At 70.4% G+C, this 230,686-nt stretch carries 180 protein-coding genes and 12 pseudogenes (1 of these 192 cut by a window edge); 96 read left to right on the top strand and 96 right to left on the bottom strand.

All coding sequences use genetic code 11. The features are described 5' to 3' along the window. Positions 1-59 precede the first annotated feature (59 nt). A complete protein-coding gene (locus ACKTSN_RS10650) occupies positions 60-1,694 on the bottom strand; it encodes an acyl-CoA dehydrogenase family protein (RefSeq protein WP_409468876.1) in 1,635 nt (544 codons plus the stop codon). Between the two features lie 112 nt (positions 1,695-1,806). Between ACKTSN_RS10650 and ACKTSN_RS10645 the strand changes: the two genes are divergently transcribed. Next, positions 1,807-2,952: a YihY/virulence factor BrkB family protein gene (locus ACKTSN_RS10645; protein WP_409468875.1), complete on the top strand. Its 1,146-nt coding sequence runs from the start codon at positions 1,807-1,809 to the stop codon at positions 2,950-2,952. A gap of 13 nt (positions 2,953-2,965) precedes the next feature. Here the strand turns inward: ACKTSN_RS10645 and ACKTSN_RS10640 are convergent, their stop codons facing one another. Then, positions 2,966-3,799 carry an NmrA family NAD(P)-binding protein gene (locus tag ACKTSN_RS10640; RefSeq protein ID WP_409468874.1) on the bottom strand — a complete coding sequence of 278 codons (834 nt, stop codon included), beginning with the start codon at positions 3,797-3,799 and terminating at the stop codon, positions 2,966-2,968. Positions 3,800-3,929: 130 nt separating this feature from the next. Between ACKTSN_RS10640 and ACKTSN_RS10635 the strand changes: the two genes are divergently transcribed. Beyond that, positions 3,930-4,613, top strand: coding sequence for a helix-turn-helix domain-containing protein (locus ACKTSN_RS10635; protein ID WP_409468873.1), 684 nt, complete (start codon positions 3,930-3,932; stop codon positions 4,611-4,613). Here the strand turns inward: ACKTSN_RS10635 and ACKTSN_RS10630 are convergent. Continuing rightward, the gene (locus ACKTSN_RS10630) at positions 4,599-5,003 is read right to left on the bottom strand and encodes a VOC family protein (RefSeq protein ID WP_409468872.1); all 405 of its coding nucleotides are present in this window, start codon (positions 5,001-5,003) and stop codon (positions 4,599-4,601) included. The genes ACKTSN_RS10635 and ACKTSN_RS10630 overlap by 15 nt on opposite strands. A 67-nt stretch (positions 5,004-5,070) precedes the next feature. On the opposite strand from ACKTSN_RS10630, the gene ACKTSN_RS10625 reads away from it, so the two are divergent. After that, entirely contained in the window at positions 5,071-5,199 is a 129-nt protein-coding gene (locus ACKTSN_RS10625) for a hypothetical protein (RefSeq protein WP_409468871.1), read from the top strand. Here the strand turns inward: ACKTSN_RS10625 and ACKTSN_RS10620 are convergent. The 3 genes from ACKTSN_RS10620 to ACKTSN_RS10610 are packed head-to-tail and all read right to left on the bottom strand — an operon-like array spanning position 5,180 to position 7,615. Continuing rightward, positions 5,180-5,971, bottom strand: a complete 792-nt coding sequence (locus ACKTSN_RS10620) for an ABC transporter permease (protein WP_409468870.1) — start codon at positions 5,969-5,971, stop codon at positions 5,180-5,182. The two genes, ACKTSN_RS10625 and ACKTSN_RS10620, sit on opposite strands and share 20 nt — an antisense overlap. Continuing rightward, entirely contained in the window at positions 5,968-6,930 is a 963-nt protein-coding gene (locus ACKTSN_RS10615) for an ATP-binding cassette domain-containing protein (RefSeq protein WP_409468869.1), read from the bottom strand. Before ACKTSN_RS10615 ends, ACKTSN_RS10620 begins: the two co-directional genes overlap by 4 nt. Positions 6,931-6,949: 19 nt before the next feature. Then, positions 6,950-7,615, bottom strand: a complete 666-nt coding sequence (locus ACKTSN_RS10610; protein ID WP_409468868.1) for a DUF4097 family beta strand repeat-containing protein — start codon at positions 7,613-7,615, stop codon at positions 6,950-6,952. A 221-nt stretch (positions 7,616-7,836) separates the two neighbouring features. Here ACKTSN_RS10610 and ACKTSN_RS10605 point away from each other — a divergent pair, with 221 nt between their 5' ends. Both ACKTSN_RS10605 and ACKTSN_RS10600 read left to right on the top strand, forming a co-directional pair. Continuing rightward, positions 7,837-8,592, top strand: a complete 756-nt coding sequence (locus tag ACKTSN_RS10605) for a GbsR/MarR family transcriptional regulator (protein ID WP_409468867.1) — start codon at positions 7,837-7,839, stop codon at positions 8,590-8,592. A gap of 119 nt (positions 8,593-8,711) precedes the next feature. Beyond that, on the top strand, positions 8,712-9,461 hold the full coding sequence (locus ACKTSN_RS10600; RefSeq protein ID WP_409468866.1) for a class I SAM-dependent methyltransferase: 750 nt from the start codon (positions 8,712-8,714) through the stop codon (positions 9,459-9,461). A gap of 217 nt (positions 9,462-9,678) precedes the next feature. Here ACKTSN_RS10600 and ACKTSN_RS10595 read toward each other — a convergent pair whose 3' ends face one another. Further along, positions 9,679-10,578, bottom strand: a complete 900-nt coding sequence (locus ACKTSN_RS10595; protein WP_409468865.1) for a GNAT family N-acetyltransferase — start codon at positions 10,576-10,578, stop codon at positions 9,679-9,681. 266 nt (positions 10,579-10,844) lie between these two features. On the opposite strand from ACKTSN_RS10595, the gene ACKTSN_RS10590 reads away from it, so the two are divergent. Continuing rightward, complete coding sequence (locus ACKTSN_RS10590) at positions 10,845-11,444, top strand: hypothetical protein (RefSeq protein ID WP_409468864.1); 600 nt, start codon at positions 10,845-10,847, stop codon at positions 11,442-11,444. 10 nt (positions 11,445-11,454) lie between these two features. On the opposite strand, the pseudogene ACKTSN_RS10585 reads toward ACKTSN_RS10590, so the two are convergent. Then, a pseudogene (locus ACKTSN_RS10585) lies at positions 11,455-12,086 on the bottom strand (VOC family protein). A gap of 61 nt (positions 12,087-12,147) precedes the next feature. On the opposite strand from ACKTSN_RS10585, the gene ACKTSN_RS10580 reads away from it, so the two are divergent. Beyond that, complete coding sequence (locus tag ACKTSN_RS10580; protein WP_409468863.1) at positions 12,148-12,720, top strand: hypothetical protein; 573 nt, start codon at positions 12,148-12,150, stop codon at positions 12,718-12,720. A gap of 10 nt (positions 12,721-12,730) precedes the next feature. On the opposite strand, the gene ACKTSN_RS10575 is transcribed toward ACKTSN_RS10580, so the two are convergent. Then, on the bottom strand, positions 12,731-12,922 hold the full coding sequence (locus ACKTSN_RS10575; protein ID WP_409468862.1) for a DUF397 domain-containing protein: 192 nt from the start codon (positions 12,920-12,922) through the stop codon (positions 12,731-12,733). Beyond that, on the bottom strand, positions 12,919-13,743 hold the full coding sequence (locus ACKTSN_RS10570) for a helix-turn-helix domain-containing protein (RefSeq protein WP_409468861.1): 825 nt from the start codon (positions 13,741-13,743) through the stop codon (positions 12,919-12,921). The genes ACKTSN_RS10575 and ACKTSN_RS10570 overlap by 4 nt, the downstream gene beginning before the upstream one ends. Before the next feature lie 112 nt (positions 13,744-13,855). Between ACKTSN_RS10570 and ACKTSN_RS10565 the strand changes: the two genes are divergently transcribed. Next, positions 13,856-14,251 (top strand): ATP-binding protein, encoded by a 396-nt coding sequence (locus ACKTSN_RS10565; protein ID WP_409468860.1) that lies wholly within the window; start codon positions 13,856-13,858, stop codon positions 14,249-14,251. Between the two features lie 109 nt (positions 14,252-14,360). Here ACKTSN_RS10565 and ACKTSN_RS10560 read toward each other — a convergent pair whose 3' ends face one another. The 4 genes and pseudogenes from ACKTSN_RS10560 to ACKTSN_RS10545 form a co-directional block, all read right to left on the bottom strand. Then, entirely contained in the window at positions 14,361-14,960 is a 600-nt protein-coding gene (locus ACKTSN_RS10560; RefSeq protein WP_409474795.1) for a class I SAM-dependent methyltransferase, read from the bottom strand. Between the two features lie 183 nt (positions 14,961-15,143). Further along, positions 15,144-16,106, bottom strand: a pseudogene (locus ACKTSN_RS10555) (phosphotransferase family protein); the annotation flags it as partial. A 194-nt stretch (positions 16,107-16,300) separates the two neighbouring features. Continuing rightward, positions 16,301-16,669 (bottom strand): DUF6281 family protein, encoded by a 369-nt coding sequence (locus tag ACKTSN_RS10550; RefSeq protein ID WP_409468859.1) that lies wholly within the window; start codon positions 16,667-16,669, stop codon positions 16,301-16,303. Positions 16,670-16,856: 187 nt separating this feature from the next. After that, on the bottom strand, positions 16,857-17,441 hold the full coding sequence (locus tag ACKTSN_RS10545; RefSeq protein ID WP_409468858.1) for a DUF6461 domain-containing protein: 585 nt from the start codon (positions 17,439-17,441) through the stop codon (positions 16,857-16,859). 144 nt (positions 17,442-17,585) lie between these two features. Between ACKTSN_RS10545 and ACKTSN_RS10540 the strand changes: the two are divergent. Together ACKTSN_RS10540 and ACKTSN_RS10535 are read left to right on the top strand one after the other, a co-directional pair. Further along, positions 17,586-18,011, top strand: a pseudogene (locus ACKTSN_RS10540) (ThuA domain-containing protein); the annotation flags it as partial. Between the two features lie 356 nt (positions 18,012-18,367). Next, on the top strand, positions 18,368-19,309 hold the full coding sequence (locus tag ACKTSN_RS10535; RefSeq protein ID WP_409468857.1) for an IS5 family transposase: 942 nt from the start codon (positions 18,368-18,370) through the stop codon (positions 19,307-19,309). Here the strand turns inward: ACKTSN_RS10535 and ACKTSN_RS10530 are convergent. After that, complete coding sequence (locus ACKTSN_RS10530; protein WP_409468856.1) at positions 19,281-19,751, bottom strand: hypothetical protein; 471 nt, start codon at positions 19,749-19,751, stop codon at positions 19,281-19,283. The two genes, ACKTSN_RS10535 and ACKTSN_RS10530, sit on opposite strands and share 29 nt — an antisense overlap. A 349-nt stretch (positions 19,752-20,100) precedes the next feature. On the opposite strand from ACKTSN_RS10530, the gene ACKTSN_RS10525 reads away from it, so the two are divergent. After that, positions 20,101-20,337, top strand: coding sequence for a hypothetical protein (locus ACKTSN_RS10525; RefSeq protein ID WP_409468855.1), 237 nt, complete (start codon positions 20,101-20,103; stop codon positions 20,335-20,337). Between the two features lie 209 nt (positions 20,338-20,546). On the opposite strand, the pseudogene ACKTSN_RS10520 reads toward ACKTSN_RS10525, so the two are convergent. From ACKTSN_RS10520 to ACKTSN_RS10505, 4 genes and pseudogenes are all read right to left on the bottom strand, one after another. Continuing rightward, positions 20,547-20,849: pseudogene (locus ACKTSN_RS10520) on the bottom strand (pentapeptide repeat-containing protein); the annotation flags it as partial. Then, a pseudogene (locus ACKTSN_RS10515) lies at positions 20,849-21,055 on the bottom strand (IS3-like element IS987 family transposase); the annotation flags it as partial. The pseudogenes ACKTSN_RS10520 and ACKTSN_RS10515, both read right to left, overlap by 1 nt. Positions 21,056-21,267: 212 nt before the next feature. After that, positions 21,268-22,473 (bottom strand): hypothetical protein, encoded by a 1,206-nt coding sequence (locus ACKTSN_RS10510; RefSeq protein ID WP_409468854.1) that lies wholly within the window; start codon positions 22,471-22,473, stop codon positions 21,268-21,270. Then, a complete protein-coding gene (locus tag ACKTSN_RS10505; RefSeq protein ID WP_409468853.1) occupies positions 22,470-23,141 on the bottom strand; it encodes a hypothetical protein in 672 nt (223 codons plus the stop codon). Before ACKTSN_RS10505 ends, ACKTSN_RS10510 begins: the two co-directional genes overlap by 4 nt. Positions 23,142-23,818: 677 nt before the next feature. Here ACKTSN_RS10505 and ACKTSN_RS10500 point away from each other — a divergent pair. The 3 genes from ACKTSN_RS10500 to ACKTSN_RS10490 all read left to right on the top strand — a co-directional run bounded on the left by ACKTSN_RS10500 (position 23,819) and on the right by ACKTSN_RS10490 (position 27,720). Next, positions 23,819-24,202, top strand: coding sequence for a hypothetical protein (locus ACKTSN_RS10500; RefSeq protein ID WP_409468852.1), 384 nt, complete (start codon positions 23,819-23,821; stop codon positions 24,200-24,202). 46 nt (positions 24,203-24,248) lie between these two features. Continuing rightward, positions 24,249-26,285 carry a LuxR C-terminal-related transcriptional regulator gene (locus ACKTSN_RS10495; protein ID WP_409468851.1) on the top strand — a complete coding sequence of 679 codons (2,037 nt, stop codon included), beginning with the start codon at positions 24,249-24,251 and terminating at the stop codon, positions 26,283-26,285. A 139-nt stretch (positions 26,286-26,424) separates the two neighbouring features. Beyond that, complete coding sequence (locus ACKTSN_RS10490) at positions 26,425-27,720, top strand: DUF6777 domain-containing protein (RefSeq protein WP_409468850.1); 1,296 nt, start codon at positions 26,425-26,427, stop codon at positions 27,718-27,720. A 128-nt stretch (positions 27,721-27,848) separates the two neighbouring features. On the opposite strand, the gene ACKTSN_RS10485 is transcribed toward ACKTSN_RS10490, so the two are convergent. The 7 genes from ACKTSN_RS10485 to ACKTSN_RS10455 form a co-directional block, all read right to left on the bottom strand. Further along, positions 27,849-28,892: a LacI family DNA-binding transcriptional regulator gene (locus ACKTSN_RS10485; protein ID WP_409468849.1), complete on the bottom strand. Its 1,044-nt coding sequence runs from the start codon at positions 28,890-28,892 to the stop codon at positions 27,849-27,851. Positions 28,893-29,057: 165 nt separating this feature from the next. Continuing rightward, positions 29,058-30,641, bottom strand: a complete 1,584-nt coding sequence (locus ACKTSN_RS10480) for a glycoside hydrolase family 43 protein (RefSeq protein WP_409468848.1) — start codon at positions 30,639-30,641, stop codon at positions 29,058-29,060. After that, the gene (locus tag ACKTSN_RS10475; RefSeq protein WP_409468847.1) at positions 30,638-31,552 is read right to left on the bottom strand and encodes a carbohydrate ABC transporter permease; all 915 of its coding nucleotides are present in this window, start codon (positions 31,550-31,552) and stop codon (positions 30,638-30,640) included. Before ACKTSN_RS10475 ends, ACKTSN_RS10480 begins: the two co-directional genes overlap by 4 nt. After that, the gene (locus ACKTSN_RS10470; RefSeq protein ID WP_409468846.1) at positions 31,552-32,436 is read right to left on the bottom strand and encodes a carbohydrate ABC transporter permease; all 885 of its coding nucleotides are present in this window, start codon (positions 32,434-32,436) and stop codon (positions 31,552-31,554) included. The genes ACKTSN_RS10475 and ACKTSN_RS10470 overlap by 1 nt, the downstream gene beginning before the upstream one ends. An 11-nt stretch (positions 32,437-32,447) precedes the next feature. Next, positions 32,448-33,791, bottom strand: coding sequence for an ABC transporter substrate-binding protein (locus tag ACKTSN_RS10465; protein ID WP_409468845.1), 1,344 nt, complete (start codon positions 33,789-33,791; stop codon positions 32,448-32,450). 243 nt (positions 33,792-34,034) lie between these two features. After that, the gene (locus tag ACKTSN_RS10460; RefSeq protein ID WP_409468844.1) at positions 34,035-35,123 is read right to left on the bottom strand and encodes a LacI family DNA-binding transcriptional regulator; all 1,089 of its coding nucleotides are present in this window, start codon (positions 35,121-35,123) and stop codon (positions 34,035-34,037) included. 124 nt (positions 35,124-35,247) lie between these two features. Further along, positions 35,248-36,261, bottom strand: a complete 1,014-nt coding sequence (locus ACKTSN_RS10455) for a hydroxyacid dehydrogenase (protein ID WP_409468843.1) — start codon at positions 36,259-36,261, stop codon at positions 35,248-35,250. Between the two features lie 468 nt (positions 36,262-36,729). Between ACKTSN_RS10455 and ACKTSN_RS10450 the strand changes: the two genes are divergently transcribed. The 7 genes from ACKTSN_RS10450 to ACKTSN_RS10420 all read left to right on the top strand — a co-directional run bounded on the left by ACKTSN_RS10450 (position 36,730) and on the right by ACKTSN_RS10420 (position 48,119). Next, positions 36,730-38,079 (top strand): extracellular solute-binding protein, encoded by a 1,350-nt coding sequence (locus ACKTSN_RS10450; protein WP_409468842.1) that lies wholly within the window; start codon positions 36,730-36,732, stop codon positions 38,077-38,079. Beyond that, entirely contained in the window at positions 38,076-39,074 is a 999-nt protein-coding gene (locus ACKTSN_RS10445; protein WP_409468841.1) for a carbohydrate ABC transporter permease, read from the top strand. Before ACKTSN_RS10450 ends, ACKTSN_RS10445 begins: the two co-directional genes overlap by 4 nt. Then, complete coding sequence (locus ACKTSN_RS10440; RefSeq protein ID WP_409468840.1) at positions 39,071-39,943, top strand: carbohydrate ABC transporter permease; 873 nt, start codon at positions 39,071-39,073, stop codon at positions 39,941-39,943. The genes ACKTSN_RS10445 and ACKTSN_RS10440 overlap by 4 nt, the downstream gene beginning before the upstream one ends. 36 nt (positions 39,944-39,979) lie before the next feature. Next, complete coding sequence (locus tag ACKTSN_RS10435; protein ID WP_409468839.1) at positions 39,980-41,761, top strand: putative Ig domain-containing protein; 1,782 nt, start codon at positions 39,980-39,982, stop codon at positions 41,759-41,761. Between the two features lie 15 nt (positions 41,762-41,776). After that, positions 41,777-45,106: an alginate lyase family protein gene (locus ACKTSN_RS10430; RefSeq protein WP_409468838.1), complete on the top strand. Its 3,330-nt coding sequence runs from the start codon at positions 41,777-41,779 to the stop codon at positions 45,104-45,106. A 26-nt stretch (positions 45,107-45,132) separates the two neighbouring features. Continuing rightward, positions 45,133-46,389, top strand: coding sequence for an alginate lyase family protein (locus ACKTSN_RS10425; RefSeq protein ID WP_409468837.1), 1,257 nt, complete (start codon positions 45,133-45,135; stop codon positions 46,387-46,389). Between the two features lie 92 nt (positions 46,390-46,481). Next, positions 46,482-48,119 carry a carboxylesterase/lipase family protein gene (locus ACKTSN_RS10420; protein WP_409468836.1) on the top strand — a complete coding sequence of 546 codons (1,638 nt, stop codon included), beginning with the start codon at positions 46,482-46,484 and terminating at the stop codon, positions 48,117-48,119. Positions 48,120-48,148: 29 nt separating this feature from the next. On the opposite strand, the gene ACKTSN_RS10415 is transcribed toward ACKTSN_RS10420, so the two are convergent. Together ACKTSN_RS10415 and mmuM are read right to left on the bottom strand one after the other, a co-directional pair. Further along, positions 48,149-49,201 carry a LacI family DNA-binding transcriptional regulator gene (locus ACKTSN_RS10415; RefSeq protein WP_409468835.1) on the bottom strand — a complete coding sequence of 351 codons (1,053 nt, stop codon included), beginning with the start codon at positions 49,199-49,201 and terminating at the stop codon, positions 48,149-48,151. A 167-nt stretch (positions 49,202-49,368) separates the two neighbouring features. Next, positions 49,369-50,301, bottom strand: a complete 933-nt coding sequence (gene mmuM / locus ACKTSN_RS10410; RefSeq protein WP_409468834.1) for a homocysteine S-methyltransferase — start codon at positions 50,299-50,301, stop codon at positions 49,369-49,371. Between the two features lie 129 nt (positions 50,302-50,430). Here mmuM and ACKTSN_RS10405 point away from each other — a divergent pair, with 129 nt between their 5' ends. Next, positions 50,431-51,855 (top strand): amino acid permease, encoded by a 1,425-nt coding sequence (locus tag ACKTSN_RS10405; RefSeq protein ID WP_409468833.1) that lies wholly within the window; start codon positions 50,431-50,433, stop codon positions 51,853-51,855. A 41-nt stretch (positions 51,856-51,896) separates the two neighbouring features. Here the strand turns inward: ACKTSN_RS10405 and ACKTSN_RS10400 are convergent, their stop codons facing one another. Continuing rightward, positions 51,897-53,999 (bottom strand): autotransporter, encoded by a 2,103-nt coding sequence (locus tag ACKTSN_RS10400; protein WP_409468832.1) that lies wholly within the window; start codon positions 53,997-53,999, stop codon positions 51,897-51,899. 185 nt (positions 54,000-54,184) lie between these two features. On the opposite strand from ACKTSN_RS10400, the gene ACKTSN_RS10395 reads away from it, so the two are divergent. Beyond that, positions 54,185-55,276: a glycoside hydrolase family 43 protein gene (locus ACKTSN_RS10395; protein WP_409468831.1), complete on the top strand. Its 1,092-nt coding sequence runs from the start codon at positions 54,185-54,187 to the stop codon at positions 55,274-55,276. A 1-nt stretch (position 55,277) separates the two neighbouring features. Beyond that, positions 55,278-56,690: an RICIN domain-containing protein gene (locus ACKTSN_RS10390; RefSeq protein WP_409468830.1), complete on the top strand. Its 1,413-nt coding sequence runs from the start codon at positions 55,278-55,280 to the stop codon at positions 56,688-56,690. A 12-nt stretch (positions 56,691-56,702) separates the two neighbouring features. Here the strand turns inward: ACKTSN_RS10390 and ACKTSN_RS10385 are convergent, their stop codons facing one another. Continuing rightward, entirely contained in the window at positions 56,703-58,382 is a 1,680-nt protein-coding gene (locus ACKTSN_RS10385) for a rhamnogalacturonan lyase B N-terminal domain-containing protein (protein WP_409468829.1), read from the bottom strand. Between the two features lie 193 nt (positions 58,383-58,575). Here ACKTSN_RS10385 and ACKTSN_RS10380 point away from each other — a divergent pair, with 193 nt between their 5' ends. Next, positions 58,576-59,616, top strand: a complete 1,041-nt coding sequence (locus ACKTSN_RS10380; protein WP_409468828.1) for a rhamnogalacturonan acetylesterase — start codon at positions 58,576-58,578, stop codon at positions 59,614-59,616. Positions 59,617-59,680: 64 nt separating this feature from the next. After that, complete coding sequence (locus ACKTSN_RS10375) at positions 59,681-61,390, top strand: DUF2264 domain-containing protein (protein WP_409468827.1); 1,710 nt, start codon at positions 59,681-59,683, stop codon at positions 61,388-61,390. A 187-nt stretch (positions 61,391-61,577) separates the two neighbouring features. On the opposite strand, the gene ACKTSN_RS10370 is transcribed toward ACKTSN_RS10375, so the two are convergent. The 3 genes and pseudogenes from ACKTSN_RS10370 to ACKTSN_RS10360 form a co-directional block, all read right to left on the bottom strand. Continuing rightward, positions 61,578-61,781: a hypothetical protein gene (locus ACKTSN_RS10370; protein ID WP_409468826.1), complete on the bottom strand. Its 204-nt coding sequence runs from the start codon at positions 61,779-61,781 to the stop codon at positions 61,578-61,580. Positions 61,782-61,915: 134 nt separating this feature from the next. Beyond that, positions 61,916-62,053 (bottom strand): annotated as a pseudogene (locus ACKTSN_RS10365) (acyl-CoA dehydrogenase family protein); the annotation flags it as partial. Between the two features lie 514 nt (positions 62,054-62,567). Then, the gene (locus ACKTSN_RS10360; RefSeq protein ID WP_409468825.1) at positions 62,568-63,956 is read right to left on the bottom strand and encodes a hypothetical protein; all 1,389 of its coding nucleotides are present in this window, start codon (positions 63,954-63,956) and stop codon (positions 62,568-62,570) included. Positions 63,957-64,027: 71 nt separating this feature from the next. On the opposite strand from ACKTSN_RS10360, the gene ACKTSN_RS10355 reads away from it, so the two are divergent. From ACKTSN_RS10355 to ACKTSN_RS10345, 3 genes are all read left to right on the top strand, one after another. Then, complete coding sequence (locus ACKTSN_RS10355) at positions 64,028-64,414, top strand: VOC family protein (protein ID WP_409468824.1); 387 nt, start codon at positions 64,028-64,030, stop codon at positions 64,412-64,414. 55 nt (positions 64,415-64,469) lie between these two features. Beyond that, a complete protein-coding gene (locus tag ACKTSN_RS10350; protein ID WP_409468823.1) occupies positions 64,470-65,312 on the top strand; it encodes an isocitrate lyase/PEP mutase family protein in 843 nt (280 codons plus the stop codon). Positions 65,313-65,397: 85 nt separating this feature from the next. Continuing rightward, positions 65,398-65,817, top strand: coding sequence for an NUDIX hydrolase (locus ACKTSN_RS10345; protein WP_409468822.1), 420 nt, complete (start codon positions 65,398-65,400; stop codon positions 65,815-65,817). Here ACKTSN_RS10345 and ACKTSN_RS10340 read toward each other — a convergent pair. From ACKTSN_RS10340 to ACKTSN_RS10325, 4 genes are all read right to left on the bottom strand, one after another. Next, the gene (locus ACKTSN_RS10340) at positions 65,804-66,529 is read right to left on the bottom strand and encodes a hypothetical protein (protein WP_409468821.1); all 726 of its coding nucleotides are present in this window, start codon (positions 66,527-66,529) and stop codon (positions 65,804-65,806) included. The two genes, ACKTSN_RS10345 and ACKTSN_RS10340, sit on opposite strands and share 14 nt — an antisense overlap. 36 nt (positions 66,530-66,565) lie before the next feature. Then, a complete protein-coding gene (locus ACKTSN_RS10335) occupies positions 66,566-67,276 on the bottom strand; it encodes a hypothetical protein (RefSeq protein ID WP_409468820.1) in 711 nt (236 codons plus the stop codon). 311 nt (positions 67,277-67,587) lie between these two features. After that, complete coding sequence (locus tag ACKTSN_RS10330; RefSeq protein ID WP_409468819.1) at positions 67,588-68,256, bottom strand: response regulator; 669 nt, start codon at positions 68,254-68,256, stop codon at positions 67,588-67,590. Positions 68,257-68,291: 35 nt separating this feature from the next. Next, entirely contained in the window at positions 68,292-69,182 is an 891-nt protein-coding gene (locus ACKTSN_RS10325; RefSeq protein ID WP_409468818.1) for a sensor histidine kinase, read from the bottom strand. Between the two features lie 114 nt (positions 69,183-69,296). Here ACKTSN_RS10325 and ACKTSN_RS10320 point away from each other — a divergent pair, with 114 nt between their 5' ends. After that, entirely contained in the window at positions 69,297-70,010 is a 714-nt protein-coding gene (locus ACKTSN_RS10320) for an ABC transporter ATP-binding protein (RefSeq protein ID WP_409468817.1), read from the top strand. Continuing rightward, complete coding sequence (locus ACKTSN_RS10315) at positions 70,007-72,322, top strand: ABC transporter permease (protein WP_409468816.1); 2,316 nt, start codon at positions 70,007-70,009, stop codon at positions 72,320-72,322. Before ACKTSN_RS10320 ends, ACKTSN_RS10315 begins: the two co-directional genes overlap by 4 nt. An 84-nt stretch (positions 72,323-72,406) precedes the next feature. Here the strand turns inward: ACKTSN_RS10315 and ACKTSN_RS10310 are convergent, their stop codons facing one another. Then, positions 72,407-73,723 carry a jacalin-like lectin gene (locus ACKTSN_RS10310; protein ID WP_409468815.1) on the bottom strand — a complete coding sequence of 439 codons (1,317 nt, stop codon included), beginning with the start codon at positions 73,721-73,723 and terminating at the stop codon, positions 72,407-72,409. 246 nt (positions 73,724-73,969) lie between these two features. Between ACKTSN_RS10310 and ACKTSN_RS10305 the strand changes: the two genes are divergently transcribed. Together ACKTSN_RS10305 and ACKTSN_RS10300 are read left to right on the top strand one after the other, a co-directional pair. Further along, complete coding sequence (locus tag ACKTSN_RS10305; protein WP_409468814.1) at positions 73,970-75,670, top strand: PHP domain-containing protein; 1,701 nt, start codon at positions 73,970-73,972, stop codon at positions 75,668-75,670. After that, positions 75,667-76,179 carry a hypothetical protein gene (locus tag ACKTSN_RS10300; RefSeq protein ID WP_409468813.1) on the top strand — a complete coding sequence of 171 codons (513 nt, stop codon included), beginning with the start codon at positions 75,667-75,669 and terminating at the stop codon, positions 76,177-76,179. The genes ACKTSN_RS10305 and ACKTSN_RS10300 overlap by 4 nt, the downstream gene beginning before the upstream one ends. On the opposite strand, the gene ACKTSN_RS10295 is transcribed toward ACKTSN_RS10300, so the two are convergent. From ACKTSN_RS10295 to ACKTSN_RS10280, 4 genes and pseudogenes are all read right to left on the bottom strand, one after another. After that, positions 76,062-77,240, bottom strand: a complete 1,179-nt coding sequence (locus tag ACKTSN_RS10295) for an endo-1,4-beta-xylanase (RefSeq protein WP_409468812.1) — start codon at positions 77,238-77,240, stop codon at positions 76,062-76,064. The two genes, ACKTSN_RS10300 and ACKTSN_RS10295, sit on opposite strands and share 118 nt — an antisense overlap. After that, positions 77,237-77,902, bottom strand: a complete 666-nt coding sequence (locus ACKTSN_RS10290; RefSeq protein ID WP_409474794.1) for a nitroreductase — start codon at positions 77,900-77,902, stop codon at positions 77,237-77,239. Before ACKTSN_RS10290 ends, ACKTSN_RS10295 begins: the two co-directional genes overlap by 4 nt. Before the next feature lie 321 nt (positions 77,903-78,223). After that, positions 78,224-78,793 (bottom strand): annotated as a pseudogene (locus ACKTSN_RS10285) (serine hydrolase); the annotation flags it as partial. Beyond that, positions 78,772-78,945, bottom strand: a complete 174-nt coding sequence (locus ACKTSN_RS10280; RefSeq protein WP_409475124.1) for a hypothetical protein — start codon at positions 78,943-78,945, stop codon at positions 78,772-78,774. The gene ACKTSN_RS10280 and the pseudogene ACKTSN_RS10285, both read right to left, overlap by 22 nt. A 499-nt stretch (positions 78,946-79,444) precedes the next feature. Between ACKTSN_RS10280 and ACKTSN_RS10275 the strand changes: the two genes are divergently transcribed. From ACKTSN_RS10275 to ACKTSN_RS10265, 3 genes are all read left to right on the top strand, one after another. Continuing rightward, the gene (locus ACKTSN_RS10275) at positions 79,445-79,801 is read left to right on the top strand and encodes a hypothetical protein (protein ID WP_409468811.1); all 357 of its coding nucleotides are present in this window, start codon (positions 79,445-79,447) and stop codon (positions 79,799-79,801) included. A gap of 147 nt (positions 79,802-79,948) precedes the next feature. Then, the gene (locus ACKTSN_RS10270) at positions 79,949-80,434 is read left to right on the top strand and encodes a suppressor of fused domain protein (protein WP_409468810.1); all 486 of its coding nucleotides are present in this window, start codon (positions 79,949-79,951) and stop codon (positions 80,432-80,434) included. Next, on the top strand, positions 80,431-80,541 hold the full coding sequence (locus ACKTSN_RS10265; protein ID WP_409468809.1) for a hypothetical protein: 111 nt from the start codon (positions 80,431-80,433) through the stop codon (positions 80,539-80,541). The genes ACKTSN_RS10270 and ACKTSN_RS10265 overlap by 4 nt, the downstream gene beginning before the upstream one ends. Positions 80,542-80,644: 103 nt before the next feature. Here ACKTSN_RS10265 and ACKTSN_RS10260 read toward each other — a convergent pair. Next, positions 80,645-80,803, bottom strand: a pseudogene (locus ACKTSN_RS10260) (diadenosine tetraphosphate hydrolase); the annotation flags it as partial. Between the two features lie 199 nt (positions 80,804-81,002). Here ACKTSN_RS10260 and ACKTSN_RS10255 point away from each other — a divergent pair. Further along, positions 81,003-81,479 (top strand): sensor histidine kinase, encoded by a 477-nt coding sequence (locus ACKTSN_RS10255; RefSeq protein ID WP_409468808.1) that lies wholly within the window; start codon positions 81,003-81,005, stop codon positions 81,477-81,479. A 26-nt stretch (positions 81,480-81,505) separates the two neighbouring features. Here ACKTSN_RS10255 and ACKTSN_RS10250 read toward each other — a convergent pair whose 3' ends face one another. From ACKTSN_RS10250 to ACKTSN_RS10205, 10 genes are all read right to left on the bottom strand, one after another. Next, complete coding sequence (locus ACKTSN_RS10250; protein WP_409468807.1) at positions 81,506-82,300, bottom strand: ABC transporter permease; 795 nt, start codon at positions 82,298-82,300, stop codon at positions 81,506-81,508. A 4-nt stretch (positions 82,301-82,304) separates the two neighbouring features. Next, on the bottom strand, positions 82,305-83,108 hold the full coding sequence (locus ACKTSN_RS10245) for an ABC transporter permease (protein WP_409468806.1): 804 nt from the start codon (positions 83,106-83,108) through the stop codon (positions 82,305-82,307). Further along, positions 83,108-84,103, bottom strand: a complete 996-nt coding sequence (locus ACKTSN_RS10240) for an ABC transporter ATP-binding protein (protein ID WP_409468805.1) — start codon at positions 84,101-84,103, stop codon at positions 83,108-83,110. Before ACKTSN_RS10240 ends, ACKTSN_RS10245 begins: the two co-directional genes overlap by 1 nt. Continuing rightward, positions 84,100-86,964, bottom strand: a complete 2,865-nt coding sequence (locus ACKTSN_RS10235; RefSeq protein ID WP_409468804.1) for a glycoside hydrolase family 2 TIM barrel-domain containing protein — start codon at positions 86,962-86,964, stop codon at positions 84,100-84,102. Before ACKTSN_RS10235 ends, ACKTSN_RS10240 begins: the two co-directional genes overlap by 4 nt. A gap of 12 nt (positions 86,965-86,976) precedes the next feature. Continuing rightward, on the bottom strand, positions 86,977-87,849 hold the full coding sequence (locus tag ACKTSN_RS10230; protein WP_409468803.1) for a carbohydrate ABC transporter permease: 873 nt from the start codon (positions 87,847-87,849) through the stop codon (positions 86,977-86,979). Next, positions 87,846-88,811, bottom strand: coding sequence for a carbohydrate ABC transporter permease (locus ACKTSN_RS10225; RefSeq protein WP_409468802.1), 966 nt, complete (start codon positions 88,809-88,811; stop codon positions 87,846-87,848). Before ACKTSN_RS10225 ends, ACKTSN_RS10230 begins: the two co-directional genes overlap by 4 nt. 20 nt (positions 88,812-88,831) lie before the next feature. Next, positions 88,832-90,097, bottom strand: coding sequence for an ABC transporter substrate-binding protein (locus tag ACKTSN_RS10220; protein WP_409468801.1), 1,266 nt, complete (start codon positions 90,095-90,097; stop codon positions 88,832-88,834). 252 nt (positions 90,098-90,349) lie between these two features. Then, complete coding sequence (locus ACKTSN_RS10215; protein WP_409468800.1) at positions 90,350-92,182, bottom strand: glycoside hydrolase; 1,833 nt, start codon at positions 92,180-92,182, stop codon at positions 90,350-90,352. Positions 92,183-92,200: 18 nt separating this feature from the next. Next, positions 92,201-93,445 carry an ROK family transcriptional regulator gene (locus ACKTSN_RS10210; protein WP_409468799.1) on the bottom strand — a complete coding sequence of 415 codons (1,245 nt, stop codon included), beginning with the start codon at positions 93,443-93,445 and terminating at the stop codon, positions 92,201-92,203. 135 nt (positions 93,446-93,580) lie between these two features. Then, complete coding sequence (locus ACKTSN_RS10205; RefSeq protein ID WP_409468798.1) at positions 93,581-94,831, bottom strand: D-arabinono-1,4-lactone oxidase; 1,251 nt, start codon at positions 94,829-94,831, stop codon at positions 93,581-93,583. 233 nt (positions 94,832-95,064) lie between these two features. Here ACKTSN_RS10205 and ACKTSN_RS10200 point away from each other — a divergent pair, with 233 nt between their 5' ends. From ACKTSN_RS10200 to ACKTSN_RS10185, 4 genes are all read left to right on the top strand, one after another. Continuing rightward, the gene (locus ACKTSN_RS10200; protein WP_409468797.1) at positions 95,065-99,549 is read left to right on the top strand and encodes a Tat pathway signal protein; all 4,485 of its coding nucleotides are present in this window, start codon (positions 95,065-95,067) and stop codon (positions 99,547-99,549) included. Between the two features lie 122 nt (positions 99,550-99,671). Beyond that, positions 99,672-100,991 (top strand): radical SAM protein, encoded by a 1,320-nt coding sequence (locus ACKTSN_RS10195; protein WP_409468796.1) that lies wholly within the window; start codon positions 99,672-99,674, stop codon positions 100,989-100,991. A 207-nt stretch (positions 100,992-101,198) separates the two neighbouring features. Further along, positions 101,199-102,689, top strand: coding sequence for a cellulose binding domain-containing protein (locus ACKTSN_RS10190; RefSeq protein WP_409468795.1), 1,491 nt, complete (start codon positions 101,199-101,201; stop codon positions 102,687-102,689). Positions 102,690-102,954: 265 nt separating this feature from the next. Then, positions 102,955-103,527, top strand: coding sequence for a dihydrofolate reductase family protein (locus tag ACKTSN_RS10185; protein WP_409468794.1), 573 nt, complete (start codon positions 102,955-102,957; stop codon positions 103,525-103,527). 159 nt (positions 103,528-103,686) lie between these two features. Here the strand turns inward: ACKTSN_RS10185 and ACKTSN_RS10180 are convergent. Then, positions 103,687-103,833 (bottom strand): annotated as a pseudogene (locus tag ACKTSN_RS10180) (IS110 family transposase); the annotation flags it as partial. Positions 103,834-104,421: 588 nt separating this feature from the next. Here ACKTSN_RS10180 and ACKTSN_RS10175 point away from each other — a divergent pair. From ACKTSN_RS10175 to ACKTSN_RS10160, 4 genes are all read left to right on the top strand, one after another. Next, entirely contained in the window at positions 104,422-105,039 is a 618-nt protein-coding gene (locus ACKTSN_RS10175) for a TnsA-like heteromeric transposase endonuclease subunit (RefSeq protein WP_409474793.1), read from the top strand. Between the two features lie 166 nt (positions 105,040-105,205). Continuing rightward, positions 105,206-106,012 (top strand): hypothetical protein, encoded by an 807-nt coding sequence (locus ACKTSN_RS10170; RefSeq protein WP_409468793.1) that lies wholly within the window; start codon positions 105,206-105,208, stop codon positions 106,010-106,012. Between the two features lie 93 nt (positions 106,013-106,105). After that, positions 106,106-108,583, top strand: coding sequence for a tyrosine-type recombinase/integrase (locus tag ACKTSN_RS10165; RefSeq protein ID WP_409468792.1), 2,478 nt, complete (start codon positions 106,106-106,108; stop codon positions 108,581-108,583). Beyond that, positions 108,580-109,212, top strand: a complete 633-nt coding sequence (locus tag ACKTSN_RS10160; RefSeq protein ID WP_409468791.1) for a hypothetical protein — start codon at positions 108,580-108,582, stop codon at positions 109,210-109,212. The genes ACKTSN_RS10165 and ACKTSN_RS10160 overlap by 4 nt, the downstream gene beginning before the upstream one ends. Here the strand turns inward: ACKTSN_RS10160 and ACKTSN_RS10155 are convergent. Beyond that, positions 109,196-110,362 carry an IS630 family transposase gene (locus tag ACKTSN_RS10155; RefSeq protein ID WP_409468790.1) on the bottom strand — a complete coding sequence of 389 codons (1,167 nt, stop codon included), beginning with the start codon at positions 110,360-110,362 and terminating at the stop codon, positions 109,196-109,198. The two genes, ACKTSN_RS10160 and ACKTSN_RS10155, sit on opposite strands and share 17 nt — an antisense overlap. Positions 110,363-110,602: 240 nt before the next feature. Here ACKTSN_RS10155 and ACKTSN_RS10150 point away from each other — a divergent pair, with 240 nt between their 5' ends. Next, complete coding sequence (locus ACKTSN_RS10150) at positions 110,603-110,770, top strand: hypothetical protein (RefSeq protein ID WP_409468789.1); 168 nt, start codon at positions 110,603-110,605, stop codon at positions 110,768-110,770. Here ACKTSN_RS10150 and ACKTSN_RS10145 read toward each other — a convergent pair. Beyond that, positions 110,751-110,996: a hypothetical protein gene (locus ACKTSN_RS10145; protein WP_409468419.1), complete on the bottom strand. Its 246-nt coding sequence runs from the start codon at positions 110,994-110,996 to the stop codon at positions 110,751-110,753. The genes ACKTSN_RS10150 and ACKTSN_RS10145 overlap by 20 nt on opposite strands. A 4-nt stretch (positions 110,997-111,000) precedes the next feature. Here ACKTSN_RS10145 and ACKTSN_RS10140 point away from each other — a divergent pair, with 4 nt between their 5' ends. From ACKTSN_RS10140 to ACKTSN_RS10125, 4 genes are all read left to right on the top strand, one after another. Next, positions 111,001-111,885: a fructosamine kinase family protein gene (locus tag ACKTSN_RS10140; protein WP_409468788.1), complete on the top strand. Its 885-nt coding sequence runs from the start codon at positions 111,001-111,003 to the stop codon at positions 111,883-111,885. A 168-nt stretch (positions 111,886-112,053) separates the two neighbouring features. Then, positions 112,054-112,698, top strand: coding sequence for a dihydrofolate reductase family protein (locus tag ACKTSN_RS10135; RefSeq protein ID WP_409468787.1), 645 nt, complete (start codon positions 112,054-112,056; stop codon positions 112,696-112,698). Between the two features lie 199 nt (positions 112,699-112,897). Next, complete coding sequence (locus ACKTSN_RS10130) at positions 112,898-113,539, top strand: hypothetical protein (RefSeq protein ID WP_409468786.1); 642 nt, start codon at positions 112,898-112,900, stop codon at positions 113,537-113,539. Between the two features lie 3 nt (positions 113,540-113,542). Continuing rightward, positions 113,543-115,423: a TniQ family protein gene (locus ACKTSN_RS10125; protein WP_409468785.1), complete on the top strand. Its 1,881-nt coding sequence runs from the start codon at positions 113,543-113,545 to the stop codon at positions 115,421-115,423. A gap of 150 nt (positions 115,424-115,573) precedes the next feature. Here the strand turns inward: ACKTSN_RS10125 and ACKTSN_RS10120 are convergent, their stop codons facing one another. Next, positions 115,574-116,812 carry an MFS transporter gene (locus ACKTSN_RS10120; protein WP_409474792.1) on the bottom strand — a complete coding sequence of 413 codons (1,239 nt, stop codon included), beginning with the start codon at positions 116,810-116,812 and terminating at the stop codon, positions 115,574-115,576. 295 nt (positions 116,813-117,107) lie between these two features. On the opposite strand from ACKTSN_RS10120, the gene ACKTSN_RS10115 reads away from it, so the two are divergent. Both ACKTSN_RS10115 and ACKTSN_RS10110 read left to right on the top strand, forming a co-directional pair. After that, complete coding sequence (locus ACKTSN_RS10115; protein WP_409468784.1) at positions 117,108-118,748, top strand: MFS transporter; 1,641 nt, start codon at positions 117,108-117,110, stop codon at positions 118,746-118,748. A 414-nt stretch (positions 118,749-119,162) separates the two neighbouring features. Then, on the top strand, positions 119,163-120,275 hold the full coding sequence (locus ACKTSN_RS10110; RefSeq protein WP_409468783.1) for an RNA-guided endonuclease InsQ/TnpB family protein: 1,113 nt from the start codon (positions 119,163-119,165) through the stop codon (positions 120,273-120,275). On the opposite strand, the gene ACKTSN_RS10105 is transcribed toward ACKTSN_RS10110, so the two are convergent. The 5 genes from ACKTSN_RS10105 to ACKTSN_RS10085 all read right to left on the bottom strand — a co-directional run bounded on the left by ACKTSN_RS10105 (position 120,238) and on the right by ACKTSN_RS10085 (position 125,051). Continuing rightward, on the bottom strand, positions 120,238-120,741 hold the full coding sequence (locus ACKTSN_RS10105) for a methylated-DNA--[protein]-cysteine S-methyltransferase (protein WP_409468782.1): 504 nt from the start codon (positions 120,739-120,741) through the stop codon (positions 120,238-120,240). The genes ACKTSN_RS10110 and ACKTSN_RS10105 overlap by 38 nt on opposite strands. Beyond that, positions 120,738-122,129 carry a DNA-3-methyladenine glycosylase 2 family protein gene (locus tag ACKTSN_RS10100; protein WP_409474791.1) on the bottom strand — a complete coding sequence of 464 codons (1,392 nt, stop codon included), beginning with the start codon at positions 122,127-122,129 and terminating at the stop codon, positions 120,738-120,740. Before ACKTSN_RS10100 ends, ACKTSN_RS10105 begins: the two co-directional genes overlap by 4 nt. A gap of 63 nt (positions 122,130-122,192) precedes the next feature. Continuing rightward, on the bottom strand, positions 122,193-123,284 hold the full coding sequence (rsgA, locus tag ACKTSN_RS10095) for a ribosome small subunit-dependent GTPase A (RefSeq protein WP_409468781.1): 1,092 nt from the start codon (positions 123,282-123,284) through the stop codon (positions 122,193-122,195). Positions 123,285-123,532: 248 nt separating this feature from the next. After that, a complete protein-coding gene (locus ACKTSN_RS10090; protein ID WP_409468780.1) occupies positions 123,533-124,015 on the bottom strand; it encodes a DUF456 domain-containing protein in 483 nt (160 codons plus the stop codon). Between the two features lie 52 nt (positions 124,016-124,067). Next, entirely contained in the window at positions 124,068-125,051 is a 984-nt protein-coding gene (locus tag ACKTSN_RS10085; RefSeq protein WP_409468779.1) for a helix-turn-helix domain-containing protein, read from the bottom strand. A gap of 314 nt (positions 125,052-125,365) precedes the next feature. Between ACKTSN_RS10085 and ACKTSN_RS10080 the strand changes: the two genes are divergently transcribed. Further along, entirely contained in the window at positions 125,366-126,760 is a 1,395-nt protein-coding gene (locus ACKTSN_RS10080) for a protein phosphatase 2C domain-containing protein (protein ID WP_409468778.1), read from the top strand. Positions 126,761-126,932: 172 nt separating this feature from the next. After that, positions 126,933-127,361 (top strand): ATP-binding protein, encoded by a 429-nt coding sequence (locus ACKTSN_RS10075; protein ID WP_409468777.1) that lies wholly within the window; start codon positions 126,933-126,935, stop codon positions 127,359-127,361. A gap of 70 nt (positions 127,362-127,431) precedes the next feature. On the opposite strand, the gene ACKTSN_RS10070 is transcribed toward ACKTSN_RS10075, so the two are convergent. Beyond that, positions 127,432-128,478: a DUF2637 domain-containing protein gene (locus ACKTSN_RS10070; protein ID WP_409468776.1), complete on the bottom strand. Its 1,047-nt coding sequence runs from the start codon at positions 128,476-128,478 to the stop codon at positions 127,432-127,434. A gap of 187 nt (positions 128,479-128,665) precedes the next feature. Next, the gene (locus tag ACKTSN_RS10065) at positions 128,666-129,514 is read right to left on the bottom strand and encodes a (2Fe-2S)-binding protein (protein ID WP_409468775.1); all 849 of its coding nucleotides are present in this window, start codon (positions 129,512-129,514) and stop codon (positions 128,666-128,668) included. Between the two features lie 167 nt (positions 129,515-129,681). Here ACKTSN_RS10065 and ACKTSN_RS10060 point away from each other — a divergent pair, with 167 nt between their 5' ends. Beyond that, a complete protein-coding gene (locus ACKTSN_RS10060; RefSeq protein ID WP_409468774.1) occupies positions 129,682-130,497 on the top strand; it encodes a GntR family transcriptional regulator in 816 nt (271 codons plus the stop codon). Between the two features lie 55 nt (positions 130,498-130,552). On the opposite strand, the gene ACKTSN_RS10055 is transcribed toward ACKTSN_RS10060, so the two are convergent. After that, positions 130,553-131,326: a hypothetical protein gene (locus ACKTSN_RS10055; RefSeq protein WP_409468773.1), complete on the bottom strand. Its 774-nt coding sequence runs from the start codon at positions 131,324-131,326 to the stop codon at positions 130,553-130,555. A 128-nt stretch (positions 131,327-131,454) separates the two neighbouring features. Continuing rightward, positions 131,455-133,128, bottom strand: coding sequence for a PucR family transcriptional regulator (locus ACKTSN_RS10050; protein WP_409468772.1), 1,674 nt, complete (start codon positions 133,126-133,128; stop codon positions 131,455-131,457). 366 nt (positions 133,129-133,494) lie between these two features. On the opposite strand from ACKTSN_RS10050, the gene ACKTSN_RS10045 reads away from it, so the two are divergent. From ACKTSN_RS10045 to ACKTSN_RS10025, 5 genes are all read left to right on the top strand, one after another. Continuing rightward, complete coding sequence (locus ACKTSN_RS10045) at positions 133,495-134,385, top strand: FAD binding domain-containing protein (protein ID WP_409468771.1); 891 nt, start codon at positions 133,495-133,497, stop codon at positions 134,383-134,385. Next, positions 134,385-134,978, top strand: coding sequence for a (2Fe-2S)-binding protein (locus ACKTSN_RS10040; RefSeq protein WP_409468770.1), 594 nt, complete (start codon positions 134,385-134,387; stop codon positions 134,976-134,978). Before ACKTSN_RS10045 ends, ACKTSN_RS10040 begins: the two co-directional genes overlap by 1 nt. 5 nt (positions 134,979-134,983) lie before the next feature. Then, complete coding sequence (locus ACKTSN_RS10035) at positions 134,984-137,368, top strand: xanthine dehydrogenase family protein molybdopterin-binding subunit (RefSeq protein ID WP_409468769.1); 2,385 nt, start codon at positions 134,984-134,986, stop codon at positions 137,366-137,368. 192 nt (positions 137,369-137,560) lie between these two features. Further along, entirely contained in the window at positions 137,561-139,018 is a 1,458-nt protein-coding gene (locus ACKTSN_RS10030) for an NCS2 family permease (protein WP_409468768.1), read from the top strand. 49 nt (positions 139,019-139,067) lie between these two features. Further along, positions 139,068-140,219: an XdhC family protein gene (locus ACKTSN_RS10025; protein WP_409468767.1), complete on the top strand. Its 1,152-nt coding sequence runs from the start codon at positions 139,068-139,070 to the stop codon at positions 140,217-140,219. 41 nt (positions 140,220-140,260) lie between these two features. Here ACKTSN_RS10025 and ACKTSN_RS10020 read toward each other — a convergent pair whose 3' ends face one another. Beyond that, positions 140,261-140,704, bottom strand: a complete 444-nt coding sequence (locus ACKTSN_RS10020; protein WP_409468766.1) for an SRPBCC family protein — start codon at positions 140,702-140,704, stop codon at positions 140,261-140,263. A 9-nt stretch (positions 140,705-140,713) separates the two neighbouring features. After that, a complete protein-coding gene (locus tag ACKTSN_RS10015) occupies positions 140,714-142,759 on the bottom strand; it encodes a zinc ribbon domain-containing protein (protein ID WP_409468765.1) in 2,046 nt (681 codons plus the stop codon). A gap of 87 nt (positions 142,760-142,846) precedes the next feature. On the opposite strand from ACKTSN_RS10015, the gene ACKTSN_RS10010 reads away from it, so the two are divergent. Both ACKTSN_RS10010 and ACKTSN_RS10005 read left to right on the top strand, forming a co-directional pair. Next, positions 142,847-143,053 carry a helix-turn-helix transcriptional regulator gene (locus tag ACKTSN_RS10010; RefSeq protein WP_409468764.1) on the top strand — a complete coding sequence of 69 codons (207 nt, stop codon included), beginning with the start codon at positions 142,847-142,849 and terminating at the stop codon, positions 143,051-143,053. An 82-nt stretch (positions 143,054-143,135) separates the two neighbouring features. Then, positions 143,136-143,903, top strand: coding sequence for a transposase (locus ACKTSN_RS10005; protein WP_409468763.1), 768 nt, complete (start codon positions 143,136-143,138; stop codon positions 143,901-143,903). Between the two features lie 54 nt (positions 143,904-143,957). On the opposite strand, the gene ACKTSN_RS10000 is transcribed toward ACKTSN_RS10005, so the two are convergent. After that, positions 143,958-145,142, bottom strand: a complete 1,185-nt coding sequence (locus ACKTSN_RS10000) for an SGNH/GDSL hydrolase family protein (RefSeq protein WP_409468762.1) — start codon at positions 145,140-145,142, stop codon at positions 143,958-143,960. A 58-nt stretch (positions 145,143-145,200) separates the two neighbouring features. Further along, positions 145,201-145,773: a TetR/AcrR family transcriptional regulator gene (locus ACKTSN_RS09995; protein ID WP_224739424.1), complete on the bottom strand. Its 573-nt coding sequence runs from the start codon at positions 145,771-145,773 to the stop codon at positions 145,201-145,203. A gap of 165 nt (positions 145,774-145,938) precedes the next feature. On the opposite strand from ACKTSN_RS09995, the gene ACKTSN_RS09990 reads away from it, so the two are divergent. From ACKTSN_RS09990 to ACKTSN_RS09980, 3 genes are all read left to right on the top strand, one after another. Further along, a complete protein-coding gene (locus tag ACKTSN_RS09990; protein WP_409468761.1) occupies positions 145,939-148,809 on the top strand; it encodes an AfsR/SARP family transcriptional regulator in 2,871 nt (956 codons plus the stop codon). 81 nt (positions 148,810-148,890) lie between these two features. Then, positions 148,891-150,852: an AfsR/SARP family transcriptional regulator gene (locus ACKTSN_RS09985; protein WP_409468760.1), complete on the top strand. Its 1,962-nt coding sequence runs from the start codon at positions 148,891-148,893 to the stop codon at positions 150,850-150,852. A 200-nt stretch (positions 150,853-151,052) separates the two neighbouring features. Then, a complete protein-coding gene (locus ACKTSN_RS09980) occupies positions 151,053-151,940 on the top strand; it encodes a helix-turn-helix domain-containing protein (RefSeq protein WP_409468759.1) in 888 nt (295 codons plus the stop codon). 115 nt (positions 151,941-152,055) lie between these two features. Here ACKTSN_RS09980 and ACKTSN_RS09975 read toward each other — a convergent pair whose 3' ends face one another. The 4 genes from ACKTSN_RS09975 to ACKTSN_RS09960 all read right to left on the bottom strand — a co-directional run bounded on the left by ACKTSN_RS09975 (position 152,056) and on the right by ACKTSN_RS09960 (position 156,034). Continuing rightward, a complete protein-coding gene (locus ACKTSN_RS09975; protein WP_409468758.1) occupies positions 152,056-152,793 on the bottom strand; it encodes a YoaK family protein in 738 nt (245 codons plus the stop codon). After that, a complete protein-coding gene (locus ACKTSN_RS09970; RefSeq protein ID WP_409474790.1) occupies positions 152,774-153,298 on the bottom strand; it encodes a DoxX family protein in 525 nt (174 codons plus the stop codon). Before ACKTSN_RS09970 ends, ACKTSN_RS09975 begins: the two co-directional genes overlap by 20 nt. A gap of 42 nt (positions 153,299-153,340) precedes the next feature. Further along, positions 153,341-154,003, bottom strand: a complete 663-nt coding sequence (locus tag ACKTSN_RS09965) for a hydrolase (protein ID WP_409468757.1) — start codon at positions 154,001-154,003, stop codon at positions 153,341-153,343. Positions 154,004-154,144: 141 nt separating this feature from the next. Beyond that, positions 154,145-156,034: an amidohydrolase gene (locus ACKTSN_RS09960; RefSeq protein ID WP_409468756.1), complete on the bottom strand. Its 1,890-nt coding sequence runs from the start codon at positions 156,032-156,034 to the stop codon at positions 154,145-154,147. Between the two features lie 336 nt (positions 156,035-156,370). Here ACKTSN_RS09960 and ACKTSN_RS09955 point away from each other — a divergent pair, with 336 nt between their 5' ends. From ACKTSN_RS09955 to ACKTSN_RS09910, 10 genes are all read left to right on the top strand, one after another. Beyond that, entirely contained in the window at positions 156,371-157,342 is a 972-nt protein-coding gene (locus ACKTSN_RS09955) for an alpha/beta hydrolase (protein WP_409468755.1), read from the top strand. A gap of 35 nt (positions 157,343-157,377) precedes the next feature. Continuing rightward, the gene (locus tag ACKTSN_RS09950; protein ID WP_409468754.1) at positions 157,378-158,097 is read left to right on the top strand and encodes an alpha/beta fold hydrolase; all 720 of its coding nucleotides are present in this window, start codon (positions 157,378-157,380) and stop codon (positions 158,095-158,097) included. Positions 158,098-158,241: 144 nt separating this feature from the next. After that, complete coding sequence (locus ACKTSN_RS09945; protein WP_409474789.1) at positions 158,242-159,294, top strand: NAD(+)/NADH kinase; 1,053 nt, start codon at positions 158,242-158,244, stop codon at positions 159,292-159,294. Positions 159,295-159,558: 264 nt separating this feature from the next. Continuing rightward, entirely contained in the window at positions 159,559-163,221 is a 3,663-nt protein-coding gene (locus tag ACKTSN_RS09940) for a LamG-like jellyroll fold domain-containing protein (RefSeq protein ID WP_409468753.1), read from the top strand. A gap of 92 nt (positions 163,222-163,313) precedes the next feature. After that, positions 163,314-164,348, top strand: a complete 1,035-nt coding sequence (locus ACKTSN_RS09935) for a LacI family DNA-binding transcriptional regulator (protein ID WP_409468752.1) — start codon at positions 163,314-163,316, stop codon at positions 164,346-164,348. A gap of 17 nt (positions 164,349-164,365) precedes the next feature. Next, complete coding sequence (locus ACKTSN_RS09930; protein WP_409468751.1) at positions 164,366-165,625, top strand: sugar ABC transporter substrate-binding protein; 1,260 nt, start codon at positions 164,366-164,368, stop codon at positions 165,623-165,625. Between the two features lie 28 nt (positions 165,626-165,653). After that, a complete protein-coding gene (locus tag ACKTSN_RS09925) occupies positions 165,654-166,628 on the top strand; it encodes a carbohydrate ABC transporter permease (protein WP_409474788.1) in 975 nt (324 codons plus the stop codon). Next, positions 166,625-167,476, top strand: coding sequence for a carbohydrate ABC transporter permease (locus ACKTSN_RS09920; RefSeq protein WP_409468750.1), 852 nt, complete (start codon positions 166,625-166,627; stop codon positions 167,474-167,476). Before ACKTSN_RS09925 ends, ACKTSN_RS09920 begins: the two co-directional genes overlap by 4 nt. A gap of 64 nt (positions 167,477-167,540) precedes the next feature. Beyond that, on the top strand, positions 167,541-169,544 hold the full coding sequence (locus ACKTSN_RS09915; protein WP_409468749.1) for a glycoside hydrolase family 31 protein: 2,004 nt from the start codon (positions 167,541-167,543) through the stop codon (positions 169,542-169,544). A gap of 14 nt (positions 169,545-169,558) precedes the next feature. Next, positions 169,559-171,502, top strand: coding sequence for a glycoside hydrolase family 127 protein (locus ACKTSN_RS09910; protein ID WP_409468748.1), 1,944 nt, complete (start codon positions 169,559-169,561; stop codon positions 171,500-171,502). A gap of 61 nt (positions 171,503-171,563) precedes the next feature. On the opposite strand, the pseudogene ACKTSN_RS09905 reads toward ACKTSN_RS09910, so the two are convergent. Further along, positions 171,564-171,869: pseudogene (locus ACKTSN_RS09905) on the bottom strand (DUF4396 domain-containing protein); the annotation flags it as partial. A gap of 103 nt (positions 171,870-171,972) precedes the next feature. On the opposite strand from ACKTSN_RS09905, the gene ACKTSN_RS09900 reads away from it, so the two are divergent. Continuing rightward, positions 171,973-172,161, top strand: coding sequence for a hypothetical protein (locus ACKTSN_RS09900; protein ID WP_409468747.1), 189 nt, complete (start codon positions 171,973-171,975; stop codon positions 172,159-172,161). Next, a complete protein-coding gene (locus ACKTSN_RS09895; protein WP_409468746.1) occupies positions 172,158-172,607 on the top strand; it encodes a class I SAM-dependent methyltransferase in 450 nt (149 codons plus the stop codon). The genes ACKTSN_RS09900 and ACKTSN_RS09895 overlap by 4 nt, the downstream gene beginning before the upstream one ends. Positions 172,608-172,778: 171 nt before the next feature. Here the strand turns inward: ACKTSN_RS09895 and ACKTSN_RS09890 are convergent, their stop codons facing one another. Next, positions 172,779-173,726 (bottom strand): methionyl-tRNA formyltransferase, encoded by a 948-nt coding sequence (locus tag ACKTSN_RS09890; protein WP_409468745.1) that lies wholly within the window; start codon positions 173,724-173,726, stop codon positions 172,779-172,781. 248 nt (positions 173,727-173,974) lie between these two features. Here ACKTSN_RS09890 and ACKTSN_RS09885 point away from each other — a divergent pair, with 248 nt between their 5' ends. From ACKTSN_RS09885 to ACKTSN_RS09850, 8 genes are all read left to right on the top strand, one after another. Further along, a complete protein-coding gene (locus tag ACKTSN_RS09885) occupies positions 173,975-175,330 on the top strand; it encodes a lysine N(6)-hydroxylase/L-ornithine N(5)-oxygenase family protein (protein WP_409468744.1) in 1,356 nt (451 codons plus the stop codon). Between the two features lie 112 nt (positions 175,331-175,442). Beyond that, positions 175,443-176,501 carry a FecCD family ABC transporter permease gene (locus ACKTSN_RS09880; protein ID WP_409468743.1) on the top strand — a complete coding sequence of 353 codons (1,059 nt, stop codon included), beginning with the start codon at positions 175,443-175,445 and terminating at the stop codon, positions 176,499-176,501. After that, positions 176,498-177,559, top strand: a complete 1,062-nt coding sequence (locus ACKTSN_RS09875) for a FecCD family ABC transporter permease (RefSeq protein ID WP_409468742.1) — start codon at positions 176,498-176,500, stop codon at positions 177,557-177,559. Before ACKTSN_RS09880 ends, ACKTSN_RS09875 begins: the two co-directional genes overlap by 4 nt. Before the next feature lie 38 nt (positions 177,560-177,597). Next, on the top strand, positions 177,598-178,437 hold the full coding sequence (locus tag ACKTSN_RS09870) for an ABC transporter ATP-binding protein (RefSeq protein WP_409468741.1): 840 nt from the start codon (positions 177,598-177,600) through the stop codon (positions 178,435-178,437). Between the two features lie 111 nt (positions 178,438-178,548). Beyond that, positions 178,549-179,613: an iron-siderophore ABC transporter substrate-binding protein gene (locus ACKTSN_RS09865; protein ID WP_409468740.1), complete on the top strand. Its 1,065-nt coding sequence runs from the start codon at positions 178,549-178,551 to the stop codon at positions 179,611-179,613. A 2-nt stretch (positions 179,614-179,615) separates the two neighbouring features. Further along, entirely contained in the window at positions 179,616-181,403 is a 1,788-nt protein-coding gene (locus ACKTSN_RS09860) for an ABC transporter ATP-binding protein (RefSeq protein ID WP_409468739.1), read from the top strand. A 59-nt stretch (positions 181,404-181,462) separates the two neighbouring features. Further along, a complete protein-coding gene (locus ACKTSN_RS09855; RefSeq protein ID WP_409468738.1) occupies positions 181,463-192,364 on the top strand; it encodes a non-ribosomal peptide synthetase in 10,902 nt (3,633 codons plus the stop codon). Beyond that, complete coding sequence (locus tag ACKTSN_RS09850; RefSeq protein ID WP_409468737.1) at positions 192,351-194,051, top strand: ABC transporter ATP-binding protein; 1,701 nt, start codon at positions 192,351-192,353, stop codon at positions 194,049-194,051. The genes ACKTSN_RS09855 and ACKTSN_RS09850 overlap by 14 nt, the downstream gene beginning before the upstream one ends. Positions 194,052-194,111: 60 nt before the next feature. Here ACKTSN_RS09850 and ACKTSN_RS09845 read toward each other — a convergent pair whose 3' ends face one another. Next, positions 194,112-195,221, bottom strand: a complete 1,110-nt coding sequence (locus tag ACKTSN_RS09845; RefSeq protein WP_409468736.1) for an alpha/beta hydrolase-fold protein — start codon at positions 195,219-195,221, stop codon at positions 194,112-194,114. An 88-nt stretch (positions 195,222-195,309) separates the two neighbouring features. On the opposite strand from ACKTSN_RS09845, the gene ACKTSN_RS09840 reads away from it, so the two are divergent. From ACKTSN_RS09840 to ACKTSN_RS09830, 3 genes are read left to right on the top strand one after another with little or no spacing between them, the layout of a single operon-like run. Then, the gene (locus ACKTSN_RS09840) at positions 195,310-195,522 is read left to right on the top strand and encodes an MbtH family protein (protein WP_129801476.1); all 213 of its coding nucleotides are present in this window, start codon (positions 195,310-195,312) and stop codon (positions 195,520-195,522) included. 6 nt (positions 195,523-195,528) lie between these two features. Continuing rightward, positions 195,529-197,103 carry an amidohydrolase gene (locus ACKTSN_RS09835; RefSeq protein ID WP_409468735.1) on the top strand — a complete coding sequence of 525 codons (1,575 nt, stop codon included), beginning with the start codon at positions 195,529-195,531 and terminating at the stop codon, positions 197,101-197,103. After that, positions 197,103-197,339, top strand: coding sequence for a hypothetical protein (locus ACKTSN_RS09830; RefSeq protein WP_409468734.1), 237 nt, complete (start codon positions 197,103-197,105; stop codon positions 197,337-197,339). The genes ACKTSN_RS09835 and ACKTSN_RS09830 overlap by 1 nt, the downstream gene beginning before the upstream one ends. A 300-nt stretch (positions 197,340-197,639) precedes the next feature. Here the strand turns inward: ACKTSN_RS09830 and ACKTSN_RS09825 are convergent, their stop codons facing one another. Then, positions 197,640-198,077 (bottom strand): isochorismatase family protein, encoded by a 438-nt coding sequence (locus tag ACKTSN_RS09825; RefSeq protein ID WP_409468733.1) that lies wholly within the window; start codon positions 198,075-198,077, stop codon positions 197,640-197,642. Here ACKTSN_RS09825 and ACKTSN_RS09820 point away from each other — a divergent pair. Both ACKTSN_RS09820 and ACKTSN_RS09815 read left to right on the top strand, forming a co-directional pair. Then, a pseudogene (locus ACKTSN_RS09820) lies at positions 198,036-200,402 on the top strand (molybdopterin oxidoreductase family protein). The gene ACKTSN_RS09825 and the pseudogene ACKTSN_RS09820 sit on opposite strands and share 42 nt — an antisense overlap. Beyond that, entirely contained in the window at positions 200,399-200,905 is a 507-nt protein-coding gene (locus ACKTSN_RS09815; RefSeq protein ID WP_409468732.1) for a hypothetical protein, read from the top strand. Before ACKTSN_RS09820 ends, ACKTSN_RS09815 begins: the two are co-directional and overlap by 4 nt. A gap of 35 nt (positions 200,906-200,940) precedes the next feature. Here the strand turns inward: ACKTSN_RS09815 and ACKTSN_RS09810 are convergent, their stop codons facing one another. Beyond that, on the bottom strand, positions 200,941-201,690 hold the full coding sequence (locus tag ACKTSN_RS09810; protein ID WP_409468731.1) for a TioE family transcriptional regulator: 750 nt from the start codon (positions 201,688-201,690) through the stop codon (positions 200,941-200,943). A 58-nt stretch (positions 201,691-201,748) separates the two neighbouring features. On the opposite strand from ACKTSN_RS09810, the gene ACKTSN_RS09805 reads away from it, so the two are divergent. Beyond that, positions 201,749-202,951 (top strand): erythromycin esterase family protein, encoded by a 1,203-nt coding sequence (locus ACKTSN_RS09805; protein WP_409468730.1) that lies wholly within the window; start codon positions 201,749-201,751, stop codon positions 202,949-202,951. 135 nt (positions 202,952-203,086) lie between these two features. On the opposite strand, the gene ACKTSN_RS09800 is transcribed toward ACKTSN_RS09805, so the two are convergent. From ACKTSN_RS09800 to ACKTSN_RS09765, 8 genes are all read right to left on the bottom strand, one after another. Further along, positions 203,087-203,656 (bottom strand): hemerythrin domain-containing protein, encoded by a 570-nt coding sequence (locus ACKTSN_RS09800; protein WP_409468729.1) that lies wholly within the window; start codon positions 203,654-203,656, stop codon positions 203,087-203,089. A gap of 5 nt (positions 203,657-203,661) precedes the next feature. Then, positions 203,662-204,912 carry a hypothetical protein gene (locus tag ACKTSN_RS09795; protein ID WP_409468728.1) on the bottom strand — a complete coding sequence of 417 codons (1,251 nt, stop codon included), beginning with the start codon at positions 204,910-204,912 and terminating at the stop codon, positions 203,662-203,664. Between the two features lie 202 nt (positions 204,913-205,114). Then, a complete protein-coding gene (locus ACKTSN_RS09790; RefSeq protein ID WP_409468727.1) occupies positions 205,115-205,363 on the bottom strand; it encodes a hypothetical protein in 249 nt (82 codons plus the stop codon). Continuing rightward, positions 205,360-205,908, bottom strand: coding sequence for a hypothetical protein (locus tag ACKTSN_RS09785; protein WP_409468726.1), 549 nt, complete (start codon positions 205,906-205,908; stop codon positions 205,360-205,362). Before ACKTSN_RS09785 ends, ACKTSN_RS09790 begins: the two co-directional genes overlap by 4 nt. A gap of 135 nt (positions 205,909-206,043) precedes the next feature. Beyond that, positions 206,044-206,877 (bottom strand): cytochrome c oxidase assembly protein, encoded by an 834-nt coding sequence (locus tag ACKTSN_RS09780; protein WP_409468725.1) that lies wholly within the window; start codon positions 206,875-206,877, stop codon positions 206,044-206,046. Beyond that, positions 206,874-207,365, bottom strand: coding sequence for a DUF2243 domain-containing protein (locus ACKTSN_RS09775; protein ID WP_409474787.1), 492 nt, complete (start codon positions 207,363-207,365; stop codon positions 206,874-206,876). The genes ACKTSN_RS09780 and ACKTSN_RS09775 overlap by 4 nt, the downstream gene beginning before the upstream one ends. A 195-nt stretch (positions 207,366-207,560) precedes the next feature. Continuing rightward, positions 207,561-208,145: a hemerythrin domain-containing protein gene (locus ACKTSN_RS09770; protein ID WP_409468724.1), complete on the bottom strand. Its 585-nt coding sequence runs from the start codon at positions 208,143-208,145 to the stop codon at positions 207,561-207,563. A gap of 248 nt (positions 208,146-208,393) precedes the next feature. Further along, positions 208,394-208,900 carry a hypothetical protein gene (locus ACKTSN_RS09765; protein WP_409468723.1) on the bottom strand — a complete coding sequence of 169 codons (507 nt, stop codon included), beginning with the start codon at positions 208,898-208,900 and terminating at the stop codon, positions 208,394-208,396. Between the two features lie 314 nt (positions 208,901-209,214). On the opposite strand from ACKTSN_RS09765, the gene ACKTSN_RS09760 reads away from it, so the two are divergent. Beyond that, entirely contained in the window at positions 209,215-209,694 is a 480-nt protein-coding gene (locus ACKTSN_RS09760; RefSeq protein WP_409468722.1) for an SPW repeat protein, read from the top strand. Between the two features lie 194 nt (positions 209,695-209,888). Here the strand turns inward: ACKTSN_RS09760 and ACKTSN_RS09755 are convergent, their stop codons facing one another. The 6 genes from ACKTSN_RS09755 to ACKTSN_RS09730 all read right to left on the bottom strand — a co-directional run bounded on the left by ACKTSN_RS09755 (position 209,889) and on the right by ACKTSN_RS09730 (position 215,849). Further along, positions 209,889-210,272, bottom strand: a complete 384-nt coding sequence (locus tag ACKTSN_RS09755; RefSeq protein WP_409468721.1) for a hypothetical protein — start codon at positions 210,270-210,272, stop codon at positions 209,889-209,891. Next, entirely contained in the window at positions 210,269-211,981 is a 1,713-nt protein-coding gene (gene ctaD / locus ACKTSN_RS09750; protein WP_409468720.1) for an aa3-type cytochrome oxidase subunit I, read from the bottom strand. The genes ACKTSN_RS09755 and ctaD overlap by 4 nt, the downstream gene beginning before the upstream one ends. A 394-nt stretch (positions 211,982-212,375) precedes the next feature. Further along, positions 212,376-212,774 carry a hypothetical protein gene (locus tag ACKTSN_RS09745; RefSeq protein WP_409468719.1) on the bottom strand — a complete coding sequence of 133 codons (399 nt, stop codon included), beginning with the start codon at positions 212,772-212,774 and terminating at the stop codon, positions 212,376-212,378. Positions 212,775-212,836: 62 nt separating this feature from the next. Next, positions 212,837-213,472 (bottom strand): hypothetical protein, encoded by a 636-nt coding sequence (locus ACKTSN_RS09740; RefSeq protein ID WP_409468718.1) that lies wholly within the window; start codon positions 213,470-213,472, stop codon positions 212,837-212,839. A gap of 4 nt (positions 213,473-213,476) precedes the next feature. Next, complete coding sequence (locus tag ACKTSN_RS09735; protein WP_409468717.1) at positions 213,477-214,208, bottom strand: YqjF family protein; 732 nt, start codon at positions 214,206-214,208, stop codon at positions 213,477-213,479. 486 nt (positions 214,209-214,694) lie between these two features. Continuing rightward, positions 214,695-215,849: a magnesium and cobalt transport protein CorA gene (locus ACKTSN_RS09730; RefSeq protein ID WP_409468716.1), complete on the bottom strand. Its 1,155-nt coding sequence runs from the start codon at positions 215,847-215,849 to the stop codon at positions 214,695-214,697. A 163-nt stretch (positions 215,850-216,012) separates the two neighbouring features. Between ACKTSN_RS09730 and ACKTSN_RS09725 the strand changes: the two are divergent. Then, positions 216,013-216,835: pseudogene (locus tag ACKTSN_RS09725) on the top strand (winged helix DNA-binding domain-containing protein); the annotation flags it as partial. A gap of 353 nt (positions 216,836-217,188) precedes the next feature. Here ACKTSN_RS09725 and ACKTSN_RS09720 read toward each other — a convergent pair. Further along, positions 217,189-217,980 (bottom strand): S1 family peptidase, encoded by a 792-nt coding sequence (locus ACKTSN_RS09720; RefSeq protein ID WP_409468715.1) that lies wholly within the window; start codon positions 217,978-217,980, stop codon positions 217,189-217,191. A 255-nt stretch (positions 217,981-218,235) separates the two neighbouring features. Then, a complete protein-coding gene (locus tag ACKTSN_RS09715; protein ID WP_409468714.1) occupies positions 218,236-221,055 on the bottom strand; it encodes a helix-turn-helix transcriptional regulator in 2,820 nt (939 codons plus the stop codon). Positions 221,056-221,300: 245 nt separating this feature from the next. Here ACKTSN_RS09715 and ACKTSN_RS09710 point away from each other — a divergent pair, with 245 nt between their 5' ends. Both ACKTSN_RS09710 and ACKTSN_RS09705 read left to right on the top strand, forming a co-directional pair. Then, positions 221,301-222,971 (top strand): AMP-binding protein, encoded by a 1,671-nt coding sequence (locus ACKTSN_RS09710; RefSeq protein WP_409468713.1) that lies wholly within the window; start codon positions 221,301-221,303, stop codon positions 222,969-222,971. Positions 222,972-223,450: 479 nt separating this feature from the next. Next, a complete protein-coding gene (locus ACKTSN_RS09705; RefSeq protein WP_409468712.1) occupies positions 223,451-228,478 on the top strand; it encodes a beta strand repeat-containing protein in 5,028 nt (1,675 codons plus the stop codon). Between the two features lie 37 nt (positions 228,479-228,515). Here the strand turns inward: ACKTSN_RS09705 and ACKTSN_RS09700 are convergent, their stop codons facing one another. Next, entirely contained in the window at positions 228,516-229,172 is a 657-nt protein-coding gene (locus ACKTSN_RS09700) for a hypothetical protein (protein ID WP_409468711.1), read from the bottom strand. 190 nt (positions 229,173-229,362) lie between these two features. On the opposite strand from ACKTSN_RS09700, the gene gcl reads away from it, so the two are divergent. Then, a protein-coding gene (gene gcl, locus ACKTSN_RS09695) for a glyoxylate carboligase (RefSeq protein ID WP_409468710.1) crosses the window boundary here: on the top strand, positions 229,363-230,686 show its 5' portion. Its footprint extends 461 nt past the window's final position; the window shows 1,324 of its 1,785 coding nt (coding positions 1-1,324); it begins with the start codon at positions 229,363-229,365; its stop codon lies beyond the right edge, outside the window.

Here is a 230,686-nt window from a genome sequence, read left to right as displayed (position 1 = left end):
GCCAGGTGGGCAGGGGTGGTGCCGTGTCGGCGCAGCACCACCCCTGCTGACGTGCTGGGTCACGAAAGCGGTTGCGCCCGGGTCACCACCGACCTCAGGTCCAGGGTGTGCGGCAGCGTCCCGAACGCGCTGCCCCAGTCGCCGCCCAGCCGCGAGGCGCAGAACGCGTCGGCGACCTCCGGGGGCGCGTACCGCACGAGCAGTGAGCCCTGCAGCACCACCGCGAGCCGCTCGACGATCCGACGCGCCCGCGCCTCGATGCCCTCCAGATCGGCGAGTTCGGTCAGCAGGTTCTTGATCGCGCCGTCGAGCCGATGATCGGCGCCACGCGCCTGGCCGACCTCCATCAGATACGCGTTCAACGCGGCCGGCTCCCGCTGCAACGCCCGCAGCACATCCAGCGCCTGGACGTTGCCCGCGCCCTCCCAGATCGAGTTCAGCGGCGACTCGCGCACCAGCCGGGGCAGCCCCGACTCCTCCACGTACCCGTTGCCGCCCAGGCACTCGGCCGCCTCCACCGCCACCGGCGCACAGCGCTTGGTCACCCAGTACTTGGCGGCCGGCACCGCCAGCCGCAGAAACGCGCGCTCCTGCTCGCCTCCGTCGTCGTACGCGGCCGCAAGCCGCAGCGCGAGCGTCGTCGCCGCCTCCGACTCGAGCGCAAGATCGGCCAGAACGTTGCGCATCAGCGGTGCGTCGATCAGCTTTCCGCCGAAGGCCTCGCGGTACGTGCAGTGGTGGATCGCCTGCGCGACCGCCTGCCGCATCAGGCCTGCCGAGCCGAGCACACAGTCGAGCCGGGTCGCCGCCACCATCCCGATGATGGTCCGCACCCCGCGCCCCTCCTCGCCGACCCGGCGCGCCCAGGTCCCGTCGAACTCGACCTCGCTCGACGCGTTGGACCGGTTGCCCAGCTTGTCCTTCAGCCGCTGCAGGAGGAACACGTTGCGGGTGCCGTCGGGGAGCACCCGCGGCACCAGGAAGCAGGTCAGCCCGCCCGGCGCCCGGGCCAGCACCAGGAACCCGTCCGACATCGGCGCCGAGCAGAACCACTTGTGCCCGGTCAGCTCATACGTCCCCTCCTGAGCAAGGGGCCGGGCGACGGTCGTGTTGGCGCGGACGTCGCTGCCGCCCTGCTTCTCCGTCATGCCCATCCCGAACAGCACCCCGGCCTTCTGGTCGGCGGGCCGCAGCTCACGGTCGTAGACCATGGACGTCAGCCGCGGCTCCCACTCGGCGGCCAGCTCGGGGTCCGCGCGCAGGGCGGGCACCGCTGCGTGGGTCATCGACAGCGGGCAGCCGTTGCCCGCGTCGACCTGCGACCAGACCAGGAACCCGGCCGCCCGTCGCACATGCCCGCCGGGCCGCACCCAGGCCGCGGTCAGGCCCGCCGCGACGCCCTTGCCGAGCAGCCGGTGCCAGGCCGGATGGAAGTCGACCTCGTCGATCCGGTGGCCGTAGCGGTCATGGGTGCGCAGCCTCGGCGGGTGCTCGTTGGCCTGCACCCCCCACTCCTGTGCCTGCACCGACCCGGCGGTCCGCCCGAGGGCCGCCAGCTCGCCGAGGACCTCGTCGAGCAGGGTCGGGTCGAGGTGCCGTTCGACGGCGGCCACCAGGGCACGGTCGGCGGTGAAGACGTCGTAGCCGACGAGCGGTGGGGGCTGGTTGGTCACGGTGTGGGTGCTGCGTGCCATGTGTGCGAACCTACCGCGCGGTACGGGCGGGGTCACCCCGCGGACACGGCAGCCCTCGGCCCGCCGTCCCACCAGGGTGAACCGGGCCCCGCACGGCGGATACCTTTGGTTTGTGCAGTCAGCAAGTGAATCCCCCGCGCCGTCCGGCCGTCTCCACCGGGCGCGTGCTCTCTACCGGAACGTCTCCAAGCGCAGGACCGCCTGGCTGCTGCTCAAGGACACCGTCAACTCCTGCATCGAGTACCGCATTCTCGGTCTGGCCGCCGAGGCCGCGTTCTTCACCCTGCTGTCCGTGCCGCCGCTGCTGCTCAGCCTGATCGGCCTGCTCGGCTACGTCGACGACTGGACCGGCACCGACACGATCTCCAGCCTGGAGACCAACATCCTGGAGGCCTCGCGCACCGTCCTGTCCGACAAGGGCGTGACCCAGATCGCGCAGCCGATCCTGGACGACGTGATGAAGGGGGGCCGCCCCGACGTCATCTCCATGGGCTTCCTCTTCGCCCTGTGGTCCGGCTCCCGCGCGGTGAACGTCTTCATCGACACCATCACCGTGATGTACGGCCTCGACGGCGTCCGCGGGATCGTCAGGACCCGCCTGGTGGCGTTCCTGCTGTTCCTCGCGGCCCTGCTCATCGGCTCGGTCGCGCTGCCGCTGATGGTGGCCGGCCCGGACGCGGTGGTGCGGATCCTGCCGTGGTCGACGACGGTCGTGCAGGTCCTGTACTGGCCCGTGGTGATCGTGCTGTCCATCGCCTTCCTGACCACGCTCTACCACGTGTCGGTGCCGGTGCGCTCGCCCTGGGTGGAGGACGTCCCCGGCGCCCTGGTCGCCCTCGCCATGTGGGTGCTGGGCAGCTTCCTGCTGAGGATCTACCTGACGAACACCATCGAGGGCGCGACGATCTACGGCTCCCTCGCCGCCGCCGTCGCCGTGCTGCTGTGGATCGGCGTGTCCGCTTTCGCCGTCCTCGTCGGTGCCGCCGTCAACGCGGCCATCGACCGGGTCTGGCCCGCCGCCGCCACGGCCGCCGCCCGCGCCGCCAACGAGCGGATGCGCGAGGCGCAGGTCGCCGAGTACGTCGCCCGCGCGGCCGCGGCCCGCGAGCACGACCCGGACCCGGACGACCCCGACATGCCGTCCGAGTTCCCGGAGCGCTGGTCCCGCTTCCTCCCGCCGGAGGACGTGACCTCCCGCCTGCGCACGCAGGTCAAGAGCACGCACAAGGGGGGCGGGGAGACGCCGCCGCAGGAGTAGAGCCGCTGGGCGCTCAGGCCCTCCACGTCCCCGCCGCCGCGGCCTGAGCGGCGAAGTCCGCGAAGTCGCGCGGCTCGCGCCCCAGCACCCGCTGGACGCCGTCCGAGAGATGCGAGTTCCGCCCGTCGAGCAGCGTCTCGAACACCTCCACGAGCAGCTCGACCTCCTCGTCCGGCACACCGAGTCCGGCCAGATACTCGCCGTACGCGCGTGGCGGGACGGGCTTGTACGTCAGCTCGCGCCCGGTCGCCTTCGCGATCTCCGCGACCGCTTCCCCGAACGTCAGCAGCCGCGGCCCGGACACGTCGACCGCCTTACCCACGTACCGGTCACCCGCCAGCAGCACCGCCACCACCACGTCGGCGATGTCCCGCACATCGATGAACGGCTCGCGCACCTCACCACCGGGGAACACCAGCTCCCCGCCCAGCCGCAACCCCTCCACCAGCGGTCCTTCGCTGAAGTTCTGCATGAACCACGCGGCCTGTACGACCGTCCAGTCCGCGGCCGACTCCCGCAGCGCCTCCTCGGTCGGCCGCGCCTGCTCCTCGCCGCGCGCCGACAGCAGCACCAGCCGCCGTACGCCGAGAGAGACCGCTTCGTGCGCGAGCAGCCCGACCGCCCGCGTGGCCGCCGCCGAACCGACGTCCCCGGGGTGCACGAGGTACGCAGCGTCGGCGCCCCGCAGCGCCTGCGCCCACGTCGACCGGTCCGCCCAGTCGAAGCCCTGGGCGCGTGTGGCGGGCCGCACCGTCAGCCCGGCGGCCTGCGCGGCCCGGGCGACCCGGCTTCCCGTACGACCGGACGCACCGGTCACCACCACTGTCATGTCCGTTTTCCGCGTCATACGTCCAGTGAACTGCCGCCGGGCGGCAAGGGCCCATCGCTGAACGGCTCATTCCCATATCCGCAGGCGGCTCAGATGGTGGGAGTGGAAGCCGCCGGGCCTCAGGGGCGGGCGGCGTAGCCTGGCGTACGTGTACGCGGAGCGGGCGTCCAGGGTGAGCGGGGCGGTGGTGTGGACGAACACGCCGACCGGGTCCGGTGCGGGGCGGGTCCTGCCCGACGGCTGCATGGACCTGCTCTGGAACGACGGCAGGCTGCTCGTCGCCGGCCCGGACACACACGCGCACGTCACCGACGGCACGGCCGGCCCCTGGGCGGGCGTCCGCTTCTACCCGGGCACCGCGCCCGCCCTCCTGGGGATGCCCGCGTACGAGGTCCGCGACCGGCGCGTCGAACTCGCCGACCTGTGGCCGGCCGCGCGCGCACGGCAGCTCACCGCGCGCGTGAACGCGGCCGCCGATCCGGCCGGCGGGCTGGAGGACGTGGCCCTGCGTCTCGCGGCCGACGCCGAGCCGCCCGACCCCCTGCTGCGGAAGGTCGTCGCGGCCCTGGACGCGGGCCGCCCGGTCGCCGCCACGGCCGACGAACTCGGCGTCGGTGCTCGCCGGTTGCACCGCCGCTCACTGGCCGCGTTCGGCTACGGCCCGAAGACGCTGGCCCGCGTGCTGCGGCTGCAACGGGCGCTGACGCTGGCGAGGCAGGGCGTGCCCTTCGCGGACACGGCGACCCGGGCCGGGTTCGCGGACCAGGCCCATCTGTCCCGGGACGTAAGGGACTTGGCGGGAACGACGCTGGGCGAGCTACTCGTCGGCTGACAGCAGCGGCGCGAACAGGTCGACCCCGTTGCCGTCCGGGTCGTTCAGGACGGCGTAGCGCTGACCCCAGAAGGCGTCCCACGGCTTGAGCTCGCCCCGGTAACCGGCACCCACCATCTCCTCGTACACCGCGTCGACCTCACCGGGCCCGTCACACAGCAGCGCGAGCGAGGCCCGGCCGCCCCCGACGGGCGGCTGCCACCCGGGATGGAAGGACCGCACACTCTCCTCACTGTCCAGCAACAGCCGCAGCCCGCCGGGGAGCTCGGCCTCGGCATGCGGCTGCTCCTCGGCACCCTCGGGGAACGCGAACCCGAGACGACGGTAGAAGACGACAGAGGCGGCCATGTCGGAGACGACCAGGCCGATGGCATCGAATCGTGGACTCATGGGGCCACCGTAGGCGGCACCGGGAGGCCGGGTCTTGAACGAATCGGACACGGCGGGACGGGGCTGAGTGCCTGACTGCGATGACGCGGACGGGGCGGCGTACGCCGACGCGGTGTCGGAGTACGCCGCCCTGGGGTGGGACGAGTTGCGGGAGGCGGCCCGCGCTGTCATGGCGGTTACTTCGGGCCGCGGTTGAACAACGCCATCGACCAGCGGTAGCCGAGCGCGGACAGGCCGACGCACCAGACGATCGCGATCCACCCGTTGTGGCCGATCTCGGTACCGAGCAGCAGGCCGCGCAGGGTCTCGATGGCCGGTGTGAAGGGCTGGTACTCGGCGATCGGCCGGAACCAGCCCGGCATCGTGTCGGCCGGGATGAAGGCGCTCGAGATGAGCGGGAGGAGGATCAGCGGCATGGCCATGTTGCTGGCCGCCTCGGGGTTCGGGCTGGCCATGCCCATGCCGACCGCGATCCAGGTGAGCGCCAGGGCGAACAGCGCGAGCAGTCCGAATGCCGCCAGCCACTCCAGGGCCGTGGCGCCTGTGGAGCGGAAGCCGATGGCCACGGCGACGGCACCGACGAGGACCAGGCTGGCGAGCACCTGCAGCACGCTGCCGACGACGTGCCCGATGATCACAGAGCCGCGGTGGATCGCCATCGTGCGGAAGCGGGCGATGAGGCCCTCGGCCATGTCGGTGGAGACGGACACCGCGGCCCCGATCACGGTGCTGCCGACGGTCATCATCAGGATGCCCGGGACGAGATAGGCGAGGTAGTCGGAGCGGTCCGCGCCGCCGCCCCCGATGCCGGCGCTCATCACGTCGCCGAAGATGTAGACGAAGAGCAGCAGCAGCATGACCGGCGTGAGCAGCAGGTTCAGGGTCAGCGACGGGTAGCGGCGCGCGTGCAGGAGGTTGCGGCGCAGCATCGTGGACCAGTCGCGCACGGCGAGGGAGAGGGAGCTCATCGGACAGCCTCCTTGGGCTCGTTGGGCCGGCTCGGCACGGTGGAGCCGGTCAGGGCGAAGAACACGTCGTCGAGATCGGGGGTGTGCACGGTCAGCTCGTCCGCCTCGATGCCGGCCGAGTCCAGCCGGTCGAGGATGGCGCGCAGCTCGCGCTGGGTGCCGTCGCTGGGGATCTGCAGTGCGAGCGCCTCGTCGTCGCGGGTGGCCCCGCGCAGCGCGACGGCGGCGGACTGGTAGGCGGCCGGGTCGGTGAAGCGGAGCCGGACGTGCCCGCCGGGGATGAGCCGCTTGAGCTCGTCGGCGCTTCCCTCGGCGGCGATCTTGCCGTCGTCGAGCACGGCGATGCGGTCGGCGAGTTCGTCGGCCTCCTCCAGGTACTGGGTGGTGAGGAAGACGGTGACGCCGTCGGAGACGAGTTCGCGGATGATCTGCCACATGTTGTGGCGGGAGCGCGGGTCGAGGCCGGTGGTGGGCTCGTCGAGGAAGATGATCCGCGGGTTGCCGACGAGGGTCATGGCGATGTCGAGGCGGCGCTTCATGCCGCCGGAGTAGGTGGAGGCGGGCTTCTTCGCGGCCTCGACGAGGCCGAACCGCTCCAGCAGATCGGCGGCGACCCGCTGCCCCTCGCTCCGGGACAGGTGGTGCAGGTCGGCCATGAGGAGCATGTTCTCCTCGCCGGTGATCAGGCCGTCGACGGCGGAGAACTGGCCGGTGACGCCGATCGCGGCGCGCACGGCCTGCGGGGCGGCGGCCAGGTCGTGGCCACCGACGTGCAGGTCGCCGGCGTCGGCGGTGATGAGGGTGGAGAGGATCTTGACGGCGGTGGTCTTGCCGGCGCCGTTCGGGCCGAGCAGGGAGAAGATCGTTCCTTCCGGGACGGTCAGGTCGATGCCGTCGAGCACGACCTTGTCGCCGTATGACTTGCGCAGCCCGTGCGCCGCGATGGCCAGGTTGGTCATGAGGGGAGCTCCTTGAGGCTCAGAGGCTGCGGGCGGTGATGTCGCCGTAGGCGGTGGTCGCGTGGATGTCGAGTTCGGCGGTGCCGTCGTTCTTGAGGGCGTTGCTGACGCGGCCGTAGTCGGTGCCGGCGTCCAGGGCGGCCGAGACGCCGGCGGCGGCGCCGACCGAAATGTCGCCGGACTGGGTGCGGAGCACGACCGTGCCGCGCACGGCCTCGGCGATACGGATGTCGCCCCTTGCGGTGCTGATCTCCGCGGGGCCGCCCAGCCGGCCGACCTCGACGTCGCCGTCGATCGCAGTGAGGCGGACGCTCGCGGCCTCGTCGATCTTGATCTGGCGGTATGCGCCGTCGAAGACGACGTCGCCGAGGCGTCCGACGCCGCGGAGCTCGGTGCCGTCGGCCTTGGCCTCGATGCGGGAGCCGGCGGGCAGCTGGATGGTCACCTCGATGGCCCCGGAGGGGCCGAAGGCCTGGTTCTTGGCCGGTGCGGCCTCGATCCGCAGGACGCCGTCGGCGTAGGTGACGGCGGTCCGCTCAGCGGTCTTGGTGTCGCGGCTCTTGGAGGGGTTGGCGGGCAGGACCTCGACGGTGGTGTCGGCGCGGTCTGCGGCGATGAACCGGATGCGTCCGGCGGGGATGTCCAGGACGGCGGAGATCGGGGCGGGGGTGTCGAACTTCTGCATCGTGCTCTCCTTCGACTCGTTGTTTCCGATGACGGAAAGCTACGTTGCATTCAAAGATTCGGCAACGTATTCGTTGCAAATAATTGCCATCAATGCAGGTAGAGGCCGGAAATTCGTTGCAATGGTCTTGAATGTAATGCAACAACAGCCATCTGCTCGTTGCAATGAATTGAAGGTGAACGCTATGGTGGAGGCACGCAAGGAGTACGAAGGAGACCGCGATGCCCGGAGGCAGACTCACCCAGCAGGAACGCCAGCAGATCGCGCTGGGACTGGCCGACGGCCTCGCCTACGCCGAGATCGCCCGACGCCTCGACCGCCCGACCTCGACCGTCACCCGCGAGGTCATGCGCAACGGCGGCCCCACCGCCTACCGCGCCGACCTGGCCCACCGCGCCACCGAACGCCGCACCCGACGACGCAGGCAGACCCCGCCCCGGGGATCGCAGGCGCCCGAGCAGACCCATGGACGCGACGCGGAGGCCGTACGCGAGTACGAGGAGACGCTCACCACCGTCTTCATGCAATCAGGCACGCCCAAGATGATGGCCCGGGTGATGGCCTGCCTCTGCATCAGCGACGCGGGCAGTCTCACCGCGTCCGAACTCGTCCAGCGCCTCCAGGTCAGTCCGGCGTCCATCTCCAAAGCGGTCGCGTTCCTCGAGGGCCAGGGCCTCATCCGCCGGGAACGGGACGAACGCCGCCGCGAGCGCTACGTCGTCGACGACGACGTCTGGTACCAGTCCATGATGGCCAGCGCCCGCGGCGTCGCCCAGATCGCCGAGACCGCACGGCAGGGCGTCGGCATCCTCGGCCGCGACACCCCGGCCGCCGGCCGCCTCGAGAACATCGCCCGCTTCCTGGACTTCATCTCCGAGAGCACCGCCCGCGCCGCGGACCAGGCCCGCGACCTCCTCCACGCGAAACCCGAAACGCCCTCAGGCGCCACTGCCGAGCCAAGTTCAGAACGCGGATAGACAACCGTCTTGATGGTCACAGCCAGTGCTGCCCGCGCCGGATCCTTCCACCTGGAAAGACAAGCTGAGTGCCGGGTAATCCACTTGCCCGCGCCCGCCCGCCTCCCTAACGTCGCCGCATGGTTGACGCGATCTTCGGGCACCCACGACTGGCCGCGATCTACGACGTGCTCGACTCCGACCGCAGCGACCTCGACGCCTACCTCGGCATCACCTGGGAGTTCGCCGCACGCCGGGTGCTGGACATCGGCTGCGGAACGGGCGTTTTCGCGCTGCTGCTGGCCGACCGCGGCATCGAGGTCGTCGGCGTCGATCCCGCGCAAGCCTCCCTGGACGTCGCCCGCGCGAAACCGGGCGGCGACCGCGTCCGCTGGATCCACGGCGACGCGACCGCGCTTCCACCGCTCCAGGCGGACCTCGCGACGATGACCGGCAACGTCGCCCAGGCCGTCGCCGACCCGCAGGTGTGGCGGACAACCCTGCGGGCATCCCACGCCGCCCTGCAACCGGGCGGACACCTGGTCTTCGAGACCCGCGACCCGGCCCGCCGCGCCTGGGAGGAGTGGAACCGGGACGCCACCCACCGCGTCACGGACGTCCCTGGCGTCGGTGCGGTCGAGAACTGGGTCGAAGTGACCGACGTCGACGGGCCGTTGGTGACCTTCCGCTGGACCTTCGTGTTCACGACGGACGGCGCACGCCTGACCTCGGACTCCACCCTGCGGTTCCGCTCACGCGAGGAGGTGGAGGCGGATCTTCTCGACGCAGGCTTCACGGTGGACGACGTCCGGGATGCTCCCGACAGACCCGGGCGGGAGTTCGTGTTCGTGGCACGCAAGCCGGGTGGAGCGCAGCGGATACGACGATGAGTGGTTTCGGTCGAGCGCTCCAGCATCGCGTCCGGTTCGAGGTCGGCGCCTCCCGCTTGCCCCTGTCCGAGGATGCAGCGGCCGCCACTGCTTGTGCTCGGCGACACGGACCGCGTCGTGTCCCGGACCGGGTGTGAAGCGGCCCGACAGCCACGGGCGCTGACAAGCGGTCCGGATCTGCCCTCGGACCGGACCACTCACCGCGTGCTACTTCTCGCTAGGCCGCTTGGCCCGCCGGGTGGAAGTTGATGCGTTCACGGACGACGGGGAAGCCGGCCTTGGCGAAGTTCGCGGCCATGGGGAAGTTGCCCTGGTCCGTCGCTCCGCTGACGAACTCTGCACCCTCCTGGACGAGGAAGTGGGTGCACTCGGCGAGGAGGTCGTAGGCGTAGCCGTGACCGCGCTGTTCCGGGACGACTCCGATGAAGCCGATGGTCGGGCCGGAGGGGTTGTGGGCCGGGATGTGGATGCCGGCCAGGTCGCCCTCCGGCGTGTGCGCGATCTGCCACCACTCCCGTGGGGAGGGGCACCAGTGGAAGAAGTCGAGTTCCTCCTGGGCGGCCTGGTCGAGGCCGCCCTCCTCGACGGCCCTGAGCGCGTGGGCGTCCAGGGTGACGGAGTGGATGCGGCGCAACGCGTCGAAGAACACGGTGTCGTCGGGTTCGGCGCTGAAGCGCAGGCGTCCGGGCCGCGCGGGCAGACCTCGCTCCGGGGTCCAGCGGTACAGGAAGCGTTCCACCAGGAGTTCGTACCCGGCGGCTCGTGCGGCGGCGAAGCGTGCCTCGGCGGCGGCGCGCAGATCGGGATTGTCCCGCCAGCCGCCGGGCAGGTTGAGTTCGAGTTCGACCTGCCAGGGAGCGGAGCGCAGGAGTTCGGCCCCCGCCTCCTCCTCGCCCTCGGCCACGTCGAACCAGTTGATGTTGACGGGCTCCGAGTCGTCGGGGCCGCCCCACCATGCGCCGCGTGCGACGACCTCGCCGTCGCGCAGGGCGACGCGCTTCCAGTCGGGGCGGAACCGGGTACGCCGATGGCCTTCACGGGCGCCCAGTGGGTCGGGGAGTGCGTCGAAGAGATGGGCGTCGCTCGCGGAGAGCGCGCGGATGACCGGATCGGTCATGTATTCCTCCGGGATACAGGCTGCTCGGAGCGCTCCCGGTCAGAACTCACGAACCACGCCGGGACAGCGGAAGAGGGAGCGCTGGAAAGGTGTGAACCGCACGGCACTCGCCTCCTTCCGTCCATCTCAGAGCGTGGAGCCACACAGTACGTGATCTTCCGCGGGTCCGTCCACGGATTTCCGCGGCCCTTGAAAAGAGGGGTTCGCGGGACGATGCAGAGCACGGAGATCTGCCTTCCACATGCCCCTGACAGTAGCCTTGGGGCGTGGTCCACAACGCGATGGCCCTCACGTCGGCGTTCTCGCATGCGGCACCCGAGGGGGCCCAAGGGAACGAGGCGCGGTGGATGTTGATCGGCGGTTGCGTCGTCGGAGCCGCCGCACTTCTGGTCAGCGTCGTGCTCTTCAGGGCGTACCGCAAGTTCGACGCCAGCATCCTCGATACAGCCCGCAGGGTCGCCGGCGACATCGCAGCGTGGGGGTTGTTCGTCGCCTTCATGGGCGGAGGGATCTGGCTTATCGAGGTGCGAAGGGCGCCGATCTCCAGCAGCACCGGCACCAGCACGTACCTCGTCCTGCTCGCCGCGACGGCCGGAATCGCCGTCGTCCTGGCCGGATGTCTGGCACTGACCTTTGCTCCGTTCTCGAGCGACCTCGAACGAACAGGGCAGCCTCTGCCGCAGTTTGTCGCCGGGTACGCGCTCGTGGTGGATCTCGTCATCGCGGTGATGGCGGCGCTGGGTGCGCTGGACGTCACCCACCTGAGCTTGATCGAGACCGTGGTCTGGGCACACGTCGGCGTCGGACTCGCCCCGCTCGCTGTGGGGTTCGTCCTCCTGTTCGTGTTCTTGGTCGCCTCTGCCTAGCCCCGTCCCCTCAGTCGAACCGCACCGGCCCCCGCGGTGTGTCCACCGTGAAGGTCAGGCCCACCGGGCCCTTGGCGAGGGTGAGTTCCGTGTCCAGGGCGGTCAGGAGGGGGCGGAGCGCGGCCGGGTCGGGGGTGGTGGCCGAGAGGGTCAGTAGGGGAGTGGTGGGAAGGTCCGACGCCGTGGGGTGAGGTGATGCGCCCCAGTCGATGAGGAAAGGGACCAGGCCGGAGGGGTGGGCGGACGCGCCGTCCGTCAGGCGCCACTGCAGGAGTGTGCCGTCGGGGGTACGGCGGCTCATCGGGAGCGGCGGGCCGGGGTCGTAGCCCCGGGCACGGGCCGCCGTGATCGCCGCGTCGAGGTCGGGAGGGCTGATGGCCCAGGTGAGTGTGCGCGGTCCCGGCAACTCGTCGACGCCGAAGGGGCGCGGCCCGTCGGGCGTGGACTGTTCCGGGTCGGGCCCGATGATCTCCAGGTAAGCGGTCCGCCCAGACCGACCAGATAGTTGCGGGTCCCGAGGCCGACGTGCGTGCCGCCGACCGCCGGTGTCACACCGGTACGCCGGGTGAAGTCGGCAACCGTCGCCGCCAGATCGGGAGTTGCGAGGACGAGATGGTCCAGGTGTGCCGGAATCGTGTTCATCGTCACCGAGGCTACGCAATCCCCGCTCAACTGTGGAACACCTGTGCGGCAGGATGGGTGCATGATGCGTTCCGTACGTGCGCTGCCCCTGGCGGCCCTGCTGATCCCCGTGCTGCTCACCGGCTGCGGCACCGAGAAGGAGCCCGCCGACCCGGCGGAAATCGCCTCCCGCGCCTCGGCGTTGGGTATCGCGCCGGAACACGTCTACGTCACCGAGGCGGACGGTTTCACCCTCGCCCAGCAGTCCGTCGGCGTGTACGGCGGCGACGGCTTCTCCGCCGTGTACGTCTCACAGCAGGCCGGCGCGCAGATCCAGCTCACCGTCGACCGGGGCACCGTCAACTCCGCCAACTGCCCCGACTGCGCGCGCGACGGTGACGCCTGGCTCCGCAGTGCCGGGGAACAGCGTGAGTACGCCGTACCGAAGGACGGCCACGTGCTGCGGGTCAGCGGCGGTCCCGGCGTCTCCCGTGACGTGTTGCGGGAGGCCGCCCTCGGCGCCCACCGCCCGTCCGCCGCCGAACTCGACACCCTCCTGCCGGCCGCCCCCGACGTCACGGAGCCGGTGGAACGCGGCGATCTGCCTCCGGCGGGCGACGGGGCGCCCAACAACGACGTGGGAGCGAGCGGCTGACCGAACCGACTCAACAACCGGGGTTGTCGGCAAGCTTCAGGAAGGCGGTCCAGGCAGAGGGGGCGACGGTGAGGTGGGGGGTGGTGGGGGTCTTGGAGTCGCGGATGTGGATGGTGGTGGGCTGGAGGGCGACTTCGATGCATGCGCCGCCTTCGCTGCCGCTGTAGCTGGACTTGAACCACTCAAGCGCGGTGCCGCTCATTGCTCTCCCAGAAGACGGTTCAGCAGGTCCCTCGTGTCCTCCGTGGTGAGGGCCTGTGTCCGCAGCATCGCATACTTCTGATTGAGGATCGCCACTTCATTCGGGTCAGCGATCAGCTGGCTGCCGCGATGCGTTTCGGTGTACGCGAGCCGCTGGTGATCAGGGGTCTCCAGCAGGATGAACGGCCCGTCGAGCCCGGCGTGTGAGGTGCGTCCCAACGGCAGGACCTGCAAGGTGAGACCGGGCAGTTCGGCGTACTTCCTCAGGTGTAGCAGTTGCTCGACGTACACGTCCTTCCCGCCCAGTCGGTCCCGAAGTGCCGCCTCCCAGATCACGAAGCTCGTCGTCGGTGGCACCTTGCGGTGCAGGATCTCCCGCCGCTCGATGCGCGCCGCCACCAACTGCTCGATCTCGTCCTCGTCGTAGACCGGCACACGGCTGCGGAAAACTGCCCGGGCATACGCCTCCGTCTGGAGCAGGCCAGGGATCACCAAGCCCTCGTACCACCCGATCGCGATCGCCTCCCGCTCCCGGTCCAGATACTCCTCCGCCCACAGCGGGACCAGATCCACCTCCGGCATCCTGCTCAACGCAGTCGTCAACGCGCCCTTGGTCTGCAGGAATTCGTCGAGCTGCTCGGCGAGATCCGGCTTCAGCGGCCGTCGGCCCTGCTCGATCGAGGCGATCTGCTGCTCGCCGACGACGAACCGCTCGCCCAGCGTCTTCTGCGTGAATCCGGCGGCCTCGCGATAGAGGGCGAGCAGCGCGCCCACCATCTTCATCGCCGAGGCGTTCCTCCGTGACCGTCGAGTCGTGCTCATGCGGTCCAACTCCCCACCCGCGCGCGTACGTCCACCGGCGTGCACCCGTACAAACCGGCTGTACGAGCGCACGCACTGTTTCATGATGGCTACATTCTGTGACTCTCGTCACGTGAACGCAGAGATTCCTCACCCGTCCCCACGCGAACGCTTCTACCGCCGCGAACGTCAGTCCGTCCCCGCCGCCCGCGCGTTCACGCGCCAGGCACTCGTCGACTGGGGTGTGCGGGAACGGGCGTACGACATCGTGCTGTGCGTCAGCGAACTCGCCACGAACGCCCTCGTGCACGGCGTACCGCCCGGCCGCGGTTTCCTGCTCCGGCTGTCGTACGACGACGGTGTGCGCGTCGAGGTCCACGACAGCGGGGACGGTGTGCCGAACGCGCGGGAGCCCGGCGAGGGCGAGGGCGGGCGCGGGCTGCTGCTGGTGTCGGAGCTGGCGGACAAGTGGGGCGTGGGGGAGCGGGATCCGGGGAAGATCGTGTGGTGTGAATTCGCCGATCGGTGAGGGGCGTTCAGAAGTTGTTTGGATCCCACGCTTTGGCGGGTCTGCCGTCCTGGCGTGGTCTCGCCTCGCCGCGCCCCCTCGCACAGCAGCCTGATCACGAGGCAGCAGGTCAGAACGCCTGGAACTCTTCGAAGGGCGGCTCGAACGAGGGGTCAGGCAAGCGAAGCGCCTTGCAGCGGGTCGCTGGTCTGGCCTGGGGATCGGCGACAACCGCCGTCCCCGTTCCACTGGGGAAGGCGTCGGGAATCACCGTCCAGCCCAGGTTCCGCTCGTAGTAGTGAACGGCGGTTCGCACGGACGGTGCCCAGTCGTCGTCGATGGCGATGAGCCCGCCGGGCCGGACGATCTTGCGCAGGAAGTAGAGATCGACGAAGACTTCGTGAAACCGGTGACTGCCGTCCACGAATGCTGCGTCGGCGACGAGGCCTTCGGTGAGGAGTTGTGGGAGGGCGATCGACGATGGAGTGAGCATGAGCGCGGCGATCGAGTCCAGCCCCGCAGAGCGCAGCAGATCCCAGCCGGCATTGGACCATGCGCTTTCTTGAAACGGGTCGATAATGACGTGCCGGGGATGCGGCGGGTTGACAGTGATCAGCGCCTCACCGATCGCGAGCGCGGAACTGGCGTACGCGAGACCGACCTCGACGACCGTCTGGGCGCCCTCGGAGATCAGCAGGTCGCGTAGCTGGTCGCAATCGCGTTCGGGCACCGTGACCGTCTCGAAGTCTGCCTCCCGGTCCCGCCTCCACGGCGGACCCTCCTGCGCGAGCCGGCGGCGTACCTCGCGGACCTGTGTCCTGCGTTCCTCCGTCTTGCTCGTGTCGACCACCCCTCCACGCCAAGACAGCACTTCGCCCGAAAGGGAGGGATCGACAACAGCTTCTCCGAGGCGGACCAGTTCCAGCGCCTTCCGCAGGTTGTACTCGGCGATGCCCGCCATGGACGCCCGGTCGGGGAAGTCTCCGTCGAGCAGTCGCAGTGGGCCCGCCGTCAGCGAGAGCCGCTGTGCCAGCGTGTAGAGCGCGAGCCGGTCCTCGTCCAGTCCGTCCACGCCCAGGGGCCGATAGGCGTCGTGCAGGCGGATCCGCAGAAAGACGTGCTCCCACTCGACGTCGAAGTACATCGAGCCCTCGATGTCGATCAACACCGGGTGCCCGTCCGTGTCCACCAGCACATGGTCGGGCCCCAGTTCGCCGTGCACGACCGCGTACTCCGTGCGCGGTCGCACCGCCGCCGCCAGGCCCAGCAGTCGCTCCTCCAGCCGATCGCGGACTCCCGCGATCCGCGGATCACGCGACGCCGCCTCGGCGAGGTCCCGCAGCGCACGGTCCAGGACGATCCCCTCGCACGATGTCCCGCGCGACGATCCTCCTCCGTCGACCACGGCCACCTTGCCGTACGCGGACGCCCGATGACGACGCATCGCCTCCAGTGCCTCCCCGAGCCGGGCCATGACCGGGGCAGCCGCGCGTGGGTCGCGCGCGAGAAGCTCCTCCAGGTTCTCGCCCCGGAGGTCCTCGACAATCGCGAGGTCGGCCGGGAAGTGGGCGCCGTCGCGGTCGACGAGACGGATCGCCGGGACGCGGACGCCGAGTGCGTCCAGTCGCGCGTGCGCGGCCTCGAACAGGTCGAGTCCGAGACCGGGCGAGAACGGGTCGGTGAGGTCGTCGTCACCCTCGGCCGCAGGCCAGTAGTTCTCGGCGTCGTCCCACAGGTAGGCGATCACGGTCGTCGCGTCGTCCATCACCAGGCGGTACACGCCCTTCTTACTGCCACCCGCGACCCGCTCAACCCCCTCCAGCCGCCGTCCGCCGCCCAGCGCGGCCCGCGCCGCACCCGCCAACTGCTCCCGCATCACTGCCCTGAGTACCACGTTCCGAACCGCCTCTCCGCCGCGACGACCCGCGCACCCTACGGGAGCATCGACGCGGGGGCGATCGGGTTATCCCGCATCTGAGTGCGCGCCGACCGGTTCACGGTGAGTGTTCGCGCGCCCAGACGGTCGTCTGCACGGAGACTGACCACACGGGGCCGTACCCGCACTCTGGGTCAAGAGCCCTTGATCAGCTTCTTTACCTCGAGAGGAAGCTCGTTATCGGAGTCGACGGCGACGAAGAGGACGTCGTCGGGTGCGTCGTCCACCGCGATGGCGATGCTGGGGTCCACCCCCTCGATCTCGTAGGCGACCGTCGAGTCTGGCGATGCCTGGCCGCGCCCGTCATCCGGCGAATCGTCGCACGGCGGAATGAGAGCCGGCCCCAGCTTCTCCCCCACCTTGAATTCGGCGTTGGCCATGTCCGAGTACATGCGCTTGTCGTACTCGACTCGGAACGCGCAGGCCGCCTCGGACTCGCCGCCGCTCGGCGATGCGCAGGCGGCGGACACCGCGACGGTTACCGCCGCCACCAGGGCCCTCACGATTGCGCTCCGCCCGAGCGGAACTACGGCTTTCACCTGGATACCTCCTCCCGGAGCGTCAGCTCCTGATCAGTAGATGCTGCGGAGGCCGAGGACATCACCGTTACCAAGGGTCCTCGCCCTTACTGCTGGTCACCTTGCAAGTAGGCCGACGAGGCCGGGAACGCGCTCAGTTACGGTGCTGTGCCTACTCGGGTAGGGGCAGCAAGCTGCCGCTCCAGCGCTCTTCGTCGTCCCCGGCCGGCGTCACGCGCAGTCCGAAGGCGTTCTCCGCGAGAGCCAGGACGCTGTACGGCGGAGCGGGTTGCCCGAGGGTGAGGCCGAGTGGGCGCATGAACTCGTCGAGCCGCTGTGGGTCCAGGCCGGTCGGCTCGATCGGCTGAAGAGTGTGGAAATCGACGATGATGTCGCCGTCGACCGCGTACTTGAACCAGTGCATCGGCTTGTCGTTGTGGTACAGCGCGACGGTCTCTGTCCCCTGTGAGACCGTGGACAGGACCCTCTCGTCCAGCCCGTGGCTGCCACCCTGCTCCCACGCCCATGTCCACGCGCCGTCGGTGCCGGTCGTCACCACCGGCTCGTCCTCGTCGAGCAGGGTGTCGCCGAAGTCGTCGGCCAGTTCCGTGGAATCGCGCAGCGCCAAGGTGTCCGGATCGATCCCCATGCGGGTCAGCAGCTCGGTGGGAGGCAAGCCTTTGGCGAAGGTGAGCGTGTGGATGGGGATGTCTGCGCGGAGGTGGTCCAGGCCACGGCTCGTATCCGTACTCGTCATGCCCCAGATGCTGTCACGCCTCGCTGACACGCAACGTGTTGCTGCGTCATCGCCGGGCGCCGGATGCCGACCACCGGCGATCCGAAACTTTCGGATCTTCTCGGCGTAGGGGGACGGCCGCCCGGGCCGTCTACGCTCAGCGCCATGGTCCCCCGACTCCTCGTCCACACCCGCACCGCCGCCTACCGGCACGACTCCATCCCGGCCGCCGTCGCCGCCCTCCGCGCGCTGGGGGACTTCGACGTCCATCACACCGAGGAGCCCGCGGACCTGGAGATCCCGCTGGACGGATACGCCGCCGTCGTCTTCCTCTCCACCAGCGGCGAGGTCCTGACGGAGGCCAGGCGGGAACGGCTCGCCGCGTACGTGGAGTTGGGCGGCGGATTCGTCGGCGTACACGCGGCCGCCTGCACCGAGTACGAGTGGCCGTACTACGGCGAACTGCTCGGCGCCCGGTTCGACCGGCACCCCGAGTACCAACCCGGTAAGGCCCTCGTCGAGGACCGCGATCACCCCGCCACCCGCCACCTGTCGGCCGTCTGGGACTTCACCGACGAGTGGTACGACTTCCCCAACTTCTCTGGGGGAGCGAGGCTGTCGTAGTGGTGTGCACCTCGGGTTTGTGCAGCTCAGCCACTGGTACTCGAAATCTAGCTAATGCAACAGCTGTGGTGCTATCGCTGGCTGGAGTGTCGCTGATGGCAACTGAGTGATCTGCCGACGCTCGACGATTATCTAGTGCTGTCAACTGTCTCTACAGGTCAGCTCACTGGAGGTATGTAAGAAGCCATCCGCTTACCGCTCGGCAGGCTTGATCAGTCGAACACGGTTCCTGTTCGGGTGACCTCTCGGCGGTCGGGGCATAACGGCAGGGCCTCCTGGTAGCTCGGGGTTGCGATCCCAACCGAGCAGCACCAGGAGGCCCTGTGTCGCAGTCTTTCGTGCTCGCGTCTCTGGAGTCCAACGCGCCATCTCCGGCGCGTGACTGTCTCGCGCACAGGTTCGGCAACGCGGCGGACGGGCCGGACCGCGTGCGGTGTTACGGCTCCGACCTGACGGAGGCGGAGTGGCAGGTCATCCGGCCGCTGCTGCCGGTCCCCGCGTGGCTTCAGGGGCGGGGCGGGCGGCCGGAGGGCTATTGCCACCGCGTGATGTTGGACGCGGTCCGCTATGTAGTCGACAACGGCGTCAAGTGGGTCAACCTGCCCTGTGACTTCCCGCCGTACCGGCGGGTGCACGCGTTCGCCCGCCGCTGGCAGGTGACGGGCTTGCTTGCCGAGCTCCACGACCGGCTGCGCGACAAGGTGCGCCAGAAGGAAGGCCGTGAGGTGGACCCGACGGCCGCCATCGTGGACTCGCAGTCACTGCGGGCAGCGGCGAACATCCCGCGCTCGACGTCCGGGTGGGACGGCGGGAAGAAGGTGGGCGGCCGCAAGCGGCACCTGGTGGTGGACTGCCTCGGCCTGGTCCTGGCCGTCGTGGTGAGTGCGGCCAGCGTGCAGGACCGCGACGCCGCACTGCCCTTGCTGGAGCGGCTGCGCACCATGTACTTCTCCATCCGCCTCGTCTGGGCGGACGGTGGCTATGCGGGTCGGCTCGTCGACTGGGCGGCCGAGAAGCTCCAGCTCACCCTTGAGATCGTCAAACGCACCGACGACACCAGCGGGTTCGTGGTGCTGCCGCGCAGGTGGGTGGTGGAGAGAACGCTGAGCTGGCTGATGCGCTCGCGCCGCCTGGTGCGCGACTACGAGACGCTGCCCGCCATGCACGAGGCCATGGTGCTGTGGTCCATGACCATGCTCATGAGCAGCCGCCTGGCCGGGCGCCGGCCAGGCGCCTTCAGCCGGCCGGCGCCCCGAGCGGGGTGAACACCCCCGGCCGCACCTGGAGCGCCCACCCCCGCTCCACCAGGCGTTTCGCCTTCGACCGCAGCCCCTCGACCTTCGCCGGAACCGCCTGAAGGCCCAGGGCTGCGGCCAGCTGCTGGCACCGCATACCCTCCCGGGCCGCATCCGACTCCAGCACGGACATGATCCGCTGGTAGTCCGGAGGCAGGACCGTCGCTGTCATGCCCTCGGCCCGTCTGGGCACCACCGACCCCGCCACCGCACTCACCACCGGCTCCGCGACCGCGACAGGCGGCTCCGCCAGCACCTCAGCCACCGTCACACGGGCATCCGCCAGACGCTGAAGTGCCCGCTCCGCCTCGCCGAGCGCGGCCTGCACCCGCTCGGCCTCCTCCCGCAGCCGTGCCACCTCTTCCCGGACCTTCTTCTCCCGGGCCTCCAGCAGACCGAGCACCGACGGCACCAGCCACCTCCATAAGCGAAACGAACGGACGAACCACGCCCATCTCTCCCGCCGCCAGCCGGAGTTCATGCCCACCCAGCCCGAACCAAACGATCACGTTCGGAAAGCGGATGGCGTCTAAGGAAAGTTAGGCATGCATGGGCAGGTACCTGTGATTGCGGGAGGGGGTGGCTTCGCTCAACTGCCCACGTCGAGGCCATGGTTCGTGGTTCAACTGGTGGGCCGTACTTCCACCGGCCGTGAGGACGATCCTGATCAACCTCCGGGGCAACATGCGGACCGTTGAAGCCAACACGCAGGCCTGGCAGGCCATGGCAGGCCTGTTGATGAAGTTCCTGCGCTCCGATCCATGAAGCCCGCGAACATCGGCCTCACCTATTGGCCCATCGAAGGCCGAACCGGAAAGTTCCTGTTTTTCGACCGCGTCGCGGAACAGGATGGCTGGGCCTGGATGCGCGTGATCGGGCCATGGAGAGCAGAAGAAGCGTCCGGGACAGACTCCCAGTTCAATGCAGGTTTCACTACGTACAGTGACGCACGTCGCGACATGCCGAGTTTCGACCCGAGCGTCGCACGCAGGATCTGACCGCCGCGACAAGCGTATGGGCTCCACTACGTTGACCGCGTGGAGCCCTTCGCGACTGCCGGGGCGCACGGAAGATTTCGGTGGGCGGCGCTGTGACCTGGACTTGAAATCCTCCGTGCGGCGGCCCATGACGGTTCGAACGAATTGGTCGCTTCAGGCTCCGGGGAAGCTGCCGCGCCCTGTCGGCCCTTGGCTGTGGGAGCGCTGGGTCAGCGTTTAACGCGGTTGCGCACGGCCAGGACCGCCAGGCCCAGAAGGACGGGCTCACTCACCCGGGACGCCATCTCGATGTAGGTGCCGGTGGTGGTCAAGTCCTGTCCCGAGGAGCGAAAGACCACCGAGTTGAGCGTGACGTTCAGGGCCTTCTCGAAGCGCTCGCCGGTGAACCTTTCCCCCGTGGGGTTCTGGGGATCAGCCTTGTCGATCTCGAAGGTGACCTTGCCACCGCCGGGCGGCACGGTGCCGGTTGCTTCCTGCTTCGGGGAATCCTTGGGGATCCCGAAGCCCATCAGTCCTCCGTCGTCGTCCCCGCTCGCGCCCCCGCGTCGATCCCGTGCTGCTTCACCCAGTTCCGGAGCGTCTCGCGGGAGCCGATGCCCAGCTTGTCGGCCACCGCCTGCAGGGCGGCCGTCTCGTTCGGGTGGTCGTCGCGCACCTCGGCGACCATGCGCACCGCACGACGGCGGAGCTCAAGCGGGTAACGGGAAGGTCGTGCCATGACTCGATCCTTTTATGAAATCGAGTCTCTATTCGATCCGGGGCGGTTCAGTACAGCTCACACGACTTCGCCCGCTTCCTGCTGGACCAGGAGACACAGTTCCACCAGGCCTCGGAAACCCAGCGCCGACACCAGCCGCAAAGTAACCGCTGGGTAGCTAGGCGGAACCCTGGACCCGAGAAGCCGCGTACTACCTGCATAACGCGGACCACTCACTGGGTCAGGGATGGATAGGCGAGCGTCCAGTACTGGTAGGTCGAAAGGCGCCTGCCTTCCTCGCTGTCATCGTCCACGTTGTTCGCCGGGGGGCAGAAGCGAGCTATCAGCAGGGTCTTGTGATCGGGAGAGAACGAGGTGCTGAATTGCACCTGTTTAGGAAGATTCGTCGTTGACGGGCAGGTAGCGCGGAAGGGGGCAGTGGCCAGAGTTCGGCGGGAAACAGGCTCCCAGAAGATGAGACGCGCGTTGTGCAGGACCTGCAGGACGGCCACCAGGCGGCCGTCGTCGGCTACCGGCTGGAGCCTGAGACTGGGCTGGGTGCTGATGGTCTTGTCGGCGATGATGCCACCAAGCCTCGGGGAAGGTTGCCCGGGAACAGCCGAGGCGTTCGACAGCGGGCTGGTTGTGCGATGGTCCAGCAGGAGGGCGTGGCTCCGCGTGGTGTAGAGGATGCGGCCGTTGCCGATCAGAGCCCTTCCCGTGCTGGGGAACCGAACTTGGCGGACCATGCGCAGCGTGGACGCGTTGTAGATGTTCACGCCTTGCTCGGATGCCGCGATGAACTCGGTGCCAACGAAAGCCATGCCGTCGGTGCCGAATTCGTCCAGCCAACGGGGGGAGGCGTCGCCGTGCAGGTCGTAGATGCCGATCGCGTCCGTCTGCGCGGCAACGCGGCTTCCTGTGGGATCGATGGCGAGCCGGTCCGGCGCCAAGCCACGGGCTACGGGAGAGCTTGTCCAGATGCGGCGGCGGATTACGGGGGAAGCAGGGTGGGTGGTGTCGACGACGACGAGTTCGCTGCTGGAACTGGCAGCCGCGAGCCACCGTCCACGTGAGTCGAAGGCCAGTTTCACCACCCGCCCGGCCAAGTCGATGATCCGTCGTGGGCCAGTGTGCGCCGACGTGGCGTAGATACCGCCGTCCTCGGTTCCGTAGACGACGATGCTGTTGTTGCCCGCTGCGACCGAGATGACCCGTTCCCCTGCCACGGTCTGCGGTAGTGGGCGCAGACGCGGAGCGGCCAGCTGCTGCAGTCTGGTGTCACCGGGAGGGCCATCGGACGCTCCTTGCGCGAGCTGCAGGACGATCAGCGGGATAAGCACTCCAGCTGTCACCGCCACGGCCAGTAGCGTGATCACGGTGCGTTTGCCGAGCACTCGCCCGGGGACCCGTTCGGAACCCGCGCTCCCGGCCTTCATGACGTCCCGCTCTGTTGGCTCGCGGAGGTCCCTTGGTTGTGCCAGCCCCCTCCGTTCGGATCCAACTCCCAGAGAGGCATGGCGTCGGGACGGGTCACGGTGGTGAAGGGCCTTCCGCCGTCGTCCCCTATGACGACCGTGCGTTTGTGACCGTCCTCCACGAGATCGACGGCGAGTTTCCACTGGGCAGCACCGTGGGTGATCTCGGCCGTGACCAGGAAGGTCTCCAGGTCGCCGGCGGGCACGGTGAACTCCGGCGGGCGGCTCGCGCCGTCCTTGTCGTACATGCCGTAGGGCTGGGACTTGTCGAGGTCGATGCTGACCGAATAAACCTCTGCCTCCCCCTGGGTGCGGCACCCGGCCTCGACGACCTGAGCGACGGGTCTGCGGGAGATTACCTCGGCCCGCATGCCGGTGATCAGAAGCATGCTCGAGCCGCTGTTGCTCACCGTCAACTGCATCCTGGTGCGGTCTCCGTCCACTCCTCCCCGGGCCCGCGCCCAGCTCCAGAAGCCCGCGCACCCGTCATCGGGTTCGCTGCCGTCGAATCGCCCGGCAGGAATGAGCTGCATGGCCTGCTCCTCGGCATCGATACGCAGTGGGTCAGTCTCCACGGACAGGGAGACCTTCGACGACTCGGGCCACAGGTTCAGCGCTCCCGTGAACACAGCTGTGACGGCAGCGGCACACACTGTGGTAACGATGGTCGACGCGGCCAGTCCCGGAACCGTGCGCAGCCATCTGCCCACGCGTCCGCCGCCCCCTGCCGACGCGGCCTCGTCCTGGTCGGGTGCAGGTGTCGGGGGATCACCGCCGCTATCGCCCGGATCCGAGGTGGACGACGAGTCGTCACTTCCGGACCCGGCTCCGGCCACATCCGGGCGGGCGACATTGCTCGCGGGCACTACGTCGCCGCCATCCGGAAGTACCGGTACCGGGTCCGGATGCTCATCGCCGTTCTCTCCCTCAGCAGCCGGTAAACCTGCAGCCACCTTGACCTCCCCCTGAGTCATCTTCCCAGCCGTCCGAGCCCCGCGCGTTCAAAGGCACGACGTGGCAGATGACGCTCGGTCTCCGACGCGACACCATCACCCATCGATCCCGTTACGCCTGGCTACTCGGCGGTACTTTGCGATTGGTGTCCGCGCAAAAATCCGAAGCCGTCATCACCAACTCGTCGCCTTGTGCCCGCTGTTCGCCTGGGCCAAACGGGCAGGTTTCATCTTCTGCAACCCCACCAGCCGAATCAAGGCCGGGCAGCGCCAGAACGGGGTGCTGCAACCACTGGTCCCCGCCCGGGTCGACCGGTGCGTCACGGACTGACACCGCGAAAGCTACCCACTGGTTGCCTTGCGGCCTGTGTCTGAGCTGGGACTACCAGGCCCACCACCACTGTTGGGGCTTCAGCCACAGCATCGAAGTCGCCGCGCTCCTGCTCGTCGAGCACCGCCAGCCCGATGACGTCTGGCGCCTGTGGCGGGCGATCACCACCAGCTTCGACACCTGGTGCGGCCTCCCACACCGGCTGCTGCTCGCCGGGGGAGGAACCGCCCGCACCGTCGCCCACGTCGCTGGTTCCAGCCACGAACAGCGCGACAACCTGCTGCAGCATCTGCACGAGATCCCGGAGGTGACCGAAGACGATGTCACCGCGCTCATCGCCGAACGCCGCCGGTACTACTCCGACGCCCTCTGCGAGCTGGACGCGACCGCCCGTACCACCACCTGAATCCGCAGGTCAGCAGGGTCGGCAGGCGCCATTTGGGGCTGGTGACATGTTCGTTAATGGCACCCGAACACTGCCGCAGCTGGCGTCATCGGGCCTGGTTCAGTTCCCGGGTCAGTTCCCGGTTAGCCGCCCGCGCGGCATCGAGTTCCTCGGTCCGCTCATCGAGCTGGCCCCTTGTGTCGGCCAGGTGTTGTTCGAGCAACGTGATGCGGCGTTGAAGCTGGTCGCCCTGAGCGAGCCCCTGGGCGTCACCCTGCTCGGCCGGCTCGTCGACCCCGCTGCGGTGGAGCTGGCCGAGACGTCCGGAGTGGTGAAGGTGGAGCGGGACGGCCGGCGGCTCGAGGCGAGGCTCGCCCACCCGCTCTACGGCGAGCTGCAGCGCGCCCGCCTCGGGCAGCTCACGGCGCGCAGACTGCGGGGTTCCATCGCGACGGCGCTGGCCGCCACCGGATGCCGGCGCGTCGATGACACCTTGCGGCGGGCCGTACTCGCCGCGGATTCCGATCTGGAACCGGACGCCGCACTGCTCACCGATGCCGCGCACCGCGCCATCCAGATGCTCGATCTCCCGCTCGCCGAGCGGCTGGCCCGGGCGGCGGCGGAAACCGGCGGATTCGAGGCGAGGTCGGCACTGGCTCACGCCCTGTCATGGCTGAACCGGGCCGACGAGGCCGACGCGGAGTTGACGGCGCTGGCCGGCCTCGCGTCCACCGAGCAGCAGCGCCTCGCGGTGGCGGTCCCGCGTGCGGCCAACCTGTTCTGGACCGCCGGCCGGCCGGCGGAGGCGGAAGCGGTGCTGGAGGAGACCACCAGTCGCCTCAGCGATCCCTTCTGCCTCGATGTGCTGACGGCTGTGCGGGGCTCCTTCCACGTCTTCCAGGGACGGCCACGAGAAGGAGCGGAGGACGGGGCGGCGGCGCTCGCCCGGGCGGACCTGCCCGACCTGGCGGTCGTCCTGGCGTCCTTCGGCGTCGTCGGCGGCCTGGGCGCCATGGGCCGTACGGACGGACTCGGCTCCGTCGCGCCGCGCGCATATGCCGCAGCCGCGCGGTCCTTCGACGCAGCCGCTCCCGCCCTCGGCCTGTGCGACCTCCACATGACCGGGCTGCGCCTGGCCGGCCGGCTGCACGAGGTCGAGGAACTCGGTCGCGCCCGGCTGCGGGCAAGCCGGGCCGTGCACGGGCCCATGCAGCTGATGGCTGTGGCGCTGGCGGGGCACGCGGCGCTGTACCGGGGGCAGTTGCGCACCGCGGTACGCCGGTTCCGGGAGGCTCGTGCCGGGCTGGTTCCCACGGAGACCCAGGGCTTCGCGTTCCGCTGCCTGGTGAACCTGGTCCAGGCGCTTGCCATGACGGGCGACGCGGCCGCGGCCCGTCACGCACTGGACCGGACGGAGACCGAACGCCATCCTGCCGCCGTCTTCTTCGAGCCGGACCTGGTGCTCGCCCAGGCGTGGACGTCCGCAGCCGAGGGCGCGGTCACCGAGGCGGTCAGGCTCGCGCACGATGCCGCGACGCTCGCCGCCGACCGTGACCAGGTCGCGTACGCGATGTACGCGCTGCACACCGCCGTGCGCTTCGGCGACCGCACCTCCGCCGCCCGGCTCGCCGCGCTGGCCGGGAAGGTCGACGGGCCGCGCGCACCGGTCGCCGCCGCCCACGCCGCCGGGCTGGCTGCGGGCGACGCCGATGCCCTGCTCGCAGCCTCCGCCGCCCTGGAGGAGATGGGGGATCTGGCGGCGGCCGCGGACGCCGCCGCCCAGGCGGCCACCGTCCACAGCCGCGCCGACCGGCGCACGGCGGCGCGTGCCGCCGCCGCACGGGCGCACCGGCTGGCCGAGGAGTGCGAGGGTGCCCGGACTCCCGCGCTGATCACTGCCGCCCGGCCGTTGCCGCTCACCGACCGGGAGCGTGAGATCGCCATGATGGCGGTGCACGGTCTGAGCAACCGGGACATTGCCGCGCGGCTCGTCGTCTCGGTGCGCACGGTCGAGGGCCATCTCTACCGTATCTACGGCAAGTTGGGCGTGGCGGGCCGCGGTGATCTCGCCGCCTTCCTGTCGTCGGCGGGTACGGACACCTGAGAGGTGCGTACGCACCGAAGCGAGTAGCCGACTACTCGTGCGCCGGCCCGGTCCGCCTCGGATCCTCGAGTCGGCGGGAGGACTCTCCCGCACAGGCACGAACTACTCGTCGTCGCCTGACAGGTGGGACCGGAAGGACATGATGGGCGCGACATTCCGATCGCGGGGGGAACGCTTCGGCCGCACGGCGTTCCGTGGGCTCGCCGCGGTGGTGGCGATGCTGCTGGGGGTCACCGTACTGACCGGGTGCCCCGGCCCCAAGTCGAAGGTGATGGCTGTGGGCCGGGGCGTGGTCGGCGCCTCGCCGTTCTCCAAGGTGCTGCTCGGGGCCGACCTGGCCATGAGCGCCGTGGAGGCGCTGTCGGGCGGGGACAAGAGCGGGAACACGCCGGGGCTTTACGGCGGATCCCGCAAGAAGGTCACCTGCCTGAAGGACCAACTGGTCGACTTCCTCAAGGACCCCGGCAACAGCGACAAGGCGAAGGCTTGGGCGAAGGTGCAGCGCATCGAGGTCGATCAGATCGAGAAGTTCATCGATGATCTGACCCCGGTCGTGCTGCGCAATCCCACGCTGGTCAAGAACCACAACTACCGCAAGGGCAAGGCCGTTGCCTACGAGGCACTGCTGGAGGCGGGGATCGCCGTACTGATCGACCTGTTCGGACGGCCGGTCGTGAAGTGCAACTGCGGCAACCCGCTGGCGGCGCCGGACCACGGCATCGACGAGGTGGAGGTGGACTTCGGCAAGGGGCGGACGAGGACCTGGAAGGGTGACTACGACAAGGACAAGGTCGTGACGGTCAAACAGCCCGAGGACTCCTCCGGGCTGGAGAAGGTGGCCCTGGTCGATGTGGACGCCCCGGACCGGGGGATCGAGCGGCCGGTCGGTACCGACGGCGGCCAGGACACCGCACTGCCCGCGGACCCCGATGCCGAGACGGCGGGGGACGTCATGGTTCCGGATGTGCTGGGCAGCTCGCTCGATGAGGCGACCGGGCGGCTCGAGGACGAGGGCTTCGTGGTCGAGACGGTTGAGGTACCGGCCGACGGTGCCGCGTCCGGCACGGTGGTCGGTCAGGAGCCGGCCGGCGGGGGGACGGCGGCCGAGGGGGCGACCGTGACCCTGCACGTGGCCGCCGAGGACTCCACGCAGTCCCCGGAGGACGGTGTCCTGGTCCCGGACCTGGCCGGCCGACCGGTACCGGAGGCGTTCGCGGAGCTCGAGGCGTTGGGACTCATGCCCGTGTACGGCCCGGACTCCGCGCAGTCCGCCACCGCCCTCGTCCAGCAGACCGATCCGGCGGCCGGGAGCAGTGTGGCCCCGGGAGCCACGGTCACCGTGACGGCCGCGGAGGAGGCGCCCGGCGACCCGACCGACGACCCGGGAGCCGGGGACGGAAACCAGGAACCGGACGGCACGGCGGACGCGGGGTAGCCCTCGCTCCAACCGCCCGCTCGCCGCCCGACGGCCACGTGCGAGTCGCACGAGAGACCAGCCCCGGCGCCGCCCTACGGGGGAGCGGCGCCGGGGCCCTCGCACGAGGATGATCCGCCGGACAGTCCCTACCCGCGCAGCCGAGCCGTGCTTGACCGTTCCACCAGGCGGGTCGACAGTTCCGTGCGGGTGCTCTCCGGGCGGTCGCCGGCCATCATGCGGACGAGCAGGCGCAGGGCCGTGGCCGCCATTTCCGAGATGGGCTGGCGGACCGTGGTCAGGGGAGGGGAGGCCCAGCGGGCCTCGGGCAGGTCGTCGAAACCGACCACACTGATGTCGTCCGGGATCCTCAACCCCCGCTCGGCCATGGCGTCGTACACCCCCAGGGCCATACGGTCGGAGCAGACGACGACGGCCGTCGGCGGCTCGGGCAGGTCGAGGAGTTCGCGCATGCGTCCGCGGGCGACGGCCTCGTCGAACCCGGCGTGTCGCACATACTCCGGGCGGTGCCGCACCCCGGCCGAGGCGAGCGCCGAGCGGTAGCCCGCGATCCTGGCGCTGCTGCACATCGTGCGGCGGTGGCCGGCGATGACGGCGATGCGTTCGTGGCCGAGGGACAACAGGTGCTCGGTCGCCGTCACCCCGCCCTGCCAGTTCGCCGCGCCCACCGACACCACGCCGGGCGGTGGTTCGTGCGCCGGGTCGATCATCACGAAGGGGATGCGGTGCTGTGCGAGCCACGCGTACTGGGGCTCCGTCAGTTCGGCCAGGTTGAACAGCACGCCCGTCGAGCCGCGCGCGGTGAGCTTGTCCAGCCAGCCGCGCTCCGGGCGGCCGGAGCGGCTGCGGGCGAGGCCTGCCGAGACGACCACGTCCAGGCCGGCGTCGTGCGCCGCCTGCTCCACGCCGTGCAGCACCGCACCGGACCAGGAGCTGTCCAGCGAGTGCACGACGAGGTCGACCAGGCGGGGCGCCTTCGCCGCGTCGAAGCGCGGTCTGCGCACATAACCGAGCCGGTCCAGGGCCTCCGTGACCCGGCGGCGCGTCTCGGGCGCCACGTCCTCGCGGCCGTTGACCACCTTGGACGCGGTCGGCACCGACACCCCCGCCTCACGGGCCACCACCGCCAGCGTCGGCCCGGCCGGAGCGCTCGCACTTGCCGTACGGCCCATCGGAAACCGCCCCTCCGGCCCGCCCGAGGGCCATCGAAAGTCGCGACCAGCACTGCTTTCGTGGTCGGCACACCGACCTCGGGATAGAAAGCGCTTCCTACACTAAGCGTGCGGCACGGAGACGTGAAGACACCGGAATCGCAGGACTGCGAAGACCTGCGCCTGCTACGGCGTGCAGGTCAGCCGGAAGCCCTGGAAGTCCGCAGTGAAGGACGCGTCGACGAGGTCGCGGGCGTGGATCCCGGCCATGGCGCCGGTGAAACGCAGCCGGGAACCGTGGTCGTCGGACAGCCGGCTGAAGTCGAGCGGTGGTCCGATCGGGGTGGGGACCCCGTTCCGTACGTACCAGAAGCGAGCGTCGGCGCCGTCGATCGTCACACCCAGCGTCACCGGCGCCTCCACGTCGACGACCGCCACCTGCCGGGCGCCCTCCTCGTCGCGCTCCACGAGGCTGAGCACCGTCCGGCCGCCGCCGCCCCGCCACTGCTGGCCGCGCTGCGGCTCGCCCTCCGGTTCCACCCAGGTCAGGTCGAGGCTGAGGTACGCCTCACTGTCGTACCGCAGGACCAGCCCGGCGGCCTGCGTGAAGCTGCGCGGCCGGGCCTCGACCGTGACCTCCGCCTCGGCCCGGTGCTCCGTGATCCGCTGGGCGAGCAGACTCTGCGCCCACCGCGACTCGGGACCGTGGCGGCCGCGCAGCCGGATCCAGCCGGGGCGGCTGGTGATGTCGGCCCAGGAGGGATCCGGGTGCTCGCGCAGGGAGCTCCACGGCCATTCCAACTCCCCTGGATCAGCCACGACTTGGAGATCCGAGGAATGCGTCGGTACGTCCACCTCGACCGCTGGATGCCACCCGCCGTGGGCCAGCCTCGGCCACCCCTCAGCGTCCCACACCACCCGCTGGATCGCCGTCTCCCGGCCGAGCGTGCAGCGCGGCCCGTGCGGCGTCCGCAGCGGGCGTGCCGTCAGATGGCTCAACAGCCAGGCACCGTCCGGGGTTTGCACCAGTTCGCCGTGCCCCGCCTTCTGCAACGGCAGAGCCGGGTCGTCCCGGGAGGTCAGCAGGGGTCGGCTGTCGAGTTCGTACGGGCCGGTCAGGGCGCGGCTGCGCGCCACCAGCACGCCGTGCTCGAAACCGGTGCCGCCCTCCGCCAGCACGAGGTAGTACCAGCCGTCGCGCCGCAGCACCTTCGGGCCCTCGATCAGCCGGTCCTGCTGAAGCAGGAGGTGAGTGCCGCCGACCGGGGCCAGTGTCTCCCGGTCCAGCTCCGTCAGCACGATCCCGGCGAAACGCCGGCCGCCGGGGCGGTGGTCGTTCTGGAGGTTGAGCAGCCACAGTCGGCCGTCCTCGTGGAAGAGGGCGGGATCGAAGCCATGGCTTGCGACCCGCCGCGGGGTCGACCACTTCCCGGCCACGTCGGTGGCCGTCGTAACGTACGTGTCCAGGTCGAAGTACGGCGTGCCCACCGAGCGTACGACGGAGTAGACCACCCAGAAGCGGTCGCCGTCCCAGCTCAGTGACGGCGCCCAGACTCCGCCCGAGTCGGGCACCCCGGTCAGCGAGTCGTCGGGGACGGCGCCCCGCACATGGCCCGCGTACTCCCAGTGCGCGAGGTCCCGGGACCGGTGGATCGGGATCGTCGGGAACCACTCGAAGGAACTGGTCGCCACGTAGTACCAGTCGTCCACCCGGACGATGGACGGGTCCGGGGCGAAGCCGCGGATGACGGGGTTGTGCAGCAAGGTCACTTCAGCGCCCCCAGCGTCACGCCCGTCCGCCAGTAACGGCGCATCGCGATCATCATGATCGCCATCGGGATGATGGACAGCAGCGCGCCGGTCAGGACCAGGCTGGTCAGGTCGACGCCCGACTCCAGGCGTTTGCCGGACCAGTTGTACAGGCCCAGGTTCAGCGTCCAGTTCTCCTCGCCGCGCAGGACGGTGAGGGGGAGGAAGAAGGCGTTCCAGGTGTTGACGAAGGCGAGCAGGAAGACCGTCGCGCCGCCCGTCGTCATCATCCGCAGCACGATGCTGAAGAAGATGCGCAGCTCGCCCGCGCCGTCGATGCGGGCCGCCTCCAGCAGCTCGAAGGGGACTGTCGACTCGGTGTACACCTTGGCCAGGTACACACTGAACGGGTTGATCAGGCAGGGGATCAGCATCGCCCAGGGGGTGTCGACCAGGCCGATCTCCGAGAACATCAGATACAGCGGCAGGGTCAGCAGGGCGATCGGGATCAGGAACGAGCCCACCACGCACGCGAACACCAACTTGCGGCCGGGAAAGTCGAATCGGGCCAGGCCATAACCCGTGGCGAGGGCGACGAGTGTGCCGCCCAGGGAACCGACGCCCGCGTACAGCAGCGAGTTGGCGGTCCAGCGCAGGAAGATGCCGTCCTCGTACGTGAAGAGCTGCTCCAGGTTGTCCCACAGGTGCCAGCCGGAGAACCACAGGCCGTTGCTCTGGTAGAGGCCGGTGCGGTCCTTGGTCGCGGCGACGATCAGCCACCACACCGGGAACAGGCTGTAGACGCTGGCCAGGACCAGGCCGATGAGAAGGAAGCGCTGCCCACCCCGTGACCGGGCAGCGCGGTCGGGGTGGCCCAGGCGGCGAACCGTGCGCGTGGGCGGTTTCTTCGTACGGTCCTCGGTGAGCACCATCAGTCGGCCTCCCTCGAGGTGAGCCGGTAGAACAGGAAGGAGGCGACGCCGAGGATGAGGGCGAGGAGGACCGACAGGGCCGCGGCGTAGTGGTAGTTGCCGGCGTTGAACGCCTGGTTGTAGATGATCATGATCGGGGTGAAGCTGTCGTTCACCGTCTGCGGGGTGACGTTCCGGAAGAGCGCCGGCTCGTTGAAGATCTGCAGCATCTGGATGATCGAGAGCATCCCGGTCAGAACGAGCGCGCCGCGCACGTACGGCACCTTGATGCTGAGCGCGATCCGGCGCTCGGAGGCTCCGTCCAGGCGGGCCGCCTCGAAGAGTTCGCGCGGTACGGCCTGCAGGGCGGCGTAGATGATCACCATGTTGTAGCCGATGCCGTGCCAGGTGAGCAGGTTGCCGATGGACGGCCAGACCATGGACGGGGCGAAGAAGTTCCAGTCGAAGCCGAGCGCCTCACCCAGCGGGGTCAGCGGGCCGACCTCGGGGCTGTAGAGGTTGATCCAGACGAGCGCCGCGACCACGCCCGGGATCATGTACGGCACCAGCAGCAGGATCCGGAAGCGGCCGGCGGCGCGCGACGTGAGCGCGTCCAGGAACAGCGCCAGGACCAGGCTGATCAGCAGCATCACCGGGATCTGTACGCACGCGAACAGCACCACGCGCAGGACGGAGCCCATGAACGCGGAGTCGGTCAGGCCCTGTCGGTAGTTGTCGAGGCCGGAGAACGTCTCCGTGGAGCCGCCCAGGCCGAGGCCCGAGCTCTGTTCGGTGAACAGGGACTGGTGGACCGCGTACCCGATCGGGAGCAGGTACAGGAAGACGAAGCCGAGCTGGAAGGGCACCGTGAAGGCGGCGCCCTTCCAGCGCAGGGAGCGGATCATCGGTAGCTGCCTCAGCCCTTGACGCTGATACCGCGGGACTTCAGGTCCTTGACCGTCCACTCCTGCATGTGTGCCAGGAGGTCGGTGACCTTCTGTTCCTTGTTGACGACCTTGGCCCAGCCGGCCTGCATCTCCGTGAACATGGCGGTCCAGTTCGGGCCGAAGGTCCAGTCGGTGGTGACGGTGTCGAGGCTGTCGGTCACGGTCTTCTGCGCGGGCTCGTAGTTCTTGCCGAGCAGCTTCTCGGAGATCGACTCGCCGACGTAGGCGTCGCTGTCGGCGAGGGCCGGCATCACGCCGTTGCCGGTCTCCGGGCTCGCCATCGTCTTGACCGCGCCCGCGTCGGTCGACATCCACAGCGCCGCCTCGGCGGCCTGCTCCTGGTGCTTGCACTGCTCGGTCACCAGGGTCACGCTGCCGGTGAGGTTGGTGCCGGCGGGCGTCTTGGGCGCCTCGCCGTTGAACGTCGGCCAGGGGGAGAGCGCCCAGTCGCCGAAGGACTCGGTGAAGTTCTGCACCATGCCGGCCATCTGCCAGGTGGAGATCTGCCGGGTCGCGGTGCCGCCCTTGTCGTAGTTGCGTTGGACGGCGGCGTAGTCGGCGAAGGAGAGCTTGGAGTTGAGGTCGTTGTCGATGATCTCCTGGATCACCTCGGCGGCCTTGAGGGTGCCCTCGTCCTGGAAGTTCACCTTCCAGGAGTTGCCGTCGACGGCGTACCAGTGCGCGCCGGCCTGCATGGCGAGTACCTCCAGGGTGCTGGGGTCCTCACCGGCGTAGTTGGTGATCTTGATGTTGTGCTTCTTCAGCTCCTTGCCCGCGGCGATGAAGTCGTCCCAGGTCGCCGGGGGCTTCAGGCCGTACTTCTCGAAGATGTCGGTGCGGTAGATGGTGAACTGGGGCGCCGAGCTGGTCGGGACGCCGTAGAGCTTGCCCTGTACCTGGGCGCTCGCCCACGAACCGGGGTTGAACTTGTCCTTCTCGCCCTCGACGTACTGGGTGATGTCGGCGAGCGCGCCCTCCGCGACCCAGCTGGTCACGTACTCGGCGGTGTTCTGCACCAGGCAGGGCGCGTTGCCCGCCTTGACCGCGTTGGTCAGCTGCTTCTGCATGGTCAGCTGGTCGGTGACCTTCGTGTACTTGAGCTTGACGTCCTTGTGACTGGCGTTGAACGCCTTGACGACCGTCTCCTGGCCGTTCGCCCAGCCCCAGAAGGGGAGGGTCACCGGGCCGGAACCCGAGGAGTCTCCGGAGTCGGAGTCGGAGTCGGAGCCGCCGCAGGCGGCGAGCAGACCGGTGAGCGCGACACCCGCGACTGCGGCGCGGGTGAACCTTCTCCGGGGGCTGGTGATGTTCATCTGACCGTGTTCCTTCGGAAAGTAGGCGTCTCGCAACGGGAGGACGCGGCGGCTCGGTACTGGCCGGCGAGAGCGGTCTGAAAACCGTCGGCTCGGCGGGCGGGGGCGGCCAGGCAGAAGTGATAGAAACCGGTTGCTGGGAAGGTAGGCCTTAGCCCCGGGCTCTAGCAAGAGGTCTGCGGCAATTTGTTTGGGTGGAATCGTGGAAAACGTTTACGGAAACAGGTCCGGGCCGTCGGGCGGCTAACCGCGCCGGCGGGGCGGCTGTACCGAGTGGCGTACGACAACATGGGTGCCCAGCACCAGATGCTCCCCGTCGGCCCCCTTGCGCCGCCCTGCCCCGCCCTCGCGCCGGTCGGCCACCGCGCGCAGGGCGACCCGGCCCATCTCCTCGTACGGCACGTGCACGGTGGTCAGTTGGGGGGTGAGCTGGGACGCCAGCGGGATGTCGTCGTAGCCGACGATCGACACGTCCTCCGGCACGCGCAGCCCGGCCGCGCGCAGCGCCTGCATGGCGCCCGCGGCGACCACGTCGGTGCCGGCGAGCACGGCGGTGAAGTCCACCTTCTCGCGCAGGGCCGTCTCGACGGCCTCGTAGCCGTGCTCGTAGTCGTACGGGCCGTGCCGCACCATGCCCGGCTCGAACGGCACGCCGTACGCCTCGAAGGCGCGCCCGGCGCCGCGCAACCGGCCCTGTGCGGTGGTCAGTTCGGCGTGACCCGGCAGCACGAGGATGTCCCGGTGGCCGGCGGACAGCAGGTGGCTGGCCATCGCGTAGGCGCCGGACTCGTTGTCGTAGTCGACGGTCGTCGCCGGGACGTCGCCCTCCAGCGGCGGCCGGCCGACCAGGACGAGGTGGGAGCCGGCCGCGTCCAGGGAGCGGGCGAAGCGGGCCATGCGCAGCTGGTACTCGTCGTAGTCGTAGGCGCCGCCGAGCAGCACGACGGCGGCGACGCCCTGCTGGCGCATGAGGTTCACCAGGGCCAGCTCCCGCTCCGGGTCGTCGCCCGTGGTGCCGACCAGCGAGAGCCAGCCGCGCAGCGTGGCCGCGCCCTCGACGCCCTTGGCCACATGGGCGAAGGCGGCGCCGGTGATGTTGTTGATGAGGATCGCGACCGTAGGGGTCCCGCCACCGGCCAGGGAGCGGGCGTGGGCGTTGGTCACGTAGTCCAGGTCCCGGACGACCTTCATCACCTTGCGGCGCAGGTCGTCGGAGACCGGGTAGTTGCCGGACAGCACGCGCGACACGCTCGCCACGGAGACGCCCGCGCGTTCCGCCACGTCCCGGATCGTCGCCCGGCCGGCGTCGCCCGGTGCCTTGCGCTGACTCACCGTTGCGGCTCCTTCACCGTCGTGACCCGAACACCGGGGCGGGCGCGCTCGCCTCCGGTGCGGAAACCGTATCCCATCGTTCCTCCAGGTAGGACGCCTGTGGACAACCCTCGTGCGGTGGGCGTCAGGCGACCCGGGGCAGGTCCGCGTGGCGCACCTCGTGGGCGAGGGGCAAGCCCGCGGCCAGGCGCTCCAGTTCCTCCACGACGATGCGGCCGAGGCGCTCGAGTTCGTTGCCGAGCGAGCCTGCGATGTGCGGGGTGAGGAAGACGTTGGGGAGCTGGTAGAGGGGCGACTCGGCGGGCAGCGGCTCGGGTTCGGTGACGTCGAGAACCGCGCTGAGGCGGCCGGAGAGCAGCTCGTCGGTGAGGGCGTCGTGGTCGACGAGGGCACCCCGGGAGGTGTTGATGAGGACGCCGCCGTCGCGGATGAGGGCGAGGCGTTCGCGGTCCAGCATGTGCTGGGTCTCGGGGATGTCGGGAGCGTGCAGGCTGACGATGTCGCTGCTGCTCAGCAGCTCCTCCAGGGAGACGGACCGGGTGCCGAGCGCGGCGGCCTCCGTGGCGTTCACGTAGGGGTCGTGGAGCAGGACCTCGAAGTCGTACGGGTGCAGCAGCTCGAGGAGTCTGCGGCCCACGCGCGAGGCGCCGATGACGCCCACGCGGCGACCGACGTTGCCGATGGCGGCGGTCTCGGCGGGGGTCGGGTGGGTGTGCGTGGCGCGGAAGCGCTCGCGGTGTGCGAAGGCGTCCTTGCCGGCCAGCAGGATCATCGCGAGCGTGTACTCCGCGACCGGCAGGGCGTTGCCGGTGACCGCGCTGGAGACGGTGACGCCGCGCTTCCACAGGGCCTCGCCGACCAGCGAGCGGACGGAGCCGGCGGCGTGCAGGACCGCGCGCAGGCCGGGTGCCGTGGTGAGGGTGTCCTCGTCGAGGTGGGGGCAGCCCCAGCCGGTGATCAGCACGTCGGCGCGGGCGAGCTGGGCTGCGGCGCCGGGGGCGGTGAAGTCCCGTACGACGAGCGTGGGGTCGATCTCGGCCGTCTGCTGCAGCCGTGCCACGAGGGGCTCGGGGAAGAGCAGCGGGAGATGCACCGGATCCATGGCGAACACGGCCCTGGGCAGCTGGGCGCTGGGCATGGCTCTCCTGAGAAGCGAGGGGTGGTCGGAAACATTTTCTGAAAGCGTCTTCTACCGTAGATCCGCTGTCGACGGGGGGTCAATCGTCGGGATGGGGCGGAAGATCCGCAAAGTTTTCGGGTCGCGGGCCGCGGACGCCGATGTGGCGAAGGGGGGATGGTGGCCGGCGTGTCCGCTCTGCGAGATTGTCGACAACCGGTTGCCGGGGCGGCCGCCCCGTTTTACGCCCCGTGCGGCGGTCCTGGATTCCCGCTGGTCAGCGGCCAGTTCAGGCTCACCGTCGGGCCTCATGAAGCGTGTCATCGGCGTTTCGCGGACCTTTCGAATTTCTGCGAGGACTCTTGACGCGCCCTCCGGACGGGCCGAAGCTCTGGCCACTCGGTCATAGCAACCGGTTGCTACTTGTTACTGCGGCCAGATCCGCGATCCGGCCGTGCCGTGCTCCCCGAACCAGAAGGTGAGGCCCCCATGCCTTCCCACGCCGGTGCTCCCCCCAGCCGCCGCCGGTTTCTCGCCCTGTCGGCCGGCGGTGCCGTGGCCGGTGCGGCGGCGCTGAGCGGTTGTGCGATGCAGGTGTCCTCCGGAGTCAGCGGCTCCGGAGAGACCGTCACCGTGATGGTCAACTCCGGCGACATACTCCCGGAGCAGGTCCAGCAGGCCAAGAAGGACCTCGGCATCAAGATCGTCCTGGTGAAGTACGACATCACCAAGCTGATCGCGATGCTCACCAGCGGCAACCCACCCGACCTGGTGCGCGGCGTCGGCGCGGTGGACCTGCCGTTCTTCGCGGCGCGGGACGTGGCCGAGGAACTGGACCCCTACTTCGCCCGGAGCAACGTCCTCAGACTCGACGACCTGGACCCTGTCAACGACCTGTGGCGGTTTGACGGCCGCACCCAGGGCAGGGGCCCGCGCTACGGCATGGCGAAGGACTTCTCCCAGGACTCCATGTACTGGTACAACGCCGCCGCCTTCGACAAGGCCGGTGTCGACTACCCCCCGGAGACCGAGCCAGTCACGTACGAGGAGTGGCTCGACAACGCCAAGCGCCTCGTGCAGCGCAAGAACGGCCAGACCACCGTGTTCGGCGGCAGTTTCAACGGGCTGACCCGGTCCACGCTCCTGGCGACCATGACGGCGTCCGCCGGCGGCAGCCTCTTCAACGACGACTTCTCTCAGGTCGACTTCACCACGCCCGAGGCCCGCAAGGCCCTGGCCTGGTACATCGACTACTGCAAAACCAAGGTCGGGACGAGCCTCATCCAGCCCGACCCCAACGGCTGGGACGGCCCCACCTACCAGGCCGGGCGGCTGGCCATGTCGAACTCCGGCTACTGGATGGGCGGCATGATCTACCCCGACAAGAAGCTGGCGGAGGTGTCCCGGCTGGCGCCCGCCCCGTTCTTCGCGGGCGGCGAGCGGATCAGCGCCTGCCAGGGCGGTACCGGCCTGTGGATGCCGCGCGGGGCGAAGAACAAGGACGCCGCATGGCGGGTCTTCGAGTGGTTCTTCGGCGAGGATCCGGCCAAGGGGCGCGCCTCCGGCGGCTGGGGCATCCCCACCTTGAAGTCGCTGCGTTCGCTGATGCCCGCCCAGGAGGACTACCAGAAGCGGGTGCTGAAGGCACAGAACAACGAGCTGAAGCATTTCTCGGTCGTCTCCTTCACTCCCTACACCAGGGCGGACGCGATCGACGCCCTCTTCAACCAGATCGCCCCCGCCGCGATGAACGGCCAGATCTCCGTCGACACCCTCGCCGGGCGCCTCAACTCGGCCATCAACGAGCAGATGAAGCGCGGTAAGGAGCAAGTGGGATGACGGTCGACCAGATCTCCTCCGTCGCGGACCGGCCCGGCGCCGGCGCGCACGCCGGACGCGCACCGGCCACCGGCGGGCCGCGGATCTCCATGACCGCGCGCAGGCACCGGGCGTTCTACATGTTCACCTCGCCCTGGATCATCGGGTTCCTGCTGCTGACCATCGCGCCGATGGTGTACGCGCTGTGGCTGAGCTTCACCACGTTCGACGGCATCTCACCCCACTGGCGCTACGTCGGACTCGGCAACTACCGCGAGCTGCTGAACGATCCGGTGACCTGGGACGCACTCGGCCGCGCGGGCCTGTTCGCCGTGACCTCGGTGCCGTTGTCGATCATCGCGGGGCTGGCCCTCGCGGTCCTGGTCAACCGGCCGATCAAGGCGCGCGGCCTGTTCCGCACCCTGCTGTATCTGCCCGCCGTGGTGCCGCCGGTGGGCGCGGGCCTCGCCTTCAAGTTGCTCTTCGACCAGAACTCCGGTGCCGCCAATGGTGTCCTGACCATCTTCGGTATCGACGCCGTGGGCTGGCTCGCCGACCCCTACGCCCGTTACGTGCTGCTGATGACGGTGCTCTGGGGCGCCGGAAACGTCATGATCATTTCGCTGGCCGGCCTCCAGGACGTACCCCGGGAACTCCACGAGGCCGCCCGCATCGACGGGGCGGGCGCCTGGCGCACCTTCCGCAGCATCACCGTGCCGCTGCTGTCACCCGTCCTGCTCTTCCAGACGGTGACCGGAATGATCGCCTCGGTGCAGACGATCATGCCGCTGCTGCTGGCACCGCTCGGCGACACGAGCGGTATCACCACGGTCCCGCAGTCCAACTACCTGTACATGATGCACGTGTTCGCGCAGTACTTCGCGCTCGGCCGCTACGGCTACGCCTCCGCGCTGCTGTGGGTGCTCTTCGTCCTGATCCTCGTCGTGACCGGACTCATCTTCAAGTTCACGTCCGGCGCGGTGTTCTACAACGTCGACCCGGAGGCGAAGAAGTGACCGCCACCAGTGTGCCGCCCAAGTCATCGACGACCGATGTGCGCGTGCGGGTGCGTGTCAAGCGCCTGGTCCTCTACACGGTCCTCGTCTCCGTCACCGGGCTGTTCCTCGGCCCCTTCGGCTGGCTGGTCCTCTCCGGCCTGAAGACCCAGGGCGAACTGGCCGCCTCGCCCGTGCACTGGCTGCCCGAGGTCTTCCAGTGGCACAACTTCGCCGATGCCTTCAACCAGATCGACTTCCTCGGCTACGCCCGCAACTCCCTGATCATCGCCCTCCTCTACGCCACGCTCGTCACCTTGAGCTCGGCCTGGGTCGGCTTCGGCTTCGCCCGGCTCGACGCGCCCGGCAAGAAGGTGCTGTTCGGCATCCTGCTCGGCTCGATGATGCTGCCCCAGATGGTCACCCTGTTGCCGACCTACCTGATCTTCGCCAAGGTCGGCATGGTCGACACGTACTGGCCGTGGGTGCTGTGGGGCCTGTCCGCGGCGCCGTATCTCGTCTTCCTCTTCCGGCAGTTCTTCGCGGGCATGCCGCGCGAGCTGGAGGAGGCCGCGATCGTCGACGGCTGCGGGTACACGTCGATCTTCTGGCGGATCTTCCTGCCGCAGTCCTGGCCCGTGCTGTCCGCGAGCTTCATCATCGCCTTCACGTGGACCTGGGGCGACTACATCGCCCCGCAGCTGCTGCTGTCCACCGACCGCACCACGCTCGCTGTCGCCGTGATGACCACCTACGTCAATGAAGGCGGGACGCCCGTCCCCGAACTCCAGGCCGCGGCCTCCGTGATGTACGTCGTCCCCATCCTGCTGATCTTCCTCGTCGCCCAGCGCGGCTTCGTCGCCGGGATGTCCACCTCCGGTCTCAAGTAGCCCTCTCAACTCCGCCTTTTCTTAGGGAATGTCACCATGAACGAAACCCAGAGCACCGGCCTGACCCGGCGCACCGTCATCCAGGCCGCGGGAGCCGCCGCGGCGGCCTACTCCCTGATCGGAGCGGCTGCAGGCACCGCGGCAGCGGATGAGGACAGACCGGAGGCCGGCGACCGGCTGGTGATCCACCCCGTCCCGGGCGCACTGCCGATCAACACCACCTACGTCGTCAAGGCCCGCACCCCCGGCGGCCAGTGGAAGCCGGTGCCGGTCCTGCGCGCGGGGACGAAGACCATCAACGAGAAGACCGGCTCCGGCATCATCCGGCACACCTCGGTCGCCAGCCTCGACTTCACCGGCACCGTGGAGGTGCAGGTCACCTGGTCCAAGGGCACGATCCCCTCCGCGCGGATCCGCCCGCTGTCGTACGACATCGCGCACGAGGTGAGCGGCGACACCATCACCTTCAGTCTCACCGAGCCGCGCAACCTCTCGGTCGAGATCGACGGTGACATCTACGGCAACCTGCAACTGCACGCCAACCCGATCGAGAAGAGGCGGCCCGAGGAGGACGACGAGGACGTCATCTACTTCGGCCCGGGTATCCACACCGTCCCGAACAACGTGCTGCAGGTGCCCAGCGGGAAGACGGTCTACCTGGCCGGCGGCGCCGTGCTGAAGGCCCAGGTGTCGTTCAACAAGGTCGAGAACGCCCGGCTGATCGGCCGCGGCATCATCGCCGAGACGGACGGCGGCACCACGGTGGCGTTCTCGAAGAACATCGAGATCGACGGCATCCTCGTCATGAACCTCAAGACCGGCTACTCCTGCACCATCGGCCAGTCGAAGCAGGTCACCGTCCGCAACCTGCACTCCTACAGCAGCGGCCAGTGGGGCGACGGCATCGACGTGTTCAGCAGCGAGGACGTCCTGATCGAGGGCGTCTGGATGCGCAACAGTGACGACTGCATCGCCATCTACGCCCACCGCTGGGACTACTACGGCGACTGCCGCAACGTCACCGTCCGCAACTCCACCCTCTGGGCGGACGTCGCGCACCCGGTGAACATGGGCACGCACGGCAACCCGGAGAAGCCCGAGGTCATCGAGAACATCGTCTTCAGCAACATCGACGTCCTCCAGCACCGTGAACCGCAGGTCCTCTACCAGGGCTGCTTCGCCCTGAACCCCGGCGACAGCAACCTCATCCGGAACGTGCGCATCCAGGACGTCCGGGTGGAGGACTTCACCTGGGGCCAGCTGTTCAACATGCGGGTCATGGCCAACCGGTACAACGCCACGCCCGGCCGGGGCATCCAGGACGTCTACGTCCGGAACCTGACCTACGACGGCAAGAACGCCATCATGCCGATGGTCGTCGGCTACGACGCGGACCGCGCCATCAAGAACCTCACCTTCCAGAACCTGCAGATCAACGGCACGGTCATCCACGACAAGATGCGCAAGCCCGGCTGGTATCTGATCCCGGACATGGTCCCGATGTTCGTCAACGAGCACGTCAAGGACCTCCGCTTCCTGGACGCCGCCACGTCGGCCGCCACCGTGGCACCCGAGATCACCAGCGCGGGCGAGGTGACGACCACCAAGAAGCGGATCTTCAACCACCTCGTCACCGCGACCGCGCTGCCGACGTCGTTCGGTGCCGAGGGGCTGCCGGAGGGCCTGAGGATCGACGAGAAGACCGGACTGATCTCCGGGACCCCGCAGGAACGCGGCACCTACACGGTCACTGTCTCGGCCACCAACAGCGCGGGCACGGCCACCAAGGCCCTCCAGATGACCGTGCAGAACCCGTAAGCCAGGAGTTGATCCGTGCCTTCCTTCAGCCGACGGACGCTCCTCGGCACGGCGGGACTCGCGGCCGTGGCCGGCGGCGGACTGCTGTCCGCCGCCGCCACGCCCGCGTGGGCCCAGGCCGCCGAAGCGGCGTTCGCCTTCGCACACCCCGGTCTGCTGCACTCCCGGGCCGGCCTGGCCCGGATGAAGTCCGCGGTGGCGCAGGGACGCAACCCGATCGCCTCCGGCTTCGCCGCGCTGGCCGCCGACTTCCGTTCCCAGCACACCTACGCCGTCCGCAACACCGGACAGATCACCACCTGGGGCCGCGGCCCCACCGACAACACCAGCCAGGCCGTCACCGACGCGGCCGCCGCCTACCAGAACGCCCTGATGTGGGCGGTCACCGGCGACGTACGCCACGCCGACAAGGCCCGCGACATCCTCGACGTCTGGGCCGCCTCCCTCACCGGCATCACCGGCGCCGACGGCCAACTCGGCGCCGGGATCCAGGGCTTCAAGTTCGTCAACGCCGCCGAGATCCTGCGGCACACCGGCTACGACGGCTGGCCTCAGGAGTCCGTGCTGCGCTGCGAGCGCTCCTTCACCGACGTCTGGTATCCGGCCCTGTCCGGCTACTGCCTGTACGCCAACGGCAACTGGGACATCGCCGCACTGCGCACCATCCTCGCCATCGCCGTGTTCTGCGACAACCGGGTGCTGTTCGAGGACGCCCTGCGGTTCGCGGCCGCCGGGTCCGGCAACGGCTCGGTGCTGCACCGCATCGTCACCGCCGCGGGTCAGGGCCAGGAGTCCGGCCGCGACCAGGCCCACGAACAGCTCGCCGTCGGCCTGCTCGCGGACGCGGCCGAGGTCGCCTGGCAGCAGGGCGTGGACCTGTACGGCTTTGCCGACGACCGGATCCTCGCCAACTTCGAGTACTTCGCCCGCTACAACCTCGGCGACAACTCCGTACCGTTCACACCCGACCTCGACCGCACCGGCAAGTACATCAAGCTGACCGTCTCCGACCGGCAGCGCGGAGCGATCCGGCCGCTGTGGGAGATGGCGTACGCGCACTACGCGGGACGCCTCGGCAAACCCGCCCCCTACACCGAGGAGGTCATCTTCCGGGGCACGGACGGAGCACGCGTGGTGGAGGGCTACCAGGAGGACCACCCGGGCTGGGGCACGCTCACCTACGCCGGGACGGAGACCGCCTCACCCGCCGCGCCGACGGCACCCGCCGGGATCACCGCGGTCGGCGACGACCACGCCGTGACCGTGTCCTGGCTGCCGTCGGCGTGGGCGACCGGCTACACGGTCCGGCGGGCCACCAGCCCGGAGGGACCGTACGAGCGGCTCGCGTCCGGGGTCGGGGCGCCGAGGTTCACGGACCACGACGTCCGCCCGGGACGGACGTACTACTACACGGTCACCGCCACCAACTCCCTCGGCACGAGCGCGGCTTCCGCCTGGACCGCGGCCACCGCCGGCCTCCCCGAGCCCTGGTCGACCCGGGACCTGGGGAACGTGAGGATCCCGGGCTCCGCCGCCTTCGACGGCGAGCGCTTCGTGCTGGAGGCGAGCGGCACCGCGGACACCTACCGGCTGGCGCACCTGCCGCTGCACGGCGACGGTGTGGTCACCGCGCGGATCGTGTTCCCGCTCAGCTCCCAGTACTCCAAGATCGGCGTCACCGTCCGCGACTCCCTCGACCCGGACGCCGCGCACGCCTCGATGCTGATCCAGGGGCTGCCGCTGCACACCTGGAGCGGCGTGTGGAGCGTCCGCCCGTCGGCCGGGGCATCCGTCTCCGGCACCGGCAGCACGCCCGTGCCGCCGTCCCAGCAGCAGGCGATCACCAGCGCCGCGGCGTTCCCGATCTCCGACCTCGGCGCGCTGCCGGAGTCGGCGACCCCCCTTCAGGCGCCGTACGTCGAGGGCGCCGGCGACGGCTACCGGCTGCGGATGCCGTACTGGGTGCGCGTGGAACGCAAGGGCCGACGCTGCACCGGGTCCCTCTCCCCGGACGGCATCCGGTGGACCGAAGTCGGCTCCACCGAGGTCGAGTTGGGGCGTGCGACGTACGCGGGTCTCGTCCTCACCTCCTGCCTGGGCGTCGACGAGGCGTACGCCGAGACCGGCACCGGTGCCTTCGACAACGTCAGCGTGACGTCGTCGGCCACCGGCGAGGTCTGGCACACGCCACGCCCCACGCGTACCGCCACCGACCTGCGGGCGGCCACCGGCGCCGACGCCGTCGAGCTCAGCTGGAGCGACCCGGACCTCTCGGCCACGTACACGGTGCTGCGGGCCACGGACGCGGCAGGCCCGTACACGACGCTCGCGAACGGTGTCGGCCCGGTCGGCTTCGGCACCCGCATCCGGTACGCGGACGCCACCGGCAGACCCGGCGCGACGTACCACTACTCCGTCGTCAAGACCAACTCCGGCGGACGCGGCCCGCGTTCGGCTCCGGCGCACGCCGAGATGCCGACTCCCGCCAAGCCGGAGTTCGTCTCCCAGGACACCGCCTTCGCGAACCGGGGCGACGAGTTCCGTCATCTGCTGAGGGCCGCGCACGAGCCCGTACGGTTCACCGCGCGCGGCCTGCCCGACGGCCTGCGCCTCGCCCCGCGCACCGGCCTGATCTCCGGAACACCCACCGAGAAAGGAGAGTTCACGGTCACGACCACCGCGGCCAACGCGGCGGGCACCGCCACCTCCACCCTCACGCTCACCGTCGGCACCCCACCGCCCGCACCCTGGTCGTACGGCGACCTCGGCGACGTCGTACTCGACGAGCGCGAGCTCGGCGCCTACGGCGTGGTGTACGTCCGCACCCCCGGCAGCACCGCATACGAAGACGGGACCTTCGTGGTGCGCGGTGCCGGAACCGATCTGACCATCAACAACCAGGGAATGACAGGCCAGTTCGTACGCCGCCCGGTCACCGGCGACTGCGAGATCACCGCCCGGCTCGTCTCCCGCACGGGCGCGAGCGGCGACCGGGTGGGCCTGCTGATGGCCAAGTCCCTGTCGCCGTTCGACCAGGCCGCCGGGGCGATCGTCTCCGGCGGGACGACCGCGCAGCTCATGCTGCGCACCACCGTGGCCGGCCGGTCGACGTTCACCGGCAATGGCACGGCCCAACTCCCCAGCCTGCTACGGCTGAAGCGCGTCGGGACCGCCTTCACCGCAGCCCTGTCCACCGATGACGGCGTCAGCTGGACCCCCCTCGCCGAGGGAGAGATCCCCGGCTTCGGCGACGCCCCCTACTACGTGGGCCTCGTGGTCTGCTCCCGCAGCCCCCTGGTCCGCAGCACCACCGAGTTCGACGAGGTGAGCATCACCGCCATGTAGATCCTCCAAGAAATGGAGATGCACGAATGAGCCGCACTTCCCCCCACAGGCACCTCCACACACCAGAGTTGAGCCGCCGCGGTCTGCTGAAGACCGCCGGCGGCCTCACCGCCGCCCTCGCAGTCGGCGGGTCCGCGGCCGTGCTGACGGGCAGCACGGCCGACGCGGCCCCCGCGACCTTCACCCACCCCGGCATGCTGCACAACTGGGGCGACATCAACCGGGCCAAGGTCAGGGCAGCCGCGGGCAACGACCCCTGGCTGTCCGGCTGGAACCGGCTGACCGCCAACTCCCACTCACAGTCCACCTGGACGCCCCGCCCCACGGCCACGATCATCCGTGGCGGCGACGGCCAGAACTACCCCCAGCTCTACAACGACATCCACGCCGCCTACCAGAACGCGCTGCGCTGGCACGTGGGCGGCACCGCCGCGAACGGCGACTGCGCCGTGCGCATCCTCAACGCCTGGTCGTCCACGCTCACCGAGATCACCGGCAACGCCGACCGGTACCTGGCCGCCGGCCTCTACGGCTGGCAGTTCGCGAACGTCGCCGAGCTCATGCGCGGCTACGCCGGGTTCGACCTCAACCGGTTCAAGACGATGATGCTCAACGTCTTCTACCCGCTCAACGACCGGTTCCTCCGCGAGCACAACGACGCCTGCATCACCAACTACTGGGCGAACTGGGACCTGTGCAACATGGCCTCGATCATGGCCATCGGGATCCTGTGCGACGACGGCGCCAAGTACGACCAGGCCGTCAACTACTTCAAGAACGGCGGCGGCAACGGCGCCATCCGGCGCGCGGTGCCATTCCTGTACTCGAACGTCGAGGGCTACGATCTCGGCCAGTGGCAGGAGTCCGGCCGCGACCAGGCGCACAGCATCATGGGCATGGGCCAGATGGGCGCCCTGTGCGAGATGGCCTGGAACCAGGGCGACGACCTGTACTCCTACGACGGCCGCCGCTTCATGAAGGCCGCCCAGTACGTCGCCAAGTACAACCTGGGCATGAACGTGCCCTTCACCACCTACACCTGGGGCAGCGGCCAGAACTGCGCCCAGCAGTCACAGACGGTGATCAGCTCCGCTTCCCGCGGCCAGGTCCGCCCCGTCTGGGCCATGCTCCACTACCACTACAACCGGCGCCTGTACCTCGACGACAGGTACATCTCCCAGATGTGCTTCTCGGTCGCCCCCGAGGGCGGAGGAGGTGACTACGGCTCCACCAGCGGCGGCTTCGACCAGCTCGGCTTCGGCACGCTGATGTACGCCAAATAGGCGCTGAACCGGCTCGTGCACCGGAATACCTCCGAGCGATGTGATGCTCTGATGTGAACGGTGCACGAGCACGGCGAAGGGCTGGTGGGCGGATGACCGCAGCAGACCTGACGGGCCCCGTGGTGAGCACGCCGTACGGGGCGGTACGCGGCCGGTACGAGCATTCGATCGCGGTGTTCCGGGGCATCCCGTACGCCGCACCCCCCTTCGGGCCGCGCCGTTTCCGGCCCCCGGTGCCGCCCGAGCCCTGGGACGGTGTGCGGGACGCGGGCGCCTTCGGGCCGACGCCGCCGAAACCGCCCTACTCGGAGGCTTTCGCCCAGTACCTGTCGGACCCGGTGGTCCCCGGCGACGACTGCCTCAACCTGAACGTATGGACCCCGGAGCCGGGCCCCGGCGTCCGGCTCCCGGTCCTGGTGTGGCTGCACGGCGGGGCCCTGACCAGAGGTTCGTCGTGTGTGCCCGTGTACGACGGACGCACCTTCGCCCGCGACGGGATCGTCCTCGTCTCCCTCAACTACCGGCTCGGAGTGGAGGGCTACGGACTGTTTCCCGACGCCCCCGCCAATCCCGGCCTGCGCGACCAGCTCGCCGCCCTGCGCTGGGTGCACGAGTCGATCGAGGCCTTCGGCGGTGACCCCGACCGGGTGACCCTCTGCGGACAGTCGGCGGGCGCGATCAGCATCGGCGCCCTGATCGCCGCCCCGCAGGCGCAGGGTCTGTTCCGGCGCGCGGTCCTGCAGAGCGGGCCGCCCGAGGCGGCCGAGCGGGACAAGGTACGGCGGATGGTGCGCCGGATGGCAACCCGGCTGAAGGTGCCCGCGACCGCCGAGGCCTTCGCCGCCGTCGACCGCGAGCTGCTGCTGCGCATCCAGGCCGAGGTAGGACGGCTCAGCAGCCCCGTGCTGGGCGGGCCGGCCTTCGGGATCGTCGTCGACGACGACATCGTTCCCCGCGATCCCCTTCAGGCCCTGGTCGAGGGCCGGGTCGCCGAGGGCGTGGACCTGCTCATGGGCTGGACCCGCGACGAGTACCGGCTGTGGCTCGTGCCCGGCGGGCTGCTGGAGCGCGTCGACCGGCTCGGCGCGGTCGCCCTGGCCGGCGCCATGGCCCGCTGCCACTGCGGCCACGGGGTCCCCCGCGGCTACCGGGCCCTGCGCCCCGAGGCCGGCACCGCGGAGATCGTCGGCCAGCTGGTCACCGACCACCTGCTGCGCATTCCGCTGCACCGCCTGGCCGACGCCCGTCCCGGATCGTCGTACGTCTACGAGTTCGCCTGGCCCTCCCTGTTGCCCGGCCTCGGCGCCTGCCACGCCCTGGAACTCGGTTTCGTCTTCCACACCGGCGAGGTGCCCGAGGCGGCCAAGCTGGCGGGCTGGGGTGCGCCGACCGAGCTGGCCGACGCGATGCACCAGGCGTGGGTGCGGTTCGCGGCCGACGGCGACCCGGGCTGGGAGGCGTGGGACGCCACCCATCCGGTGCGGATCTTCGGCGAAGCCGAGCCGGCGGAGGCCGATGATCGGGGGGCGGCGGGGGAGCAGAGGGCGCTGAGAGAGCCGTACACCGTGTACGGCCCGCGCGACCGCGAGCTGGCCCTGTGGACGGCCGACGCCACGGCTCGGGAATCCGCGCCCCCGGCCGTCACTGCCGACGGTGCGGCCGCGCGCCGTGCGGAACTGCGGTCGGTCGCACGCCTGCTCCGTCGCTCGAGCGGCGTCCGTCGGCAGTGACCGAGGCCGGACTACGGGCGACGGGGGCTTCAGCCCACCGCCCGCACCGAGTCCCGCACCACGACATGCGTGCCCAGCAGCAGATGCTCGGCCGGGGCGTCCGCGGTGTGGCCGAGGGCGGTGCGGACCGCGAGGCGGCCCAGTTCCTCGTAGGGGACGTGCACCGTCGTCAGGGCGGGGTGCAGGTCGCGGGCGAAGGGAATGTCGTCGTAACCGGCCAGCGAAACATCACCGGGGACGTCGAGGCCCGCCTCGTGCAGAGCGGTGAGCGCGCCCGCCGCGACCATGTCGGTGGCGGCGACCACCGCGGTGAACTCCAGCCCCTCCGCGAGGGCTTGGCGCATCAGCTGGTGCCCGGAGTCGCGGGTGAAGTCGCCGTGCAGGAGCAGGGCCGGATCGGGGTCGACGCCGCGGGCGCGGTGGGCGGCGAGGTAGCCGCGTTCGCGGCCCAGCGCGGTGCTGTGGTCGGGTTTGCCGCCGAGGAAGAGGATCCGCCGGTGGCCCTGGGCCAGGACGTGCGCGACCAGGGCGTAGGCGCCGCCCTCGTTGTCGTACTCGATGACCGTGACCGGCGCCCCCGGGCCCAGCGGCGGGCGGCCGCACAGGACGAGCCGGGAACCCGCGGAAGCCAGTGAGTCGGCCATCCGGCGGGTGCGCTCGCGGTACTCCGGGGTGTCGGCGCCGCCGCCCACCAGGATCACCGCGGCGGCCCGCTGGGCGCGCATCATCTCCACGAAGTCCAGCTCGTGCCGGACGTCGCCCTCCGTGCTGCACACCAGGCACAGATGACCGAGCCGGGTCGCCTCGCGCTCCACGCCGTGCGCCATGTGCGCGAACGACGGACCGGTGATGTCCTCCAGGACGAACGCCAGCGTGGGCGTCCCGACGCCCGCGACCGCCTTGGCACGCGCGTCGGCGACGTAGTCCAGGTCGCGCACGGCCCGCATCACCCGCGTACGGGTCGCCGAACTCACCGGGTACGCCCCGCCGAGCACGCGCGACACCGTCGACGCGGACACCCCCGCCCGCAACGCCACGTCCCGGATCGTGCTCCGGCTCGCGCTCCCACTCTTGCGCGTCATACCCCACCCCGCCCCTCTCCCCGATCCCTGCGCCCCCTCCGGGAACTGCGGCAACAACGATGGAAACCGGTTCCCGGTGCGGTGAGGCTAGCAGCGCGGAGGGGTCAGGACGAGGTGAGCGGCGGGAGGGGGAAGGGCCAGGACGCCGACGGCCGACGAACCGTCGGTCAGGCCGTCAGCGTGCGCGCGATCGACGTGATCGCCTCCGGCCCCACCCGGCAGCACCCGCCGATCAGCCGGGCCCCGGCGGAGCGCCAGCCCTCGACCTGTTCGGGGGTGAAGGTGGAGCGGCCGCTCCAGGCGCGGGCCTCCGCGTCCCAGCTCTCGCCGCTGTTGGGGTAGACGACCACCGGCTTGCCGGTCACCCGCGCCGCCGTCTCCGCCGCGGCGTCCACGTCCTCGGGCGCGCAGCAGTTCACGCCCACCGCGATCACCTCGTCCACGTCGGCGGCCGGGGCGAAGGCCTCCTCCAGCGGCTGCCCGGCGCGGGTGCGGTCGCCGGCCACGGTGTACGACAGCCAGGCCGGCACCCCGAGTCCGCGCACCGCCCGCAGCAGGGCCGTCGCCTCGTCGGCGTCGGGGACCGTCTCCAGCGCCAGGACGTCCGGCGCGGCGGCCGCCAGCACCTCCAGGCGGGGGCGATGGAAGCGTTCCAGCTCGTTCACCGTGAGCCCGTAGCGGCCGCGGTACTCCGAGCCGTCCGCCAGCATCGCCCCGTACGGGCCGACCGAGGCCGCCACCCACAGCGGGCGCGTGACCCCCTTCGCCCGGGCCTGCGATCTTGCATCCCGCGCCAACTCCACGCTCAGGCCGATGAGTTCGGCCGCCTGCTCGCGGCTGATCCCGCGCTTGCCGAATCCCTCGAAGGTGGCCTGGTAGCTGGCGGTGATCGCCACGTTCGCGCCCGCCAGGTAGTAGGCGAGGTGCGCCTCGATGATCGCCTCGGGGCGCTCGGCGAGCAGCCGCGCCGACCAGAGCTCGTCACTCAGATCGTGCCCGGCCGACTCGAGCTGGTTGGACATGCCGCCGTCGAGGACGACCGTTCCGGCGGCGAGGGCGTCGGTAAGGCTGAGCGGGTTTTCGCTGGTGTCGCTGGTCATGTCACGACGCTAGTCGACGGGGTGGACGGCAGCCGATTGAGTCCAGTAAGTGAACAGGTCGCCCACCATGCGGGATGCCGGGTTACGATCACGCCCTCCCAGCCCCCTCCCACCCGTACGGGAAGCACGATGACCGCCCCCAGCACCACCGAAGCCTCCGACACCGAGGCGAAGCCGACGTCCCCCCGCCGCACCTTCGGCCTCACCGCTGCCACCGCCCTCGTCATGGGCAACATCATCGGCGGCGGCATCTTCGCGCTGCCCGCCACCGTCGCCCCGTACGGCACGGTGAGCCTGCTCGCCTTCCTCGTCCTGTCGGTCGGCGCGGTGCTGCTCGCGCTGCTCTTCGGCAAGCTGGCCCGGCGCAGCCCGGTCACCGGCGGGCTGTACGTCTACCCGCGCGACGCGTTCGGCGAGTTCGCGGGATTCCTGTCGGCCTGGTCGTACTGGACGATGTGCTGGGTCAGCATCGCCGCGCTCGCCGTCGCCGTGGTCGGTTACGTCGACGTCCTCATCCCCCTGCACGGCAATCACGCCCTGGAAGCGGTGGTCGCCCTCGCCGCGCTGTGGCTGCCGGCCGCGGCGAACTTCGCCGGCACGCGTGCGGTCGGCGCGGTCCAGGTGATCTCCACGATCCTGAAGTTCGTACCGCTGCTGCTCGTTGCCACCGTCGGCCTCTTCTTCGTGGACGCCGACAACTTCGGCCCGTTCAACGCCTCCGGGCAGAGCGTTTCCGGCGCGCTCGCCGCCTCGGCCGCGCTGTTGCTGTACAGCTTTCTCGGCGTGGAGTCGGCCGCGGTCAGCGCGGGCGAGGTCCGCGACCCGGAACGCACGGTGGGCCGGGCCAGCGTCCTCGGCACGCTGGCGTCCGCGCTTGTCTACATCCTCGGCACAGTCGCCGTGTTCGGCCTGGTCCCGCACGACCGACTCGTCGACTCCGGCGCCCCGTTCGCCGACGCGGTGAACGCGATCACCGGCGGCACCTGGGGAGGCACCGCGATCGCACTGGTCGCCGTCGCGTCGATCGTCGGCTGCCTCAACGGCTGGATCCTGCTGGCCGCGCAGATGCCGTACGCCGCCGCCCGCGACGGACTCTTCCCGACGCCGTTCGCCCGCGTCGGCAAGGGCGGGGTGCCCGGCTTCGGCATCTGGGCCTGCGCGGTCCTCGGCACGATCCTGATCGCCCTCAACTACACGGCGGGCCCGGACACCACCTTCCGTGTCCTCGTCCTGATCACCACGTTCACCGGCTGCGTCCCGTATCTCCTCTCGGCCGCCGCCCAGCTCTACTGGCTCGCCAAGGGCTCCCGCGCACACATCAGCCCCGCCCGCCTGGTCCGCGACCTCCTCGTCGCCGCCCTCTCGTTCGCCTTCGCCTTCTGGCTGATCGCGGGCGCCGGCTATGCGGCCGTCTATCAGGGCGTGCTGTTCCTCTTCGCCGGTATCCCGGTGTACGTGTGGCTGCGTGGACGCCGGGAGGCCAAGGAGCTGGGGGAGACCCGCCAGGCGGACAGTGAGCCTGGCGCGGCATGCCAGGCGTCGACCGGTCGGTGATGCCCCCTGTACATCACCGACCGGTCGACGCGGACCAGGGGTCACCCGCGCGCGGCGTGCCGTCCGCTGCGCCGCCGTCCGCGGCGGGTGCGACGCGTCGCCGGGACCAGAAGGCCGCCCAGCATTCCGGCGGCGAGGACATACGGCCACCGGCCCAGCCCGGAGTCGTCGGCGGCGCTCGCGGCGCGCGTGTCCGGTGTCGACGCGTCGGATGCGGGTGTGTCGGCGGCCGGGGACTTTGACGCGCTCTTGGTGGCGGCGGCGGTGAGGACAACGTCGTTGCCGTCGCCGCCCCGGTAGGTGATGCGGTAGACAGTGTCGGCGAGCTTCACCCTGGCGCCCTCGCGCAGGCCCTCGAAGGCGCCCTTCGTCGTTCCCCGGCCCTTGTTGTCGAGGACCGTGATCTTGCGCTCCGGGTCCCTCCCGGCGGCGGACAGGTCGAGGTCGCCGACCAGCCGCACCGCCCCGCCGGCCACCTTCAACGGCTTGGCGCCCAGGACCAGTTGACCGGCCGCGCGCTGCGTGAAGCCCCCGGTCACCGTGAGCCCGCCCGTGACCACGCCCTCGTTGGTCACCGCCCCCTTCACCGTGCCCTTGCCGGTGAGTGTGGTCGTCACCCGCAGCCCCGACGCACCGACGTCCAGCCGCGCGCCCGCCGACGTCAGCCGGATCGCCCTGCTCTTCGTGAGCGTCGCCCCCGAGCGCAGCGCCAGCGTGCCCTTCCTGACCGTCGTCGTGCCGGTGTACGTCACCCCGTTCCCGGCCAGCGTCGTCGTCGCCGCGCCCGACTGCACGAACGCCCCCGAGCCGCTGACCCGGGACAGCGAGGTCGGCGTCGACGCGTTCCGCACCACGAGCGTCCCGTCGTTCACCACCCGGCACAGGTCGCCGTCCATCCACAGCGAGCCGTCACCCTGCGCCGACCCCAGCCGCAGCACCGCGCCCTTCTCGACGGTGGTCGAGCCGTCGTAGTACTGCTTCGCCGCGAAGGTCACGTCGTTCCCGCGCGTTCCCGCGATGACGACATCCCCGACGCCGGGCGCGGCCAGCGTGTCGTGGAACCGGCCGCCGCCGATGGGGGCGCCCAGCGTCACCGGCCCGTTGTAGTCGAAGGTGAGCAGGGAACGCGACCGAGCCGCCAGCAGGTTTATGTAGACCGTCTCGGCGGTCCCCGGCATGAAGATCTTGTTCGTCGTGCCGTCGCCCCACTGGACGTTCGCGCCCTTGATATTCGTGCCGCGCTTGTTGACGTTCTTGCGCGCGGGCGTCCAGTTCAGGGCGGGGTCGCTGAGCGAGGGGTCGGTGTCGCCGCCCTGGTCGGACCAGCTGTACTGGCCGGTGAGGACGACCTTGCTGCCCGGCCGCGACTGGACGTTGATGTCGCTGCCGTACTCACGCTGGTAGAAGTCCATGCCCATGGTGACGGTCCGACCCAGCGGGGTGTCCACGGTGTACGTGCCCTGGTTGAGGATCTTGCGTACGTTCGGCAGCGACGTCGCGAACTCCGGCCGTCCGGCGTTGACCTGCGTACCGTTGTCGATCACCCCGGAGAAGGGGTGGGTGCCCGACAGGTCCCAGGTGCCCCAGAGGAACCTCGGCTGGGTGATCAGCCCCGAGCCGCTGATGGTGCCCAGGTTGTAGGCACTCTTCAGGGACAGCCGGAGCGTGCCGTCGACGCGGATGTTGTCCTGGTTCAGCCGGAACGCCGGGGTGTTGTACGGGAAGTGGCCGATCAGCCCGCTCGTGCCGCCGTTGCCGTACTGGAGGGTGGCGCCCCGCTCGACCGTGACCGCGGGCGGGTCGGGGTCGGTCGTCGTGACGTACGGGTGGTTGCCGCCGAGGACGCTCACCTTCTGCCGCCGCCGGGACTCGGGCAGCGTGAAGTCACTGTCCCTGGTGAGGATCAGCGTCCCGCTGCCGCGCACGGTGAGCGTGCCCTCGCCGCGGAAGACGCCGTCGTACGTCGTCGTCCCGGACGGGACGGTGACGACCGTGTCGCCGGTGAGCGTCACGTCCCGGTCCGCGAGCACGTCCGCGGTGACGTCCCGCGGGCCTGCGGCCGCCGCCGGGGGAACGGTGACCATGAGGGCGACCGCCGCGAGGGCGCCGGCGGCCGCTGCTGTCCTGTGGATTTGGCTGCGCACCTGGGGGAGACGGCGGGAACCGGCGGCCGATAACAAAAACTTGCGCCTTCAATCTCCCCGTTCTTTTGTCCCCCCGGACCCGTTGACCTCCTCGTAACACACCTTTACCTTTTCGGCGTTCGGAATGACAGATGTCGTACGAAATCTCGAACCGAAACCTGTGAGACGACCGAGAGGCAGTCCGCATGAGCCGCGCCGACGACCTGCCCCCCACCCCCGACCGCCGACTGGTGCTGAAGGGTGCCGCCCTCGCCGCGGGTGCCCTGGCCGCCGCACCCGCAACGGCCCTGGCAGCCACCCCCACCGCGAAGCCGAAGGCAGCAGGCCCCTACGTGAATCCCCTCGTCCCCCACCGCGCCGACCCGCACATCACCCGCCACACCGACGGCTTCTACTACTTCACCGCCACCGCCCCCGAGTACGACCGCATCATCCTGCGCCGCTCCCGCACCCTGAACGGCCTCACGACCGCCGCCGAGTCCGTCATCTGGCGGGCGCACCCGACCGGCGACATGGGCGCCCACATCTGGGCGCCTGAGATGCACCGGATCGACGGCAAGTGGTACATCTACTTCGCCGCCGCGCCCGCCGAGGACGTGTGGCAGATCCGCATCTGGGTCCTGGAGAACTCCAACCCCAACCCCTTCCGCGGCACCTGGGTCGAGAAGGGCCAGATCAAGACGGCCTGGGAGACCTTCTCCCTGGACGCGACCACCTTCACCCACCGCGGCACCCGCTACCTCGCCTGGGCCCAGCACGAGCCCGGCATGGACAACAACACGGCCCTGTGGCTGAGCAAGATGGCGAACCCCTGGACCCTGACGGGCCCCCAGGTCCGGCTCTCGACCCCCGAGTACGACTGGGAGTGCATCGGATACAAGGTCAACGAGGGCGCGTACGTCCTCCAGCGCAACGGCCGCGTCTTCATGACCTACTCCGCGAGCGCCACCGACCACAACTACTGCATGGGCCTGCTCACCGCCCCCGCCGACAGCGACCTCATGAACCCGGCCAACTGGTCGAAGTCCCCGACCCCGGTCTTCACCACCAACGACACCACCAAGCAGTACGGCCCGGGCCACAACTGCTTCACAGTCGCCGAGGACGGCCGCACCGACGTCCTCGTCTACCACGCCCGCCAGTACAAGGAGATCAACGGCGACCCGCTCAACGACCCCAACCGCCACACCCGCGTCCAGACCCTGGGCTGGAAGCCGGACGGCACCCCGGACTTCGGCGTTCCCGTCGCCGACACCGCGCTGCGGCGGGGGGCGTGAGATGAGACGCGCGTACGCGATCCTCCTCGCGCTGTGCTGTGCCCTCGCCGGTGCCCTGGTCACCGCCGCCCCGGCGAACGCCGCACCCCAGACCGTCGCCAACGGCACCCAGTTCACGGACACCTCCGGCAACCCCGTGCACGCCCACGGCGGCGGGATCATCAAGGTCGGCTCCTACTACTACTGGTTCGGCGAGCACCGCAACGCCGACAACACCTTCCGGTACGTGGACGCCTACCGCTCCACCGACCTGAAGAACTGGGAGTTCCGCAACCATGTCCTGACCCAGTCCACCCACCCGGAGCTCGCTGTCGCCAACATCGAGCGGCCGAAGGTCATGTACAACGCGTCCACCGGCAAGTTCGTGATGTGGATGCACAAGGAAAACGGTTCGGACTACAGCGAGGCCCGCGCGGCCGTCGCCGTCTCGGACACGGTCGACGGAAACTACACCTGGCAGGGCAGCTTCCGCCCGCTCGGCCAGCACATGTCCCGGGACATCACGGTCTTCGTCGACACCGACGGAACCGGTTACATGGTCTCCGCCGCCCGCGAGAACTACGACCTGCACATCTACCGCCTGACGAGCGACTACACGGGCATCGCGACCCTGGTCGCCGACCCCTGGCACGGCGGACACCGCGAGGCCCCGGCGCTGTTCAAGCGCAACGGGGTGTACTTCATGCTGACGTCGGGCGCCACCGGCTGGAGCCCCAACCAGCAGCAGTACGCGACGGCCACCAACCTCGCGGGCCCCTGGTCGGCGATGACGAACGTCGGCGACTCGACGGCATACGGCTCCCAGACCACGTACGTCCTTCCGGTGCAGGGAAGTTCGGGCACCTCGTACCTGTACCTGGGCGACCGCTGGGGCAACTCCTTCGGCGGCACCGTCAACGACTCCCGCTACGTCTGGCTCCCGCTGACCTTCCCCACCTCGACCTCGGTGTCGATGTCCTGGTCCCCGGAGGTCACCATCGACGCGGCGGCCGGGACGATCAGCGGGACGAGCGCCACGTACGACACGCTCATCGCCCGGCACAGCTCCAAGTGCGCCGACGTGACCAGCCAGTCGCTGTGGCAGGGCGCCCAGATCAAGCAGTACGACTGCAACGGTGGCAACAACCAGAAGTACTGGTTCAAATCCGTCGGAAGCGGTTACTACCGGCTGATGGTCAGGAACAGCTCCCTGTGCGTGCAGGAGAACGCGAGCACGGTCACCCAGGAGAACTGCAACGCGTCGGCCACCAACCAGCAGTGGTCGCTCACCACCACGGGCAGCTACGTGAACGTCAGGTCCCGCGCGACCGGCGAGTGCCTGGACGTGTCCGGCGCGTCCACCGCCAACTCCGCCGCGCTCATCACGTACACCTGCAACGGAGGCACCAACCAGCAGTGGACGCGCGGGACATGACCGTCTTCGGGATCAGGCCAGCAGATCGATCGCGTCGATCGACGTGCCCGCGCTGAGATAGCCGGTCGCCCCCGAGCCGCTCACCACATGGATCTTCAGCGTGTTGTACGCGCCGGTGTCCGTCAGCCAGGCGGACGCCGGCACGCTGTAGGTGAACGTGTGGTTGTTGCCCCGGTATGAGCCGTTGGTCAGCGACCGCGTGTTCGGCTGGGTGGGCGGCGAGGGGATCGCCGACGTCCAGGTGTCGTTGACGACGACCTGCGGCCGGCCGTTGGCGTAGGCCGTCGTCACACCGATCCGCAGGGTGTGCGCGGCGGCGGCCTGCGCGGCCGTCAGCCGGAAGTACACGATCAGCCCGCTGTTGACGTCCTTCCACAGGTAGCAGGGGAAGGCGGACGTCTCGCTGCCGCCGCCGATCACCACGTTGCCGGTCCAGGAGGCGGCCCGGACGTCGGACGGATGCGCGTACGTCATCAGGTCCGCGTTCTTGAAGCCGCTGGGTGTGCCGTTCCAGTCGCCGATCCGCCAGATCGCGCTTGCGTTGCTCGGGTCGTTCGACGACGGGATCGCGATCGTGTTGAGGGTCGTCGTCGCGCCCGTGCTCACGGTCACCGACGAGGTGTACACGGCGAGTTCGCCCTTGAAGACGGTCAGCGTGTACGTCCCCGGAAGGATCTCGCCGATGGAGAAGTAACCGTCCGAGGCGCGCGCCGAACCCCAGTACTGCGCCGCCGAGTTGGCCAGACCCACCGTGTACGGGTACGCCGTGTCGCGCCCGCTGATGCCGACGCCCGCCACCCGACCCCGGCCCGCGGCGCCCACGTACCCGGAGATTCCGAGCGAATCCGCCCACGGGGTGGTCAGCGTGCCCGGGAACAACGCCGAGGACGGTGCCCCGCCGTCCGTGAAAGCGATGACGTACGGCCCCTGGAGACCGAAGCGCTGGGCCTCCGTCTGGTTCTGGCCGTAGTAGAGGATCTCGTACAGACCGCCGCCGTCCGCGCTCTGGTGGCGCAGGAGGGAGCGGTAGAACGGGCCGCCGGAGGCCTTCTCGTGGTTGCTCCGCACGATCCACAGGCCGACGCCGCCCGCCGTCCAGCCGATGTAGTCGTAGTCCATCACCCGGAGCTTCGAGTAGTGCTTGGAGCGGGTCTGGCCGTCGGACTTCGCGAACACGTCCGAGGCCTCGATGGCGGTGGGCGCGTAGGTGTAGGAGTCGGGCTCGTCGTTGAGGAACAGGCCCTTTCTGACGCGCAGGATGTAACGGGTTGCCGAAACCGAGGTGTCGGCCTTGTTGGTCCACAGGTAGATGTTGTTCTCGCCGCTGCGGGCCGCGTAGTAGTGCCTGAGCGTGCCGTACGTGACGGAGATCAGGATCGTCGAACCGGACTGCCTGATCGTCACGGTGGAGCTGCCGAGGCCGGACTCGATGTGCGAGTTCATGCCGCCGTAGCCCTGGTACTCCGCGCCACGGTAGACCAGCGAGGTCAGATCACCGTTGGTCTTGCTGACCTTGAAGACGAGGCTGGCGCCGGTGTCGACGACGTAGTTCGAGCCGTCGTCGCTCCAGCCGAAGGCAGCGGCGGACGCCGACTGGGCGAGCGGGCCGGCGAGCGCCGCCGTGCCGGCGGTGGCGGCGGCGCCGAGGACGAAGGTGCGGCGTCGGACCGGTCGGTTCACGGATCCGGACATGGGGGTGCCTCCTTCGGGAGGTGCGGGGGGTGCGGGTGCATCGCAGGGTGACAGTCGAACCGAATTCGCGAAAGGGCTTTCGCAGAAGGATCGTCGTCCGCCCCGCGAAATCGAGTTCAGGGACTAGAAAGCGCTTGCCGAGAGCGGTACGGTCCAGCCGCTGGGCCTTGTCGACCTGTCGGAGGAGTCGCACATGAGACGTTTCCACCTCGCCGTCCTGGCGGCGGTCACCCTGAGCGCCGGCCTGACGGCCGTACCGGCCCACGCCGCCCCCGAGGGCGACTCGGGGGCGGCCAACTGCACCGCCACCACCTGCCACTTCGACGTCCCGCCCGGCACCTACGACGTCCAGGTCCTCCTCGGCGGCGAGACGGCGTCCAGCACCAGCATCGGCGGCGAGACCCGGCGCGCCCTGCTCCCCGAGACGGCCGTCGCGGCCGGTGAACGCGCCGCCCGCAGCTTCACGGTGAACGTCCGCACACCCGAGGGCGAGCCCACCGGCTCCGACGGCACCCCCGGCCTCGACCTCGCCATCGGCGGCTCGGCCCCCGTCCTCGCCGACATCCGCGTCACTCCTGCCCGGCACGCCCGGCAGATCTTCCTCGTCGGCGACTCCACCGTCTGCGACCAGCCCGGCGACCCCTACTACGGCTGGGGCCAGCAGCTGCCGCAGTACCTGCGCAAGGGCCTGTCGGTCGCCAACTACGCGGATTCCGGCGAGAGTACGGTGACGTACCTGTCCGACACCCGGCTCTGGGCCACCGTCCAGCCGCAGATCCGCTCCGGCGACCTCGTGCTCGTCCAGCTCGCCCACAACGACAAGACGACCGACGAGCCCACCTACCGGGCCAACCTCGAGGCCCTCGTGGACGGCGTCCGCGCCAAGGGCGGCCGGCCCGTCCTCGTCACCCCCATCGTGCGACGCTGGTTCAACGCCGACGGCACCCTGAACAACGGCACCGCCCTCCTCGTCAACGGCCTCGGCGTCGACCACCCGGCCGTCATCCGCTCGGTCGCCGCCGAACGCGACGTCCCGCTGATCGACCTCACGGCGAAGACGAAGGCGCTGGTGGAATCGCTGGGCGTCGAGGGCTCCAAGGCGCTGTACCTCTACAACGAGAAACGGGACAACACCCACACCTCGGTGCGTGGCGCCACGGCGTACGCCGAGCTGGTCCGTGATGAACTCGTCGCCCAGCATCTGGTGCCCGAGGGCAAGGTGAGGGTGGGATAAACCCCTGGGCCGCCCTGACCGGAACCGGGGCGGCCCAGGCCCAGGTGGAAGGAAACCGTTTCCGATGGATCTGCCCAAGGACGACCGCGCCCTCAGCCCGCACACCGGCTACACCCGCGCCCACTGGGAGGCGGCGGCGGACGCCCTGCTCGCCGCGGTGGCGCCGTACGCCACCGAGGACCACGCCCTCTACCACTTCCCCGGTGACCGTCAGAGCTGGTCGGGCCGCCTCTCCGACGGCCTGGAGGGGTACGCCCGTACGCTGCTCCTCGCGGCCTTCCGCAGGGACGAGACCGCGCTCGAGCGGTACGCCGACGGACTCGCCGCCGGGGTCCGCGGCGTCTGGCCCCGCATCGAGGACCGCAGCCAGCCGCTCGTCGAGGCGGCCTCCATCGCCCTCGCGCTGCGACTGACCAGGCCACTGCTGTGGGACCGCCTGGACGACGGCGTACGACAGCGGGCGGCGGCCTGGCTCGGCGACGCGCTGACCGCCGAGGCCTGGCCCTGCAACTGGGAGCTGTTCCCGGTCACGGTCGCCGGTTTCCTCCAGGAGATCGGTCACGAGGCCGAGGCGTCCCGCGACGCGATCGACCGCGGCCTGGAACGGATCGAGAAGTGGTACGTCGGGGACGGCTGGTACACCGACGGCGACGGCCGCAAGTTCGACTACTACAACGGCTGGGCGATGCACCTGTATCCGGTGCTGCACGCGTGGCTGGCGCAGGACGCCCGGCTGCTCGACCTGTACGGCGGCCGGCTCTTCCGCCATCTCGACGACTACGCCCGCCTGTTCGGCGGCGACGGTGCCCCCATGCACCAAGGCCGGTCGCTGACCTACCGCTTCGCCACGACCGCTCCGCTGTGGCTGGGCGCGCTGACCGGGCACACGCCGCTGTCGCCGGGGGAGACGAGGCGACTGGCCTCCGGAGCGCTGAAGTACTTCCTGGACCGGGGAGCCGTGGACTCCCGAGGCCTGCTCACGCTCGGCTGGCACGGCCCCGACTCCCGCGTCCTGCAAGGCTATTCGGGCCCCGCCTCACCGTACTGGGCGAGCAAGGGCTTCCTCGGCCTGCTGCTCCCGCCCGACCACGAGGTGTGGACTGCCGCGGAGGAGCAGGGCCCGGCCGAGCGCGAGGACGCGGTCACGGCGATCGCCGCCCCCAACTGGCTGCTCCAGTCCACGCGTTCGGACGGCGTCGTCCGTCTCCACAACCACGGCAGCGAGGACGCCCGCTACGACCCGTACTACACGCGCCTCGCGTACTCGACGGTGACGGAGCCGTCGGCGTCGTACGACAACAGCCTGATCGTCGGCGACGACCCGAGCCGTACCGGCATCGAACCGCTGGGCGTCGGCGAAGGGTGGGCGGCCTCGCGGCACAGGGCGTCCTCCGGCGCTCGGGTGACGAGCGTTGTGCTGACACGCGGCGCTGTGGAGGTGCGCGCCTTCCTTGTGGCGGGGGCGGAGCCCGGCACCCCGGTGCGGGTGACCGGGTGGGCCGCGCGGGACGGTGTCCGGGCCGAACTGCTGCCCGCCGTCGGCCTCGACGACGACCTCACCGGCGTCACGGGTCAGGAGGCCACCGTCTTCGTCGCGCTCGCCCGGCTCACGGCCGAGCAGGATCCCGTTCCGCTGAAGGAGACGGTGTCCGTGCGATCGGACGGCGAGGGGGAGGTGCGGGTCCGCTGGAGCGACGGGCCGGAGGTGGGCGTGCGGTTGGGTGACTCCGGAGGGGGCGAGTGGCTCAGCGTCGCGGCCGGGGCGGACGAGTGACCGCAACGAACGTCGCCAGGGCCGCCGCGGTCCAGAGTGCGTAGACGGCGTACTCGGCCCACAGCGATTCGGAGTCGGGCACTACGGCATACGCGAGCCGGTCGACGCCCCAGCCGACCGCCAGCGCGGCGGGACGATTGTCATCGCCCCGGCCGCTGGAGGACGAAAGAGTCCGGGGAGCAGGGGATCAGGAGACCAGCGGGATGTCGTCCGACGGCAGACCGAGGCGGGCGCGGCCGACGCGGCGGGCTATCGGTTCGGGCATGCTGTTGCAGACGTGTGTCCACATGGTGGCGGCGTCCCGGAAGTAGCGCTGCATGCGCTCGCCGTCGCGTGCGTGCCGGGAGCCCGCCGTGCGGAACAGGAGGCCCTGCAGTGCTTCCCAGGCCATGCGCCCGGCGGTGAGGTGGACGAGCGCGAGCCGGTCGTCCACGGCGGTGGTGAAGGGGCCCGGCCCGACACGTTGTCGGCACAGGCCTCCATCCAGTCGTCGGCGGTGGCGCGCATCGCGGCGTCCGCCGTGCGGATCGCGGCCAGCGCCTCGCCGAGGTGGCGCTGGTAGTCGTGGAGGTCGGCGCGGGTGCGGCTGGGGTCCATGATGAGCCGCCGTTCGGAGATGATCGGGGCGTACTCGTCGGCGGCCGCGTACGCGGTTCCGATCATCAGGGCGGCCATCTCGCCCTGGAAGAAGCTGGCCGGGCGCCCTGCGTACATCGCTTGGCCGTGCAGCTCCGAGCCGACCGTGCCGCCCTCCACGGGCAGGTCGAGCAGGATGCCCTCCAGGGTGTGGTGGGTGGGGATGCGGGCCTCGTCGAAGCGGAGGCTGTTGGAGCCGCTGCCGCACAGGCCGAGGGTGCCGTACCAGTCGTCGAGCAGCGTCCAGGACGAGCGCGGCGCGACGAACAGCACACGCGGTCCGGGCCATTTCGCCCTCGCCCAGCGGCACCTTCCGGCTCACCGGCACTCCCCCTTGCCTGCCCCCACGCCGATGTGTTCGTCCGCGTCTGCGACGTCGATACCGCAGGCCGCTCGACGAACATCTGTGACGGTCTCAGCGGCGTCGCACACGCCGACGAACTCTCAGGCGTCACCGTCACCCGACTCGAAGCCGCGAGCCAGCACGTGTTCCACGACCCCGACCACCCTTCCACCATCAGCCTGCCCACCCGAACCCTTCTCACGGAGTGAGGCGGGCGATCCTCAGCTTCGTCGAGGTCGGGGACGCGCCGGTGAGCGCGGTCGTGTACGACGGTGTGACCGGGGCGTACGCCCACGTCAGCGTCCCGTCCTTCTGGACCGCGATGTCGCCCGTGAGCCGCGCGTTCACCACCTTGTCCGCGCTCTGGAACTTCCCGTTCCAGTCGATGAGCCTGAGGTGCGTGCCCGTGAAGGTGCCGGTGCAGGTGCCGCTCGCGCACTTGGCGTTCTTCAGGGACTCCCAGGACAGCAGGAGACGGTCCTTGCCGTACGGGGCGATACGCACGTTGATGTGTTCGGTGCCCTTCGCACCGGTGAGGTAGATCGCCTTGCCGGGGCCGGAGTTGCGATTCTTGAGGAAGGCGACGGCCACCTGGTGGGTGCTCGTCCTCGGCTTGACCGTCCAGCCGCGACCGCTCGCGTCGTCCGGGTTCTTCTTGGCGGAGGCGGCGCCGCGGGAGGCGAAGGCGGTCGCGTAGCGGCCGGTGGAGGACTTGACGAGATCGCCGGTACGGCCGGCGAACGTCCCGCCGCAGTACCCCGCCCAGCACTGCTCGCGCTGCACGACCGGTGCGGTGTCCGGCGCGCCGATGCCCGTCGACACGAACAGACCCGAACGCCAGTCGTCGAAACAGAGGGAGGTGAACGCGCCGGAGGCCTCGGCGTGCAGTGCGATGCCCTCGTTGTGACTGCACCCCCAGCTCCAACCGCCGCCGAGCTTGGTGCCCTTGGCGCTGACGTACGTCAACTTGTCGCCGTAGTGCCCGTCGGCGAAGCCTCCGGCGCCGTGCACGACGAAGTACGCGCCGTACTTCTTGCCGTTCCAGGTGAGTTGACCGTCGAGCAGCGGGGCCGTGTCATTGGTGGAGGTGCCGGTGAGCTTGGTGGTCCAGGTCTTCTTCCCGCCCGCGTAGCGGACGATCGCGGCCGCCGTCTCCTTCCACTTGTTGGTGTCGGAGACCCGGGTGAGCAGCGCGAAGCCGTCGTTGTGCGCGACCAGCCCGCCGACCTCCTTGGCGCCCTTGACGACCGTGTCCGCCCCCGAGCGCTTCCCGGCGGAGGTGAGCGGGGTGACGTGGATGCCGTCCGAGGCGGGCCAGGCCACGCGCAGGGTGCCGTTGGGGGCGACGGCCGTCGCCGTACGTGTCCACTCGCGGGTGTTGTTGTAACCCGCTGACAGGTAGGGGAACTTGGCCGGCAGGCTCACGGCGGTGCTGGTCACGGCGAGACCGTCGGCGGTGGTCGTCGCAGCCCCGGCTGCTGCGTACCACGCGCCGACCAGAGCGGCGGTGGCGGCGAGACCGCCGATCCGGGGCTTGCGGGCTCCCCGCATACGGCGGTGACGTGTGGTGGGTCTTGCTGAAGTCATGCCTTCCTGTCGTCACCGGAGCAGGAAAGGTTGCCGCCATTGCCTGCTCTTGCGTTGCCTGGATCATCGGCGTGCCCAAGAATCCCCGCACGACTTCCAGAATCCGCCACACGACGATCGACTGCACCCACGCCTACGAACTCGCCTCTTTCTGGTCGCAGGTCCTGGACCTCCCCATGCACGAGGACGACAAGCCCGGCGACGCGGAGGCGCTGATCGAGGGTGCGGGCCTCCTCTTCATCACCGTGCCGGAAACCAAGACCGTCAAGAACCGCGTGCACCTCGACCTGCAGCCGCAGGACCGCACCCGCGACGAGGAGGTCGACCGCATCCTCGCCCTCGGCGCCACGCTCCTCGACGACCGCCGCAACCCCGACGGCACGGGCTGGGCCGTCCTCGCGGATCCGGAGGGCAACGAGTTCTGTGTGGAGCGCAGCGCGGCCGAACGCGGGGACTGACGGCTTCGCGCACACTTCGGTCGGCGCCGAAGTGAGGTGCCCCTAGCGTGGCGGCATGACCGGAACCGTCCGGGAGGACTCCGCCGTGGGTGACTTCGCCGCTCTCCATCATGCCGCCGAGCCCCTGCTGCTCCCCAACGCCTGGGACCACGCCTCGGCGCGGATCCTCGCCGGGCAGGGCTTCGCCGCGATCGGGACGACCAGTCTCGCCGTGGCCGCGGCCGCGGGACTTCCCGACGGTGCGTCCGCGACCCGCGACGAGACGCTCCGGCTCGCCCTCGCTCTCGGTACGGAGCCGTTCCTGCTCTCCGTCGACGCGGAGAGCGGTTTCAGCGACGATCCGGACGAGGTGGCGGAGTTCGCGCGGGAACTGGCGGCCGTCGGGGTCGTAGGCATCAACCTCGAAGACGGGCTCGGGCCGGTCACCCGTCATGCCGCGAAGATCGCCGCCGTCAAGTCGGCCGCCCCCGGACTCTTCGTCAACGCCCGCACCGACACGTACTGGGTCGGCGACGGCGACCGAAGAGAAACGCTTGCCCGCCTCGACGCCTACCAGCAGGTGGGAGCCGACGGCGTGTTCGTCCCCGGCCTCACCGACCCCGCCGAGATCACCACCTTCGTACGGCACCTCGACGCCCCACTCAACATCCTGTACTCACCCACCGGCCCCACCATCGCCCACCTCACCGACCTCGGTGTGCGCCGCATCAGCCTCGGTTCGCTGCTGTACCGGCGGGCCCTGGGCGCCGCTCTGGAGACGCTCGCGGACGTACGGGCGGGCCGCCCGCCCCACGGCACGGTGCCGACGTACGCCGACGTACAGGCGTTCAGCGGCTGCCGGTCCCCGGCCGGGCGGAGTGAGACCGGGGACACTGCCTCGTGGCGGGCGGACTGGTAGAGTTGAGGTTTTCGTGGGTATCAGACCCTTTGGACTCAACTCCGGCTGTCGACCCAGGGACCGAGGGACCGAGGAAGCTATGGCCATGGACATCCCCGGCGAGATGCGACTGGCGGCCGCCGTCGTGGTGGACAAGCAGGGGCGGGTGCTCCTGGTGCGGCGTAGTGAGACGGAGCGGTTCCTGCCGCGGGTGTGGGGTGTGCCGTGCGGGAAGCTGGAGCCGGACGAGAGTGCGGCGGACGGCGCGCTGCGCGAGCTGAAGGAGGAGACCGGGCTGCGTGGCGAGATCGTGCGCAAGGTCGGCGAGTCGTCCTTCGTGAGTGACTACCGGGGCCACGAGGTCAAGAGCTGGCAGGAGAACTTCCTGGTCCGCCCGCTGTCCCTGGACGTGACCCTGCCGCAGCCGGACCAGGCCCACGCATGGCTGCGGCCCGCCGAGCTGACGAGCGTCGCCATCGACGACTACAACCTCGACGTCGTACGACAGGCCCTCACGAGCTCCTGAGCAGCTCCGCCAGCCCGCTCAGCGCCCCCAGGTACTCCCGCACATCCAGCGGGACCTTGGCGACCGCTCCGGGATGCGGGCCCGCGGCCGTGAACACGTCGGTGTGCGGGCGCCGTCCGCTGCCCGTCTCCAGGAACAGCGTCACCGTCGGTACGTCCGTGCCGCACCAGGCCCGGTGCAGGGTGTGCGCCGGCAGGGCGTAGGCGCTGCCTGCCGCGAACTGGCCCGTCTGCGTCAGCCGCAGCCGAGCCGGACCCGCCGGCTCCAGCCGCCAGTCGGACGACCGCTCCGCCAGGGACTCCTGGTAGCGCGCGGCTTCGATGCCGCCGTCGTCCCGCACCTCGTACAGCTCCATCGCGAGCCTGCCGCGGACGACGTAGGAGGCCAGCGGTGAGCGGTGGTTGTGGATGTCCTCCTTGCCGATCGCGCCCGCGCCCGGATGCCACACATGCGCGCGCAGCATGCGGCGGGGGCCGCCGTCGATCAGCAGCAACTTGTCGAAACCGAGTACGTGGCGGTACGACAGCCGGGCACAGCCCTCGGGATCGCCCTCCCCGGAGGCGAGTTCGGCGATCAGCTCCAGCAGGCGGTCGGGTGAGCCCAGTTCGGCGATCACGGAGCGGGCCGCCACCACCTGTTCGTGCTTGGGCAGTTCACCGTCGAGCGCCCTGGCCAGCAGTTGCCGAGCCGCGCGGACCTGGTGACCACCCATGCATCATCCCCCAACTCCCGTCCATGCCGGACGGGTTCAGTGATCCGGCTGATCCGGCTGATACATCCATACGGCATGGGCGCGCAGCGCGCAAAGACCTTGATAGGTCATCCAGATCGGCTTGCGCAGGTCGGTGCCGTCACCGCGCTCCCAGGTCCAGATGCCGTCGGTCTGCCCGGCCCACACCGCGGCGACCGCGCCGTCCAGCCGCTCCCGCCACTCCGTCTCCAGCCCGTCCTCCTGGGCGATCCGCCGGGCCGCCGGGGTCAGCAGGGCGCGGACCACCCAGGCGGCCGTGAAGTGCCGTACGTTCAGCACCTCATGGCGCGAAGGGTCGTCGGTGCGCGGGCGCCGTACCTCCTCCCTGAGGTTCTCCAGGTCGAGGCAGCCGTGGTGGGGTGCGTCCGGGCAGGCCAGCAGCCAGCGGACCCCGTCCTCCCGGGCGGCGCGGGCGCCCGCGGTCTCGCCGAGGACACGGGCGGTCCGGTCGAGGGCGACCACGGCCTGCGCGGTGTGCAGCGGGGACGGCGGGCCGTGCGGCGGGTCCAGCCGGTAGCCCCAGCAGCGCAGGTGCGCGCGGCCCGGGTCGCTGATCGCGCCGTCGACGATCGCCTCGCGCAGCCGGGGCAGTACGGCGGAGGCGGGCGCGGCGCGCAGCAGTCCGCGCAGCACGGTCGTCACGACATGCGTCGACTCCCGTCCGGCGCGGTCGAGCTCCGGAGTGAAGGCGGCCGTGCAGCGGGACACCTCCAGCGCGACTGGTGTGGCCTATTACAGCGGCGCCGATTATGTGAACCGTAAGGGCTGCACGCGTCAGCAGCACGGCGGAAACCTGGCGGGCACGTACAAGCTGCGTTCCCATCGGTGGATCTCCGGCTCCTGCGGCTGAGCCGCCCGGCCGGGCCGAGGCGGCTCCCAGTCGGAAGCCGCCTCGGCCCCCGCAACTATGCGATCGGCGCGTACAGCGCACCCAACTCGTCGATCTCGTCGCCCGCGCGGCCACCGCGAGACGGCGTCCCGCGAGGAGGTCCTCGAGTCCTGGACGCCGGGGGCCGACCTCATTGTTCTGCGGATCTCCTTGCGTTCGAGTCGCCCGGTCTGACCAGCCCCGTCTCATACGCCAGCACCACGGCCTGGGCGCGGTCCCGAAGCGTGAGCTTGGCGAAGATGCGGGCCACGTGGGATTTCACCGTGGCCTCGCTCAGGGTGAGCCGGTCGGCCAGTTCGGTGTTGGACAGGCCGCGGCCCAGGAGGGTCAGGACCTCCAGTTCGCGGGGTGTCAGGGCCGCCAGGTCGGTGTGTGCGACCGGTGAGTGGGCCGGGGTCTCCGTGGCGAAGCGTTCCACCAGACGGCGGGTGATCGAGGGGGCCAGGAGGGCGTCGCCCGTGTTCACCAGGCGTACCGCCGCCGCCAGGTGTTCCGGCGTGACGTCCTTCAGGAGGAAGCCGCTCGCTCCGATCGACAGGGCCTGGTAGACGTAGCGGTCCAGGTCGAAGGTGGTCAGCATCAACACCCGGCAGTCCGGGGCCTGTTCGAGGATGCGGATCGTGGCCTCCAGGCCGTCCATGTTCGGCATGCGGATGTCCATCAGCACGACGTCCGGCCCGAGTTCGCGCGCCATCGACACCGCCTCCGCCCCGTCGGCCGCCTCTCCCACCACTTCGATGCCGCGGGCGGTCAGGATCAGCCGGAAGCCGGTCCGGATCAGTGTCTGGTCGTCGACCACGAGGACACGGGGGCCTCGGCCGGCTTCCGGTGTCCTCACGGGCGGTCCAGGGGAATGCGCGCCCGGACCCGGTAGCCACCGCCCAGGCGGCGACGGGCGTCCAGGTCGCCGCCGTAGACCGCGACCCGCTCCCGCAGACCCAGCAGACCGCGGCCTGTGCCCTCACGGTGGCGCTTCGGTGCCGGCCGGGCCTGCGCATCGCCGGTCAGCACGCTCGGGCCGCTGTTCAGCACCTCCACGCGCAGTGCGTGGTCCGCGTACCGCACGGTGACCTGTGCCTGGCCGCCGTCGCTGTGTCTGAGCGCGTTGGTCAGCGCCTCCTGGACGATCCGGTACGCGGTCACGTCGATCCCCTGCGGCAGCGGGCGCGGCTCCCCGGAGATCCGCACCTCGACCGGCAGTCCGGCGAACGAGATCCGGTCGACGAGCGCACCGAGGCGGTCGAGGCCGGGCTGGGGTGAGAGATCCGGCGCGGTACCGACATCAGCTCCATCACCATCCGCTTCCTCCGCGTCCTCGCCGCTCTGCGACGGCGCCAACAGGCCCAGCAGATGCCGTAGATCCGTCATCGCGCCCCGGCCCGCGTCCTCCACGGCCCGCAGGGCCGTCGCCGCCTCGTCCGGCATCGTGCCCAGCACCTCGCGGGCGGCGCCGGCCTGCACCACCATGAGGCTGACGTTGTGGCTGACGATGTCGTGCAACTCGCGGGCGATGCGGTCGCGTTCGGCCGCGATCGCGGCACGGGCCGCGCTCTCCCGCTCGCGTTCGAGGAGCCAGCCGCGTTCCCCGACGGCCGCCTGCCAGCGGCGCCGCGTCCGCACCAGCGCCACCGTCAGCCCCGCCACGGCCGCACACGCCACCCCCAGCGCCGCCAACAGCCCGTTCGACTCCCACTCCCACACCCGTTCACCCTGGCAGACGATCACCGGATCCGCATCGGCCTGTGGATGCAGGGGCCTGCATCTCCAGGATGAGGCGCGGCCGATGTGCCATCCGGGGAGGGATGTTCAGGCGCGGGTCCGCCTCTTAGCGTCCTGTGCATGGTCATTGAGGGCAGTAGGGGAGAGGCCGCCGCCGTCGTACGGCTCGACGGTGTGCGCAAGGAGTACGGCGAGACGACCGCGTTGGACGGGGTGTCGTTGCAGATCCGGGCCGGGGAGGCCGTCGCGGTGATGGGGCCTTCGGGATGCGGCAAGTCCACCCTGCTCAACATGATCGCCGGCCTGGACCGTCCGACGGGCGGCACGGTCGTCGTGCACGGAGAGAACGTGGGGGAGTTGAGCGAGAAGGGGCTCGCCCTGTACCGGCTGCGCCGGATCGGCATGATCTTCCAGTTCTTCAACCTCATCGACGACCTGTCGGCGCTCGACAATGTCGCGCTCGCCGCGCAGCTGACCGGCACGCCCGCCCGGCAGGCCCGTCGCCGCGCGCTGGATCTCTTCGAGGAACTCGGCATCGCCGATCGCCGCAACGCCTACCCGGCGGTGCTCAGCGGCGGCGAGCGGCAACGCGTCGCCGTGGCACGGGCGTTGATGAACCGCCCCGCCCTGCTGCTGGCCGACGAGCCGACCGGCGCCCTGGACAGCCGGTCCGGCGAGCAGGTGATGGACCTGCTCCTCGACCTCAACCAGATCGGCCAGACGCTGATCCTCGTCACCCACGACGAGCACCTCGCCCGGCGCTGCGCCAGCCGGCTGGTCGAACTCGCCGACGGCCGGGTGACCGGCGAGCACACCCTGGAGCCGTCCGCATGAGGGCGGTGTGGCAGGCGGCCCGCGCGGCGGTACGGCGACGCAGGCTGCAGACGCTCGTCATCGCCCTGGTCACGCTGACCTCCACGGCCGCGATGGTGGTGGCCCTCGGCCTGCTCGACGCGGCCTCCGCCCCCTTCGACAAGGCCTTCGGAAAGCAGCGCGGCCCGCACGTCGTCGCCGCCTTCGACCCGGACAAGGTGTCGGACGCCCAGTTGACGCGGGCGGTCCGGCGGCCCGGTGTCGAGGCCGCCGCCGGGCCCTTCGCCCAGGCCACCGTCGAACTGCCGAACAACGGAGGCATGAACTTCGGCCTCGGCAGCGAGATCACGGTCGTCGGCCGCGCCGACCCCGACGGCCCCGTGAACCGGCTCGACCTGTGGGCGGGCCGCTGGGCCACCCGCTCCGGCGAGGTCGTACTGAACCGGGATCCGGGCTGGACCCCGGACGACCTGGGCAAGAAGATCCACGTGCCGGAGGGCCCGCCCCTGACCGTCGTCGGCTTCGCCTTCGACCTGAGCCGGACCGCGGACGCCTGGGTCGTGCCCGACCAGATCGGCGCCCTGCACCCGACGACCACTCAGGTGCTCTTCCGCTTCGCGGACGCGTCGTCGGAGGAACGGCTGCGCGGACAGTTGGCCACGGTGACCGAAGGGCTCCCCGCGGACGCGCTGACCGCCTCACGGTCGTATCTCACCCTCAAGGACCAGGTGGGCGGCTCGGCCCGGGCGTACACCCCCTACCTGATGGCCTTCGGCATCCTCGGTATCGCGGTGGCGGTGCTCATCATCGGCAACGTGGTCAGCGGCGCGGTGATCTCCGGCTTCCGGCACATCGGCGTGCTCAAGGCCATCGGGTTCACGCCGGGGCAGGTGGTCGCCGTCTACCTCACGATGATCTCCGTCCCGGCGGTCATCGGCTGCGCGGTCGGCGCGGCCCTCGGCAATCTGCTGGCGCGGCCCTTCTTCGAGTTCGTGTTCATGGGGCCCGACGCCGGGGTGTTCCACGACAGCGCGTCCATCGCGCCCTGGGTGAACACCGTGGCCCTGCTCGGCATGCCCGCCGTGTGCGTCCTCGCCGCGCTCGCCCCCGCCGTGCGCGCACACCGCCTCTCGGCGGCGCGGGCGATCAGCGAGGGCACCGCACCTCGCGCCGGGCGGGCCCTCGGCATCCAGCGCCGACTGGCGAGCAGCAGGCTGCCGCGCTCGGTGAGCCTGGGCATGGGCCTGCCGTTCGCCCGGCCGGGCCGCAGCGCCCTCACGCTCGCCGCCGTGGTCCTCGGCGTGACCACGGTGACGTTCGCGACGGGCCTGGCCACCACGATGACCCGGTTCGGTAACGCGGGCCAGGGCGCCTACCAGGTCACGGCGTACGCCTTCAACGTCAAGGACGGCAAGGAGATCAAACCGGAGCACGACGACCTCCAACTCCAGTCGCTGCTGCGCTCGTTGCCCGGCGCGCTGGAGATCACCGCCCGGGCGAACACCGACGTGCGCGTTGCGGGTTCGGCACACGAGGTCGAGCTCGAAGGCCGTCGTGGTGACCGGCTCCAGCTGGACGGCGTACTCACCGAGGGCCGGTGGATGCGCGGCACCGGCGAGATCGTGGCCGGATCGGCCTTCCTGCGCCAGAACGGTCTGCGGGTCGGCGACCGGCTCGTCCTGGAGAAGGGCAATCGGGACGAAAGGGCGGTCGTCGTCGGGGAGTTCATGGAGAGCAACGCCCGGCGGATCGTCGCCGACTGGTCCACGACGACGGCCCTGTCCCCGTACGAGAAGCCCATCGCCTACCACGTGAAGCTCCGCGACGGAGCCGACCCGGCCGCCTACGTCCGGGCGGCCAGAGCTGCCGACGCCGGAATCAGCCCCACGGTGAACGACTCCAACTCCATTACGCAGACCATCGTCGGCTCGGCGTCGGTGCTCACCCTGATGCTCGCCGTCGTCGCGTCCCTCGGAGTCTTCAACAGTGTCGTCCTCAACACCCGTGACCGACGCAGGGACTTGGGCATGTTGAAGTCCATCGGCATGACGCCCCGGCAGGTCACGGTGATGACGGTGACGTCGATGGCGGTGCTGGGCGCACTCGGCTCGCTGCTCGGCATCCCGCTGGGCGTGCTGGGCCACCAGTTGGTCGTCCCGCGGATGGCGGAAGCGGTGGATCTCACCCTGCCGTCGTACATGACGGACGTCTGGCAGGTCCCCGCGCTGAGCGGCCTCGCCCTCGCGGGGCTCGCGATCGCGGTGCTGGGGGCGTTCGTTCCGGCGCGGAGGGCGGGGTGGTTGACCATTGCGGAGGTGCTGCGCAGTGAGTGAGGCCGCGAACGCCGTACGGCATCGAGCCCCGCCCCGACGGCGTGTGCAAGTTCGTCCGGGCGGAGCTCCGGCTGCCCCGGCCGGTCAGATGATCGGCGTGTACAGCACGCCCAGCTTGTCGATCTCGTCGCCCGCGCGGCCGGTGAAGCCGACGATCTGCCAGCCGGACGGGGCCGTGAAGGTCTTCGTGTCCGTCGTCGCCGTACCGGCCGACAGGGTGCGGCCCCTGTCCGTCGTGAACGCCGCCGAGAAGAGCCGCGTACGGCCGTCCTTCTGGCCCTGCGTCAGCTTCACGGAGGTGAGGTGCTCGCCGGAGGCCAGGGTCAGGGACGTCGCCGTGCCGCCCGTGCCGCCGTGGGACAGGACCCTGCCGCCGTCGTGCGTCAGCGACACCGCGTCCAGGCGGGTGCCGCCGCGCAGGGTCAGCGTGCGGGGCGACGGGGTCGTCGGCAGGTCGTCCGCGTCGTTGAAGGCCGTGCCGTGCGGGCCGCCGAAGAAGTCGCTCGCCTTCAGGGACGGGTTCACGGTGTAGGAGAAGCCGACAGTGTGCGGGAAGTGGTCGGAGAGGTGCTCGCCGTCGGAGCGGAGGAAGGACGCCCACTCGTTGTTGTAGCGGGTGGCGTCGAGGGTGACGAGGTCGCTGCCGCGGTAGAGGACCTTGTCCACCACCTCGCAGTCGTTCGTCGGGGCCGCCGCGTCGCAGACCAGCGCGTCGCTGCCCTGCGCGGGCGGCGTACCGTCCTTGACCAGGTCGACCCACGGGTCCTTGAGGCCGTTCTCGCTGACGAGCGTGCGGATGTTGTCGCCCGTGCGCGTGTACCGCGTGTTGGTGTCACCCATGACGATCACGGCGTTGCCCGCCGAGTTGGCCTGGATGAAGTCCGACAGTTGCTCGATGTTGGCGCGGCGGGCGGCGAGGGCCGCGTCCGTCACGTCGGCGTTGGTGTGGACGTTGTAGAGGTCCACGAAGACGCCCTCGGCGAGGCGGACGCGGGCGAGGGTGAAGCCCTTCGGGGTGAGGCAGTCGGCGTTGGTGCAGTCGTTCCAGTCGACGCGCTGGAAGTCCTCGAAGGTGTAGTCGGAGAGGGTGTTCAGGCCGTCGCCGATCCCGGCGCCGCCGCTGGTCGCGGTGCGGTAGGGGTGGTTGTCGTTGGCGTACAGCGACGCGTGGTAGTTGAAGTCCTCCTGGACGTTGACGATGTCGTACCCACCGAGTCGCTGCCCGATCAGCGGGGTGTTGGTCTCCGGGTCGCTGTCGCCGAGGCCCAGGGGCAGGCCCGCGATGTTGTACGTCAGGACGTTGAAGGTGCCGGTGGCGGCCGCCTGGGCGGGGGTGGTGGTCGCGGTGAGGCCGGTGAGGGCGAGCGCGCCGGCGGCGAGGGTGCCGAGGAGTCTTCTCATGGGGGTCTCCGGTCGGGGAGCGAGGGAAAGGTGAATGACGCTCATGTTCTAGTCCAACCAGAGTGACGTACAAGGTGAGTTGAGGGAACTGCGCATGACGGTGCGAGCCGCCGCGCTCTCGTCGCCCACCGCACACCCCACGGTCGTTCAATGTTCATCTTCCGCCTCGATTCTCCTCACGCGGCGCAGCAGCGCCGTAGGAGGCAGCCACCGCCGAAGGCAGCGGTGGAGTGAGAGAGGCGCATCATGGGGCACGGTCACAGTCACGGACCCAGGCATCACCATCACCACCACGACCACGAGCACGCGGGGCTCCCCGCCGCCTTCGACACCTCCGTGCCCGACGAGGCGCTGAACCCCGAGCAGCAGTCGCGCCGTTCGCTGCTCCGCCGCGCCGGTCTGCTGGGCGCGGGTCTGGCCGCCGGCAGCGTGCTGGCCGGGACCGCCGGAGCCACCCCCGCAGCCGCAGCCACCGGCGGGCGCCGGACGAACGGCTTCCTCTGGCTGGCCGGCGACCACCACATCCACACCCAGTACAGCAACGACGGCAAGTACCGCGTCGTCGACCAGGTCCGCCAGGGCGCCAAGCACGGCATGGACTGGCTGGTCATCACCGACCACGGCAACGCCACACACGCCAAGATCGGTGTGGAGAAGGTCAACCCGGACATCCGCGAGGCCCGTGAGGCCTACGAGGACACCCTCGTCTTCCAGGGCCTGGAGTGGAACATCCCGGCCGCCGAGCACGGCACGGTCTTCGTGCACCCCGGCAAGAACGAGGTCTCCGTCCTCAAGCAGTTCGAAACCGATTACGACGGCAGCGTCAAGGGCGCCTCCGACTCCACGCCCGCCAACGAGGCGCTCGCCGTCGCAGGCCTCGCCTTCCTCTCCGACCAGGTGCGCCGGCGCAAGGTCAAGGACGCGCTGATGCTCGCCAACCACCCGGCGCGGCGCGGCGTCGACTCCCCGCACGAGATACGCGCCTGGCGTGACGCGACCCCCGCGAGCCACCAGATAGCCGTCGGCTTCGAGGGCGCGCCCGGCCACCAGGCCGCCGGTATCCCGGCACCGCTCGGCATGGCCAGGGCCCGCGGCATCTATGACAACAACCCCAGCGCCAACTCCTTCGCCGGCTACCCGCTGGAGAGCTACCGCACCTGGGGCGGCTTCGACTGGATGACCTCCACTGTCGGCGGCCTGTGGGACAGTCTCCTCGCCGAGGGAAAGCCCTGGTGGATCACCGCCAACTCCGACTCCCACCAGGTGTACGCCGACACCGCGATGCGCGGCCCGAACAGCGACTACAACGCCAACGGCAAGTACGAGGACCCGGTCTACGGCGGCAAGATCGACCTCACCCAGGGCGACTACTGGCCCGGCTACTACAGCCGCACCCACGTCGGCGCGGACGGCTTCTCCTACGCCGCCGTCATGGACGGCATCCGCGCGGGCCGCATCTGGGTCGACCACGGCCAGCTGATCAGCGGCCTCGACGTCCGGGTGTCCGGCGGCAGCCGCTGGGCCACGCTGGGTGGCGCGCTGCACGTCCGCAAGGGCACGAAGGTCACGCTGACCGTGGACGTGGCGTTGGCCGGTGGCCCCAACTGGGCTGGCTTCGTTCCGCAGTTGGCCCGCGTCGACGTCATCCAGGGCGATGTCACCGGCGAGGTCGCCGACAAGGACACCTTCACCGCGCCGACGGCCAAGGTCGTGAAGTCGTACGAGGTGAACAAGTCCACCGGCACCGTCCGGCTCACCTACGAGCTCGGCCAGGTCGACCGCCCCGTCTACGTCCGCCTGCGCGGCACGGACGGCAACCGCACCGCCGTCGGCCCGATGGGCGCGGCCGTGGACCCCAACGGCCCGGCTCTGGACGTCGTCGGCGACGCCGACCCGTGGACGGACCTGTGGTTCTACTCGAACCCGGTGTGGGTCCTGCCGTCGTGACGCCGTACGTCCTCACGGTGGACGCGGGGACGCAGGACCTGCGCGCGGCCGATCACCTGCTCCTGACGCTGGCGGCCGAACTCGCCCTCCCCGAGGGCACGTTCGGCTGCACGCACCTGGTGCGGGACGACCGGCCGCGGGTGGCCCTGTCCTTCGCGGTCGAGTCGGAGGCGGTGCTTGCCGCCACTCGGGAGTGGCTGCTCGCGAAGGGCTACGAGGTGACGGACGGTGCCCCCGACGAGATCGGGCGTGCCGTGCTCTACCCCGGCTCGGAAGCGCTCACCGGCACCTTGTCGATCGCGGAGCTGCTGTCCCGCTCCGCGATCGACCGCGTGACGGTGCTGGGCGCCGGCGGGGAAACCGCGTCAGAGACCGCTGTCGTCACCCGGGATCACGTACGCCCGCAGTGGCGGAACGGCGAGCTGGTCCTGCCCGTCATGCCCGCGGTGGGCGGCACCGTCGTCCCGTTCGAGGTCCCGGATCCGACCCCCTGCTGCGCCGACCACTGACGTTGCGCGTTCGGGTTGAGCCCGTTCGACAGGCCGGTGTACGCCGGCTTCGCCACATAGTTCTCGTTGTACGGCAGCGCGGCACCGTAGCCCGGGAACGTGCCCGGGACCCAGGAGTGCTTGTCCGTGATGCCCCAGACGGTCACCCCGGCGCAGCGCGGGACGCCAAGGCAGTTCTCGCTTGCCGTCTTGCAGTCGGTGGACTGCCGGGCGAGTTCGGCGGAGTCGGCGGGGAGGGGGATGCGGATGTCCAGTTCGGTGATCGCCACCTCGAGGCCCAGATCGGAGAAGCGCTTGCGGTTGGCCTTCATCGAGCTCGGCACCTGGCCGACCGTGAAGTGGGACTGGAAGCCGGTGCCGTGCAACGGAACGCCCTGGGAGAGGAGTTGACTGGCCAGGTTGTAGAGGGCGTCGCTCTTCGCGTTGTCCGCCTCGATGTTGTAGTCGTTGATGTACAGCTTGGCGTTGGGGTCGGCGGCGTGTGCCCAGCGCAGGGCGTTGGCGATGTAGCCGGTGCCGAGCTTGCTCTGCCACAGCGAGTTGCGCATCGAGCCGTCCTCGTTGAACGCCTCGTTGACGACGTCCCAGGCGTAGATCTTCCCCTTGTAGCGGCCCACGGTCGTGTCGATGTGCTTCTTCAGGATCGTGTTCAGCTCGGAGGCGGAGAAGTTGCCGTTCGCCAGCCAGGACGGCAGCTGGGAGTGCCAGACCAGTGTGTGGCTACGCCCTGGTTGTGCGCGGCCGCGTGGTTCACCAGCCGGTCGGCGGCCCCCCCAGTTGTAGCTGCCCCGGCTCGGCTCCAGCGCGTCCCACTTCATCGCGTTCTCCGCAGTCACCGAGTTGAACTCCCGGTCCAGCACGGTCGTGTACGCCGACTCGTTCTGCAGCGGCCCGTCGGCGACCGCCGCCCCGATCCTCACCCCGCGGCCGTCGGCGTAGCCGCGCAGCGTGGTCGCGGCCGACGCGTCGGGCGTGAGCCCTGGCAGCGCTACGGCCGCCGCGGCGACCAGCCGTGGCTGTGAGGTTGCCTGTCCTGTGGATTTTGACCGCCTGGCGGTCACACTCCGATGAAGCTCACGGTTTCTGTCATGTCCGCCCGCCCGGTACGCAGCCGTGGCACGCCTTCCTTCTCGAATCCCACCGCGACACCGCAGAACAGCACGAGCCCGTCATCGGCCCCGACCGTCTGGCTGACGGTCTTGCGATACATCGTCCACATCACCTGGGGGCAGCTGTGCAGCCCTTCCGCCCTCAGCAACAGCATGACCGTCTGCAAGTACATCCCCGCGTCCCCCCACTGCCCGGGCCCCATCGTCCGGTCGAGGTAGCAGAACAGTACGACCGACGCCCCGAACGCATCCGAGTTCAGGGCAGCGATCTTCATGGGCCTGTCGACGTCGTCGCGCTCGATTCCCAACGCTTTGTACCGCTGGGCAGCCGCGGCGGAAAAACGGTCCAGATACGGCGAGGTCAGTTCGGCCGGGTACATCGGATACTCCCGCTCATCACCCGGATCACCCGACAGCGCCCTGGCCGTCGCGCGCCTCTTCAGTTCGGCCAAGGGCTCGCCGGTCACGACATACACATGCCACGGCTGGAGGTTCCCACTCGACGGAGCCCGCGTCGCTGCGGCCAGCACTCGTTCGAGTACCTCTTTGGGCACCGGCTCATCGCTGAACGCCCGCACGGCCCGGCGACTGTCCACGGCTTCATACACATCCACGCCTTCTCGTCCTCTCTCCCAACGACAACCAACCACCTCGCTACCGTCTTCAGCACGCACAGGAGAGCAACAAATGGGCTCGCCACCGCCGTGACCGGCACCTACCCGAGCAGAACACCGCTGCCGCCGACTTCGTCGGCGGCAGCGGTACGACACTCCCGGCAATACCTTCGAACCACCCGCGTTGCGCGGCATCGCGGCAGTCGTCGGCGATCGGGCGAAGGCGGCAGCGGCAGGACAGGCGGGCGGGACGGCCCGGTGGGGAAGCCGGCGTACAGCGAGCCTCGGATCGCACCGGGCCGTCACGGGTGGAAGGCTGGCTCAGCGGCGGACGACCTGGGGTGCGGTGTCCTCAGTGAATCCGTTCGTGTCGGATCCGTATGGGGATGCAGCCTTCGTGCTGGTGTCTCCGCAGAACGAGGCCTCCAGCGTTCCACCGAGTGTCGCGTTGACGGTTCCGTTGTTGGAAGTGTTCGCCAGCGAGGTCATGCTGCGGGCGCCGTCGGCGGTGGTGAAGGCGTAGGTGTAGTAGCCCTGCACGGTACCGGTGTGGCCGTAGACCGTGGTGCCGCAGGACAGCTTCCTGGCGCGCAGACCCAGACCGTAGGACTGGCTGCCGTCCGCGTTGACCGGAACCATGGTCATCATCTGCTCCAGCTGCTCGGCGGGGAGAAGCTTCCCGGAGACGAGCGAAGAGAAGAAGCGGTTCAGATCTGCGGCGTTGGAGATGACCGCACCTGCGGACTGCCCCCACGAGACGGTCTGCTCGGTGGAGTCGACCAGGGGCAGGGCGGTGTCGTCCTGACGGAGGTAACCGCGGGCGTAGGAGCCGGAGATGGTTGTCCGCGGGTGGACGTAGGAGGTGTTCCTCAGCCGTAGGGGACCGAAGATGCACCCTGTGCTACGGCCGTCTTCTGAACGGAGCGCACCGCAGCGGTGTCCGGGGTGGGAAGGGCGGAGCTGTCCGCGACGGCCGGGGAGGCCGCCAGGGTGGCGATCACGGTGGAGCAGGCGAGCATCATGCTCACGTCTTTGATTCGCATCCGAATCTTTCTGATGTGAAGAGTGGGAAGGCGCCCCGCGGGCCGGGCGCCCCCTCCGAATGCCGTATCCGCACGGGCGGTCGAGCCAAAGCACGTGGAGTCTCGTGCGGTTGGGCGGGCGCAGAAGGGGGCCGTGGTTCTCGGCCTGTGCGGCACCGCAGACATAGTAGTACGTTCAACAGTGTGATCCATAATGTGTGATGTCAGCAGATGATGCGTGCCGTGATGGCCGAGGGATCTTGGCCAGGGGGATCGGACTCGGCGGTGGTGCCGCCGCCACCCCTGCTCTTCGCCGCTCCCACCAGGGGGATGTGCTGAATGTCGGTATTGATCCGGTGCTCCGCGCGGGGAGAGTGCCGATGCGTTGCCGTCATGCATCGTTCATGCGTGGGCGTCCATGGCTGGTCACAACGTGTGTCCTGTCGGGCCGCTTCCACGTCCGAACGGCCTGTTGTGATGCGCCTTGCGCTGCGGTGCAGATCGACGATTCTTCACCCGCTTGGAGGACCTGGTGGACGCCAGTGATGAGGCCGCACGCGGCTTGACCGACATTGAAGGATTCCTGTTCTGGGAAGCCCACCGCCGTACCGCTCAAAGCCGTGCGGCCGAGTTCGCCGCACGGGTTGCCGGGCTGAGCGAGGGACAGAAAGCCGAGATCGAGCGGTGGTACGTGGAAGAGCAGATCCGGGTTTGCCGGATGGTGGCGCATCACATCACCGAGCACATCACTGCGGTGGAAGATCACCACGCCAAGCGCTATGCACGGCTGCGCCGGAGCGCGTACATGGCGACAACCCTCATCATCATGATGATGCTCGGCCTGTGTAGCGCGATGATCATCGCTGTCGTCGGCTGACCGAGCAGACTGAAACCGGGTAGCGCCCGACCGGTGATCGCCCTGCGCAGAGCCCGAGCGGTCGTCCACCGATGGTTCTTCACCGTCGTGGTGTGGCCTTGCCAGGTGTTCCGCCAGGCACAGTGACTACTAAAGACAGTGTGATTCTTGTCATCACACTGTTTTCCGGCTCACCGGCGGACGGCACGGCTTGACGCCCTGCGGCAGCAAGGGCTCCAGCCGGGCCCATTCGAGGGCGGCGCGCTCCAGGGCTGCTCGGCCTACCCGGCCGCCGGTCACTGGCATTACGTGACCTACGGCCTGAGCGAGCTGTACGCCCCGCACGAGGACGACGATCCGGAGTGGTCGGGGTGGGGCTTCGAGCTCACGCTGCGGGTGCGGCGCGGCGCCGAGGAACGGCCGCCTCAGTGGCCGTACGGGATGCTCCAGGAAGTCGCGAAGTATGTGAACGGCAGCCAGGTCCTGCTGGAGGACGGCCACCGGATCGACTTCCGGCAACCGGTCACAGGACACCCGCATCTGGAGGACGCGCCCGCCACCGCCCTGACGGTGTTCGCCTTCACAACCGATCCGCAGCTCGGCACGATCGACCCCCGTTCGGCAAGGTCGCCTTCCTGCAGGCCGTCGGCGTGACGGCCGAGGAGAAGGCGGCGATGGTGGAGACCAGCACGGCGGAGGTTCTGCGGACTCTGGCCGCCGACAACCCGCTGCTGGTCACCGACCCGGCACGCGCGCTCTGATCAGGTCCCGATACGGTCCAGCTCCACGCCGATCGCCTGGCGCAGGGCGGCGTCGTGCCGCGGCCTGAGCGCGTACCGCTCGTCGGTCCAGTTGTCGCGTGGGCCGCTGCACCGCCGGATCGTCCACGAGCAGCACCGAGTACCCCGGCAGGAACTGCACGTCCCCGATCACCGCGAAACCCGCGTCCAGCCTCCGCAACACGGTCGGGTTCGCCCCGGTCAGGGCGCTGCCGATCCGGTCCTTGCGCCAGTCGTCGTTCATGACCGGCGACTCTACGCGTGCGGGTTGAGCCCGTTCGACAGGCCCGTGTACGCGGGCTCGGCCGCGTAGCTCTCTTGGCGCGACCAAGTCAATTCGCGGCGGTCACGCGCCGTCGCCCGGCGGGCTGCCGTCCACCGACAACTCCGTACGGCGAGCTCTGCGCGAGGTCTCCCACGACCTCGGCACAGCGATCAAGGAGGTGCGCCGGATCACCGACCGGCTCGGTCCTGCGCCCCTGGGCGAACTCGGCCTCAGCGGCGCCCTCCACCAGCTCGCCGACGCCTTCGACAGTCCCGGCCTGACCGTCAGCACCCGGCTCACCCCCTCGCCCCTGCCACCCCTCCCGGCGGCCGTGGAAGTGGCGGTCTATCGGATCGCCGCAGAGGCACTCACCAACGTGATGAAACATGCCCACGCCGAGCACGCGGAACTGCGCGTACGCGTCGGCACCCACGTGCTCACGCTCACCGTGGTGGACGACGGAATCGGCTGCGACCCCATCCAGGACCACCCCCATGGAGTCGGACTGCGGTCCATGACCGACCGGGCAGCCGAGATCGGCGGACGGCGCACCATCAACCCCGTCGGAGACGGCACCAGGGTCTTGGCTGTGCTGCCCCGTTCACCTTCGGTGTCGGACTGGCGTTGCGCCGCCGGCGAATACCGCGCCCGCTGATCGGACTGGGAACGATCAGCGGGCACTCATCCGTTCACTCCCGCGTAGTGCCTCAGGCTCCAGCGCCACAGGAGTCTCGCACCGACGTACCCGAGTGCGCCCAGCAGCGGTGACGCCGCCGCCAGCCAGTACGGGACGCTGGTGTCGTGCCCGGTCAGGACCGCCGCCGGGAAGTACGCGACGAAGGCGAGGGGGAGGCCGTACGTCAGTAGGCCGCCCACCGCTCTCGGCAGGACGTTCAGCGGGTAGCTGCCGAACGTGCCGAGGAGTTCCTCCAGCCAGCGGCCCCAGTAGTCGGCGGCCGGGAAGCGCAGCGACGCGCAGGCCACCACCGTGAACAGGGCCGCCTCCAGGAGCATGCCGCCGAGGACCGCGGCGATCAGATAGCCGATCCGGCCCGCCGTCCAGTCCAGGCCGGAGCGGGCCAGCGCGCCCCACATCAGGCCCGCCGCGACCGTCAGGTCACCGATCGCGTTCGTCGGGAAGAACTCCAGCTGGACCTGGCGGTAGACCGGCATGGGGCGCAGGAGGTACACGTCGATCCTGCCCTCCTGGATGTGCCGGCCCAGACCGTGCACCCGGCCCAGGAACAGCACGAACAGCCCGTGCGCCAGCATCCGCGTCGCCGGGATCAGCAGCACGTCCGAGCTGTCCCAGCCGCCCATGCCGGTGAACCGGGTGAGCAGCACGGTGGCGAACACGATCACCGAGACCTGCCAGACCGCGCCGATCGCGATCATCATCAGGAACTCGGAGCGGTACTCCAGCTGCGCGCGGAAGTTGAGGCGGGTGATCCGCCAGACGATACGCACCGCGTTCACCTTGTCAGCCTCCCTGCGAGATCACACGCCGGGCCGCCCGCCGCCACACCAGCCGGGTGAACAGTGCCAGCGCCACCACCCATGCCGCCTGTACGGCGAGTTCGGCTCCCGCCTCGGACAACGGGATCCGGCCCACGTACAGCGACAGCGGCACGTTCAGCGTCGCCTGGAAGGGCAGGAAGCCGCTGAGGGTGATGAACCAGTCCGGGAAGAACCACAGCGGCGCGTACACCCCGGCCAGCAGGTTCTGCGCGAAGATCAGGATGAGCATCGCGGCGCCGTTGCGGAGCGTGAAGAAACACAGCTGGTCGATGACGAGCATGACGTAGTACAGGACCCACTGGCCGAGCAGCATGCTCAGCACGAACACGGCTGCCGCGCCCGCGGATTCGGGGGCTTTGACGACACCCGCGGCGAGGCACACGGCGTATCCCGTGAGCGCCCAGGCGAGGCCGTACAGCTGCTCGCCCAGCGCCCGCAGCGCGTAGTAGCGCTGCGGCGGCAGCGGGCGCAGGTACCAGTACACGATCGTGCCGAAGTGCATGTGCTGGAGCACGGTGTCCCGGCCGGCGTACTGGTCCAACTCCCGTAGCCTCAGGGCGAGTACCGCCATCACGGCGTACGTCACCGCCTGGTCGCGGTCGAGCCCGGCGGTGCTGCCGGTCCCTGCGTACAGGCCCTGCCACAGGGACCACACCAGCACCACCTGCACCGTCAGCCGAAGCAGGGCCCCGGTGATGCGCGCAGGGGTGTGCAACTCGCCGAGCGGCGTGACCCGAGCGGCGCGCCAGGCGTGCGCCATCGCCATCACGCGTCCCCCGCCTGGACGTACGCCGCCCGCATCACGTCCTCCAGGTCCGCTTCGTCTATGGCTATGTCGCTCACCTCGTACCGCTCGATGACCGCCTTCAGTGCCTGGTGGACGGTCGGCGCGCCGGGACCGTCCGGGCCGAAGACGACGCGCGGGCCGTCCTGCCGCACCAGGGTGATGCCGGGCAGCGGTACGACATCGGTGTGCGCGTCGGCGAGCGTCGCCCGGACCTGCCAGGTGGAGCCGAACTTGCGGCGGATCTCGTCGAGGGTGCCGTCGAGCACCAGGCGGCCGTGGTTGACCAGGACCACCCGCTCGGCGAGCCGCTCGACCTCCGTCATGTCGTGTGTGGTGAGCAGGACCGTACGGCCGCGCTCCTCGACCTGGTGCCGGAGGAACTCCCGCACCTGTTCCTTGACCACCACGTCCATGCCGATGGTCGGTTCGTCGAGGAAGACGACCTGTGGGTCGTGCAGCAGGGCGGCGGCGAGGTCGCAGCGCACCCGCTGGCCGAGGGAGAGGTGCCGTACGCGAGTGTCCCAGAAGGAGGACAGGTCGAGGAGGTCGTCGAACTCCCGCAGGCGTGCGGCGTGTTCGGCCTTCGGCACCTCGTAGATGTCTCGCAGGATCGCGAACGACTCCCGCACCGGCAGGTCCCACCACAACTGGGTGCGCTGCCCGAACACCGCGCCGATGTTGCGGGCGTTGCGCTCCCGCTCCTGGTACGGCACGACTCCCGCGACCCGGGCCTCACCGGCCGTCGGGGTGAGGATGCCGGTGAGCATCTTGATCGTCGTCGACTTGCCGGCGCCGTTCGGGCCGAGGAGAGCGAGCAGTTCACCGGCGGCCACGTCGAAGGTGACGTCGACGACGGCGTGCTTGGCGACCCGCTCCGGGTTGACGAGGGAGCGCAGCGCCCCGGCCAGGCCGGGACGCCGCACGGTGGTGTGGAAGGTCCGGGTCAGGCCCCGGACCTCGATATTGCCACTCAATTGACCTCCGAGAGGACGAAGGAGAACTCCGCGGGCTCCGCCCGCAGGAAGTACTGCGGCAGCGGGCCCGGGCCGCACGACTGCGAGCCGATGCCGTGCTGGCCGTGGTCGAGGTTGACCCACACCGTGTCGCCCGGCGTGAGGTCGGTGCGGTGGCGGGCGGCGTCCAGCTGCTCCGTCGTCCAGCGTCGGGCGGTGAACCAGAACTCAGGGTCGCCCTCGATGCGCAGGCCGCCGATCTCCATCCAGCGGACGTCGGCACGGGCGCCGTTCTCCTGCGGGCGGACGTACGGCGTCTGCAGCTCGTCGACGGTGGAGTGCCAACGGCCAAGCATCGAGGCCGACTTGGTGTCCGGGTAGGCCTCGCCGGGACCGCCGCCGAACCACTTCACCCGGTCGGCCTGCGCGAGAGCGAACCGGATGCCGAGCCGGGGCAGCGGTACCGTCCAGTCGCCCTCCGGCGCCACGGACACGGTCAGCCGCAGCTTCGTCCCGTCGGAGGTCCAGCGGTACACCGTGCTCAGGCCCACCTCCCAGGCGGCGGGCGCCACCCGGGTCCGTACCGTCAGCGCGTCGTCGCCCAACTCCACGGCGTCCAGGCGGTGTTGCATGCGGTGCAGCCCGTACTTGCGCCACAGCATCCCGTACCGGGTGTCGGTCTGCCACTCGGCGCCGTCGTCGTTGTCGGTGGGCGCCCGCCACACATCCAGGCGCAACGCGCTCACATCGACGCCGCCGATGGTCTTCAGCGTGCCGGTGCGGGCGTCGAAGGAGGCCGGGCCGAGGTAGATCAGCTCCTCGCTCGCGGTGGGGCGGTCGGTCGCGGCCACCGCGGGCAACGGACGGGCGGAGACGGGGAACTGCCCCCACGCGACCTCATGGTCCTTCGGGCCCCACGCCGTGTCCGACGCCAGCAGCGCCCGCACCGTCCACTGGGTCTCCGAGCCGCCCCGCGCGTCGGCCGGCGGCTCGGGCAGCTTCACGTCGGCCGACTCGCCCGGCGCCAACGCCGGCACCGACAGCGCGCCCGCCTCGACCGTCTCGCCGTCCACCTGGTACGACCACTCGAAGGCCAGCGCCGACAGGTCGGCGAAGTCGTACTTGTTGGTCACGCGTACGGTGCCGTCCGCGCCGTCGCCCTCGATGCCGACCGGCTCGATGACCTTCTTGTACTCGACGAGCCCGGGGGAGGGCGTCCGGTCCGGGAAGATCAGCCCGTCGCAGACGAAGTTCCCGTCGTGCAGCTCCTCACCGAAGTCGCCGCCGTAGGCGTAGCCCAGCTCGGGGTGCTTGATGCCGTGGTCGATCCACTCCCAGATGAAGCCGCCCTGCAGCCGGTCGTACGACTCGAACAGCTTCTGGTAGTCGGCGAGGCCGCCGGGGCCGTTGCCCATGGCGTGCCCGTACTCGCACTGGATGAAGGGGAGTTCACGGCGCTTGCGGGTTCCGCCGTCGAGCTTCCGGCCGATCTTCTCGACCTCGTCGTGGAAGGCGTACATCCGTGAGTACACGTCCGTGTCACGGCAGTTCCAGTCGCCTTCGTAGTGCACGAGCCGGGAGGAGTCCCGGCCGTGGATCCACTCCGCCATCGCCGTCAGGCCGCGCCCGGTGCCGGCCTCGTTGCCGAGGGACCAGAACACGACGGACGGGTGGTTCTTGTCGCGCTCGACCATGCGGGCCGCGCGGTCCAGCAGGGCCGGCGTCCAGCGTTCGTCGTCGACGGGGTTGTCCCGCCAGGACTGCTCGACGAAGCCGTGGGTCTCCAGGTCGCACTCGTCGATGACCCACAGGCCGTACTCGTCGCAGAGGTCGAGGAAGGCCGGGTGCGGCGGGTAGTGCGAGGTGCGGACGGCGTTGAGGTTGTGCCGCTTCATCAGCAGCACGTCCTCGCGCATGGTCTCCAGGTCGAGGGCGCGGCCCTTCTCGGGGTGCCACTCGTGGCGGTTGACGCCCTTGAAGAGGATCGCCTTGCCGTTGACCTTGATCAGGCCGTCCTCGAGGACGACCGTGCGGAAGCCGATGCGCAGAGGAACGCTCTCGCCTTCCGTGACCAGCCGGCCGTCGTACAACCGAGGCGTCTCGGCGCTCCACGGCTCGACCGCGACCGTCATCGACTCGCCGGTCGCGACATCGATGTCCAGGGCGGGCACGGTGACCCGGCCCTCGACGTCGGAGTCGACGCGCAGGGTGCCCTCGCCGGTGACGTGGTCGTAGGAGGCGTGTACGAAGAAGTCGCGCACACTACCCGTCGGGCGGTGCAGCAGGGTGACGTCACGGAAGATGCCCGGCAGCCACCACTGGTCCTGGTCCTCCAGGTACGAGCCCGCCGACCACTGGTGGACCCGCACAGCGAGCACGTTGCCGGCCGGCTTCAGCAACTGCCCGACGGCGAACTCGTGAGGCAGGCGCGAGCCCTTGAACTCGCCGAGCTCCGTGCCGTTGAGCCAGACGCGGGCGCAGGATTCGACGCCGTCGAAGCGGAGGACGGCGCCGCCGTCCGACGGCCAGTCGTCCGGGAGGTCGAAAACCCGGACGTGGTCTCCGGTGGGGTTCTCGGTGGGGACGCGCGGCGGGTCCACCGGAAAGGGGTAGAGGTGGTTGGTGTAGATGGGCGAGCCGTGACCCTGGAGGACCCAGTGGCCGGGGACGGCGACCTCCGCCCAGGCCCCGGCGTCGTACCCGGGCTCGGCGAAGGAGTCGTCCTCGGCGCCGGCGGTCGGCGACAGGCGGAAGCGCCAGGTGCCGTTCAGCGACAGGGATTTGGCGTCCGAGGACGCGTACCAGGCGCGGGGCGGCAGGGCCCCGCTGCCCGGTGCGACGTCCTCGACGTAGTCGATGGCGGTGGTGGTGCGGAAGGACATCGGTCTCCTAGGTCAGCCCTTGATGCCGGTCTGCGCGACGCCCTGGACCAGCCAGCGCTGCAGGAACAGGAACACGAACACCAGGGGCAGGATGGAAATGGCGGTGGCCATGAAGATCAGATGGAAGTTCACGGTCTGGTTGGTCATGTACGAGGAGAGCGCGACCTGCACCGTCCACGCCTCCTGGTCCTGGCCGATGACCAGGGGCCACAGGAAGGCGTTCCAGCCGCTGATGAACGTGATGGTCGCGATGGCGGCGAAGAAGTTCAGCGAGTTGGGCACGACGATGCGCCAGTACGCGCCCCAGTAGCCGAGACCGTCCACGCGTGCCGCCTCCTCCAGCTCCTTGGGGAACCCCAGGAAGTACTGCCGGAACAGGAAGCAGGTGAAACCGCTGAACAGCCCCGGAATGACCAGTCCGCGCAGTGTTGACACCCATCCGAGTGACGAGACGAGCACGAAGCTGGGGACGAAGGTGACAGCGGTCGGGACCATCAGGGTCACCAGAACGGCGTAGAAGATCTTGTTGGCGTGCTTGTACGGGATGCGGGCGAGGCCGTATCCGGCGAGCGAGCACACCAGGAGGGTGCCGATGGTGTGCAGGACGCCGACAACCGTGGAGTTCCACAGGGACTGGGCGAAGGGGACCGTCGGGTCGTCGAACAGCTCGGTGAAGTTGCCCCACTGGATGTCGGTGGGGAAGAACTTCCAGTTCTCGCCGGTGATCTCCGCGTCCGTGGACAGGGCATTGCGGACGATCAGATAGAAGGGGACCAGGAAGAGGAAGGCTGCGATACCGGTTGCGATGTACAGGCCCGTGGAGCCGAGGACACCGCCGCGCTTGATCTTGCGCGGCTTCCCGACGTCGGGCGTAGTGGTGGTCACTTGGACTCCTCACCCCTTCCGAAGCCCATGATCCTGCCCTGGAGCAGGGTCACCATGCAGATGAGCAGGGTCAGGATCATCGCGCCCGCGCTGCCGGCGCCGTAGTCCTGGTTCTCGCCGAGGGCCGTGTAGTACAGCTCGACCAGCGGCGGACGGCCCCAGGTGGTCTTGGCGAGCAGGTTGAAGAACTCGTCGAAGGCCTGGTAGGCGGCGACGAGCAGCAGCAGGATCACGGCCGTCGAGGTCGCTCGCAGCTGCGGCAGGGTGACGTACCAGAAGGTCTGCCAGCCGGGCTTGGCGCCGTCGATGGCGGCGGCCTCGTACAGCTCGTTCGGGATGTTCTGCAGGGCCGCCAGGAACAGGATCATGTAGAAGCCGGCCTGGAGCCAGAGGCGTACGGTGACGATGACCAGCCAGTACCAGGGCGGGTCGGGGTTGGCCAGCCAGGCGATGTTGTCGATGCCGAACCAGCTGAGGACGGTGTTCATCAGGCCGAAGCGGACGCCGCTGAAGATGGACATCTTCCAGATCAGCGAGGCGGCGACGAAGCTGACCGCCGTCGGCAGGAAGAACACCGACCGGAAGAACGCCTTCATGAACCGGATGCGGTGCACCAGCAGCGCCAGGCCGAGCGAGAGCGCCCAGGTGATGGGTACGACGATCGCGGCGAAGACGGTGAAGGTGACAAGGGAGTCGACGAACTTGTCGTTCGTCAGCATGTACTTGTAGTTGTCGAAGCCGATGAACTCGCTGGGCGTGACCGTGAAGCGGGCCTCGAAGAAGGAGAGGTAGGCGCTCCAGCCGATCGGGATGTAGACGAAGATCACGAGCCCGATGAGGAACGGGCCGGTGAAGAGCCAGAAGTTGAGGGTGCGGCCGCGGATGCCGCGCCGCCGCGGGACCGAGGGGGTCTGCGCGGCGGCGGGGCTCTTGGCGACCCCGGGCGTGGTGGTGGTCGACATGTCGTGGTCCGTCCGCCGGCCTATCCGAACAGCTTCTTCAGTTCGCGGTTGACCGTCTTGTCGGCCTTGTCGAGCGCGGCCTCCGGGTTACCGCCCTTGCGGACCGAGTCGGCGATGACGCCCTCCAGGGCGACGATCATGGCCTGGGTCCAGGCCGGGTTGTCGAAGTGGCCGAACTCGTTGAAGAGCTTCACGCCCTCGGCGGCCAGACCCGACTTGAGCTTGTCGGCGGACTCGGCGAGCGAGGTGCGCGGCGGGATGTGGAAGCCGTACGACAGGGCCCAGTCCTCCTGGTACTCCTTCTGGTCGATCCACAGCCACTTGACGTACTCCTTCGCCTCGTCGAGGTGCTTCGACTTGGCGTTGACGAACATCGACCAGCCGCCGTTCACCACCGCGGGCTTGGCGCCGTCCGCCGAGGACGGGAACGGGATGATGCCGACGTCGTCACCGAGCGCCTGCTGGATCACCGGCATCGCCCACATGCCGCACCACTGCATGGCGACCAGGCCCTGGGTGAGCGCCGACGGGTCCCACCAGTCGGCGGGAGCGTCGAGCAGCATGTGGCCGCTCTTGAACATCGTGCGGAGCTTGGTCAGGCCCTCGGCGACCGCGTCCGTGTGGTACGCGATCTGGTTCTTGTCGTCGAGGGTGTCGGCGCCGGCCGACCAGATCAGCGGGTTCATCACCGGGGCGATGGTGTTGCCGACGAAGACGCCCTTGACCTTGTCGGTGGTGAGCTTCGCCGCCGCCTCGACCAGCTCGTCCAGCGTCGCCGGGGGCTCGATCCCCGCGTCTTCCAGCATCGACTTGCGGTAGTAGAAGAACTGCGGGTCGTCGATCATACGGACGCCCCATATCTTCCCGTCGATGGTGTGCGAGGCGATGTCGGCCTGGTTGAAGTCGTCCTTGACCGGGTTGATGATGTCGCTCAGATCCGCCACCTGCCCGCTCTTGATGAGCTGGATCTGCGGGTGGAACTCGAAGACGTCGGGCGCGTTGTCGGTGAGCAGGGCGGAGAACAGCTTGCTCTCGAAGTTGGAGCCGGTGATCCACTGCGTGGTGACGTTCGCCTTGTCGTAGGCCGCCGCGTACTTCTTGATGGCCTGCTCGGTGCCGGCCTCGCCGTACGCGTGGAAGTACTGCACCAGGTTCGTGCCCGAACCCGACCCGCCCCCACGCCCGTTGTTGCTCCCGCAGGCCGCCAGCCCGCCGGCGGCGGCCAGGCCCATGGCGGCCCGGAGTACGGATCGGCGGTCCCAGTTGGTGTTGCTGAATGCCGACATGCTGACGTCCTTGTCTCGAGTACGGCTGCGGCTCGGTTGGCTCAGCGCCAGATGGCTCAAATGGACTTGCGGTGCGGGACGTTAACCTTCGGCTAAGGCTTCAGCAAGGGGTTGGTCGAAGTCTGTTCGAAGCGTTGCGCAAGGTTCGGGATGCCGAACGTGACCAGTCGGCGGGCCGCCGCACCGGGCGGCCCGCCGACCCTCACGAGGGACGAAACGAGGGACGAAACGAGGGACGAATCGAGGGATGAACTACTGCCGGAACCAGGCCTGGTTGGTGCCGCCCGTGCAGCTGTAGAGGATCACCCGGCTGCCGTCGGCGGTCGACTGCCCGCTGACGTCCAGGCACTTCCCGGACGCCTCGCTCACGATCTGCCCGTTGCCGTTCAGCAGCCAGCGCTGCGTGGCGTCACCGGTGAACTCGGCGGCGGTCGTGAGGCCCGAGGCCCCGGCCGTCAGATACCCGACCGCGCCCTTCAGGCCGCCCTTCGCGTCGTACGACCACGACTGCTCGGCGCCGCCCGTGCACGTACCGATGGCGGCCCCGGAGGCGTCCGCCGCCAGGCACTTGCCGGACTGCTGGCCCTGCCAGGCGCCGGTGACGGCCGAACTGCCGCGGCCCTTCTGGTCGAAGACGTACGTCGTGATGGAACGGGCGGGAAGCGTTGCCGAAACGGTCGATCCGCTCACCGCCGGTTTCGCGACGTTCGCCCAGTTCTCGTCCGCCGAGGTGCGCACGGCCTTGCTCGCCCGCAGCGGCGTCCTGCTGTTGAAGTTCAGGTCGAGGGCGGTTTCCGCGGCGTTGTGGTTGTTGACCACGACGACCCACTTGCCCTTGCTGTCGTATGCGCTCACCTCTACGCCGCTCGGCGCGCCGGTGACGTTGTGCGCGATGGCACCCGGCTTCACGAACTTGCTGTACTGGCCGAGCGCGTAGTAGCGCTTGGTGAAGTACAGGGTCTGGTTGCCGTTGGTGGCGTAGTTCGGGTCGTAGTAGATCAGGCCGTCGTTCCAGCCCTGGTCGTTCTTCGCGTACGGGTCGGTGCCGATCATCTCCGACAGGGCGACCCACCAGTGGAACGCCGAGTCGTGGGCGACGGCGAAGTCCTTGTGGATGATCCGGGAGAGGTTGAGGCCGCCGTCGATGGTCGGGTCGTACTCCTGCGCCCAACCGGTGCCGCCCTTGCCGAAGCAGCAGATCTCCGTCGACCAGGACGTCTTGCCGACCGACTTCGACGTCTCGTAGACCCTCGCCCGGTTGGCGTCGGACGGGTTGTCGTACGTGTGGTGGGCCAGCTTGTCGACGTACTGCGCCGTGCCCGGCTGCGAGATCCACTGCGGGACCTCGTCGTTGAACTTCACCGTGCTGGTCGACTCGTCGGCGATGATGCCGGTCTTCTGGTGCCGGGCCTGCTGCTCGGCGCCGAGCGCCCGCACGATGTCGTCGCGCTGGGGGACGTCGACGAGCATGCCCTCCTGGCCGCAGCTGTCGAAGCTGTTCGTCGGCTCGTTGAAGGGGCTGATGTAGTCGAACTTCGCGCCCTGCGCGGCGAAGTGGTCGGTGACGTCGGCGATGTAGTCCGCGAAGTCCTGCTCGTTCTCCGCCTTCAGATAGCCGCCGCAGCTCTTGCCGTTGGTCTTCCACTCGGCGGGCGCGCTGTTGACGAAGGCGATCAGGTCCTCGACGCCGTAAGCGGCGGCGTACTTGAGGAACGTACGGCCGCCCTTGTCCTTGCTCCAGTCGTACGTTCCGTCGTCGTTACGGAAGTCCTCGGGGGCACGCGACGGCGTGGTGACCGCCGTACCGCCGCCGCCGATGTTGTAGCGGTAGCTGCTCAGGTCCAGGCCCTGGGAGGAGAACAGCAGCTTCGCCACCCGGGCCTGGACCTTGGGGTCGAAGTTCTTGAGATCGTTGACCCACCAGGCGCCCGAGGCGCCGATGTTGTCGATCGTCTGGGCGGCGTGGGGGGAGACTTCGGCGGCGGGTGTGGAGTCTGCGGCGGTCGCGGGTGGTGCGGGTATCAGGGCTCCGGAGACAGCCAGTGCGGCCGCGGCTGTCGTGAGGATCGATCTGCTGGTGCGCAACGTGCATCCCTTCCGTCGTCATGAAGGTGGTGCGGTACGGCTCCTTGCGGGGGCGGTGCGTCGTGCGGTCCTCTGTCCGACTGACTGCAGGGCCCCTTCGAGCGCGAACGTCGCCGCGCCGAGGGAGACCGGGTCGGTGGGGATCGGGGAGAGGACGATCTCGGTGGCGGCCAGCGGCCGGCGCAGCGCGTGCCGGGCGACGGCCTCGCGCACTTCGGCGAGCAGCGGTTCGCCGAGGGTGGCCGCGACCCAGCTGCTGAGCACGACCACTTCGGGATTGAACAGGTTGACCAGGTCGGCGATGCCGGCGGCCAGATAACGGGCGGTGTCCCGGACGACCTTCACGGCGACCGGGTCGTTCGCGGTGACCGCGTGGGCGAGGGCGTCGATGGTGGCGGTCTGGTCCTCGGGGTGCAGGAGGGTGCTGCCGGGGCTCAACTCCCGCAGGTGCTGCATGATGCCGGGTGCGCCGACGTAGGTCTCCACGCAGCCGTGGTTGCCGCAGTGGCACAGACGGCCGTCCAGCACGAGGGTGGTGTGGCCCCATTCGCCGGCGCTGTTGCTGACGCCCCGGTGCAGTCCGCCGCCCAGCACGAGCCCGGCGCCGACCCCGGTCCCGAGGTTGACCACGACGGCGTCGCCGCGGCCCCGCGCGGCCCCGAACCACAGCTCGGCCACCGCGCAGGCGCGCAGCGGGTTGTCCAGGTAGAGGGGGTAGGCGATGTGCTCGGCGAGCAGATCGAGCAGGGGCACGTCGTGCCAGTCCCAGTTGGGTGCGTACTCGGAGATGCCGGTGTCGCGGTCCACCTGCCCCGGCACGCTCACCCCGACGCCGAGCACCCGGGCGCCCTCGATCCCGGCCTGCGCGACCACGGAGCCGACGGCGGCGGCGACATGGCTGACCACCTGCTCCGGGCGGCTCTCGCCGGGCCGCATGTCCTCGTCGGCGCGGGCCAGCACGTTCAGCGCGAGGTCGAACAGCTCGACATGGACGTACGTCTCCGCGATGTCGACGCCGATCAGCGCGCCGCCCGACGCGTTGACGGCCACGAGCCCGCGCGGCCGACCCCCCGCCGAGTCCTCGAACCCGACCTCGGTGATCATCCCGAGGTCGAGCAGTTCCCCGACGAGCGTGGCGACCGTGGCGAGGCTCAGGCCGGTCGCGGCGGCGAGCTCCTGCCGGGAGGTGGGGGACGTGGCGATGATCTGGCGCAGCACCTCGTAGCGGTTCGCGGTGCGGATGTCGCGTGACGTGCGCTTCACCGGAGTCTTCACCGGAGCTGCCCCCATCCCTTCCAGACCAGGCCGGGACGACGTCGGCACCGGCGCGGCGCAAGGCTATGGGCTGCGTCGGCTTTCGACAAGGGGTTAGGAAAGGGGGTGTAGAAAGTCGGGGAGTCAGTCGCGCAGGATGGCCTGGACGAAGGCGTTGGTGAACTTCCCGGCCGGATCGAGGTCCTTCACCAGCGCACGGAAGTCCCCCAGTCGCGGATACCGTTCCCGCACCACCGCGCCCGGCACCGCGAACACCTTCCCCCAGTGCGGCCGAGCCTCGAAGGCCTCCAGCGTCTTCTCCACCCGCCGCACCACCGGCAGCACGGCCGCCGTGTCCTCGACCCAGGTGAAGTGCACGGCCACGGAGTCACGTCCGTACGCCGGGCTCAGCCACTGGTCGTCAGCGGCGACCGCCCGCACCTCGCAGGTCTGCACCACCGGCGCCATGACCGTACGGATCGCATCGAGCGCGTGCAGCGCGTCGACGGCGTACGCGCGCGGCATCAGGTATTCCGACTGCAACTCGGCGCCGCTGCTCGGCGTGAACTCCGCCTTGAAGTGCGGCAGTCGCTCGTGCCACGGCCCGGGCACGCCGAACTGCTCGGTGCAGTTGACGGCTGGCATCCCCGGCACCGGGTGCAGCGCCTCGGTCGCGGGCGCCGCCCAGGAGAAGCCGGGCAGCGGCTGGTCCGTGCGCCGCTTGACCCACACCTGCCGGAACCCCGGCTCCCGCCAGTCGGTGAACAGGCTCACGCTGTACGCCACCGCCATCACCGTCTCGAAGTCCAGCCCGGCCAGCGGCAGTTCGGTGAACACGTGCTGCTCGACCTCGAACACCGGCTCCAGATCCAGGGTGAGCGCGGTGACGACCCCGAGCGCGCCGAGCGAGGTGACCGCACCGCCGAACCGCTCCTCACCCCGGCCGATCGTCACCGTCGTACCGTCGCCGGTGACCAGCTCCACCTCCCGTACGGCAGCCGCCAGCGGTGCGTTGCCGACCCCCGAGCCATGGGTGCCGGTGGCCACCGAGCCGGCCACCGAGATGTGCGGCAGGGACGCCATGTTGGGCAGGGCGAGACCGTGGTCGTGCACCCGGCGGGCCAGTTCGGCGTACCGGACGCCACCGGAGACCCGTACCGTACGGGCCGTCGTGTCGACGTCGACCTCGGGCGGGAGGGCGGCCAGGGACACCAGCGCGCCCTCGGCGCCGGGGTCGGCGATCTCGTTGAACGAGTGCCCGCTGCCCAGCACCCGCACCCGCGCACTGTCCGCGACGAGCGAGCGCAGCGCGGCGAGCGTGCGCGGGCGGTGCAGTTCCTTGGCGGTGTACGTGATGTTGCCGGCCCAGTTGGTCACGGTCGCGGTCTCGGTCATGCGGTCGGCCCTTCCCGGGGAATCTAGATCGCGTAAGTCTATCGGTGGCAGATACCGCTTTCTGAAACAGAGCCAGTTCGAGGATCGGGGTGACGCTGCCCGTTGCCGGTGCCGCACGATTTCCCTCGCATTTCCTCGTACAGAGTCTTGCCGGTCCCTGGAATACGCCCCTAGCTTCCGTAGAGAACGGTTTCTACGTGTGCTGCCCCAGCGACCGACTGCGAGGTTCCCGCATGCCCGTCACCAGAAGATCCGTCCTGGCCACGGCCGCCGCCGGCACCGGCACCCTCGCGCTGACCGGCTGGTCCCCGACGACGGCCGCCGCAACGCCGGAGGCGTCCCTCGCGGAGTCCGGGCAGTCCGACACGGCGGGCTCCAGACGCCTCGACGTCATCGACTTCGGTGACCCCGGCTCCGAGGCCGTGCACGGCTTCCAGGGGCCGGACACCGCGGTCGTCGACGGCAACGCGGGCGACCGGGCTCGGGTGGCCAAGCCGCTCGCCACGCCCGACATCAAGGGTGGCGACCTCCGCTTCACGCTCAAGGTCGACCCGATCCACCAGAACTACCTCACGGTGAAGTTCTGGGGCGGCGACACCTCGGCGCACAAGACGATCGCGTACATCAACGGCGAGCAGATCGGCTACCGCCGCTCCGGCGACTACGAGGCCCTGAACACCGGCACCAGCCGCCCGCTGCCCGGGCGCTTCTTCTACGCCACGACCATGCTGCCGCTGGAGCACACCCGCGGCCGGACCCGGGCCGAGATCACGCTGCGGACGTACGACACCTCCTTCAGCAGAAACGTCACCGCGGACTCCCGCGGCTACTACCGGGCGTACACACACACGGGTGCGTACCTCGACCTCACCGGCGACCCCCAGGCCGACTTCACCCCGCCCACGGACACCGTCGCCGACCTCGACGACACGGCCAAGCAGGCCCTCGTCGACGGGTATGTGGCCGACCAGGTGAAACTGTTCAACTCCCTGTCCGCGAAGGTCGACGCCTCGCCCTCCGGCAACATGTCCATCGTCCGGTACGTGGAGGAGCTGTTCTTCTACGCCGGCGCCGTGGCCCGCGCCTCCTGGTGCCCGGCGAAGACTCCCGAGGAGAAGAAGGCCGCGCTGCTGCGCGTCTTCAAGTGTGTCGACAACCACACCAAGGACTACTACGGCAACACCGAACTGCTGGCCTGGGGCGGCCACCAGGGCGACTGGGGCGGCTACTACGGCGCCCTCGGCCAGGCGCTGTACCTGGTCGAGAACGTCATCGCCGACAACGATGTCTACGGCCGTGAGGCCTTCGAGGCGTTCCTCGACGAGCCGTTCACCACCGGCACGGAAGAGGGCGAGACGTCACTCAAGGACGTCGACTGGGACGGCGGCCCGCTGACCCGGCGCGGCGCCTGGGAGCGCGTCCTCAAGGCCAACTTCGACTACGCCCGCTCCCGCCTGTCGTACATCTACAACCAGGTTCTGTACACCTACGAGGGCGCCTGGGAGGCCCACGAGGGCCTGCGGGTGATCGGGTCGCGCTTCTACGAGGGCAAGGCGCGCAGCCACCGCATCGCGGGGGAGGCCCTGGGCTGGGAGCCGTTCCTCGGCGAGGAGGTCCTGGTCGGCCCCGAGGGGCAGGAACTGGACCTGTTCCATTCGCTCTTCTACCACGACCGGCAGGCCCGCTGGACGGACGACTACGTCAAGTACGTCATCAAGGGCCTGGCCAAGTCCAAGCTGGACAAGGACGACAACGTCGTACGCCGCCTGCCGCTCGGCAAGCACTACACGACCATGACCGAGGCCGGGCACACCCGCGAGAACGGCTACGTCGCCAACTACGGCGAGGCCACCAACTACCTGCCCGAATGGTTCCACCGCACCTGGGGCCACCAGGGCGACGAGGAACTCAACGACCGCATCCTGCAGACGGCACTGCGCAACCTGCACGCCCGCTCCCATGCCCGTATGACCGACCTCGACGACAATCTCAAGCGGTTCATGCGCATGGAGATGGTGATCGACGAGCGCAACACCAACTACCCCGGATTCCCCGGCTACGTTCTGCGCATCTCCGAGGGCAAGATCCTCCACTACGTCTCCCTCGCCCGGCACATCGCCGAACACCCCGACCGGTACGCCGGGGACAAGTGGAAGACCACGCGCGCACACGCCCGCGAGGCCGTCGGCCTCGCCCAGCAGCAGCTCGCCGACCACCAGTACTTCAGCAACTTCTCCTCCGTGAAGGGAAAGTACAAGTACGACCTCGAACTCGCCGAGACCTGGGTGTACTTGAAGGCACACGAGCCCACGGGAATCGTCCACCCGCACACCGACTTCGCCTACTACACGCCCGCGGAACTCTCGGCGCTGGGCGTCCGCGAGAGCGACTACGAGCGTTTCGCCTGGGTCGACCTCGACTGCATGTTCGTCTCCCTGCGCGACGGCGACCTGCATCTGTGGGGCCACCTCAACGAGCGCCAGCGCGGCTTCGCCCGCAACGGCCGCCTGCACGTCCGGCACGCCGACCGCGACCACATCGTGCAACTCCAGACCAACGGGCGCTTCCAGTACGAGGACTACTGGGCCCGCATGGACAACGTCGACGTCGACTTCATGGAGGACCAGCAGACCCGCGACGGCTCCGCACCCCAGGCCCTCGCCGGCGAGATCGCGCCGATCACCTACCAGCCGGGCGTCGGCACGGTCCACCGCGAGAACTTCGAGGCCGACCACGCGTACTCCGGCTACCCGGACCTGCTGACCGCCCGCTACGGCCGGTACCTCTTCGTCTTCAACACCACGCGGGCGGCGTACGGCAACGAGCGGACGTACGAGGTGGAGGTGGAGTCGGCCGGACCGGCCGTCCTCGACCTGGTGAGCGGCAAGGAGCTGCCGGTGCGGGACGGCAGGGTGAGCGTGCCCCCGAAGACGGCCCTGGTCCTGAAGCTCGCCTCACCGGCGATCGCCGAACTCCCACCCGCACACGTCGACTTCGTCCACACCCTGCCCGGCGACGGCTCGGTCACGGTCACCTGGCAGACCGCGGCGGGCGCCACGCACTACGAGGTGCGGCGGGCGACCCGGCGCCAGGGGCCGTACGAGCTGATCGCCGCCCGGGTGGCGGGCCGGCACTTCGTCGACGAGTCGGCGCGCAGCGGAAGGACGTATTTCTACACGGTCACGGCCGTCAACCCCCAAGGAAACGGCTGGACCTCGCACACCATCCGCACGGAAGCGGAGCCCTCGGCCTCCTCCGGCCTGAGGAACTCCGGCTGGCGCGACGACGCCCTGTTCAAGGCCCGCCCGGGCAGCGCGGCCGTCCGCGGCTCGACGATCCGGGTGCTCGGCGCACACGGAGACGGGCTCGGCGAGGGCGACGACTACCAGGCGCTCTCGCGGGACATCGACGACCAGTTGCACTACGTCAGCCGCCCGGTGCCCGGCAGCTTCACGCTCACCGCACGCGTGACCGGCGCACGCGGGCCGCTCAGGGGCCTGATGCTGCGCGACCGGCTCGCGGCGAACACCCGGCACATGTACTTCGGCGCCGACGCCGACGGCACCCTCGTCTTCCACAACCGCACCCGCGACAGCCGCCACGACTGGCAGGACGACGTGCGGTCACCGATTACCAGGAGGCTCGACGGCCGGACCCTGGCGGCCACCCCCTACCTCCGGCTGGTGCGCGACGTCAGCACGCACCACGTCCACGGCCAGGTCTCGGCCGACGGCGACACCTGGGTGACGGTCGCAAGCCTCTTCACCCCCTTCCCCTACGCGGTCCACGCGGGCCTCGCGGCCACCGGCGACGCCATGTTCGCCAAGGTGGCCGTGGACCGGCGCAAGGAGAACGCGGTGCTGGTATCCGTCGAACGGGACGCCGACACGGTCACCGTCCGCTGGAACAAGCCCGAGGACGCGCTGACGTTCACGGTCGCGCGGTCGGCGGACGGTGAGACGTGGGAGACCGTGGAGTCGGACACGCGTTCCTTCGCGTACGAGGACACGGGGCTGCGGCACGGCGAGCGGTACTACCGGGTTTCGGCGGCCCTGGTCGACGGCGGCACCCGCACCTCGGCTCCGGTCGTCGCGGTCGCCGAGACGCTGGCCGACGTGCTCGCCAGGGCCCGCAGGACGGACCCCGCGGAGTGGACGAAGAAGAGCTACGCCGCCTTCACGGCCGAGCTCGACCGCATCGAGGGGGACACCGGCACGGACGAGGACGCCGGCATCGACGCGGTCTACGCGGCGTACGAGCTCCTCGTCTCCCGGGAGACCCGGCTCCGCCGGACGCCGGTCACCGCCCCGATGGTCGCCGCCTCCACCATCGAGTGGCCGGGCCGCGGGACCACTGCCTCCAACGGCTGGAAGGCCTTCGACGGCGACCCGACGACGTACACCGACACGCTCGCCGCGGAGAGCTGGATCGACATCGACGCGGGCGGCGCCGGACCGCTGGTCGTCGACAAGGTGCGCATCCTGCCCCGCGCCGGGTACGCGACCCGGGCGACGGGGACGGTGCTGCGCGGCTCCGCGGACGGCGGCACGACCTGGACCGACCTGCACACGATCGGCGCGACGAGCGAGGGCACGTGGTACGAGGCCACGCTGGGCGCGACCGCCTCGTATCCGCTCCTGCGTCTGTACGACGGGCACAACGGGCGGTGCAATCTGGCCGAGGTGGAGTTCTGGTACTACGCGGGCGAGGAGGACTGAGCCCACCGGCGGAGCCACGGGGCGGCTCGTCACCGGACCCGCCTGCACGCATCCCTGGGCAGGGGGCATACCGTGAGGAGTCGAACGCCGCACCAGGAATCACCGCAGGGAGGAGACACGGGATGGGCAGCCGCACCGCGCTCGTCGAGGATCTGATGGAGCGCTTCCCGCACGTACCGCGGGAAGCCGTCTTCAAAGAGGACCTGCTCCGCGGAGGTGTGGCCTTCGATCCGTCCGCCCTCAGCGACAACGAGGGCGGGGAGGTGAAGCCGAAGTCGTACTTCATCTTCTCCTTCGACCACGGCACCCTGCCCGAGCTGGGTGAGGCCGCGCTGCGCCGCCCGCCGGAGGAGATCATTCTCACCGGCGGCCCGTACGACCTGCGGCGGACCGTCGTGTCCGTGCGCGTGAACCCGTCCTCGCCGTACCGCGTCGCCGCCGACGACGAGGGCCTGCTCGGGCTCTACCTCGACGGCAAGCGCATCGCCGACGTCGGTGTGCCGCCGATGCCCGAGTACTACCGGCACACACTCTCCAACGGAAAGTCCGTCATGGAGGTCGCCCCGACCATCCAGTGGGGCTACCTGATCTACCTCACCGTCTTCCGGGTCTGCCAGTACTTCGGCGCCAAGGAGGAGTGCCAGTACTGCGACATCAACCACAACTGGCGCCAGCACAAGGCCGCCGGACGGCCGTACACGGGCGTGAAGGACGTCGAGGAGGTCCTCGAGGCCCTCGAGATCATCGACCGGTACGACACCGCGAAGGCGTCCACCGCCTACACGCTCACCGGCGGCGCGATCACCAAGACGGTCGCCGGACGGGACGAGGCCGACTTCTACGGCCACTACGCCAAGGCCATCGAGGAACGCTTCCCGGGGCGGTGGATCGGCAAGGTCGTGGCCCAGGCGCTGCCGAAGGACGACGTACAGCGCTTCAAGGACTACGGCGTACAGATCTACCACCCCAACTTCGAGGTGTGGGACCGGCGTCTGTTCGAGCTGTACTGCCCGGGCAAGGAGCGCTACGTCGGCCGCGACGAGTGGCACAAGCGCATCCTGGACTCCGCGGAGATCTTCGGCGCGCGCAACGTCATCCCCAACTTCGTCGCGGGCGTGGAGATGGCGGAGCCCTTCGGCTTCACGACGGTCGACGAGGCGATCGAGTCGACCACCGAGGGCCTGCGCTTCTTCATGTCGCACGGCATCACGCCCCGGTTCACCACCTGGTGCCCCGAGCCCACGACCCCGCTCGGCAAGGCCAACCCGCAGGGTGCGCCGCTGGAGTACCACATCCGGCTGCTTGAGGCCTACCGCGCCACCATGGACGACTTCGGTCTCTCCTCGCCCCCCGGCTACGGCCCGCCCGGACCCGGCCGTGCGGTCTTCTCGGTGAGCTCCTTCATGGACAGTCTGCCCGCGCAGGAGCCGGCAGAGGTGTGATCCTGTGACCCGGATCGATACGTTCCGGGTTCCTGTCCGTATGAGTCACAGAGCACCGTTGCGTGGGCGGGGGAACACAGGGCGGATTTGAATACGCGGCTTGTCAGTTGTGTCGGAACCGTGAAAAGCTCTTGACCCGCCCCGAGGTTCCCCCCAACTCCCTTGCCAACATGGTGAGTTGACCTCGCATGTGGATGCAGGAGACTCATGCCCGACCTGCCGACCCCCCAGGACGCCGCCGAGGCCGCGCTGTTCTCCGAGTGCTGGGACACGGTGCTCTCGTACGCCGACCTGTGCACGTCCGGCTCCGCGGCGGCGACACAGCTCGCCCGGGAGGCGTTCGCACACGGTATACGCGAGGCCCGCTCCGCCGACTCCGGAACGCACCGGAACGGTGGTCGGCGGGCCCCCCGACTGCCGCGGATCGCCCTGCTGCTGACCGCCGTCCGCACCACGGCGGCCGACTGGGAGAGCCAGGGCGAGGGCCACCGCCTCGACCCCGAACTGCGCCTGTGGCTCAACTCCGAGCAGGCCGCCCGCTACACCGGACCGCCGCTGCACCGCCCGCTCGCCCTGCGTGCCCTGCGCGACATGCAGGGACCCGACGCGGAACTGCTGTGGCTGGCCGAGGTGGAGGCGCTGCCGCTGCCGGTGGTGGCCCGCCGGCTCGGCCTCGACCCGTCCGGCGTCGCCGAGGAACTCACCGAGGTCCGCGGCCTGTTCCGGGACCGCTGCCTGAGCAACCACCTCGACACGCCGCTGAGCCCGCAGTGCCGCAGCTACGCCCGGCTGCTCGACGCGATCACCCGCTCGCCGATCGCCGACACCCCCGACGACCTCTCCCGGCACCTCGCCCGCTGTGTGCAGTGCGCGGAGGCCGCGTCCTGCCTGCGGCTGCACGGCGGCGCACTGCCCGGCGCCCTGGCCGGCGGAGTCATCGGCTGGGGCGGCCTCGCCTACCTGGAACGCCGCCGCCGGGCCGCCGAGGTCCGCCTCGGCGCCGGCCGCCCCGACGCGGGCGACCCGGACGACGAGGCGGCGCGGGCCGGTGCCGACAAGGCACGCGTCCTGCGCAACGGACTCCTCGTCGCCGCCGCCCTCGTCTCCCTGCTCGCCCTCGCCGTCACCCTGATGCCCCGCGGCGGCACCGGCGACAATGCCGCGGCATCCGGCGACGGCGCCGACCGCCAGCCCGTCGCCGACCCGCGCCCCTCCATACCGTCCGCCGACCCCCGCCCCTCCGACCCGGCGTCCGCATCGCCCGAGCCGTCGGACCGCAAGGGGTCCGACCCGCCGACACGGCACGAGGACCCCGACCCGGAACCTCAGGGCACCTCCACCTCCACCACTCCGGCGGACACCGGCCCGGCCGATGACGAACCGGCCGCCTGCCATGTCCGGTACGACCTCGTCGGCCAGTGGCCCGACGGCTTCCAGGCCACCGTCACCGTCACCACCGAGCACGCCCTCGACGACTGGCGGGTCGCCTGGTCCTTCCGGGACGGCCAGCGGATCGGCCAGATGTGGGACGCGAGCTTCACCCAGAACGGCGCGCGCGTCGTCGTCGACGCCGCCGACTACAACAGGTCCGTCCCCGCCGACGGCAGCATCTCCTTCGGCTTCCTGTCGTCCTGGCGCGGCAAGAACTCACCGGCGTACGGGTTCACGTTGAACGGACAGGACTGCACGAGGGCCTGATCCGGCCTCTCGACCGGGTCCAGCGTCCTAGGCCAGGCCTAGGCCGTTTCGTCTGGATTACTGAGCCTGACGTCATCAACGTGTGCGTCCCCCCGAGGTGATCCGGATGGCCAAGGTCTCCGCAAAGGACTGGCGACGGCCGATGAGTTTCTCCATGATCCACAGTCATAGATCACGGTTGGCGCGCCGCAGCCGCGCGTGCGGCCGAAGTGTGCACCGACCGAATCTGCTGCCAGCCAGACACGAGACACCGAGGAACCCTTCAATGCGTACCCTGATCAGCACCGCTTTCATCTCGCTCGACGGCGTCGTTGAGGCCCCAGGCGGCGAGCCTGGCTACCGGAACGCCGGGTGGACCTTCAAGGACGTTGAGTTCCTGCCCGAGGCGTTCGACATCAAGGGCAGGGAGCAGAAGGAAGCCACCGCGATGCTGATGGGCCGGACCAGCTACGAGGCATTCAGCCCGGTCTGGCCCGACATGGCGGATTTCGCTGACTACAAGGTGATGCCGAAGTACGTTGTCTCCACCACCCTCACCGAGGACGACCTGGTGTCGGACTGGGGCGAGACGACGATCCTGCGCTCGCTCGACGAGGTTGCTTCGCTGAAGGAGACCGAGGGTGGCCCGATCATCCTCCACGGCAGCGCTTCCCTGAACCAGGCCCTTTCGGACGCCGGCCTGATCGACCGCTACCACCTGTTGGTCTTCCCGCTGCTGCTCGGTGCGGGCAAGCGGTTCTTCAGCGCTGCGGACAAGGACGCCCAGAAGCTGAAGCTCGTCGAGCACGAGGTCTACGCCAACGGTCTGCAAAAGCAGGTCTTCGACATAGTCCGCTGACCGTGCTCTCGCACTCGTCCTGCTGTCGCGTCCCCCGGACGTGGCACTCGCCGGAAGGACCTGCTCGGCGGGTGTGGAATCACCGCGCAGACCACAGGAAGATGCCCGCGATGCGGAGCCCGGCCAGGTAGATGGTCGCGGTCTTTTCGTATCCCACGCCTCCGAGATGAGCCGAAGGATCTCGGTCTCGTCGTTGACGACCTTGCGGGAGAACACCCTCTGGCCTTTGGTGTCGACGGCGACCGCCCAGTGGTGGCCCTTGCTGGCATCGATGCCGACCCATATGCGTGCCTGACGCGCGCTCAACCATGTGCTCCATTCCTCGTGACCAGCCTCTTCAGGCCCGAGGAACACTCCGCCGACAGTTCCTTAACCGGCGATGGCCGCAGCTCTCAATCAGCAGTCGGAGCGTCCCGGAGGACTGGGCGGCCAATCCTCCCGAGCCATCAACAGCAGAATCGCATCAGCCATACCCGGTCCTCCCGGACCGCCTCAATTCTTAAGGAATCGCATCCTCGTGGCTGCGGCGCGGAGCGGCCGGGTGGTGGCCTTGTGACTGAGTGCTTCAGTTGGCCAGTCTGAGCGTCACAGTTGGCCGGAGGATAGCGATCGATTCAGGTAGCTGATGTCGGTTTCGGCGAAGTCGACCGCGATGCCGGGTTGAGCGGCTGTGCTGGACTCGTGGAGGTTTCATCGGGGCCCTGCGGGCCAGTGTGGTCGCATACGTGCGGGCTGGATGAGCTGATTGCGCCGTACGTGCTGGATGAGCAGGTTGCTGGGCGGCTGGAGGTCGGCGAGGGCTGGTCTCGGCGGTGGAGTGCGGTGTGGAAATCGTCGGATGCCGATGTCGTCTGTGCGGTACGCGAGCTGGCTGCCGTTCCGACCAGCATCACGGTGCCGGTACGCCGATTCGCGTGGCGGGCTGATCAGCGTCACCGTCCTGGGCTGAAGTACATGCAGGCCACGGGCCGGATGCATGGCTTCGAGAGCTTGGCTGAGCGTCGGCTGTTGTTGGCCGTCGACTTTGCGGTGGCTGCGGACGAGGTGTTGTCGCAGCCGTTTCGTCTGCGGTTTTCCTCGAAGGACGGCAAGGGGGAGCACACTCCGGACTTCCTGCTGATCAGTGGCGGGGGTGGCTGGCTGCTGGACGTCCGCCCCGCCCATCTGGTCAAGGAGCGGGACGTGCTCCGGTTCGCCGCCGCCCGGCAGGCTGCGGAGGCTGCGGGCTGGCGGTATTCGGTGGTGACCGGCTGGCGCCGTGAGGTGATGACGGGGCTGGAGACGCTGTCCGCCCGGCGGCGGCCGTTGACGGACCCGCTGGGGCTGGGCGACCGGTTGCGGGATCTTGTCGCTGAGCGTCCCCGGCGCCTGGGTGAACTCGTCGAGGCCACCACGGTCCCGCCGGTCGCCCGGGTGCACGTGGTGTATCTGCTCTGGCATCGCAGGCTGGCGGTGGATCTCGCTGCACCGCTGGGAGACGCCTCGTGGATCTATTCCTGCGGGAGGGGGTGATGGACATGGCCCGGCAGCGTCCCCGGCGTGAGGAACTTGATGGTCACGATCTGGAGCGGGCCGAGATCCGGTTAGCCCACCTGCTGGAGGTGGAGACCGGGTTTCGCAGCGGGAGCCCGTTTTGGCCGCTGTCGGGGGAGCCTCGACCTGAGTATGACGGCTCAGCATGAAGACCAAGGAGCGGATGATCCACCAGTACGTGAGGGAGAAGTTCGGGCCCGCGGTGACGGTTCCGCACTACAGCACGCTGGCCGGGGTCTGGAAGGAGTGGTTCGGGCCGCAGGGAGCCCGGCAGCGGTATGTCCGCTCGGCGGCGCTGGAGACCGGCAAGGCGAGGGTGACGATCACTCGTCCCGGGCAGGTCGTGGTGCTGGACACCACTCCGCTGCCGGTGAAGGTACTCGACGACGTGTTCTCCGCTCCGATCTCGGTTGATCTGACGCTCGCCTTGGACGCCCATACGCATTCCCTGGTCGCCTTCCGGCTGACTCCCGTGTCGGACTCGTCGGTGGAGGTGGCCATGCTGTTGCGGGACGTGCTGCTGCCGTTGCCCATGCGGCCGGGCTGGGGTCCGGAGATGGAGTGGCCCTATCCGGGTGTCCCGGCTGCCTTGGTGGCCGAGTTTGCTGGTCATCCGGTGGCCGGGCGGCCGTTCTTCGCGCCGGAGACCGTCACCAGTGATCACGGGAGCGTCTACAAGAACCATCACCTGGTGCGCGTCGCCCGCAGGTTAGGGATCGATCTGCTGCCGGCCCGAATGATGCGGCCGAGTGACAAGGCGGCCTGCGAGCGCGCCTTCGCCGGGATCCAGTCGCTGCTGCTGGAGCTGCTGCTCGGCTACCGGGGGGTGGATGTCGCGGACCGGGGCGTCGACCCGGAGGGGGATGCGGTCTGGACGGTCCAGGAAATGGAGCACCTGCTCGCCACCTGGATCGTGAAGGTCTTTACCGACTGTGGTTTGTGCTGTTCGTGATGTCCGTTCGAGTCTGTGGCGTGGACGTCATGGGCTTGTTTACCGACCGGGTTCAGGACGTTCGTCATGTTCTGGAGTCGGTACGGAGGACGAGTGGTACGGCAGCTTGTGGTCGGGGACTTGCGGGTCCAGCGGATCGAGCGGAAGGGCGGACGGAGGTCGTGGACGATCGTCTGGCCGGAGGGCACGCTTCACGCCGAGGCGGACCGGTTCCTGCGCGTCCATGACGGCTCGGGCACGCAGAAGACTTACGCGTACTACCTGGTGGATCATCTGCGGTGGCTTGAGCGCGAGTGCCTGGCCTTCGCGACGGTCCAACTGCGTGACCTGGAACGGTACATGGGTATCGTCGGCGCCGAGGTCCGCATGCCGCTGGGTGAGCCGTGGCGGGTGGGCAAGCGCCCCTACGGCCGCTCGGCGCTGTCGATCGCGGCGTCCTGTCTGAAGGGCTTCTACCTGCACCAAGCCTCTCTCGGCGTCAACGTCGAGCTCGGTGAGAAGCTCGACGGCACGCGGCTGCCGTCAAGGGTGGACCGTCGCCGCTCGTTCCTCGGACACGTGAAGTCGGCCATGCCGGCGAACCCGCTCGCGCCGAAGGGTCCGTACCGCAGGCACCCGAAGATGCTGCCCGACGGGGCGAGGGAGAAGCTGCTGGAGACGGTGCACTCGGCCCGGGACCGGATGGTGGTGACCTGGCTGGCCGACGGCGGGCTGCGGATCGGCGAGCTGTGCGGACTGCACCTGGCCGACCTGCACCTGCGGGAGAACGCGGCCTGCAACGAGTGCCGCAGCCCTCACCTGCACGTCTGCCACCGCCCTGGCAACCCCAACCGGGCCGAGGCCAAGACCAAGCACCCCTGGCAGGTCGAGCACGGCACGGTCACCGGCGGGCTGATCAAGCGGGTCAGCCCGGAGATGGTGCACACCTACTTCGAGTACCTCACCAGCGAGTACCCGCGCGGCGCCGGGCACGGCATGCTCCTGGTCCAACTGCAGGGCGCCCGCGCCGGACAGCCGTGGGCGCCGGTGGGGGCCCGGCGTTCTGCCAGCTGTCCGCGCAGCGGAGGCACCTTCGACGACATGCGCCGAGCCGGTCTGGAGCTGAGCACCTTCCTGGAACTCCACGCTCCCGCAGGCGGCCACGACCCACGGGCGCTGACGGCCGAGCACATGCACCAGTTCGTCGCCGACCAGCGGCAACGCGAACGGGACGGCCTCGTCTCGCTCGCGGCCAGAGGCGTCCACGGCAAGCCGTCGATCGTTACCGCCAACACCCGACAGCGCGTCTTCCACCGCACCCGGCGGCTCCTGCGCGGAGCCCTGGAATCGGGAGAGGCCGAACGCCTCGGCCTGGACCGGGCCTTCATCACCGCCATGCCCGCCCCGGGGCGGATGGTCAGCCGCGCTCGGCCGCCGTTCGCCGACGGCGTCGCCCGCGCGCTCGCCGACGAGACCAACCTGCGCAGGCTCGCGGAGACCTACGACCCCTTCGACCGCGGCCTGCGGGACGCCTGGGAGACCATCATCGTCACCGGCCGCCGCTGCAGCGAGGTACTCAAACTCCGCCTGGACTGCCTCGGCCGCTACGGCGGACTCCCCATGCTCTGGCACGACCAGACCAAGGTCGGCAACTACGACCAGGCGCTGAGGATCCCTGAACGGGTCCACCAGCTCCTGCAGGACCGCCAACGCAAGACCCTCGCCTTGTTCGAGACCCGGAACAACCGGCCGCCCACCGCCGGGGAACGGGCCCAGATGGCGCTGTTCCCGACGAACCAGCGCAACCGCAACGGACACACGCCGCTGTCCTACAAGTGGTTCCACAAGGGCTTCAAACTCTGGATCGACGAGCTCGACATCGGCCGCTGGGTCCCCCACCAGGCCCGCCACTCGCTGGCCACCAGCCTGCTGCGGGCCGGGGCGAGCCTGACCCACGTCCGCCGCTACCTCGGCCACGTCTCCGAGCGGATGGCCGAGCACTACATCCACCTGACCCAGTCCGACCTGGAGGACGTCCTCCAGCACGTCTGGGTCACCGGCCCCGGCACCGCCAACCCCGGAGAACTCCTCACCGAGCCGACGACCCCGCTCACCCGCGAGCAGGCCCAGACCCTCGCGATCGACCTGTCCCGCCGCAGCACCCCTGCCGAGGGCGGATTCTGCACCTTCCAGCCCGTCGTCGACGGCGGCGCCTGCCCCTTCAACCTCGACTGCCACAACTGCGACAAGTTCGTCCTGTCCGGCGCCGACCTGCTCTACTGGCGGCGCAAACGCGAACAGTGGCGGCTGCTGGCCGAGGGCGCCCCCGACGACGCCACCGCCGACTACCTCCACCGCTACTTCGAACCCACCGCCCGCGCCATCGACGGCCTGGAGAAGGCCCTGGCCGGCCTCGGCCTCCTCGACGACGCCCTCGCCCTGGACCTGCGCAAACCCCAGGACTACTTCCACCGCGTGTGGTCCACCGCCTTCCGCGCATCCGACCTCGCACACGCGGGCGGCGACGAGCCAGACGAGTACAGCGATACGTGCACAGCCGAGGACACCGACCCCGAACAGGACGCCGCATGAACACCGTCCCCGAACCCCGCACCGCCGCTGCCCTGGCCGCCCGCCGCAGCAAGACCGACACGGCCCTCCTACGAGTCCGCGAGTCCATCGCCCGGCTCCAACGGGAGAAGGCCCAGGTCAGCGTCGCCGCTGTCGCCCGGCGGGCGAACGTCTCACGCACCTTCCTCCACGCCAACCCCGAGGCCCGGGCCGCCATCGCCACCGCGATAGCCGAGGCAGGTGACCGCCGGACCCGGATGCTCGCCGAGCAGGACGACGAGCGCGAGGCAACCTGGCGCGAGCGCGCGCTGAACGCCGAGGACGCGCTCAAGGCCGCCCAGGCCGAGATCCTCGCCCAGCGCACCCGCATCGGTGAACTCCTCGGCCAGATCAGGGACTTGCAAGCCGAGTGGACCGAGGAAGCCATCCAGCGGATCACCACCGAGAACACCACCCTCAAGCAAAGAGTCCGCCAGCTGACCGCCGACAACCGCACCCTCGACGAGCGGCTCAAAGCCGCCCGATCCAACCTCCGCTTCCAGGACCGGCGCGTCGCCGACCTCGAAGCCCGCCTGTCCGACCTCACAGATCAGGACACTAAGTGGTCTGCTCCGGAAGTTCTTCGGGGGTTGATCAAGCTGCGAGGGTGACCGAGGATTGTTGCTGGTGATCGGCGGTGTGCCGGTCGAGCCTGGCCAGCAGATCGTCCAGGTCGGAGGTGGTGAACTTCCACTGGAACGGCTGTGCTGTGGCGTTGTAGCGGTCTTCGAAGGCTCGGAGCCGGTCCCCGATATGGGTGAGGTCGGTGAAGTCGTTGGGCGAGACGACCTTGCGTTGGACGACGGAGAAGTAGATCTCCACCTGGTTCAACCACGAAGCGTGGACTGGGGTGTGGACCATGACCGCGTTCGGGAATGTGCTGGTCAGCCGGTCGGCGGCCTTCTGCCCGCGGTGGGAGGAGCCGTTGTCCACGATCCAGAACACCCGTTTGGCGCTCGCGTAGGGTTCCTGGCTCATGACCTGGGCGACCAGGTTCATGAACGGCTCGATGCCGGTGCGCGGCTCGGTGCGGCCGAACACCCGGGCTTGGTGGACGTCGTAGGCGGCGAGGTAGGCCAGGGCGCCGCCGCGGCCGTAGGTGTGGTTGACCCGCATCGCCCGGGCCTGTCCGGGGGCGAGCGTGGGGTGGCAGCGACAGCGGGCCTGGATGGAGGTCTTCTCGTCCGCGCTGATGACGTACTCGTCCGCGTCGAGCGGCCGCCCCTGCCAGGTGCGCGCGTACAGGTCCAGCACACGCTCGGCCTTGGCGCGGAAGTCGGGGTCGGTGATGAAGATCCAGGAGCGGTACTGCCAGGGCTTGAGTGCGTCCTGGTCCAGCCAGCGGCGCACGGTGGAGGCCGACACGGCCGGGGCGATGCCCCGCTGTATGGCCTCGCGGGCCAACTCCGGGTACGACCAGCGCGCCAGCGGGGTGCCGGTCTCGGCGGGCAGTTGGCAGGCCAGCGCCTTGACCTGGGCGGCCTGCAGTGCGGTGAACGCGGGCGGTCGACCGGGGCGCGGGCGGTCGGCCAGCCCGGACATGCCCTCTTCGGCGAACCGGCACCGCCAGGTCCGCACGGTGTCCACATGCAGACCCGTCTCGCGGGCGATGCGCGCGTTGGAGCGGCCCCGTGCCGCGTGGAGCACGACGTGCGCCCGCATCCGGCTCTGGTGGGGAGTCTTGTGGCCGTAGGCCATCTTCTTCAGCCGGTGCCTCTGCGAGGCGGTCAGCGATATCGGGCAGGCAGCAGCAACGGGCAAGGCAGGCAGGCCGATCAGCAGAAGTGGATCTTACCGGCTGGAGCCTGCCGCACCACTGACGCGGGCGACCAGGCAGGATGACCCCATGCCCACCGTGCCTCGACCAAGACCTCCCTCACCCAGAAGCTGATCGCGCGAGCCCGTACCGCCTGGCCCAAGCTCGCCGGCCTGGACGTCCGCTACCGCGGCCAGTTCGCCTACGTCGACGGCGAACTCGCCGACGGCGAGTCCATCAAACTCATGCGTCTGCGCTACGGCGGCTCCGCCAGCACCTGGGGCTTCGCCCTCTACCTCGCCAGCACCGACAAGTACGAAGACACCATCCTGCCCACCGGCAGCTTCGCCGGCACCCCCGAAGAAGCCCTGGACTGCGCCTGCGGCCTCTACCTCACCGCCCCCGGCATCTGAGCCCGGATCCATCATCGTTGATCTCGACTACGACGAGCTTGTCACCCGCGATAAGGCCAACCTCGACATCACGTGGCTGCGCGCCGAGTCCCTTGAGGACCTCGACAACCTGCCCGCGCCCGAGGTCATCGCCCGCGAGATCGTCGAGGACCTCACAGCAGCACTCGAGGAGTTCGCCACCGTCGCGGCGGCCATCGAGAGCGCCGGCACTCAACAAGAGGAGCACACCCGTGACAGACGCGATGTCCTTCCTGCTCGAACGCCTGCATGCGGCCGGCCTGACCGACGTCGTCGCGGCCGAGCCAGCCACTGGAGGCCTCGCCGCGACCGCCGGGCTCGCGCGCTGCGGTGACGGCACGTCGGTGTTCGTCAAGGCGTTCGGCGAGCCGCCGTCGGACGACGCCTTCGCCGCGGAGGCCGAAGGGCTCACCGTGCTGCGCGAGGCGGGCGGCGTCGCCACGCCTGAGATCATCCTCGCGGACCGCGACTTGCTCGTGCTGTCCGTGCTGCAGCCCCGGCCGGGCACCGAGGCCTTCTGGGAGCAGCTCGCGCATGCGCTCGCCCACCTGCACACCACCACGCGGTACCCCCGATTCGGGTGGCACCGGGACAACTGGCTGGGCCGTCGTCGCCAGGTCAACACCTGGGATGACGACGGGTTCGAGTTCTTCGCCCAGCACCGTCTGCTGCGCTGGCTCGGCGAGCGTCGCGTCCAGGAGGCGCTCGACGCCGCGGACCGGGCGGCGCTGGAGCGGCTGTGCGACCGGCTGCCCGAGCTGCTGCCGGTCAGGCCCGCGTGCCTGACGCATGGCGACCTGTGGGCGCTGAACGTCATGGCGACCCCCGACAGGCGGCCCGCGCTGATCGACCCGGCCGTGTCGTACACGTGGGCCGAGGTCGACCTGGCCCACCTGTGGACGACGGCGCCGCCGCCCGAGGCGCACGTGTTCTTCGAGCTGTACGCCGAGCTGACCGGGCTCGACCGCGACTGGCGCGAACGCATGCCGATTCTCCAGCTACGCCAGCACCTGGCCGTGATCGCCCAGTTCGACCCCGACTGGGGCGCCGCCGATCTCGTGCGCGCCACGCTCGCCCCGTTCCGGCAGCGGCCCTGAGCTCAGCTGAGTAGAAGCCAGACACAACACCGGCTCCGGAGTCAACCCCCGAAGGACTTACGGAGCCGACCACTAAGTAGCCAGTTTCTGACCGGTCACGGACACAGCGATGAGTTTTTCCGGCCCGGAGAGTCTCACCACAGTTATCGATCAACACAGGAGGAACACGTGGCTCAGCTACTGAGAGTCCAGAACTTCAACGTCTCGAGTGACGGCATCGGCGCCGGTGAGGACCAGAGCCTCGAGCGTCCGTTCGGCCATGTCAATCCCGAGAGGCTGTTCGCCTGGGCCGGCGCCACGGCGAGCTGGCCCATGCGCACCGACCCCGGCGGGAGCCGGGGCCTCGACGACTACTTCACGCGGGACTACGCACGCAACATCGGTGCCGAGATCATGGGCCGCAACAAGTTCGGCCCTCAGCGCGGGCCCTGGCACAACCAGGAGTGGCGCGGCTGGTGGGGTGACGAGCCCCCGTTCCGCACCCCGGTGTTCGTCATGACTCACCACAAGCGTCCGTCGTTCACGCTCTCCGACACCACGTTCCACTTCGTCGACGGCGACCCCGCCACGGTCCTCGAGCAGGCGCGGAAGGCGGCGCAGGGCAAGGACGTCCGGCTCGGCGGCGGGGTTACCACCGTCCGGGAGTTCCTGGACGCCGACCTCGTCGACACCATGCATGTGGCGGTCTCGCCGGTGAAGCTCGGGTCCGGGCTACGGCTCTGGGAGTCGCCCGATGAGCTGCTCGACCGGTTTCACCTGGAGGTCGTGCCCAGCCCGAGCGGCGTGACGCACCACCTGTTCTGGCGCAAGTAACACCAGGGCCCACTCGGGGATGCCTCGGACATGGCCCGTCCACCGTTCCGGTGGACGGGCCATCCCACGAGCCCCGCAACGAGTTACGGCCACGACCCCACCCCGTCTTCGCGAACATGTAGTCTATGAATCGCCGCAGTTCAGAGCCGGTGCACGAGTTCCTGCGGTCGGTAAACTGGACGACATCACCAGGCTTCGCATGCACCGAGCAGACGACCAGGACACCCTCGATCTCATCCGGGCCTTCATGAGTATGCACGTCACGCTCGTCCTGATCGGAGTCGACATCCCCGCCTCGGGGCTCCTGCAGGAAGGAAGCCCCGACCCGCGCACCGGCCAGTGGCGTCTTCCTGCCTCCCAGACGGCCAAGACCCACGGTCTGGAGCCGACACAGACCGAGCGCCGGTTCGACCTGGTGGAACTCGACCGCTTCCGCTACGACTCCCCGCCCCAGATCGCCGCCTGGGTCCAGCACCTGGCTGGCCTCGAAGACCAGCTCCGGCTGCTGAAGGCCAAGCCCGGCATGCTCACCGACGGACACATGCCCGAATACCTCTTCGACCGCACCAAAGGCGTGGTCGGCCTGTTGGAACGGCTGATCGAGGACGGCTGCCAGGAGGCCCTGGACACCGGAGAGGAGTGCCTGAGCGAAGCCTTCCTCGACGGCATCGACATCAACGTGTCCCACGCTCCCGGACGGGACGCCGACGCCGGTGAGATCCCGGCAGTCCCCCCGGTCGCCACCGCCGTCGCCCGCAGAAGACAGCCGAAGAAGAACAGCCGTCCCAGGCCCTCCACGGTCTTCGACGACCACGGCCCCGCCGCCGAGAGCGGTGGGTGAACCATGCGGCACCGGCCCCTTCCCCGCAGCCTGAACCCCACGCCCGGCGAGGCCCTGCCCAGCTTCCTGCTGCGGCTGTCCTACCGGCTCAGCGTCAAACCGCTGGATCTGGCCGAACACTGCGGCCTGCTCGGAGCCTCCCGCGTCACGTTCCCCAGCCGGCACCTGGTTCAGCTCGACGCCGAAACCGCCCAAGCCCTCGCACGCAGCTGCCGCCTGAGCGTCGCCGAAGTACACGATCTGACACTGGACCGGCAGGCTCCCGGGTTCCCGCCTCTTCGTCTCAACTACCTGGGCAGAAAGCGCACGTTCGAGACCATGGTGGCCGAAGGCTGGTCTTTCACCCGCTTCAGCCGGTACTGCCCACAGTGCCTGAGCGACCCAGAACACGGCAGCATGACCAGCTCCTGGCCGGGCATCTGGCACCTCCCCATGGCCTTCGCCTGCCCACGACACCACCGCTACCTCGACTGGCGCTGCCCTGCCTGCGGCAATCCCGCCTTCTCGGCCGGCATCACCGCCGCAGGCCGCTGGCGGCCCGCTCAGCTGATCCCCAACCCCACCACGGTCCTCCACCCGGCCCAGTGCCGCAGCCGCATCGACGACCATGACCACATCAACCAGCCGCCACCGGCTTGCGGCCAGCGACTCGACCGCCACATCAGCCCCACCATCCGCCCTTCCCCCGACGCCCTGCACCTGCAACAGGTGCTGCTGGAACTCGCCACGGCCCTGGCCGACCCGCACCGGGCCGTGAGCGCCGCCGAGCAGTTCACCGACCTCCGCGCAGCCATGCTGCTGATCTGCGGCACCTGGCCCGCCACCGCCGAACTCTTTCCGCAGGCCGCAAACCTGGACGCCATCGACACCGACGTCGACCAGCGGCTGCGACGTCTCGCCGCACGAAAGACGAAGGTCACCCACCTCGCTCGCGCACTCGACACGCCGCCCGCGGACTCCGTGGCCTGCGCTGCCCTGATGCTGCTGGCCCGGCAGGTCCTCGCAGGCCCTGACCGGGCCGAGCACATCGGCGCCCTCCTCTCCCGCTGCACCAGGCAGTGGCCGGGACGACTCAAGCTCCTTCGGCTGGAACCACACTGCTCGGCCGGCCTGCGCACCACGTTCCAGCCCGGCCTCGATGGCCTCCGTCCGGTCAGCACCGACTACCTGGCCTTCTTCCCTCAACCCGCCACCCACCAAGGGAAACTGGACGCCGCAGCGATCCCTCAACGACTTCCCGACGCCTGGATGGAACCCCTGCGAGCACTCGGCGCCCCCATCCGGCCTCTCCGCCGCGACGCCGCCATCCGACTGGTGCAGATGGCACATGGCGGCACCCGCCGACAAGCGACTCTCTACCTCGGGTTCACCGCCTCCGTGGGCACGAACACGAGTGCTCAACTCCGCTCATGGCAGTCGAGCGACGACAACGCACGAAAGTACGCAGATACCCTGGACCGTCTCGCCAACGAACTCGTGGCGGACGGTTCCCTCGTCAACTACCAGCACCGCCGAGCCCGTCTGCAGGACTGGGTCCTCCCGCCCGACGACTGGAAGAAGATCATCGAGGCGGTCGTCCGGCGACTGGAGCCAGGCCAGCGTCACCGCATCCGATGGGACCGGGCACGACACCTGGCCGCCTCGGCGATCGTCTGGGCACAGGTCACGCAGGGCGAATGGCAATGGGCACCCATGCTCCAGAGCCGACCAGACGTCGGCCTCATCGAGATCAAGAGGACCAGATTCAGCGCCTACGAACTCACCCTGCCCGTCTTCCCGAGCAGAGGACCCGGCCTGCTCGCCCGCCTCCTGCACGACGCACTCCACGAGCACGCGGGCAGGCTAGCTGGACGGGTAGACCGTCTCGGCGAGAAGCGGCGCTGAGCCACCAGATGTCAGAGGGTGGTACGTGAGTTGATGTCCGTTCGGCCCTTTCGACAAGGGTAAGCGGGCTGGCCGCGACGTCGCCGGGAGGCTACGGCCACGGCTGGGTGAACAAGCCCTGCTCGGTCTCGACCAGGATTCCGCGGTCGGTCACGCCGCTTTCCCGAGGGACACATCCTCGGGGATCGGGGGCTGACGCCGCGGCATGAGCAGTATCGTTCCGGCGGCCAGTGCGACGGTGACGCAGCACAGGTTCATCATGGTCACGATACCCAGCGCCTCGCTCAGCAGTGAGCCGGCCACCATGCCCGACAAGGAGGCCGCCGCCTGTAGAAATCCGTTGGTGGCGCTGACCCTGCCCAGCATGGCGTCAGGGGTGTGACGGGCGACGAACGTCCCGCTTGTGATGGCGAAACAGACCATGGGCGCCCCGATTGTGAGGAACAGTGCGGCGCTCCACCCGATCACAGGGGTGTTGAATGTCGCCGCGAAGGTCACGGCGAGCGCTGTGAGAGAGCCCACCAGCACTGTCCGGTCGGCGAACCTCCGGGCGAGTGCGCGGCTGAGCGGCACCCCGAGCAGGAACCCTGCACCGAAAGCCCCGAAGAGCAGGCCGAGGATCTGTGGTGAGGCGTGCAGGACCCGGTCCATGTACGGGATGAGGCCGACGTTCACGGCGGACGTGGCGATCGCGAAGAGAGCACCGGCTGCCGCCAGCGCCACCAGCCACGGGCTGTGGCGTATCTGTGCGACTCCGTCGCGGATCTCGGCGACCAGCCTGCGTACCTGCCCGCGCCCCGCCCCAGTGCTTCGGCACGCCGTCGTCCGCGGCCGGTAGCGGACCATCGAGAGGTACAGTGCCGAACACGCGTAGCTGATCGTGTCGATGGCGACGACTGCCGTGAAACCCAGTACGCCGTACACGGCCCCGCCCAACGGGCCGCCGACGAGCCGGATGGAGCCGGCGATCAGGGCGCTCAGGGAGTTCGCCGCGTGGAGGTCGCCCCCACGGCCGACCAGTTGCGGGAGCAGGGCGGCGGAGGCCGGGTTGAACAGCTGGCTCAGGGACGACTCCAGGACCAACGCGACGTAGATCAGCCACACCTCGTCCGGACTGTCCACCCACAGCATCAGCGAGACCGCCACCATCCGGACCAGGTCCGCGGCGATCATGACGCGCAGCCGGTTCCAGCGGTCGACGAGCGCCCCGGCCAGCGGGCCGAGGACCAGCGCCGGGACCGTTCCCGCGGCCAGCGAGAACCCCGACGCCATGGCGGAGCCGGTCAGCTCCAGGACGTAGTACGGGACCGCGAGGAGCAGGAACCAGTCGCCAAGGCTGGACAGCAGTTGACCGGACGCGAGAAACCGGTAGTCCCGGATCCGCAGCACACTGAACAAGACTGTTCCTTCGGGATGGAGGCCCGGGCCCGGGCCCGGCAGCCGACGTGGCCACGCCTGAGCGGCGTCAACCCCGCCCAGACGGCGGGTGGATGAAGACCAGCGCGTACCGCCCACTGGATTCCTTCAGACGGACCAGGTTCCCCCCACTTCAAGCAACTCCCTTTCGGTCGGTTACATGCACAGCCGACTGACTGGTGCCGTGTGATCACCTCGACGGAAGCGCCCCAAGCAAAACGTACAGGACGTACAGAATTTGCGATACGTAGAGGGCCCATGAGATTCAGTGACGCATGCCCGGTCCGAGCTAGCGGAGCTGATCAACCGCGTCCTCTACGGCGGGGAGCGCGTCGTCCTGACCCGCCACAGCAAGCCGCTCGTCGCCTCGTGTCGGCCGCCGACCTGGAGCGACTCGAATCCGCCGGACAAGGCGATTGGCACGGTGTCCGTCATCCTGGACGCCCCGTCCCCTCACAGCGAGCCGAACCAGTTCGGCCTAGTCGCCGACCAGCCATCTTCTTGGCGCGAACCTGCCATCGCGGCCGGCGGGTGTTCCGGCGCACCTAAGCTCGGTTCCATCGGCGTGATCCACGCAGATCTCCGCAGGTGTGCCACGGCGCCGGGCCGATCGTGGCTCGAACAAGACCGGGCCGGGACGGAGCTGACAATGACCGGTACCCATCCGGACCGAGCCGGCGGCCGGGACCCGGGGATCATCGCGGTACTCGGTGCGTTCGTACTCAACGGCGCGCTGCTTGGCTCGTGGGCCCCTCGGGTGCCGGCGCTGGCCGCGCAGATCGGTGCGGAGGAGGGGGCGCTGGGGCTGTCCCTGCTCGGTGCCAGCGTAGGTATGATCGCCGCTTCGCTTCTCGCCGGTCGGCTTTGCGCGGCGTTCGGCGCTCGCATCGTGATGACGGTGTCCGGCGTTGCCGGGTCCGCAATGCTTCCGGCTCTGGGACTGGCGAGGTCGCCCGCGACGCTCGGCCTGCTGCTGATCGTACTCGGCGCAATGGTCGGCGTGATGGACGTGGCGATGAACGTGTCCGGCGTGACAGCGATCCGGCGGACCGGCCGGGCGATCATGCCGCTGTTCCACGCTGCCTTCAGTTTCGGCACGCTGGCCGGTTCGGTCGGCGCTGCGGCCGCGGCCGGACAAGGATTGGCACCGAGCCGTCATTTTGTCATCGTCGCGGTGATCTGCGGCGGCGTCACCGTCGGCATCGCCCGCTGGATTCCCGTCGAGGAACTACTGAGGGTGCCCGCAGAGAGCGGGCGCGCCGGGCGGGCACCGTTCAGGCGACCGGCGCTGTGGCTGCTCGGCGGCGTGGCACTGTGTGCCTCGATAGCCGAAGGAGCGACCGCGGACTGGTCGGCGCTGTTCGGTGTGCAGGAGCGCGGTCTCAGCGAGGCCACCGGCGCCCTGATCTACTCGTGCTTCTCGATCACCATGGCGTGCACCCGCTTGTGCGGTGAGACGATCCAGCGTCATTGGGGCGCACCACGGATGCTCATCGGGGGTGCGGCGATCGGTGGGCTGGGGCTGGTCACCGCGGTCATGGCGCCGTCGCCGGCGCTCACCTTCGCCGGCTTCGCTGTCGCTGGTGTCGGTCTGGCATACGCGTCCCCCGTCGTCATGGAGTTGAGCGGCGCGGCCGGGCGACGGGCCGATGGGGGCGGTGGTGAGCGCGAGGTCGCGTTCGCTACAACCATTGCCTACAGCGGGTTCTTGCTCGGCCCTCCGATGGTGGGCGGCATCGCCGAGCTGACCAGCCTGCCGGTCGCGCTCGGCGCTGTCGCGATGCTCGTGTTGTTGATCGGCCCGCTGACTCTGGCCGCGGGTACTTTCCGGCGCCGGGAGTTGTCGTCGGCCGAGGAGTCAGCGGCGAACCCCGCCCGGGGCACAGCGATCCGGCGCAAAATCGGCTGAGCCCGCCGCCACGGTCGTGGGGGTTCGTCGTGATGTGCAAGCGCTGCGTCGTCGTGATGTGCAAGCGCTGCGTCGTCGTGGAGTGCGTCCGCGTGTACGCGCGTGGCCCCAAGTAGTTCCAGAACCTCGGTGACGTTGCGCCGGGTCGATACTGTCCAGGCCGCCTCCACTTCGTCGTAGTGACGAGTCGTCACGAAACAGCCGAGCATGTCAACGCTGAGCGCCGAAGTGGCCAACTGAAGCACTCAATGGCCAACTGAGGCGCTCAGTCACATGGCCTTCCCCGGCGGCCGGGGAAGGGGGAGAGATACGGATGGCGAACGCGTGATCGATTGATTCGCTCAATGGGGTGAGCGGCTGCGAACGCGTGGTGGTGCTTCGCACGGGTGTGCAGCGTCGTTGATCGTGAAGTTGGTGGTGCAGGTCAGACTCCCGCCGACGCCCGTGCAGGCGGCGGCACTTGAGGCGACCCTGCGCGCCTGCAACGAGGCGGCCACCTGGGCCAGCGAGGTCGCGTTCGACAAGGATGTGAAGCGGAACTTCGCGCTGCGCGAGCACACCTACGGCGAGGTCAAGGCCCGGTGGCGGCTGGGCGCGCAGGCCGCCCAGCACGTGATCAAGAAGACGTGCGACGCGTACGCCACGCTGAAGGTCAACCGGAAGGCCGGGAACCTGGGCAAGCCCGGCTCCCAGCGGTACCGGAAGGCCGCCGGAAAGCCGGTCGCCTTCCGGCCGCAGAGCGCGCAGCCCTGCGACGACCGGATGCTGTCCTGGCAGATCCCCGACCGCCGGGTGTCGATCTGGACGGTTTCGGGGCGGGTGAAGGACGTGGCGTTCACCGCCGCCCCCGAGCAGCTGGCCACCCTGGCCCTGTACCGCAAGGGCGAGTCCGACCTGGTCTGCCGGGACGGCATGTGGTTCCTGAACGCCACCTGCGAGGTCCCCGAAGCACCGCCGAACACCGAACCGGTGGACTTCCTCGGCATCGACCTGGGCATCGTGAACATCGCCACCACGTCCGACGGCGAGATCCTGGCCGGGCGCGAGCTCAACCGCATCCGCGAACGGGTACGGCTTGCAAAGCCCCAACGGGCCACCCTCCACAGCTGGTCGTTTGCCCAGCTGGGGGCGTTCATCGCGTACAAGGCCCGCCGCGTGGGGGTGCCGGTGGTGTACGTCGATCCGGCGTACACCTCGCGCACCTGCGCCGAGTGCGGGCACGTGGACAGGGCGAACCGGGTCTCGCAGGCCTGGTTCGCGTGCCGGAACTGCGGATTCGTTGATCATGCAGACCGATGGGGGCACCTCCCGCTCGAGCGAAGCCGAGAGTGGGGGAGGCTCCCGCAACATCCGCGCTCGCGCGTGGGAGTTGTGGCGACGCGGGGCCCAGTCAACGGCCCCTGCCCCACCTCCGGAGCGCACGCGCGGGGCGGGCTGGACGCAAACGCAGCATCACACCCGGTGATGCCCGTTGTGCAAGCCCGTCTCTTTAGCGACGGGCAGTTGAGAGCACGCCCTCCAGCGTGAGCAGCTGCACCTTTCGGTCGAGACCGCCCGCGTAGCCGGTCAGTGCACCGTCGGCGCCGATCACGCGGTGGCAGGGGCGGAGGACCAGCAGCGGGTTGGCGCCGATCGCGCCGCCGACGGCCCGTACGGCGGCCCTGGGGGCGCCGATCCGGGCCGCGATCTCGCCGTACGTGGTGGTGGCGCCGTACGGCAGTGAGTCCAGGGCGGCCCACACCCGCTGCCGGAACGTGGTGCCGTCGGTGTGCGCCGGCAGCCGGAACTCCTTGAGCTCGCCGGCGAAGTACGCGGCGAGCTGCTCCTCGGCCTCGCGAAACAGCCCGGGGTCGTGCCGCCAGCCGTCCCGGACGGTGCGGCCGCCCTTCTGGCCGGGCACGGACAGGGACGTCAGTGTGCCGCTCGGGTCGGCGGTGAGGAGCAGCTCGCCGAGCGGGCTGTCGACGGTGGTCCAGTGGGTCGGGGTGGTCATCGGTACTCCAACTCCCCTGCTGTGCACAGGTGTTGTACGGCATATGAGCGCCAGGGGCGGCAGCTGTCGGGAACGTCCGTGTCGGGCGGCGCCACGTCGGGGTCGCCCAGGGCGCGGGTGCGGATGGCGGCGACGGTGGCGTCGTCCAGGCCGGGCAGGGCGAGCAGTGCCGCCTGTGCGTCGTCCCGGTCGGCGCCCGGGTCGAGCCGTACGGCGCCGTCGGCGAGGGCCGCGGTGAGCGCGCCCAGGGTGCCGCCGGGCTCGGCCTCCGCGAGGACGGCCGGTTCGGGGAAGACGTGGGTGAGGGTGCCGCACGGGACGTCGAGGGCCTTGCCGTACCGCTGTACGAGCTGCTCCGCCGCCGGTCCCACCAGCGCGCGGATCGCCAGCTCCTCCGGGTCGGCGGCGCCCGGCGAACGCAGTCCGGGCCGCGCGGCGACCAGCGGGGCGAGCCGCGGGTCGGCGCCGAGCCGCTCGTCGACGGCGTACGGATCGGCGTCGAGGTCGAACAGCCGCCGCAGCCGCTGCACGGCCGTGGTGAGGTCGCGCAGGTCGGTGAGATGCAGCCGCGCGTCGAGCCAGCCGCCCCGGTGGCGGGCCGACCCGGAGCTCCCCGGCCGCTCGTCGACCGCGACGATTCCCGTGCCGTAGGGCAGGTGGAGCGTACGGCGGTAGGTGCGGCCGCCGGGCACCCCGCTCACCTCCTCGATGCCGGGCACCGCCTCGCGGGCCAGCAGGTCGAAGACGGCACCGGCGTGGTACGGACCCCGGTGGGCGAGCCGCAGCGGAATCCCGGCGCTCGGGGTGTCCGCCCGCCGGGCCGGGCGGCGCTGGGGCGCGGCGGCGCGCAGTTCGCTCGGTGTCGACGCGTACACGGCGCGGATCGTGTCGTTGAACTGGCGCACACTGGCGAACCCGGACGCGAACACGATCTGGGTGACGGGCAGATCGGTGGTCTGGAGCAGCACCCGCGCGGTGTGCGCCCGCTGGGCCCGGGCCAGCGCGACGGGGCCGGCGCCGAGCTCGGCGGTGAGCTGGCGCTGCACCTGCCGGGCGCTGTAGCCGAGCCGCGCGGCGAGGCCGGCGACGCCTTCCCGGTCGACGACGCCGTCGCCGATCAGCCGCATGGCCCGCCCCACGACGTCGGCCCGCGCATTCCAGTCGGCCGAGCCCGGCACCGCGTCCGGCCGGCACCGCCGGCAGGCCCGGAACCCCGAGCCCTGCGCGGCGGCGGCCGTCGCGAAGAACCGCACGTTGTGCCGTTTGGGCGTCACTGCGGGACAGCTCGGCCGGCAGTAGATGCCGGTCGTCTCGACGGCGAAGAAGAACGCCCCGTCGAATCGCCCGTCCCTGCTGCGCACGGCCTCGTACCTGCTGTCTTCGTCCATCACGCTGTCCAGTCTCCGCCGTGGGGAGCGGAGCTGCTGGCGGAAATCGGACGTGACGTTGGTCTACATCCAGCGCCCCCGCTTCGCCTCCATCGCCGCGCGGCCCTCCGCGCCCTTCCGCTTCCAGTCCTTGCGGATCTCCGCACGCAGCCGCGCGTCGGTCTTGGCCACGATCCGCTGGTTCTCCCGCAGGAGCTTGCGGTAGCTCTCCAGCCGTCGCACGGGCAGTTCCCCGGAGTCGATGGCGCCCAGCACCGCGCACCCGGGCTCGGACTCGTGGGCGCAGTCGTGGAAGCGGCAGCGTTCGGCGAGCTCCTCGATCTCGGAGAACACCTGCCCGACCCCGGTCTCGGCGTCCCAGAGGCCCACACCCCTGAGCCCCGGTGTGTCGATCAGCACACCGCCGGTCGGCAGCAGGAGCAGGTTGCGTGTGGTGGTGGTGTGCCGGCCCTTGCCGTCCACGTCCCGCGTGGCCTGCACGTCCATCACGTCCTCGCCGAGCAGCGCGTTCGCGAGCGTCGACTTGCCCGCGCCGGACTGCCCGAGCAGTACGGACGTACCACCGGAGACGACCGCCGCGAGGACCTCGAGCCCGTCCCCGTCGACCGCGCTGACCGCGAGCACCGGCACGCCCGGCGCCGTCGTCTCCACGTCCTGGACGAGATGCGCGAGCGTCACCGCGTCCGGCACCAGGTCGGACTTGGTCAGGACGACGACCGGCTGCGCCCCGGATTCCCAGGCGAGCGCAAGAAAGCGTTCGATACGGCCGAGGTCGAGGTCGACGGCGAGCGACACGGCGACGATCGCGTGGTCGACGTTGGCCGCGAGGATCTGCCCCTCGGACCGCTTGGAGGAGGTGGAGCGCACGAAGGCGGTACGGCGTGGCAGATACGTCCGTACGTAGCGCGGGTTGCCCGCGGGTTCGACGGCGACCCAGTCGCCGGTGCACACGACGCGCAGGGGGTCGTGCGGGGTGACGAAAGCGGTGTCGGCCCGCAGAACGCCGACGGCGGTGACCACGTCGCACTGACCGCGGTCCACCCGGAGCACACGTCCGGGCAGCAGCCCTTCGGAGTCGTACGGGGCGAACATCTCCGCCCATGCCTCGTCCCAGCCGTAGGGAGCGAGCACGGCGGAAGCAGAAGTGGAAGTCAAGGGTGACCCTTCACAAGGGTGGCCCCGGCGGGCGCGCGGATGTGCGGCGCGCGAAAGGTGTCGGGTGTCAGCCGGTGGCCACGGAGGTGGACTTGATGAACTTCTGGATGCGGGCAGCGCCCATCGCAGTGACAGCCATCGGTCGACACCTCCTCAACGCACACTCGACGGTACGGCGGTGGCCGTGGGCCATCGCCTGATACGCCGTAACCCTAACCGGGCGCGGGGGCGGCCCGTCAAAGTGTTTTTCAGCCCCAGATCACCACACCCAGCCACGCGCCCATGATCAGCAGGCAGGTGAACAGCTCCGCCAGCACACTGGAGCCGCCCGAGCGCATCGCCGTGCGCAGAGCCGCGCGCGCCTCGCCGTGCCGGCCCAGGCGGAGCCGTTCGCAGACGTAGATGCCGGCCATGAAGCCGGGGATCGCGCCGACCACGGGGACGAGGAAGAAACCGAGGAACGCGCCGACTCCGGCGTACACCGCCATCCGTGGTGTGGCGCCGCTCGTCCGCAGCTGACGGGGCGGCAGCGCCCAGCGCACCACCTGCGACACGAGCAGCGCGACGGTGGCGCCGACGAGCATGAACCAGGCGGCCGGCCGCGGATCCAGCAACGCCCACCACATGACGGCGGCCCACACCAGCCACGACCCGGGCACGCCGGGCACCAGCACTCCGCACAGGCCGAGCAGCATGACCACTCCGGCCAGCAGGAGCTCCCACACTCCCATCTGCCCAGCGTGCCGGAGCCCGCCCGAACTCGCAGGTCCCCGGACAGGACCTTTATCGGTCCCGCGCCACCCAGCCCCGCTCGTACGCATGCCAGCCCAGCTGCAGCCGGGTCGTCACCCCGGTCAGCTCCATCAGCCGCTTCACCCGGCGTTGCACGGTCCGCAGGCCCAGGTCGAGCTGCTTCGCGACGCTCGCGTCGGTCAGCCCGGCGAGCAGCAGCGACAGGATCTCCAGATCGGTGCCGTCGGGACCGTCCGGGTCCTGCACGGTGACGCCGGACTCGCCCATCCGCAGCGGCAGCGCGTCCCGCCACACCGACTCGAACAGCCCGGACAGCAGCTCCAGCAGCCCGCTGGCGTGCACCACCAGCGCGGCCGGTTCCGCGACCGGCGAGGTGAGTGGCACCAGCGCGAGCGCCCGGTCGGCGACCACCAGCTTCGTCGGCACCTGGTCCACCACCCGCACCTGCTCGTCCCGGCCGAGCGCCGCGCCCAACTCGGTGAGTCCGTGCGGCTGGTCGAGTACCGACCGCTCGACCACGACCCGGTAGCGCACACCCCGGCCGGCCGCCTGCTCCTCGGCGTGGTTCTCCATCCCGGTCACGGCCACCGGGTTGCCGGTGACCAGCGCGCACACCTCGTCACTCGCGCCCAGCTGCAACTGCAGGAACCGCTGGGTGACCGCCGCCGCGCCGATCACCACCTCGACCAGGTCGTGCACGGCCGGCTCGGCCGCCGCCGCCCGGTACTCCTCGGCGAGCAGGGCTGCGGCCAGTTCCGCCTTCTCCAGTTCGTGCCGCTGCTGGGCGAGCAGCGCCCCGAGCGCCACCCCCGGCGGGGCCGCCACCCAGCGTCCGGGCCGCCCGGAGGACTGGGCCGCCAGCCCGTGCCGCTCCAGCCGGCGCAGCGCCCGCTCGGTGTCGTACTCGCCGAGCGTCAGCCGCCGGGCGAGATCGGGTACGTCAGCGGCGCCCACGGCCACCAGTGCCCGATATGCCCCCTCGTGCGTCTCGTCCAGCCCTATCGCCGCCAGCATCAGCCGTCGTCCCTCCCCGGAAACCAGACCCCGCGGTGCGGTCCGTGGCGGAAACCGGCCACGGCGCAAAACCGCCTGGGCACATCATCGCCGCACCTCCCGCAACTCTGCCAAGGTGGGGCCACCGGCGCAGACGGGGGGCCGGGTCTCCCGACGTCGCCGGGCGGCTCTCCTGTGGGGGGTGGAGCCGCCCGGCGGCCTCTCCCGCATGTCCGTTCGACAGCTCACCCGACGCGTGGTCCGGTGCGGAGTGTCGCGCCGCATTTTCCGGATGCCCCGTTTTCATGCGGCCCGTGCGGTGGACAATTGGGGGCATGAGCCAGCAGGGGGGAAGGCCCACCGGTCACTCCGACGACTGGTGGGGGCAGCTGTACGACGACTCCACCGAGGACACGGGCCCCACACGCACACCGGACTCGCTGGACGACCGCTTCGCCTCCGCGGCCGGAGCAGTGGGCGACGCCGACGGCAACCGCACCCACCACCCGGACACCCGCGTCCCGGAACCGAGGGACGGCTCGGGCGTACGCCGGCGTGCCCCCTGGGAGCCGCCGACCGCCGCACCGCCGGGTCCGGACACCGTCCCGTCCGCGCCCCAGGGCCCCACCGCCTCGGCGACGGGGAGCGGTACCTCGGCAGACACCCCGTCCACGACCACCACCGCACCCTCACCCCGCGAACCCTCCGACACGCCCCCGGACGGCCCCCCGCAGCCGACCGCCCCCGCCAGGCACGTCACCCCGACCCTTCATCACGTCGGCTCCGGCCCACCCACCTACGAGGCCGAGCCCACCGCCCTCCCTCCCGCCGATCCCGACGACCTCGGCGATCTGGTGGCCGACACCGTGCTGGACGGCGCCCGGTACGGGGCCTGCACCCTGCGCGCGGCCTCGGTGCGTGGGGACTCCGCGCGGTACCGGGGCGAACCGCGTCGCGACTCGCTGCTCACCGCGCGCTTCGGCAGCGGCGACGAGGCGCTGGTGCTGGTGGCGATGGCGACCGGCGCGCGGGCCACGGCCGGGGCACACCGCGCGGCCGCCGAGCTGTGCCGGTGGATCGGCCGGGCGGTCGGCCGCAGCCACCCGCGGCTCACCGAGGACATCCGGGCCGGCCGGCGCGGCGACCTGAAGTCCGGACTGCACCGTCTGACCGACCGCAGCCTCGGCAGACTCCGCGCCAGCGCCGCCGAACAGGGCCTGAAGCCCGACGAGTACGCCGCCACCCTGCGCTGTCTGCTCCTGCCCGCCGACCCCGAGTGCCGTACCCGCGTCTTCTTCGGCGTCGGCGCGGGTGGACTGTTCCGGCTGCGTGACGGTGCCTGGCAGGACATAGAACCCAAGGTCACCGAGGTGACCGGCGAGCCCGTCGTGGGCTTCGGATCGCTACCGTCCGAGACGCCGGAGGGGGACCGGCTCACCATGGACCTCGGCATCACGACACCGCCGACCCCGTACGACCCGCCCCCCGAGCCACCCCGCGAACCCTTCCGCTTCCGCGCCTCCGTCGCCCGACCGGGCGACACGCTCCTGATGTGCACCGGCGGCCTCGCCGACCCGCTGCGCGGCGAGCCGGAGCTGCCCGCCCATCTCGCCGAACGGTGGTCCCACCCGGAGCCGCCGGGCCTCGCCGCCTTCCTCGCCGACACCCAGGTGAGAGTCAAGGGCTACGCCGACGACCGTACGGCGGCGGCCGTCTGGGAGGCGCTTTAGGGCCGCTTCAGGGTCTGTCCGGCGGCGCGCCACGGCGTACGAAATCGGCCAGTCTCCCCGAACACCCGGTCGTTGACGATTCCGCATGACTGGCCCGTTGCCGACGGGGCATGGATCTCCGTGAACGTGTTCGAGCAGGAGGGGAACCGACATCGGTACGCGGGCGGGGGACATGGAGAGGCAGGCACGAGGGGGCGCCGCCAAGGAGCGGGCACAGGCGCCCCAACTGAGGCGCAGACTAGGCCGGGCGGACCTGCGGGCGGTCCCACAGGCCCGCAGGGAACTGCGTGAGCTGTTACGACACTGGGGAGGACCTGGCAGGTCCGAGACGGCGGAGCTGCTCACCAGCGAGCTCGTCACCAACGCGATCGTCCACACCGACCACGACGCGGTCCTGACGGCCACCGTCGAACCCGGTGGACTGCGGGTGGAGGTACGGGACTTCGTGGCCCGCCGGCCCCGGCTGTGCGCACCGAAGGCCGACGAGGGGACGCACGGAAGGGGCCTGGTGCTGGTGCAGTCCCTCGCGGACGCGTGGGGCGTACGGCCGCACGCGGTGGGCAAGTCGGTGTGGTTCGAGCTCGACGCGGACGCCGCATGACGAACGGGACGGGGGCGCGGCCACGTCGCGTGCGCCGCGCCCCCGTCCCTGCGCCCCTGGGTGCGGCGTTCTAGCCGAACTGCTGCTCGAGGTCCTTGAGCTTGCGCTCCAGGGAGTCCAGGCGTGGCAGGGCCATGGTGTCGTCTTCCGCGGTGAGGTCCACGGTGACTGTCTCAGAACCGCTGCGCACGGGCTGGAGCGAGGGCCGTGCGCGGACGGGCAGTTGCTCCGGCGCCGATATGGCAGGCTCCGCGGAGAGCCGCTCGGCGCCCTGCTCCACGGCGGGCAGTTCCACCTGCCGGCCACCGCCGCGGCCGACGAAACCCCGGCCGTGGCCCCGGCTGATCGCCTTGAGCTGGGCCCGCTCCAGCCGCTGCTGCTCGCGCCGCCGCAGCCGGGCCTCCTCCTTCTGCCGCCTGTCCTCGCGCACCTCGTCGACCGCCTCGTCGAGGGTGCGCACGCCTTCCAGAAGCATCAGCGACCAGGCCTTGTACGTCTCGCGGGGCGCCCGCAGCCAGCGGACCACCCGGATCTGCGGCAGCGGACGCGGGACCAGTCCCTGTTCGCGCAGGGCGGCCCGGCGGGTCTGCTTCAGCGCTCGGTCGAAGAGCACGGCGGCCGACAGGGACATGCCGGCGAAGAAGTGCGGGGCACCCGCGTGGCCGGCGCCCCGGGGCGCGTGCACCCAGTTGAACCAGGCCGCGGCGCCCGCGAACGTCCATACGAGTATCCGGGAGCCGAGCGCCGCGTCACCGTGGCTGGCCTCGCGCACCGCGAGCACGGAGCAGAACATCGCCGCGCCGTCCAGACCGAACGGCACCAGATACTCCCAGCCGCCGGAGAGGCCGAGGTTCTGCTGGCCGAAGCCGACGAGGCCGTGGAAGGACAGGGCCGCAGCGACCGCGGCGCAGCAGAACAGCAGCACATAGGAGGCCGTGCCGTAGATGGCCTCCTTGCGCCTGCGGCGCTCTTCGGCACGCTCCCACGAGTCGTCCGCGCTCGTGTCCTTCCCCGCGGCCGTCTTGCCGCGCCGGAGCACCGCCACCGCCGCCAGCATGCCCAGGAGCAGTACGGCGCCCGGAAGCAGCCAGTTCAGCGATATGTCGGTCAATCTCATCTGGGGGTCCCTTGCATTGGGATAGGGCGTAACGCCCGCCATGGTGGCCCAAACCCGCCGGTCCTCAGGGGGTTTCGGGGCAAGAGGCCGCCAACGAAGTGCAAGGGGATGCCTGCGGCGGCGTTCAGCTCGAACTGCCGCTTGAGGGATGGGAGTTGAGTTCGATTAAGGAGTTGTGGGCACGGCCTCAACCGGCCGCGGTCGCCGCCAGTTTGACGACCCGTTCCGCGTCGCAGGTGCGCGGACAGGTGATGCACGTGTCCTCGGGGCGGAGGGTGTAGAACATGCAGCAGCTCGCCCGGTCCCGGGTGGGCAGCGACTCGCCGTTCGGCCCGGTCAGCTCGCGGAACGCCGCCGAACCGACGTACGGCTTCGTGGCGCCCGGCAGCAGCAGCTCCAGCTCGCGCTTCGCCCGCTCCCGCTCGCCGAGGAGATCGGCGACGTACCAGAGCCCCTCCACGATCTCGTCGGTCGCCGTGGCCCACAGCGCGCGTCCGCGTCGCCGCATGCGCGGGCCGAAGGCGGCGAGGACCGGTTCGAAGTGCTCGGCGACCGCCGCCCGCAGCTCAGCCCGCAGCGCCTCCTCGTCGGCGACCACGGTGGCGCCGGGCAGGGCGGCGGCCGGGTCGCCGGGCAGACAGGCGAAGCCGTCCGGGCGGACCGCCAGGCGGCCCATGGAGAGGCCGGGGGTGGTCCGGTTGTGCGAGACATGCGTCACGGGAAAGCGGGGGACGCGTCGGTGCAGGAACCATGGCACGGTGATCAGCAGGCAGGCCGGCCAGGCGTACCGGTGCAGGCCGAAACTTGCGACCACATCCGGGCGGGCCTGCTGTCCGTAGTCCCTCCGTACCTGTGCGTCGTCCCAGGCCAGGAAGGTGTCGAGGCCGGTCCCGCCTGCTGCGAGCGAGGCGGCGGTGATCCATCCGTCACCGCTCGGGAGGGGATCACCGGTGTCCAGCTCCGTGATGACGAGCCCGGGGAGGACCTCGGTCAGACGGGCGTACGCGTCCGCGACGGCCGAACGGGGCACAGGCATACGGGATCACCGATTCCCAGTGGGTTGAAGGTAAGCCTTACCTTACCGAACCCCAGTCCGGGTTTGAACCGGTGGCTTCTGCGCCTAAGGTGCTTGACGGACGAGTAACAAGCCGCCGTAATGACCCAAGTACCGAAACAGGTACCGAAACGTCCGGAGGAGGACCCGTGAAGCAGGGCACGCAGGGCTCCGCCGAGACGGGCGTTCCGGAGTTTCCGGCCCCGGCGGTGCGGGTGCCGTCGCAGCCCGGGGCTGCGGACGTCGACCGGGAACGGGCCGGCTCGGCCGGTGCGGTGCGCGGTGAACACACGCATAGTGAGCAGCCCGTCCCACGGCCCTTCGCCGAGCGGGCCCGGCCCGTGGTCCAGCGGGCCTCCGTGCGCGGGCAGATCCTCGACGCCCTGCGGACCGCGCTGGTGACGGCGGAGCTGCGGCCCGGCGAGGTGTACTCGGCACCGGCGCTCGGCGAACGGTTCGGGGTGTCCGCGACACCCGTCCGGGAGGCGATGCAGCAGCTCGCCCTGGAGGGCGCCGTCGAGGTCGTGCCCAACCGCGGCTTCCGGGTGGTCCAGCGGGACGCCCGGGAACTGGCCGAACTGGCCGAGGTCCGGGGGCTGATCGAGGTTCCCGTCATCCTGCGGCTGGCACGTACGGTTCCCGCGGAACGCTGGGCGGAGCTCAGGCCGTCGGCCGAGGCAACGGTCCGCGCGGCGTCGTCCGGCTGCCGGGCGACGTACGCGGAGGCCGACCGAGCCTTTCACCGGGCCGTGCTGTCGCTCGGAGGGAACGAGCAGTTGGTGCGTATCGCCGACGACCTGCATCGCCGGACGCAGTGGCCGCTGGTGGGAGCCGCGGCCTCCCTCGGCCGTTCGGACCTGGTCGCCGATGCGGCCGAGCACGCGGCCCTGCTGGACGCCCTGATCGCACGGGACCTGGACGCCGTACGGGCACTGGTGCGGGTGCACTTCGCCGGTACGCGGTGAGAGCGCGGCGGCACCGGACCGCGCGGCCCACCCACGTCCGGCGCCCCGCCTCCGTCTACGCCGTCGCCGCCGGCGGTGCCAACTGCGGCTCCAACCACGTCGGTACGCCCCCGAGCAGCCGGAACAGCCGACGGGCCTCCTCCCGCAGCCGGGACGCCTCCGGCTCCGTCTCCGCATCGGCCAGGGACACCAGCGCCGGCGCCGTACCGACCAGGTAGCCCAACTCCTCCCGGATCCGCAGGGACTCGGCGAAGCCGTTCCGGGCTTCGGTCAACTCCCCCTCCCGCAGGGCGAGTCCGGCAAGGTGCCGCCATGTGAAGGAGAGCAGCAACGCGTCGGCATGCGCCGCCGCCCCCGTATGTGCCCGCCGGTACGCCGCCCGCGCGGCCTGCGGCGCGTGCGCCAGGTTCTCGGCGAGCAGCCCGCGCCGGAAGTCCAGCAGCGCCCGCCCCGCGGCCCCCGGAGGGATCAGCGCCGCCGCCCGCCCCAGCGCGGCCCGCGCCTCGTCGGCCCGGTCCCGCACCCCGTGCAGCGTGGCCGCGTAGGCAAGTTGCCCGCGTTCACAAGCGGCCGCCCCCCGCTCCTCGTCGGTGTGGGCCAGCGCCTCCGCCGTCCGCAGCGCGTCCTCGGCCTCCTCCCACCCCTGCTCGGTGTACAGGCACCGTTCGACCAGCAGCGCGGCCCGCTGGAGCGCTGCGGCCGCGGTGGTCGGCGGCAGCAGGGCCGCCGCGTCGGCCCAGCACGCCCGCGAGCGCAACCGCCATACCGCGGTCTGGAGGGGATCGTCGTCTGAGGTCGTTCCGGTACCAGACATGGCGGTATGCGCCACGTTGCCCTCCCCGAGCACGCCATTGAGCTGTTGAGTGGTGGCCGCATTCCAGCACCAATTCAGCTGCCCGGCCAAGGGGGCGGGTGAAGGATTTCACAAAGTCATGGGCTCCTCGGGCCCTTCGGGTTTCAGCTCATCCGCAACGCCAGGAAGAAATCGAGCTTGTCCTCCAGGCGGGACAGGTCGCGGCTCGTCAACTGCTCGATTCGTCCGACCCGGTAGCGCAGTGTGTTGACGTGCAGGTGCAGGCGGGACGCGCAGCGCGTCCAGGAGCCGTCGCACTCCAGGAACGCCTCCAGGGTCGGGATCAGTTCGGCGCGGTGCCGGCGGTCGTAGTCACGCAGCGGGTCCAGGAGGCGGGCGGTGAAGGCGCGGCGTACGTCGTCGGGGACGAAGGGGAGCAGCAGGACGTGCGAGGCCAGCTCGTGGTGGCCGGCCGCGCAGACCCGGCCGGGGCGGGCCGCCGCCACCCGGCGGGCGTGCCGGGCCTCCTCCAGCGCCCCGCGCAGGCCCTCGGCCGAGTGGACCGCCGCGCTGACGCCGAGCGTGACCCGGCCGTCGTCGTCGAGGCCCGCCGACAGGGGGTCACGTACGGAGGCCAGGAGCGCGTCCGCCAGGACGCCGGTCTCGGAGCCGTCGTGCTCCGTCGACACCGCCGGGAGGGGGACGAGTGCGATCGCCTCGTCGCCCGTGTGCGCCACGGCTATGCGGTCGGACGGCTCGGGGCCGGTGGCGAGCGGGTCGACCAGGATCTCCTCCAGGAGGGACTGAGCCACCGGCCCGCCCTCGATCCCGTCACCGTCCCACTCGACCCGAGCGACGACGACCTGCCAGTGCGGTGCGGTGCCGAGGCCGGGCAGCAGGACCGGGGCGGCGACGCGCAGGCGGGCGGCGATCTCGGCGGGTGCGGCGCCCGTCTGGACCAGTTCCAGCACCTCCTGGGCCAGCCGTCGCCGCACCGTGCGGGCCGCGTCCCGGCGGTCCCGTTCGACCGCGATCAGCTGGGTGACGCCGTGCAGCAGGTCGAGCCGCTCCTCCGCCCAGTCACCGGCGTCCGCCTCCACGGCGAGCAGCCAGTCGGAGAGCACCGTCTCGCGCACGTCCCGGGAGCCCTGCGGGGAGCGGCCGCTGCTGCGGATGGGGAAGAGGGAGTACGTCGTACTGCCGAGGATCATCCGGTGCGGGCCGCGGCGGCCGGTGCGGGCGGCCGCCAGGTGCTCGGCCGCCAGCTTCGCGCACGCCTCCGCGGGCAGCCCGGGCCCCCCGGCCTTCGGGCCGGCGATCAGCCGTCCCGTCGGCGCCAGCACCCAGGCACGCAGATCCAGGTCCGAGCCGAGCAGGTCCAGGACCACGTCCGGGCCACCACCCGCCGGGCCCGAGGTCATCATCCGCCGGTGCCGGTCCACCACGGCCGCCAGGTCCCCGGCACGCTCGCCGGAGACCTGCCGTACGACGTGCTCGGTGATCGTCGCGAAGGCCACCGACTCGTGCACGGCGAAGAGGGGGAGCCGGTGCCGGGCGCAGGCCTGGACGAGGTCCTCGGGCACATCGCCCAGCTCGGCCTCACCGGCCGCGAGGGCTGCCACGCCGGCCTGCACCAGGATCCGTACGAAAGGCTCTGAGTCGGCGGCGCCCCGGCGCCAGGCCAGGCCCGTCAGCACCAGCTCGCCACCGGAGAGGTAACGGCTGGGGTCCCGCAGGTCGGTGGTCATCACGCCCCGCACGGTGCGGTCCAGCTCGTCCTCGCCGCCGAGCAGCTTGAGGCCCAGCGCGTCGGTGTCCAGCAGTGCGCGCAGCCGCATTCTCGTCGCCGCCGTTCTTTGTCTCGAAAACTACGATGGATCTTGACGGGTCCGTCGGTGAGAGGCCCGTTCGGTGGGCGGTTGAGCGGTGCTCGCCGTCTCCCGTGCTGTGTCCCTGGTCACTCGAGTGTCCCTGCACGTTTCCCCAGGAAAACCCGGAGGTTACTGATGACCTCCATTCATACGAATCTACAAGATGACCGCCTTGGCCAGCCAACTCCTTCATGGTTTCGGTGACTGACCCTGCCGGAGTACGGCGCTGTGTACTGATGTCAATCCGCGTTAAGAGCACATGAACGAGCCGGGCCCGCCGCACACGGATTGGCTCAATCTGTACGACTCACGAGACGAAGAAGAGAGCCGGTCATGGACTTCCTTCGCCCCGCCAGCTGGGAGGAGGCGCTCGCCGCGAAGGCCGAGCACCCCACCGCTGTGCCGATTGCGGGCGGCACCGATGTGATGGTCGAGATCAACTTCGACCACCGCCGGCCCGAGTACCTCATGGACCTCAACCGCATCGGCGACCTCTCCGAGTGGGAGGTCGGCGAGGACTCCGTGCGCCTGGGTGCCTCCGTCCCGTACTCCCAGATCATGGAGAGCCTGCGCGCCGAGCTGCCGGGCCTCGCCCTCGCCTCGCACACGGTCGCCTCCCCACAGATCCGCAACCGCGGCGGCGTCGGCGGCAACCTCGGCACCGCCTCCCCGGCCGGCGACGCCCACCCCGCCCTCCTCGCGGCCGGCGCCGAGGTCGAGGTCGAGTCGGTGCGTGGCACCCGCCTGATCCCCATCGACGAGTTCTACCAGGGCGTCAAACGGAACGCCCTGGCGCCCGACGAGCTGATCCGCGCCGTGCACATCAAGAAGGCCGACGGGCCGCAGCAGTTCTCGAAGGTGGGCACGCGCAACGCGATGGTCATCGCCGTGTGTGCCTTCGGGCTCGCGCTGCATCCGCAGACGCGGACCGTCCGTACGGGGATCGGCTCGGCCGCCCCGACGCCCATCCGGGCCAGGGCCGCCGAGGAGTTCCTGAACGCGGCGCTCGAAGAGGGCGGCTTCTGGAACAACGGAAAGATCATCACCCCGTCGGTCGCCAAGCAGTTCGCGGACCTGTGTTCCGCCGCCTGCAACCCGATCGACGACGTCCGGGGCACCGCGAGCTACCGCCGGCACGCGGTGGGCGTGATGGCCCGCCGGACGCTCACCTGGACCTGGGAGTCGTACCGCGGCACCGCCGCACGCACGGAGGGAGTCGCGTGATGCGCGTCAGTTTCACGGTCAACGGCCGCCCGCAGGAAGCCGACGACGTGTGGGAGGGCGAGTCCCTGCTGTACGTGCTGCGCGAGCGGCTCGGACTGCCGGGTTCGAAGAACGCCTGCGAGCAGGGCGAGTGCGGGTCGTGCACGGTCCGGCTGGACGGCGTGCCGGTGTGTTCGTGTCTGGTCGCCGCCGGTCAGGTGGAGGGCCGGGAGGTCGTCACCGTCGAGGGCCTGGCGGAGTATGCCCGGCAGCGGACCTGTGGCTCCGAAAAATGTGACACTTCTGCGGAATGTGGCACATCTTTGGATGAGGCCAAGGGATGGCAGGCCGCGTCCGCAGCCGACTCGCAGACCGGCGAAGGTGCCCGACTCGCCCCCATCCAGCAGGCCTTCATCGACGCCGGCGCCGTCCAGTGCGGCTTCTGCACCCCGGGCCTGCTGGTCGCCGCCGACGAGATGCTGGAGCGCAACCCGAACCCGACCGACGCGGACATCCGCGAGGCCCTGTCGGGCAACCTGTGCCGCTGCACCGGCTACGAGAAGATCATGGACGCGGTCCGCCTCGCGGCCGCCCGGCAGGGAGAGGCGGTCTGAGCATCATGCCCACCAATGGCGCTCCCACAAAGATCACCCAGGGGTCCCGGACCAAGGGCGGCATCGGCGAGTCCACGCTCCGCCCGGACGGCACCCTCAAGGTCACCGGCGAGTTCGCGTACTCGTCCGACATGTGGCACGAGGACATGCTCTGGGGCCAGATCCTGCGCTCCACCGTCGCCCACGCCGAGATCGTCTCCATCGACACGAGCGAGGCCCTCGCGACGCCGGGCGTCTACGCCGTCATGACGTACGACGACCTGCCGACCGAGGTGAAGAACTACGGCCTGGAGATCCAGGACACCCCGGTGCTCGCCCACGGCAAGGTACGCCACCACGGCGAGCCCGTCGCGATCGTCGCCGCCGACCACCCGGAGACCGCCCGCCGCGCCGCCGCGAAGATCAGGGTGGAGTACCAGGACCTTCCGGTCGTCACCGACGAGGCGTCCGCGCTCGCGCCGGACGCGATCCTCGTCCACGAGAACCGCGACGACCACCACATCGGCCACGTCCCGCACCCGAACATCGTGCACCGCCAGCCGATCGTCCGAGGGGACGTCCGGGCGGCCCGGGAGCGCGCCGACGTCATCGTCGAGGGCGAGTACACCTTCGGCATGCAGGACCAGGCCTTCCTCGGCCCCGAGTCCGGCCTCGCGGTCCCCGACGAGGACGGCGGCGTCCACCTCTACATCGCCACCCAGTGGCTGCACTCCGACCTGCGCCAGATCGCGCCCGTGCTCGGCCTGCCCGAGAACAAGGTGCGTATGACGCTGGCCGGCGTCGGCGGTGCTTTCGGCGGACGCGAGGACCTGTCGATGCAGATCCACGCCTGCCTGCTCGCCCTGCGCACCGGCAAGCCCGTCAAGATCGTCTACAACCGCTTCGAGTCCTTCTTCGGGCACGTCCACCGCCACCCGGCGAAGCTCCACTACGAGCACGGGGCGACGAAGGACGGCAAGCTCACCCATGTGAAGTGCCGCATCGTGCTCGACGGCGGTGCGTACGCCTCCGCCTCCCCGGCGGTCGTCGGCAACGCCGCCTCCCTCGGCATCGGGCCGTACGTCGTCGACGACGTCGAGATCGAGGCCCTCGCTCTCTACACCAACAACCCGCCGTGCGGGGCGATGCGCGGCTTCGGCGCGGTCCAGGCGTGCTTCGCCTACGAGGCGCAGATGGACAAGGCGGCCAAGCAACTCGGCCTGGACCCGGTGGAGTTCCGGCAGCTCAACGCCATGGAGCAGGGCACGATCATGCCGACCGGGCAGCCGGTCGACTCCCCGGCCCCCGTCGCCGAACTCCTGCGCCGCGTCAAGGCGATGCCGATGCCGCCGGAGCGCGAGTGGGAGAGCTCCGAGGGCGTGGACGTACGGCAGCTGCCCGGCGGTCTGTCCAACACCACGCACGGCGAAGGCGTTGTACGCGGTGTCGGCTACGCGGTCGGCATCAAGAACGTCGGCTTCTCCGAGGGCTTCGACGACTACTCCACCGCCAGGGTGCGCATGGAGGTGGTGGGTGGAGAGCCCGTCGCCACCGTGCACACGGCCATGGCGGAGGTCGGCCAGGGCGGCGTCACCGTCCACGCGCAGATCGCCCGCACCGAGCTGGGCGTCACCCGGGTGACCATCCACCCGGCGGACACGCAGGTGGGCAGCGCCGGTTCGACGTCGGCCTCGCGGCAGACGTACGTCACGGGTGGCGCGGTGAAGAACGCCTGTGAGCTCGTCCGCGAGAAGGTCCTGGACATCGGCCGCCGCAAGTTCGGTCCGTACCACCCGGCCTGGGCGACGGCGGAGCTGTTGCTCGAGGGTGGCAAGGTCGTCACCGACGGCGGCGAGGTACTGGCCGACCTGGTGGACGTCCTCGAGGACGAGGCCGTGGAGGTCGAGGAGGAGTGGCGGCACCGTCCGACCGAGGCCTTCGACCTGCGCACCGGCCAGGGCAACGGCCACGTCCAGTACTCCTTCGCCGCGCACCGCGCCGTCGTCGAGGTCGACACCGAGCTCGGCCTGGTCAAGGTGATCGAGCTGGCCTGCGCCCAGGACGTCGGAAAGGCACTCAACCCGCTGTCCGTCATCGGCCAGATCCAGGGCGGTACGACCCAGGGCCTGGGCGTGGCGGTGATGGAGGAGATCGTCGTCGACCCGAAGACCGCGAAGGTGAAGAACCCTTCCTTCACGGACTACCTGATCCCCACCATCCTCGACACCCCGACCATCCCGGTCGACGTCCTCGAACTCGCCGACGACCACGCCCCCTACGGCCTGCGCGGCATCGGCGAGGCACCCACCCTGTCGTCAACTCCGGCCGTACTCGCGGCGATCCGCAACGCGACGGGCCTGGAGCTGAACAGGACGCCGGTACGCCCGGAACACCTGACGGGAACCGAGTAACTCCGGCCGCCGTTGCGGGCAGTCGTGCCGCAGGGCGGCACGGGTGGGCGCAACGGCACCCTGACGCCGGGCCACAGCTCAACCACGGCCACCCACCCCGGCGCCGGTTGCAAGTCCAGTACCACGTCCGTCTCGGGCCGTCCCCCGGGTCGTGCACATCCCAACCCCCTATGAACCTTGGGAGACGGCACCATGACCCAGCAGTCAGTGCAGCCCAGGACCACAGCCGAAGACGCGGGTGAAGGCACCCGCGTCCCGGCCGGCCGGTCCTGGCTGGACCGGTACTTTCACATATCCCACCGAGGATCCACGCTCGCGCGCGAAGTCCGCGGCGGCGTCACCACCTTCATGGCGATGGCGTACATCCTCCTCCTCAACCCCCTGATCCTGTCCGGCAAGGACGCCGCCGGGGACACGCTCGCCCAGCAGGCCCTGATCACCGCGACCGCGTTCGCGGCGGCCCTCACCACACTGCTGATGGGCGTCTTCGGCAAGGTCCCCCTCGCGCTCGCCGCCGGCCTCTCCGTCTCCGGAGTCCTCGCCTCCCAGGTCGCTCCCCAGATGACCTGGCCGCAGGCGATGGGCATGTGCGTGATGTACGGCGTGGTCATCATGCTGCTGGTCGTCACCGGCCTACGCGAGATGATCATGAACGCGATCCCGCTGCCGCTGAAGCACGCGATCACCATGGGCATCGGTCTCTTCGTCGCCCTGATCGGCTTCTACAAGGCCGGCTTCGTGCACCAGGGCGAGGCGACCCCGGTCACCCTCGGCCCCGCCGGTGAACTCGCCGGCTGGCCGGTCCTGCTCTTCGCCGTGACCCTGCTCGCGATCTTCATGCTCCAGGCGCGCGGCATCCCCGGCGCGATCCTGATCGGCATCGTCGGCGGCACCCTGCTCGCCGTACTCCTCAACACACTGGACGTCATCGATCCCGGGCAGTGGGCGAGCGGTGCCCCCGAACTGCACGGCAGCGCGGTCTCGATGCCGGACTTCTCGATCTTCGGCAACGTCGAGTTCGGCGGCTGGGGCGAGGTCGGCGCGATGACCGTCGGCATGATCGTGTTCACGCTCGTGCTGGCCGGTTTCTTCGACGCCATGGCGACGATCATCGGCGTCGGCACCGAGGCCAGGCTGGCGGACGCGCAGGGCCGGATGCCGGGTCTGTCGAAGGCGCTGTTCATCGACGGCGCGGGCGGCGCGATCGGCGGCGTCTCGGGCGCGTCGGGCCAGACGGTGTTCGTCGAGTCGGCGACGGGGGTCGGCGAGGGCGCTCGTACGGGCCTGTCGTCCGTCGTCACCGGACTGTTCTTCGCGGCCTGCCTTTTCTTCACCCCGCTGACGGCGATCGTGCCGGGTGAGGTCGCGGCCGCCGCCCTGGTGGTGATCGGCGCCATGATGATGATGAACGCCCGGCATGTGGACTGGTCCGACCGCGCCACCGCGATCCCGGTCTTCCTGACCGTCGTGATCATGCCGTTCACGTACTCGATCACCGCGGGTGTCGCCGCCGGTGTCATCTCGTACGTCGCCATCAAGGTCGCCCAGGGCAAGGCACGCGAGATCGGCGCCTTCATGTGGGCACTGACCGTGATCTTCGTCGTCTACTTCGCCCTCAACCCGATCGAGAGCTGGCTGGGCGTCCACTAGCCACTCATCCAAGTGCCCTCCACACAACCGCCGTTAAGGAGACCGAGAGATGCTGGACATCGCCGAAGAGCTGCACCGGTGGGTCGAGCAGGGACGCGACTTCGCGGTGGCCACCGTGGTGGCCGTCGACGGCAGCGCCCCGCGTCAGCCCGGCGCCGCCCTCGCGGTGGACGCCGACGGCACGGCGATCGGTTCGGTCTCCGGCGGGTGTGTGGAGGGCGCGGTCTACGAGCTGTGCGGGCAGGCGTTGCAGAACGGTGAGCCGGTCCTGGAGCGCTTCGGCTACAGCGACGAGGACGCCTTCGCCGTCGGGCTGACCTGCGGCGGCATCATCGACATCCTGGTCACACCGGTACGGGCGGACGATCCCGTCCGGCCGGTGTTCGCGTCCGCACTGTCCGCCGCCGCGCGAGGGGATGCGGCGGCGGTGGCGCGGATCGTGACCGGCCCGGCGGAGCTGACGGGCCGTGCGCTGCTGGTCCGCCCCGACGCCTCGTACGAGGGCGGCTTCGGCGCCCATCCGGAACTGGACCGCACGGTCGCGGCCGAGGCGGGCGCCTTCCTGGATACCGGCCGCACCGGCACCCTGGAGATCGGAGAGCGGGGATCTCGTTGTGGAGCACCGCTCACGATTCTCGTCGAGTCGTCGGTCCCCGCCCCCCGGATGATCGTCTTCGGGGCGATCGACTTCGCGTCGGCACTGGTCCGCATCGGCAAGTTCCTCGGCCATCACGTCACGGTGTGCGACGCCCGCCCCGTCTTCGCGACCCGCACCCGCTTCCCCGAGGCCGACGAGATCGTCGTCGAGTGGCCCCACACGTACCTGGAGCGCACCGACGTGGACGCCCGCACGGTCCTGTGCGTCCTCACCCACGACGCCAAGTTCGACGTACCCCTGCTGAAGCTCGCGCTGCGCCTGCCGGTCGCGTACGTCGGCGCGATGGGCTCCCGCCGCACCCACCTGGACCGCACCGCACGCCTGCGCGAAGTCGGCGTCACCGAGCTGGAGTTGGCGCGCCTGCGCTCACCCATCGGCCTCGACCTGGGTGCCCGTACACCGGAGGAGACGGCCCTGTCCATCGCCTCGGAGATCGTCGCCGACCGGCGCGGCGGCAGCGGGATTTCACTGACCGGCGCGCACACCCCGATCCACCACGACATGCCGTCGGCGTCGGCGGGACGGATCGAGTCGGTGGCCTGAGCGGCCGTCCGGCCGGCGCCCTGACCGGCCGTCGGACGCCGTCACGGCCGCCGCAGCAGCCGGTTCACCGCCCGGCCGAACACCGCACGTGCCGCCCGCTCCAGGGCCGGGTCGAACATGCCGGGCAGAAGGCGGAGCCGGAGTTCCTCCCGCCAGAGCACGCGCGTACGGCCGCCGGGGCCCGGACGGACCTCGATCTCCGCCCAGCCCCGCACGAGTCGGCCGCGTTTCTCCAGACGGCACAGGCCGGGGGTGTCGTCGTCGGTCGGCGGCTGCCAGACAGTGACCTCCATCCGGTCGGCGAAGGCGAACGGGCCGATGCCGGAGCGGGCGACGAGGACCGTGCCCTCGTGTGTCGGTGGGGGAGTCGTCACGGTGACGCGGGTCATCGGGACCACCTCGCCGTGGCGGGGCCAGTCGGTGAGCCGGTGCCACGCCTCGGGCAGGGGGAGGGGCGCTGTGCGTTCGAGGAGGAAGGTGGCCACGGGAGGATCCTAAGACTTGTCCCGTATGTCACCCCGTAGGGTGTCAGCCCATGGCGAGAGCTGCTGCGGGATGCAGCCGGGGCGGGTTCCGGGCGCTCCAGCGTGGTCACCAAGTGGTGCCTCATCTGGGGTTGCTCGGTCCCGCCGTACGGCGATTCGGTGAGCAGAGGTCCCGCGTTGGCGCGGAACTGCCACGCGACCAGCACCCCGAGAGGTGTTCTGGCGCGGTGTGGTTGACTCACTCAGGGCTTCTTCCAGCCCTTCTTTGAAGATGATCTGCGCGTGCCGGGACATGCTGCTGTCCAGGTGCGCGGTCTTTGGAGCGTCCGGATCATCGAGCCGCACGAAGGCGGCGAGGGCAGCGGACACGAGGTCGCGCTTGCCGACGAGCCCGCACGCGATGCACTTGTGCTCCCGGTCCCGGAGCGATTTGTTCACGCGCTCGCCGCACAGGCAGTGCTGTGACAGGGCGGTGGACCAGGTGGAGGCCCGTACGAGCCGCCCGCCAGCCGCCCGGCATTCCCGGTCGAGCGCGGAGATCAGCATGCCCGGTGTGGTCCGGGAAAGGCGCTTGCCCCACAGCCGGTACCAGGTGCGGATGTCGCAGTCCTCCACCGTCAGGTGCGGGCCGTGGACAGCGATGATCTCGCGTGCGATCTGGCGGGCGCGGTGGCTGCGGTGCTCCGCCATCGACGCGGCGTGCTCGGCCTGGCGGGCGCGCATCTCCCGGTGGTTCGCCGACAGCCGGTCGTGGCGGAACGCCTGCTTCGGTACTCCGTTTGACCGTGCGGCGCGGGCACCACCGGGCACAGCGACCTGCTTGGCCGGGAGCCCCTTCGCGGCCCGCCGCTCCGCCCTGCGGGCCTGCTTCTTCGACAGCGCGTACTGTGCGGCGTTGGTGGCTCGACGCGACCGTTCGAGGGCGCGGGCCCGGCCCCGCCGCTTCCTCGCCTCCTTCTCAAGCCGGGCGCGCTCGTCGTCGGTAAGCGTGATCTCGGAGGACTCCGCCCTGCCCTTGGCAGGCTCCAGGCCGGCGGGGAAGGAGACAACGGAGAGGTTGGACACGTTGCCGTCCACCCCGCCGACACGATCAAGCTGCGCGGCCTGCTCGCGCATCTGCTGGACGGCTGGGGAGGCGTATCCGGGGCCGAGGACCATCAGATGCGCCTCATAGGCCCAACCGCCCGGCGCACTGGCCTTGCGGCGCCGTACGAGATCGACCTTGTGCCAGCGTCCGGGGCCGGCAAGGAAGTGCTCGACACGCGCCCACTGCGTCGGCCCCTGCGGCACCCTCACAGGCAGCACGAGGTCACCCCGGCTGGAGTCCGGACCGCCCGCGAAGACGATCGCCAGCGGCCCTGTGTGGTCCCACCAGTTCGCCTTGCGCATGCCCGGCTTCCCCGAAGCCGTGTTCTTACCCGTGGGCACCTTGCCGTCCGGCACGGTCGGCTTCGGCATCCGGCGCGGCTGCATCAGCTCATGCTGCCCGCCGTCGGTGTAGGCCATGGCGTGCCCGTGGAGGGTTCCGACGAGCCGGAAGGTCTCCCACTTGTTCGCGCTGGTGTGCGAGCGGGCGCGGCCCGGAATCCGGGTGAAGTCGTGCCAGCGGCCCACACGAGGGCGGCCGTGCCGCTTGCCCGTCGAGTCGGCGAACAGGTGCCGCTGCACCCCGTTCCACACCTCATCGGCCATGTGCATCGCCAACGCCTTGGAGGCGTGGTGTCTCAGGTGCCCGGAGTCTTCCAGGTGCTTGTAGGCGCACCGCTCCAGGGCCTCACGGGACAGGCCGAGGCGCTGACGTACGGCCTTCGCACCATCGCGGTCCCGCTCGTGCTTCGCCGCCCAGTACGCATCGGCCTTGGCGCGGGCGTCCCGCTGGACGGCCCGCTTGATCGACCACATCGAGCCGAACAGCTTCTCCAGCCGGTCAAGGTCGCCGGAGTCGGTGACGGCCAGCGGCAGCACCATCACCGACACCATCCCGTCGTCGGGCTTGATCCACTTCGGGGCCTTGTTCTTGCCCCGGAACTTCCTGGGCTTCTGGGCAGCCTGCATGACCGTCACCTCCCCTCACAGAATTAGCTGACTTACAGCACATTATGACATGGGTTCAGCTAAGCCAACTCCGATAAAGTGCAGGTCATGGCAGCGACGATTCCCGGCTACTGCAACGCCCAGCAGACCGCCGAGCACCTGAACATCACGGTCCAGCACGTCTACAACCTCAACAGCGGGGACAACGACTTCCCCACCGCCGTCTACGTCGGCCGCACCCCGCTATGGCCCGTCGAACAACTCGACGCCTGGCGGGCCAGGCATCCCGCCAAGGCGAAGGGTGGTGCCGAGTAGTCTTCGTCTCCGAGCCGTCACCGCACGGCCCGTCACCTCAAAGACGACGGCTGCCCGAAACCATCGCCTGCGGATCACCACCGTGACCGACGACGACCTGTCCGCTTTCACCGGCCTGCGCCCACCGCAGTTCCGGGGGTTGGTGGATCGCATGTGGGCCGTGCGTCCCGACCGTCAGCGGGGGAGGGCGTGGAAGCTCAGCTTCGCGGACAGAGTGCTGTTGATCACCACGGCATACCGCACCAACTTGACCGACCGGCAGCTCGGCCCACTGTTCGGCATCTCGAAGTCGGCGGTGGACCGCGTACTGCACGACCTCGCGCCCGTGCTGGCCGGGCTGCTGGAGGAGCCGTCGGCCGACCAGCGGGAGTTGTGGGTCGTGGACGGCACACTCATTGCCGTGCACGACCACACCCGCACCGCGAAGTCGAAGAACTACCGGCGCAGCTCGAACGTGCAGATCGTGGCCCGCGCCAAGGACCGGCGCGTCGTCGCGGTCGGCAAGGCGTGGCCGGGCAACCGAAACGATTCGCTGGTCTTCCGCGAGCCCCTGTCCCAGGAGCTGCCCGAACACCGCCGGCTGTCCGGCGACGGCGGATACCGGGGCTCCGACATCATCCGCACCCCAGACCGAGGACCAGACGGGAAGATCATCCGCGACGCCAAATACAAGCGCTTCTCCAAGCGTCGAGCCGTCACCGAGCACACCATCGCGAGGCTGAAGGACTGGCAGATCCTCCGCCAATGCCGGAGACGGGGCGACGGCATCGACTACACCGTGCGCGGGGTCGCAGTCCTGCACAACCTCGAGGTAGAAATGCAGGTCAGCGCATTACAGGACATCTCTTAGGCAGACCGGCCCGAGGCCTGGTCCGTGGTGTTCCGAGGGCAGGTCCTGCAGGTTTCAGGCGCTTTCGTCCGCGAACGGGCCGTTGGCGGTGAAGGCGAGGCCGGCGAACCGTTCGCCCATGCGGCGATGGGTGGCGGCGTCCGGGTGGAGTTCATCCGGCAGGGGGAGTTCGGCGTGGTCGGCCTCGCCGTAGAGTGCGCGCCCGTCGAGGTGGTGCAGGTTCGGGTCGTCGGCCGATCGCTGCTCCACGATCCGGGCCAGCTCGTCCCGGATGAAGCCCAGCGTGAGTTTCCCGCTCGCGCGCTCCGCCGGGTCGCCCGCGGCCCGGAACCGCAGTCGCCCGGCGCTGAGGGCGGTGAAGTCCGGGACGCTGGGGCCGGGCGTGTCCTCGTGGATGGGGCACAGGATGGGCGAGACGACCAGCAGCGGCGTGGTGGGGTGGCCTTCGCGGACGGTGTCGAGGAAGCCGTGGACGGCCGGGGTGAAGGCACGCAGGCGCATCAGGTCGGTGTTGACCAGGTTGATGCCGATCTTGACGCTGATCAGGTCGGCGGGGGTGTCCCGCAGGGCGCGCGCGGTGAACGGGTCGAGCAGGGCGCTGCCGCCGAGCCCGAGGTTGATCAGTTCCACGCCGGCCAGTGCGGCGGCGCGGGCCGGCCAGGTGGCGGTGGGGCTTGCGGCGTCGGAGCCGTGGCTGATCGAACTGCCGTGGTGCAGCCACACCTTGCGGCCCCGGTCCGCTGCGGGCTCGACGGGTGCGTCGGTGCGCAGGGCGACGAGTTCGGTGGTCTCGTTGTGCGGCAGCCAGATCTCGACGTCCTTCACCCGGTCGGGCAGGCCGGTGAAGTGGAGGGTGCCGGGCGGGCCCGGCCGGCTCTCGGCGGTGCCGGTGGCCATGTCGATGGTCAGGGTGTTGCCGCCGGTCACGCTGCCCTGGCCGGCCAGGCGGCCGTCGACGAGCAGGTCGTAGATGCCGTCCGGGCGCGGCGGGGCGCCCGCGTAGACCCGTTTGGTGGGCAGCGTGTCCAGTTCGACGGCGGTGGCCTCGGTGCGGAGGACCAGCCGTACGCCGGAGGGCTGGGACTCCGCCATGGCGAGCTGTCCGTCGGCGCACTGGGCGCGGGCCCGGGCGGGCAGCCGGTGCGGCAGCACACCGTGCGCGGTGTGTTCCAGTTCGAGGGCACCGCGCAGGAGGTCCGCGGTGATGGGCGTGGTGATCCAGGTGGGGTGGGGGTGCATGGCCTCGGCCTGTTGATGGAGGGGGGCGCTCGGATCGAGGTTTTCGGGAGGTTCCGGGTCAGGGCGTGGGCGGCCAGTTGCGCAGAAGGGCGTCGAGGGCGTCCAGGATCCGTGTCCAGGACTCCTGCGCGTCGGGGGCGCTGTGGCTGAATCCGCCTGCCGTCTCCAGGCTGACGTAGCCGTGGAAGACGCTGCCCAGCAGGCGGACCGCATGGGTCTGGTCCGGCTCCGTCAGGTCGTAGCCGCGCAGGATCGCCCGCGTCATCTGTGCGTGTCTGACGCCGGCGCCGGCCGCGGCCGTCTCGGGGTCGAGCCTGAGCTGCGCCGCGGCGTAGCGCCCGGGGTGCTCCCGGGCGTAGTCGCGGTAGACGTCGGCGAAGGCGATCAGGGCGTCCTTGCCGGCCCGCCCGGCGAGGGCGTCGGCGGCCCGGTCGGCGAGTTCCTCCAGGGCGAGCAGGGCGATCCTGGTCCTGAGGTCCTGGGAGTTCTTCAGATGCGAGTACAGACTCGCGACCTTGACATCGAACCGTCTGGCCAGCGCCGAGACGGTCACCTCGTCGAAGCCGACCTCGTCGGCCAGTTCCGCCCCGGCCAGGGCCAGGCGTTCCGGGGTCAGTCCTGCACGTGCCATAGCCTTCCCATCATTCGACAGATTTGATTATGCAGCCGCCTAATACCTTTAGGCAAGTCGCTCTGCCGGTTCGTGGCGGAGCGCCACGTCCGATCCGTAACTCTGGGTAATGCTTTGGGTGACGTACAGTTGAGCCCTGGACGGGGCGGCCGGAGGGGGGATGACGTGCCGTTGGAGTCGGTGCGGTTCGCGATCCTGGGGCCGGTCCGCGTCTGGCGTGCGGGGCAGGAGCTGCGCCTCGGGCGCCCCCAGGAACGGGCTCTGCTGGCCCTGCTGCTGGTTCGGGCGGGTCAGCCCGCCGCCGTCCACGACATCGTCACCGCACTGTGGGGTCCGAACCCACCGCACAGCGCCGTCAATGTGGTCCGCCGTCATGTCGGAACGCTGCGCCGCCTGCTGGAGCCGGCGCTGCCGACCCGCTCGGAGGGCCGCTGGCTGCACCGGGGCGCCGGCGGCTACCGACTCGTCACCGACAGCGACTCACTGGACCTCCTCCACTTCCGCAGGCTGCGCGAAGAGGCCCGGCAGGCCGCCGCGGACGGGGCGTACCCAGGGGCCGTGGAGCTCCTCACGGAGGCACTGGCCCTCTGGCAGGGGCAGGTCGCCTCCGGGATCCCGCCGGAGGCACGTGCGCACCTCGCACTCGACGCACTGGAACACGAGTACCTCACGGCCGTACGGGAGGCCGCCGACGCCGCCCTGCACGCCGGTGTGCCGGACGCGGTCCTGCCCGTACTCCGCAGCGCCGCGGCCGACCACCCGCTGGACGAACCCCTGCTGGCCAGGCTGATCCTCGCCCTGGCCGGCACCGGTCTGCGGCCGGAGGCGCTGACCACCTACCAGGCCGTCAGCGCACGGCTCGCGGACGAGCTGGGGATCGACCCCGGTCCGGAACTGCGCGACGCCCACCGAGCGGTCCTGGCCGGCGCACCCGCCCCGGCCGCCGGGGCCGGTCCTCCCCCCGCCGCGCGGACGGCCGCCCATCCCGTCCCCGTACAACTGCCGCACGAACTGCCGGTCTTCACCGGCCGGCGGGCCGAGCTGGACCAGGCGCTCGCGCTGTTCGCCGACGACGCGCGGACGGCCGGGACGGTGGTGATCGGTGCGATCGGCGGGATGGCGGGTGTCGGCAAGACCACGCTCGCCGTGCATCTCGCGCACCGGATCGCCGACCAGTTTCCCGACGGTCAGCTCTACGTCAACCTGCGGGGCTTCGACCCCTCCGGGGCGATCATGGAACCGAGCGAGGCGGTGCGCGGGTTCCTGGACGCCCTGGGCGTGCCGCCCGAACGCATTCCCCGCCACGTGGACGCGCAGACCGCGCTCTACCGCAGCGTGCTGGCCGGACGCCGAGTCCTCGTCCTGCTGGACAACGCGCGCGACACCGACCAGATACGGCCACTGCTGCCCGGCACCCCCGGCTGTCTCACCATCGTCACCAGCCGCAACGAACTGTCCGGCCTGGTGGCCGCGCACGCGGCCCATCGGCTGACCCTGGGTCCGTTCGACGCCGACCAGGCACGGGCCTTCCTCGTCCGCCGGCTGGGATCCGAACGCGTCACGGCCGAGCCCAGGGCGGTGGACGAGATCACCCGGCTGTGCGCCGGACTGCCGCTCGCGCTGGCCTGCGTCGCCGCGCGCGCCGCCGCCCACCCGCACTTCCCGCTGTCCGCCGTCGCCGCCGAACTGCGTGAGGCCCACGGCAGCCTCGACGCCTTCGCCAGGACCGACACCTCCGCGGACGTCGGCACGGTGTTCTCCTGGTCCTCCCGTGTCCTGACGCCGGAAGCCGCCCGGCTCTTCCGGCTCCTCGCCCTGCACCCCGGCCCGGACTTCACGGCACCGGCCGCGGCCGCCCTGGCCGGCCTTCCGGTACGGCGGGCACGGCTGCTGCTGGCCGAGCTCTCCGGCGCCCACCTCATCAGCGAGCACGCCCCCGGCCGCCACACCTTCCACGACCTGCTGCGCGCCCACGCCGCCGAACTCGTGCACGCCGAGCACCCGGAGGCCGAGCGCCGCACGGCCGCGCACCGCCTCTACCAGCACTACGCGCACACCGCCCACACCGCCGGTGCGCTGCTCGCGCCGAACGGGGATCCCGTGCCCCAGCCGACCCCGGCAGACGTGCAGGACGTACCCCCCGAGCCGCTCGCCGACGACCACCACGCCCTGGCCTGGCTCACCGCCGAACACCCCGTACTGCTCGCCGTCCTCGACGCGGCCGCCGGCTCCGGTCACGACCGGCTCGCCTGCCTGCTGGCCTGGTCGCTCGAGCCGTACTTCGACCGGCGGGGCCACTGGCACGACGGGCTGGCCGCGCAGCGCATCGCGCTCGACGCCGCCCTCCGGCTGAGCGACCGGGCCCTGGAGGCCCGGGGCATGCGCGGACTGGCCCGGGCCGAGGGCCGACTGGGCCTGCACGACCTGTGCCGCCCCCGCCTCGACCGTGCCCTGGCCATGGCCACCGAACTGGGCGACGCCGTCGGCCGCGCGCACACCCACCGCAGCCTGGGCTGGGAGAGCGAGCAGCAGGGCGATCTCGCCGGTGCCCTCCGGCACAACCAGCTGGCCCTGGACCTCTTCCGGGCCGCCGGCCACCAGGCGGCGGAGGCCGGTGTCCTCAACTCCGTGGGCTGGTACCACGCCCAGCTCGGGGAGCACCGTGAGGCGTTGCGCCACTGCTTCCGGGCCCTGACCCTCCTGCAGGAACTGGGCGACCGCTACGGACAGGCCGCCACCTGGGACAGCATCGCCTACGCCTACCACCACCTGGGCCGCCACCCGCAGGCCCTCCTCGGCTACCGCAACGCGCTCGCGCTCTACCGGGAACTCGGGGTGCCGTACATGGAGGCCGAGACCCTCAGTCACCTGGGCGACACCCATCTCGCGACCGGCGACCTCCCGGCAGCCCGCGCCTCCTGGCAGCAGGCCCGCGACCTCTTCACCGCCCTCGGACACCCCGGCGCCGACCGGGTCGCTGCCCGGCTGGCCGGGCAGCAGGGCCACGAGCAGGAGGAACATGTCGGCCCCGCGTGACGGCGGGCGCTTCTACGCTGTGCGGGGGCGCGGCCGGTCCGGCGCCCGATGGTGCGCGGCGGCCAGACGGAGCTCACAACGATGATGCGGTTCGAGGTGCTGGGGCCCCTACGGGTGTGGCACGGGGAGCGGGAGCTCGATCTCGGGTATCCCCAACAGCGCGCCCTGCTCGGTCTGCTGCTGGTGCAGGCCGGCCGCCCGGTGCAGTTGAGCGAGATCGTCGACGCGCTGTGGGCGGGCAGGCCGCCGGCCACCGCACGGAACGTGGTGCGCCGTTACGCCGGTTCGCTGCGGCGGCTGCTCGAACCGGGACTGCCGCCGCGGGCGCCCGGACGACGCCTGCTGCGCCGCACCGGCGGCTATGTGCTGGAGGCAGAGACCGACGAGGTCGATCTGCTGCGGTTCCGCGACCTCACCCGGCGGGGCAAGCGGGCCGCCGTCACCGGACGGCCCGAGGTGGCGGCGCGGCACTTCGCCGACGCGCTGAGCCTGTGGCAGGGGTGGGTGGCGATGGGCGTGCCCGCGGCCACGCGCGAGCACGCGCCGTTCGCCGACGTGGAGCGCGAGCTGGCGCACACCACGCAGATGGCGGCCGACGCGGCACTGCTGTGCGGCCGTACGGAGCGCGTTCTGCCCAGCCTCCGCCAGGCCGTCGAACTCGACCCGCTCAACGAGTCGTTGCACGCCAGGCTGGTCCTGTCGCTGGCGGCGTGCGGACTGCAGGCGGAGGCACTGGCGGCGTACGACGACGTCCGCCGCCGGCTGGACCAGGAACTCGGCGTCTCTCCCGGTCCCGAGCTCGGCGCGGCCCACACCCGGGTGCTCCGTCAGCAGGTGCGGCCGCTCGACCGGCTGACGCGGACGGCCGGCCCAGCGCCCGGCACGGTACGGCCGGACCCCCTCGAGCCGTACGCCCGGCCCGCCCAGTTGCCGCCCGACCTCACCGTTTTCGCCGGCCGACGAGCCGAACTCGCCACCCTCACCGACGTTGCGGCGACCTCCGCCGGAGCACCCGCGACGATCCTGATCAGCGGAATGGCGGGCATCGGCAAGACCGCGCTGGCGGTGCACTGGGCCCACCAGGTCGCCGAACGGTTCCCGGACGGCCAACTCCACATCGAGCTGCGCGGCTTCGACCCCGCCCGGCCGGCGCTGCACCCCCCGCAGGCGCTGCGCATGATGCTCGGAGCGCTGGGCGTGCCCCCGGACCGCGTCCCGGAGGAGGACTGCGTGGACGCGCTCGGCGGCCTGTACCGCAGTGTGCTGGCGGATCGGCGGATCCTCATCGTCCTCGACGACGCCGCCGATGCCGAACAGATACGCCCGCTGCTGCCCGCCTCGCCGGGCTGCCTGACCGTGGTCACCAGCCGTAACGCACTCGCCGCCCTGATCGCCTCCGGCGCCCACCCGCTGCGCCTGGAACCGCCGTCCCCGGCGGACGCCCGCTCCACGTTGGGCCTGCGGATCGGACCCGCCCGCCTGGCCGCCGAGCCCGAAGCGGCCGACGAGATCGTCGCCCGGTGCGGCCACCTGCCCCTGGCGCTGGCCGTGGTCGCCGCACGCGCTGCCGGCCGCCCGGACTTCCCGCTGTCCGCCATCGCCGCCGAACTCCGTGCCTCCCACGGCAGCCTCGACGCCTTCTCCGCCGTCGACGGCGCCACCGACCTCAGGGCCGCCTTCCTGTGCTCCTACCGGCTTCTGCCGCCCGAGAGCGCCCGGCTGTTCCGGCTGCTGTCGCTGCACCCCGGCCCCGACATCGCCCCGGCCGCCGCCGCCACCCTGGCCGGCCTCCCGGCCCGCCGGGCCCGGCTGGTCCTCGGCGAACTCGCCGACGCCCACCTCGTCACCGAGCATCCGCCCGGCCGCTACGCCCTGCATGACCTGCTGCGCGCCTTCGCCGCCGAACTCACCGAGACGTACGACGACGCCGGTCGCGCGCCGAACCCGGGGCAAGTCCGGAAGAGTCCGCTGAAAGAGGCCGTGTCACTTCCTTGTCACTTCTTTTGCACACCGGCCGACCTACGCTCCGAACTGAGCGGATGACGGCCTGACCAGGGCACGGGGCAACCCCGGCCCGCGACACCGTCGCCGCTTCACGCACAGACGATTTCGGCTGGCCTCGGAGGCGACGGCGGATGATGTCCCATACCAGCACCATCGAGGCTCGGAACGAGGAGAAGGGAGCGCCACGGCGGACGCCGCTGCGGCAGGACAGGCAGGACAGGCAGGACACGGTGTGCCGGATGTCCGGGGGCCTCGACATCGTCGTCACCGACGCGCCGGCCACGGACCTGCCCAGGGAGAAGCGGCCGCACCCGTCGCCCGGCCCGGCGGGCGACGATCCCCGCCCGGCCCGGCGGCCGCTCCGGCTGACCGCCCGGGCCGGCGGCGAGTATCTCTTCGTGGGCATTCGCGGCGGCACACCCACCCCGCAGGAATCCGTGAATGTCTCCCTCGGCCCGGGGGACATCTGCTTCTACGACGTCCACCACCCGACGACGCTGGACTTCCCGGAGCGGTTCCGCACCAAGGTGTTCCTCGTGTCGCGTGAATCGCTCGGGCTGGAGGAGTCCGACGTGCACCGGCTCATGAGCACGCCGGTGGCCCGCACCTCCCGCCTGGGCGCCCTGCTGTCACCGTTCCTGTCCGACCTCGCCGACACCGCCGCCGCGTCCCGCCCTCCGGTCGGCGAGCTGCTCGCCCGGAACGCCGTGAACCTCCTGGCCACCCTCGCCGTGGAGCAGCTGGGCGGGGACGGGCCGGGCACACCCGACGCCCCGTCACCGCTGATGACGCGGATCCGGGAGTACGTGGAGCTGCATCTGGCGGACCCCGACCTGTCACCGGAGACGATCGCCGGCGCCCACTACATATCCGTCCGGTACCTGCACAAGCTGTTCAAGGACGAGGGCACGACGGTCGGCCGGTGGATCCAGCGCCGCCGACTCGAGGAGTGCCGACGTGAACTCATGCTGCACGCCCGGGGACACCGGACCATCGCGGCGATCGCCAACCGCTGGGGCTTCCTGAGCGCTGCCCACTTCAGCAGGGTCTTCCGCGCCGCCTACGGCATGTCTCCCAGCGAGTGGCGGGACACGGCAGGCCGGGCCGCGCGCGCCGACCGGCGCTGATCCGCCGGGCCGGGTACGGCGCCGGGTACGACGAAGCCGTCACGGTCGAGCGGATCGACCGTGACGGACGGGACATCGCGGACTGGTGCGCCCCGCAACCGGCGGCGCCCGCGCCTCAGGACGGCGGCCGGGTCCAGGCGGGACCGGAGGCCGAGAGGCGGTAGGCGGTCACCGAGGTGACCGCGATCAGCAGCAGCGACAGACCCAGCGCGAGCACCAGGTGGTCGTGCACCAGGAGCAGGCCGCCGACCAGCGCCCCGAGGAACATCGCCAGCACGGACATGACCCTGCGCCCGGGCCGGGGTGCCGCGCCGCCGGCCGGGTGGGAGTCCGCGGCCAGCCCTGTCAGGGTCAGTGTCAGGACGGTGGTGGTGAGGTCCGGGACGCCCAGGCGCCGGGCGACCGCGTTCTGCAGACCCATGGCGAGGCCCAGGAACACGATCAGGGTGTACTGGACGCCGGTGCCGACCCTGCCGTCCGTCACCGCGGCGACGACCAGGGTGACGGCGACCAGAACCGTCTGGAGGGCCGTGGCCGCCCCCAGCAGGTGGCCGCGGTGGGCGGCGAACCGCGTGCCCAACCGTCCGCCCGCGAGCGCGCCGAGGAGGAACGCCACGAGCGAGACGACCGAGGCGGGTGCGGACAGACCGTCGGCGCCCGCCAGCGCGAAGCCCAGGAAGACCACATTGCCGGTCATGTTGGCCACGAAGACGTGCCCGAGGGCCAGGTAGCTCACCGCGTCGACCACGCCGGTGACCACGGTCAGGGCCAGCATCAGCGGAGGCAGCGGACCGTGCCTGTCGCCTGCGCGCGGCACGATCGTGCGGAAGGCGTCAGTCAGCAGCGCGCGCATACCGGTTCCCTTCCGGAGCGGCGGCCGGGCGGTGCAGCATCGCGCGGGTGAGCAGGCCGTTCAGTGGTCCGGCCAGGATCGCGGTCACGGCGATCCACACCGGCCAGGGCGTCAGGCCGAGCGCGTCGTCCACGGACCAGCGGCCCGGCCCGGTCAGGGCCAGCGCCGCGCAGACGACGACGAGGACCAGGGGGTACTCGTAACCGTCGTTCTGCACCCACAGCCCCTTGGGCCACTTGACGGTGCCGGCGACCGTCATCACGCCCATCGCGGCCATCGCCGCAAGGGGCGTCAGCAGCCCGGCCGTCAGGAACAGACCGGCCCCGATCTGACTGCCGCCCGCGGCGATCGCGGTCAGGGGGCCGCCGCGGAATCCGTCGCGGCGGAACTCCTCGGTCCCGCCCGCCAGTCCGTTGCCTCCGAGGAGGTGACTCACCTTCTGCACGCCGTGACTGGCGATGAGCAGCCCCACCACCAGCCGGAGGACCAGCAGTCCAGCATCCATCATGTTCCTGCCTGTTCCTGACGTTCCGTCGTGTGCCGTGCGTCAGCCGGCGGCGTGTGCGCCGATGACGGCCTGGGCGTAGACGATGCCGAGGCCGTACGCCCCGCCGTGCTCCTTCACCACGTCGGTGACGGCCCCGTACGTCTCCGTACGGGCCCAGTCCCGCTGGAGCTCCAGCAGCACCTGCACCCACGTCACCGGAACCGCACCGCCCTGGACCATGCGCTGCACGGCGTGCTCGTGGGCCTGCGGACTGACACCGCCGGACGCGTCGGTGACCACGTACACCTCGTAGCCCTGGGCGATCGCGGACAGCGTGGGCAGGACGACGCAGACCTCGGTCCACAGTCCGGCGATGACGAGCTTCTTGCGCCCGGTCGCCTTGACGGCCTCGACGAAGGCGACGTCCTCCCAGGCGTTCATGGTGGAACGGTCGATGATCTTCTGGTCGGGGAAGACCGCGGCCAGCTGGGGCATGATCGGGCCGGAGAAGGACTCTGCGGCCACGGTGCTCAGCACGACCGGCACGTCGAACGTCCTGGCGGCCTTGGCCAGGCCCACGGTGGAGTTGATGATCGCGGAGCGGTCGCCGCTGCCGGTGCCGAAGAACATCTGCGGCTGGTGGTCCACGAACAGCACCGCGCAGTTGTCGGGGGTCAGCAGGTCGGGGCTGGGAGCCGCGGTGACCTCGGCGATGTCGACCATGAGAAGTGAGCCTTTCGGTGTGAGTGCCGGCGCGGACGGCCGCCCGCGCCGTGTTGAAGAACCGTCCGGTGGACGGAGCCTGGGGTGGTGTCCCGGCCGGGGCGGCCCAAGCGCCCGGCCCCTGCCGGGAGTTCGCAGGAGTCAGAGAACGAAGCAGGGATCCGTCAGCGGGATGGCGGTCTCGGGGGTGAGGCCGCGCCGGGCGCGCCACTGACGGTGCCGCTCCGACTCGGCGATCGCCTCGCCGAGCAGTTCGGCCTGACGGGCGCCGGTGATCCCCGCCCGGGGGATGGCCTGGTAGCCGCCGAAGTGGGCCACGGGGCTCCACTCGGGACTGACGGGAGGCAGTTCCTCGTCGAGGCCCTCGTACTCGGCGGCGGCGTACACGATCCGGCCGCCGGTGACCGTCAGCAGGGACTCGATGTGGGCGATGTCCGGCTCCGCGACCGTGAAGTAGTCGTCCGACAGGACCGCCAGGTCGGCGTAGCAGCCGGGGCGCAGGACGCCCTTGACGTCCTCCTCGCCGGTCAGCGCGGCGCCCGCGCGGGTGAACATCGCCAGTGCGGTCTGCCGGTCGACGCGATTCTCCGGCGGACGCAGGGCCAGGTCGCCGGCGGTGCGGCCGCTGACCAGCCAGTGCAGGGCCACCCAGGGGTTGTAGGTGGAGACCCGGGTGGCGTCGGTGCCGCCGCCGACGGTCAGCCCGCGTTCCAGCATGGCCCGGACCGGCGGGGCGTCCGCGGCGGCGCCGGGTCCGTAGCGGCGCAGGAACGCCTCGCCCTGGAAGGACAGCCGGTTCTGCACGGACATCGCCCCGCCGAGGGCGGCGATACGGTCGAGGCTGTCCGCGGACACGGTTTCCGCATGGTCGAAGAGCCAGCGGTTTCCGGCCGGGAAAAGCCCTTCCGCGGCCAGTTTCTCGAAGACCGTGAGATCGCGGCGAATGGTCTCGTCATACGTGGCGTGCAGCCGGAATCCCCAGCCGTTCTCCATGAGGAGGCGCACCGCCTTCTCGAACTCCGCCTCGTAGTCGGGAGTGAGTTCCGGACGGGGCTGCGTGAAGTTCTCGAAATCCGCTGCCGCCCAGGTGAGGTTCTCGCCCGCGCCGTTGAGCCGTAGCCATGCGTCCCCGTCCTCGGGGCGGGCCATTTCCGTCCAGCGGGCGAGGTCGTCGATCTCCTGGCCGGGCGTCTGCGGGAAAAGGTGATAGGCGATACGCAGCGACAACTCACCGGCCTCGGCCAGTTCGATGACGGTGCTGTAGTTGTCGGGGAAGTTCTGGAATCCGCCGGCGGCGTCGATGGCCGAGGTCAGTCCGAACCGGTTGAGTTCGCGCAGGAAATGCCGGGTCGAGGTCTTCCGGTGCTCGCCGTCCAGCACCGGCGCCTTGGCCAGGGTCGAGTACAGGATGAGCGCGCTGGGCGCGGCCAGCAGCATGCCCGTCGGCTCCCCGTCCCGGCCGCGCACGATCTGGCCGCCCTTGGGATCGGGGGTGTCCTTCCTGAATCCGGCGGCTTGGAGCGCCGCCCGGTTGAGCACGGCCGACTGGTACAGGTGCAGTACGAACACGGGCGTGTCCGGGGCTGCGGCGTTCAGTTCGGCGACGGTCGGCAGCCGCCGTTCGGCGAACTGCTCGGCCGACCAGCCGCCCACCACCCGCACCCACTGGCCCTTCGGGGTCCGGGCCGCCTGCTCACGCAGCATCGCCAGGCCCTGCCGCAGCGTGGGAACGCCGTCCCAGCGCAGTTCCAGTACGTAGTTCAGGCCGCCCCGGATCACATGCAGATGGGCGTCGTTGAGGCCGGGCACCATCCGGCGGCCGAGCGCGTCGACGACCTTCGTGGCCGGGCCGATGTGCGGGGCCATGTCCTTGTCGTCCCCGACGACCGTGATGACGCCGGCGCGCACGGCGAGCGCCTCGGCCTGCGGGCGGTGCGGGTCACCGGTGTGGATCTTCGCGTTGCGGACTACGAGTTCCGCGGCATCGCCGATGGCTCGGGGAACCAGCCCGCCGACGGGTATGGGTGACACCTTTCGCAACCCCCTTGGGAAGGTAAGAACTTGGGGACGTAAGAATTCGGTTTCCCACCGGCGCTCAGCCTGCCCCGGAAAAAGGGACTCCTGTGTTCTGTCCGTGCACTTGATTCGTCCTCAGAGCGCACAGGCCGCCCCCCTCACCGCCGTTACCCGGACCGGCGGAAGGATCTTCGTGCGCTGTGGGACCAGCCGTGGTGCGCTGGTGGACAATTTCCCACCGCCCGGCGGATTTAGCGTGGCGATCGGCGGCACCGGAGTGCTCTGCGTACGGCCCGGGGTCGTTTCACGCCGGAAAGCCCGGCGTATCGCACGACACACCAGGAGGCACACATGTCCGATGCCGTCGAGCCGGTCCAGCCGGTACTGGAACCCGCGGCAGCCGCCTTCGCGGAGGCCACAGCCAACCCCCCGTACCTGTTCGACCTGCCCCCGGCGGAGGGGCGCAAGGCCGTCGACGAGGTGCAGTCCGGCCCGATCGAGAAGCCGGAGATCGACGAGGAGTGGATCACCGTCTCGGGTGGTCCGACGGGCAGCGTCCGGGCCCGCATCGTCAAGCCCGCCGGCGCCGCGGACACCCGGCCGGTGATCCTCTACATCCACGGCGCGGGCTGGGTGTTCGGCAACGCCCACACCCATGACCGCCTGGTCCGGGAACTCGCCGTCGGCGCCGGCGCCGCCGTGGTCTTCCCCGAATACGACCTCTCTCCCGAGGCCCGCTACCCCGTCGCCATCGAGCAGAACTACGCCGTCGCCCAGTGGGTCGTCCAGCAGGGTGCGAGCAAGGGGCTCGACGGCTCCCGGCTGGCCGTCGCCGGCGACTCCGTGGGCGGCAACATGACCGCCGCGCTGACCCTGATGGCCAAGGAGCGCGGTGACGTCCCGCTGGTGCAGCAGGTGCTGTTCTACCCGGTCACGGACGCCGCCTTCGACACCGGTTCGTACCACCAGTTCGCAGAAGGCTACTTCCTGCGCCGCGACGGCATGCAGTGGTTCTGGGACCAGTACACGACCGACGAGAGCGAGCGCGCCCAGATCACCGCGTCACCGCTGCGCGCCACCACCGACCAGCTCACGGGCCTGCCCCCGGCCCTGGTCATCACCGGCGAGGCGGACGTGCTGCGGGACGAGGGCGAGGCGTACGCGAACAAGCTGCGCGAGGCCGGCGTCCCGGTCACCGCGGTGCGCTTCCAGGGCATCATCCACGACTTCGTGATGCTCAACGCCCTGCGCGGGACCCACGCCGCCGAAGCCGCCATCACCATGGCCGTCACCACCCTGCGGGCCGCGCTGCACACGGCCTGAAGCCGGCAGTTCCGAGTATCCGAGGAGACACAGACATGAGCACGTCCACACCCACGGTGGTCCTCATCCACGGCGCGTTCGCCGACGCGGCGAGCTGGACCGGGGTCATCGCGGAACTGCAGAAGGAGGGCGTTCCCGTGGTGGCTCCGCCCAACCCGCTGCGCGGCCTGGCGTCCGACGCCGCCTATATCGCCTCCGTCGCCGCCCAGATCGACGGTCCCGTCGTCCTGGTCGGCCACTCCTACGGCGGTGCGCTGATCACCGTGGCCGGTGTCACGGAGAACGTCGTCGGACTGGTCTACGTCGCGGCCTACGTCCTGGAGGAGGGCGAGAGCCTCGGCGAGCTGCAGGGCAGGTTCCCCGACTCGCCGCTGGTCAGCAACCTCAGGCAGGCCATGTACCCCGTCGAGGGCGCGGACCCTGCCGTCGAGGTCACCATCACCCCCGAGGCGTTCCCCGCCATCTTCGCGGCCGACGTCCCCGAGGCCGTCACCAAGGTGCTCGCGGTGGCGCAGCGTCCGCTCGCCGCCTCGGCCTTCACCGAGACCGCGGCTGCGGCGGCATGGAAGACCAAGCCGTCCTGGGCGGTCGTGGCCGGGGCCGACCAGGCCATCGATGCCGAGGTCCAGCTGTTCGGCGCGAAGCGGGCCGGGGCCACCGTCGTCGAGATCGAGGGCGCCTCGCACGCCGTCGCGGTCTCCCAGCCGAAGAAGACCGCCGACGTGATCCTCGACGCGGTGCGCGCGACGAGCTGACCGCGCGCCACCCCGGGCCGTGCGGACGCGATCCCGGATCACGTCCGCACGGTCACCGACGTACGACGAACCCCCGAACCGCAGGAGGCGGACCCATGACCACCAGCTCCCCGCACGTGAGCAGCCAGCCGTGGCCGGCTCGGCCTGGTCGTGCACGGCGGGTGGGCGGAGGCCGTGGAGGCGGCCCGTGCGGTCCGGGCGTGGTGCGAGGAGCACGGCGTGCGGTGCGCGGACATCGATGTCTGGGCCGAAGGACGGCGGCGCAGTGCCCAGGAGGAGGTCGATGCCGCGGGCGACCCCGACCTCATCGTCACCCTGGGCGGCGACGGCACTTTTCTGCGCGGCGCCCGGCTGGCCGCCGAGCACGACGCCCTGGTCCTCGGGGTAGACCTGGGCAGGGTCGGTTTCCTGACGGAGGTCTCCGCCGCCACGGTGCGCTCGGCGCTGGACGCGGTGCGTGAGGGCCGGTTCGGGATCGACAGCCGTATGCTGCTCACCCTGCGCGCCTCCTGCCGTCTGCGAGTGCCGGCGAGCATGGAGGCCCTGATGCAGTACGGCCGCGGGCCGCTCCTGCCGTCTCCGCAGGTGATCCCCGACTGCCAGGTCGACGACGAGTGGGGCATCCCCCTGAAGGTCGTCGCCCTCAACGACGTCGTTCTGGAGAAGCTCTCCAGGGACCGCCAGGTCTCCGTCGGCGTCTACGTCTCGGGCCGGCTCCTGGCGTCCTACTCCGCCGACGCCCTGCTGGTCGCCACGCCGACGGGCTCCACCGCCTACAGCTTCGCCGCCGGCGGCCCCGTCGTCTCGCCCCGCGCGGACGCCCTGGTGTTCACGCCGGTGGCGCCGCACATGGCGTTCAACCGCTCGGTCGTCACGGCCCCCGACGAGCCGGTCGGCCTGCGCGTGCTCGAAGGGTCGGGCCAGGCCGCGGTCAGCATCGACGGTCAGGTGCGGGGGGTACTCAACCCCGGGGACTGGATCGGCGTGTACGCCGCCCCGCACCGGCTGCGGGCCGTCCGGCTGGGCCCGATGGACTTCTACGGCCGGCTGCGCGAACGGATGAGGCTGACCGACGCCCCGGCCGCGGTCGCCGACGAAACCCCCGCGCCGCTGTGGTCGGTGACGACCCCTCCACCAGGAGACCTCGCCCATCTGACGCTGCTCACGGTCCCGGGGGAACAACCCGCCACGGGCTGACGTACGCGTTCTCCGTAAGAGCGGCATTACCGATGTGTGTCACGGGTGTTGACGCCGCGCCCGGAGTGAAGCCATCCTCGCCGAGGCGAAATCCCGCATGATGTTCGCCATTTCGAACGTTGGCGGCGTCGCGTATCACCATGGCGCCACACAGCAAGGAGAGTGACGGCGGCCTCGCTGTCGAACCGGTTCGAAAGGAGCGGCAGCGAGCGGCGTCGAACCGGTTCGACAGACCCACGTATCGACTCACAGGAGCTGCAACCGATGGTGCAATCGAGAGCAAGACGGGCGCGCCCGGGCCCACGCGCGCTGGTCGTCACCGCACTGGGCGCCGGCCTGCTGGCCACGGGCCTGACGGTGCCGGCCGCGACCGCCGCCGAACTGCCGGCGCCGAAGCTGCACTACACCTTCGACGCCGACGACCTGAGCTCGGGAAAGGTCACTGACAGCTCCGGCAACGGGCTCGACGGCTCTCTCGTCAACGGCTCCACCGCCGCCCTGGTCGACGGCGCGGACGGCGGCTCGGCGCTGGACCTGCCCGGCGGGGCGCCCACCTCCAACGGCGCGTACGTCCGCCTGCCCCGTGAAGCGGTCGGCGCCGCAACCGACCTGACGGTCTCCGCGCGCGTGAAGTGGGGCGGCGACAAGTCGTCCTGGCAGCGGATCTTCGATCTGGGCACCGACACCACCAAGTACCTCTTCAGCACTCCGTACAACGGCAACGGGCTGTTCCAGACCTCCGTGACCACCGGCGGTGGGAGCGCGGAGGCACAGGTCCGCGGCTACGCGCCGCTCCCCGCGGACAAGTGGCAGACCGTCACCGTCACCCTCGACAGCTCCGCGGGCCGGCTCACCACCTACCTCGACGGCGTGCCGGTCTCCTCCGCCGAGACCGGCATCAAGGCCAAGGACCTGCTGGACAGCTCGGCCACGGCCGCCGGCTACATCGGCAAGTCGTTCTGGCCGGATCCGCTACTCAAGGGCGCGGTCGACGACTTCACCGTGTGGCACTCGGCGCTCAACTCAGAACAGGTGGCCGACATGGCCGGGAACGTCCCCACCCTGCAGGAGCTCTCCAAGACGTCCTTCGAGGCCCGTACGACGACCGGGACCGCCCCGTCCCTGCCCGCCGCCGTCCGCTCCTCGTACTCCGACGGCTACGACCGCGACACCCCGATCACCTGGGACGCCGTACCCGCCGACCAGTACGCCCAGCCGGGCACCTTCACCGTGGCGGGAACCGCCGCCGGACGCGCGGTGAAGGCGACCGTCACCGTGGTTCGCGAAGGCCAGCTCAACGTCGACCTCGGCTCGGACACCGGCAAGTTCCACGGCGGCGCCTCCGGCACGCTCTATGGCGTGTACGGACCGGACGTCCCCACCAACAACCTCATCGAGGGCATGGGCCTGCGTACGGTCTCCACGAAGGCGCAGGACGGACCCCAGCACCCCGGTGCCGACGCGCTGGAGGTGGTCAAGCCGCTGGCCGACTCCACCGACGGTGACGTGTACATCTACATGACCGACATCCACCGGGGCTTCCCGTACCAGTGGCCGGGCGACACTCCCGAGGAGAAGCTCAAGCTCTACCGGGAGAAGATCGCGGGGCAGGTCGACCAGGTCCTGCAGCTGCCGAAGGAGTACCAGGACAACATCGTCTTCGTGCCGTTCAACGAGCCCGAGGGCAACATGTTCGGCACCGGCGAGTGGAGCTACAACAAGGTCAGCTGGCTCAACGACCCGGACGACTACTTCGCCGCCTGGGACGACTTCTACCAGCTCATCAAGGGCAAGATGCCCGAGGCCCGCATCGCCGGCCCCAACACCAGCGTCCTCTACGACCAGGTGCAGGGCTTCCTCACGCACACCCTGGCCGCCGGCACCCTCCCGGACGTCATCACCTGGCACGAGCTGAGCCACCCGGAGGCGGTCCGCGAGAGCGTCGCCAAGTACCGGGCGTGGGAGAAGGACCTGTTCAAGGGCACCGACCGCGAGGGCACCCAACTCCCCGTCAACATCAACGAGTACGCCTTCAACTACCACACCTCGGTCCCCGGCCAGATGATCCAGTGGGTGTCCGCGATCGAGGAGTCCAAGGTGGACGCCGACATCGCGTACTGGAACATCGACGGCAACCTCTCCGACTCCGCGGTGCAGTCGGGCCGCGGCAACGGCCAGTGGTGGCTGCTGAACTCGTACGCCTCGATGAGCGGGCACACGGTGAAGGTGACCCCGCCGTTCCCGGGCGAGAACTACACCATGCAGGGCGTCGCCACGCTCGACGAGAAGAAGAAGCAGTCCCGGCTGATCTTCGGCGGCTCCACCGGCAAGGGCCACATCACCTTCGACAACGTCCCGAAGAAGATCTTCGGGGACCGCGTCCACGCCTGGGTGAAGGAGATCGAGTGGACGGGCCAGGTCGGCGACAACTCCGGCCCGAAGCTGCTCTCGGAGCAGAACCTGAAGGTCGGTGACGACGGCAAGGTCGTCGTCGACTTCGGCGACGGCGCACTGCCGAAGCTGAAGGAGTCCTCGACGTACGAGATCGTCCTCAGCCCGGCCGGGAAGGCGAAGAGCACGCAGTCCCCGCCCGTGCGCTGGCAGAGCTCGTACGAGGCGGAGGACGCCGCCCACACCGGGTCCGGCTACTCCAAGAACGGCCCCGAGGGCTCGCCCCGAGACGTGTCGAAGTTCTACACCTCCGGCGGCTACGACGTGGGCGGCCTGCGCACCGGCTCGGACGTCACGCTCGACTTCACGGTGGACGTGCCCGAGGACGGCACGTACGACCTGAGCGTCTTCGCCAACTCCCTCAACACCTTCGACAAGGTGAAGGAGCAGGGGCCCACCAACGTCTTCCTGCGGGTGGACGGCAAGGCGGACAGCGAGCAGGAGCTGTACCTGCCGCTGGGCTACAAGTGGGTGGTCTGGGACCACACCGACACCAAGGTGAAGCTCACCAAGGGCAAGCACACCCTGACGCTCGCCGCGAAGAGCGCCGACGGCAAGCGCGCCACCAAGGGCGACGCCATCGTCGACCGCCTGACCCTCTCCCTCCCCGAGGCATCGGCGAACACCCAGGTGTACGAGGGCGAGCTGGCCTGGCCGGCCGGCGGGGCACGGCCCGTCTACGACCTGCCGAAGAGGGCCGCCACCGGCTCGGGCGCGGCCCGGCTCGCCAAGGGCCAGACCGCTACGTTCTGGGTCTATTCGCCCGCCGACCGCGAGGCCACCCTCAAGGTCGACACCCTCGCCGGCTCTGGCGCCCGGCTCTCCGTCAACGGCCACGACGTCCTGCGCCTGGCCAAGGACAGCAGCAGCGCGGCGGTCTCCCTCTCGGGCGGCGTCAACAAGGTGACGCTGACCGGAGGTTCGTCCACCACCCTCGTCGACCGCCTCACGGTCACGCCGACCGAGGGCGCGCTGCCGGAGCGCACGTACGAAGCTCAGGACGCCGAGCTCGCGGGCTCGGCCACGCTCAGCCCGCTCTCCCTGGCCACCGGCGGCACGGCAATCACCGGCATCGGCGGCGACCCCGGCAACGGCAACACCGCGACGTTCACCGTCGACGCCGACCGGAGCGGCCTGTACGCGATGCGCATCCGCTACTCCAACCCCGAGCAGTCCGAGGCCACCCACTACAACCCCGACCCCCTCGTCCGGCACGCGGACATCACGGTGGGCGGTGGCAAGCCGCGGCGCGTGACGTTCCCGCACTCGTTCCACGAGAACAACTTCTGGGAACTCACCGTCCCCGTCCGCCTGGAGAAGGGCGCCAACGCCATCACGTTCAGCTCCGAGGAGCTGCCCAACTTCGACGGCGAGACGTACGCGTCGGACACGTTCCCGGGCGTGCTGCTGCGCTCGAAGTACGCGCCCCTGATCGACAGGATCACGGTCGCCAGGTTCGCGGCCCCACGGCCGTGAGGTGAACGGCCCCACGGCCGTGAGGTGAACGGCCCCACGGCCGTGAGGTGAACGGCCCCACGGCCGTGAAGTGAAAGGACAAGGGAGTCAGAGTGGTCACGATCGGCGACATCGCGCGCGCCGCCGGGGTTTCCCGCAGCACCGCCTCGTACGCACTGTCGGGCAAGCGGTCCATCTCCGCCGAAGTCCGGCAGCGGGTGGCGGACGCGGCGCGGGAGCTGGGCTACACCCCCAACGCCGGTGCCCGCGCCCTCGCCACCGCGGAGACGATGGTCCTCGGTCTGCTCGCCCAGTTCCACGAGGACGAGTTCGCCCCGGCCATGCTCCAGTACATGCTGGGCGTCTCCGACACCGCGCGCGAGCTGGGGTACGACACCCTGCTCGTCACGGAGGCCGACGGAGCCCGCGCGCTGCGCCGGATCACCAGCTCCCGGATGGTCGACGGCGTCGTCCTGCTGAACGTCGCGCAGGACGACGCCCGGCTCCCGCTCCTCAGGTCCGCACCCCAGCCAGGGGCGCTGGTCGGGCTGCCGGGCGACTGCTCCGGCGTGGACGTCTTCGACCTCGACTTCGAGGCGGCCGGCCGGCTGATGGTCGACCACATGCACCAGCTGCGGCACCGGGAGCTGATCCTGGTCTCGCAGCCCGAACACGTCGTCCAGCGCGGCGGCGCCTATGTGTGGCGGCTGCAGAACGCGGTGGTGCAGCAGGCGCGGGCCCGCGGCATCGAACTCCACGCGGTCTTCGGCGAGTCGCGGCAGCCGGAGGTCGGACGGACACTGCACGCGCTGCTGGACGCCCACCCGGCCGCGACCGGCCTGCTGCTCAACAACGAGGCGGCCGCCGCGGCGCTGCCGTCCGTCCTGCACGCCCGCGGTCTTGGGACACCACGGGACCTGTCGGTCATCGGCCGCTACTCCGACGAGTTCGCCCGCACCTTCTCGCTGCCCTTCACCTCCATCGAGAGCGCACCCGACCTCCTCGGGGAGATGGCCGTGCGGCAGCTCGTGCGCCGGATCGTCACCCCGCAGGCCAGGGACGAGCCGCACGTTCTGCGGCTCCTCACGCCCGAGCTCGTCGACCGCGGGAGCACCGGCGTGCCCTCCGCACCACCCAGCACCTCATGAGTTCAAGGAGAAAGACAGTGAGAGACCTCCCGAAGCCCTTCCGCGCCGCGGGCGTGCTCGGCGCCGCCCTCGTCCTCATGACCGGCGCGGTCGCCTGCTCGTCCAACACCGGCAGCGGCGGTGGCAGCCAGGCCGACGACACCTACACCTGGTGGGACCCGTACCCGCAGCACAACAAGTCGTCCGACTGGGCGGGGCGCGTCACCAAGTGTGGTGACGAGGCGGGCGTCACCATCAAGCGCACCGCCTACGACACCACGGCGCTGACCAACCAGGCCCTGCTCGCCGCCCAGGAGGGCACCTCGCCCGACATCATCCTGCTGGACAACCCCGCCGTCTCGACGCTCGCCGACACCGGCATGCTGACCACGATGGAGGAGTTCGGCCTCGACACCTCCGAGATCGACGAGAACCTGCTCGCGGCCGGTGTGGTGGACGGCAAGGAGTACGGCATCCCCATCGGCGCCAACACGCTCGCCATCTACTACAACAAGACCGTCCTCGAGGACGCCGGCGTCGACCCCGCATCCGTCAAGGACTGGGCGTCGCTCACCGCCGCCCTGAAGAAGGTGAAGGACGCCGGGCACAAGGGCATCACGTTCGCAGGCATCGGCACCGAGGAGGGCTCGTTCCAGTTCCTGCCGTGGTTCTGGGGCGCTGGGGCGGACCTGCGCGACCTCGACTCGGCCGGGGCCGTCGAGGCGCTCGACCTGTGGACCGGCTGGCTGAAGAACGGCTACGCACCCAACTCCGTGATCAACAACTCCCAGAACACCACCTGGGAGGAGTTCCTGACCGGCGACTTCGCCTTCGGTGTGAACGGCACCTGGCAGGTCAACAGCGCCGCGCAGGCGGACTTCCCGACCGGCGTGATCCAGATACCCGGCAAGGACGGCGGGGTGGCACCGACCCCGACCGGCGGCGAGTTCATCACGACTCCCGTGCAGGACGACACGGCCCGGTACGAGGCCACCAAGAAGATCGTGGAGTGCATGACCACCCCGGAGGGCATGGTGGAGACGGCCACGACCTTCGCGTACTACATCCCGCCGACCAAGGCCGGACAGGACAAGCTCCTCGCGGACAAGGCCGAACTCAAGCCGTGGGTCGAGGCCGTACGCACCGCCAAGGGACGCACCAGCGACGACCTCGGGACCGACTACCCGAAGATCTCCGAGCCCCTGTGGACCGCCGTGCAGCAGGCCCTCAGCGGAAGCAAGAGCGCCAAGGACGCGCTCGGCGCGGCACAGGCGACCGCCGAGGACGAGGTCGGCTGACCGCCGCCCGAGGAGCCGTTTCATGAACATGTCCACGAAGTCCGCCCCGCAGGCCCGGGAGGCCGGCGGGGCGGCGGCCGGCGAGCAGCCCTCCGCCCCGCGCCCGCGGATCCGCGTGCGCGGGCGCTCCACCCAGTGGGCCGCGTTCGCGTTCCTGGCCCCGCTCATCGCCTACCTGCTGGCCTTCTACGCCTACCCGCTCTACCGGAACATCGACCTCAGCCTGCACGACTACACCGTCAGGTCGTTCGTGCAGGGCGGCGCCGAGTTCACCGGTCTGGCCAACTACCGCGACATCATGGGATCCGAGGCGTTCGGCCCCGCGCTGCGGAACACCCTTGTCTTCACGCTCGTCTCGATCGCCGCGCAGTACGCCATCGGCCTCGCGCTCGCCGTGTTCTTCCGCGACAACTTCCGCCTGTCCGGGGTGCTGCGCGGCATGTTCCTCGTCCCCTGGCTGCTGCCGCTGATCGTCTCCGGCTCCACCTGGTCGTGGATGATGAACAGCGACAACGGGATCGTCAACGCGGCCCTCGAGGCGTTCGGCATCGGTCAGATCAACTGGCTCACCGACCCGGGCTGGGCGCTGACCTCCGTGATCATCGCGAACATCTGGCTCGGTATCCCGTTCAACCTCGTCATCCTCTACTCGGGCCTGCAGAACATCCCGCGCGAGTTGTACGAGGCGGCGGCGCTGGACGGGGCGAACGCCTGGCAGCAGTTCCGGCGGGTGACCTTCCCGCTGCTCCGCCCCGTCTCGGCGATCACGCTGCTGCTCGGTCTGGTCTACACGCTCAAGGTCGTCGACGTGATCTGGATCATGACCACCGGCGGTCCGGGCAGCGCCTCGACCACGCTGGCCGTGTGGTCCTACCGGGAGGCCTTCGGCACGGGGCTGCCCGACTTCTCGCCCGCGGCCACGATCGGCAACCTGCTCATCCTCATCGCCCTGGCCTTCGGCTTCCTCTACCTCCACCTCCAGCGTCGACAGGAGCGGTCATGACAGCGCCGACGCCCTCGGTCACGCCCCGGCACCCCCGGCGCAGGCCCTGGTGGAAGACGGCCCTGGGGGTCTTCCTCACCGCGCTCATGCTCTTCCCGGTCTACTGGATCTTCAACGTGTCCCTGACCAGGACCGAGGACATGCGGTCCGACCCGCCGCACTGGTTCCCGTGGGACCCGACGCTCGAGGGCTACGCGAACGTCGTACGCGACCAGTTGCCGGCCCTGACCACCAGCCTCGGCATCGGCCTCGGCTGTGTGCTGCTCACCCTGGCGATCTCCGCGCCCGCCGCCTTCTCGCTGGCCAAGCTGCGCCCGCGGGGCGCGGGCACGGTCAACTTCCTGCTGCTGGTCGCGCAGATGGTCCCCAGCGTGGTCATGGCGGTGGGCTTCTACGCCATCTATGTGCGGCTCGGCTGGCTCAACTCGGTCTGGGGCCTGATCATCGCCGACTCCACGATCGCCGTGCCCTTCGGCGTCATGGTGCTGACGGCGTTCATGTCCGGCATCCCCGGCGAGCTCATGCAGGCCGCGAAGATCGACGGGGCGAACACCTGGCGGATCTTCCGCTCCGTGATCCTGCCGCTCAGCCGCAACGCCGTGCTGACGGTGTCGCTGTTCGCGTTCCTGTGGGCGTGGTCGGACTTCATCTTCGCCTCCACGCTCGACCGCAACGGCGACGCGATCCCGATCACCCTCGGGATCTACGCCTACATCGGCAACAACACCACCGAGTGGAACTCGATCATGGCGACCGCCGCTGTCGCCTCCGTCCCCGCGGCCGTCCTGCTGGTCGTCGCCCAACGCTTCGTCGCCGGCGGCGTCACCGCGGGCGCCGTCAAGGACTGACTGTGCGGACAACGACTGTGGGGACATCGACCGTGGGGAAACCGACTGTGAGGAACAAGAGTTCATGGTGAGCTTCCGACCGTCCCCGACCGCCCTCGAGGTACGGCACCGCCACGAGGTCCTGACCATCGAGGCCTGGGGCGCCGACAGCGTCCGCGTCCGCGCGGCGCAGCACCGGATCCCGGCAGAGAGCCACGGCGCCCTGGACAACCAGCCCCCGCCGTGCGACCTCCCGCAGATCACCGCTGAGAAGGACCGGGCCACGTTCGTCCACGGCGACCTCACCGTGCACGTGGACTTCGACCGGCGAGCCGCCTACCCCGAGCCGCTGCTGACCTTCACGCGCACGAGCACGGGAGACGAGCTGCTGGCCGAGAGCCGCGAGCACTTCTGGCTGCCGGGAGCCCGGGTCTTCACCGCAAACCAGTGGGGCACCCACGAGGTGCACCAGCAGTTCGCCGCGTACGACGGCGAGCGGTTGTACGGCATGGGGCAGCGCACCCACGGCCGGCTGGACCTCAAAGGGCTGGCTCTGGACCTCGTCCAGCGCAACGGCGAGGTGAGCATTCCGTTCGTGCTGTCGAACCGGGGCTACGGGCTGCTGTGGAACCTCCCGGCCGTCGGCCGCGCCGAGTTCGCGCAGAACGCCACGCGCTGGCAGGCCGGCCAGGCACGCGAGATCGACTACTGGTTCACGGCCGCCCCGACACCCGCCGGCATCCTCGCCCGCTACGCCGACGCGACCGGGCACACACCCGAACTACCCGAGTGGGCCAGCGGTTTCTGGCAGTCCAAGCTGCGCTACCGCGACCAGGACGAGCTCCTCGCCGTCGCCCGCGAGCACCGGCGCCGAGGCCTGCCGCTGTCCGTCATCGTCGCCGACTACTTCCACTGGTCGGCCATGGGCGACTACCGCTTCGACAAGAGCGAGTGGCCCGACCCCAAGGCGATGGTCGACGAGCTGTCCGAACTGGGCGTCGAGCTCATGGTCTCGATCTGGCCGACGGTTTCGCCGCTGTCGGAGCACTTCGCGGACTACCGCGACCGCGGTCTCCTCGTCGGCACCCACCAGGGCGTGGAGTTCCACCAGACCATCCAGGACAAAGGCATGGCCGCGCCGATGCCGGTGGCGTTCTACGACCCCACCAACCCCCGGACACGGCAGTTCGTATGGGACCTGGTCCGGAGCAACTACCGCGACCTGGGCGTCCGCGTGTTCTGGCTGGACGCCTGCGAACCCGAGCTGAACCCGGCGCACCCCGGACACCTGTCCCTGTACGCCGGGCCCGGCGCCGAGGTCGCCGGCATCTACCCGCGGGACAACGCCCGCCTGTTCGCCGAGGGCATGGCGGCGGACGGGGAGCCGACGGTGCTGCTGTGCCGCTCGGCCTGGGCGGGCGCGCAGAAGTACGGGGCGGCGCTCTGGTCGGGCGACATCCCCGCCACCTGGCAGTCCCTGCGGCAGCAGATACGGGCCGGGCTGAGCACCGCTGTGTCCGGCATCCCGTGGTGGACCACCGACATCGGCGGCTTCCACGGCGGCGACGCGCGCGATGCGGCCTACCGGGAACTGATGATCCGCTGGTTCCAGTTCGGCGTGTTCTGCCCGCTGTTCCGCCTGCACGGCGACCGCGAGCCACGCAACCCCACCTCCTTCGCACAGACCGGCGGTCCCAACGAGGTGTGGTCGTACGGAGAAGAGGCGTACGACATCATCTCGGGCCTGCTGCACCTGCGGGAGCGGCTGCGCCCGTACATCCACGAGCAGATGCGCACGGCCGCGCGTACCGGGCTGCCGCCGATGCGGCCGCTGTTCGTGGACCATCCGGAGGATCCGCACACCTGGGCGGTGGACGACGCGTTCCTGTTCGGCCCGGACATCCTCGTCGCGCCGGTGACGCAGCCAGGGCAACGGTCGCGGGAGGTGTACCTCCCGGCCGGCACCCGCTGGGTCTGTGCCGGGAGCGGCGAGGTCCACGAGGGCGGCCGCACCGTGACGGCGCCCGCACCCATCGACCACATCCCCGTCTTCACCCGCGAGGGCGCGGACGTCCCCCTGACCGCATGAGGAGAACCACGAACGTGACCGTGCAGGAGAGCACGACCGGCGCCGACCCCAAGGGCGGCCGCCCGGTACTCCCCTCCCGGGGCCGGCAGCGACCGCTCGGCATGGGCGAGACGACGCTCACCGGCGGATTCTGGGCGACGCTGCAGCAGACCAACGCCACGGCGACCCTGGAGCACTGCGAGCAGTGGATGGAACGCCTGGGCTGGCTCGCCAACTTCGACCGGGTCGCCGACGGCACCACAGGACCCGACCGGGCCGGCTGGTCCTTCGCCGACTCCGAGGTCTACAAGCTCATCGAGGCCCTGGCGTGGGAGCACGGGCGTTCCGGCGATCAGGTCTACGACGACGCCGTGCGCCGGCTCACCGCACGCATCGCCCGCGCCCAGGACGCGGACGGCTACCTCAACACCTGCTTCGGGCACGCCGGCCGGCAGCCCCGCTACAGCGACCTGGAGTTCGGCCACGAGCTGTACTGCACCGGGCACCTGCTGCAGGCCGCCGTCGCCCGGCTCCGCACGACCGGGCCCGACGAGCTTGTGGCCGTCGCCCGCCGGGCCGCCGACCACGTCTGCGACACCTTCGGCCCCGACGGGCTGCAGGGCATCTGCGGCCATCCCGAGATCGAGGTCGGACTGGCCGAGCTGGGGCGCGCGCTGGGCGAGAGCCGCTACGTCGAGCAGGCGCGGCTGTTCCTGGACCGCCGCGGTCACGGCACCCTGAAGGACATCCCGCTCGGCCGCGCCTACTTCCAGGACGACGTGCCGATCCGCGAGGCCGACGCCTGGCGCGGCCACGCCGTGCGCGCGCTGTATCTGTCGGCCGCGGCCGTCGACGTCGCCGTGGAGCAGGACGACCAGGAGCTCCTCGCCGCCATCGAGCGCCAGTGGGCGAACGCGGTGGCGCGGCGGACCCATCTGACCGGCGGCATGGGATCCCGGCACCAGGACGAGGGGTTCGGCGAGGACTGGGAGCTGCCGCCGGACCGCGCCTACTGCGAGACCTGCGCCGGTGTGGCCTCGGTCATGGTGTCGTGGCGGCTGTACCTCGCCACCGGAGACGTCCGGTACGCCGACCTCGTCGAGCGCACCTTCTTCAACACCATCGCCACCTCGCCGCGTTCGGACGGGCGGGCGTTCTTCTACGCCAACCCGCTCCACCAGCGGGTGCCCGGCGAGACCTCCGACGACGATGCCGTGAGCCCCCGCGCCGAGGGCGGTTCCCGCGCCGCCTGGTTCGACGTGTCGTGCTGCCCCACCAACGTCGCCCGCACGCTGGCCACCTGGCACACCTACCTCGCCACGGCCGGGCGGCACGAACTGACGCTGCTGCAGTACGCCGGCGCCCGGATCGAGGCCGAGCTGGGGGACGGGCGGTCCGTGTCGCTCGAGGTCGAGACGGACTACCCGCAGGACGGTCTCGTGACCGTGCGGGTCCTGCGGGCGCCCGAAGGGCCGGTGACGCTCCGGCTGCGCGTGCCCGCCTGGGCCCGGGGCGCCGAGCTCGACGAGGGCGGGCGCCGACGCCCCGTCCCACCGGGCCCGGCCGTCGTGGACCGCGAACTCGAGCCCGGGGAGGAGATCCGGCTCCACCTCCCGATGGCCCCGCGCTTCACCTGGCCGGATCACCGCATCGACGCCCTCCGCGGCTGCGTCGCCGTCGAACGCGGCCCCCTCGTGTACTGCGCGGAATCCGTCGACCTCCCGGTCGGCACCGAGCTCGACGATCTGACAGTGGACACCCGCGCAGCGCCCAGGTACCACGAGGGCCGCGTCACGGTCAGGGCCTCCACGAACCACCGGAACGATCCCGAACCGGCCTGGCCGTACGGGACTCCCGCCGACCTAGGCGGAACGGGCAGTACCGCATCCATGGACCTCGCCCTCGTCCCGTACCACCGGTGGGCCGAGCGGGGACCGACGGGCATGCGCGTCTGGCTGCCCGTCGCCCGCCCGTCCTGAACCGTCGGCATTCCAGCCGGCAGGCGGTGCGCCGGAACGGCCCCACCTGCCGGTCCGGTCGTCAGTGGTGGGCGTGTACGACGGCGTGGCCCTTGCCGCGGCCGATCATCCACTTGTTGACCGGGGTGGTGATCACGAAGGCGACCGCGAACCCGCCCAGCAGGGCCGACCAGAACAGCCCGTCGGACAGGTGGGCGTCCATCGCGCCCGGGGTGAGAGCGATGATGGCGTTGTCGACGAACTCCATCACGGCGATCGAGACGGTGTCGGCGGCCAGCGCGACCTTGATCGCGCTCCGGAGGTCCAGGCCGGCCCGGAGGACCGCGAACAGCGTGAACGAGTAGCCGAAGAGGAACGCCAGCGCGATCAACCCTATACCCCCCTGGGTATTCCGCAGGCGGCTGCGTGTGCGGGGCTCGGGGGTCGCGACTACGTTGGTGGCTGCCTGACCAGGTCAAGGAGGGGTGCTCATGCCCCTGGGGCCCCACGCCTACGAGTTCTGCGGTGCCGTCCTCTTCGCGGGCCGGCGACACCATGCCTTCGCCCGCCTCGCCGAGCTCAGCGGAGCCGAGGCCGGAGGCCGTGTCCTGGACGTGGGTGCGGCACCGGCTGCCTCACGCGGCACATGGCCGCCCGGGTCGGGCCCGAAGGTGCGGTGACCGGGGTGGATCCGTCACCGCCCGTACTCGCCTACGCCCGCCGCAGGAGCCACACCAGCCGGGACCGCCGCAGTGCCCCCTGCGTCTGTCAGGAGGGCATCGCCGAGGCCTTCGATCTGCCCGACGCGTCCTTCGACACCGTCGTCACCAGCCTGATGCTGCACCACCTGCCGGGGGAGCTTCGGCCGGTGGCGCTGTGCGAGATGCTGCGGGTGCTGCGGCCGGGCGGTCGGCTGCTGGTCGTCGAGTTCCGGCCGCCGAAGAGCCGCCTCGGCTGCCGTCCGGTGCACCCCACGGGTGGGCACGCCATGGCGGACCTCCGCGTCGACCTGCTGGCCGGACTCATCGCCGACACGGGCTTCGAGGTGCGGGGGAGCGGTGACGTCCGGCCCTGGCTCGGTCATGTGCAGGCTGTGCGGCCCGGGGGTGGGGAGTCCGGCCATTGAGGGTAGGTGGGGGGCAGGACGCGTACACCCACTCGGTGAGGACGGGTGCCATGAGTGGAATTCCGCGCTGGGTCGTGCAGGCCGTCGGTGTGCTCGCGGCCCTGGCCATCCTGTTCTGGCTGGGGACCGAGGCGGTCAGGAACTTCTGAGTGAAGGCTGACCGGTGGTTGCTCACGGGCGGCTGGTCAGGTAGCCGCCCATGGAGGTGAAGTACTCCGTCGCGCCCAGCTCCCGGCCGTCCTCGGTCCGTACGCGCGTGATGGCCAGGCCGTGGTTGCGGCCGGTGCGCGCGTCGGCCCCGGCGACGATCACCACGCCGTCGCCCTCGCGATAGAAGATCCGGCCGGGCGTGCCGCCGTAGCGGCCCTGGGACACCACGGCGGCGAGGACCTCGAGTCGCCTGCCCTTGTGGAAGGTGAAGGCGCTGGGGTACGGCTCGGACTGGGCGCGGACGAGGCGTTCGAGGTCCTCCGCCGGCCAGGTCCAGTCGATGCGGATGTCCTCGGTGGACCGCTTGTGGAAGAAACTCGCCTGGGACCGGTCCTGCTTGGTGAACTCCGTCTGCCCGGCGGCGATGAGGTCGAGCGCGCCGATCGTGACCGGGGCGATCAGGTCGACGGTCTTGTGGAAGAGGTCCGTGGCGGTGTCCGTCGGTCCGACCGGCACCGCCTCCTGCCGGACGATGTCGCCGGCGTCGAGCTCGTCGTTCATCATGTGGGCGGTGACGCCCACTTCGGGCTCGCCGTTGATCAGTGCCCAGATCAGCGGGGAGAAGCCGGCGTACTTCGGCAGCAGCGAGTCGTGCACGTTCAGCGTGCCGTGGCGCGGCAGGTCGAAGATGCGCGGGGGGATCCACGTCCGCCAGTTGTTCGCCACGATGATGTCCGGGTCGGCCTCCTTGAGACGCTCGAACAGCTCGTCGTCGTCAGGGCGGTTGCGGATCAGCACCGGAACGCCGTGCTCCTCGGCGAGGTCGGCGACGGAGTCGCTCCAGATCTTCTCGTACGCGTGCTCGCTCTTGGGGTGCGTCACGACCAGTACCACGTCGTGTTCGGAGTCCAGGAGGGCTTGCAGGGTGCGGTGCCCCCAGGTCTGGTAACCGAACATGACGACCCGCATGGGGTTCCTCCTCGAGGCAGGGGCTGACCGACCAGGGACAAGTGAAGCAAGGCTTACCTTAGTTTGCAACGGCTGTGCAGGACGCCCCAGTTGGGGAGCGTCGATGCCCGGCCGGTCCGGTTTGCCCTATCGACAGCCTCACAGGTTTAGCTTAGGCTCACCTAAGTTAGGGGCCGCTCCGTCGGCGTGCCCACCTCTCGTACTTCCCCCACGCACGACAGGCGACTGCCCCGCACGATGGGAGTGACATGTCACAGGTTCTTCCTGCTGACGCACCACTGGTCCACGACCTCATTGGCATCGGTTTCGGACCGTCCAATGTGGCCATGGCGATCGCACTCAGCGAGCACAACGCACGCGCCGGCAGGCATGAGGCGATCACCGCTCACTTCTTCGAGCAGCAGCCGCGCTTCGGCTGGCACCGCGGCATGCTGATCGACGACGCGACCATGCAGGTGTCCTTTCTCAAGGACCTGGTGACGCTCCGGAACCCGGCCTCCGAGTTCAGCTTCCTCTGCTACCTGAAGAGCAAGGGACGGCTGATCGACTTCATCAACCACAAGAACCTCTTCCCGCTGCGGGTGGAGTTCCACGACTACTTCGAGTGGGCCGCAGCCAAGGTCGACGACATGGTCTCCTACGGTCACGAGGTCGTCGGCGTCGCGCCCGTCGTCCGGGACGGGACCGTGGAGTACCTGGAAGTGACGGTCCGTTCGGGGGAGGGACTCGTGGTCCACCGGGCCCGCAACCTCGTCATCGGCACCGGGCTGCGGCCGCTCATGCCGGAGGGCGTGGAGCGCGGCGAGCGCGTCTGGCACAACTCCGAACTGCTGGCGAAGGTCGACGAACTGGAGGGCACCTCGCCCTCCCGGTTCGTCGTCGTCGGCGCCGGGCAGAGTGCCGCCGAGAACGTCGCCTACCTGCACCGCCGCTTCCCCCGGGCCGAGGTCTGCGCGGTCTTCTCCCGCTACGGCTACAGCCCTGCCGACGACAGCAGCTTCGCCAACCGGATCTTCGACCCCGGGGCGGTCGACGAGTACTTCGCCGCACCCGAGAACGTCAAGCGCCGCCTGATGGACTACCACGGCAACACCAACTACTCCGTGGTGGACATCGACCTGATCGACGACCTGTACCGGCAGATGTACCAGGAGAAGGTCCTCGGCACGGAGCGGCTGCGCTTCCTCAACGTGTCCCGGCTCACCGACGTCAAGGAGACGCAGGGCCTGGTCCGTGCCACCGTGAAGTCCCTCGTCACCGGCGAGGAGACGCTCCTCGACGCGGACGTCGTGGTCTTCGCCACCGGCTACAGCCCGGCCGACCCCCTCGGCCTCCTAGGCGAGGTCGCGGACCGCTGCCTCCGCGACGACGAGGGCCGGGTCCGCGTCGAGCGTGACTACCGCATCGCGACGGACCCCGGCCTGCGCTGCGGCATCTACCTGCAGGGCGGCACGGAGCACACGCACGGCATCACGTCGTCCCTGCTGTCCAACACCGCGATCAGGGTCGGTGAGATCCTGGACTCGCTCCTCGACCGGGGCCTCAAGTCCGCTTCGGACGAGGCCCGGACGGTTGCCGACGGAACCGGCAGCACGGCCCGTTAGTCCGCCCACCGGTTCGCCCCCACACCGCCGCGCCCCGCCGGGTGGCATCACACCCGGCAGGCGCGGCGGCACCGTGCAACCCCGTGAAACCAAAGGGATAACGTACGTCGACATGGGCACGACTGCAGTGGAGCGCCCCGCTCCCAAGGCCACAACACAGGCTCGTCGGCGGCGGGTTGTGGGTTTGGGCACGCTTGTGGTGATCCTCGTGATCGCGGGGGCGGTGTCGTTGGCCGTCGGTGCGCGCGCGTTGAGTCCTGCCGAGGTGTGGCACGGGTTGTTCGCGGCGCCGGACTCCGACCAGCGGCTCACCGAGATCAGGCTCATCGTGCAGACCGTGCGGGTGCCCCGGACGGTGCTCGCGATCGTGGCGGGCATCGCCCTCGGGGTCGGCGGGGCGTTGATCCAGGGGTACACGCGCAACCCGATCGCCGACACCGGCCTGCTGGGGGTGAACACCGGCGCCTCGTTCGCCGTGGTGTCGGTGATCGCCCTGTTCGGGCTCTCCAACCCGTTCCAGTACGTCTGGTTCGCCTTCCTGGGGGCGGCGGTCGCCGGTGTCGTCGTGTTCGGACTGGCGAGCATCGGCCGGGGGGCAGGCAACCCGTTGACGCTCGCACTGGCCGGGCAAGGGGTCACGGTGTTCCTCCTGGCGATGACCACGGCGGTCGCGCTGTCGGACAAGGCGGCGCTGAACGGGCTGCGGTTCTGGAACGCGGGCTCCGTGGCCGGTGTCGGATTCGACGTCGTCTGGCCGGTGACCGCGTTCATCGCGGTCGGGCTGATGCTGGCACTGACCACGCTGCCCGCCCTCAACCTGCTCAACCTGGGCGACGACGTGGCGCGGGGGCTGGGAGTGAACATCGCGCTGAGCCGGACCATCGGCATCACCGCCATCACGCTGCTCGCGGGCGCGGCGACGGCGGCATGCGGCCCCATCGCCTTTCTCGGGCTCATGGTGGCCCACGTGGCCCGGTATCTGACCGGGCCGGACTATCGCTGGCTGGTGCCGTACGCGGGTCTGCTCGGCGCCGTCATCCTGCTGGTCTGCGACATCGTGGGCCGCCTGGTGGTGCGGCCGGGCGAGTTGGAGGCGGGTGTCCTCGTCGCTCTCCTCGGCGCCCCGTTCTTCGCGGGTCTGGTGTGGCGCGGAAAGTTCAAGAGCGCATGAACGGGACAGAGTTGAAGCCATCGGTGGCGCCGGGCGTGCGGCTCGGTCACGTGTCGTTCGTATGGCGGCCCTGGATCGTCCTCGTGACGCTGCTGCTGGCGGCGGCGACCTTCCTGGTGTTCTGCCTGTCCATCGGCATCGGGGACTTCCCCATCAGTCTGCCCCGGGTGATCGCCACGATCATCGGCCGGGGCGAACAGGTCGACGAGTTCGTGATCATGGACCTGCGGATGCCGCGTGCCCTGGCCGGGCTCGTCGTGGGCATCGCGCTGGGGGTGTCCGGGGCGATCACGCAGTCCATCGCGCGCAATCCGCTGGCCAGTCCGGACATTCTGGGGATCACCGGAGGCGCCAGCGCGGTCGCGGTGTTCCTGGTGACGGTGTCGGGCGGGACCGCCGCGGCGATCGTCGACTTTGTGGGCCTGTCCGCGGCGGCGCTGGCGGGCGGTCTCGGCACGGGTCTGCTGGTGTACTTCCTGGCGTGGCGGCGCGGGATCGACGGCTTCCGGCTCATCCTCATCGGCATCTCGGTGAGCGCCGTGATGGAGGCGATCACGACCTGGCTGCTGGTCACGGCCGACATCAGGGACGTGGCCCAGGCCCAGGCGTGGCTGGTCGGCTCGCTGGACGACCGCTCGTGGGGCGAGGTCCGGATCGCGCTCTGGGGCACGCTCGTCCTCCTGATCGTCGTGTCGTGTGTCGCGTTCCAGTTCAAGCCGCTGCACTTCGGCGACGAGGTCGCCGCGGGCCTGGGCGTCCGGTACTCGATGGTGCGGGCGGTCCTGCTGCTGTGCGCGGTCCTGCTGGCCGGTGTGGCGGTGAGCGCGGCGGGCCCGGTCCCGTTCGTCGCGCTGGTGGCGCCGCAGGTGGCGACGCGTCTGGCGAGGTGCCCCACGCCGCCGATGGTGGCCTCCGGCATGGTCGGAGCGCTGCTGCTGATCGGCTCGGACCTGGTCGCGCGCACGGCACTGCCGATCACTCTCCCGGTCGGCGTGGTCACCGCCGCGATCGGCGGCCCCTTCCTCGTCTATCTGCTGGTACGGGCGAACCGCAGATAGCTGATACAAAGTTAGGCAAGCCTAAACAAGGGGGCCTTGTGGTCGCTCAGTCCATCACCAAGACCGAGTCCGGGGTCGAGGACGCCGCACGGCTGGCAGCCAGGGGTGTCACGGTCGGGTACGGCGCCCGGACCGTCATCGACGAACTCGACGTGGCGATCCCGCCAGGGGTGATCACCACGATCATCGGCCCCAACGGCTGCGGCAAGTCGACCCTGTTGCGGACCCTGTCGCGGCTGCTCAAGCCGGCCAAGGGGACGGTCGTGCTGGACGGCGACGACATGGTCAAGCTCAAGACCAGGGACGTGGCGAAGAAGCTCGGCCTGCTGCCACAGGCACCGGTCGCGCCCGAGGGGCTGACGGTGTCCGACCTGGTCGCCAGGGGCCGCCATCCGCACCAGAGCTGGCTGCGGCAGTGGTCGTCGGACGACGCCGCCGTCGTGGAGCGCGCGCTGGCCATGACCGGGGTGTCCGACCTGGCCGACCGCCCGGTCGACTCACTGTCCGGCGGGCAGCGCCAGCGCGTCTGGATCTCGATGACCCTGGCCCAGGGCACCGACCTGCTCCTGCTGGACGAGCCGACCACCTACCTGGACCTGGCGCACGCGATCGACGTGCTCGACCTGGTGGACGACCTGCACGAGTCGGGGTGCACCGTGGTCATGGTGCTGCACGACCTCAATCTGGCCACCCGCTACAGCGACAACCTCATCGTGATGAGGGAGGGGTCGATCCTGGCGCAGGGGCACCCCCGTGACGTGATCACCGCCGGGCTGCTCCACGAGGCGTTCGGATTGCGCGCCAAGGTGATCGACGACCCGGTGGGCGACCGGCCGCTGATCGTGCCGATCGGCCGCGCCCACGTCCAACTCGACTAAACCGCTATAAAGTTACAGAAGTTAGGCTAGGCTAACCTCACTCGCTCACGGTACGGTTTGCCTGCCCTCAGGCGGGGTGCAGTGGACAGCGCGACAGCAAGGGGATTCCGGATGCTCCTCAAAAGAACGACGCGTATGAAGCCGTTGCGGCGGTTGGCGGCCGTACTGTCCGCCGCGGCTTTCGGCGTCGGCCTCCTCGCGGGATGCGGTTCCGACTCGTCCGACTCGTCCGACTCGGCGGACAACGCGGGCGACAGCACCTCGACCGCCGCCGGCGCATTCCCGGTCACCGTGGAGCACGCGTTCGGATCCACGAAGGTCACCAAGGCTCCCGAGCGGGTGGTCACCGTCGGTTACACGGACGACCAGAGCGTCCTGGCATTCGGCATCAAGCCGGTCGGCATGACCGACCAGTACCCGAATCCGGCGGGTCAGAGCCCCGACATCAACACCCAGTGGCCCTGGGTGAAGGACAAGTGGGGCGACACCAAGCCCGAGGTCATCATGAAGAACGGTGACTCCGGCCCCAACTACGAGAAGATCGCCGCCCTGCGCCCGGACCTGATCATCGCGGTCTACTCCGAGATCGACCAGGCCGCCTACGACAAGCTCTCCAAGATCGCCCCGACGGTGGGCCGTACCAAGGCCGAGAAGGAGCCCTTCAGCGCGCCCTGGCAGGACAACGCGCTCCACATCGCCAAGGCACTCGGCAAGGCCGAGGAGGGCGAGAAGATGGTGGCGGACATCCAGGGCCAGCTCGACGCGGCCAAGAAGGCGCACCCCGAGTTCGCGGGCCAGACCGCCGTCGCGCTGTCCTGGTACGAGGACTCGGTGGCACCGTTCACCTCCACCGACGTGCGCGGACGGCTGGTGACGGGCATCGGCTTCACGTACCAGACCGAGATCGACAAGGTCGCGGACGGCAGCTTCTACACCAAGCTCTCACCCGAGCGCATCGACCTGCTCGATGTCGACCGCATCTTCGTCATCAACGACAAGGCGGACACGGACGCGCTGAAGAAGTTCAAGCTGTTCGCCAACCTGGACGCGGTGAAGAACGGCAAGGTGTCGTACCTGCTGGACAGTGAGGGCCCGGCGGTCGGCGCGGCCATCTCCCAGGGCACCCTGCTGTCCATGCCGTACGCGATCGACGAACTCGTCAAGTCGGTCGAGTAGGTGTGAGCACCACCGTTACACGCGTCGCCCCGGCGATCCTGCGCACGGCGACCGGACGCGAGGCCACCCGATGGGTCGCGGCGCACTGCCGCGAAGTGCCCTGGCTGACGGTCGCCACCGTGCTCACCACGGTGGCCGGTGCGGCGCTCCAGGTGCTCCCGGTGCTCCTGCTCGGCCGGGTGGTCGACGGGGTGGTCGAGGGCGAATCACAGTCGGTCCTGGTCACGATCGGGGCCCTGATGGCGGCCGCCGCGCTGCTCGGCGCGGCGGCCACCGCGGTGTCGACGTACCTGATCGGGCGGCTGGGCGCGGATCTGCTCGCGCGGCTGCGCGAAGGCGCCGTCCGGGCGGTGCTGGGGATGCCCAGCGCACGGATCGAGCAGGTCGGCCGCGGAGACGTACTCTCCCGGGTCGGTGACGATGTGGCCGTCATCTCCAAGGGCATCCGCACGGCCGTCCCCACGGTGTTCTCGGCTGGAGTGCTGGTCGCCATCGCCACGGTCGGCATGTTCGGACTGGACTGGCGGCTCGGCCTGGCGGGCGCCGGCGCGCTGCCCGCGTACGCGCTGGCCCTGCGCTGGTATCTCCCCCGGTCCGCCCCGCTCTACCGGAAGCAGCGGCTGGCCCAGGCCGATCGTGCGCAGGCGTTGATCAGCGGTCTGAACGGGATCGACACGGTCCGGGCGTACCGCCTCGAGGAGGCCTTCCGCGAGAAGGTCACCAGTGAGTCGTGGCGGGTGCGCAACTTCGGTATCGAGGTGTTCCGGTTCTTCGGCCGGTTCGTCGGCAGGGAGAACCGCGCCGAGTTCATCGGGCTGGTCCTCATCCTCGTGGTGGGGTACGCCCTGTTGGAGGCCGATGCCGCCAGCCTGGGCGAGGTGTCGGCGGCCCCGCTGCTGTTCCACAAGCTGTTCACCCCGCTGGGCCTCATCATGTTCACCTTCGACGAGGCACAGAAGTCGGGCGCGAGCCTGACCCGGCTGGTCGGGGTCCTGGGGGAGGACGCGGAGGACCGGCTGGTGGGCGACGCGTCCGTCGCGTCGGCGAACGCAGGGCCGTACCCGGTGACGGTGGAGAGGCTGACGTTCAGTTACCCCGGCACCGACGAGCCGGTCCTGAAGGACGTCAGCCTGACGATCCCGGCCGGTGGTTCGCTCGCCCTGGTGGGGGCGACGGGCGCGGGCAAGACGACCCTGGCCGCCCTGATCGCGGGCATCGGAACCCCGCAGGCCGGGTCCGTGCGCGTCGGGTCGACCGACCTCGCCGGTCTGGACGAGGCCGGGGCGCGGGCCTTGGTGAGCATCCTGACGCAGGAGACGCATGTGTTCTCCGGCCCGCTCGCCGACGACCTGCGGCTGGCTGCGCCGGAAGCGACCGACGCCGAGCTGATGGACGCGCTGCGCACGGTCGGCGCCGACCGGTGGGTCGACGCGCTGCCCGAGGGGCTGAACACCCTGGTCGGCGAGGGCGGCGAGCGCCTGGACGTCACCAAGGTCGCCCAGATCGCCCTCGCCCGGCTGGTGTTGGGCCGGTCCCCGGTGGTGGTGCTCGACGAGTCGACCGCGGAGGCCGGCAGCGAGGGCGCCGCCGAGCTGGAGCGGGCCGTGCTGGCCGCGTGCCAGGGCCGGACCACGTTGTTCGTGGCGCACCGGCTGACCCAGGCGATGGCGGCGGACCGGATCGCCGTGCTGGACGCGGGGCGCGTCGTGGAGCAGGGAACTCACGAGGAGTTGGTGGCTCTGGGCGGCCGGTATGCGCGACTGTGGCGGGCCTGGCGAGAAGGCAGTTAGGCAACCCTAATTTAGGTGAGAGCTAACTTTCATTCCTTGGAAGGGATGCTGAGGCTTCGATGATGGAACCGAGCACTCGTCTCGTACGGCTTTCTCCCGCGCGCCTGGCCGACGTACGCCGGCGAACCGGCGACTTCTCCGACCGGACCATCACCGAAGCATGCGCCATCGGGCTGTCGTACTGGGCGACGGGCCGGAGTCCCGACGGCATCGACCTCACCCCCGGCACGCTGTTCGCCGACGTCCTCGCGTGGGTCGACAACGGCGGGGCCGGGCTCGGCGGTTGGGAGGTCGGCGCGGACGGCCGGAGCATCACCGTCCCGGAAGGCGTGGCGGCCGCCGACGCGCAGCTCGCACTGGACGACCTCGCCGACTTCCCGGACCGGCCCATCGGCACCATCGCCCCGGCCGGCGTCGCGACGAGGCTCGAGGCCCTGGCCGAGTGGAACGACACCCAGGCCGACCGGGTCCGCCCGACCATCGTGGAGATGTTCCGCGAGCAGGCGCGGACCAGGCCGGACGCCGTCGCCATTGTCGACGAGCACCGATCACTGACCTACCGTCAGACGACTGAGCTCTCCAGCCAGTTGGCTCACCATCTGCTCGAACGCGGCCTCGCCGCCGAGCAGGTCGTCGGCATCTCACTGAGCCGCTCCGCCGACATGGTGATCGGGCTGCTCGCCGTGCTCCAGGCGGGTTGCGCGTTCGTGCCGCTCGATCCACAGTGGCCCGCCGCGCGCCGAGCCGTCGTCATCGAGGACGCCCGGGTCGTGGTGCAGCTCAACGCCTCGGGCGAGCACGACCCGGCTGAACCGGCAGCCGTGGCCGTCGACTTGGGCGACTGGCGGTTCGGTTCCTACCCGACCGAGGGGACCGGGGTCACCGTCCTCGGCGACGCCCTGGCCTACGTGATCTTCACGTCCGGTTCGACCGGGCGGCCCAAGGGCGCGATGATCCGGCACGAGGCGATCAGCGAGCGCCTGTTGTGGCAGGTCAACGAGATCCTGGGCTTCGGCCACGATGACGCGTCGCTGTTCAAGGCGCCGCTGTCCTTCGACATCTCCATCAACGAGATCTTCCTGCCGCTGGTGTCCGGCGCCCGGCTGGTGATCCTGCGGCCCGGCGGCGAACGTGACCCGCACCACCTGCTGAGCGTGATCGCCGAACAGCGCGTCACTTTCACGTACCTGGTGTCCTCCATGCTGGACGTGCTCCTGGAGATCGCCGGCGACTCCGGGCGCCTGGACAGCCTGCGGCACGTGTGGTGCGGCGGCGAGGTGCTGACCCCGGAGCTGTACGAACGGTTCCGCACCAAGCTCGACATCCCCATGTACCACGGCTACGGCCCGGCCGAGACGACGATCGGCGTCTCGCACGTCATCTACCGGGGCGCGGCGGAACGCCTGTCGACATCGATCGGCAGGGCCAACCCCAACACCCAGTTGTACGTACTCGACGACGAGCTGCGCCCGGTCCCGGTCGGGGTCGGCGGCGAACTGTACGTGGGAGGGTTCCTCCTGGGGCGGGGGTACGTGGGTGCGCCCGGCCTGACGGCGTCCCGCTTCGTCGCGAACCCCTTCGCGAACGACGGTTCCCGGCTGTACCGGACCGGTGACCTCGCCCGGTTCGACCCGGACGGGTCGCTGGACTTCCTCGGCCGGGCCGACAACCAGATCAAGATCCGCGGTATGCGGCTGGAGATCGAGGATGTCGAGGTCGGTCTCGCGGAGCACCCCGGAGTACGCCACACCTGCGTCGTCGCGAAGAAGAACGCGGCCGGCGGCACCTACCTGGTCGGGTACGTGATCCCGGCCGCCGGGAGCGAGGACCTGCGGGCGGACGAGGTCAAGACGTGGGCCGCCCGGCACATGGTCGAGTACATGGTGCCCGCCCACCTCGTCGTGATGACGGAGTTCCCGCTCACCGCGAACGGCAAGCTCGACCGGAACGCGCTGCCGGAGCCCACGATCGGGACGGGCTCGCTCGTACAGCCCGCCACTGACAACGAGCGCGCGGTGTGCGCGGCGGTCGCGTCCGTGCTACGGCTCGAAGAGGTCGGCGTCGACCAGGACTTCTTCCAGCTCGGCGGAGACAGCATTCTGGCGATCTCGCTGCTGAGCGCGCTGCGCGACGCCGGTCTCTACGTCACGGCACGGCAGATCTTCGCCAACAGCACCGTGGGGGCGCTGGCGGCGGTGGCGAGCCGTGAGGACGTCTCCACGGTGGACCACGGCGATGTCGCGACCGGTTCCGTCGTGGGCTCGCCCATCGTGCAGTGGCTCGGTGAGACCACGGACGCGATCGACGGCTTCGTGCAGTCGGTGGTGCTGAACACCCCGGCGGACCTGACCGCCGACGCGCTCGACGCGATCCTCGCCGCCGTGGTCCGGCGGCACGACATGCTGCGCGCCAAGCTGGTGCGCGGTGACCACTGGAGCTTCGACATCCCGGAGGCGGACCAGGCCGTCGCCAGGTGGCAGGAGAGCGACGGCCCGGTCGAGGAGTGCGTCGCGCTCGCCACCGAAGGGCTGGACCCGGCGGATGGCGTGATGCTGCGGGTGGTCTGGCGCCGCGAGGCACGGCAGTTGGTCCTGGTCGCCCATCACGTGGTGATCGACGGCGTGTCCTGGCGGATCCTGATGGAGGACCTGGCCACGGCGTGGCGGCAGTTCGCCTCGGGCGCGCCGATCGAGCTGCCCCCGGTGGGCACGTCGTTCCGGCGCTGGACGCAGCTGCTGGAACGTGCGGCGTTCGACGCGGACAGCGCCTACTACTGGCGTCCCCTGCCGGGAGCGGACGCGCCGATGGGCAGACGTGCGCTGTCCGAAGCCGACACCGTCGCGCGGGAGCGGGTGCGGACCGTCTCGGTCGGTCCCGATGTCACGGCCGCGCTGCTGGGCGAGATCCCCGCGAGGTTCCACGCGGGCGTCAACGACGTCCTGCTGACCGCCCTCGCCGTCACCCTCGCCCGCCGGCGCCGCGACCTCGGGCAGGACCAGACGTTCGCGCACATCGAACTCGAGGGCCACGGCCGCGAGGGACAGTTCGTGGCGGGCACCGCCGGCTTCGAGCCGGAACTGTCGCGGACCGTGGGCTGGTTCACCACCCTGTTCCCGGTGATCGTGGACCCCGGCGCGGCGGCCGACTTCACGGCGCCCGAGTACCTGGCCGCCGCGCTCAAGGCGGTCAAGGAGGACCTCGCCCGGGTGCCGGACAACGGCATCTCCTACGGTGCCCTGCGGTACCTGACCCACACCGAGTTCGACGCGCCCGCACCGCAGGTGCTGTTCAACTACCTCGGCCGCTTCGATGCGGGCGCCTCGGGTGACTGGCAACTTGCCAGCACCACAGGTCAGTTGGGCGAGAAGCGGGACCCGAGGATGCGCCTGCCGCGTCCCCTGGAGTTCAACGCGATCGCCGAACCCGCGGCGAGTGGCGAGTACGAGCTGGTCACCACCATCTCCTGGCCCGACGGGATGTTCACCGACGAGGACATCGCGACCATCGGCGAGTACTTCCGGGTGGCTCTGGCCGGGCTTGCCGCGCTCGACCAAGGCGGCCACTCGCCCAGCGACTTCGGCCTGGTGCCGCTCACTCAGGCCGACGTCGACGCCCTGGACGGCCTCCGGCTTCGGGACATCCTGCCGCTGACCCCGTTGCAGGAGGGCCTGTACTTCCACTCGGTCTTCGACGACGACTCGGCGGGCGCCTACGTCGAGCAGCAACTGCTGACGCTGGACGGAGAGGTGGACCCCGACCGGCTCGCGGCGGCGGCCACCCGGTTGCTCACGCTGTACCCGAACCTGGCCGCGCGGTTCGTGGCCCTCGCCGACGGCCGTGTGGTCTCCGTACTGGAGAGCGGTGTTCAGGCGCCGTTCACCACGCTGGACCGCCCCGGCCTCACCGACGACGAGATACGCGACTACGCCGAGCGGGACCGCCGCGCCGGGTTCGACCTGGCCACCGGCCCGCTGATGCGGTACACGCTCCTCCGCGTGGGCTCCGGCCGCAATGTCCTGGTGCAGACCGTGCACCACATCATCGCCGACGGCTGGTCGGTGCCGCCGATGCTCCGCGCGCTGCTGGCCGAGTACCACGCGCCGGGGAGCGTCCACCCGGTCGGCGGCTTCCCCGACTACGTGCGCTGGCTCGCCGGCCGCGACGAAGACGAGAGCGACCGGGTGTGGCGCGAGCAACTCGCCGACCTGCCTGGCCCTTCGCTGGTCGCCGAGGGGCACACTCCGTCCGACCGGTTCGCCGACACCGCCGTGGAGCCGGCGGACGACATCGACGCGGCCGCCCGGTCGGCCGGCGTGCCGCTGAGCGTGGCCGTGCACAGCGCCTGGGCGGTGACGCTGGGCGGCATCCTGCGCGGCAGGGACGTGGTGTTCGGCTCCACGGTGTCCGGGCGCGACGCGGAGGTGCCCGGCATCGAGGACATGGTGGGTCTGTTCATCAACACGATCCCCGTACGCGCTCGTTGGACCGGTACGACCACGGCAAGTGACCTGCTTGCCTCGGTACGGGAGCACCAGAGCGCGGTACTGCCGCACCAGCATGTCTCGCTGGCCAGGATCGGCCGCCAGGCCGGCGCCGGCGGCCCCCTGTTCGACACTCTGGTGGTGTTTGACGTCGCGACCGATGTGGACGGTCTGCGAGGGTCCGGCGATGAGCTGGTCATCACCGACATCGTGAACGAGGGCGCTCCGCACTACCCGTTGACGCTGGTGGTGGAGCGGGCGGTCGACGGTCGTCCGCGCTTCAACCTGATCTACGACGGTGAGCTGTTGGGGGAGGCGAGCGTCCAGGAGATCCTGCGTACGTTCACCTCGACCCTCACCGGCCTGCTCACCCGGCCGGACGCCCTGGTCGACGACCTGGCCTCCGAGGACGCCCGGCGTCCCGCGCGGATCGCCCAGACGACCCTGGGCGGACTGTTCGACGCCGCCGCGCACCGCGACCCGACCGCCACCGCTGTCACGCAGTGCGGTCTCGACGGCGGTAGCCGGTCACTGACCTACGGTGAACTGGCGGACGCAAAGAACGAGTTGGCCTCGGCCCTGCGGGCGGCCGGGGTCGGGCCGGGCAAGCGGGTCGCCGTCGCCGTCCCGCGTTCCCTGGAGCAGGTCGTCGCCCTGGTCGCGATCGTCAGCGCGGGCGGCGCGTACGTGCCGCTGGACCTGGCCTACCCGGACGAACGGCTGGAGTACATCCTCGCCGACGCCGCTCCGCAGGTCGTTCTGGTGGAGCGTGAGCAGCGGGACCGCTTCACGGGACTGCTGGCCCGGGCGGGCGTGTCGGCGCGGGTGCTCGTGCAGGGGGATGAACCGCCGGTGGGGGACACCACCGAGCCCGAGATCAGCTGGCACGACCCCGCGTACGTGATCTACACGTCCGGATCGACCGGCCGGCCCAAGGGTGTCGTCGTCCCGCACTCCAGCGTGGTGACGCTGCTCGCGAACACCCAGCCCGACATGGACTTCGGGCCGCACGACGTATGGGTCCAGTTCCACTCCTTCTCCTTCGACTTCGCGGTCTGGGAACTGTGGGGCGCGCTGGCGTACGGCGGTGAGCTGCTGGTGCCGGAATACGGGCTGACCCGCTCCCCGGTCGACTTCCACCAGCTGGTCCGCGAGCGCGGAGTGACCGTGCTCAACCAGACCCCGTCGGCGTTCTACCAGTTCATCGAGGCCGACCGGCATGCCGACCGGCCGGTCACCGCACTGCGCCGGATCATCTTCGGCGGCGAGGCGCTGGATCTCGGGCGGCTGCGCGGCTGGGTCGAGCGGTACGGCACCGGTTCGCCCGAGCTGGTCAACATGTACGGCATCACCGAGACCACCGTCCACGTCACCCACCGGGTGCTGACCGACGAGGACTTCGCCTCAGGCGACGACGTCAGCCCGATCGGCGGTCCGATACCCGGCCTGGTCACCTATCTGCTCGACGACCGGCTCCGGCCGGTGCCGCCGGGCCGGGTGGGCGCCATCTACGTCGCCGGCGACCAGGTGTCGCTCGGCTACCTGGGCATGCCGGGGCTCACCGCAGGACGGTTCGTGGCGAACCCGTTCGCGGGCGACGGCTCCCGCATGTACCACACGGGCGACCTCGCCCGCCGCACGCTCGACGGCGAGCTGGAGTTCGTCGGCCGCGCCGACGACCAGGTCCAACTCAAGGGCTTCCGGATCGAGTTGGGCGAGGTGGAAGCCGCGATCAGGGAACTCGACGGCGTGGTCGATGTGGCCGTCACCGTGGCGGACAGCGGCGACCACCTGGTCGCGCACGTCGTGGGCCGGGCGCCTGGCGACTTCACCGAGCAGCTGTCCACGAAGCTGCCCGTGCACATGGTGCCGGGCCGGGTGCTGCCGGTCGACGCGCTGCCGCTGACGGTCAACGGCAAGCTGGACCGGAAGGCCCTGATCGCACGGGCAGCACAGGATGACGCCCCGGTGGCCGTGAGTGACTCCGCGCTCGCCGCCCTGGTCGGCATCTTCGCCGACACCCTGCCCGGCTCCGACGTGGACGGTGACACCGACTTCTTCCGCGCCGGAGGCGACAGCATCCTCGCCATCACCGTGATCAACCGGGCCAGGGCGCTCGGCCTGCCGATCGCGCCCCGGGACGTGTTCCTGCTCAGGACACCGCGCGCGCTCGCCGAGCACCTGGGGACCCTCGGGACGAGCACACCGCCCGCCGCATCCGCCCCCGCCTGCCGCGAGGACGGCCCGCTGACGCCGACGCCGATCATCCTGCGCCAGCGCGAACTGGGCGAATCGCTCGCCCGGTTCGCCCAGGCCAGGACGCTGGTGGCCCCCGAGGGCACCGGGCTCGCCGACGCCGAGCGCGCCGCGAACGCCGTCGTGGCCGCACACCCGGCCCTCCGGCTGCGACTGCGTGTCGAGCACGGGGTGTGGGCACTGCGCACCGAACCCGCCCGCGAGGTCACCGTCGTACGACCGGACACGACCGATGCGAAAACGGCGGCGAACGAAGCCGCCGGACGGCTCGACCCCGAGTCCGGGGACGTCATCGCGTTCTCGTGGCTGGAGGCGAGCCGGACCCTGGTCGTCACCGTGCACCACCTCGCCGTCGACTCGGTGTCCTGGCTGATCCTGCTGGACGACCTGGCCACTGCCCTGCGCGGGGAGCCCCTGGCGCCGCCGACCACGTCGTACGCCGAGTACGCCGAAGCACTGACGCTCCAGTCCGCCCAGGCCGTCGACGACCTCGGGCACTGGGTCACCACGCTCCAGGCACCCGCGCTGCTGCCCACGGTCGAGCGGCTGCGCGAGACCACGGTCGTGCTCCCTCCCGAAGTGAGCGACCGCGTGACACGTACCGCGCCCGCCGCACTCGGCGTCGGCCTCACCGAGTTGCTGTGCGGCGCGCTGCGCACCGCGCTGACCCACATCCAGCCGTCGCCCACCGATCTCGCGATCGAGCTGGAGCGGCACGGCCGGGTCCCGGTGCTCGAACACCACGACTACACCCGCACGGTGGGCTGGTTCACCTCCATCGCGCCCGTACGGCTCACCGCGCACACCGACCCCGTCGCCGCGGCGCGCGAGGTCACCGAACGCCAGCCGGACGAGCGCGCGCACGTCGCCTACGGCCGGCTCAGGTACCTCAACCCGCAGACGGCCCCGCTGCTGAACGCCCGCCCGCAGGTGCTGTTCAACTACCTCGGCCGGGGCAGCGAGTCCCAGGCCCTGCACATCACCGGCGGCGACCAGGGCAGCCCGTACGCCGTCGAGGTCAACGCGTGGCTCGACGAGGCCACCGGCAGCCTGCACGCGGCCTTCACCCTCGCCGAGGGCATCCCCGACGAGCTCACCGAGCACTGGCGGAGCGCACTGGAACGCATCGCGGACGCCTCCGCGACAGCCGAGCGCACCGCACCGGTCACCCCGCTCCAGCGCGGTCTGTTCTTCCAGGCCCAGATGGCCGGCACGGCCGGACACTACGTCGCGCAGAGCTGGTTCACCTTCGACCGGCGCCTGGACACCGACGCGCTGGCCGAGGCGACGGCGTACGTGATCGCGCGGCACCCGGTCGTGGGCGCCGGCTTCACGACCGACGACGACGGAAATCCGGTCCAGGTCCTCAGCGCGGGACGGCAAGTCACCGTCCGTGCGGTCGAGTTGGCGACGGACGCGGAAGTCGAAGCCCTGCGCACCCGCGACCGCGACACGGGATTCGACCCCGGTGAGCCACCGCTGATCCGGCTGACCGTGGTCCGTCTGCCCGACGACCGCGACGGCCTGCTGCTGAGCTACCACCTGCTGCTGTGGGACGGCTGGTCCCGCGAGATCGTGCTGCGGGACCTCTTCGACGCCTATCAGGCCGTCGTAGCGGGCGAGCCGTGGGACACGACCCCGGCCACGCCGAGCTTCGAGGACCACGCCCGGGCGCTCGACGCCAAGGACCCCGCCGTATCGGAACGCTTCTGGGCGGATCACCTGTCCGGCCTCCCCGGCCCGACGCTGCTCGCCGGACCGGCGCCGTCCCTCTCGGACGACCTGCCGCGCGCGCTCGTGCACACGCTGTCCGCCGAACAGTCGGACCTGCTGCGGGACGCGGCCAGGGCGCACGGCGTCACGCTGAACTCGGTGCTGACCGGCGCGTTCGGCCTCCTCCTCGGCGCCCACACGGGCCGCAGCGACGCCGTGTTCGGCGTGACCGTCTCCGGCCGGGAGGGCGAGGGGCTGTCCGACATCGTCGGCGTGCTGCTCAACACCGTGCCCATGTGGACGCGGGCCCGGCCGCACGACACGGTCCGCGCGTACCTGCCGGCCGTGCAGGCGGCCAGGGTCGAGGCGATGGAGCACGAGCACCTCGGCCTTGGCGAGATCCAGCGGGCCAGTGGGCACGACACCCTGTTCGACAACCTGTTCGTGCTCCAGAACTTCCTGGACATGGACGCGTTCGCCGAGATGAACGCGCGGCACGGCATCACCTCGGTGAAGGCCGATGACTCCACGCACTACCCCTTCACCTGGGTCGTCACGCCCGGCGACCGGCTCACGGTCAAGCTGGAGTACCGCGACGAGGACACCGAGAACGCCCGGCGTCTCCTCGACGACTACCTGCGCGTCCTCGAGGACCTGGCCCGGTCGACCGGACCGGTCGGCGCGCTGCGGGGGCTGGGGCCGGAGCCCGAGCCTGCCGAACGCACGGACGTCGGCACGGACACCGTCGTCGACCGGTTCGACCAGGCGGCGGACCGTGATCCGGAGCGGATGGCGCTCGTCGCGCACGGCTCGACCATGACCTTCGCCCAACTCCGGGACCGCAGCCGCGCGGTGGCGGGTGTGCTCGCCGGGCGCGGCATCGGCCCCGAGAGGACGGTGGGCCTCGCGATCCCGCGTTCCCTCGACTCGATCGTGGCGCTGTTCGCCGTACTGCGCGTCGGCGCCGCGTACGTACCGCTGGAGCTGGACCACCCGGACGAGCGGATCGCCTCGATCGTCGCGGACGCCCGCCCGGACGTGATCCTCACCATGAGCGCCGTGTCGCCTCGGCTGACCCCGCTGACCGGCGACCTGATCGAGCTGGACCGCCCCCTGCCCGCCGCCGAGCCGTATCTGACGTTCGCGCCGGACGACCCCGACCGCCTGCGGCACCCCGCCTACACGATCTACACCTCCGGATCGACCGGGAAGCCCAAGGGCGTGGTGACCGAGTACGCCGGGCTCACCAACATGCTGATCAACCATCAGCGCCGGATCTTCGAGCCGGTGCTGGCGGAGCACGGCCACCGGGTCTTCCGGATCGCGCACACCGTGTCGTTCGCGTTCGACATGTCGTGGGAGGAGTTGCTGTGGCTCGCCGACGGGCATGAAGTGCACATCTGCGACGAGGAGTTGCGCCGTGACGCGCCCCGGTTGGTCGAGTACTGCCTCGAGCACGGCATCGACGTCATCAACGTGACCCCGACCTACGCGCAGCAGCTGGTGGCCGAGGGCCTGCTCGACAACCCGGCACGACGGCCGGCGCTGGTGCTGCTGGGCGGCGAGGCCGTCACCCCGACGCTGTGGCAGCGGCTCGCGGAGACCGAGGGGACGGTCGGCTACAACCTGTACGGACCCACCGAGTACACCATCAACACCCTCGGCGTCGGCACCTTCGAGTGCCAGGACCCGGTGGTGGGCGTCGCGATCGACAACACGGACGTGTACGTGCTGGATCCGTGGCTGCGGCCGCTGCCGGACGGTGTTCCCGGCGAGTTGTACGTGTCCGGCATCGGCATCGCGCGCGGCTATCTCGGGCAGCCCGCCCAGACCGCGCACCGCTTCGTCGCCTGCCCGTTCGGCGAACCCGGCGAGCGCATGTACCGCACCGGGGACCTGGTGGTCCGGCGGCCCGACGGGAACCTGATGTATCTGGGCCGCACCGACCAGCAGGTCAAGATCCGGGGGCACCGGGTCGAACTCGGCGAGGTCGAGGCCGTGTTCGCGGCGCACCCCGCGGTGCGGTTCGTCGCCGCGGTCGCCCAGCCCGACCCGCAGGTCGACGGCGCCTACCGGCTGGCCGCCTATCTCGTCCTCGACGGCTCCGACCTGGCGGCGGTCGCCGCCGAGGTGGGCGCCGGGCTGCCGGACTTCCTGCGCCCGACGCACTACGCCCAGGTCGACAGCATCCCGCTGACGGTCAACGGGAAGGCTGACACCAAGGCGCTTCCGGAGGCCAAGCCGCTCGGCGCGCTGACCACGGCGGGGGAGCGCGGCCCTCAGACCGAGACCGAGACCGTGGTGTGCGAGTTCTTCGCCGAGGCACTGGACCTGGACGACGACGAGGTGAGCGCGGTGAGCGACTTCGTGTCCCTCGGAGGGCACTCCATGCTGGCGGTGCGGCTGATCGGGCTGCTCCGCCGGGAGTACGGTCCTGTGATCACGATCCGCGATCTGTTCACCCTGCGAACCCCGGAAGCGATTGCCCGCCACCTCGATGACAACTCCTGACACGCAGCGGCCCCGCCCGGGGTCCGACATCCTCCGGACCGCACTGCGCCGCAACATCGGCGCCATGGCCTGGGGCACCCTCCTCATGGGTCTGTACCAGGCGGGGGAGACCGCGTTCCCCATCGCGCTCGGCCTGATCGTCGAGCACACGATGCGGGACCGGAGCCTCGGCGCGCTCGCCCTGTCGATCGGCGCGCTGGCCGTGATCATCACGACGGTGTCGCTGTCGTGGCGGTTCGGGATGCGCATCCTGCAGAAGGCCAACACGACCGAGGCGCACCGCTGGCGGGTGAAGGTCGCGGCCTGCGGACTCCAGCCGGTGGCCAGGGACGTGGACCTCAAGTCCGGCGAGGTGCTGACCATCGCCACCGAGGACGCCGACCAGACCGCCGACATCATCGAGGTGGTGCCGCTGCTGATCAGCTCGCTGGTCGCGGTGCTGGTCGCGGCGATCGCGCTCGGCCTGGCCGACATCCGGCTCGGCCTGCTGGTGATCGTGGGAACCGTCGCGATCCTGTCGATCCTGAGCGTGCTGTCCAAGCGGATCGGCTCCAGTACCCAGGAACAGCAGGCCCGGGTGGCGCGGGCGGGCGCGAAGGTCGCCGACCTGATCACCGGCCTGCGCCCGCTGCACGGCTTCGGCGGCAACCACGCGGCGTTCCTGTCCTATCGGAAGGTCAGCACGGAGGCGAAGCTCCAGGCGATCACCGTCGCCAAGGTCAACGGCGCGTACGCGGGCGCCGCGCTGGCCCTCAACGCGGTCCTCGCCGCCGCCGTGACCCTGACGGCGGGCTGGCTGGCGTTCAACGGCCGGATCAACATCGGGGAACTCGTCATGGCCGTGGGGCTGGCGCAGTTCATCATGGAGCCCCTCAAGCTGTTCTCCGAGATGCCCAAGTACGTGATGATCGCGCGCGCTTCCGCCGAGCGGATGGCGCTGGTGCTGACCGCACCGCCGGTGACGACCCCGGGGCATCAGCGCCCGGCCACGGGCGGAGACCTCGAGATCGACTGCGTCCGCTACGGGACCCTGCGGAATCTGAAGTTCCATGTGACCGCCGGCGAGTTCGTGGCGATCGCCCCCTACCAGCCGCGCGCGGCGGTCGACCTCGCGTCCATCCTGGCTGTGAATGTCCCGCCCGACGCGTACGAGGGAATGGTGCGGGTCAGCGGGCAGGAGCTCGCGGACCTCTCGATCGAGGCGGTCCGCGAACACATGCTGGTGAACCCGTACGACGGCGAGATCTTCGCGGGCACCCTCCGCACGAACATCGACCCCTCGGGCACCAGCCGAACGGTCCCCGAGGCCGTCGAGGCATCCATGCTGACCGACGTCGTCGCCCTGCACCGCGAAGGACTCGACTACGCCGTCCGCGACCGCGGCGCGAACCTCTCCGGGGGCCAGCGCCAACGACTGTCCCTGGCCCGCGCCTTGGCCGCCGACACGGACGTCCTCGTCCTGCACGACCCGACGACGGCCGTCGACGCGGTCACCGAACAACTCATCGCGCGCAACGTCGCAAAGCTGCGCCGGGGCCGCACCACCATCGTGATCACCAGCAGCCCGGCCCTCCTGGACGCCGCGGACCGTGTCCTCGTACTGGACGACGGCGTCATCACAGCCGAGGACACCCATCGCAACCTGCTGGCCACCGACGAGGAGTACTGCTCGGCGGTGGCGCGGTGACCGCGCCCCTCAGGGGCGCGGGGAACTGCGCGACAAGCCCCCACCGGCCTGCAGGTCTATTCACCGCCCTGCCCGCGGAGCGCCCAGCGCCCACGCGACATCCCTGAGCAGCGCGTGCCGCCAGCCCGCTCGGTCATGCTCCGATGCCGACCGCGAAACCCGCACGGCCGCCCCGGCCTGTTCGGCCAGGGTCTCCACCAGCTCGCAGTGCGGCAGCATCCGCGTCTCGTGTTCCCCCACGTCGAACGCGACCCGCAGCCCGGACAGGTCGGGGCGCTCCCGCAGGCGCGCGGCGATGGCTCCGCCGACCGGGCCACCCAAGGGGTCCGCCAGGTCCATGGCGTCGCGTGTCCACCAGAACGACCCCGACTGGCAGGCGACGCGAGACACCAACTCCGGGTACTCCAGCGCCGCGTACATCGCGCTCAGCCCGCCGAGGCTCTGCCCGGCGACCACCAGCCGCTCCCGGTCGGCGGGTACGCCGCTCTCCGCCACCAGCGGCAGCAGTTCGTCCCGGATCGCCTCCCACGGCTCGGGCCTGCACCCGAACTCGGCCGCCCTGTCCTTGGCCGGAAGGAAGACGAGGGTGACCGGGGGCATCTCGCCACTGGCGACGGCCGAGTCGAACGCGGTCATGGCCGGGTGCAGGTACAGCCAGTCGTCCCCGTCGAGCAGCAGAACCACCGGTCCGCCGCCGCCCGCCGGGTGGACGCGCACCGTACGCCGCCCGCCGAGTCGTTCGCTGCTCCAGCGGAGCCGGGTACGCGGCAGGGGAAGGACGTCGGCCGCGCCGACGAGGGGCCAGTGCGGCTGGGCCGGGGCGTCCGGGGTCGCGGCGATGGACCGGTCACCGCCCGCACCGACCGGGTTGAACGGGTCGGCGTACGCCTCGTCGCCCACGAGGAACTGGTAGGTCACCCACAGCCGCGCAGGCATGCGCACCTCGGCGTACCAGCAGTCCGTGTCGCCCCATCGCCGCAGGGGGACCGGCTCCGACCAGCTCTCGAAGCCGATGCTCGCCGCTTCCGACCCGCGCCGCAGGAACAGGGTCACCCAACCGTCGCCGTCGGGAACCGACGCCGGTGTCCTCGCAGTCGCCCAGAACTCGTCGGTGCCGGGTGCGCCGGACAGTCCGAACGCGACGAAGGCGTCTTCCCCCACCAACCTCATGAACGTCTCCTTGTGGAGCGGAAACCGAGAAGGCTAAGCTCATTTTGATTAGGCGAGCCTAACCTAATTCTCCAGGAGGCCACCGCACATGAGCACCAACCCCTTCGACGACGCCGACGGTCGTTTCCTCGTCCTCGTGAACGACGAGGGCCAGCACTCGCTCTGGCCGTCCTTCGCGGACGTACCCGGGGGGTGGACGATCGCCTTCGAGGAGAACACCCGGGACGCCTGTCTGGAGTTCGTCGAGGCCAACTGGACGGACCTGCGCCCCCGTTCGCTCGCCGAGTCCATGGACGCCTGACGCCCGATGCTCAGCACCAGACTGACGAACGCCCGCTTCCTCACCATGGACCCCGGCCACCCCGTCGCCCACGACCTGGGCATCTGGCGGGGTCGGATCGTCGGCCTGGACGAGGCCGTGACCTCCCTGCCCGCCCGCGAGGTGATCGACCTGCAGGGCGCCACCGTGCTGCCCGGGTTCATCGACGCCCATGTCCACCTGGCCTGGACCGGGTTCAAGCAGAACACCCCGAGCATCGCGGGGTGCACACGGATCGACGACGTGCTCGCCATCGTGGAGGAGGCCGTCACCCGGAAGGGCTCGCCCGGCGCCTGGGTGAGCATCGCAGGCTACGACCAGCGGACCCTGGGCCGTCATCTGACCGCCGCCGAACTGGACAAGGTCAGCCACGGGCACAAGGTGTTCATGCTGCACGACTCCGGGCACGGCTGCGTCGTCAACTCCGCCGTACTCGACCTGCTCCCCGCCGACATCCCGCACGAGAACGGCTTCCTCGCCGAGGGCGCCATGGGCGCCGCCCGCGCACTGCGTCTGCCCCACTCCCAGGAGGAACTGGCCGAGGCGATCGGGCGCGCCGCCCGGACCTGCCTCGCCGAGGGCGTCACGGCCTGCGCCGAGGCCGGAATCGGCGGCACCCTCCTGGGCCACAGCCCGGTCGAGCTGGGCGCCTACCAACTCGCTGGCGAATCAGGCCTGTTGCCGTTGCGTGTGCAGCTCATGGTGTCCGCCGACCGGCTGCACCCGGTCGCCGCACACGAAGCCGACGGGATTCCCCGGGCCCTCGACCTCGGCCTGCGCACCGGCTTCGGCAACGACCGGCTCTCCGTGGGCGCACTGAAGATCTTCACCGACGGCGGCATGATGGCCCGGACCGCCGCGCTCAGCAGCCCGTACGAAGGGCTGGACCACACGGGCCAGTTGCAGGACGACCCGGACGTGCTCGCGGACATGATCGTGGACGGCCACCTCGCCGGGTGGCAGCTCGCCGTCCACGCGATCGGCGACCGCGCGGCCGACATCGCCCTCGACGCCCTGGAACGGGCCCAGCGCCTCCGGCCGCGCCCCGGCGCCCGGCACCGCATCGAGCACGCCGGCCTGATCCGCCCCGACCAGCTCCCACGCTTCGCGCAGCTCGGCATCAGTGCGGTCGTCCAGCCCAACTTCCTGCGCTACTTCGGCGACGACTACGCGGCGATCATGGGCGAGGAGCGAGCCCCGTGGCTCTACCGTGGCAGGGCGTTCCTGGACCACGGCATCACCCTGGTGGGCAGCTCCGACCGCCCCGTCACGGACGGATCCCCGCTGCGGGCCATCCAGTTCATGGTCGAGCGCGCCTCCGAGTCCGGCCAGGTGATCGGCCCGGACGAGGGCATCACCGTCGACGAGGCGCTGCGCGCCTACACGGTCGCCGGCGCCTTCGCCTGCCACTGGGAGGACAGCCTCGGAAGCCTCACCCCCGGCAAGCTCGCCGACCTGGTCGTACTCGGCGACGACCCCCGGCGCGTCGACACGTCACGCATCGGAGACATCGAGGTGGTGGCGACGTACGTCGACGGCCGCGAAACCGACGGGTCGGCGTGATGAGCAGGAAGGCGGCGGTCGTGGAGAGCTACGCGCACCTCTGGGAGGAAGATGGGCTCCCGCGTCGCTGGGTCGTCTGGAACACGGCCGGCGAGACCCTGGTCTTCGACAGGGAGACCAACTGCCCCGTGGACATCGGCGACGAGTCGGTTCTGCACGAGGTTCTGCGCAGGATGCGCGCAGCGGGCGTACCCGAGACCGACGACTATCCGGGCCGCCCGTGCGCGGAGGGCTGACCGGGCCGCATACGCTCCTCGCGCCGACGTTCTCTGTGCGCGTCGCCCGCCTGCGCGTGCACCCGGCCGGACCGGGGGAGGGCCGCAGGCCCGCAGGCGTTGTGTACAACTTCTGCGTGGCCGGGCAGAGGCAGGGAAGCGGAGTGGGAGCCGGGCTCCTGCGCGCCGTGCCGGCCTGTTCCTCCGGTACGGCTTCACGCCCACGACTGCGCGCCTGGCACCCCGGTCCTGGGCAGAGTCCCTGGACCCACGGCGCAATGCGCAGCTCCTCCTGACGGCCCGCTGCCGCGCGCGATGTGGTCACGCGTTCTTCGGCTCCCTGTGCAGGAGAAGACCGCGCAGCAGACCGTCCGTCAGGCAGACCACGCCGCTGCGTGCGGCCCACCGGAGGGCCAGGGCGTGCTCCTCGGCGGGGAAGTCGGCCACCGCGTCGGCGACGACGAACGGCTGGATGTCGTTCATGAAGGCGTCCGCCGCGGTCAGCAGGACGCCGAGGTGCGCGTACACCCCGCAGATGATCAGCTGGTCGCGGCCCTTCGACCGCAGCAGTCGGCCGAGACGGCTGCGCAGGAAGGCGTTGTGGCGCACGTTCGCCAGCAGATGCTCACCGGGTCGAGGCGTGAGGGGCTCCACGATCGCGGCGGCGTCCGGCTCGTCCCCGACCCCCGGCCCCCACATGTCGGCGACGAGCCCGCGCTGCCCCGGCGGCGGTGGGTGCAGGCCGCGTCGATCCTCCACTCCGACGGTGACGCCATGGACATCGCGGTCGTGGACGGGCGCATGGTCGGGGTCCGCGGCCGGGCGGACGACCGTGTCAACCGTGGCCGGCTGGGGCCGAAGGACCTCTTCGCGTGGCAGGCCAACGCCTCACCGGACCGTCTGACCAGGCCGCTGGTCCGGCAGGACGGGCGTCTCGTCGAGTGCGACCGGGCCACCGCCATGGAGCGGATCGTCGCCCGCTCGCGGGAACTGCTCGACGAACGCGGTCCGGGGTCGATCGGGTTCTACACCACCGGGCAGCTGTTCCTGGAGGAGTACTACACGCTCGCGGTGCTGGCCCGGGCCGGGATCGGTACCAACCACCTGGACGGCAACACCCGCCTGTGCACGTCCACGGCCGCCGAGGCGCTGAAGGAGTCCTTCGGCTGCGACGGGCAGCCGGGCGGCTACGACGACATCGACCACGCCGACGTGATCGCACTGTTCGGGCACAACATCGCCGAGACGCAACCCGTGCAGTGGATGCGCATCCTCGACCGGCTGGAGGGCGCCGACCCGCCCCGCCTGGTGTGCGTCGACCCGCGCCCCACACAGGTGGCCCGCAGGGCGGCCGTACACCTGGCTCCGCGGGCCGGTACGAACGTGGCCCTGCTCAACGCGCTGCTCCACGAGATCATCCGCACGGACCGCGTCGACCACGACTACATTGCGGCGCACACCGTCGGCTTCGAGGAACTCGCGTCCCGGGTGAAGGAGTGCACCCCCGAGTGGGCGGCCCGGATCTGCGACGTACCGGCCGCGCGGATCGGCGAGGCGGCGGAACTCCTCGGTACGGCCGGCAGGCTGCTGTCCACGGTGCTGCAGGGGGTCTACCAGTCCCACCAGGCCACCGCAGCCGCCGTACAGATCAACAACCTCCACCTGATCCGCGGCATGCTCGGGCGGCCGGGCGCCGGCGTCCTGCAGATGAACGGGCAGCCCACCGCCCAGAACACCCGCGAATGCGGCTGCAACGGCGACCTGCCGGGCTTCCGCAACTGGCAGAACGACAGCCACGTCTCCGACCTGGCGCGGGTGTGGAACGTCGAGCCGAAGACGATCCCGCACTACGCTCCGCCCACCCACGCGATGCAGATGTTCCGCTACGCGGAGCAGGGTTCGCTCCGGATGCTGTGGATCAGCGGCACCAACCCGGCGGTGTCGCTGCCGGAGCTGTCCCGCATCCGCTCGATCCTGGCCCAGGACCGCCTCTTCGTCGTCGTACAGGATCTGTTCCTCACCGAGACCGCCCAGCTGGCCGACGTGGTCCTGCCCGCGGCGACCTGGGGCGAGAAGACCGGCACCTTCACCAACGCCGACCGCACCGTGCACCTGTCCGACAAGGCCGTCGAACCGCCCGGCGAGGCCGAACCGGACCTGGACATCTTCCTCGACTACGCCACTCGCATGGACTTCCGCGACAAGGACGGCGGGCCACTGATCACCTGGCACGACCCGGAGTCCGCGTTCGAGGCGTGGAAACGGTGCAGCGCCGGCCGGCCGTGCGACTACACCGGCCTGACCTACGACAAGCTGCGCGGCGAGAGCGGCATCCAGTGACCGTGCAACGAACAGGCCCCTCAGGGCACGCAACGCCTCTGCACCGACGGGATCAGCTGGGCCCACCCGGACGTCTGCGAGACCTACGGCAAGGACCTGGTGACCGGTGCGACGGACGATGTGGTCGAATACCGCTCCCTCAACCCCGACGGCAAGGCCATGATCAAGGCGGCCGCCTACCTGCCGCCTCACGAAGAACCCGACGAGAAGTACCCGTTCCAGCTGACCACCGGCCGGACCGTCTACCACTTCCACACGCGGACGAAAACCGCGCGGACGCCCCAGCTGAACGCGGCCGCTCCCGACGTGTGGGTGGAGGCGTCCGCCACGGACGCGGCCACGCTCGGAATCGACGAAGGCGACCTGGTCGAGGTCACCACACCACGCGGCGCCGTGCGAGGGCGGCTGCGGGTGACCGACATCCGTCCGGGACTGCTGTTCGTCCCCTTCCACTACGGCTACTGGGACACCAAGGCCGGGCACGGCCCGGACGGCGACACACCCGCGCGTGCCGCGAACGAGACGACGATCACCGACTGGGATCCCGCTTCCAAGCAGCCGCTGTTCAAGACCGCCGCAGCCGCGCTGCGCCTCGTGGAACGCGGGGACGGCCACACCGCCCCCGCGCCGACCACCACCGCGTCCGCCCCCTCCCGCGCCGACGCCGTACCGGCCACCACCGGCGGAACGTCCGCCCTCGCGGGCCAGGCGAGCGACGCCAGCGGTAAGGAGGACACCGAGTGAACGGCATCACCCTCACCCTCCGCGCTCTCCACGACGGCGAGAAACACCTCGCCGAGCAGCTGACGACCGTGGCCGAACGCCATCGCACCGACCACGAGGTCCACCACGTCGCCACCGACCTCGCCGGCTGGTCCCGAGATCACATCCAACGCCTGGCCACCGCCGCCCACGAGCACGGCCTCGACCTCGGCGACGCTCCCGGGGCATCCTCCGTGGGCGTCCTGTCGACGCTCCGGGAGAAAGCGGCCGAAGCGGTGGGCCACCGCCCCGAGCGCCACCGCCCCGAGCCCGGTCTGCTGCTCCTGCGTGATCTGCGGGAGCTCCATCTGGGCGCCACGGAGAACTCCCTTCACTGGGAGATGCTCGCCCAGGCCGCGCAGGCCACCAAGGACGACGAACTCCTCGCCCTGGCCTCGGCATGCCATCCACAAACCCTGCGGCAGATGCGCTGGACCAACACCATGATCAAGAACCTCTCGCCCCAAGTCCTGACGAGCCTGTGACAATCAGGCACAGGGCACCAGGGGCCGGGGCGGGCTCATCCGCGCTCGCGGAGGTACGCCTCCAGCTCTGCGGCCCCGGTCAGCATCGCCCGCCCGCGGGCGGACAGCCGACCACGCCAGTCGCACAGTGCGGCCTCCAGCGGCTCCAGCCCGCCGGCCGCCCGCACCTGGGCGATCAGCGGGGCGATCTGCTCCAGCAGGTAGCCGCCCCGCCTGAGCTGGTGGGCCAGCCGGGCGTCCCGTACGTCGGCCTCGTCGTAGACGCGGTACCCGGTCCGCGGATCGCGGCGCGGACGCACCAGCCCGGCGCGCTCCCATTTGCGCAGCGTCGCGGGCCGGATTCCGAGCTTGTCTGCCAGCGGCCCGATGAACGTGCCGCCGGGCCCGGACACCGCGGCCGGCTCCGATCCCACACCGGGCTCGGGCGCAGTGGTGGGCTCCAGGTCGCGGAGGGCGCTCTCCACGGCCTGGAGGGTCCGCCGGTCGTCGAGGAGCTCGGCGTGGCTCTCGTCGATGAGGCGGAACGCCTCATCGACCGCGCCCTGGTTCACGGCCCGCATGATCGACGTCGCCGTCCGGTGGCCGTGGCCGGGCACCAGGGCAAGAAACGCGCGCAGGGCCCCCGCGTGCAGCGAGGTATAGGTGCGGTAGCCGTGGGGTGTGCGACCGGCGGCCGGAAGGATGCCGGCCTCCTCGTAGTTCCTGATCGCCTGCGTGGACAGACCGTGCCCGCGCGCCAGATCAACCGGCCTGAGTCGCTCGCCGTTTTGAAGGTTTCGTCCCATGGGCCTGCCGATATCACGGGGAAGTTTCAACCGAAGGTTCAACGATACCGTTGAAGGCATGGCTACTGACATCAAGGGCACCGCCCATGCCGTCGAGGCTGCCGCCGTCATGAGGCTGCTCCCGGCCCGGCCTCGGCTGCTCGCCCTGGGCGAGCCCACCCACGGCGAGGACACTCTGCTCGACCTGCGCAACGAGCTCTTCCGGCAGCTCGTCGAGCAGGAGGGCTACCGGACGATCGCGATCGAGAGCGACTGCATGATGGGCCTGGTCGTGGACGACCACGTCACCTCGGGAACGGGCACCCTCGACGAGGTCATGGAGCACGGATTCAGCCACGGCTGGGGCACCTCGGCGGCCAACCGGGAGTTCGTGCGCTGGATGCGCGCCTACAACGACGGCCGGCCGGCGTCCGAGCGGCTCCGTTTCGCCGGTTTCGACGGCCCGCTGGAGATCACCGGCGCCGCGAGCCCCCGGCAGGCCCTCACCGCACTCCACGGCTACCTCGCGGCCCGGGTGGACGCGGACCTGCTCCCCTGCACCGCGGAAACACTCGACCGCCTGCTCGGCACCGACGACCGGTGGACCAGTCCCGCCGCGATGATGGACCCGGCCCAGTCCGTGGGGCAGTCGGCCGAGGCCGGGGAGTTGCGGCTGCTTGCCGACGATCTGGTGGCGCTGCTCGACGCGCAGACGCCGCACCTGATCACGGCGACCTCGCGGGACGACTGGGACCGGGCGCGCCTGTACGGCCGCACCGCCACCGGCCTGCTGCGCTACCACTACTGGATGGCCGACACCTCACCGGCCCGCATGACCCGGCTGGTGGGCCTGCGGGATTCGATGATGGCCGCCAACCTGCTCGCCATCGCCGAGCAGGGACCGGCGCTGGTGCATGCCCACAACGGGCATCTCCAGCGGGACAAGAGCACGATGCGGATGGGCGACCTGCCGGTGGAGTGGTGGAGCGCCGGCGCGCTCGTGAGCGCCCGTCTGGGCGAGAGGTACGCCTTCCTGGCCACGGCCCTCGGCACGATCCGGCACCAGGGAGTGGACACGCCGCCGCCGGACACCCTCGAAGGACTCCTGTACGCGCTCCCGGAGGACCGCTGCGTCATCGACGTCCCGCGGCTGGCCACCGCCCTCGGCGACACGCGGCCCGCGCCCCGCGTATCCCCCTGGTTCGGCTACTCCCCGCTCGACCCGGCCCACCTGGCGGACAGTGACGGCATCGTGTTCGTCAAGGACGTCCCGCAGAGCTAGTGCCACCATCAGCAGTCCGGCCTGTCGGAGCGCCTCGGATGCACGGGGAGGCGTCCCGGCCGTCAACGGCGCATACGACCGCCCAGCGCCGGCCGCCCCAGGACGCCAGCAGGGGGGAAGGCTCGCGAACGCCGGTCAGCGGTCCTTGCCCACGGCCTTGCGTACGGTATCCCGGGTGCGGTCGACCAGGGCGGCGAGCGGGCCCAGGGTGAGGTTCTTCGCCGCGGACTCGGTGCCGGGGTGGGGGTGGGTGGGGGCCATGGCCTCGGCCGCGCGCAGGGCCGTGGCCATGGATGCCAGGCGGGCCTTGTCCGCGTGGCGGCGGATGTGGTTGAACTCGTAGCGTTCCTCGGCCCGGGCGTGGGCCATCACGTCCAGGCGCAGTGCCTGCAGTTCGGGCAGGAACGTCGGCTCGTCGACGTCCATGCCGTCCAGGCGGGACAGCAGCTCCTCGGCCTCCCGTTCCTCGGTCAGCCGGTCGTCGACCACCTTGTCGCCGTCCGGCACGGAGCTGCGCGTGAAGGGGTGCACGACCTCCTCCTCGGCCGTCTCGTGCACGGCGAGCAGGCGGACCAGGCGGCGGAAGGCGTCCCTGCGTTCGTCCCCGGTGGTCTGCTCGACCTCGTCGAAGAGGTTGCGGATGTCGCCGTGCTGGCGCATGAGCAGGGCGACGACGTCGGCGTCCGATGCGGTGATGCCGGCCATGTCCGTCACCTCTCCCGGGATGCGACGTCGGGGTGCGGGCCCTCGGTCTGGCGCCGGTACTCGCCGCCGAGCAGCTCGCGGTGCTGGGCCATCACCCGCTCGCTGGGCGGCTCCTCACCGCCGCGGATCTGCTCCTGCATCAGCTCGAACCGCTCGTGGGCGTCCCGGACGTAGCCCGTGCCCAGGGTGGTCAGGTCCATCTGGGTGTCGAGGAGGCCGCGGACGAACTGCTTGTTCTCCTCGAAGGTGAGCACGTTCGGCAGCTCCGGTGCGAGGATCTCCTGCGGTTCGCGGCCGTCGTGCCGGCGCATCAGCTCGCAGGCGAGTCGGAGGTGTTCGAGTTCCATGTTCAGGTGAAGTTCCCAGATCGCCTTCACCTTCGGGTCGGACTCCTGCTCCATGAAGGAGTGGTAGAGGTAGCACTCGTTGTACTCGTGGTTGACGAGCCGCTCCCACCACGTCTCGCCCGGGTCGACCAGCGACTCGTAGTGGGTGACGTGCTCCTCCTCGATTAGGCCGATCTCCTGGTAGAGCCGGCGGGCGATCGGCTCCATGTACTGGGGGCCGACGTTCATGTAGAAGTTCATGGTCTGCTGCTCCGCCGACATGATCGTCAGCGCGTGCAGCTTGGACAGCGGGTTGGTGGTCGAGCGGTCGTAGGGCTCGCGCACGTTGTCGTGCGGGTGGCGGTGGTGGAACTTGGTGGGCCGGCCCGGCATCACCTCGGTGAGGCCGTCGACGACCGACTCCGCCTTGCGGTGCTCGATCATCTCGTAGAGGTTGGCGTACCGGAACAGGTGGTCGAAGTCCTCCAGCACGCCGAACTCGTACGCCTGCCTCAGGTACGCGTCGGGCTCGTGCCGGGCGACCCAGCCGGTGAGGTCGACCGCGACCTGCTCGTAGGCGATGGTGGTCTCCAGGACGGAGGCGAGGCCGGGCAGCAGCCAGTTGACGGCCTTCTGCTGCTGGTGCTCGACGTAACGGACCTCGGCCAGCTGCCGTTTGACCCCGGGGTCCGGGCAGTGGCGGGCGAACTGGTGGCTGAAGAGGATCGCTTCGACCTCGATGCCGTTCATCGTGATGATCCGGCAGCGGGTGTACGGATCGGCGTGGTCGGGATCGATCGGCTCGACGTCCAGCTCCCGCCAGCTGCGCAGCTGGCGGTCGAGGGGGATGCCTTGGTGTTCGAGGGGGTTGAAGCCCGTGAAGGGTCTCCTCGGCTGACGGCCGGTACCGGGCCGTCGCCGGGTACCCACCGCCGTCCGGAGCCAACCGGCGAAGACGGCGGCGATCGGGCGGGATCAGCCAGTCGGCGGACGGCGTGGCGTTCGGCGGGTGGCTGGTACGGGCGGCAGTGGGCACGCGCAGGACGCGGTGGATCGCCGTGCGCAGTGCCGCAAGGATCCACGGGCCGCAGACCCCTCGAGCCCCCGCGGCGCCGGTCGCGGACGAAGGTTCTCAGGCGCCGAGCTGTGTCACAGCGGTGTCCAGACGAGCGGCAGTCTCCTTGAGATCACGCCGGGACGGTACGTCGGTGCCGAGCTGGGCGACGAGGTCGTCTCGGGCGATGATCTCCACGGCCCCTCGGTACCGTTCGCTGTCCAGCGCCGACGCGGGAACGACCTTGACGGTGCCGGCTGTGACGATCAGTGCGGGGTCATCGGCGTCGGATGCGAGCAGGGCCTCGATCTGCTCAGGCGTGATCACGAGGGTGCGTCCTTCCCGGCTTCGAGCGGTGGGGCGGGGGACAGCAGCGCCGTTGCGGCCCTGTCGTGCAGGGAATCCAACGTCTGGATCTGCTGCCCCGCCCTTTGCCGCAGCTGCTCCAGCCGGTCGGAGTCCAGCCGTGAGTCCTGTGCCGCCGTGGAGAGCAGGGCGCGCCAGAGCAACGCCTTGCCCTGCACCCCCAGCCGCAGTGCTTCGAGCTCAACCAGCACGGTGAGTCCGGAGCGACGCAGCAGGCGGCCGTTGGGCTTCACACGCCCGATCTTCTCGCCCAGCCATGCCCCGTAGACCATGTAGTGCTTTACGGGAACATCGAGGTCTGCCAGGAGCCGCAGCAGAGCCTGCCGGTCCTGCGAGATCTCCGCCGCCAGGGTCTTCAAGTCGTCGCCGTATCCCGAATCTCCGTGCTCCTGGACCATGCGCCGGGCGAGCTCTGCGCCGGCCGTCGCACCGGCCAGGTGATCATTGAGATAGATGTCCAGCCTTCTTTGCCGCGTCCCACCATCGCCGGTGCCTGATGCTGACATGCTCATGGTTTCCCCCAGGGTTCTCGAACCTGTCGATGGTGACCGAGTGCCCCGGCTGCGCCAGGCAACCGCTGTCCGGCGATCGAACGCTCAACTCCAACCCTCGACGCGGGGGGCATGGGCCGGTCCACGCAGTTATGTCGGCCGTACTGTCATGCCGCGACCGGCCCGACTCCGGCGCGTGTGACGGGCCCGGGCACGTCCGTCGGCCGTGTACCAGCCCACCCCCAGCACCACGGCCATGGCCGCCTCCACCACGTCGCCGCCGTAGTACATCCACTGGACCCCGCTGTGCAGGTCGGCAGTGGTGAAGCCGGTGCCGGGCGCCGGCACGGCATACAGGGTCTTGGCCAGCACACCGTGTGCGGCGCCGGCGGCGAGCAAGGTTGCACCGCGGACGGCGTAACTCCAGCGGCGGCGTACCGGATCGAGCTGACACACGGCGAAGGCGAACAGCAGCCCGGCCGCCAGCATGTGCGCGTGCACCACGCCGTGCAGCACCGGCTGGTGTCCCATGGCCGCGAACAGCTCTGTGCGGTACAGCAGCCACAGGCCGCCCACATCCAGCAGTGCCGCCAGCGGAGGGAAGACGAGCCAGCCGGCGGGACGGGAGTGCGCGAGGGCCAGCAGGAACCGTCGCGCTCGTCCGGGCGCGAGGGCCCGCAGGGCGAGGGTGAGGGGGCGGGCCAGAACGAGCAGCAGCGGGGCGGCCATGCCCACGACCAGGTGCTGGAGCATGTGCCCGGTGAAGGGGCCTCCCGGCAGCCCTCCCACCGCCGCCCAGGCCGTTCCGGTGCCCCCAGCGGCGAACGACACATCCCGCCACCGCGGCCAGGCGTCCCCGCGGCGCCGCAGACGCCCTGCGGACAGCACATAGGCGACGGCCACCAGCAGCGCAGCCACGGCGGTGAGCAGCTCGGCCGTCCCGGGGCCGGTGGCCGGGCCCGGGTGGACGTGCGAAGGGGTCACGATGCCGACCCGGCCCCGCTGCGGCGGGCCGCATGCACGGCGAGGACCACGCCGACGAGCAGCAGGATCAGGCCGGTGATGTTCCACGCCCAGTCGTAGGGGGTGACCTCCACGCCGTAGCGGATCTGGTGCAGGCGCAGCAGCTTGTGGTCCACGATCCCGTCGAACAGCTGGAAGATCCCCAGGCCCAGGAAGAACCCCGCCCACGCGTGGGCCGGTGCCAGGGCCTGGCGACGGCGCAGATCGGCGTGCAAGAAGAACCCGGCGACCAGCGCCAGCAGCTCGGCGCTGTGCAGCAGTCCGTCGGACAGCAGGCCCACGCTGGTGGTGGAACGGTCGTAGAAATGGTGCCAGCCCAGGATCTGGTGAAAGACGATCTCGTCGACCGCGGCCATCACCGCCGCTCCGATCAGCGCCCACACGGCCATCGACCTCCGGGGCTCAGGGCGCGCGCCCGAGGCGGCGTTCGACTGGGCCGATTCCTTCATGGGCATCTGCCTTCCTGCTGTGCAGGGGCGCCGGCTGCTGCCCGCCACGACGGCGCAGTCGATGGCTGCAAGCCCGCCGATCGCGGAGAACGAGCACACAGAACGCGGCCACGAACGCCAGTGCCCGGATACCCTGCACATCCAGCGCAGCGTTCGGACCAGTGGTACTGATGCCCTCGGCAGCACCGTGGGGCCTCAGCCGGACTGCCCCATGGCCTTCCGGACCGCGTCGCGTGTGCGGTCGATGACGGAGGCCAGCGGGCCGACTGCGATGTTGGCTGCGGCGGTCTCCACTCCCGGATGCGGGTGGGTGGGGGCCATGGCCTCGGCGGCTTTGACGGCCGTGGCCATCGCGGAGAGCTTTCCGGCGTCGGTGTGCTCTTTGAGTCGGGTGAACTCTTCGCGTTCTTCCGCTTCTGCATGTGCGATCACTGATTCGCGAAGGGCGAGGAATTCGGACATGAAGCCGGGGTCTTCCGGGTCCACGTCGTCCAGGCGGCTGAGCAGTTCCTTTGCCTGCCGCTCTTCCTCCAGCCGTTCGGCGACGACCCGCTCACCGCCCTCGAAGGCGCCGCGGGCCGTCGGGTGGACGACCTCTTCCTCCGCGGTTTCGTGGACCGCCAGCAGTCGCACGAGGCTGCGCCATGCGTCACGGCGCTGGTCGCCCGTGCTGTTGTGTACCTCGTCGAACAGTTCGCGGATGGCCACATGCTGGGTCTTCAGCAGGGCCACCACGTCGTCGTCCGGTCCGATCTGGGAAGTCCGGTCTGTGTCGGTCATTTCCTGTCTCCCTGTGCGGACTGAGCCGGGCTTCAACCCGGTCGGTGTTTCCTTGCCATCCCCGGCGCGGCGGCTTGCGCGGCGCAAAGGGACGACATTTCACCCGCCCGGAGGGAGTGACACACCGGTGAGTGGCCGAGTCGCCGGTACGGCGTCCATACGCCAAGCCGTCGCTTCGCCCCTTTGGTCCTGGTCCAGCCTTGCCCCGCTGTCCTTCGTCTCGGCCTGTCCCTCAGGGAGCGGACGAGTCATGGACCGGGCCCACAGTGCCGGGATCGCGTTGATCGGCGGTGAAGGCAACGCCTTGCCGGTGGAATCAGGAAGCGGCGACCGGTGGAGCGTCCCGTGTCCTGCGCCATGCGAGGCCTGGTCCTCTCGGCCATGGGCGTCCGTCCGGGGCGGTGGGCCGACGGGTGGTCGGCGGCCGGGGCGAACGCGGCATGTCGCTGGCCGGGGCCGGTGGGGCCGGCCAGGGCGTCGGCGACGGCTCCGGTGGTGAAGGCGTGGACGGCCTTGTGCAGCAGGCCGACGGCCAGTTCCCGTCGAGACCAGGTCTGTGGCGGGGCGCCGACGCAGGTGGCGTTGGTCAGGATCTGGTCGTTGGCGAGCCGTACGACGGCGAACTGGGCCGAGGCCCACGGCCCACGGAGCCCGGCGTGCGCCATGGCCGAGCGCAGGATGCCCAGGAGGGCGCCCTGGCCGAAGTGCATGGTCAGATTCACCCACTGCGGCTGCCGGCCGGGCCGCTCGCTCATGCCGGTCAGGCGTTGGAGGACCCGTGCCGGAACGTGAGAGTCCGGTCGGCCGGTGAGGCGCTGTTCCGCATTCTCCCCCAGCGTCACTCAGAGCCCGACGCCCGCCTGCCCTGCGGCCGCTGCCCGGCCACCATGGCGCCCGGACCCTGCGCAGCCCGCTGCCCGCCTCGCCGGAACGCTGCCGGGAGAAGTCACGCCCATCGTGTCGGCTTCCGCTACGAGGTCTCGGATGCCCGGACAGAGGAGTCCGGCCGCGTGGCGTGGGTACTCGTCCCTGCGCACTCGGGCATCACGCAACCTCGGAGGTGCCAGGAATGACTACCTCTCCCCGGTCATCCATAGAAACCCATCCCGACATCCTCGACATGCGCGCGCGCCACGAGATGGCGGAGCGCGCAGCGACCACTCCCCAGGCGCAGTCCGTGGAGACGCTGGCTCTCCTCACGGGCCTGTATCTGGCGGCATCGCCGTGGATCGCGGGGTTCAACGGCCTCACGACACTGGCCGTCAACAACCTGATCGTCGGCATCGCCTACGCCGTCCTGATGAGCGGTGGCTTCGGGCGTGCCTACGAGCGCACGCACAGCATGGCGTGGGCGGCCTGTGCACTTGGTGCATGGACCATCATCGCTCCCTGGGTCGTCGCAGGTGACGTCAGCACTACGAGGTCCATCGTCAACAACGTCATCGTTGGCATTGTCGCCCTGCTGCTGGGACTGGCAGCCAGCGCCGCCGCCCGCTCAACCCGCTCACCTCGGTCAACCGGCCGAGACCGCGGCATGCCGACTGCCTAGAGGCCCGTCGGCCAACCTGCAGGCAACTCCTGTGATCCCGCCGCCCGCCGCCCGCCGGCGACGGGCGGGCAGGTACGCCCGGCTCCGGCGACACCGCGTCCCACGACCGGCGCCCCGGTGGTGGGCCACGTGCGCTTCTGCGTGGCCGATGGGTCCGGCCGATGTCCAGACCCATCGGGGGCTTCCGTGCGTGCTCAGACGGGAAGCGGGGTGAGCAGGTACCACAGCGTACTGATGGCGCCGACGCAGGCCATGACGGCGCAGGCGCATGCGACATGGCGTTTGCGCAGGTCGCGTCGGAGGACGGCGTAACGGTCTTCGTACTCCTGGCGGAGCTCGACGGCCCGTTGAGCTGTGGCCTGCAGCATCCGGCGGGTGAGGTCGATCCGCTGCTCGATGTAGTGGTGTGTCACCTCCTCGGCCTGGGCCGTGGTCAGCCAGGGCATCCTGGCGCACAGCGCCTTGGCCTCCCGGCGCGCGTCGCGGTGGTGGGCCTGGGCCAGGAGGTATCCCTCGGCTTCGGCGGCGAGGGCCGAGGCATGGTCGGCCTGCGAGTGACTGCCGCTGCCCTGGATCATGACCGTTCGCCTTCGTGTCCTGCGGCGTCGATCACGTCGCGCCGACCGGTGAACGCTTTCTGTTCGAGTTGGGCGATGTCGGGGTGGTGCAGGTCGAAGGCGGGGGATTCAGAGCGGATGCGAGGCAGCGCGTGGAAGTTGTGGCGGGGCGGCGGGCAGGAGGTGGCCCACTCCAGGGAACGGCCGTAGCCCCAGGGGTCGTCGACCTCCACCCGCTCGCCGTACTTGGCGGTCTTCCAGACGTTGTAGAGGAACGGCAGCGTGGACAGGCCCAGCAGGAAGGAGCCGATGGAGGAGACGGTGTTGAGGGCGGTGAAGCCGTCGGCGGCGAGGTAGTCGACATAGCGGCGGGGAAATCCCTCGGCGCCGAGCCAGTGCTGGACCAGGAACGTGGCATGGAAGCCGACGAACAGCGTCCAGAAATGGATCTTTTCCAGGCGCTCGTCGAGCATGGTCCCGGTCATCTTCGGCCACCAGAAGCTGAAGCCGCCGAACATCGCGAAGACGATGGTGCCGAAGAGCACGTAATGGAAGTGCGCGATCACGAAGTAGCTGTCGGTGACGTGGAAGTCCATCGGCGGCGAGGCCAGGATCACTCCGGACAGGCCGCCGAAGAGGAACGTGACGAGGAAACCGGCCGCCCACAGCATCGGCGGCTCGAAGGACACCGAGCCCCTCCACATCGTGCCGATCCAGTTGAAGAACTTCACGCCGGTCGGTACGGCGATCAAGAAGCTCATGAAGGCGAAGAACGGCAGCAGCACCGCTTGGGTGGCGAACATGTGGTGGGCCCACACCGTTACAGACAGTCCGGTGATGGCGATGGTGGCCCCGATCAGGCCCGTGTAGCCGAAGATCGGCTTGCGGGAGAACACCGGAATGATCTCGGTGACCACGCCGAAGAAGGGCAGCGCGAGGATGTAGACCTCTGGGTGGCCGAAGAACCAGAACAGGTGCTGCCACAGGATTGCCCCGCCGTTGGCGGGGTCGAAGATGTGCGCGCCGAACTTCCGGTCCGCCTCCAAGGCGAGCAGGGCCGCGGCCAGAATGGGAAAGGCGAGCAGGACCAGCACCGAGGTGAGCAGCACGTTCCAGGTGAAGATCGGCATTCTGAACATGGTCATGCCGGGGGCGCGCATGCAGATGATGGTGGTGATGAAGTTGACCGCGCCGAGGATGGTGCCGAACCCGGACAGCGCCAGCCCCATGATCCACAGGTCGCCCCCCAGCTGAGTGGTGCGCTCGCCGCCGCTGAGGGGGGTGTAAGCGGTCCAGCCGAAGTCGGCGGCGCCCTCGGGGGTCAGGAAGCTGCCGAGCGCGATCAGGCCGCCGAAGAGGAACAGCCAGTAGGAGAGCATGTTCAGGCGCGGGAAGGCCACATCCGGGGAGCCGATCTGCAGAGGCATGATCGCGTTGGCGAAGCCGGCGAACGTCGGCGTCGCGAACAGCAGCAGCATGATCGTGCCGTGCATGGTGAACGCCTGGTTGTACTGCTCGTTGGACAGCAGTTGCAGTCCCGGCCGGGCCAGCTCCGCCCGGATCGCCATCGCCAGCGCGCCGCCGATCAGGAAGAACCCGAACGACGTCATCAGGTAGAGGTGGCCGATCTTCTTGTGATCGGTCGTGGTCACCCAGGTGATGAGCACCTCGCCCCGACTGCGGCGCTTCGCCGCCGGTACTGGAGCAACCGGTTCAGCATGTGTCGCCATCAAGTCCCTCAATCGACAGCAATCGGTGCATATATGGGTATGGCGGAGGCAATGGGGCCTTGCCGCGCAGGTCCGGTCTTGTTGTTGGGCAGCGCGTAACCGTCCCAGCGGAAACTAGTCCTGCCAAATCGTCATAACCACCTGCATCAGCTGCCTTTGGGCTGAACGGTTGACTTATCCATTAGTTCGTGTGGAATGTCTGGTTATGCTCAGGTGAGGACTGGGTGAGCCGTACGGGCTGCTCGATCCACCGGCGACGAGTTTCCCGCTGTTGGAAGGGAGGCGAAGCCGACAAGGACGATCCGTCCGTACGGCTGGCATCAACCTGTTCCACATAGCCGCGGTCGTCGGTGCGGTGCTGCCGCAGATCCGCCCACAGCCCCTCGTCGGCCCCTCATCGTGCGTCACTCCTGGCGTTGCTCTTGCCGGGGGCGGTGCGCAGCCAGGCGGCGATCCATCCGGTCTGCATCGCGGCGTCGAGGAAGTACGTGGGCCGGATCCGGCCCTTGGGTACGTAGATCAGATCGATGGCCAGCAAGGTGAGGGAGGTGCCCAGACCGATGCGGCGGGCATGGGCCGGGCCCTGCGGGGCCGCAGCCGCCGCGAGCTGGGCGACGCCGGCGGAGACCAGCAGACCGCCCGTCGTCATCTGCAGCCAGACGTCGGTCTTCGGGCCGAACACCCACTCGAAGCTGCGCAGATGCAGCAGTGGCCACAGCCCGCCCACGACGTTGAACGCGCCGTGCGCCACCGCGACCGTGTCCGCCCGCTCCGGCACTCTCGCCCTGCCCATGGGTCATCCCTTCGTCTGCCGGGTCGCCCGGGTACCCGGCCGACCCGGCAGGGAAACGAAGGTCACTGACCCAACTCCACCGTCGTCGTGACCCGCGTGAGGGTGGGATTGCGGGGCACCGAACCGAACCCGAAGCGCACCGGCGGATCGACGGGCGCCATCGCACCGAGGTCGAGGCCCTCGAAGACCGCCGACACCGCGCCGACCGGCCGCAGATCCCGCACGCCGTACCACTCGCGGCGGCCCGCACCGGCACGGCCACGGGTCCGCACATGGGTCGGCAGCAGGCGGGCGGGCCAGTCCGTCAGCGCAGCCCAGACCGGGCGGGCGGCGAGTACGCCGGGCACGGCCCGCAGCAAGATCCCCGGGAGCCCTCGGCGACCGGCGGTGAAGCACAGGTCGAGTGGGCCGGCGGTGACGGTCCAGGTGCCGTGCGCGATGCTCACGTCGACCGGCACGACGCGCACCGTGTCGAAGGTGTAGGTGCCGCGCACGAAGTCAGCCGTCCGGTGCGAGGGGGCCAGCAGCAGCCGTTCCCCGTCGGCCCGCTCGATCATCACGTCGCTGAACGGCCCGAACGGCGACCGGTGCCAGTGCCCCAGCACGATACGCGTCCCGGACGAAGTGCCCATGCCTGTGATCCAGCCGTCGAAGCGCAGCCGCGGGCGCCGTCCGGGTGCGCCGCGTGTGCGGCCCATGGTCCTACTCCCCGTACAGACCTGGCGTCGGAACACACGGCCTGGACGCCCCGAGCCGCACGTGCCGTACTCCTTCGGAGAAGTGCACCACGGGCTCGGCGCTGGGCGCGGGAAGCCCTGCCGCGGTGGTCAGGGTCTCCTCGAACACGTCGATGACGGCGTCCCTCAGCGGCCAGGGCTCATGTTCGACCGGCGTCTCCCAGAGCATGCCGAATCGGCGTGTGTACGCCCGCCAGCGCGAGGTCAGCCAGACGTCTCGCTCGGCGGGCGTGATCGGTTCGCCGGGCCGGACGACCAGGCGGTAGGACGCTCCGCCGACCCATCTCGACCCTTCATAGGAGACGGCGTCCCCGTTGACGGAAACACGCAGGGTGCCTGGATTGTACGGCGCGCCGACGGCCCGGGCCGCCAGCATCAGCGGGCAGGCCACCTCGATGCACAGGAACCACAGCCCGTCCCGCCCGGCCCGGCGCCGGACGTAGGTTCGCAGGTTGGTCTCCGCGAACGTCGGCAGCCCGGGCAGCACTGCGGGTACGCCGGGAGGGCGCAGGTCCGCCATGACGAAGGAGGTGAGCCCGACCCACGCCACACCGTCGTATTCGTCCACGACCAGTTCCTCGGGCAGCAGCGCCTGGACATCGTCCGGTGGGAAAGGCCAGTGGACGAACGTCTGCCTCAGCCAGCGGGCCCCGAGTGCGGGAACGAACACCCGCTGCTCGGCTCCATACGCGACCACACACGGCGAGTCCCACGTCGTGGTCAGCCGAAACGCCCGGCCGGACTTCTCGTGGTGGCAGCGCGGGTGATCCGTGCCCCTGTCAGCCGTTCGGGGACCTTCCGCTGCCGTGCAGGATCGGTCTGGTGTCCGGCGGCTACCGGAAGGCCGCCGAAGAGGCAGAGCAGCGGTGACCGCGGCGGCCGGGGCCGCGGTCGGACCACCCATCGGCGGCGAGGGTTTGCGCGGAATGTCACCCAGGGTCCCGGACCGAGTGGGAGGCGACGCGCATGTTTGGGCACCCGGCCGTGGCGGCAACGGGCACAGCGTAGCCGGTGGGCGCCATCGCACCGTCCGACTCATGCCCGCACCATGCGGGTTGCCCCCACCGCGGCGCCGGCCGCTCGACGGCCGCCCTGCCTGACGGGCGCGTGCCGCGACCGCTGCACGACGGGCGCCTGACGACCGAGGAAGAGCCGCGCGCCGATGGCACCGCTGCAACACCCTCTACAGCCAGTCGCGCTTCTTGAAGACGACGTACAAGCTCGTGCATACCAGCGCCATCAGCAGAATCGCGAAGGGGTAGCCGAACGCCCAGTGCAGCTCCGGCATGTGCGCGAAGTTCATCCCGTAGATCGTCCCGACTAGCGTCGGGGCGAACAGAATCGCCGCCCAGGCCGAGATCTTCTTGATCTCCTCGTTCTGCTCGAACCCCGCCTCCGCCAACGCCCGCATCTCCGCGTTCTGTTGCTGGGTCACCAGGGTCGCGTTGACCGTGAGGATGTCCGTCAGGGCCTGGCGGAAGCCGTCGACCCGCTCGCTGGTGTGGGTGACGTGGTCGGCGACGTCCCGCAGATACCGTTGCAGTTCCTCGTCCGTGCCGTACTTGGCGAAGCCTGCCATCAGGCCGTGCAGCATGCCGACGAGGGGGCGGGTGGCGCGCTGGAACTCGACCATTTCACGGGAGAGTTCGTAGATGCGACGGGAGACCGCGGGGTCGCCGCCGAAGACCTCGGTCTCGATCTCGTCGATGTCGTTCTGGACGCCGGCCACGACTGGCACGTAGCCGTCGACCACCGCGTCCAGTATCGCGTACAGCACCGCCTCCGGGCCCAGTTTCAGCAGCTCGGGCGTCTCCTCCATGCGGTGGCGCACCGCCGACAGGTCGGGGGCCGCGCCGTGGCGGACGGTGATCACGAAGTCGGGGCCCACGAAGACGTGCAGTTCGCCGAACTCGACCTCCTCCGGCGCGTCGAGATACCGGGCCGCCCGCAGCACGACGAACAGCGTGTCGCCGTAGCGTTCCAGCTTCGGGCGCTGATGGGCCTCCATCGCGTCCTCGACGGCCAGCGGGTGCAGATCGAACTCGTCGGCGAGGGAGAACAGTTCTCCCTCGGTGGGGCGGGCCAGACCGATCCACGCCATGCCCGACGGCTGCTCGCGCAGTTCGCGGTAGGTGTCGGCGAGGCCGGCGGGGGAGGAGACGCGGACGCCGTCCTGGTAGACGACGGCCTGGACCACGCTGGGGATCTCCGTGGGCAGCGGCTCCGGGGCCTCGGGGGCGGGGGCCGGGGTCTTCGGCGGCTGGGTCGGGGGGAGGGCGCGGCGCCAGCCGGACCTTCTGGAGTTCTTCGCGGCGGGTCGGGCGCGTCGCTTGGACATCGCGCTGCCTCCCGGGTCTGGCCTGCGGATGTGTGATCGTTCAGCAGGATCGTTCAGGTTCAGCAGGATATACGGGGCAGACGGTATCGGCGGGGCGGTCGGCCCGGGGGCCGGTGAGAGTTGCGGACAGAAGCTGTCCCGAGGCCGCGTTAGCGTGCGCGGCATGACCAGGACGAAGCCCGTCGTGACCGCCCCCGTGCTCGGCACCCGCGCCCTGAACCGCGCGACCCTCGCCCGGCAACTGCTGCTGCGGCGCTCCCCCTGTCCGCGGCGGCGGCCGTGGAGCACCTCGTCGGCCTCCAGGCCCAGGAGGTCAGGCCTCCGTACTACGCGCTCGCCGCCCGCCTCGACGGCTTCACCCTCGAGGAGCTGTCCGGGCTGCTGGCCCGCCGCGCGGCCGTCCGTATCGTCACCCTGCGCTCGACCATCCACCTGCACACCGCCGACGACTGCCTCACCCTGCGGCCGCTGGTGCAGCCCGCCCGCACCCGGGAGCTCAGCCTCTTCCGCAAGGGGCTCGCCGGCGTCGACCTGGACCGGCTCGCCGCGCTCGCCCGTGACCTGGTCGAGGCCGAGCCGCGCACGATGGGGCAGCTGCGCGAGGCCCTGCTCGTCGAGTGGCCGGACGCCGACCCGCAGGCCCTGGCCGTGGCCGCCCGGTGCACGCTCCCCCTCGTCCAGGTCACCCCGCGCGGGCTGTGGGGCCGCAGCGCCCAGGTCGCCCTCACCACCGCCGAGCACTGGCTGGGCCGCCCCGCCGAGCCCGCCGCCGGACCCGACACCGCCGTGCTGCGCTACCTCGCCGCCTTCGGACCCGCCTCCGTGAAGGACATGCAGACCTGGTCCGGCCTGACCCGGATACGCCCCGTCTTCGAACGGCTCCGCCCCGGCTGGTCACGTTCCGCGACGAGCACGGCGTCGAGCTCTTCGACCTCCCCGACGCGCCCCGTCCCGACCCGGACACCCCGGCCCCGCCGCGCTTCCTCCTGGCGGTGCGGAGCACCGCCGCATCACTCCGAAGAGCGTTTGGTACGCTCGCCGCATTGTCGGGGACGACAACCAAGTCCCCAACAAACCGAGCAAGTCACGTACTTGCTCCGGCGGCCGGAAGGGTCGTCGCCGGGCAGGCATGACCTGTCAAACTCCCCGGAGCGATCCAGGGGAGAATCTCCCGGATTTATCCGGGAGAGAACTTCAATACCCGCTCCTCGTCGACGCTTTCCTTGCCGGTGTGTGGCGGCCCCGAACGCGTGGAAAGGGGGCGCTGCGGGCCGCTCGTGGAGGCCCGCAACGCCCCCCGGTCACTCACCTGAGGGGTACTCAGGAACCCTTGGCCCGGCTACGAGTTGACCTGCGCGGTCACCAGGCTCGAGAAGGTGGTCAGGCGGGTGTAGATGCCCGGGTAGCCGGCGGCCGCGCAGCCCTCGCCCCAGGAAGTGATGCCTGCCAGGACGCCCCCGATGAGCAGGGGACCGCCGCTGTCGCCCTGGCAGGTGTCCACGCCGCCGGAGGTGTACCCGGCGCACACCATGTCGCTTGCGACGAAGTCCGAGCCGTACGAGCCGGCGCAGCTGGAGTCGGAGACCGTCGGGACCGTCGCGGTGCGCAGCTGGTTGGAGGAGCTGCCGCCCGAGGAGGTGGTGCCCCAGCCGAGGACGCGGGCGGTGGTGCCGGCCGCGTGGACCGAGGTCTGCGAGGAGGAGACGTACGGCGCCGTCGTGTACGGCATGGACGTCGACAGGGTCAGGACGGCGACGTCGTCGCCGTTGGTGACGTCCGTGTAGCCCGGGTGGATCCAGATCTTGCTGACCCGGCTCACCGTGCCGTTCGTGCCGTTCAGGTAGGTGCGCCCGCCGACCACGCGGACGCTGCTGGTGGTCTCACCGACCATGCAGTGCGCGGCGGTGACGACCTTCGTGGGGGAGACCAGCGTGCCGCCGCAGAACTGGTCCTGCGAGGCGTCCGTGATCTGCATCATGAACGGGTACGCGGTCGTGGTGGTCGTCGTGCCGCCGACGATGGGCTGCGGGGCGGCGACGGCGGCGGGGGCGGTCAGCAGCGCGGTCGCGGCGGCGGCAGCGGCCGCCGTGAGGACGGCGGCGGTCTTTCTGAGACGGGTGAGCCCGAGCATGAGTCTCCTCAAGGGGTTGCCGGTGGGGGGTCGCGCGGGTGTGGGGGGTTGAGCACGGGGGTCTCGGAACAGACCCCCGCGTGCCCGGCGAGCGGCACGCCCTTACGCTAGAACTCGGAACGCTTCCCTCCCAATGAGGGAACTCCCTAGGGGAGTTGGGAAGGGAAATCCCTCGGTTCCCCGCAACAGGCCCTGCGCGGGCTGCACTTGGTGTACAGCTTCACTTCGCGTACGGCTTGATTTCGCGTACGGCCCTCACCTGGCGTGGCGCCCCGCCGCGAGTCTGACGATGTCCACCCGCGATCGGATCCCCAGCTTGCGGTAGACCCGGGTGAGTGTGGCCTCGACCGTCTTGACGCTGATGAACAGACGTCCGGCGATCTCCCGGTTGGTCGCGCCCTCCATGACGAGCGCGGCGACCTGACGCTCCATCGAGGCCAGCCCCTCCAGCGCGTCGAGCGCGGCGGGCGCGGCCACCGGGACGGCCGGCCGGACAGACGGGCCCGCGGCGGCCGCCGCGTCCACCTGACGCAGCCAGGGCAGCGCCCGGCACCGCCTGAACAGCCGCGCCGCCTCGTCGTACGACGCCGGGCCCGGACGCCCGGCGCGCAGCCGCGCCGACTCGAAGGCGGCCCGCGCCTCCTCGAGCCCGTAGCCCAGCTTGGCCAGCCGGTCCTGAACGGACGTCAACTGGGCGAGCGCCGCCTCGTGTTCACCGCGCGCCGCGCGCACCAGCGCCTCGGCCCGGTCGAGGACGGCCAGCACGCTCTCCCGGCCGAGCCGCATCGCCTGCTCACGCGTCACGTCGATGACGTCCTGCGCCTCGGCCGGCTCACCGATGCGCACCAGCGCCTCCGCGAGGTCCCCGTGCCAGCGGCCGCGCGCCGGGTCCGTCACGCCGAGCCCCTGCTCCAGCTCCCGCACCCGGCGCAGCGACACGACCGTGCCCTGGGCGTCCCCGGCTACCAACTGGACGTAGCCGAGGGCGGCCAGGGCCCGGGACATGTAGATCTGGTCGCCGTCCTCCTCGGCGTGCTGCACCGCCTCCCGGGCCAGCGCCAAAGCCCTGTCCACATCCCCGCCCGAGGCCTCTGCGATGGAGGTGAGCACGGCGGAGGCGACCTCGCCGATGCCGGAGTCGCGGGCCAGGCGCAGGCTCTCGCGGGCCAGGTCGAGAGCCCGGCCGCAGTGGCCCGAGCGCAGTTCGGTCTCGGCGAGCAGGCGCAGGAAGTGCACCTCGCTCTCGACCATGCCGCGCCGCTGCACCTCGCGCAGCAGCGCGGTCACGGTCCTACGGGCCTCGGGCAACTGGTCGCTCATCAGCAGCCAGCGCAGGCGCGTCGAGCCCGCGCCGTTGTGGTGGCACGCCACCTGCGGATCCTGCGGCTCCTTCAGCGCCCGCTTGATGGTCGCGGGCGCGCCCGGGTGGCCCATCAAGGTCTCGGCCTGCGCCTGGAAGGCAAGCGCCAGCAACTCGGTTCGCCGGTCGCCGGCCCGGGCGGCCAGGTCCGCCGCGTGCGCGGCCTCCTCCCGGCCCTCCGCGAAGTCGCCCTCCACCACCAGGGCCCGCCACGCCAGCTGGTAGTGCACCAGGGCGAGCAGCCGCGGATCGTCGCCGGCGTCGGCCAGTACCTGCGGGAAGACGGCGTCGACCTCCCCGAGGGCCTGCCCGGCCGCCTCGATCACCACCATCCAGGCCCGCACCCGCTCCGCGGGCACCGTGGCCCGGGTCAACACCTCGCGGGCGATGTCCCGGGCGAGGTCCACCTCACCGGCGGTGATCGCGTCCTCGGCGGCCTGCAAGCGCTGGTCGTCGGGGCCGGGTACGCCCTCGGCCGGTGTGTGCCGGCCGGCCAGCAGCCCGAGGGACGCGGCGACAGACGGTGCCCCGCGGTCCCGGGCGAGCGCGGCGGCCTCCGCGAGCCGCGCCGCCACCTCCGGGTCCGTGCCGGTGGTCGCCAGGGCCAGATGCCGGGCCCGCTCGATCGGATCGGAGGCCGCCGTGGACAGCGCCGCGTGCGCGGCGCGCCGCTCCTGCGCGGATGCCTCCGCGTACAGCGCGGCCGAGATCAGCGGATGCGTGAAGCGTACGGCGGGCCCCTCCGGCTCCGTGGCCAGCAGCCCGAGTTCGGCCGCCCGGGCGGTCTCCGCCTCGGCGCTCTCCCGGCCGGCCGCGTGCAGCAGGGCAAGCGTGGGGCGGGCGCCCGCGCTGGCCACGAGGAGGGTGTGCCGGGCCTCGTCGGACAGCATCCCCAGCCGGTTGAGGACGAGGGCCCGCAGCGAGGTCGGCACCGGCAGCGGCTCGCCGGGCCGCGGCGGGGTCGGGTTCTCGGCGAGGGCACGGCCGAGTTCCAGCGCGAAGAGCGGGTTGCCGCCGCTGGTGCGGTGGATGTCCCGGACGGTGGAGCGCGGCAGGTCGGTGTAGCCGCGGTCGTCGAGCAGCGCGGACACCTGGGCGCGGGAGAGCGGGCCCAGACGGACGGCCAGGGTGTCCGGGGGAGAAGCGCGCAGATGGCGGTCGTACTCCTGGCCCTGGGTCCGTACCGCGTACAGCACCTGGACCGGGGTGTCGCCGAGCCGGCGGGCGGCGAAGCCGAGGAGTTCGGCACTGGCCGGATCCAGCCACTGCACGTCGTCGGCGACGATCAGGACGGGACCGTCGGCGGCGAGCGCGCGCAGCGCGGACAGCACCGCCAGACGCAGCGCGAGGCCGTTGCGCTGGAGGGTGGACTCGCCGCGGCCGGTGAGAGCCGACTCCAGGGCGGTGCGCTGGGCGGCGGGCAGCTTCTCGGACACCTCGTCGAGGACCAGACCGAGGAGGTCGGCCATGGCCAGGAAGGGGAGATGGGATTCGGACTCCGTGGCGGAGCAGCGCAACACGGTACGGGCCGCTCGGGCGTAATCCGCGGCCAAAGACCGCAGGACGGTCGACTTTCCTATTCCTGCGGGCCCGTGGAGCAGCACACTGCCCCCACGGCCGAGCTGCTCACGCGCCGCCGTGAACGGTTCCTCCCGGCCGATGACCAGGTCGGGGCGGCTTCGGGCAGGCTCCTTGAAGTCCCGTCGCACGGTCACCGCTCCCTCCGTGTGTCGTGTTCGGGCCAAATTCTAGGCAACGATTCGTTGAAATTCGGAGCGGCGACGTGGTGAGGGAACTAACAACCTCGATGTATAGGCAAATTCAGATGAGCGTTGAATGACTGGGAGGGCTCGTCCGCTGCAGCAGTGCCCCCGCTCCGGTTCGGGGTAGTGAGACCTGCGTCATGGATTACACGTCGGCAACGAGCCGCCCGGCAATGGTCCGGTAACGAGGAGGACAGATGACGACGGCGACGCAGCAGTTCCGCACGGCGCGGGACTTCCTGCTGGAGCACCGCGAGGACTACGCCACCGCCTACGAGGGCTTCGCCTGGCCTCGCCCCGAGTACTTCAACTGGGCGCTCGACTGGTTCGACGTCGTCGCGGCCGGAAACGACCGCACCGCCCTGCACATCGTCGAGGAAAACGGCCGCGAGACCCGCCTGTCCTTCGCGGAGCTGGCCGAGCGCTCCGACCGGACGGCCAACTGGCTGCGCGAGCGCGGCGTCCGCGCCGAGGACCGGATCCTCGTCATGCTCGGCAACCAGGCGGAGCTGTGGGAGACCGCGCTGGCCGCGATGAAGTTGCGCGCGGTCGTCATCCCGGCCACCCCGCTGCTCGGCCCCGCCGACCTGCGCGACCGCGTCGACCGAGGCCGCGTCCGGCATGTCGTCGTCCGCTCCGAGGACACCGGCAAGTTCGCCGAGGTGCCCGGCGACTACACGCGCATCGCGGTCGGCGGGGCGCCGGCGGGCTGGCAGCCGTACGAGGACGCCTACGCCGCCCCCGCCGGCTTCACGACCGACGGCCCCACCCGGGCCGACGACCCGCTGATGCTGTACTTCACCTCGGGGACGACCGCCCGCCCCAAACTGGTCGAGCACACCCACACCTCGTACCCGATCGGGCACCTGGCGACCATGTACTGGATCGGCCTGAAGCCCGGCGACGTGCACCTGAACATCTCCTCGCCGGGCTGGGCCAAGCACGCCTGGTCCAATCTCTTCGCCCCCTGGAACGCGGAGGCGACCGTCTTCATCCACAACTACGACCGGTTCGACCCGGCCCGGCTGATGACCGAGATGGACCGGGCGGGGGTGACGACCTTCTGCGCCCCGCCCACCGTCTGGCGCATGCTCATCCAGGCCGACCTCACCCAGCTGCGCACCCCGCCGCGCGAGGCGGTGGCCGCCGGAGAGCCGCTCAACCCCGAGGTCATCGAACAGGTCCGCAGGGCCTGGGGCGTGACCATCCGCGACGGTTTCGGGCAGACCGAGACCGCCGTGCAGGTCTCCAACAGCCCCGGCCAGCCGCTGAAGACCGGCTCCATGGGCCGCCCCAGCCCCGGCTACCGCGTCGAACTCCTCGACCCGGTCACCGGCGCACCGGGCGCGGCCGAGGGCGAGATCGCGCTCGACCTGTCCATGCGACCGGTCGGCCTGATGACCGGCTACCACGGCGACGCGGACCGTACGGCGGAGGCGATGGCCGGCGGCTACTACCGGACCGGCGACATCGGCGCCCGGGACGAGGACGGACACATCACGTACGTCGGGCGGGCGGACGACGTCTTCAAGGCCTCCGACTACAAGATCTCCCCGTTCGAACTGGAGAGCGCGCTGCTGGAGCACGAGGCCGTCGCCGAGGCGGCCGTCGTGCCCGCCCCCGACGAGCTGCGCCTCGCTGTGCCGAAGGCGTACGTCGTCCTCGCCGACGGGTGGCAACCCGGACCCGACACGGCGAAGGTGCTGTTCGAGCACTCGCGCACCGTCCTCGCCCCCTACAAGCGCATCCGGCGCCTGGAGTTCGGTGAACTGCCCAAGACCGTCTCCGGCAAGATCCGCCGCATCGAGCTGCGCGAGGCCACGGCCGCGGGCTCGCAGAACGAGTACCGCGAGGAGGACTTCCGGTGACTCCGGAGTCGTCGCACATGTCGTAGACCCGCGGGGCCGGCGAAATCCCGTTCGCAAAGGCGGCGTTGACGTCTGGACGGATCAACTTCCTCGAGTGGCTGCTCCGTCCAGGTACGCCACCGCCTGTACCGGCGGGATCATGGTGAACATCAACCCGCGCCCACCGCGCACGACCGGCGTGTTTTTCTTCCTTGTCCGACCGCCCAGCGCACACCGATCGTTGCACGCCGGTGCCGTAGGCCGTGTCGGCGCCGCGCGCGGCGTGTGCGCTCGGCTGTTCGGGGGGATTGCTGTTGTGCATCTGGCGTGGCGGCGCCCGTCGGGCGCGTACTTGTGAGACCGACCGGGGCCGCCCATCTCACTGTCGGGGGATGGCGGTCAGTGGTGCCCAACTTCGATCACCGGCGGTAGCAGCCCCCAGCAGTGCGGCGACAAGAGGCGGCCTCGACCAGCCTCGATCTCTCTGGAGGGCCGCATTCATGCCTGGCACTGTAACCCTGGTCTCCACATCGCCGAATCCATCGGTCTTCGGTCAGCCGGTGACGCTGACCGCGACCATCATCCCGCTCGGGGCGGGGACTCCGACGGGGACGGTCACCTTCACCGTCACGGGCGGGCCGACCGTGACGGCGCCCGTCGTGGGCGGTACCGCGACAGCGACGGTCAGCAACCTGCCCGTCGGAAGCCTCCCGGTCACGGCCACCTACAGCGGTGACGCCAACTTCACCTCGTCGACGGGGGCCAACGTGCAGGTGGTCCTCAAGGCGTCCACCCGGACGACGGTGACCTCCTCGCCGGACCCGTCCGTCTTCGGCCAGCCGGTGACGATCACGGCGACGGTGGCACCGGTGGCGCCCGGTGCGGGGACGCCGGCGGGCACCGTCACCTTCGTCATCAGCGCGGGGCCGACGCTGACGGCGCCGCTGGTGGGGGGAACGGCGACGGTCACCACCAACACGTTGAGCGTCGGCCCGCACACGATCACCGCGGTCTACGGCGGGGATGCCAACTTCCTGCCGTCGACGGGGACGGACACGCACACGGTCCAGGGCAAGGCGGCCACCACCACGACAGTGACCTCCTCGCCGGATCCGTCGGTGGCGGGCCAGCAGGTGAGCTTCACCGCCACCGTGGCGCCGGTGCCCACGGGGCTGGGCACGCCCACAGGCACGGTGACCTTCACCTTCGGCGACGGGTCGCCGCCGACGACGGTCCCCCTGGTGGGAGGTACGGCCACGGTCAACCACACCTACACCAGCGCCACCGGCAGCCCGTACTTGGTCACCGCGACCTATAGCGGGAACGCCAACCTCGACCCCTCCACGGGCACCGACACCCAGACCGTGCTGCCGGCCACGACGACCACGACAGTGGCCTCGTCGCCGGATCCGTCGGTGGTGGGTCAGCCGGTGAGCTTCACCGCGACGGTGGCGCCGGTGGCGCCCGGTGCGGGGACGCCGACGGGGACGGTCACGTTCACCTTCGGGGACGGGTCGCCGCCGGTGACCGTGCCGCTGTCCGGTGGCACGGCCACGACCACGCACGCCTACACCAGCACTACGGGCAGCCCGTTCACGGTGACGGCCACCTACAGCGGCAGCGGGAGCTTCACCCCGTCGTCGGGCACGGACACCCACACCGTGGGTGCCTCGGACACCACCACGACGGTGACTTCTTCGCCGGATCCGTCGGTGGTGGGGCAGCCGGTGAGCTTCACCGCGACGGTGGCGCCGGTGGCGCCGGGCGCGGGTACGCCGACGGGCACGGTCACCTTCGACTTCGGTGACGGCAGCCCGGCCGAGACGGTGACCCTGGTGGGCGGCACGGCGACGGCGTCCCACACCTACACCTCCACGACCGGCAGCCCGTTCACGGTGACGGCCACCTACAGCGGCGACGCCAACTTCACCGGCTCGACGGACACGGACACCCACACCGTCAGCCCCTCGGCCACGACCACGACGGTCACGTCCACGCCGGACCCGTCCACGGTCGGCGAGGAGGTGACCATCACCACGACGGTGGCGCCGGCGGCACCGGGGACCGGCACACCCACGGGTGACGTCACCATCAACTTCGGTGACGGCAGCCCGGCCGAGACGGTGACCCTGGTGGGCGGCACGGCGACGGTCACCCACACCTACACCTCCACGACCGGCAGCCCGTTCACCATCACCGCCTCCTACGGCGGGGACGCCAACTTCACGGGCTCGGCCGGTACCGACACGCAGACGGTGACCCCGGCGGAGACTGAGGTCACCGTGGTCTCGGATCCGGATCCGTCGGTGGTGGGGGAGCAGGTGTCGTTCACTGCGACGGTTGCTGCCGTCGCGCCGGGGGCGGGGTCCCCGACAGGGACGATCACCTTCGACTTCGGCGACGGCAGCGCGCCGGTGACGGTACCGGTCGCGGGCGGTACCGCGACGGTCACCCACACCTACACCACCACGACCGGCAGCCCGTTCACCGTCACCGCGGACTACAGCGGCGACGCCGACTTCCAGCCCGCCACCGGTACCGACACGCAGACGGTGACCGCGGCCGGGACGGAGGTGACCGTGGTGTCGGCTCCGGATCCGTCGGTGGTGGGGGAGCAGGTGTCGTTCACTGCGACGGTTGCTGCCGTCGCGCCGGGGGCGGGGTCCCCGACGGGGACGGTGACGTTCGCCTTCGGTGACGGCAGCCCCACTGAGACGGTGCCGGTGGCCGGTGGTACGGCGACGGTGACGCACACCTACACCAGCACCTCCGGCAGCCCGTACGCGGTGTCGGCGGTGTACAGCGGTGACGGCAACTTCACGGGCTCGACGGGTACCGACACGCAGACGGTGACCGCGGCCGGGACGGAGGTGACCGTGGTGTCGGCTCCGGATCCGTCGGTGGTGGGGGAGCAGGTGTCGTTCACTGCGACGGTGGCGCCGGTGGCGCCGGGGGCGGGGTCCCCGACGGGGACGGTGACGTTCGCCTTCGGTGACGGCAGCCCGACCCAGACAGTGCCGCTCGCCGGTGGTACGGCCACCTCCACCCACACCTACACCAGCACCTCCGGCAGCCCCTACCCCGTCACCGTCACCTACAGCGGCGACGCCAACTTCAGCACCTCGACCGGCAACGACACCCAGACCGTCGAAGCGGCGGCAACCACCACCGAGGTCACCACCAGCCCCGATCCCTCGGTGGTCGGCCAACCCGTCGACATCACCGTGGTGGTGTCCACCGAGGCACCCGGCACCGGTACTCCGACCGGAGACGTGATCGTCAGCTTCGGGGACGGGTCACCCACCGAGACAGTGACACTCGTGGGCGGGACTGCGACAGTCACCCACACCTACACCAGCGCCGTGGGCAGCCCGTACACCGTCACCGCCACCTATGCCGGCAACGCCGACTTCAGCACCTCCACCGGCACCGACACCCAGACCGTCGACATCGCCGGAACGACCACCACGGTGACGTCGACTCCCGACCCGTCGGTCTTCGGCGAGCAGGTGACGATCACCGCCACGGTGACACCCACGCCGCCCGGAGCCGGTACGCCCGGCGGGACGGTGTTCTTCGTCATCAGCGGCGGACCGGTGCTCAGCGCTCCCGTCACGGGGGGCACCGCCACCGTCACCACCGCCGCCATGACGACAGGCCCCCACACCATCAGCGCCATCTACACCGGCAACAGCAACTTCGGCCCGTCGGTGGGCACCGACACCCACACGGTGAACCCGTCGCCCACGACGACCGAGGTGACATCGGCACCCGACCCGTCCCTGGTCGGCGAGCAGGTGACCGCCACGGCGACGGTGACCGCGGACGCTCCGGGTGCGGGGACGCCGACGGGCACGGTCACCTTCGACTTCGGCGACGGCTCCACGCCGGTCACCGGAGTCGTCGTGGGCGGGACGGCCACGGCCACCCACAGCTACGCCACGGCGACCGGCAGCCCGTTCACCATCACGGCCACCTACGGCGGAGACACCAGCTTCGCAGGCTCCTCGGACACCGACTCCCACACCGTCGGCGCGTCGGACACCAGCACCACGGTGGCCTCCACACCTGATCCGTCGGTGGTCGGCGAGGAGGTGACGGTGACGGCGACGGTGACCGCGGACGCTCCGGGTGCGGGGACGCCGACGGGCACGGTCACCTTCGACTTCGGTGACGGCAGCCCTGCCGGGACGGGGACCCTGGTGGGCGGCGTGGCCACGGTCACGCACGCGTACGCCACCACGGCGGGCAGCCCGTACACCATCACCGCGACCTATGCCGGGAACGGCAACTTCAACTCGTCCACCGGAACCGACACACAGACCGTGGGCCAGGCCGCGACGACCGCCACCGTGGCGTCCGCTCCTGATCCGTCGGTGGTCGGCGAGGAGGTGTCGGTGACGGCGACGGTGACCGCGGACGCTCCGGGTGCGGGGACGCCGACGGGCACGGTCACCTTCGACTTCGGCGACGGGACGGGGACGACCTCCGCGACGTTGACGGGCGGGGTGGCCACGGCCACACACGTCTACACGGATTCGGCGGGCAGCCCGTACACCATCAGCGTCTCGTACGGTGGGGACGCCAACTTCGCGGGGGACACCGCGACGGACACCCAGACGGTGAACCAGGCCGCGACCACGGCGGCGGTGACGTCCGCTCCTGATCCGTCGGTGGTGGGCGAGTCCGTGTCGGTGACGGCGACGGTGACCGCGGACGCTCCGGGTGCGGGGACGCCGACGGGGTCGGTCACCTTCGACTTCGGCGACGGATCGCCGGCCGTCACCGAAACCCTCGCCGGAGGAACCGTGACGACCACGCACGTCTACACGGACCTGTCGGGGAGCCCGTACACCATCAGCGTCTCGTACGGTGGGGACGCCAACTTCGCGGGGGACACCGCGACGGACACCCAGACGGTGAACCAGGCCGCGACCACGGCGGCGGTGACGTCCGCTCCTGATCCGTCGGTGGTGGGCGAGTCCGTGTCGGTGACGGCGACGGTGACCGCGGACGCTCCGGGTGCGGGGACGCCGACGGGCACGGTCACCTTCGACTTCGGCGACGGGACGGGGACGACCTCCGCGACGTTGACGGGCGGGGTGGCCACGGCCACACACGTCTACACGGATTCGGCGGGCAGCCCGTACACCATCACGGCGACCTACGGTGGGGACGCCAACTTCGCCGGGGACACCGCGACGGACACCCAGACGGTGAACCAGGCCGCGACGACCGCCACCGTGGCGTCCGCTCCTGATCCGTCGGTGGTCGGCGAGGAGGTGACGGTGACGGCGACGGTGACCGCGGACGCTCCGGGTGCGGGGACGCCGACGGGCACGGTCACCTTCGACTTCGGCGACGGGACGGGGACGACCTCCGCGACGTTGACGGGCGGGGTGGCCACGGCCACACACGTCTACACGGATTCGGCGGGCAGCCCGTACACCATCACGGCGACCTACGGCGGGGACGCGAACTTCGCCGGGGACACCGCGACGGACACCCAGGTCGTTGACGCCGCCTAGCAACCCAGGCACAGCAGCTGAATGCCGCCGTGGGCGGTCAGGCGCCCGCGGCGGCATTCAGTTCGTCGGCGACGGCGTTGACCGGCCGTGAGGTGCCCGTCAGGTCGAGGACGAACAGGGCGATCCCGAGGGCGTCCGCGCGTGCGCGGGCGTCTTCGGCGTATCCGCAGACGGAGAAGTACACGCAGTCCGCCGACTCCGTCATGGCCGTGAGCCACAGGCACTCCACGTCGCGGAGGGTGGCCGGGCGCGCCGACGGGTCGACCTGGGCCAGCAGGCCGGGGGCGGCGAGCCCGATGCCGGACGGCGGCCGCTGGTCGGCGCGGCGGAGATCCCGGTGGCCGAGCCGGCGCAGGTGGAGGGCGGCGGCGGTGACGGCGTCGAGGGCGGTACGGATGGTCACGGAACCCTCGGCGGGGCGTGGGGCGGTGCCCGCCCTGGCGACCGGGATCCGCAGCACCGTCCCGCAGGGGCAGCCCAGTTCCGGGCGCGGCCACTGACCGGCGCGGTCACAGGCGGGACAGCGTACGGTGACCCACTCGTCGTCCCAGGAGCGGTGGGTGACGGGCGTCGGGGTGCCGTCCCGGTCGAGCGGAGCCGTCACGGACGCCCCGCACGCGCACGGATAGGACGGCGCTGAGTAGAGATGCGCACGCCGACAGGCCGGACAGCGCACCGACACGCTCACGGACATGGACCCATCGTCCTTCAGCACACCCTTGCCTGTCCGCCGCTTCGTCCGTCTCTTGACGGGCTCCGGCCGCCCACCTACATTACTTTCAGATAGTAGAAGTTGGATTCCGCAATGCGGAAGAAAAATCTGGAAGTGCTCACCGCGGGGCGCGACGGGAGTGCGAATCCGACAGCCGAAGCTGGAGTACTAGATGGCTCGAATGACCGCTGCCCGTGCGGCAGTTGAGATCCTCAAACGCGAGGGTGTCGCCGACGCGTTCGGTGTCCCCGGTGCGGCGATCAACCCCTTCTATGCCGCGCTCAAGGCCTCCGGCGGCATCACCCACACCCTCGCCCGGCACGTCGAGGGTGCCTCCCACATGGCCGAGGGCTACACCCGCACCCACCCCGGCAACATCGGCGTGTGCATCGGCACCTCCGGACCGGCCGGCACCGACATGATCACCGGCCTGTACTCCGCGACCGGCGACTCGATCCCGATCCTGTGCATCACCGGCCAGGCCCCCACCGCGGTGATCCACAAAGAGGACTTCCAGGCCGTCGACATCGCCTCCATCGCCAAGCCGGTGACCAAGATGGCGGTCACCGTCCTGGAGGCCGCGCAGGTCCCCGGCGTCTTTCAGCAGGCCTTCCATCTGATGCGCTCCGGCCGCCCCGGCCCGGTCCTGATCGACCTGCCGATCGACGTCCAGCTCACCGAGATCGAGTTCGACCCGGACACGTACGAGCCGCTCCCGGTCTACAAGCCGGCCGCGACCCGCGCCCAGATCGAGAAGGCGATCGGGATGCTGAACGCCGCAGAGCGCCCGCTGATCGTCGCCGGCGGCGGCATCATCAACGCCGACGCCGCCGAACTCCTCGTGGAATTCGCCGAACTGACGGGCACTCCGGTTGTCCCGACCCTGATGGGCTGGGGCGTCATCCCCGACGACCATGAGCTGAACGCCGGCATGGTCGGCCTGCAGACCTCGCACCGCTACGGCAACGCCACCTTCCTGGAGTCCGACTTCGTCCTCGGCATCGGCAACCGCTGGGCCAACCGCCACACCGGCAAACTGGACGTCTACACGGCCGGCCGGAAGTTCGTCCACGTGGACATCGAGCCGACCCAGATCGGCAAGATCTTCGCCCCCGACTACGGCATCGCCTCCGACGCGAAGGCCGCACTGCGCCTCTTCGTCGAGGTGGCGCGGGAGTTGAAGGCGGCGGGCGCGCTGCCCGACCGCTCCGTCTGGGCCGCCGCCGCGCAGGAGAAGAAGGCGAAGCTCCAGCGCCGTACACACTTCGACAACATCCCGATCAAACCGCAGCGCGTCTACGAGGAGATGAACAAGGCCTTCGGCCCGGAGACCCGGTACGTCACCACCATCGGCCTCTCGCAGATCGCCGGCGCCCAGATGCTGCACGTCTACCGGCCGCGGCACTGGATCAACTGCGGCCAGGCCGGCCCGCTCGGCTGGACCGTCCCGGCCGCGCTCGGCGTCGCCAAGGCCGACCCGGAGGCGTCCGTCGTCG

Source organism: Streptomyces flavusporus (assembly GCF_046267975.1).
Lineage (GTDB): Bacteria > Actinomycetota > Actinomycetes > Streptomycetales > Streptomycetaceae > Streptomyces > Streptomyces flavusporus.
This window is presented reverse-complemented; position numbering and strand designations above follow the sequence as displayed.

Bases quoted from the DNA above. Each gene is read 5' to 3' on its own strand.
- ACKTSN_RS10070 (WP_409468776.1), bottom strand. From the start codon at position 128,478: ATGAGATTGACCGACATATCGCTGAACTGGCTGCTTCCGGGCGCCGTA.
- ACKTSN_RS10205 (WP_409468798.1), bottom strand. From the start codon at position 94,831: ATGACCGAGACCGCGACCGTGACCAACTGGGCCGGCAACATCACGTAC.
- ACKTSN_RS10360 (WP_409468825.1), bottom strand. From the start codon at position 63,956: ATGACTTCAGCAAGACCCACCACACGTCACCGCCGTATGCGGGGAGCC.
- ACKTSN_RS09955 (WP_409468755.1), top strand. From the start codon at position 156,371: ATGTCCGATGCCGTCGAGCCGGTCCAGCCGGTACTGGAACCCGCGGCA.
- ACKTSN_RS10025 (WP_409468767.1), top strand. From the start codon at position 139,068: ATGCTGGACATCGCCGAAGAGCTGCACCGGTGGGTCGAGCAGGGACGC.
- ACKTSN_RS10495 (WP_409468851.1), top strand. From the start codon at position 24,249: ATGTTCGTTAATGGCACCCGAACACTGCCGCAGCTGGCGTCATCGGGC.
- ACKTSN_RS10280 (WP_409475124.1), bottom strand. From the start codon at position 78,945: ATGCGAATCAAAGACGTGAGCATGATGCTCGCCTGCTCCACCGTGATC.
- ACKTSN_RS10510 (WP_409468854.1), bottom strand. From the start codon at position 22,473: ATGAAGGCCGGGAGCGCGGGTTCCGAACGGGTCCCCGGGCGAGTGCTC.
- ACKTSN_RS10345 (WP_409468822.1), top strand. From the start codon at position 65,398: ATGGACATCCCCGGCGAGATGCGACTGGCGGCCGCCGTCGTGGTGGAC.
- ACKTSN_RS10080 (WP_409468778.1), top strand. From the start codon at position 125,366: ATGAGCCAGCAGGGGGGAAGGCCCACCGGTCACTCCGACGACTGGTGG.
- ACKTSN_RS10490 (WP_409468850.1), top strand. From the start codon at position 26,425: ATGATGGGCGCGACATTCCGATCGCGGGGGGAACGCTTCGGCCGCACG.
- ACKTSN_RS10640 (WP_409468874.1), bottom strand. From the start codon at position 3,799: ATGACGCGGAAAACGGACATGACAGTGGTGGTGACCGGTGCGTCCGGT.
- ACKTSN_RS10575 (WP_409468862.1), bottom strand. From the start codon at position 12,922: ATGAGCGGCACCGCGCTTGAGTGGTTCAAGTCCAGCTACAGCGGCAGC.
- ACKTSN_RS10090 (WP_409468780.1), bottom strand. From the start codon at position 124,015: ATGGGAGTGTGGGAGCTCCTGCTGGCCGGAGTGGTCATGCTGCTCGGC.
- ACKTSN_RS10630 (WP_409468872.1), bottom strand. From the start codon at position 5,003: ATGAGTCCACGATTCGATGCCATCGGCCTGGTCGTCTCCGACATGGCC.
- ACKTSN_RS09710 (WP_409468713.1), top strand. From the start codon at position 221,301: ATGACGACGGCGACGCAGCAGTTCCGCACGGCGCGGGACTTCCTGCTG.
- ACKTSN_RS10000 (WP_409468762.1), bottom strand. From the start codon at position 145,142: ATGCACCCCCACCCCACCTGGATCACCACGCCCATCACCGCGGACCTC.
- ctaD (WP_409468720.1), bottom strand. From the start codon at position 211,981: ATGGCGACACATGCTGAACCGGTTGCTCCAGTACCGGCGGCGAAGCGC.
- ACKTSN_RS10375 (WP_409468827.1), top strand. From the start codon at position 59,681: ATGGATCTGCCCAAGGACGACCGCGCCCTCAGCCCGCACACCGGCTAC.
- ACKTSN_RS09980 (WP_409468759.1), top strand. From the start codon at position 151,053: ATGTCCGGGGGCCTCGACATCGTCGTCACCGACGCGCCGGCCACGGAC.
- ACKTSN_RS09765 (WP_409468723.1), bottom strand. From the start codon at position 208,900: ATGAGCGAGCGGCCCGGCCGGCAGCCGCAGTGGGTGAATCTGACCATG.
- ACKTSN_RS10445 (WP_409468841.1), top strand. From the start codon at position 38,076: ATGACGGTCGACCAGATCTCCTCCGTCGCGGACCGGCCCGGCGCCGGC.
- ACKTSN_RS09700 (WP_409468711.1), bottom strand. From the start codon at position 229,172: ATGTCCGTGAGCGTGTCGGTGCGCTGTCCGGCCTGTCGGCGTGCGCAT.
- ACKTSN_RS10595 (WP_409468865.1), bottom strand. From the start codon at position 10,578: ATGACCGATCCGGTCATCCGCGCGCTCTCCGCGAGCGACGCCCATCTC.
- ACKTSN_RS10150 (WP_409468789.1), top strand. From the start codon at position 110,603: ATGCGTCTGCGCTACGGCGGCTCCGCCAGCACCTGGGGCTTCGCCCTC.
- ACKTSN_RS10380 (WP_409468828.1), top strand. From the start codon at position 58,576: ATGAGACGTTTCCACCTCGCCGTCCTGGCGGCGGTCACCCTGAGCGCC.
- ACKTSN_RS10570 (WP_409468861.1), bottom strand. From the start codon at position 13,743: ATGAGCACGACTCGACGGTCACGGAGGAACGCCTCGGCGATGAAGATG.
- ACKTSN_RS10035 (WP_409468769.1), top strand. From the start codon at position 134,984: ATGCCCACCAATGGCGCTCCCACAAAGATCACCCAGGGGTCCCGGACC.
- ACKTSN_RS10450 (WP_409468842.1), top strand. From the start codon at position 36,730: ATGCCTTCCCACGCCGGTGCTCCCCCCAGCCGCCGCCGGTTTCTCGCC.
- ACKTSN_RS09970 (WP_409474790.1), bottom strand. From the start codon at position 153,298: ATGGATGCTGGACTGCTGGTCCTCCGGCTGGTGGTGGGGCTGCTCATC.
- ACKTSN_RS10465 (WP_409468845.1), bottom strand. From the start codon at position 33,791: ATGAACATCACCAGCCCCCGGAGAAGGTTCACCCGCGCCGCAGTCGCG.
- ACKTSN_RS09770 (WP_409468724.1), bottom strand. From the start codon at position 208,145: ATGACCGACACAGACCGGACTTCCCAGATCGGACCGGACGACGACGTG.
- ACKTSN_RS09785 (WP_409468726.1), bottom strand. From the start codon at position 205,908: ATGTCAGCATCAGGCACCGGCGATGGTGGGACGCGGCAAAGAAGGCTG.
- ACKTSN_RS10420 (WP_409468836.1), top strand. From the start codon at position 46,482: ATGACCGCAGCAGACCTGACGGGCCCCGTGGTGAGCACGCCGTACGGG.
- ACKTSN_RS10435 (WP_409468839.1), top strand. From the start codon at position 39,980: ATGAACGAAACCCAGAGCACCGGCCTGACCCGGCGCACCGTCATCCAG.
- ACKTSN_RS10075 (WP_409468777.1), top strand. From the start codon at position 126,933: ATGGAGAGGCAGGCACGAGGGGGCGCCGCCAAGGAGCGGGCACAGGCG.
- ACKTSN_RS09745 (WP_409468719.1), bottom strand. From the start codon at position 212,774: ATGGGCAGGGCGAGAGTGCCGGAGCGGGCGGACACGGTCGCGGTGGCG.
- ACKTSN_RS10195 (WP_409468796.1), top strand. From the start codon at position 99,672: ATGGGCAGCCGCACCGCGCTCGTCGAGGATCTGATGGAGCGCTTCCCG.
- ACKTSN_RS09740 (WP_409468718.1), bottom strand. From the start codon at position 213,472: ATGGGCCGCACACGCGGCGCACCCGGACGGCGCCCGCGGCTGCGCTTC.
- ACKTSN_RS09975 (WP_409468758.1), bottom strand. From the start codon at position 152,793: ATGCGCGCGCTGCTGACTGACGCCTTCCGCACGATCGTGCCGCGCGCA.
- ACKTSN_RS10600 (WP_409468866.1), top strand. From the start codon at position 8,712: ATGGTTGACGCGATCTTCGGGCACCCACGACTGGCCGCGATCTACGAC.
- ACKTSN_RS10160 (WP_409468791.1), top strand. From the start codon at position 108,580: ATGAACACCGTCCCCGAACCCCGCACCGCCGCTGCCCTGGCCGCCCGC.
- ACKTSN_RS09865 (WP_409468740.1), top strand. From the start codon at position 178,549: ATGCTCCTCAAAAGAACGACGCGTATGAAGCCGTTGCGGCGGTTGGCG.
- ACKTSN_RS09705 (WP_409468712.1), top strand. From the start codon at position 223,451: ATGCCTGGCACTGTAACCCTGGTCTCCACATCGCCGAATCCATCGGTC.
- ACKTSN_RS09965 (WP_409468757.1), bottom strand. From the start codon at position 154,003: ATGGTCGACATCGCCGAGGTCACCGCGGCTCCCAGCCCCGACCTGCTG.
- ACKTSN_RS10220 (WP_409468801.1), bottom strand. From the start codon at position 90,097: ATGTCGGCATTCAGCAACACCAACTGGGACCGCCGATCCGTACTCCGG.
- ACKTSN_RS10015 (WP_409468765.1), bottom strand. From the start codon at position 142,759: ATGCAGGCTGCCCAGAAGCCCAGGAAGTTCCGGGGCAAGAACAAGGCC.
- ACKTSN_RS10370 (WP_409468826.1), bottom strand. From the start codon at position 61,781: ATGGCCTGGGAAGCACTGCAGGGCCTCCTGTTCCGCACGGCGGGCTCC.
- ACKTSN_RS10310 (WP_409468815.1), bottom strand. From the start codon at position 73,723: ATGAGAAGACTCCTCGGCACCCTCGCCGCCGGCGCGCTCGCCCTCACC.
- ACKTSN_RS10620 (WP_409468870.1), bottom strand. From the start codon at position 5,971: ATGAGCTCCCTCTCCCTCGCCGTGCGCGACTGGTCCACGATGCTGCGC.
- ACKTSN_RS10580 (WP_409468863.1), top strand. From the start codon at position 12,148: ATGATGCGTTCCGTACGTGCGCTGCCCCTGGCGGCCCTGCTGATCCCC.
- ACKTSN_RS10415 (WP_409468835.1), bottom strand. From the start codon at position 49,201: ATGACGCGCAAGAGTGGGAGCGCGAGCCGGAGCACGATCCGGGACGTG.
- ACKTSN_RS09950 (WP_409468754.1), top strand. From the start codon at position 157,378: ATGAGCACGTCCACACCCACGGTGGTCCTCATCCACGGCGCGTTCGCC.
- ACKTSN_RS10605 (WP_409468867.1), top strand. From the start codon at position 7,837: ATGCCCGGAGGCAGACTCACCCAGCAGGAACGCCAGCAGATCGCGCTG.
- ACKTSN_RS10235 (WP_409468804.1), bottom strand. From the start codon at position 86,964: ATGTCCTTCCGCACCACCACCGCCATCGACTACGTCGAGGACGTCGCA.
- ACKTSN_RS09835 (WP_409468735.1), top strand. From the start codon at position 195,529: ATGCTCAGCACCAGACTGACGAACGCCCGCTTCCTCACCATGGACCCC.
- ACKTSN_RS10475 (WP_409468847.1), bottom strand. From the start codon at position 31,552: ATGGTGCTCACCGAGGACCGTACGAAGAAACCGCCCACGCGCACGGTT.
- ACKTSN_RS10245 (WP_409468806.1), bottom strand. From the start codon at position 83,108: ATGGCGATGGCGCACGCCTGGCGCGCCGCTCGGGTCACGCCGCTCGGC.
- ACKTSN_RS10065 (WP_409468775.1), bottom strand. From the start codon at position 129,514: ATGCCTGTGCCCCGTTCGGCCGTCGCGGACGCGTACGCCCGTCTGACC.
- ACKTSN_RS09755 (WP_409468721.1), bottom strand. From the start codon at position 210,272: ATGATCCAGGGCAGCGGCAGTCACTCGCAGGCCGACCATGCCTCGGCC.
- ACKTSN_RS10470 (WP_409468846.1), bottom strand. From the start codon at position 32,436: ATGATCCGCTCCCTGCGCTGGAAGGGCGCCGCCTTCACGGTGCCCTTC.
- ACKTSN_RS10085 (WP_409468779.1), bottom strand. From the start codon at position 125,051: ATGCTGGCGGCGATAGGGCTGGACGAGACGCACGAGGGGGCATATCGG.
- ACKTSN_RS10650 (WP_409468876.1), bottom strand. From the start codon at position 1,694: ATGGCACGCAGCACCCACACCGTGACCAACCAGCCCCCACCGCTCGTC.
- ACKTSN_RS09885 (WP_409468744.1), top strand. From the start codon at position 173,975: ATGTCACAGGTTCTTCCTGCTGACGCACCACTGGTCCACGACCTCATT.
- ACKTSN_RS09800 (WP_409468729.1), bottom strand. From the start codon at position 203,656: ATGGCCGGCATCACCGCATCGGACGCCGACGTCGTCGCCCTGCTCATG.
- ACKTSN_RS09920 (WP_409468750.1), top strand. From the start codon at position 166,625: ATGACAGCGCCGACGCCCTCGGTCACGCCCCGGCACCCCCGGCGCAGG.
- ACKTSN_RS09880 (WP_409468743.1), top strand. From the start codon at position 175,443: ATGGGCACGACTGCAGTGGAGCGCCCCGCTCCCAAGGCCACAACACAG.
- ACKTSN_RS10615 (WP_409468869.1), bottom strand. From the start codon at position 6,930: ATGACCAACCTGGCCATCGCGGCGCACGGGCTGCGCAAGTCATACGGC.
- mmuM (WP_409468834.1), bottom strand. From the start codon at position 50,301: ATGACCAGCGACACCAGCGAAAACCCGCTCAGCCTTACCGACGCCCTC.
- ACKTSN_RS10485 (WP_409468849.1), bottom strand. From the start codon at position 28,892: ATGGGCCGTACGGCAAGTGCGAGCGCTCCGGCCGGGCCGACGCTGGCG.
- ACKTSN_RS10040 (WP_409468770.1), top strand. From the start codon at position 134,385: ATGCGCGTCAGTTTCACGGTCAACGGCCGCCCGCAGGAAGCCGACGAC.
- ACKTSN_RS10545 (WP_409468858.1), bottom strand. From the start codon at position 17,441: ATGACGAGTACGGATACGAGCCGTGGCCTGGACCACCTCCGCGCAGAC.
- ACKTSN_RS09985 (WP_409468760.1), top strand. From the start codon at position 148,891: ATGATGCGGTTCGAGGTGCTGGGGCCCCTACGGGTGTGGCACGGGGAG.
- ACKTSN_RS10305 (WP_409468814.1), top strand. From the start codon at position 73,970: ATGGGGCACGGTCACAGTCACGGACCCAGGCATCACCATCACCACCAC.
- ACKTSN_RS10200 (WP_409468797.1), top strand. From the start codon at position 95,065: ATGCCCGTCACCAGAAGATCCGTCCTGGCCACGGCCGCCGCCGGCACC.
- ACKTSN_RS10390 (WP_409468830.1), top strand. From the start codon at position 55,278: ATGAGACGCGCGTACGCGATCCTCCTCGCGCTGTGCTGTGCCCTCGCC.
- ACKTSN_RS10340 (WP_409468821.1), bottom strand. From the start codon at position 66,529: ATGGGTGGTCACCAGGTCCGCGCGGCTCGGCAACTGCTGGCCAGGGCG.
- ACKTSN_RS09850 (WP_409468737.1), top strand. From the start codon at position 192,351: ATGACAACTCCTGACACGCAGCGGCCCCGCCCGGGGTCCGACATCCTC.
- ACKTSN_RS09925 (WP_409474788.1), top strand. From the start codon at position 165,654: ATGTCCACGAAGTCCGCCCCGCAGGCCCGGGAGGCCGGCGGGGCGGCG.
- ACKTSN_RS10100 (WP_409474791.1), bottom strand. From the start codon at position 122,129: ATGGACGAAGACAGCAGGTACGAGGCCGTGCGCAGCAGGGACGGGCGA.
- ACKTSN_RS10405 (WP_409468833.1), top strand. From the start codon at position 50,431: ATGACCGCCCCCAGCACCACCGAAGCCTCCGACACCGAGGCGAAGCCG.
- ACKTSN_RS10170 (WP_409468793.1), top strand. From the start codon at position 105,206: ATGAAGACCAAGGAGCGGATGATCCACCAGTACGTGAGGGAGAAGTTC.
- ACKTSN_RS09775 (WP_409474787.1), bottom strand. From the start codon at position 207,365: ATGAAGGAATCGGCCCAGTCGAACGCCGCCTCGGGCGCGCGCCCTGAG.
- ACKTSN_RS10030 (WP_409468768.1), top strand. From the start codon at position 137,561: ATGACCCAGCAGTCAGTGCAGCCCAGGACCACAGCCGAAGACGCGGGT.
- ACKTSN_RS09730 (WP_409468716.1), bottom strand. From the start codon at position 215,849: ATGTCCAAGCGACGCGCCCGACCCGCCGCGAAGAACTCCAGAAGGTCC.
- ACKTSN_RS10395 (WP_409468831.1), top strand. From the start codon at position 54,185: ATGAGCCGCGCCGACGACCTGCCCCCCACCCCCGACCGCCGACTGGTG.
- ACKTSN_RS10455 (WP_409468843.1), bottom strand. From the start codon at position 36,261: ATGCCCAGCGCCCAGCTGCCCAGGGCCGTGTTCGCCATGGATCCGGTG.
- ACKTSN_RS09940 (WP_409468753.1), top strand. From the start codon at position 159,559: ATGGTGCAATCGAGAGCAAGACGGGCGCGCCCGGGCCCACGCGCGCTG.
- ACKTSN_RS09855 (WP_409468738.1), top strand. From the start codon at position 181,463: ATGATGGAACCGAGCACTCGTCTCGTACGGCTTTCTCCCGCGCGCCTG.
- ACKTSN_RS09830 (WP_409468734.1), top strand. From the start codon at position 197,103: ATGAGCAGGAAGGCGGCGGTCGTGGAGAGCTACGCGCACCTCTGGGAG.
- ACKTSN_RS10525 (WP_409468855.1), top strand. From the start codon at position 20,101: ATGAAGCCCGCGAACATCGGCCTCACCTATTGGCCCATCGAAGGCCGA.
- ACKTSN_RS09810 (WP_409468731.1), bottom strand. From the start codon at position 201,690: ATGGGACGAAACCTTCAAAACGGCGAGCGACTCAGGCCGGTTGATCTG.
- ACKTSN_RS09890 (WP_409468745.1), bottom strand. From the start codon at position 173,726: ATGCGGGTCGTCATGTTCGGTTACCAGACCTGGGGGCACCGCACCCTG.
- ACKTSN_RS10130 (WP_409468786.1), top strand. From the start codon at position 112,898: ATGCACCGAGCAGACGACCAGGACACCCTCGATCTCATCCGGGCCTTC.
- ACKTSN_RS10045 (WP_409468771.1), top strand. From the start codon at position 133,495: ATGGACTTCCTTCGCCCCGCCAGCTGGGAGGAGGCGCTCGCCGCGAAG.
- ACKTSN_RS10125 (WP_409468785.1), top strand. From the start codon at position 113,543: ATGCGGCACCGGCCCCTTCCCCGCAGCCTGAACCCCACGCCCGGCGAG.
- ACKTSN_RS09845 (WP_409468736.1), bottom strand. From the start codon at position 195,221: ATGAGGTTGGTGGGGGAAGACGCCTTCGTCGCGTTCGGACTGTCCGGC.
- ACKTSN_RS10610 (WP_409468868.1), bottom strand. From the start codon at position 7,615: ATGCAGAAGTTCGACACCCCCGCCCCGATCTCCGCCGTCCTGGACATC.
- ACKTSN_RS10050 (WP_409468772.1), bottom strand. From the start codon at position 133,128: ATGCGGCTGCGCGCACTGCTGGACACCGACGCGCTGGGCCTCAAGCTG.
- ACKTSN_RS10185 (WP_409468794.1), top strand. From the start codon at position 102,955: ATGCGTACCCTGATCAGCACCGCTTTCATCTCGCTCGACGGCGTCGTT.
- ACKTSN_RS10425 (WP_409468837.1), top strand. From the start codon at position 45,133: ATGAGCCGCACTTCCCCCCACAGGCACCTCCACACACCAGAGTTGAGC.
- ACKTSN_RS09720 (WP_409468715.1), bottom strand. From the start codon at position 217,980: ATGCTCGGGCTCACCCGTCTCAGAAAGACCGCCGCCGTCCTCACGGCG.
- ACKTSN_RS09875 (WP_409468742.1), top strand. From the start codon at position 176,498: ATGAACGGGACAGAGTTGAAGCCATCGGTGGCGCCGGGCGTGCGGCTC.
- ACKTSN_RS10105 (WP_409468782.1), bottom strand. From the start codon at position 120,741: ATGACCACCCCGACCCACTGGACCACCGTCGACAGCCCGCTCGGCGAG.
- ACKTSN_RS10190 (WP_409468795.1), top strand. From the start codon at position 101,199: ATGCCCGACCTGCCGACCCCCCAGGACGCCGCCGAGGCCGCGCTGTTC.
- ACKTSN_RS09760 (WP_409468722.1), top strand. From the start codon at position 209,215: ATGACTACCTCTCCCCGGTCATCCATAGAAACCCATCCCGACATCCTC.
- ACKTSN_RS09840 (WP_129801476.1), top strand. From the start codon at position 195,310: ATGAGCACCAACCCCTTCGACGACGCCGACGGTCGTTTCCTCGTCCTC.
- ACKTSN_RS10320 (WP_409468817.1), top strand. From the start codon at position 69,297: ATGGTCATTGAGGGCAGTAGGGGAGAGGCCGCCGCCGTCGTACGGCTC.
- ACKTSN_RS10225 (WP_409468802.1), bottom strand. From the start codon at position 88,811: ATGTCGACCACCACCACGCCCGGGGTCGCCAAGAGCCCCGCCGCCGCG.
- ACKTSN_RS09915 (WP_409468749.1), top strand. From the start codon at position 167,541: ATGGTGAGCTTCCGACCGTCCCCGACCGCCCTCGAGGTACGGCACCGC.
- ACKTSN_RS10350 (WP_409468823.1), top strand. From the start codon at position 64,470: ATGACCGGAACCGTCCGGGAGGACTCCGCCGTGGGTGACTTCGCCGCT.
- ACKTSN_RS09805 (WP_409468730.1), top strand. From the start codon at position 201,749: ATGGCTACTGACATCAAGGGCACCGCCCATGCCGTCGAGGCTGCCGCC.
- ACKTSN_RS10385 (WP_409468829.1), bottom strand. From the start codon at position 58,382: ATGTCCGGATCCGTGAACCGACCGGTCCGACGCCGCACCTTCGTCCTC.
- ACKTSN_RS09995 (WP_224739424.1), bottom strand. From the start codon at position 145,773: ATGGCACGTGCAGGACTGACCCCGGAACGCCTGGCCCTGGCCGGGGCG.
- ACKTSN_RS10315 (WP_409468816.1), top strand. From the start codon at position 70,007: ATGAGGGCGGTGTGGCAGGCGGCCCGCGCGGCGGTACGGCGACGCAGG.
- ACKTSN_RS10010 (WP_409468764.1), top strand. From the start codon at position 142,847: ATGGCAGCGACGATTCCCGGCTACTGCAACGCCCAGCAGACCGCCGAG.
- ACKTSN_RS09900 (WP_409468747.1), top strand. From the start codon at position 171,973: ATGCCCCTGGGGCCCCACGCCTACGAGTTCTGCGGTGCCGTCCTCTTC.